The sequence below is a fragment of the Mesorhizobium sp. AR02 genome, from assembly GCF_024746835.1.
Classification (GTDB): Bacteria; Pseudomonadota; Alphaproteobacteria; order Rhizobiales; family Rhizobiaceae; genus Mesorhizobium.
In genome coordinates, this window is the sequence record NZ_CP080531.1 from 5,693,777 (window position 1) to 5,917,449 (window position 223,673).

The 223,673-nt window shown below is 63.4% G+C and carries 213 protein-coding genes, 1 tRNA gene, 2 other RNA genes, 4 pseudogenes and 1 riboswitch (2 of these 221 running past the window's edge); of the genes and pseudogenes, 138 read left to right on the plus strand and 82 right to left on the minus strand.

The window, feature by feature from the left end; translation table 11 throughout:
• The 6 genes from DBIPINDM_RS31745 to DBIPINDM_RS31770 form a co-directional block, all read left to right on the plus strand.
• On the plus strand, positions 1-113 hold the 3' end of the coding sequence (locus tag DBIPINDM_RS31745) for a J domain-containing protein (RefSeq protein WP_258582905.1). 607 nt of this gene lie to the left of the window's left edge; 113 of the gene's 720 nt are visible here — the last part of the coding sequence; the start codon falls outside the window, past its left edge; the stop codon is at positions 111-113.
• Positions 110-865, plus strand: a complete 756-nt coding sequence (locus DBIPINDM_RS31750; RefSeq protein WP_258582906.1) for an N-acetylmuramoyl-L-alanine amidase — start codon at positions 110-112, stop codon at positions 863-865. Before DBIPINDM_RS31745 ends, DBIPINDM_RS31750 begins: the two co-directional genes overlap by 4 nt.
• A 212-nt stretch (positions 866-1,077) precedes the next feature.
• A complete protein-coding gene (locus tag DBIPINDM_RS31755; RefSeq protein ID WP_258582907.1) occupies positions 1,078-1,779 on the plus strand; it encodes a lytic transglycosylase domain-containing protein in 702 nt (233 codons plus the stop codon).
• A gap of 77 nt (positions 1,780-1,856) precedes the next feature.
• An RNA gene (gene rnpB / locus DBIPINDM_RS31760) (RNase P RNA component class A) lies at positions 1,857-2,256 on the plus strand.
• 164 nt (positions 2,257-2,420) lie between these two features.
• Positions 2,421-2,705 carry a type II toxin-antitoxin system ParD family antitoxin gene (locus tag DBIPINDM_RS31765; RefSeq protein WP_258582908.1) on the plus strand — a complete coding sequence of 95 codons (285 nt, stop codon included), beginning with the start codon at positions 2,421-2,423 and terminating at the stop codon, positions 2,703-2,705.
• Positions 2,702-2,995, plus strand: a complete 294-nt coding sequence (locus DBIPINDM_RS31770) for a type II toxin-antitoxin system RelE/ParE family toxin (RefSeq protein ID WP_258582909.1) — start codon at positions 2,702-2,704, stop codon at positions 2,993-2,995. The genes DBIPINDM_RS31765 and DBIPINDM_RS31770 overlap by 4 nt, the downstream gene beginning before the upstream one ends.
• A 9-nt stretch (positions 2,996-3,004) precedes the next feature.
• Here the strand turns inward: DBIPINDM_RS31770 and DBIPINDM_RS31775 are convergent, their stop codons facing one another.
• Positions 3,005-4,120: a cystathionine gamma-lyase gene (locus DBIPINDM_RS31775; protein WP_258582910.1), complete on the minus strand. Its 1,116-nt coding sequence runs from the start codon at positions 4,118-4,120 to the stop codon at positions 3,005-3,007.
• A gap of 406 nt (positions 4,121-4,526) precedes the next feature.
• Between DBIPINDM_RS31775 and mraZ the strand changes: the two genes are divergently transcribed.
• The 23 genes from mraZ (at position 4,527) to DBIPINDM_RS31890 (ending at position 31,875) form a co-directional block, all read left to right on the plus strand.
• Entirely contained in the window at positions 4,527-4,985 is a 459-nt protein-coding gene (gene mraZ / locus DBIPINDM_RS31780) for a division/cell wall cluster transcriptional repressor MraZ (RefSeq protein ID WP_258589394.1), read from the plus strand.
• Positions 4,982-5,998: a 16S rRNA (cytosine(1402)-N(4))-methyltransferase RsmH gene (gene rsmH / locus DBIPINDM_RS31785; protein WP_258582911.1), complete on the plus strand. Its 1,017-nt coding sequence runs from the start codon at positions 4,982-4,984 to the stop codon at positions 5,996-5,998. The genes mraZ and rsmH overlap by 4 nt, the downstream gene beginning before the upstream one ends.
• A gap of 4 nt (positions 5,999-6,002) precedes the next feature.
• Positions 6,003-6,398, plus strand: coding sequence for a cell division protein FtsL (ftsL, locus tag DBIPINDM_RS31790; RefSeq protein WP_258582912.1), 396 nt, complete (start codon positions 6,003-6,005; stop codon positions 6,396-6,398).
• Positions 6,395-8,104 carry a peptidoglycan D,D-transpeptidase FtsI family protein gene (locus DBIPINDM_RS31795; protein ID WP_258582913.1) on the plus strand — a complete coding sequence of 570 codons (1,710 nt, stop codon included), beginning with the start codon at positions 6,395-6,397 and terminating at the stop codon, positions 8,102-8,104. Before ftsL ends, DBIPINDM_RS31795 begins: the two co-directional genes overlap by 4 nt.
• A 54-nt stretch (positions 8,105-8,158) precedes the next feature.
• The gene (locus tag DBIPINDM_RS31800; RefSeq protein WP_258582914.1) at positions 8,159-9,613 is read left to right on the plus strand and encodes a UDP-N-acetylmuramoyl-L-alanyl-D-glutamate--2,6-diaminopimelate ligase; all 1,455 of its coding nucleotides are present in this window, start codon (positions 8,159-8,161) and stop codon (positions 9,611-9,613) included.
• The gene (locus tag DBIPINDM_RS31805; protein WP_258582915.1) at positions 9,610-11,067 is read left to right on the plus strand and encodes a UDP-N-acetylmuramoylalanyl-D-glutamyl-2,6-diaminopimelate--D-alanyl-D-alanine ligase; all 1,458 of its coding nucleotides are present in this window, start codon (positions 9,610-9,612) and stop codon (positions 11,065-11,067) included. Before DBIPINDM_RS31800 ends, DBIPINDM_RS31805 begins: the two co-directional genes overlap by 4 nt.
• Positions 11,068-11,086: 19 nt before the next feature.
• Positions 11,087-12,169 carry a phospho-N-acetylmuramoyl-pentapeptide-transferase gene (gene mraY / locus DBIPINDM_RS31810; protein ID WP_027044757.1) on the plus strand — a complete coding sequence of 361 codons (1,083 nt, stop codon included), beginning with the start codon at positions 11,087-11,089 and terminating at the stop codon, positions 12,167-12,169.
• A 9-nt stretch (positions 12,170-12,178) separates the two neighbouring features.
• A complete protein-coding gene (gene murD, locus DBIPINDM_RS31815) occupies positions 12,179-13,579 on the plus strand; it encodes a UDP-N-acetylmuramoyl-L-alanine--D-glutamate ligase (protein ID WP_258582916.1) in 1,401 nt (466 codons plus the stop codon).
• Positions 13,579-14,730, plus strand: coding sequence for a putative lipid II flippase FtsW (ftsW, locus tag DBIPINDM_RS31820; protein ID WP_015317209.1), 1,152 nt, complete (start codon positions 13,579-13,581; stop codon positions 14,728-14,730). The genes murD and ftsW overlap by 1 nt, the downstream gene beginning before the upstream one ends.
• A 1-nt stretch (position 14,731) precedes the next feature.
• Positions 14,732-15,859: an undecaprenyldiphospho-muramoylpentapeptide beta-N-acetylglucosaminyltransferase gene (gene murG, locus DBIPINDM_RS31825; protein ID WP_258582917.1), complete on the plus strand. Its 1,128-nt coding sequence runs from the start codon at positions 14,732-14,734 to the stop codon at positions 15,857-15,859.
• Complete coding sequence (gene murC / locus DBIPINDM_RS31830) at positions 15,856-17,256, plus strand: UDP-N-acetylmuramate--L-alanine ligase (protein ID WP_258582918.1); 1,401 nt, start codon at positions 15,856-15,858, stop codon at positions 17,254-17,256. The genes murG and murC overlap by 4 nt, the downstream gene beginning before the upstream one ends.
• The gene (murB, locus tag DBIPINDM_RS31835) at positions 17,253-18,218 is read left to right on the plus strand and encodes a UDP-N-acetylmuramate dehydrogenase (protein WP_258582919.1); all 966 of its coding nucleotides are present in this window, start codon (positions 17,253-17,255) and stop codon (positions 18,216-18,218) included. The genes murC and murB overlap by 4 nt, the downstream gene beginning before the upstream one ends.
• Before the next feature lie 290 nt (positions 18,219-18,508).
• Entirely contained in the window at positions 18,509-19,435 is a 927-nt protein-coding gene (locus DBIPINDM_RS31840; protein ID WP_258582920.1) for a D-alanine--D-alanine ligase, read from the plus strand.
• Positions 19,423-20,364 (plus strand): cell division protein FtsQ/DivIB, encoded by a 942-nt coding sequence (locus tag DBIPINDM_RS31845; protein ID WP_258582921.1) that lies wholly within the window; start codon positions 19,423-19,425, stop codon positions 20,362-20,364. Before DBIPINDM_RS31840 ends, DBIPINDM_RS31845 begins: the two co-directional genes overlap by 13 nt.
• Entirely contained in the window at positions 20,361-21,668 is a 1,308-nt protein-coding gene (gene ftsA, locus DBIPINDM_RS31850; protein ID WP_064988167.1) for a cell division protein FtsA, read from the plus strand. Before DBIPINDM_RS31845 ends, ftsA begins: the two co-directional genes overlap by 4 nt.
• 66 nt (positions 21,669-21,734) lie before the next feature.
• Complete coding sequence (gene ftsZ, locus DBIPINDM_RS31855; protein WP_258582922.1) at positions 21,735-23,414, plus strand: cell division protein FtsZ; 1,680 nt, start codon at positions 21,735-21,737, stop codon at positions 23,412-23,414.
• 279 nt (positions 23,415-23,693) lie between these two features.
• Positions 23,694-24,644, plus strand: a complete 951-nt coding sequence (gene lpxC / locus DBIPINDM_RS31860; protein ID WP_258582923.1) for a UDP-3-O-acyl-N-acetylglucosamine deacetylase — start codon at positions 23,694-23,696, stop codon at positions 24,642-24,644.
• 263 nt (positions 24,645-24,907) lie between these two features.
• On the plus strand, positions 24,908-25,780 hold the full coding sequence (locus DBIPINDM_RS31865; protein WP_258589395.1) for an outer membrane protein assembly factor BamD: 873 nt from the start codon (positions 24,908-24,910) through the stop codon (positions 25,778-25,780).
• Positions 25,781-26,005: 225 nt separating this feature from the next.
• Positions 26,006-27,679 (plus strand): DNA repair protein RecN, encoded by a 1,674-nt coding sequence (gene recN / locus DBIPINDM_RS31870; RefSeq protein ID WP_258582924.1) that lies wholly within the window; start codon positions 26,006-26,008, stop codon positions 27,677-27,679.
• A gap of 133 nt (positions 27,680-27,812) precedes the next feature.
• Positions 27,813-30,017 (plus strand): NAD-dependent DNA ligase LigA, encoded by a 2,205-nt coding sequence (ligA, locus tag DBIPINDM_RS31875; RefSeq protein WP_258582925.1) that lies wholly within the window; start codon positions 27,813-27,815, stop codon positions 30,015-30,017.
• A complete protein-coding gene (locus DBIPINDM_RS31880; RefSeq protein WP_258582926.1) occupies positions 30,014-30,703 on the plus strand; it encodes a DUF2461 domain-containing protein in 690 nt (229 codons plus the stop codon). Before ligA ends, DBIPINDM_RS31880 begins: the two co-directional genes overlap by 4 nt.
• Positions 30,704-30,853: 150 nt before the next feature.
• Positions 30,854-31,582, plus strand: coding sequence for an AzlC family ABC transporter permease (locus tag DBIPINDM_RS31885; RefSeq protein WP_258582927.1), 729 nt, complete (start codon positions 30,854-30,856; stop codon positions 31,580-31,582).
• On the plus strand, positions 31,579-31,875 hold the full coding sequence (locus DBIPINDM_RS31890; RefSeq protein WP_258582928.1) for an AzlD family protein: 297 nt from the start codon (positions 31,579-31,581) through the stop codon (positions 31,873-31,875). Before DBIPINDM_RS31885 ends, DBIPINDM_RS31890 begins: the two co-directional genes overlap by 4 nt.
• Before the next feature lie 363 nt (positions 31,876-32,238).
• Here DBIPINDM_RS31890 and DBIPINDM_RS31895 read toward each other — a convergent pair whose 3' ends face one another.
• Together DBIPINDM_RS31895 and DBIPINDM_RS31900 are read right to left on the minus strand one after the other, a co-directional pair.
• Entirely contained in the window at positions 32,239-33,279 is a 1,041-nt protein-coding gene (locus tag DBIPINDM_RS31895; RefSeq protein ID WP_258589396.1) for an IS110 family transposase, read from the minus strand.
• Between the two features lie 175 nt (positions 33,280-33,454).
• Complete coding sequence (locus DBIPINDM_RS31900; protein ID WP_258582929.1) at positions 33,455-35,299, minus strand: aminopeptidase P family protein; 1,845 nt, start codon at positions 35,297-35,299, stop codon at positions 33,455-33,457.
• Positions 35,300-35,826: 527 nt separating this feature from the next.
• On the opposite strand from DBIPINDM_RS31900, the gene DBIPINDM_RS31905 reads away from it, so the two are divergent.
• A complete protein-coding gene (locus tag DBIPINDM_RS31905) occupies positions 35,827-37,164 on the plus strand; it encodes an autotransporter-associated beta strand repeat-containing protein (protein ID WP_258582930.1) in 1,338 nt (445 codons plus the stop codon).
• Positions 37,107-39,080, plus strand: coding sequence for an autotransporter outer membrane beta-barrel domain-containing protein (locus tag DBIPINDM_RS31910; protein WP_258589397.1), 1,974 nt, complete (start codon positions 37,107-37,109; stop codon positions 39,078-39,080). Before DBIPINDM_RS31905 ends, DBIPINDM_RS31910 begins: the two co-directional genes overlap by 58 nt.
• Positions 39,081-39,117: 37 nt before the next feature.
• Here the strand turns inward: DBIPINDM_RS31910 and DBIPINDM_RS31915 are convergent, their stop codons facing one another.
• Positions 39,118-39,990, minus strand: a complete 873-nt coding sequence (locus DBIPINDM_RS31915; protein ID WP_258582931.1) for a 50S ribosomal protein L11 methyltransferase — start codon at positions 39,988-39,990, stop codon at positions 39,118-39,120.
• 10 nt (positions 39,991-40,000) lie between these two features.
• On the minus strand, positions 40,001-40,579 hold the full coding sequence (locus tag DBIPINDM_RS31920) for an SCO family protein (protein ID WP_027044777.1): 579 nt from the start codon (positions 40,577-40,579) through the stop codon (positions 40,001-40,003).
• A gap of 188 nt (positions 40,580-40,767) precedes the next feature.
• Between DBIPINDM_RS31920 and DBIPINDM_RS31925 the strand changes: the two genes are divergently transcribed.
• The 3 genes from DBIPINDM_RS31925 (at position 40,768) to DBIPINDM_RS31935 (ending at position 43,133) form a co-directional block, all read left to right on the plus strand.
• Positions 40,768-41,286, plus strand: a complete 519-nt coding sequence (locus DBIPINDM_RS31925; protein WP_258582932.1) for a CreA family protein — start codon at positions 40,768-40,770, stop codon at positions 41,284-41,286.
• A 461-nt stretch (positions 41,287-41,747) separates the two neighbouring features.
• The gene (locus DBIPINDM_RS31930; RefSeq protein WP_258582933.1) at positions 41,748-42,389 is read left to right on the plus strand and encodes a DapH/DapD/GlmU-related protein; all 642 of its coding nucleotides are present in this window, start codon (positions 41,748-41,750) and stop codon (positions 42,387-42,389) included.
• 318 nt (positions 42,390-42,707) lie between these two features.
• Positions 42,708-43,133: a low affinity iron permease family protein gene (locus DBIPINDM_RS31935; RefSeq protein ID WP_258582934.1), complete on the plus strand. Its 426-nt coding sequence runs from the start codon at positions 42,708-42,710 to the stop codon at positions 43,131-43,133.
• Positions 43,134-43,144: 11 nt separating this feature from the next.
• On the opposite strand, the gene DBIPINDM_RS31940 is transcribed toward DBIPINDM_RS31935, so the two are convergent.
• Positions 43,145-44,011, minus strand: a complete 867-nt coding sequence (locus tag DBIPINDM_RS31940; protein ID WP_258582935.1) for an SDR family NAD(P)-dependent oxidoreductase — start codon at positions 44,009-44,011, stop codon at positions 43,145-43,147.
• Positions 44,012-44,147: 136 nt separating this feature from the next.
• On the opposite strand from DBIPINDM_RS31940, the gene DBIPINDM_RS31945 reads away from it, so the two are divergent.
• Positions 44,148-44,429 (plus strand): hypothetical protein, encoded by a 282-nt coding sequence (locus DBIPINDM_RS31945; protein WP_172227406.1) that lies wholly within the window; start codon positions 44,148-44,150, stop codon positions 44,427-44,429.
• A 2-nt stretch (positions 44,430-44,431) separates the two neighbouring features.
• On the opposite strand, the gene DBIPINDM_RS31950 is transcribed toward DBIPINDM_RS31945, so the two are convergent.
• Entirely contained in the window at positions 44,432-45,007 is a 576-nt protein-coding gene (locus tag DBIPINDM_RS31950) for a TMEM175 family protein (RefSeq protein WP_258582936.1), read from the minus strand.
• A 154-nt stretch (positions 45,008-45,161) separates the two neighbouring features.
• On the opposite strand from DBIPINDM_RS31950, the gene DBIPINDM_RS31955 reads away from it, so the two are divergent.
• Positions 45,162-46,370, plus strand: coding sequence for an MFS transporter (locus tag DBIPINDM_RS31955; protein ID WP_258582937.1), 1,209 nt, complete (start codon positions 45,162-45,164; stop codon positions 46,368-46,370).
• Between the two features lie 43 nt (positions 46,371-46,413).
• On the opposite strand, the gene DBIPINDM_RS31960 is transcribed toward DBIPINDM_RS31955, so the two are convergent.
• On the minus strand, positions 46,414-47,886 hold the full coding sequence (locus DBIPINDM_RS31960) for an MATE family efflux transporter (protein WP_258582938.1): 1,473 nt from the start codon (positions 47,884-47,886) through the stop codon (positions 46,414-46,416).
• Between the two features lie 189 nt (positions 47,887-48,075).
• Here DBIPINDM_RS31960 and DBIPINDM_RS31965 point away from each other — a divergent pair, with 189 nt between their 5' ends.
• Positions 48,076-48,864 (plus strand): L,D-transpeptidase, encoded by a 789-nt coding sequence (locus DBIPINDM_RS31965; RefSeq protein WP_258582939.1) that lies wholly within the window; start codon positions 48,076-48,078, stop codon positions 48,862-48,864.
• Between the two features lie 56 nt (positions 48,865-48,920).
• Here the strand turns inward: DBIPINDM_RS31965 and DBIPINDM_RS31970 are convergent.
• Positions 48,921-50,383 (minus strand): annotated as a pseudogene (locus DBIPINDM_RS31970) (esterase-like activity of phytase family protein).
• 292 nt (positions 50,384-50,675) lie between these two features.
• Here DBIPINDM_RS31970 and DBIPINDM_RS31975 point away from each other — a divergent pair.
• Complete coding sequence (locus DBIPINDM_RS31975; protein WP_258582940.1) at positions 50,676-53,087, plus strand: GcvT family protein; 2,412 nt, start codon at positions 50,676-50,678, stop codon at positions 53,085-53,087.
• Positions 53,088-53,099: 12 nt separating this feature from the next.
• A complete protein-coding gene (locus DBIPINDM_RS31980; protein ID WP_258582941.1) occupies positions 53,100-54,653 on the plus strand; it encodes a trimethylamine methyltransferase family protein in 1,554 nt (517 codons plus the stop codon).
• A gap of 13 nt (positions 54,654-54,666) precedes the next feature.
• Here the strand turns inward: DBIPINDM_RS31980 and DBIPINDM_RS31985 are convergent, their stop codons facing one another.
• From DBIPINDM_RS31985 to DBIPINDM_RS32005, 5 genes are all read right to left on the minus strand, one after another.
• Entirely contained in the window at positions 54,667-55,986 is a 1,320-nt protein-coding gene (locus tag DBIPINDM_RS31985) for an AAA-associated domain-containing protein (protein WP_258582942.1), read from the minus strand.
• A gap of 24 nt (positions 55,987-56,010) precedes the next feature.
• Positions 56,011-57,768, minus strand: a complete 1,758-nt coding sequence (locus DBIPINDM_RS31990) for an ABC transporter permease (protein ID WP_258582943.1) — start codon at positions 57,766-57,768, stop codon at positions 56,011-56,013.
• 147 nt (positions 57,769-57,915) lie between these two features.
• Entirely contained in the window at positions 57,916-58,167 is a 252-nt protein-coding gene (locus DBIPINDM_RS31995) for a hypothetical protein (protein WP_258582944.1), read from the minus strand.
• A gap of 364 nt (positions 58,168-58,531) precedes the next feature.
• Entirely contained in the window at positions 58,532-59,143 is a 612-nt protein-coding gene (locus DBIPINDM_RS32000; RefSeq protein WP_258582945.1) for a response regulator transcription factor, read from the minus strand.
• A gap of 5 nt (positions 59,144-59,148) precedes the next feature.
• On the minus strand, positions 59,149-60,219 hold the full coding sequence (locus DBIPINDM_RS32005; protein WP_258582946.1) for a sensor histidine kinase: 1,071 nt from the start codon (positions 60,217-60,219) through the stop codon (positions 59,149-59,151).
• A gap of 175 nt (positions 60,220-60,394) precedes the next feature.
• Between DBIPINDM_RS32005 and DBIPINDM_RS32010 the strand changes: the two genes are divergently transcribed.
• Positions 60,395-61,150 carry a DUF4239 domain-containing protein gene (locus tag DBIPINDM_RS32010; RefSeq protein WP_258582947.1) on the plus strand — a complete coding sequence of 252 codons (756 nt, stop codon included), beginning with the start codon at positions 60,395-60,397 and terminating at the stop codon, positions 61,148-61,150.
• 55 nt (positions 61,151-61,205) lie between these two features.
• The gene (locus DBIPINDM_RS32015) at positions 61,206-61,520 is read left to right on the plus strand and encodes a hypothetical protein (protein WP_044548017.1); all 315 of its coding nucleotides are present in this window, start codon (positions 61,206-61,208) and stop codon (positions 61,518-61,520) included.
• Positions 61,521-61,538: 18 nt separating this feature from the next.
• Here the strand turns inward: DBIPINDM_RS32015 and DBIPINDM_RS32020 are convergent, their stop codons facing one another.
• Positions 61,539-62,564, minus strand: a complete 1,026-nt coding sequence (locus DBIPINDM_RS32020) for a LacI family DNA-binding transcriptional regulator (RefSeq protein ID WP_258582948.1) — start codon at positions 62,562-62,564, stop codon at positions 61,539-61,541.
• A gap of 297 nt (positions 62,565-62,861) precedes the next feature.
• Here DBIPINDM_RS32020 and DBIPINDM_RS32025 point away from each other — a divergent pair, with 297 nt between their 5' ends.
• The 5 genes from DBIPINDM_RS32025 to DBIPINDM_RS32045 all read left to right on the plus strand — a co-directional run bounded on the left by DBIPINDM_RS32025 (position 62,862) and on the right by DBIPINDM_RS32045 (position 67,831).
• A complete protein-coding gene (locus DBIPINDM_RS32025) occupies positions 62,862-63,893 on the plus strand; it encodes a Gfo/Idh/MocA family protein (RefSeq protein ID WP_258582949.1) in 1,032 nt (343 codons plus the stop codon).
• The gene (locus tag DBIPINDM_RS32030; RefSeq protein WP_258582950.1) at positions 63,893-64,798 is read left to right on the plus strand and encodes a sugar phosphate isomerase/epimerase family protein; all 906 of its coding nucleotides are present in this window, start codon (positions 63,893-63,895) and stop codon (positions 64,796-64,798) included. The genes DBIPINDM_RS32025 and DBIPINDM_RS32030 overlap by 1 nt, the downstream gene beginning before the upstream one ends.
• A 97-nt stretch (positions 64,799-64,895) precedes the next feature.
• Positions 64,896-65,903 (plus strand): substrate-binding domain-containing protein, encoded by a 1,008-nt coding sequence (locus DBIPINDM_RS32035; RefSeq protein WP_258582951.1) that lies wholly within the window; start codon positions 64,896-64,898, stop codon positions 65,901-65,903.
• Positions 65,904-65,990: 87 nt separating this feature from the next.
• Positions 65,991-66,788: an ATP-binding cassette domain-containing protein gene (locus tag DBIPINDM_RS32040; protein WP_258582952.1), complete on the plus strand. Its 798-nt coding sequence runs from the start codon at positions 65,991-65,993 to the stop codon at positions 66,786-66,788.
• Positions 66,785-67,831 (plus strand): ABC transporter permease, encoded by a 1,047-nt coding sequence (locus tag DBIPINDM_RS32045; RefSeq protein ID WP_258582953.1) that lies wholly within the window; start codon positions 66,785-66,787, stop codon positions 67,829-67,831. Before DBIPINDM_RS32040 ends, DBIPINDM_RS32045 begins: the two co-directional genes overlap by 4 nt.
• Positions 67,832-67,852: 21 nt before the next feature.
• Here DBIPINDM_RS32045 and DBIPINDM_RS32050 read toward each other — a convergent pair whose 3' ends face one another.
• The gene (locus tag DBIPINDM_RS32050; protein ID WP_258582954.1) at positions 67,853-70,546 is read right to left on the minus strand and encodes an ATP-dependent helicase; all 2,694 of its coding nucleotides are present in this window, start codon (positions 70,544-70,546) and stop codon (positions 67,853-67,855) included.
• 81 nt (positions 70,547-70,627) lie between these two features.
• Positions 70,628-71,389 (minus strand): DUF2059 domain-containing protein, encoded by a 762-nt coding sequence (locus DBIPINDM_RS32055; protein WP_258582955.1) that lies wholly within the window; start codon positions 71,387-71,389, stop codon positions 70,628-70,630.
• Between the two features lie 269 nt (positions 71,390-71,658).
• Here DBIPINDM_RS32055 and DBIPINDM_RS32060 point away from each other — a divergent pair, with 269 nt between their 5' ends.
• Entirely contained in the window at positions 71,659-73,977 is a 2,319-nt protein-coding gene (locus DBIPINDM_RS32060) for a glucose/quinate/shikimate family membrane-bound PQQ-dependent dehydrogenase (protein WP_318036911.1), read from the plus strand.
• 4 nt (positions 73,978-73,981) lie between these two features.
• On the opposite strand, the gene DBIPINDM_RS32065 is transcribed toward DBIPINDM_RS32060, so the two are convergent.
• Complete coding sequence (locus DBIPINDM_RS32065) at positions 73,982-74,404, minus strand: tautomerase family protein (RefSeq protein ID WP_258582957.1); 423 nt, start codon at positions 74,402-74,404, stop codon at positions 73,982-73,984.
• A 56-nt stretch (positions 74,405-74,460) separates the two neighbouring features.
• On the opposite strand from DBIPINDM_RS32065, the gene DBIPINDM_RS32070 reads away from it, so the two are divergent.
• Positions 74,461-75,069, plus strand: a complete 609-nt coding sequence (locus DBIPINDM_RS32070; RefSeq protein WP_258582958.1) for a TetR/AcrR family transcriptional regulator — start codon at positions 74,461-74,463, stop codon at positions 75,067-75,069.
• Positions 75,070-75,079: 10 nt separating this feature from the next.
• Here DBIPINDM_RS32070 and DBIPINDM_RS32075 read toward each other — a convergent pair whose 3' ends face one another.
• The 4 genes from DBIPINDM_RS32075 to DBIPINDM_RS32090 are packed head-to-tail and all read right to left on the minus strand — an operon-like array spanning position 75,080 to position 77,369.
• Positions 75,080-75,517: a hypothetical protein gene (locus DBIPINDM_RS32075; RefSeq protein ID WP_258582959.1), complete on the minus strand. Its 438-nt coding sequence runs from the start codon at positions 75,515-75,517 to the stop codon at positions 75,080-75,082.
• A gap of 9 nt (positions 75,518-75,526) precedes the next feature.
• Positions 75,527-75,682, minus strand: coding sequence for a hypothetical protein (locus DBIPINDM_RS32080; protein ID WP_258582960.1), 156 nt, complete (start codon positions 75,680-75,682; stop codon positions 75,527-75,529).
• A gap of 28 nt (positions 75,683-75,710) precedes the next feature.
• Positions 75,711-76,856 carry a zinc-dependent alcohol dehydrogenase family protein gene (locus tag DBIPINDM_RS32085; RefSeq protein WP_258582961.1) on the minus strand — a complete coding sequence of 382 codons (1,146 nt, stop codon included), beginning with the start codon at positions 76,854-76,856 and terminating at the stop codon, positions 75,711-75,713.
• 48 nt (positions 76,857-76,904) lie between these two features.
• On the minus strand, positions 76,905-77,369 hold the full coding sequence (locus DBIPINDM_RS32090; RefSeq protein ID WP_258582962.1) for a hypothetical protein: 465 nt from the start codon (positions 77,367-77,369) through the stop codon (positions 76,905-76,907).
• A 21-nt stretch (positions 77,370-77,390) separates the two neighbouring features.
• Here DBIPINDM_RS32090 and DBIPINDM_RS32095 point away from each other — a divergent pair, with 21 nt between their 5' ends.
• Both DBIPINDM_RS32095 and DBIPINDM_RS32100 read left to right on the plus strand, forming a co-directional pair.
• Positions 77,391-78,296 (plus strand): LysR family transcriptional regulator, encoded by a 906-nt coding sequence (locus DBIPINDM_RS32095; RefSeq protein ID WP_258582963.1) that lies wholly within the window; start codon positions 77,391-77,393, stop codon positions 78,294-78,296.
• 91 nt (positions 78,297-78,387) lie between these two features.
• Complete coding sequence (locus DBIPINDM_RS32100; protein ID WP_258582964.1) at positions 78,388-79,275, plus strand: dienelactone hydrolase family protein; 888 nt, start codon at positions 78,388-78,390, stop codon at positions 79,273-79,275.
• 9 nt (positions 79,276-79,284) lie between these two features.
• On the opposite strand, the gene DBIPINDM_RS32105 is transcribed toward DBIPINDM_RS32100, so the two are convergent.
• Positions 79,285-80,202, minus strand: coding sequence for an EamA family transporter (locus DBIPINDM_RS32105; protein ID WP_258582965.1), 918 nt, complete (start codon positions 80,200-80,202; stop codon positions 79,285-79,287).
• An 89-nt stretch (positions 80,203-80,291) separates the two neighbouring features.
• Between DBIPINDM_RS32105 and DBIPINDM_RS32110 the strand changes: the two genes are divergently transcribed.
• A complete protein-coding gene (locus DBIPINDM_RS32110) occupies positions 80,292-80,771 on the plus strand; it encodes an Lrp/AsnC family transcriptional regulator (RefSeq protein WP_258582966.1) in 480 nt (159 codons plus the stop codon).
• Between the two features lie 53 nt (positions 80,772-80,824).
• On the opposite strand, the gene DBIPINDM_RS32115 is transcribed toward DBIPINDM_RS32110, so the two are convergent.
• Both DBIPINDM_RS32115 and DBIPINDM_RS32120 read right to left on the minus strand, forming a co-directional pair.
• A complete protein-coding gene (locus DBIPINDM_RS32115) occupies positions 80,825-81,022 on the minus strand; it encodes a hypothetical protein (protein ID WP_015317249.1) in 198 nt (65 codons plus the stop codon).
• A gap of 222 nt (positions 81,023-81,244) precedes the next feature.
• Positions 81,245-81,724, minus strand: a complete 480-nt coding sequence (locus DBIPINDM_RS32120) for a thioesterase family protein (protein ID WP_258582967.1) — start codon at positions 81,722-81,724, stop codon at positions 81,245-81,247.
• A 166-nt stretch (positions 81,725-81,890) separates the two neighbouring features.
• Here DBIPINDM_RS32120 and DBIPINDM_RS32125 point away from each other — a divergent pair, with 166 nt between their 5' ends.
• Positions 81,891-83,309, plus strand: a complete 1,419-nt coding sequence (locus DBIPINDM_RS32125; RefSeq protein ID WP_258582968.1) for an FAD-binding oxidoreductase — start codon at positions 81,891-81,893, stop codon at positions 83,307-83,309.
• The gene (locus DBIPINDM_RS32130; protein WP_258582969.1) at positions 83,310-83,822 is read left to right on the plus strand and encodes a hypothetical protein; all 513 of its coding nucleotides are present in this window, start codon (positions 83,310-83,312) and stop codon (positions 83,820-83,822) included. It begins immediately after the preceding gene.
• Positions 83,823-83,862: 40 nt separating this feature from the next.
• Here the strand turns inward: DBIPINDM_RS32130 and DBIPINDM_RS32135 are convergent, their stop codons facing one another.
• Positions 83,863-84,378, minus strand: coding sequence for a DinB family protein (locus DBIPINDM_RS32135; protein WP_258582970.1), 516 nt, complete (start codon positions 84,376-84,378; stop codon positions 83,863-83,865).
• Between the two features lie 116 nt (positions 84,379-84,494).
• Here DBIPINDM_RS32135 and DBIPINDM_RS32140 point away from each other — a divergent pair, with 116 nt between their 5' ends.
• Together DBIPINDM_RS32140 and DBIPINDM_RS32145 are read left to right on the plus strand one after the other, a co-directional pair.
• Entirely contained in the window at positions 84,495-85,091 is a 597-nt protein-coding gene (locus DBIPINDM_RS32140) for a TetR/AcrR family transcriptional regulator (protein WP_258582971.1), read from the plus strand.
• Positions 85,092-85,219: 128 nt separating this feature from the next.
• A complete protein-coding gene (locus tag DBIPINDM_RS32145) occupies positions 85,220-85,741 on the plus strand; it encodes a hypothetical protein (RefSeq protein ID WP_258582972.1) in 522 nt (173 codons plus the stop codon).
• A gap of 32 nt (positions 85,742-85,773) precedes the next feature.
• Here DBIPINDM_RS32145 and DBIPINDM_RS43705 read toward each other — a convergent pair whose 3' ends face one another.
• Together DBIPINDM_RS43705 and DBIPINDM_RS43710 are read right to left on the minus strand one after the other, a co-directional pair.
• Positions 85,774-85,932: a hypothetical protein gene (locus DBIPINDM_RS43705; protein ID WP_258582973.1), complete on the minus strand. Its 159-nt coding sequence runs from the start codon at positions 85,930-85,932 to the stop codon at positions 85,774-85,776.
• A gap of 25 nt (positions 85,933-85,957) precedes the next feature.
• Positions 85,958-86,200, minus strand: coding sequence for a hypothetical protein (locus DBIPINDM_RS43710; RefSeq protein WP_258582974.1), 243 nt, complete (start codon positions 86,198-86,200; stop codon positions 85,958-85,960).
• An 86-nt stretch (positions 86,201-86,286) separates the two neighbouring features.
• On the opposite strand from DBIPINDM_RS43710, the gene DBIPINDM_RS32160 reads away from it, so the two are divergent.
• Complete coding sequence (locus DBIPINDM_RS32160) at positions 86,287-90,312, plus strand: AsmA family protein (RefSeq protein WP_258582975.1); 4,026 nt, start codon at positions 86,287-86,289, stop codon at positions 90,310-90,312.
• Positions 90,313-90,400: 88 nt separating this feature from the next.
• Here DBIPINDM_RS32160 and DBIPINDM_RS32165 read toward each other — a convergent pair.
• From DBIPINDM_RS32165 to DBIPINDM_RS32175, 3 genes and pseudogenes are all read right to left on the minus strand, one after another.
• Positions 90,401-91,287 (minus strand): annotated as a pseudogene (locus tag DBIPINDM_RS32165) (sigma-70 family RNA polymerase sigma factor).
• Between the two features lie 33 nt (positions 91,288-91,320).
• Positions 91,321-91,626 carry a hypothetical protein gene (locus DBIPINDM_RS32170; protein WP_258582977.1) on the minus strand — a complete coding sequence of 102 codons (306 nt, stop codon included), beginning with the start codon at positions 91,624-91,626 and terminating at the stop codon, positions 91,321-91,323.
• Between the two features lie 128 nt (positions 91,627-91,754).
• Positions 91,755-92,183, minus strand: a complete 429-nt coding sequence (locus DBIPINDM_RS32175; RefSeq protein WP_416361722.1) for a MarR family winged helix-turn-helix transcriptional regulator — start codon at positions 92,181-92,183, stop codon at positions 91,755-91,757.
• Positions 92,184-92,341: 158 nt separating this feature from the next.
• Here DBIPINDM_RS32175 and DBIPINDM_RS32180 point away from each other — a divergent pair, with 158 nt between their 5' ends.
• Positions 92,342-94,144 carry a chloride channel protein gene (locus DBIPINDM_RS32180; protein WP_258582979.1) on the plus strand — a complete coding sequence of 601 codons (1,803 nt, stop codon included), beginning with the start codon at positions 92,342-92,344 and terminating at the stop codon, positions 94,142-94,144.
• Here DBIPINDM_RS32180 and DBIPINDM_RS32185 read toward each other — a convergent pair.
• The 4 genes from DBIPINDM_RS32185 to DBIPINDM_RS32200 form a co-directional block, all read right to left on the minus strand.
• The gene (locus DBIPINDM_RS32185) at positions 94,141-94,368 is read right to left on the minus strand and encodes a ribbon-helix-helix domain-containing protein (RefSeq protein ID WP_258582980.1); all 228 of its coding nucleotides are present in this window, start codon (positions 94,366-94,368) and stop codon (positions 94,141-94,143) included. The genes DBIPINDM_RS32180 and DBIPINDM_RS32185 overlap by 4 nt on opposite strands.
• Before the next feature lie 10 nt (positions 94,369-94,378).
• Positions 94,379-94,573, minus strand: coding sequence for a DUF4169 family protein (locus tag DBIPINDM_RS32190; protein ID WP_258582981.1), 195 nt, complete (start codon positions 94,571-94,573; stop codon positions 94,379-94,381).
• Positions 94,574-94,590: 17 nt separating this feature from the next.
• Complete coding sequence (locus DBIPINDM_RS32195; protein WP_095202208.1) at positions 94,591-95,127, minus strand: SspB family protein; 537 nt, start codon at positions 95,125-95,127, stop codon at positions 94,591-94,593.
• Positions 95,128-95,273: 146 nt separating this feature from the next.
• Positions 95,274-95,963, minus strand: coding sequence for a TetR/AcrR family transcriptional regulator (locus DBIPINDM_RS32200; RefSeq protein WP_258582982.1), 690 nt, complete (start codon positions 95,961-95,963; stop codon positions 95,274-95,276).
• 183 nt (positions 95,964-96,146) lie between these two features.
• On the opposite strand from DBIPINDM_RS32200, the gene DBIPINDM_RS32205 reads away from it, so the two are divergent.
• The 6 genes from DBIPINDM_RS32205 to DBIPINDM_RS32225 all read left to right on the plus strand — a co-directional run bounded on the left by DBIPINDM_RS32205 (position 96,147) and on the right by DBIPINDM_RS32225 (position 100,389).
• Positions 96,147-97,352, plus strand: coding sequence for a multidrug effflux MFS transporter (locus DBIPINDM_RS32205; RefSeq protein ID WP_258582983.1), 1,206 nt, complete (start codon positions 96,147-96,149; stop codon positions 97,350-97,352).
• 232 nt (positions 97,353-97,584) lie between these two features.
• A complete protein-coding gene (locus DBIPINDM_RS32210; protein ID WP_258582984.1) occupies positions 97,585-97,911 on the plus strand; it encodes a PadR family transcriptional regulator in 327 nt (108 codons plus the stop codon).
• Positions 97,908-98,474: a DUF1700 domain-containing protein gene (locus DBIPINDM_RS32215; protein WP_258582985.1), complete on the plus strand. Its 567-nt coding sequence runs from the start codon at positions 97,908-97,910 to the stop codon at positions 98,472-98,474. Before DBIPINDM_RS32210 ends, DBIPINDM_RS32215 begins: the two co-directional genes overlap by 4 nt.
• Positions 98,475-98,517: 43 nt before the next feature.
• Entirely contained in the window at positions 98,518-99,225 is a 708-nt protein-coding gene (locus DBIPINDM_RS32220) for a DUF2807 domain-containing protein (RefSeq protein ID WP_258582986.1), read from the plus strand.
• A gap of 130 nt (positions 99,226-99,355) precedes the next feature.
• Positions 99,356-99,697: a hypothetical protein gene (locus DBIPINDM_RS43380; protein WP_318036912.1), complete on the plus strand. Its 342-nt coding sequence runs from the start codon at positions 99,356-99,358 to the stop codon at positions 99,695-99,697.
• Complete coding sequence (locus DBIPINDM_RS32225; protein WP_318036913.1) at positions 99,694-100,389, plus strand: hypothetical protein; 696 nt, start codon at positions 99,694-99,696, stop codon at positions 100,387-100,389. The genes DBIPINDM_RS43380 and DBIPINDM_RS32225 overlap by 4 nt, the downstream gene beginning before the upstream one ends.
• Before the next feature lie 39 nt (positions 100,390-100,428).
• Here DBIPINDM_RS32225 and DBIPINDM_RS32230 read toward each other — a convergent pair whose 3' ends face one another.
• Complete coding sequence (locus tag DBIPINDM_RS32230) at positions 100,429-100,980, minus strand: AAA family ATPase (protein WP_258582987.1); 552 nt, start codon at positions 100,978-100,980, stop codon at positions 100,429-100,431.
• Positions 100,981-101,095: 115 nt separating this feature from the next.
• Positions 101,096-101,456: a transfer-messenger RNA gene (ssrA, locus tag DBIPINDM_RS32235) on the minus strand.
• Positions 101,457-101,624: 168 nt separating this feature from the next.
• Here ssrA and DBIPINDM_RS32240 point away from each other — a divergent pair.
• Positions 101,625-101,936 carry a DUF2853 family protein gene (locus tag DBIPINDM_RS32240; protein ID WP_258582988.1) on the plus strand — a complete coding sequence of 104 codons (312 nt, stop codon included), beginning with the start codon at positions 101,625-101,627 and terminating at the stop codon, positions 101,934-101,936.
• 479 nt (positions 101,937-102,415) lie between these two features.
• On the opposite strand, the gene DBIPINDM_RS32245 is transcribed toward DBIPINDM_RS32240, so the two are convergent.
• A complete protein-coding gene (locus DBIPINDM_RS32245) occupies positions 102,416-102,922 on the minus strand; it encodes a hypothetical protein (RefSeq protein WP_258582989.1) in 507 nt (168 codons plus the stop codon).
• 405 nt (positions 102,923-103,327) lie between these two features.
• On the opposite strand from DBIPINDM_RS32245, the gene DBIPINDM_RS32250 reads away from it, so the two are divergent.
• Complete coding sequence (locus DBIPINDM_RS32250) at positions 103,328-103,618, plus strand: hypothetical protein (RefSeq protein ID WP_416361723.1); 291 nt, start codon at positions 103,328-103,330, stop codon at positions 103,616-103,618.
• Positions 103,619-103,641: 23 nt separating this feature from the next.
• Positions 103,642-104,436 carry a thymidylate synthase gene (locus DBIPINDM_RS32255; protein ID WP_258582990.1) on the plus strand — a complete coding sequence of 265 codons (795 nt, stop codon included), beginning with the start codon at positions 103,642-103,644 and terminating at the stop codon, positions 104,434-104,436.
• A gap of 12 nt (positions 104,437-104,448) precedes the next feature.
• On the opposite strand, the gene DBIPINDM_RS32260 is transcribed toward DBIPINDM_RS32255, so the two are convergent.
• Complete coding sequence (locus DBIPINDM_RS32260) at positions 104,449-104,658, minus strand: TOBE domain-containing protein (protein ID WP_027058010.1); 210 nt, start codon at positions 104,656-104,658, stop codon at positions 104,449-104,451.
• Positions 104,659-104,870: 212 nt separating this feature from the next.
• On the opposite strand from DBIPINDM_RS32260, the gene modA reads away from it, so the two are divergent.
• From modA to DBIPINDM_RS32280, 4 genes are all read left to right on the plus strand, one after another.
• Positions 104,871-105,665, plus strand: a complete 795-nt coding sequence (gene modA / locus DBIPINDM_RS32265; RefSeq protein ID WP_258582991.1) for a molybdate ABC transporter substrate-binding protein — start codon at positions 104,871-104,873, stop codon at positions 105,663-105,665.
• Between the two features lie 20 nt (positions 105,666-105,685).
• Positions 105,686-106,390 carry a molybdate ABC transporter permease subunit gene (modB, locus tag DBIPINDM_RS32270; protein ID WP_258582992.1) on the plus strand — a complete coding sequence of 235 codons (705 nt, stop codon included), beginning with the start codon at positions 105,686-105,688 and terminating at the stop codon, positions 106,388-106,390.
• Positions 106,387-107,499, plus strand: coding sequence for a molybdenum ABC transporter ATP-binding protein (gene modC / locus DBIPINDM_RS32275; RefSeq protein WP_258582993.1), 1,113 nt, complete (start codon positions 106,387-106,389; stop codon positions 107,497-107,499). Before modB ends, modC begins: the two co-directional genes overlap by 4 nt.
• Positions 107,500-107,581: 82 nt before the next feature.
• Positions 107,582-107,923: a winged helix-turn-helix domain-containing protein gene (locus tag DBIPINDM_RS32280; RefSeq protein ID WP_095202221.1), complete on the plus strand. Its 342-nt coding sequence runs from the start codon at positions 107,582-107,584 to the stop codon at positions 107,921-107,923.
• Between the two features lie 53 nt (positions 107,924-107,976).
• On the opposite strand, the gene DBIPINDM_RS32285 is transcribed toward DBIPINDM_RS32280, so the two are convergent.
• From DBIPINDM_RS32285 to cobF, 8 genes are all read right to left on the minus strand, one after another.
• Entirely contained in the window at positions 107,977-108,930 is a 954-nt protein-coding gene (locus DBIPINDM_RS32285) for a D-ribose ABC transporter substrate-binding protein (protein ID WP_258582994.1), read from the minus strand.
• Between the two features lie 32 nt (positions 108,931-108,962).
• Positions 108,963-110,117: an ABC transporter permease gene (locus DBIPINDM_RS32290; protein WP_258582995.1), complete on the minus strand. Its 1,155-nt coding sequence runs from the start codon at positions 110,115-110,117 to the stop codon at positions 108,963-108,965.
• Positions 110,080-111,660 (minus strand): sugar ABC transporter ATP-binding protein, encoded by a 1,581-nt coding sequence (locus tag DBIPINDM_RS32295; RefSeq protein ID WP_258582996.1) that lies wholly within the window; start codon positions 111,658-111,660, stop codon positions 110,080-110,082. Before DBIPINDM_RS32295 ends, DBIPINDM_RS32290 begins: the two co-directional genes overlap by 38 nt.
• Complete coding sequence (locus tag DBIPINDM_RS32300) at positions 111,657-112,316, minus strand: DUF2291 family protein (RefSeq protein ID WP_258582997.1); 660 nt, start codon at positions 112,314-112,316, stop codon at positions 111,657-111,659. The genes DBIPINDM_RS32295 and DBIPINDM_RS32300 overlap by 4 nt, the downstream gene beginning before the upstream one ends.
• Before the next feature lie 321 nt (positions 112,317-112,637).
• A complete protein-coding gene (locus DBIPINDM_RS32305; RefSeq protein WP_258582998.1) occupies positions 112,638-114,389 on the minus strand; it encodes a glycerol-3-phosphate dehydrogenase/oxidase in 1,752 nt (583 codons plus the stop codon).
• The gene (locus DBIPINDM_RS32310; protein WP_258582999.1) at positions 114,386-115,162 is read right to left on the minus strand and encodes a DeoR/GlpR family DNA-binding transcription regulator; all 777 of its coding nucleotides are present in this window, start codon (positions 115,160-115,162) and stop codon (positions 114,386-114,388) included. Before DBIPINDM_RS32310 ends, DBIPINDM_RS32305 begins: the two co-directional genes overlap by 4 nt.
• Entirely contained in the window at positions 115,159-116,694 is a 1,536-nt protein-coding gene (locus tag DBIPINDM_RS32315) for an FGGY-family carbohydrate kinase (protein ID WP_258583000.1), read from the minus strand. Before DBIPINDM_RS32315 ends, DBIPINDM_RS32310 begins: the two co-directional genes overlap by 4 nt.
• A gap of 330 nt (positions 116,695-117,024) precedes the next feature.
• Positions 117,025-117,801, minus strand: coding sequence for a precorrin-6A synthase (deacetylating) (gene cobF, locus DBIPINDM_RS32320; RefSeq protein ID WP_258583001.1), 777 nt, complete (start codon positions 117,799-117,801; stop codon positions 117,025-117,027).
• A gap of 164 nt (positions 117,802-117,965) precedes the next feature.
• Here cobF and DBIPINDM_RS32325 point away from each other — a divergent pair, with 164 nt between their 5' ends.
• From DBIPINDM_RS32325 to DBIPINDM_RS32360, 8 genes are all read left to right on the plus strand, one after another.
• Complete coding sequence (locus DBIPINDM_RS32325; protein ID WP_258583002.1) at positions 117,966-118,985, plus strand: DUF4424 domain-containing protein; 1,020 nt, start codon at positions 117,966-117,968, stop codon at positions 118,983-118,985.
• The gene (locus tag DBIPINDM_RS32330; protein WP_258583003.1) at positions 118,985-119,503 is read left to right on the plus strand and encodes a dihydrofolate reductase; all 519 of its coding nucleotides are present in this window, start codon (positions 118,985-118,987) and stop codon (positions 119,501-119,503) included. The genes DBIPINDM_RS32325 and DBIPINDM_RS32330 overlap by 1 nt, the downstream gene beginning before the upstream one ends.
• A 168-nt stretch (positions 119,504-119,671) precedes the next feature.
• Entirely contained in the window at positions 119,672-120,787 is a 1,116-nt protein-coding gene (gene hflK / locus DBIPINDM_RS32335) for an FtsH protease activity modulator HflK (RefSeq protein WP_258583004.1), read from the plus strand.
• Complete coding sequence (gene hflC / locus DBIPINDM_RS32340; protein WP_258583005.1) at positions 120,787-121,758, plus strand: protease modulator HflC; 972 nt, start codon at positions 120,787-120,789, stop codon at positions 121,756-121,758. Before hflK ends, hflC begins: the two co-directional genes overlap by 1 nt.
• A 3-nt stretch (positions 121,759-121,761) precedes the next feature.
• A complete protein-coding gene (locus DBIPINDM_RS32345; protein ID WP_140889426.1) occupies positions 121,762-121,950 on the plus strand; it encodes a DUF2065 domain-containing protein in 189 nt (62 codons plus the stop codon).
• A 150-nt stretch (positions 121,951-122,100) separates the two neighbouring features.
• Complete coding sequence (locus tag DBIPINDM_RS32350; RefSeq protein ID WP_258583006.1) at positions 122,101-123,615, plus strand: DegQ family serine endoprotease; 1,515 nt, start codon at positions 122,101-122,103, stop codon at positions 123,613-123,615.
• Between the two features lie 55 nt (positions 123,616-123,670).
• The gene (locus tag DBIPINDM_RS32355; protein ID WP_258583007.1) at positions 123,671-124,096 is read left to right on the plus strand and encodes a putative toxin-antitoxin system toxin component, PIN family; all 426 of its coding nucleotides are present in this window, start codon (positions 123,671-123,673) and stop codon (positions 124,094-124,096) included.
• Positions 124,093-124,353: a pilus assembly protein HicB gene (locus DBIPINDM_RS32360; protein ID WP_258583008.1), complete on the plus strand. Its 261-nt coding sequence runs from the start codon at positions 124,093-124,095 to the stop codon at positions 124,351-124,353. Before DBIPINDM_RS32355 ends, DBIPINDM_RS32360 begins: the two co-directional genes overlap by 4 nt.
• Here DBIPINDM_RS32360 and DBIPINDM_RS32365 read toward each other — a convergent pair whose 3' ends face one another.
• Positions 124,354-124,917 (minus strand): GNAT family N-acetyltransferase, encoded by a 564-nt coding sequence (locus DBIPINDM_RS32365; RefSeq protein ID WP_258583009.1) that lies wholly within the window; start codon positions 124,915-124,917, stop codon positions 124,354-124,356.
• Positions 124,914-125,801 (minus strand): phosphoserine phosphatase SerB, encoded by an 888-nt coding sequence (gene serB / locus DBIPINDM_RS32370; protein WP_258583010.1) that lies wholly within the window; start codon positions 125,799-125,801, stop codon positions 124,914-124,916. The genes DBIPINDM_RS32365 and serB overlap by 4 nt, the downstream gene beginning before the upstream one ends.
• Between serB and miaA the strand changes: the two genes are divergently transcribed.
• Both miaA and DBIPINDM_RS32380 read left to right on the plus strand, forming a co-directional pair.
• Entirely contained in the window at positions 125,791-126,756 is a 966-nt protein-coding gene (gene miaA, locus DBIPINDM_RS32375) for a tRNA (adenosine(37)-N6)-dimethylallyltransferase MiaA (RefSeq protein ID WP_258589398.1), read from the plus strand. The genes serB and miaA overlap by 11 nt on opposite strands.
• Before the next feature lie 105 nt (positions 126,757-126,861).
• Positions 126,862-127,653 (plus strand): GGDEF domain-containing protein, encoded by a 792-nt coding sequence (locus tag DBIPINDM_RS32380; RefSeq protein WP_258583011.1) that lies wholly within the window; start codon positions 126,862-126,864, stop codon positions 127,651-127,653.
• A 222-nt stretch (positions 127,654-127,875) separates the two neighbouring features.
• Here the strand turns inward: DBIPINDM_RS32380 and DBIPINDM_RS32385 are convergent, their stop codons facing one another.
• A complete protein-coding gene (locus tag DBIPINDM_RS32385) occupies positions 127,876-129,708 on the minus strand; it encodes an ATP-binding protein (protein ID WP_258583012.1) in 1,833 nt (610 codons plus the stop codon).
• Positions 129,709-129,862: 154 nt separating this feature from the next.
• Here DBIPINDM_RS32385 and DBIPINDM_RS32390 point away from each other — a divergent pair, with 154 nt between their 5' ends.
• From DBIPINDM_RS32390 to DBIPINDM_RS32400, 3 genes and pseudogenes are all read left to right on the plus strand, one after another.
• Complete coding sequence (locus DBIPINDM_RS32390; protein WP_258583013.1) at positions 129,863-130,426, plus strand: helix-turn-helix domain-containing protein; 564 nt, start codon at positions 129,863-129,865, stop codon at positions 130,424-130,426.
• A gap of 4 nt (positions 130,427-130,430) precedes the next feature.
• Complete coding sequence (locus tag DBIPINDM_RS32395; RefSeq protein WP_258583014.1) at positions 130,431-130,739, plus strand: hypothetical protein; 309 nt, start codon at positions 130,431-130,433, stop codon at positions 130,737-130,739.
• Between the two features lie 41 nt (positions 130,740-130,780).
• Positions 130,781-131,305: pseudogene (locus tag DBIPINDM_RS32400) on the plus strand (GNAT family N-acetyltransferase); the annotation flags it as partial.
• Between the two features lie 16 nt (positions 131,306-131,321).
• Here the strand turns inward: DBIPINDM_RS32400 and DBIPINDM_RS32405 are convergent.
• Positions 131,322-132,209: a LysR family transcriptional regulator gene (locus DBIPINDM_RS32405; RefSeq protein ID WP_258583015.1), complete on the minus strand. Its 888-nt coding sequence runs from the start codon at positions 132,207-132,209 to the stop codon at positions 131,322-131,324.
• 121 nt (positions 132,210-132,330) lie between these two features.
• Here DBIPINDM_RS32405 and DBIPINDM_RS32410 point away from each other — a divergent pair, with 121 nt between their 5' ends.
• The 3 genes from DBIPINDM_RS32410 to DBIPINDM_RS32420 all read left to right on the plus strand — a co-directional run bounded on the left by DBIPINDM_RS32410 (position 132,331) and on the right by DBIPINDM_RS32420 (position 135,928).
• The gene (locus DBIPINDM_RS32410) at positions 132,331-133,482 is read left to right on the plus strand and encodes a gamma-butyrobetaine dioxygenase (RefSeq protein WP_258583016.1); all 1,152 of its coding nucleotides are present in this window, start codon (positions 132,331-132,333) and stop codon (positions 133,480-133,482) included.
• Complete coding sequence (locus DBIPINDM_RS32415; RefSeq protein ID WP_258583017.1) at positions 133,479-134,063, plus strand: HD domain-containing protein; 585 nt, start codon at positions 133,479-133,481, stop codon at positions 134,061-134,063. The genes DBIPINDM_RS32410 and DBIPINDM_RS32415 overlap by 4 nt, the downstream gene beginning before the upstream one ends.
• 722 nt (positions 134,064-134,785) lie before the next feature.
• Positions 134,786-135,928, plus strand: a complete 1,143-nt coding sequence (locus DBIPINDM_RS32420) for a PcfJ domain-containing protein (protein ID WP_258583018.1) — start codon at positions 134,786-134,788, stop codon at positions 135,926-135,928.
• Between the two features lie 89 nt (positions 135,929-136,017).
• On the opposite strand, the gene DBIPINDM_RS32425 is transcribed toward DBIPINDM_RS32420, so the two are convergent.
• Complete coding sequence (locus DBIPINDM_RS32425) at positions 136,018-137,820, minus strand: NAD(P)/FAD-dependent oxidoreductase (protein ID WP_258583019.1); 1,803 nt, start codon at positions 137,818-137,820, stop codon at positions 136,018-136,020.
• Between the two features lie 481 nt (positions 137,821-138,301).
• On the opposite strand from DBIPINDM_RS32425, the gene DBIPINDM_RS32430 reads away from it, so the two are divergent.
• Both DBIPINDM_RS32430 and ilvN read left to right on the plus strand, forming a co-directional pair.
• On the plus strand, positions 138,302-140,083 hold the full coding sequence (locus DBIPINDM_RS32430) for an acetolactate synthase 3 large subunit (protein WP_258583020.1): 1,782 nt from the start codon (positions 138,302-138,304) through the stop codon (positions 140,081-140,083).
• Positions 140,084-140,160: 77 nt separating this feature from the next.
• Positions 140,161-140,736: an acetolactate synthase small subunit gene (gene ilvN, locus DBIPINDM_RS32435; RefSeq protein ID WP_258583021.1), complete on the plus strand. Its 576-nt coding sequence runs from the start codon at positions 140,161-140,163 to the stop codon at positions 140,734-140,736.
• Positions 140,737-141,073: 337 nt separating this feature from the next.
• Here the strand turns inward: ilvN and DBIPINDM_RS32440 are convergent, their stop codons facing one another.
• Positions 141,074-141,469 carry a metalloregulator ArsR/SmtB family transcription factor gene (locus tag DBIPINDM_RS32440; RefSeq protein WP_258583022.1) on the minus strand — a complete coding sequence of 132 codons (396 nt, stop codon included), beginning with the start codon at positions 141,467-141,469 and terminating at the stop codon, positions 141,074-141,076.
• Between the two features lie 185 nt (positions 141,470-141,654).
• On the opposite strand from DBIPINDM_RS32440, the gene DBIPINDM_RS32445 reads away from it, so the two are divergent.
• The 9 genes from DBIPINDM_RS32445 (at position 141,655) to DBIPINDM_RS32485 (ending at position 152,016) form a co-directional block, all read left to right on the plus strand.
• Positions 141,655-142,614 carry an acyl-CoA desaturase gene (locus tag DBIPINDM_RS32445; protein ID WP_258583023.1) on the plus strand — a complete coding sequence of 320 codons (960 nt, stop codon included), beginning with the start codon at positions 141,655-141,657 and terminating at the stop codon, positions 142,612-142,614.
• A gap of 126 nt (positions 142,615-142,740) precedes the next feature.
• Positions 142,741-143,337, plus strand: coding sequence for a LysE family translocator (locus DBIPINDM_RS32450; RefSeq protein ID WP_258583024.1), 597 nt, complete (start codon positions 142,741-142,743; stop codon positions 143,335-143,337).
• A gap of 213 nt (positions 143,338-143,550) precedes the next feature.
• Positions 143,551-144,846 carry an efflux RND transporter periplasmic adaptor subunit gene (locus DBIPINDM_RS32455; RefSeq protein ID WP_258583025.1) on the plus strand — a complete coding sequence of 432 codons (1,296 nt, stop codon included), beginning with the start codon at positions 143,551-143,553 and terminating at the stop codon, positions 144,844-144,846.
• Positions 144,843-148,007, plus strand: coding sequence for an efflux RND transporter permease subunit (locus DBIPINDM_RS32460; RefSeq protein WP_258583026.1), 3,165 nt, complete (start codon positions 144,843-144,845; stop codon positions 148,005-148,007). The genes DBIPINDM_RS32455 and DBIPINDM_RS32460 overlap by 4 nt, the downstream gene beginning before the upstream one ends.
• Before the next feature lie 79 nt (positions 148,008-148,086).
• Positions 148,087-148,692, plus strand: a complete 606-nt coding sequence (gene nthA / locus DBIPINDM_RS32465) for a nitrile hydratase subunit alpha (protein ID WP_258583027.1) — start codon at positions 148,087-148,089, stop codon at positions 148,690-148,692.
• A gap of 13 nt (positions 148,693-148,705) precedes the next feature.
• Entirely contained in the window at positions 148,706-149,365 is a 660-nt protein-coding gene (nthB, locus tag DBIPINDM_RS32470; RefSeq protein WP_258583028.1) for a nitrile hydratase subunit beta, read from the plus strand.
• Positions 149,334-149,714 carry a nitrile hydratase accessory protein gene (locus DBIPINDM_RS32475; protein ID WP_416361724.1) on the plus strand — a complete coding sequence of 127 codons (381 nt, stop codon included), beginning with the start codon at positions 149,334-149,336 and terminating at the stop codon, positions 149,712-149,714. The genes nthB and DBIPINDM_RS32475 overlap by 32 nt, the downstream gene beginning before the upstream one ends.
• 92 nt (positions 149,715-149,806) lie before the next feature.
• On the plus strand, positions 149,807-150,736 hold the full coding sequence (locus DBIPINDM_RS32480) for a DMT family transporter (RefSeq protein ID WP_258583030.1): 930 nt from the start codon (positions 149,807-149,809) through the stop codon (positions 150,734-150,736).
• A 152-nt stretch (positions 150,737-150,888) separates the two neighbouring features.
• Positions 150,889-152,016, plus strand: a complete 1,128-nt coding sequence (locus DBIPINDM_RS32485) for an ATP-dependent DNA helicase (RefSeq protein WP_258583031.1) — start codon at positions 150,889-150,891, stop codon at positions 152,014-152,016.
• A 22-nt stretch (positions 152,017-152,038) separates the two neighbouring features.
• Here DBIPINDM_RS32485 and DBIPINDM_RS32490 read toward each other — a convergent pair whose 3' ends face one another.
• Positions 152,039-152,443: an STAS/SEC14 domain-containing protein gene (locus DBIPINDM_RS32490; protein ID WP_258583032.1), complete on the minus strand. Its 405-nt coding sequence runs from the start codon at positions 152,441-152,443 to the stop codon at positions 152,039-152,041.
• Positions 152,444-152,597: 154 nt separating this feature from the next.
• On the opposite strand from DBIPINDM_RS32490, the gene DBIPINDM_RS32495 reads away from it, so the two are divergent.
• The 4 genes from DBIPINDM_RS32495 to DBIPINDM_RS32510 all read left to right on the plus strand — a co-directional run bounded on the left by DBIPINDM_RS32495 (position 152,598) and on the right by DBIPINDM_RS32510 (position 158,528).
• A complete protein-coding gene (locus DBIPINDM_RS32495; protein ID WP_258583033.1) occupies positions 152,598-153,338 on the plus strand; it encodes a pyridoxine 5'-phosphate synthase in 741 nt (246 codons plus the stop codon).
• A gap of 98 nt (positions 153,339-153,436) precedes the next feature.
• Positions 153,437-155,350: a potassium transporter Kup gene (locus DBIPINDM_RS32500; RefSeq protein WP_258583034.1), complete on the plus strand. Its 1,914-nt coding sequence runs from the start codon at positions 153,437-153,439 to the stop codon at positions 155,348-155,350.
• A gap of 188 nt (positions 155,351-155,538) precedes the next feature.
• Positions 155,539-157,458: a potassium transporter Kup gene (locus DBIPINDM_RS32505; protein ID WP_258583035.1), complete on the plus strand. Its 1,920-nt coding sequence runs from the start codon at positions 155,539-155,541 to the stop codon at positions 157,456-157,458.
• A 35-nt stretch (positions 157,459-157,493) separates the two neighbouring features.
• Positions 157,494-158,528 (plus strand): SDR family oxidoreductase, encoded by a 1,035-nt coding sequence (locus DBIPINDM_RS32510; protein WP_258583036.1) that lies wholly within the window; start codon positions 157,494-157,496, stop codon positions 158,526-158,528.
• A 34-nt stretch (positions 158,529-158,562) separates the two neighbouring features.
• Here DBIPINDM_RS32510 and DBIPINDM_RS32515 read toward each other — a convergent pair whose 3' ends face one another.
• Positions 158,563-159,456, minus strand: coding sequence for an SDR family oxidoreductase (locus DBIPINDM_RS32515; RefSeq protein ID WP_258583037.1), 894 nt, complete (start codon positions 159,454-159,456; stop codon positions 158,563-158,565).
• A gap of 137 nt (positions 159,457-159,593) precedes the next feature.
• Here DBIPINDM_RS32515 and DBIPINDM_RS32520 point away from each other — a divergent pair, with 137 nt between their 5' ends.
• The 5 genes and pseudogenes from DBIPINDM_RS32520 to DBIPINDM_RS32540 all read left to right on the plus strand — a co-directional run bounded on the left by DBIPINDM_RS32520 (position 159,594) and on the right by DBIPINDM_RS32540 (position 164,869).
• The gene (locus tag DBIPINDM_RS32520; RefSeq protein ID WP_095202259.1) at positions 159,594-160,004 is read left to right on the plus strand and encodes a winged helix-turn-helix transcriptional regulator; all 411 of its coding nucleotides are present in this window, start codon (positions 159,594-159,596) and stop codon (positions 160,002-160,004) included.
• 53 nt (positions 160,005-160,057) lie between these two features.
• A complete protein-coding gene (locus DBIPINDM_RS32525; protein ID WP_258583038.1) occupies positions 160,058-161,344 on the plus strand; it encodes an FAD-dependent oxidoreductase in 1,287 nt (428 codons plus the stop codon).
• Positions 161,345-161,895: 551 nt separating this feature from the next.
• A pseudogene (locus DBIPINDM_RS43715) lies at positions 161,896-162,030 on the plus strand (FAD-dependent monooxygenase); the annotation flags it as partial.
• A gap of 23 nt (positions 162,031-162,053) precedes the next feature.
• On the plus strand, positions 162,054-163,916 hold the full coding sequence (locus tag DBIPINDM_RS32535) for a tetratricopeptide repeat protein (protein WP_258583040.1): 1,863 nt from the start codon (positions 162,054-162,056) through the stop codon (positions 163,914-163,916).
• 32 nt (positions 163,917-163,948) lie between these two features.
• Positions 163,949-164,869, plus strand: coding sequence for a CHAT domain-containing protein (locus tag DBIPINDM_RS32540; protein ID WP_258583041.1), 921 nt, complete (start codon positions 163,949-163,951; stop codon positions 164,867-164,869).
• A 38-nt stretch (positions 164,870-164,907) separates the two neighbouring features.
• Here DBIPINDM_RS32540 and DBIPINDM_RS32545 read toward each other — a convergent pair whose 3' ends face one another.
• Together DBIPINDM_RS32545 and DBIPINDM_RS32550 are read right to left on the minus strand one after the other, a co-directional pair.
• Positions 164,908-165,630, minus strand: coding sequence for a glutathione S-transferase family protein (locus tag DBIPINDM_RS32545; RefSeq protein ID WP_258583042.1), 723 nt, complete (start codon positions 165,628-165,630; stop codon positions 164,908-164,910).
• Between the two features lies 1 nt (position 165,631).
• On the minus strand, positions 165,632-165,859 hold the full coding sequence (locus DBIPINDM_RS32550) for a Rieske (2Fe-2S) protein (RefSeq protein WP_258583043.1): 228 nt from the start codon (positions 165,857-165,859) through the stop codon (positions 165,632-165,634).
• Positions 165,860-166,036: 177 nt separating this feature from the next.
• Here DBIPINDM_RS32550 and DBIPINDM_RS32555 point away from each other — a divergent pair, with 177 nt between their 5' ends.
• The gene (locus DBIPINDM_RS32555) at positions 166,037-166,495 is read left to right on the plus strand and encodes a MarR family winged helix-turn-helix transcriptional regulator (RefSeq protein WP_258583044.1); all 459 of its coding nucleotides are present in this window, start codon (positions 166,037-166,039) and stop codon (positions 166,493-166,495) included.
• A gap of 27 nt (positions 166,496-166,522) precedes the next feature.
• On the opposite strand, the gene DBIPINDM_RS32560 is transcribed toward DBIPINDM_RS32555, so the two are convergent.
• Complete coding sequence (locus tag DBIPINDM_RS32560; RefSeq protein WP_258583045.1) at positions 166,523-166,957, minus strand: DUF1772 domain-containing protein; 435 nt, start codon at positions 166,955-166,957, stop codon at positions 166,523-166,525.
• Positions 166,958-167,110: 153 nt separating this feature from the next.
• On the opposite strand from DBIPINDM_RS32560, the gene DBIPINDM_RS32565 reads away from it, so the two are divergent.
• Positions 167,111-167,764 carry a TetR/AcrR family transcriptional regulator gene (locus tag DBIPINDM_RS32565; protein WP_258583046.1) on the plus strand — a complete coding sequence of 218 codons (654 nt, stop codon included), beginning with the start codon at positions 167,111-167,113 and terminating at the stop codon, positions 167,762-167,764.
• Positions 167,765-167,790: 26 nt separating this feature from the next.
• Positions 167,791-168,810 (plus strand): ketol-acid reductoisomerase, encoded by a 1,020-nt coding sequence (gene ilvC / locus DBIPINDM_RS32570; RefSeq protein ID WP_010910140.1) that lies wholly within the window; start codon positions 167,791-167,793, stop codon positions 168,808-168,810.
• 79 nt (positions 168,811-168,889) lie between these two features.
• On the opposite strand, the gene DBIPINDM_RS32575 is transcribed toward ilvC, so the two are convergent.
• Both DBIPINDM_RS32575 and DBIPINDM_RS32580 read right to left on the minus strand, forming a co-directional pair.
• Complete coding sequence (locus tag DBIPINDM_RS32575; RefSeq protein WP_258583047.1) at positions 168,890-170,173, minus strand: alpha/beta fold hydrolase; 1,284 nt, start codon at positions 170,171-170,173, stop codon at positions 168,890-168,892.
• Between the two features lie 179 nt (positions 170,174-170,352).
• Positions 170,353-170,928, minus strand: coding sequence for a BA14K family protein (locus tag DBIPINDM_RS32580; protein WP_258583048.1), 576 nt, complete (start codon positions 170,926-170,928; stop codon positions 170,353-170,355).
• Between the two features lie 189 nt (positions 170,929-171,117).
• Between DBIPINDM_RS32580 and DBIPINDM_RS32585 the strand changes: the two genes are divergently transcribed.
• Both DBIPINDM_RS32585 and DBIPINDM_RS32590 read left to right on the plus strand, forming a co-directional pair.
• The gene (locus tag DBIPINDM_RS32585; RefSeq protein WP_258583049.1) at positions 171,118-172,230 is read left to right on the plus strand and encodes an endonuclease/exonuclease/phosphatase family protein; all 1,113 of its coding nucleotides are present in this window, start codon (positions 171,118-171,120) and stop codon (positions 172,228-172,230) included.
• A 5-nt stretch (positions 172,231-172,235) separates the two neighbouring features.
• Positions 172,236-172,979 carry a hypothetical protein gene (locus DBIPINDM_RS32590; RefSeq protein WP_258583050.1) on the plus strand — a complete coding sequence of 248 codons (744 nt, stop codon included), beginning with the start codon at positions 172,236-172,238 and terminating at the stop codon, positions 172,977-172,979.
• On the opposite strand, the gene DBIPINDM_RS32595 is transcribed toward DBIPINDM_RS32590, so the two are convergent.
• Entirely contained in the window at positions 172,959-174,065 is a 1,107-nt protein-coding gene (locus DBIPINDM_RS32595) for a 1-aminocyclopropane-1-carboxylate deaminase (RefSeq protein ID WP_258583051.1), read from the minus strand. The two genes, DBIPINDM_RS32590 and DBIPINDM_RS32595, sit on opposite strands and share 21 nt — an antisense overlap.
• 145 nt (positions 174,066-174,210) lie before the next feature.
• On the opposite strand from DBIPINDM_RS32595, the gene DBIPINDM_RS32600 reads away from it, so the two are divergent.
• Complete coding sequence (locus DBIPINDM_RS32600; RefSeq protein ID WP_258583052.1) at positions 174,211-174,687, plus strand: Lrp/AsnC family transcriptional regulator; 477 nt, start codon at positions 174,211-174,213, stop codon at positions 174,685-174,687.
• Between the two features lie 27 nt (positions 174,688-174,714).
• Here the strand turns inward: DBIPINDM_RS32600 and DBIPINDM_RS32605 are convergent, their stop codons facing one another.
• Entirely contained in the window at positions 174,715-174,945 is a 231-nt protein-coding gene (locus DBIPINDM_RS32605) for a hypothetical protein (protein ID WP_258583053.1), read from the minus strand.
• 288 nt (positions 174,946-175,233) lie between these two features.
• Between DBIPINDM_RS32605 and DBIPINDM_RS32610 the strand changes: the two genes are divergently transcribed.
• A complete protein-coding gene (locus DBIPINDM_RS32610) occupies positions 175,234-176,121 on the plus strand; it encodes a DMT family transporter (RefSeq protein ID WP_258589399.1) in 888 nt (295 codons plus the stop codon).
• Positions 176,122-176,133: 12 nt separating this feature from the next.
• Here the strand turns inward: DBIPINDM_RS32610 and DBIPINDM_RS32615 are convergent, their stop codons facing one another.
• The 3 genes from DBIPINDM_RS32615 to DBIPINDM_RS32625 are packed head-to-tail and all read right to left on the minus strand — an operon-like array spanning position 176,134 to position 179,352.
• Positions 176,134-177,351, minus strand: a complete 1,218-nt coding sequence (locus tag DBIPINDM_RS32615) for an ABC transporter permease (RefSeq protein WP_258583054.1) — start codon at positions 177,349-177,351, stop codon at positions 176,134-176,136.
• Complete coding sequence (locus tag DBIPINDM_RS32620; RefSeq protein WP_258583055.1) at positions 177,348-178,055, minus strand: ABC transporter ATP-binding protein; 708 nt, start codon at positions 178,053-178,055, stop codon at positions 177,348-177,350. Before DBIPINDM_RS32620 ends, DBIPINDM_RS32615 begins: the two co-directional genes overlap by 4 nt.
• A 4-nt stretch (positions 178,056-178,059) precedes the next feature.
• On the minus strand, positions 178,060-179,352 hold the full coding sequence (locus DBIPINDM_RS32625; protein WP_258583056.1) for an efflux RND transporter periplasmic adaptor subunit: 1,293 nt from the start codon (positions 179,350-179,352) through the stop codon (positions 178,060-178,062).
• A 101-nt stretch (positions 179,353-179,453) separates the two neighbouring features.
• Between DBIPINDM_RS32625 and DBIPINDM_RS32630 the strand changes: the two genes are divergently transcribed.
• The 3 genes from DBIPINDM_RS32630 (at position 179,454) to DBIPINDM_RS32640 (ending at position 181,709) form a co-directional block, all read left to right on the plus strand.
• Positions 179,454-180,359, plus strand: coding sequence for a PhzF family phenazine biosynthesis protein (locus DBIPINDM_RS32630; protein ID WP_258583057.1), 906 nt, complete (start codon positions 179,454-179,456; stop codon positions 180,357-180,359).
• Positions 180,360-180,465: 106 nt separating this feature from the next.
• Positions 180,466-180,541, plus strand: a tRNA-Lys gene (locus DBIPINDM_RS32635).
• A 169-nt stretch (positions 180,542-180,710) separates the two neighbouring features.
• Complete coding sequence (locus DBIPINDM_RS32640) at positions 180,711-181,709, plus strand: TIR domain-containing protein (RefSeq protein ID WP_258583058.1); 999 nt, start codon at positions 180,711-180,713, stop codon at positions 181,707-181,709.
• Between the two features lie 51 nt (positions 181,710-181,760).
• On the opposite strand, the gene cobT is transcribed toward DBIPINDM_RS32640, so the two are convergent.
• The 7 genes from cobT to cbiE are packed head-to-tail and all read right to left on the minus strand — an operon-like array spanning position 181,761 to position 188,259.
• The gene (gene cobT, locus DBIPINDM_RS32645) at positions 181,761-182,771 is read right to left on the minus strand and encodes a nicotinate-nucleotide--dimethylbenzimidazole phosphoribosyltransferase (RefSeq protein ID WP_258583059.1); all 1,011 of its coding nucleotides are present in this window, start codon (positions 182,769-182,771) and stop codon (positions 181,761-181,763) included.
• Between the two features lie 39 nt (positions 182,772-182,810).
• The gene (gene cobS, locus DBIPINDM_RS32650; protein WP_258589400.1) at positions 182,811-183,590 is read right to left on the minus strand and encodes an adenosylcobinamide-GDP ribazoletransferase; all 780 of its coding nucleotides are present in this window, start codon (positions 183,588-183,590) and stop codon (positions 182,811-182,813) included.
• A gap of 44 nt (positions 183,591-183,634) precedes the next feature.
• Positions 183,635-184,948, minus strand: coding sequence for a cobyrinate a,c-diamide synthase (locus DBIPINDM_RS32655; protein WP_258583060.1), 1,314 nt, complete (start codon positions 184,946-184,948; stop codon positions 183,635-183,637).
• Positions 184,945-185,763 carry a uroporphyrinogen-III C-methyltransferase gene (gene cobA / locus DBIPINDM_RS32660; protein ID WP_258583061.1) on the minus strand — a complete coding sequence of 273 codons (819 nt, stop codon included), beginning with the start codon at positions 185,761-185,763 and terminating at the stop codon, positions 184,945-184,947. The genes DBIPINDM_RS32655 and cobA overlap by 4 nt, the downstream gene beginning before the upstream one ends.
• Positions 185,760-186,524 (minus strand): precorrin-4 C(11)-methyltransferase, encoded by a 765-nt coding sequence (cobM, locus tag DBIPINDM_RS32665; RefSeq protein ID WP_258583062.1) that lies wholly within the window; start codon positions 186,522-186,524, stop codon positions 185,760-185,762. The genes cobA and cobM overlap by 4 nt, the downstream gene beginning before the upstream one ends.
• Positions 186,521-187,021, minus strand: a complete 501-nt coding sequence (locus DBIPINDM_RS32670) for a cobalamin biosynthesis protein (protein ID WP_258583063.1) — start codon at positions 187,019-187,021, stop codon at positions 186,521-186,523. Before DBIPINDM_RS32670 ends, cobM begins: the two co-directional genes overlap by 4 nt.
• Positions 187,018-188,259, minus strand: coding sequence for a precorrin-6y C5,15-methyltransferase (decarboxylating) subunit CbiE (gene cbiE, locus DBIPINDM_RS32675; protein WP_258583064.1), 1,242 nt, complete (start codon positions 188,257-188,259; stop codon positions 187,018-187,020). Before cbiE ends, DBIPINDM_RS32670 begins: the two co-directional genes overlap by 4 nt.
• A 1-nt stretch (position 188,260) precedes the next feature.
• Between cbiE and DBIPINDM_RS32680 the strand changes: the two genes are divergently transcribed.
• Complete coding sequence (locus DBIPINDM_RS32680; protein ID WP_258583065.1) at positions 188,261-189,028, plus strand: cobalt-precorrin-6A reductase; 768 nt, start codon at positions 188,261-188,263, stop codon at positions 189,026-189,028.
• Here DBIPINDM_RS32680 and DBIPINDM_RS32685 read toward each other — a convergent pair.
• The 8 genes from DBIPINDM_RS32685 to DBIPINDM_RS32720 all read right to left on the minus strand — a co-directional run bounded on the left by DBIPINDM_RS32685 (position 188,992) and on the right by DBIPINDM_RS32720 (position 199,258).
• Complete coding sequence (locus tag DBIPINDM_RS32685) at positions 188,992-189,756, minus strand: precorrin-3B C(17)-methyltransferase (RefSeq protein WP_258583066.1); 765 nt, start codon at positions 189,754-189,756, stop codon at positions 188,992-188,994. The two genes, DBIPINDM_RS32680 and DBIPINDM_RS32685, sit on opposite strands and share 37 nt — an antisense overlap.
• Complete coding sequence (locus DBIPINDM_RS32690) at positions 189,753-190,523, minus strand: precorrin-2 C(20)-methyltransferase (protein WP_258583067.1); 771 nt, start codon at positions 190,521-190,523, stop codon at positions 189,753-189,755. Before DBIPINDM_RS32690 ends, DBIPINDM_RS32685 begins: the two co-directional genes overlap by 4 nt.
• Positions 190,520-191,152 carry a precorrin-8X methylmutase gene (locus tag DBIPINDM_RS32695; RefSeq protein ID WP_258583068.1) on the minus strand — a complete coding sequence of 211 codons (633 nt, stop codon included), beginning with the start codon at positions 191,150-191,152 and terminating at the stop codon, positions 190,520-190,522. Before DBIPINDM_RS32695 ends, DBIPINDM_RS32690 begins: the two co-directional genes overlap by 4 nt.
• Before the next feature lie 2 nt (positions 191,153-191,154).
• Positions 191,155-192,681 (minus strand): precorrin-3B synthase, encoded by a 1,527-nt coding sequence (cobG, locus tag DBIPINDM_RS32700; RefSeq protein ID WP_416361725.1) that lies wholly within the window; start codon positions 192,679-192,681, stop codon positions 191,155-191,157.
• The gene (locus tag DBIPINDM_RS32705) at positions 192,678-196,196 is read right to left on the minus strand and encodes a cobaltochelatase subunit CobN (RefSeq protein ID WP_258583069.1); all 3,519 of its coding nucleotides are present in this window, start codon (positions 196,194-196,196) and stop codon (positions 192,678-192,680) included. The genes cobG and DBIPINDM_RS32705 overlap by 4 nt, the downstream gene beginning before the upstream one ends.
• 120 nt (positions 196,197-196,316) lie before the next feature.
• The gene (cobW, locus tag DBIPINDM_RS32710) at positions 196,317-197,354 is read right to left on the minus strand and encodes a cobalamin biosynthesis protein CobW (RefSeq protein WP_258583070.1); all 1,038 of its coding nucleotides are present in this window, start codon (positions 197,352-197,354) and stop codon (positions 196,317-196,319) included.
• A gap of 2 nt (positions 197,355-197,356) precedes the next feature.
• Complete coding sequence (locus tag DBIPINDM_RS32715; RefSeq protein WP_258583071.1) at positions 197,357-197,785, minus strand: DUF1636 family protein; 429 nt, start codon at positions 197,783-197,785, stop codon at positions 197,357-197,359.
• 39 nt (positions 197,786-197,824) lie between these two features.
• A riboswitch (cobalamin riboswitch) is annotated at positions 197,825-198,029 on the minus strand.
• Positions 198,030-198,058: 29 nt separating this feature from the next.
• Positions 198,059-199,258, minus strand: coding sequence for a winged helix-turn-helix domain-containing protein (locus DBIPINDM_RS32720; protein ID WP_258583072.1), 1,200 nt, complete (start codon positions 199,256-199,258; stop codon positions 198,059-198,061).
• 333 nt (positions 199,259-199,591) lie between these two features.
• On the opposite strand from DBIPINDM_RS32720, the gene DBIPINDM_RS32725 reads away from it, so the two are divergent.
• From DBIPINDM_RS32725 to DBIPINDM_RS32810, 18 genes are all read left to right on the plus strand, one after another.
• The gene (locus tag DBIPINDM_RS32725; protein ID WP_010910112.1) at positions 199,592-199,957 is read left to right on the plus strand and encodes an NADH-quinone oxidoreductase subunit A; all 366 of its coding nucleotides are present in this window, start codon (positions 199,592-199,594) and stop codon (positions 199,955-199,957) included.
• Positions 199,948-200,529 carry a NuoB/complex I 20 kDa subunit family protein gene (locus DBIPINDM_RS32730; RefSeq protein WP_013531090.1) on the plus strand — a complete coding sequence of 194 codons (582 nt, stop codon included), beginning with the start codon at positions 199,948-199,950 and terminating at the stop codon, positions 200,527-200,529. The genes DBIPINDM_RS32725 and DBIPINDM_RS32730 overlap by 10 nt, the downstream gene beginning before the upstream one ends.
• Positions 200,530-200,533: 4 nt before the next feature.
• A complete protein-coding gene (locus DBIPINDM_RS32735; protein WP_258583073.1) occupies positions 200,534-201,136 on the plus strand; it encodes an NADH-quinone oxidoreductase subunit C in 603 nt (200 codons plus the stop codon).
• An 85-nt stretch (positions 201,137-201,221) separates the two neighbouring features.
• A complete protein-coding gene (locus tag DBIPINDM_RS32740; RefSeq protein WP_258583074.1) occupies positions 201,222-201,548 on the plus strand; it encodes a four helix bundle protein in 327 nt (108 codons plus the stop codon).
• A gap of 66 nt (positions 201,549-201,614) precedes the next feature.
• On the plus strand, positions 201,615-202,805 hold the full coding sequence (locus tag DBIPINDM_RS32745) for an NADH-quinone oxidoreductase subunit D (protein WP_258583075.1): 1,191 nt from the start codon (positions 201,615-201,617) through the stop codon (positions 202,803-202,805).
• On the plus strand, positions 202,806-204,104 hold the full coding sequence (locus DBIPINDM_RS32750; RefSeq protein WP_258583076.1) for an NADH-quinone oxidoreductase subunit E: 1,299 nt from the start codon (positions 202,806-202,808) through the stop codon (positions 204,102-204,104).
• Positions 204,105-204,115: 11 nt separating this feature from the next.
• The gene (gene nuoF / locus DBIPINDM_RS32755; protein ID WP_140775924.1) at positions 204,116-205,420 is read left to right on the plus strand and encodes an NADH-quinone oxidoreductase subunit NuoF; all 1,305 of its coding nucleotides are present in this window, start codon (positions 204,116-204,118) and stop codon (positions 205,418-205,420) included.
• A gap of 62 nt (positions 205,421-205,482) precedes the next feature.
• Positions 205,483-206,178, plus strand: a complete 696-nt coding sequence (locus DBIPINDM_RS32760; protein ID WP_258583077.1) for an NADH-ubiquinone dehydrogenase — start codon at positions 205,483-205,485, stop codon at positions 206,176-206,178.
• A gap of 73 nt (positions 206,179-206,251) precedes the next feature.
• The gene (gene nuoG, locus DBIPINDM_RS32765) at positions 206,252-208,333 is read left to right on the plus strand and encodes an NADH-quinone oxidoreductase subunit NuoG (RefSeq protein ID WP_258583078.1); all 2,082 of its coding nucleotides are present in this window, start codon (positions 206,252-206,254) and stop codon (positions 208,331-208,333) included.
• Positions 208,334-208,335: 2 nt separating this feature from the next.
• Positions 208,336-209,379: an NADH-quinone oxidoreductase subunit NuoH gene (gene nuoH / locus DBIPINDM_RS32770; protein WP_258583079.1), complete on the plus strand. Its 1,044-nt coding sequence runs from the start codon at positions 208,336-208,338 to the stop codon at positions 209,377-209,379.
• The gene (gene nuoI, locus DBIPINDM_RS32775) at positions 209,379-209,870 is read left to right on the plus strand and encodes an NADH-quinone oxidoreductase subunit NuoI (RefSeq protein WP_258583080.1); all 492 of its coding nucleotides are present in this window, start codon (positions 209,379-209,381) and stop codon (positions 209,868-209,870) included. Before nuoH ends, nuoI begins: the two co-directional genes overlap by 1 nt.
• Positions 209,871-209,997: 127 nt before the next feature.
• Positions 209,998-210,618, plus strand: coding sequence for an NADH-quinone oxidoreductase subunit J (locus DBIPINDM_RS32780; RefSeq protein ID WP_258583081.1), 621 nt, complete (start codon positions 209,998-210,000; stop codon positions 210,616-210,618).
• A 1-nt stretch (position 210,619) separates the two neighbouring features.
• Positions 210,620-210,928 (plus strand): NADH-quinone oxidoreductase subunit NuoK, encoded by a 309-nt coding sequence (gene nuoK, locus DBIPINDM_RS32785; RefSeq protein ID WP_027025980.1) that lies wholly within the window; start codon positions 210,620-210,622, stop codon positions 210,926-210,928.
• A gap of 10 nt (positions 210,929-210,938) precedes the next feature.
• Entirely contained in the window at positions 210,939-212,912 is a 1,974-nt protein-coding gene (gene nuoL / locus DBIPINDM_RS32790; RefSeq protein ID WP_258583082.1) for an NADH-quinone oxidoreductase subunit L, read from the plus strand.
• On the plus strand, positions 212,912-214,417 hold the full coding sequence (locus DBIPINDM_RS32795) for an NADH-quinone oxidoreductase subunit M (RefSeq protein WP_258583083.1): 1,506 nt from the start codon (positions 212,912-212,914) through the stop codon (positions 214,415-214,417). Before nuoL ends, DBIPINDM_RS32795 begins: the two co-directional genes overlap by 1 nt.
• Positions 214,418-214,435: 18 nt before the next feature.
• Entirely contained in the window at positions 214,436-215,872 is a 1,437-nt protein-coding gene (gene nuoN, locus DBIPINDM_RS32800) for an NADH-quinone oxidoreductase subunit NuoN (RefSeq protein ID WP_258583084.1), read from the plus strand.
• A gap of 4 nt (positions 215,873-215,876) precedes the next feature.
• Positions 215,877-216,698: a biotin--[acetyl-CoA-carboxylase] ligase gene (locus DBIPINDM_RS32805; protein WP_258583085.1), complete on the plus strand. Its 822-nt coding sequence runs from the start codon at positions 215,877-215,879 to the stop codon at positions 216,696-216,698.
• 34 nt (positions 216,699-216,732) lie between these two features.
• Entirely contained in the window at positions 216,733-218,403 is a 1,671-nt protein-coding gene (locus tag DBIPINDM_RS32810) for a ribonuclease J (protein WP_258583086.1), read from the plus strand.
• Between the two features lie 16 nt (positions 218,404-218,419).
• Here the strand turns inward: DBIPINDM_RS32810 and DBIPINDM_RS32815 are convergent, their stop codons facing one another.
• A complete protein-coding gene (locus DBIPINDM_RS32815) occupies positions 218,420-219,214 on the minus strand; it encodes an MBL fold metallo-hydrolase (RefSeq protein WP_258583087.1) in 795 nt (264 codons plus the stop codon).
• Between the two features lie 228 nt (positions 219,215-219,442).
• On the opposite strand from DBIPINDM_RS32815, the gene mce reads away from it, so the two are divergent.
• Together mce and DBIPINDM_RS32825 are read left to right on the plus strand one after the other, a co-directional pair.
• A complete protein-coding gene (mce, locus tag DBIPINDM_RS32820; protein ID WP_258583088.1) occupies positions 219,443-219,847 on the plus strand; it encodes a methylmalonyl-CoA epimerase in 405 nt (134 codons plus the stop codon).
• A complete protein-coding gene (locus tag DBIPINDM_RS32825) occupies positions 219,844-220,128 on the plus strand; it encodes a DUF1467 family protein (RefSeq protein ID WP_258583089.1) in 285 nt (94 codons plus the stop codon). The genes mce and DBIPINDM_RS32825 overlap by 4 nt, the downstream gene beginning before the upstream one ends.
• Before the next feature lie 503 nt (positions 220,129-220,631).
• Here the strand turns inward: DBIPINDM_RS32825 and DBIPINDM_RS32830 are convergent.
• The gene (locus DBIPINDM_RS32830) at positions 220,632-223,175 is read right to left on the minus strand and encodes a caspase family protein (protein WP_258583090.1); all 2,544 of its coding nucleotides are present in this window, start codon (positions 223,173-223,175) and stop codon (positions 220,632-220,634) included.
• A gap of 217 nt (positions 223,176-223,392) precedes the next feature.
• Here DBIPINDM_RS32830 and proS point away from each other — a divergent pair, with 217 nt between their 5' ends.
• Positions 223,393-223,673 carry the beginning of a proline--tRNA ligase gene (gene proS / locus DBIPINDM_RS32835; protein WP_258583091.1) on the plus strand. Its footprint extends 1,048 nt past the window's final position, so only the first 281 of its 1,329 coding nucleotides appear in the window; its start codon is at positions 223,393-223,395; the stop codon falls past the right edge of the window.

The window sequence follows — 223,673 nt, forward strand, 5'->3', positions numbered from 1 at the left end:
ACCGGCTGATCGCGCGCGGCCTGCCGCAGGAATTCATCAAGATCGCGACGACCAGGGTCGCGGCGATCAACGCCGCCTATGAGATGATCGAGCGGGGCCTGCGGCACGTATGAGCGGCTTCCTGCCCGACGAGCCGAGCGCCGAGGTCAGGGTATCGCCGAATTTCGGGCCAAGGCGTGACACGCTGAAGCCCGACATGATCGTGCTGCACTATACCGGCATGTTGACGGGGGCAGGCGCGGAGGCATGGCTCTGCGATCCGGCGAGCGAAGTCTCGTCGCACTACCTCGTCCATGAGAATGGCCAAATCGTGCAAATGGTCAGGGAAAGCGACCGCGCATGGCACGCCGGCAAGAGTTCCTGGTTCGGGCGCACCGACATCAATTCCTGCTCGGTCGGCATCGAGATCGTCAATCCGGGACATTCGCTGGGCTACCCGGGGTTCCCCCGTCGCCAGATCGATGCGGTGATCGGCCTGTGCAAGGGGATTGCCGCGCGGCATGCGGTCCCCGCCAGGCGCGTGCTGGCGCATTCCGATGTGGCGCCTGGTCGCAAGATCGATCCGGGCGAGAAGTTCCCGTGGGCATCGCTGTTCGAGGCCGGCGTCGGCCATCTCGTGCCGGCCGCTCCCATCAGGCGCGGAGCCGCGCTGAAGCCGGGTGACAGCGGTGCCGATGTCGAGGCGTTGCAGTCGATGCTGGCGCTCTATGGCTATGGTGTCGAGATATCAGGCATTTTCGACCGGCAGACTGAGATCGTCGTCGAGGCCTTCCAACGGCATTTCCGGCCCCGCCTTGTCGACGGGCTGGCCGACGGCTCGACGATGCGCACGCTGCAGAAATTGCTTGCTTCCATGGGCCGCTGACCCAGGGTCAAGGCGCTGCTCAAGTAATCTTTCTCCTCTGTCAGGTTACAAACTGTCACTCAAAGTGACTTGCCCCGCCTTCATTGGCGCCAATTCGGGCTTCAAAGGGCAATTCGTACAGTTTGTCGGACGTCTAGCCCCCCGGATGTTCCGATATTAATCGAGCAGCGCCGCGCGAAAATCTTCGCGTGGTCCAGACAGAACAGGATCACATGCAGAAATTGACCGTTGTAACGGCAGCTCTTGCTGCCGGCGTAATGACTTTTGCCTTCAACGCGGCCGACGCCGCGCCGTCAAGCCCACGGGCCGATCAGGGGCTCGTCGCAGTGACCGCCAAGGGCAAGGCCATTTCGGCCAAAAGCAGCAGGAGTGTGAAGGCAACGGCGAAGCAGGTTTCCGCGAAGGTGGAAAAGGCCAGCTGGACCAAGGCGAAGAAATCCACCGCCAAGACGAAGCGTGGCCGCAAAACCATCGACATGACGACAACGGCATCGATCGGCCTCAGGAATGTCGCGGCGTCGACGGCAGCGGTGGCCAGCAGCGGCCAGTATTCCGCGATCGTCGCCCGCTATGCGGCAAGCTATGGCGTTCCGGTGTCGCTGGCCCATGCCGTCATCACGATCGAGAGCAATTACCGGCCGAACATGGTCGGCAGCGCCGGCGAGATCGGCCTGATGCAGATCAAGCCGGCGACGGCGCGGATGATGGGGTACAACGGCTCGGCCAAGGGGCTGTTCGATCCCGACACCAACATCAAATACGGCATGAAGTATCTCGCTTTGGCGCAAAACCTTGGCGGTGGCACCACCTGTGGCACGATCCTGAAATACAATGCCGGCCATGCCGCGACGCGGATGAACCCGATCTCGGCTGCCTATTGCAGCAAGGTCAAGGTGCAGATGGCGGCGCTTTGATTGCAAGTTGCGAGAGCCGGCGGACAAGCCGGCTTTTTCATTTGCGTTTTCCCGGCTGAACCCCTTTATACGCCTTGCCAGCTGGCTGGGCGGCCGCACTCGCAAACGCCGAAAGGCCGCGAGTGAGGAAAGTCCGGGCTCCATGGAGACACGGTGCCGGTTAATGGCCGGCGGGGGCGACCCCAGGGAAAGTGCCACAGAAAGCAAACCGCCACGACTTTGTCGGGGTAAGGGTGAAAGGGTGGGGTAAGAGCCCACCGCGCGACTGGCAACAGGAGCGGCACGGTAAACCCCACCGGGAGCAAAACCGAATAGGGGCGGTGCGAGGGGAAACCCTCGAGGGCTGTTTCCGGCTCACCGTCCGGGTAGGTTGCGTGAGGCGCATGGCAACATGCGCCCAAGATGAATGGCCGCCACGTTCTCGTCCCGCAAGGGGCGAGGGCCATACAGAACCCGGCTTACAGGCCAGCTGGCAGTTTCTCCCTGAAGAAATCCTTTGAGATCAACAGGTTGCGCCCTCGGGCGCGCCTGTCGATTCAAGCTTCTTCGGCTATTCGCAAGCAAGTCGGTAATCGGCCAACGCTTGAACCTGGTGCGATTAAATCGTACCATTGCTCTGCGAATGGCATCGGGAGCCTATCATGGGACAGGTCGACAAACGCAGCATCACGCTGTCGCCGGAATTGGCGCAAGCGGTGGACGATGTGGTCGCGGCAGGGGAGTACGCCTCGGCGAGCGAGGTGATCCGCGATGCGCTGCGGCAATGGAAGGATCGCCGCGATCTCTTCGGTCATACCATCGAGGAGTTGCGTAGGCTGGTGCAGGAAGGCATCGACAGTGGGCCGGCGCTGGAGGGACCGCCTATCCTCGAACGAGCGCGCGCCAAATATCTCAAGATGGCTGAGGCAAAAGGCCTTGAGGAGTGAAATACCGGCTGCTTCCCCAAGCGGCGGTCGATCTCGAGGGGATCGGTGACTACATCGCCAGCCATAATCCCAATGCTGCGGTCCGTTTCGTGGACGCCTTGGAACGACGATGGAACTTACTCACCCTCCATCCCTTCTCAGGCGCGCCACGCGACGATATCGCGCCCGGCATCCGTCATCTGGTCGTCGGCGACTATCTCACCCTGTATCGCGTCGCTGGCGACGCGATCGAAATTCTTCGCGTGCTGCACGGGCATCGCAACATCGAAGCGGAGGATGTCGGCTCGTGACCGGTTCGGTCAGCTGTTGATCCTGTCCAGCGAGGTCTCGATCGCCTTCCAGAGTTCTTCCACCGGTTCACAACCAACCGAGAGGCGCACGAAGCCTGGCGGCACCGCATCGCCTCGCTTCGAACGTCGCTCGGCCGAAGTGTGGACGCCGCCGAAGGAGGTCGCGGCCTCTATCAGTTGGCAATTGTTGATGAAATCCTCGGCCTTGTCCTCCGAGGCGAGTTCGAAGGAGATGAGGAAGCCGAAGCGCTCCATCTGGGCGCGGGCAAGGTTGTGCGATGGGTCGCCATTGAGACCGGGAAAACGCAGGCCACGCACCGCGCGATGTTCCTTCAGCCGTTGCGCGATCGTTTCGGCAGATGAGCACATGCGGTCGAAGCGCACCTCCAGTGTTTCGAGGCCGCGATGCACCAGCCAGGCCTCGAACGGCCCGGGAATGCCACCGACCATTGCGCGCCAGTCAGTCACCTCAGTGATAATGTCGGTGTTGCGGCTGGCGACGTGACCGAACAGCACGTCCGAATGGCCGTTGACCGCCTTGGTGTCGGCGGAGACGACGATATCGGCGCCGAAGTCGAGCGGACGCTGGCCGAATGGTGTCATCGTCGTATTGTCGACGACAAGGATCCCGCCCTGTTCGTGGACAGCCTTGGCGATCGCGGAGATATCGCAGATGTCCAGCCGCGGATTGGACGGGGTTTCCACGAAGACCAACGAATAGCCTTCGAAGCCGCCGTCAAGGAAGGTCGGCGTCGGCCTGGTGTCGCAGGTGATGCCGAATGGCTTCAGGAAGCGTTCGGCCATCGCACGCGTGGCATGATAACCGTCCGCAGGCAGGAGCACGCGATCGCCCGATTTCAGGAGCGCGAAAAACACCGCGGAAATTGCACCCATTCCAGAGGGAAAGCTCACGCATTGCGCATCTTCCAAATGGCCGAGCACATGTTCCACGGCGCGCCAGGTCGGATTGTCGTAGCGGCCATATTGATCGATCCCGGTCTCGACGCCCGGCGTGTGAAAGATCGACGCCATGGTCAGCGGCAAGGGGATCGGGTCGCCATTGGCGAAATCGCGGCTGCGCAAATGGGAAAGTTCGGCGGCGCGTGACTTTGCCGTCTCGGACATGAGCTCGATCCTTGTTTTTGGGCGGAAGACGTCGCTCGACGCTATGCGCGCGGGTGATCGGCGGCAAGCCAGGTCTTTTGGGCCAGGGGGCTCTAAACGGTTCGTTAGGCTTAATGGATCATAAAGACGAGACGTGCCGTAACGGCTGCTCGGATTGGTCGCGATGCGCGTGTTTGTGAAGCCCATTCCCGTTGACGCCCATAGTACCCCATGATATCCCATCAAGACATCAAAGCCTTCGTTCCGCGTCAGGGTAGAGCGTACGCCAATCGGGCAGCCGCGGCGGCTGCGCGTTTGCCGGTTTTTGCCCGTGTGGGCGAGGCTGATACGGGGCAGGGAACGCGCTGCGGCGGCGCGTGCGATACAATGAAAAGGGGTGCGGCGGCGCAAGCGGCTGTAACACGTGATGGACCGGTTTCTGTCGAACACGGTGAGCAGGATCGATGCGAAGGGGCGGGTGTCCGTTCCGGCGCATTTCCGCGCTGTCGTGCAGAAGCGCGGCTATTCGGAACTTTATGCGCTACGTTGCCTGGATCTGCCGGCGATGGATGTCGGCGGGCTCGACCTGCTCGACCGCTACGAGCAGCGCATCGCGCAGGAAGATCCGTTCCTGCAGACGGCGGACGATATGTCGTTCTTCTGCCATGGGGACGGAGCGTTCCTGAAACTCGATCAGGATGGCCGCATCACCATGACCGATTTCATCCGCGAGCATACCGGCATCTCGGCGGAGGTGGCCTTTGTCGGGCGCGGCAATTTCTTTCAGATCTGGGAGCCGGGACGGCTTGCTGCCTATGGGGCGCAGGCGCGGGCCAGGCTTTTGCAGCTTCGGCAGGGGACGAAGCCTGGGGAGCGACCGGAATGACGGTGGGCCACGGCGATGACATCCACGCCGTTGGCGGATCGGTCCGCCACATTCCGGTCCTCCTTAGCGAAGTGCTTGAGGCATTGGCGCCGGCGGAGGGCGACATCATCATCGACGGCACGTTCGGCGCCGGCGGCTACACCAGGGCCATCCTGGCGGCCGGGGCTTCCGTTGTGGCTATCGACCGCGATCCCGACGCCATTGCGGCCGGACGCGATCTCGAGACGCAATCGGGTGGCAGGCTAAAACTGGTGCAGGCGCCATTCTCGACGCTCGACGAGCATGTCGAAAGCGCCGACGGAGTCGTGCTCGACATTGGCGTGTCCTCCATGCAGCTCGACCAGGCCGAGCGCGGGTTTTCGTTCCGCAATGACGGGCCGCTCGACATGCGCATGGCACAGGCGGGCCTGAGTGCGGCCGATGTCGTCAACAGCTTCAAGCCTGGTGACCTTGCCCGTATCTTCGGCTTCCTCGGCGAGGAGCGTCACGCCGGGCGCATCGCCCGCATGATCGAGGCGCGCCGCGAAAAGCGGCCGTTCGAGCGCACGCTGGAGCTCGCTGACGCCATCGAGACGCATGTCGGCCGCGCACCGAAGGACAAGATCCATCCGGCCACCCGCGTCTTCCAGGCGCTGCGCATCTACGTCAATGATGAGCTCGGTGAACTGGCCAAGGCGCTGTTTGCGGCCGAACGCGCGCTGAAGCCGGGCGGGCGGCTCGTGGTGGTGACGTTCCATTCGCTGGAAGACCGCATCGTCAAGCGTTTCATCGCCGACCGCGCCGACGTCGCCACCGGCTCACGTCACCTGCCTGAGGCGCATGCGCGCACCGCGACCTTCCGCAAGGCGGGTGGCGGCGTGACGGCGGGCGATGCCGAGGTCGCGGCCAATCCGCGCGCCCGCTCTGCCAGGCTGCGCGCGGCGATCCGCACCGATGCGCCTGCGCGCGGCGGCGATTTTTCGATTTTCGGCCTTCCAAAGCTTCCCGGCATCAACCTGCCGGGGGAGAGGTAAGCACGTGTTCCGTACCAGCGACATTGTCCTGATCGCCGTCATGGTTTCGGCGGCGGCTCTGACCTACAAGACCAAGCGCGAGGCCGAGGACCAGCTGGCGGCGGTGCAGAAGATCCATAACCAGATACGCTATGAGGAGGAGACGATCGACCTGCTCAAGGCCGACTGGAGCCTGCTCACCCAGCCGTCGCGACTGCAGAAGCTCGCCGAACTCTACAAGGCGCAGCTCGCACTCGAGCCGGTCAGTGCGCGCCAGATCGTCGGCTTGAGCGACCTGCCGGCCAAGGCCCTCGACATTCAGGACATACTGAACGGACGCCAGGGCGGCATGGCCGACAATTCCGACAAGGCGCCTTCTGGCGACAAGGATCCCGTCGTGACCGGAGGCATCGCCCAATGATCGGCAAACTGCTGAAGCGCCGCGCCAGGACGGCTGAAGACGGTTCTATCGTCGTGGAAGGTGCCCGCAAGGCGACCGGCGGCAAGGGCAAGGCGCGCATCGTGATGACGATGGCGGTGTTCTTCGGCATCTTCTCGACCATTTCAGGGCGGCTGGTCTATCTCGGCTTCCAGACGCCTGATCTATCGGGCGGCCCGCAGAGCCGGATCACCGCCTCGCGGCCCGATATTGTCGACCGCAATGGCGAAGTGCTGGCGACCGACATCAAGACGGCGTCGCTGTTTGCCGAGCCGCGCCGCATCGTCGATGCCGACGAGGCGATCGAGAAGCTGTCGACCGTGCTGCCCGAGATCGATTACGAGCAGACCTACCACAAGCTCAAGAGCGGCGCCGGCTTCGTCTGGCTGCAGCGGCAGCTGACGCCCAAGCAGCAGGCCGACATCATGCAGCTCGGCATTCCCGGCTTCGGCTTTCGCACCGAGAAGCGCCGTTTCTATCCGAGCGGAGAAACCTCATCCTACATTGTCGGCCTGACCAACATCGACAACCAGGGCATCTCCGGCATGGAGAAATACATCGATGAGCAGGGCCTGAGCGACCTGCAGGCGTCGGGCCTGGCGGTGGCCAAGGATCTCAAGCCGGTGAAGCTTTCGATCGATCTGCGCATCCAGCATGTGGTGCGCGATGAGATCGCCGCCGGCCTGGAGCGCTATCGCGCCCTGGGCGCCGGCGCCGTCGTGCTCAATGTCAAGACCGGCGAAGTGGTGGCCATGGCCTCGGTGCCGGATTTCGATCCGAACAATCCTTACAATGCGCAGGAAAAGGATCGGCTGAACCGGATGTCGGCGGGCCTCTATGAGATGGGCTCGACCTTCAAGAGCTTCACCTCCGCCATGGCGCTCGATTCCGGCAAGGCGACGATGAATAGCCGTTTCGACGCTTCGCATCCAATCCGGGTCGGCCATCAGGCCATTCACGATTTCCACGGCAAGAACCGTGTGCTGTCGCTGCCGGAGGTGTTCCTCTATTCGTCCAACATCGGGTCGGCCAGGGAGGCCGAACTGGTTGGCATCGAGGGGCACCGGGAATTCCTGCATCGCCTTGGCATCCTGGAAAGGATGCAGACCGAACTGCCTGAAGTCGCCCGCCCAACCGAACCCAAGGTCTGGAAACAGGTCAATTCGTTCACCATCGCCTTCGGCCATGGTGTGTCGACGACACCGCTGCAGGCGGCTGTCGGCTGTGCGGCGCTGATGAATGGCGGCTTCCTGATGAACCCGACCTTCCTGGTGCGTACGCAAGAGGAAGCGATGGCTACCGCCAAGAAGGTTGTGAGCGAAAAGACGGTCGAGGGCATGCGCTACCTCTATTCGCTCAACGCCGAGAAGGGCTCAGCCAGAAACGCCAGAGTCCCCGGCTACCGCGTTGGCGGCAAGACCGGAACGGCCGAAAAAGTCATCAACGGCCGCTACTCCAAGGACTTGAATTTCAACACCTTCGTCGCCGCCTTCCCGATGGACGATCCGCAATACCTGGTGTTTACGATTGCCGACGCTCCGCACCCGGAAAAGCCCGGGATGACAGACGTCGCCGCTAACAATGCGGGGGTCATGGCCGGCAATATCATCCGGCGTTCGGCGGCCATGCTTGGCGTGAAGCCAGATTTCAGCCATGAAAATGGTGCAACGCTGGTTTCCTATCAGTGATTCTTGGGGCGCGCCGGCAACTGCGCGCTATTTTGTTGCGGTGAACGGAACTCGATGAAGCTAAGAGATCTAGCCGGTGTCCTGCCAGTCGAAGGAACAGCTTCCGCCGATCTGGAGGTTACCGGGATTTCGTCCGATTCCCGCCAGGTAAAACCGGGCGTCGTCTTTTTTGCGCTCGCCGGCACCAAGGCGGACGGTGCGGCTTACGCTGCCGACGCGGCCAGGCGTGGCGCGCTGGCGATCGTGACGAGCAAGGGCAGTTCCGTCGCCGGACTGCCGGTTCCGGTACTGGCGGTCGACGATCCGCGTCTGGCGCTGGCGCTGAGTGCTTTCCGCTATTTCGGCAAGCAGCCTGGGATCATGGTCGCGGTGACCGGCACCAGCGGCAAGACCTCGGTCGCCGCCTTCACCAGGCAGATCTGGGAGCAGGCGGGCTATGCCGCAGCTTCCATCGGCACCACCGGCGTGGTGGCGCCCGGCCGCAACGACTATGGCTCGCTGACGACGCCCGATCCGGTCGCCTTGCACCAGTTGCTGAAGGAATTGGCTGATGCCGGCGTCACCCACGCTTCAATGGAAGCGTCCAGTCATGGGCTCGACCAGCGCCGGCTTGACGGCGTCAAGCTCGCCGCCGGCGGCTTCACCAATCTTGGCCGCGACCATATGGATTATCATCCGACGGTCGAGGATTATCACCGCGCCAAACTGCGCCTGTTCGACACGCTGCTGCCGAAAGGCGCGCCGGCCGTCGTCTTCGCCGACGATCCGTGGTCGGCGCCAACGATCCAGGCGGCGAAGGCCGCCGGGCTCGAGGTGCTGACGGTTGGCCGTCATGGCGATTTCCTCACGCTGAAGCGGGTCGAGCACGAGCGCCATCGCCAGCGCGCTGAGGTCGAGGCCGAGGGCGTGCTTTACGAAATCGACCTGCCGCTGGCCGGCGATTTCCAGATTTCGAATGCGTTGGTTTCGGCGGGCCTTGCCATTTCCACGGGAACACCCATCGCCAAGGCATTGATGTCCTTGGAGAAACTGAAGGGCGCGCCGGGCCGGCTCGACCTCGTCGGCACCACCGCCAGCGGTGCGCCGGTCTATGTCGACTATGCTCACAAGCCCGATGCGCTGGAGAACGTTCTGGCCTCGGTGAGGCCGTTTACCACCGGCCGCGTGATGGTCGTGTTCGGCTGCGGCGGCGACCGCGATCGGGGAAAAAGACCGATCATGGGCGAGATCGCAACCCGGCTTGCCGATGTCGTCATCGTCACCGACGACAATCCGCGTTCTGAAGTGCCCGAGACCATCCGCGCCGCCATTATGGCCGCCGCACCCGGCGCCATCGAGATCGGCGACCGGCGCACGGCGATCCATGAGGCTGTCGGCATGCTTCATGCCGGCGACACGCTGATCGTGGCCGGCAAGGGCCATGAGGAAGGCCAGACGATCGGCTCCGAGACCCTGCATTTTTCCGATCACGAGGAAGTCCGCGCCGCGTTGCGGGAGCGTGCCGCATGAGTTTGCTGTGGACCTCCGAGGCGTTGGTTGCCGCCATGGATGGGCGCCCGCTCGGTCCCATGCCCGACGGCATATCTGGCATTTCGATCGACAGCCGCAGCCTGCAGCCAGGTGACGCCTTCTTCGCCATCAAGGGCGAGGCGATGGACGGCCATGACTTCGCCACCGCGGCCATCAAGGCCGGTGCCGGGGTGCTGGTGGTGGCGGAAGGCAAGCTGCCGTCGCTTGGCCGGCTGACGGCGCCGATCATCGTCGTCGAGGATGTGCTGGCCGCACTGGAAAAGCTCGGCGTCGCGGCACGTGCCCGTTCGCAGGCCAAGATCATCGCGGTCACCGGTTCGGCCGGCAAGACCACCACCAAGGAAGCGCTGCGCCACGTGCTGTCGGCGGTCGGCAAGGTGCATGCCTCGGCGCAGTCCTTCAACAACCATTGGGGCGTGCCGCTGACGCTGGCGCGCATGTCGGCTGATTGCGACTATGCCGTGTTCGAGATCGGCATGAACCATCCCGACGAGATTCGGCCGCTGGTGAAGATGGTGCGGCCGCATGTCGCCATCGTCACCATGATCGCGGCAGCGCATCTCGGTTTCTTCCGCAATCTGGACGAGATCGCCAAGGCCAAGGCCGAGATTTTCGAAGGGTTGGAGCCCGAAGGCGCTGCCGTCCTCAACCGCGATGATGCGCGCTTCAAGCTTCTCGACAAGATGGCGCATGCCGCCGGTGTCGAGCATGTCTATGGCTTCGGCGAGAATGCCCGCTCGACCTTCAAGCTCACCAAATGCGAATTGCATGCCGACCATTCAGACATTGCCGCCAGGATAGGCGGCCACGACATGATCGCTCGTATCGGTGCGCCCGGCCGGCATATGGTGCAGAACGTGCTGGCGGTGCTGGGCGCGGCGCAACTGGTTGGCGCCGATCTCGACAAGGTGGCACTCGCGCTCGTCGATCTCTCGGCCGAGCGCGGCCGTGGCAAACGCCATGTGCTGCGGCACCCCGGTGGCTCGACTTCGAGCCACCCCGGCGGTCCGATCACGCTGATCGACGAAAGCTACAACGCCAATCCGGCCTCGATGGCCGCCGCCATGGCGCTGCTCAACGCGACGCCGGTGACGGGCGAGGGCCGCCGCATCGCCGTGCTTGGCGATATGCTGGAACTCGGCGAGCATTCGGTGAAGCTGCATGCCGCCCTTGCCGATCTCATCGTCGGCACCGGCACGCAGACCGTCTTTCTCGGCGGCCCCGAAATGCGGGCACTGGCCGAAGCGCTGCCGGACGATATCAAGACGGAATACCGCGCCGGCGTCGAGGAATTGAAGCCGGTGCTGCTTGCCGCGCTGAAGCCGGGCGACGTGGTGATGATCAAATCGTCGAAGGGCATCGGTTTTGCAAAACTGGTCGATGCGCTGCTGGGCAAGTTCCCGGCTCAATCAACAGCCAACAGTCAGTCGTAGGGTCGGGGGACGAAAGCGCATGTTTACACTGCTGGTCGATTTCGCGGACAAGATCTCGGTCTTCAATGTCTTCCGCTACATCACGTTCCGCACCGGCGGGGCGTTGATCACCTCGGCGCTGATCGTCTTCATCTTCGGGCCGACCATCATCAATTCGCTGAGGCTCAGGCAAGGCAAGGGCCAGCCGATCCGCGCCGACGGGCCGCAGACGCATTTCAAGAAGGCCGGCACGCCGACCATGGGCGGGCTGATGATCCTGTCGGGCATCATCGGCTCGTCGCTTTTGTGGGCGAACCTGTCGAGCATCTATGTCTGGGTGGTGCTTCTGGTGACGCTGGGCTTCGGCTCGATCGGCTTTTACGACGACTATCTGAAGGTGACCAAGCAGTCGCATCTCGGCTTCTCCGGCAAGGCGCGGCTGGCGCTTGAATTCGTCATTGCCGGCATCGCCGCCTGGGTGATCATGCATAACGGCCAGGCGCCGTTCTCGTCGTCGCTGACATTCCCCTTCGCCAAGGAATTCATCGTCAATCTCGGCTGGTTCTTCATTCCGTTCTCCTGTTTCGTCATCGTCGGCGCCGGCAATGCGGTGAACCTGACCGACGGCCTCGACGGGCTGGCGATCGTGCCGATCATGATCGCAGCGGCCTCCTTCGGCGTCATCGCCTATCTCTCGGGCAATGCGGTGTTCGCCGAATATCTGCAGATCCATTTCGTCCCCGGTACCGGTGAACTGGCTGTCGTGCTCGGCTCCGTCATCGGCGCCGGCCTCGGTTTCCTCTGGTTCAATGCACCGCCGGCGGCGATCTTCATGGGCGACACCGGTTCGCTGGCCATGGGCGGCCTGATCGGCACGGTCGCGGTCGCCACCAAGCACGAGATCGTGCTGGTCATCGTCGGTGGCCTGTTCGTGGTCGAGATCCTCTCGGTCATCATCCAGGTCGGCTACTTCAAGATGACCGGCAAGCGCGTGTTCCTGATGGCGCCGATCCACCATCATTTCGAAAAGCTCGGCTGGACCGAGAGCCAGGTGGTGATCCGCTTCTGGATCATCGCCGTCATCCTGGCGCTGGTCGGCCTGTCCACCCTGAAGCTCAGATAGGAGACCTCCTTGATCCCCGCCGCATCCTTCGCAGGCAAGCACGTTTTGCTCTTCGGGCTCGGTGGCTCGGGGATCGCGACCGCGCGGGCATTGATCGAGGGTGGGGCCGATGTGTTGGCCTGGGACGACAATCCCGACAGCGTCGCCAAGGCGGCCGCCACCGGTATCGCCACAGCCGATCTGCGCGGCGCCGACTGGGCGAAGTTTTCGGCCTTCGTGCTGTCGCCGGGCGTGCCGCTGACGCATCCCAAGCCGCACTGGACGGTGGAACTGGCGAAGGGCGCCGGTGTCGAGGTGATCGGCGACATCGAACTGTTCTGCCGTGAGCGGATTTTGCAGGCGCCGACGGCGCCTTTCATCGCCATCACCGGCACCAACGGCAAGTCGACGACCACGGCGCTGACGGCGCATATCCTCAAATCGGCACGCCGCGACACCCAGATGGGCGGCAATATCGGCCGCGCGGTGATGACGCTCGATCCGCCGAAGCCTGACCGCCACTATGTCGTCGAATGCTCGTCCTACCAGATCGACCTTGCGCCCTCGATCAACCCGACGGCCGGCATCCTGCTCAACCTGACGCCGGACCATCTCGACCGCCACGGCACCATGCAGCACTACGCCTCGATCAAGGAGCGGCTGGTAGCGGGCAGCGAGACGGCGATCATCGGCATTGACGATTCCTGGTGCGCGCAGATCGCCGAGCGGCTGGAGCGGGCAGGGCGGCAGGTCATCCGCATTTCCAAGCGGCTGCCGCTGACCGACGGCTATTTCGCCGACGGCACCAATCTGATGGAAGCCGTGCACGGCCGCTACAGCAAGGTCGCCTTCCTCGAAGGCATCGGTTCGCTGCGTGGCCAGCACAATGCGCAGAACGCGCTTGCCGCGGTCGCTGCTTGCCTGAGGGTCGGGCTCGACCTCGGCGAAATCCAGTCCGGGCTCGAAAGCTTCCCGGGTCTCGCGCACCGCATGGAGCAGGTTGGCCGCAAGGACCATGTGCTGTTCGTCAACGATTCCAAGGCGACCAATGCCGATGCGGCAGCACCCGCCCTGTCGAGCTTTCCGCGCATCTACTGGATCGCCGGCGGCCTGCCCAAGGAGGGCGGTATCGAGCCGCTGCGCGGCTTCTTCCCGCGCATCGCCAAGGCTTATCTGATCGGCGAGGCGGCGCCTGCCTTTTCGGCGACGCTGGGCGAGGCGGTGCCCTACGAGATATCTGGCACGCTGGCCGCGGCGGTCGAACACGCCGCGCATGATGCGGCCAAGGACGACAGCGGTGAGGTGGTGGTGCTGCTGTCGCCGGCCTGCGCCAGTTTCGACCAGTTCAAGAATTTCGAAGTTCGCGGCGAAGCCTTCAGGCAAGCTGCGAGCGCTATAGATGGCGTCAAACCCATCGGAGGGGCACGATAATGCAGAGCCGTCTCGACAAAAGTCCTGTCGCAACCTGGTGGTGGACGATCGATCGCTGGTTCCTGGCGGCGTTCCTGTCGCTGATGGGCCTCGGCATCGTCTTGTCCTTCGCCGCCAGTCCCGCGGTCGCCGAACGCATCGGCCTTGACAGTTTCCACTTCGCCACCAGGCAGATCATCTTCACCGTGCCTGCGCTCGGCGTGATGCTGGCCGTGTCCTTCCTCGATTCCAGGCAGATCCGGCGCATGTCTCTGATCATGCTGTGCCTGATGCTGGTGCTGATGGTGGCGGTGCTCTATGTCGGCGTCGAGGTGAAGGGTGCGCGGCGCTGGGTCTCGCTCGCCGGCCTGTCGATCCAGCCGTCGGAATTCCTGAAGCCGGCCTTCGTCATCATGTGCGCCTGGCTGTTCGCGGAACACAAGCGCCAGCCCGATATTCCCGGCAACTTGTTCGCCATGCTGCTCCTGGTGCTGGTCGTGTCGCTGCTGGTGGCGCAGCCGGACCTCGGCCAGACCATGCTGACGACCGGCACCTGGGGCATCATGTTCTTCATGGCCGGGCTGCCGTGGCTGTGGATCATCGTGCTGGGTGCGGCCGGCGTCGGCGGCGTCTTCGCCGCCTATACGGTGTTTCCGCACGTTGCGCTCCGCATCGACAAGTTCCTCACCGGTGAGGGCGACACGTTCCAGGTCGACATGGGACGCGACGCGCTGATCAATGGCGGCTGGTTCGGCGTCGGGCCGGGCGAGGGCACGGTCAAGCGGGTCATCCCCGACAGCCATGCCGATTTCGTCTTTTCGGTCGCGGGCGAGGAGTTCGGGCTGATCATGTGCTTCTTTATCATGTCGATCTTCGCCTTCATCGTGCTGCGCGGCCTCAACACGGCGCTCAAGGAACATGACGATTTCACCCGTTATGCGGTCGGCGGCCTCGTCACCGTGTTCGGCCTGCAGGCCGTCATCAACATGTGCGTCAACCTGCAACTGGTGCCGGCCAAGGGCATGACGCTGCCCTTCATCTCCTATGGCGGTTCCTCGCAGATCGCCATCGCGATCTCGATGGGCATGGTGCTGGCGCTGACGCGCAAGCGGCCGGAAAAGCGCAAGCAGATGGGCTTTACGCTGCCGCAGCGCGCCATGCCGGCGGAGTGACATGGCGAGGGGTGTCATCCTTCTCGCGGCGGGCGGAACCGGCGGACATCTGTTCCCGGCCGAAGCGCTGGCGCATGAGCTGAACGGGCGCGGCTGGTCGGTGCATCTGGCCACCGACGACCGCGCCGAGCGGTTTGCCGGTCACTTCCCGGCTGCCGCCATCCATCCGATCCAGTCGGCGACGATGGGTTCGAAAAATCCCATCGCCGTGCTCGGCGCCTTCTGGAAAATCTGGCGCGGCGTGCGGCAGGCCTCCGCCATCATCGGCAGGATCAAGCCGGATGCCGTCGTCGGCTTTGGCGGCTATCCGACCCTGCCGCCGCTCTACGCGGCGACGCGGCGCAAGGTGCCGACGCTGATCCATGAGCAGAACGCGGTGATGGGGCGCGCCAACCGGGCACTGGCCGGCCGTGTGGATGCCATCGCCGGCGGCTTCCTGCCGCAGGATACGAGTGCCACTGGCGCCAAGACGGTGACGACAGGCAATCCGGTCAGGCCGGCGGTGCTGGAGGCGGCCAAGACGCCTTACGCGGCGTCGACCGGCGAGGAGCCTTTCCGCCTGCTGGTGTTTGGCGGCAGCCAGGGCGCCCAGTTCTTTTCCGATGCCATGCCGGGAGCCATCGCGCTGCTTTCGGATGCACAGCGCAAGCGGCTTGCGATTACCCAGCAGGCCCGCGCGGACGACGTAGCGCGGGTGAAGGCGGCCTATGCGGCCCTTGGCGTCGCCTTCGAGGTCTCGCCCTTCTTCACCGACATGGCGGCGCGCATGGCCGCGGCGCATCTGGTGATCTCTCGTTCGGGCGCCTCGACCGTCTCGGAGATCGCCGTCATCGGCCGGCCGGCGTTGCTGGTGCCCTATCCTTATGCGCTTGACCACGACCAGGCGGCGAATGCGGCCGCCCTTGCCGCTGCCGGCGGCGGCGAGGTACACCCGCAATCGACGCTGTCGCCCGAGAGCATCGCAGCCCTCATTGGCGGGCTGATGGACAATCCCGAGCGGCTGGCGGCGATGGCGGCGGGCGCGAAATCGGCCGGCAGGCCGGACGCGGCACGGTTGCTCGCCGATCTCACAGAGGCTATTGCGTCCAGAAAAACCGTTTCGGATTTCAGGAAGGGGACGCAAGCATGAAGATGCCGCAGACCATCGGCCTCGTGCATTTCATCGGCATTGGCGGCATCGGCATGAGCGGCATCGCCGAGGTGCTGCACAATCTCGGCTACAGGGTGCAAGGGTCCGACCAGGCCGACAGTGCCAATGTGCAGCGTCTGCGCGACAAGGGCATCGAATGCTTCGTCGGCCACAAGGCGGAAAACCTTGGCGATGCCGAGGTCGTCGTCGTCTCGACGGCGATCAAGAAATCCAATCCGGAGCTGAAGGCCGCGCGCGAAAAGCTGCTGCCGATCGTGCGCCGCGCCGAGATGCTGGCCGAACTGATGCGCTTCCGCCAGGCGGTGGCGATCGGCGGCACGCATGGCAAGACGACGACGACCTCGATGGTGGCGACCCTGCTCGAAGCCGGCGGGCTCGACCCCACCGTCATCAATGGCGGTATCATCAATGCTTATGGCACCAATGCCCGCATGGGCGATGGCGAATGGATGGTGGTCGAGGCCGACGAGAGCGACGGCACGTTCCTCAAACTGCCGGCGGAGATCGCCGTGGTCACCAACATCGATCCCGAACATCTCGACCACTATGGCAGTTTCGACAAGGTGCGCGAGGCGTTCCGCCAGTTCGTCGAGAACGTGCCCTTCTACGGTTTTGGCGTGATGTGCACCGACCACCCCGAGGTGCAGGCGCTGGTCGGCCGCATCGAGGATCGCCGCGTCATCACCTATGGCGAGAACGCGCAAGCCGACGTGCGCTTCACCAACCACCGCATGGCAGGGGCCACGTCCGAGTTCGACGTGGTGATCCGCGACCGCAAGACCGGCAGCCAGACAACGATACCGGATCTGCGCCTGCCAATGCCCGGCCGTCACAACGTCTCCAACGCCACTGCCGCGATCGCCGTCGCGCATGAGCTTGGCCTGTCCGCCGAGGCGATCAAGAAGGGCCTGTCGTCCTTCGCCGGCGTCAAGCGCCGCTTCACCAACACCGGTTCGTGGAACGGCGTCGATATCTTCGACGACTATGGTCACCATCCGGTCGAGATCTCGGCGGTGCTGAAGGCGGCGCGCAGCGCCACCAAGGGGCGCGTCATCGCCATCGCCCAGCCGCACCGCTTCACCCGGCTGCATGATCTGTTCAACGAGTTTTCGGCCTGCTTCAACGACGCTGATACGGTGATGGTGGCGCCGGTCTACGCTGCCGGCGAAGACCCGATCGACGGCGTCACGTCGGACGAACTGGTGTCGCGCATCCGCGCCGGCGGCCATCGCGACGCGCGCTATATAGAGGGCCCGGCCGCAATCGCGCCGATTATTCGTGATCTTGCCAAGCCCGGCGACTTCGTCGTCTTCCTCGGCGCCGGCAACATCACCCAATGGGCTTATGCTCTGCCCAAGGAGCTTGCCGCCTCATGATGCACGGCCAGGCCCTGATCGACAGACTTGGTGACCGGCTTGCCGGCCTGCGCGGCCGTCTCACGCCGAATGCCGAGATGGACAAGATCACCTGGTTCCGCGCCGGTGGCCTGGCCGAGGTGCTGTTCCAGCCGGCGGACGAAGAAGATCTGGCTGCGTTCCTGCGCGCGGTTCCCGAAGAGATTCCCCTGACCATTGTCGGCGTCGGCTCCAACCTTCTGGTTCGCGACGGCGGTATTCTAGGCTTCGTCGTCAGGCTTTCGGCCAAAGGCTTTGGCGAGGCCGAAATCGTTTCGCCGATCCGGATCAAGGCCGGTGCTGCGACGCCCGACAAGCGCGTGGCGGCCCTGGCGCTGGAAGCAGGTATTGGCGGCTTTCATTTCTACCATGGCATTCCGGGCGCCATTGGCGGCGCGCTCAGGATGAATGCCGGCGCCAATGGCGTCGAGACGCGCGAGCGCGTGGTCGAGGTGCGTGCGCTCGACCGCAAGGGCAATGTCCAGACGTTGAGCAATGTCGAGATGGGCTATGCCTATCGCCATTCGGCGGCCCCTTCCGGGCTGATCTTCACCTCGGCCGTGTTCGAAGGCTTTACTGACGACAAGGCCACGATCAAAGCGGCGATGGACGCGGTGCAGAACCATCGCGAGACCGTGCAGCCGATCCGCGAGAAGACCGGCGGCTCGACCTTCAAGAATCCCGAGGGCACGTCGGCCTGGAAGGAGATCGACAAGGCAGGCTGCCGCGGTTTGATGATCGGTGGCGCGCAGATGTCGCCGATGCATTGCAACTTCATGATCAACACCGGCACGGCGACCGGTTACGACCTCGAATATCTCGGTGAAACGGTGCGCGCGCGCGTGCTGGAGCATTCGGGCATCCGCCTGCACTGGGAGATCAAGCGCATCGGCAATTTCCGGCCCGGACATGCCGTGCAGGAGTTTCTGGGGCAGTTGCTCTAGTTCATGTGATGCATGAACTTCAACGCGTTCCCAAAACGCGCAAAACCGTTGCTGCAAAGACTCAGCGAGGCGGTTTTCGCAGCCATTTTCTCACAAAGTGAATCTCTCGGAATCATAAGCACTTGCCAGTGAATCAACTCTCTGATTCTCTGCTCCAAAGCGTTTCCTGATTTGAGTCGTTCGACGCGTTACCCGCGTTTTTCCGTCTGGGGGGCAACCTGCCGGGAGACTCGGACTCAATGTTGCGGAAATCTTGGTTTTTGGTCCGCCGTGAGAGGGGATGACGGGGAATGAAAAGCAAGCATGTGGCCGTCCTGCTGGGAGGTTTCTCGTCCGAGCGGCCCGTGTCCCTGTCTTCCGGAAAGGCCTGTGCCGATGCGCTTGAGCAGGAAGGCTACCAAGTCACCCGTGTCGATGTCGGGCGCGATGTCGGCTCCGTGCTTGCCGAACTCAAGCCTGACGTTGCCTTCAATGCGCTGCACGGCCCCTTTGGTGAGGACGGCACCATTCAGGGCATCCTCGAATATCTCGGCATTCCCTACACCCATTCCGGCGTGCTCGCCTCGGCGCTCGCCATGAACAAGGAGCAGGCGAAGAAGATCGTCAAATCGGTCGGCGTTCCCGTTGCTGAATCGAAGGTCACCAATCGCTTCGCCATCCAGAACAAGCACCCGATGAAGCCGCCCTATGTGATCAAGCCGGTCAATGAGGGGTCGAGCTTCGGCGTCGTCATCGTGTCCGAAGGGCAGTCGCATCCGCCCCAGGTTGTCGGGTCGTCCGAGTGGAAATACGGCGATACCGTCATGGTCGAGCGCTACATCCATGGGCGCGAGCTGACCTGCGCCGTCATGGGCGATGTGGCGCTCGGCGTCTGCGAGATCATCCCGACGGGCCATTCCTTCTACGATTACGATTCAAAATATGTCGCGGGCGGATCAAAACACGAATGCCCCGCAAAAGTTTCACCGAATATTTACCAAAAAATACAGACACTGGCGCTCAAGGCTCACCAAGCTGTCGGCTGTCGGGGCGTTTCCCGGTCGGACTTCCGTTATGACGATCGTCACTCCGAAAATGGCGAGGTTGTATGGCTCGAGGTCAACACTCAGCCGGGCATGACGCCGACGTCTTTGGTGCCTGAAATCGCAGCCCATGCCGGGCATTCGTTTGGTGAATTGTTGAGTTGGATGGTGGAGGACGCTTCGTGTCTGCGTTGAAATGGGGACAAGGCGAGGGGAAGGGCGCGGCTGGGCCGTCGCTGTTCGGCTTGTCGTTGTCATCAGGCCATTTCGTGCTGCCGCGCATGCTTCGCCGCCCGGTGCGCATCCTGGCGCGCCTGGGCGATGGCGAATTCGAGGCGCCGCGCTTCTCCGCTGCGATGATGTCGGCGGTGCTGCTGGCTTTGAGTGGTGCCTATGGCGCCTATCTCGGCGGCCATGCCGACGGCATCATCCAGAGCATCACCGCCCGAACCGGCTTCGCCGTCGATCAGGTCAAGGTGGTTGGTAATCGCCAGACCTCGGAGATCGACATTCTCGACAGGCTCGAACTCGACGGCTGGACCTCGCTGATCGGCTTCGACGCGGAGGCCGCGCGCGAGCGCATCTCAGGCCTGCCATGGATCGAGGTTGCGGCGGTGCGCAAGGTCTATCCGCATACGCTGGAAGTGCGCGTCGAGGAGCGCGATGCCTTCGCGCTCTGGCAGCAGGGCAATGATCTTTCGGTCATCGAAAAGGATGGCGCCATCATCGCACCGTTCTCGGGTGGCAAGCAGGTTCTGTTGCCGCTGCTGATCGGCGACGGCGCGCCGGCCAAGGCGCCGGACTTCCTGGCCAAGATCGAAAAATATCCTGATCTGGCGAGCCGGATCAAAGGCTATATCCGCGTTGGCGATCGGCGCTGGGACCTGAAGCTGGACAACGGCATCACCGTCAAGCTGCCTGAGGACGATGAGGACCAGGCGCTCGCCGAGCTGGTCAAGATGGATAAGGACAAGGGGCTTTTGTCGCGCGACATCGCTGCTGTCGACATGCGCCTGACAGACCGGCTGGTCGTGGAATTGACGCCCGAAGCGGCGACGCAGCGCGAGGCCGCGCTCAACGAGAAACCGAAGACCCTCAAGCGCAAGTCGGAGACGAAGATATGAGCTGGCTTGGCGGTTCAGGCGATGCCTCGTCGCGCCGGTCCGGCACGCTCACAGTGCTGGATGTCGGCTCGAACAAGGTCTGCTGCATGGTGGCCAAGCTCAAGCCGAACGATGACGGCAAGCTCTTGCGCGGCCGCTCGCACCGGATCCAGGTGATCGGCATCGGCCATCAGAAGTCGCAAGGTGTGAAGTCTGGCGTGGTCGTCGATCTCGACCGCGCCGAACATGCCATCCGCCTGTCCGTCGATGCCGCCGAGCGCATGGCGGGGCTGACGGTCGATTCGCTCATCGTCAACATGACCGCCGGCCGGCTGAAGAGCGAAAGCTTCTCGGCGACCATCAATCTTGGCGGCCATGAGGCCGACGAGGCCGACATCAAGCGCGTGCTCGGCGCCGGCGCCAAGCAGGCGCTCAAGGCCGAGCGCGAGGTGATCCATTCGCTGCCCGTCGGTTTCTCGCTCGACGCCGAACGCGGCGTGCGCGATCCGCGCGGCATGGTCGGCGACGCGCTTGGCGTCGACATGCATGTGCTGACGGGGGACGCGGCCCCGATGCGCAACCTGGAACTCTCCATCAACCGCTCGCATCTCTCGGTCGAGCGCATGGTGGCGACGCCCTATGCCAGTGGGTTGGCGGCTCTGGTCGACGACGAGCTGGAGCTGGGTGCTGCCTGCATCGACATGGGCGGCGGCACGACGACCATCTCGGTGTTTTCGGAAGGCAAGTTCGTCCATGGCGACGCCATCGCCATCGGCGGCAACCATGTCACGCTTGATATGGCCAAGGGGCTTTCGACCTCGCTCGACGCCGCCGAGCGGCTCAAGGTGATGCATGGCTCGGCGCTGCCGGGCAGCGCCGATGACCGCGACCTGGTCTCGATCCAGCCGATCGGCGACGATGGCGATGTGCCGCTGCAGATCCCGCGTTCGGTGATGACGCGCATCGTGCGCGCCCGCATCGACGAAACCCTTGAACTCTTGCGCGACCGGTTGAACAAGTCCGGCTACGGCAATGCGGTCGGCAAGCGTGTCGTGCTGACCGGCGGCGCCAGCCAGCTGGCCGGCCTGCCGGAGGCGGCGCGCCGCATCCTGGGACGCAATGTACGCATCGGCCGCCCGCTCGGCGTGGCCGGCCTGCCCGAAGCGGCGAAGGGACCGGCCTTCTCGGCCGCCGTCGGGCTTCTGATCTATCCGCAGATGGCGAGTTTCGAGAGCCATCCAGCGAAAGGCATTTCCGGTCTCAGGATGACCGGAACGGGTGGAAAACTGCATCGCATGAGTCAGTGGTTGAGAGACAGTTTCTAATCGACGGGGACAGCCCCATAGGCGGCCGCGGCGGCGAAGCGGCGTGAAAGGCAAAGGACGGAGACAATGACCATCAATCTGCAGAAGCCGGACATCACCGAGCTTAAGCCGCGCATCACCGTGTTCGGTGTCGGCGGCGGCGGCGGCAATGCCGTGAACAACATGATCACCGCCGGTCTGCGCGGTGTCGAGTTCGTCGTGGCCAACACCGACGCGCAGGCGCTGACCATGTCGAAGGCCGCCCGGCTGATCCAGCTCGGCGCGCATGTCACCGAGGGGCTCGGTGCGGGATCGCAGCCGGAAGTCGGCCGCGCGGCGGCGGAAGAGTGCATCGATGAGATCCTCGATCATCTCACCAACACCCATATGTGCTTCGTCACCGCCGGCATGGGCGGCGGCACCGGCACCGGTGCTGCTCCGGTCGTTGCCCGCGCTGCGCGCGAAAAGGGCATCCTCACCGTCGGCGTCGTCACCAAGCCGTTCCACTTCGAAGGCCAGCGCCGCATGAAGACGGCCGACATGGGCATCGAGGAACTGCAGAAATGCGTCGACACGCTGATCGTCATCCCCAACCAGAACCTGTTCCGGCTGGCCAATGACAAGACCACCTTCGCCGATGCCTTCGCCATGGCCGACCAGGTGCTCTATTCCGGTGTTGCCTGCATCACCGACCTGATGGTCAAGGAAGGCCTGATCAACCTCGACTTCGCCGACGTGCGTTCGGTGATGCGCGAGATGGGCAAGGCGATGATGGGCACCGGCGAGGCTTCGGGCGAAGGCCGCGCGATGGCCGCCGCCGAGGCAGCGATCGCCAACCCGCTTCTCGACGAGACCTCGATGAAGGGCGCCAAGGGCCTGCTGATCTCGATCACCGGCGGCCGCGACCTGACCCTGTTCGAAGTCGACGAAGCGGCGACCCGCATCCGCGAGGAAGTCGACCAGGACGCCAACATCATCCTGGGCGCCACCTTCGACGAGGAGCTCGAAGGCGTCATCCGCGTCTCGGTGGTCGCCACCGGCATCGACAAGTCGGCGGCTGAAATCGCCGCCGCGCCGATCTCGATCCGTACCGCTCCGCCGAAGCCGGCCGGCCGTCCGGCCGTGGCCGCCGTGGAAAGCCGCCCGGCACCGGTCCAGCAGCCTGTCTATGAGCCGCGCGCCGCCGACCCGGTCGCCGAAGCGATCCAGCTCGCCGAGGCAAATGCCGCGGCCATGGCGCAGGCCCGCCCGGCTCCTGTCGCCCATGCGGACGATTTCCGCCCGCAGAGCAAGATCTTCCAGGCGCCGCCGCAGCAGCCAATGCCGCAGCCGGTCGTCCAGCAGATGCAGCCGGCCCCGCAGCCGCGCGAAATGCTGCGTGAGGTCCAGCAGCCGGTGGCGATGGCGCCGCAGCGCATGCCGCGCGTCGAGGACTTTCCCCCGGTTGTGAAGGCCGAGGTGGATGCCAAGAGCCGTCCGGTCGACCATGAGAACAACAGCGGACCGATGGGCCTCTTGAAGCGCCTGACCAACGGCCTGACCCGCCGCGAGGAGGAGCCCGCACGGCTGCAGCCGGCGCAGCCGCGCGAGCCGAAGCTGCGCCAGGCGGCTCCCGAAGTGCGCCGTCTCGCCAGCCAGGACGCCCAGCTCTACGCGCCGCGCCGTGGCCAGCTGGATGATCAGGGCCGCCTGACGCCGCAGACCCGGGCGACTCAGGACGACGATCAGCTGGAGATTCCGGCGTTCCTGCGCCGCCAGGCCAACTGAGCGGTTAACGGACTGTAACAATTGTTAACAGGCAGGCAAGGAATTGCTTGCCTGTTAACGTTTTAAATGCTGTAAAATCAATCGGTTATGATGCTGTACATATTCCGGTTCACGGTTACAGTGGGTAAGAAACCGTGATTTGGAGTCTCCCTGCCGGGACATTATCTTTGCTGCCTACCATAGTCGGTGTGCCGGGATTTCGGGGAAGTGGCCCTGCCTGCCGATTTAACAAGAGCCGCGCCCTCGGGCTGGAGAAGCGGACCTAGGCATTTCGGGCTTATGGGGATTGTCTTGCACGACTATCAGACGACAGTGAAGACGCGCGCGTCGCTTACGGGCACCGGCGTTCACAGCGGCAAAGAAGTTTCCATCAGTTTCCTGCCCGCGGATGCCGACACCGGTATCGTGTTCCAGCTGGTCAAGGGAGCAGAGCAGGGTCGCGAGTTCCGCGCCCTGGTTGCCGAGGTCGGCGCGACCGATTTGTGCACGATGCTTGGCGATCCCGCGGGCGAGCACATCGCCACGGTCGAGCATATCATGGCGGCGCTGTTCGGGCTGGGCATCGACAATGTCCTCATCGAGATCGACGGTTCCGAGGTTCCCATCTTCGATGGCAGCGCCATGGCGTTCGTGGAAGCCATCGATCAGGCGGGCATCGAGACGCTGTCGGTCAAGCGCCGCTACATCAGGGTCATCAAGCCGGTCCGTATCGAGAACGGCGCCTCGTGGGCGGAGTTCAGGCCCTATGACGGTACCCGTTTCGAGGTCGAGATCGATTTCGAAAGCCCTGCAATCGGCCGCCAGCTGTTTGCTTCCGACCTCAATGCCGATATTTTCCGCCGCGACATTGCGCGGGCGCGCACCTTCGGCTTCATGAAGGATGTCGAGCGGCTGTGGGCCGCCGGCTATGCGCTCGGCTCGTCGCTCGAGAACTCGCTGGTGATCGGGGACGACAACCGCGTCATCAACATGGGCGGCCTGCGCTATCCCAACGAATTCGTACGCCACAAGACGCTGGACGCCATGGGCGATCTGGCGCTGGCCGGAGCCCGCTTCATCGGCTGCTTCCGCTCCTATCGCGGTGGTCACAGGATGAACGCCGCGGCGCTGCGGCGCCTGCTGTCAGACCGCACGGCGTTCGAGATCGTCGAGACGACACGCCGCGAGCGTGGCCGCGCGGCAGAGATGAGCGCCGTCAATGCGCCGCTCTACGCACCCTGGATGATCTGATTCCTTAACGTTTTTCGGCTTCCATGCGGGATCGCAGGTGTTGCATGAATGCACCATCAGCCAGCGAAATTGCATGGATTCTCCGGCACTGTGCAGCCGCCACAAAAATGTGCGATTGGCTAGACATAGCGTTGCCGGGCAAGGCGGTTATGGTTTATGGCTGCTGCCGTCGATTAGTGCATGTCGCTCAAAAGTGGGGACCAGTTTTGAGACAACAGCATGCAAGAGGCATTAAAATAACGCCGAAAGGGCGCAATCCAATCATGTTGTTCACGCGAGTCGGTCAATCGAAAGCGCGCCAGCGGTCTGTTATCCTGGCGCTTTCGCTGGTTGTTCCATCGCTCTTCCTGTCGGCTTGCATGTCGTCGCCGGAGAAAGACATCAACCTGTCGACCTATGTCGACCAGACAGAGCCGGCCGACGTTCTGTACAATCAGGGTCTCGCCAATTTGAATGCCGGACGCCTGGACGAGGCGAGCAAAAAGTTCGACGCCGTCGACCGCCAGCATCCCTATTCGGAATGGGCCCGTAAATCCATGGTGATGGGCGCGTTCGCCGATTATCGAAAGGGTAGCTACGACGATGCGATTTCGTCGGCCAAGCGCTATCTGGCGCTGTATCCGTCCACCGATGACGCGCCCTATGCGCAGTACATCATCGGCCTGAGCTACTATCGCCAGATCAAGGACGTGACGCAGGATCAGAAGGAAGCGCGTCAAACCCTGCAGACGATGCAGGATTTGGTGACACGCTGGCCGACGTCGGAATATGTCGACGACGCCAAGGAGAAGATCCGCTTCGCCAACGATCAGCTCGCCGGCAAGGAAATGCAGATCGGCCGCTATTATCTGGAGCGCCGCGAGTACATCGCCGCCGTCAAGCGTTTCCGCAACGTGGTGGAGAACTACTCCAACACGCGCCATGTCGAGGAAGCTCTGGCCCGCCTCACCGAAGGCTATTACGCGCTGGGGCTGACCTCGGAGGCCCAGACGGCCGCCGCGGTGCTCGGCACCAACTATCCCGACAGCCCATGGTACAAGGATTCCTACAAGCTGCTGCAGAGCAACGGGCTTTCGCCGCGCGAGAATGCCGGATCGTGGATATCCAAGGCCGGGAAGCTGATCACCGGCGCCTGACCTTAGAGCCATCGGATCGAAGCGTGCGCACCGCTTTTTCGGATTGATCCGATGCTCAAACAAAAAGATAGTGCGGCACTGCGATTCCAACTGGTCGCCTGCCGCGTTAAAGCGCGTCGCACTTGAACGGATCCATGCGACGCGCTTTAAGTCTTTAGTTTTGTGCATGTCGTGATCCCAAAACCGGGTCCACTTTTGGGCGACATGCAATAGGTCCGGGTTCTGATGCTTTCCAGACTGTCGATCCGCGATATCGTCCTGATCGAGAAGCTGGATATCGACTTCCAGCCGGGCCTTTCCGTGCTGACCGGCGAAACCGGCGCCGGCAAATCCATCCTGCTCGATGCCCTGTCGCTGGCGCTCGGCGCACGCGGCGACGCCTCGCTGGTGCGCCACGGCGCGGCACAGGGCCAGGTCATTGCCGTGTTCGACGTGCCGCGCAACCATCCGGTGCGCGCGCTGCTTGTCGAAAATGCCATCGAGGATGACGGCGACATCATCCTGCGCCGCGTGCAGACGGCGGACGGCCGCACCCGCGTCTTCGTCAACGACCAGCCATCCAGCGTCACCCTGATGCGCGATGTCGGCCGCGCGCTGGTCGAGATCCACGGCCAGCACGATGAGCGTGCCCTGGTTGATCCCGGCGCCCACCGCGACGTGCTCGACGCCTTTGGCGGCCATCTTGGCGCCGTTCGCTCGACCGGTGAGGCCTGGCGGCACTGGCGCGCCTGCGAGCAGGAGCTTACACGCCACCGCGCCAAGGTGACGGCCGCCGCGCGCGAGGCCGACTATCTGCGCGCCGCGGTCGCGGAACTGACCAAGCTCGATCCTCAGCCCGGCGAGGAAACGGAACTGGCCGAACTGCGCGCCCACATGATGCGCGCCGAAAAGATCGCTTCCGAAATCCATGATGCACAGGATGTGCTGTCCGGTCCGTCTTCGCCCTTGCCGCAACTGGCCAGCCTGCTGAGACGGCTGCAGCGCAAGGCGACGGAGGCGCCTGGCCTGCTCGAGGATGTCGTCAAGTCGCTGGACGAAGCGATGCTATCGCTCGACGCGGCGCAGTCCGGTGTCGAGGCGGCACTTCGCGCCACCGAATATGATCCGCAGCGGCTGGAGAAGGCGGAGGAGCGGCTGTTTTCGCTGCGCGCTGCCTCACGCAAGCACAGCGTTGCCGTCGACGATCTGGCGCAATTGCGCGACACGATGGTTGCCGATCTCGCCGATCTCGACGCCGGCGAGGAACGCCTGCACGGGCTGGAAAAGCAGGCCACTGCTGCGCGCGAGGCCTATGACGTCGGCGCCGCGCAGCTTTCCTCGCTTCGCCACGCGGCGGCCGTCGGCCTGACCAAGGCCGTCATGGCCGAATTGCCGGCGCTGAAGCTCGAACGCGCCGCCTTCATCGTCGAGATGAAGAGCGAGGCCGAGACCCGCATGGAAGAGGGCATCGACCAGATCGAATTCTGGGTGCGCACCAATCCCGGCACACGGCCAGGGCCGATGATGAAGGTTGCATCCGGCGGTGAGCTGTCACGCTTCCTGCTGGCGCTGAAGGTGGCGCTGGCCGACCGCGGCTCGGCGCCGACGCTGGTCTTCGACGAAATCGACACTGGCGTGGGTGGCGCCGTGGCGGACGCCATCGGCCAGAGGCTGGCGCGGCTGTCGAAGCGCGTGCAGGTGCTGTCGGTCACCCACGCGCCGCAGGTGGCTGCGCGCGCGGCGACGCATTTCCTGATCTCCAAATCGGGCAGCACCGACCGCGTGGCGACCGGCATTGCCGAGATGGACAGGACGGCGCGGCAGGAAGAGATCGCCCGCATGCTGGCCGGCGCCACCATCACCGACGAGGCGCGCGCGGCCGCCGAGCGGCTGCTGCGTGAAAATACAAACGCGGCATAGAATATCCAGTGTCGTGAACCGAGTCAGGATATGGCTCCATCCTGCTGTTCAGGAATGATCTTTTCCGAAAACTGGTTCCCACATTTCTGGATCATGCTCTATTGTGACGCGCCACCGTTCGGGGGAGAAAAGCATGGCTGAAAAACCTGTCGATTCGCTCAGCGAAAGCGAGGCTGAGGCCGAACTCCAGCGGCTGGCCGAGGAGATCGCCGGGCACGACCGGCGCTACCATACCGAGGACGCGCCCACGATCACGGACGCGGACTATGATGCGCTGCGGCGGCGCAACCTTGCCATAGAGGAGCGCTTTCCCGGCCTGGTGCGCGAGGATTCGCCGTCGCGCCGGGTCGGTGCGCCGCCGGCGGAGGGTTTTGCCAAGGTCCGCCACGCCGTGCCGATGCTCAGCCTCGCCAAGGCCTATACCGACGAGGATGTCACCGATTTCATCGAGCGCGGCCGGCGCTTCTTCGACCGCGACAAGGATCTCGACATCGCCTTCACCGCCGAGCCGAAGATCGACGGGCTGTCGGCGTCGCTGCGCTATGAGAAGGGCGTGTTCGTGCAAGGTGCGACGCGCGGCGACGGCACTGTGGGCGAGGACATCACCGCTAATCTCAGAACCATCGCTGACATCCCCGCCAAGCTGAAAGGCTCGGGCTGGCCTGATGTCATCGAGATACGTGGCGAGGTCTACATGACCTATGCGGAGTTCGAGGCGCTGAAGCAGCGATCGGCGGCGGCCGGGGGCCAGGATTACGTCAATCCGCGCAACACGGCAGCTGGCTCGCTGCGGCAGAAGGATGCCTCCGTCACCGCCAGCCGCAACCTCAAATTCTTCGCCTATGCCTGGGGCTTCACGACAGCGGATCCGGCACCAACGCAGTACGAATCGGTACAAAAATTCGCCGATTGGGGCTTCAAGATCAGCCCGCTCATGGTGCGGGCGAAGTCGGTCGAGGAACTGGTCGCGCATTACCATCTGATCGAGGAGCAGCGCTCGTCGCTTGGCTATGACATAGACGGCGTCGTCTACAAGGTGGACCAGCTGGAGCTGCAGCGCCGATGGGGGTTCGTCACCGGCGAGCCGCGCTGGGCGGTTGCGCATAAATTCCCGGCCGAACAGGCAATGACGACCGTGCAGAAGATCGACATCCAGGTCGGCCGCACCGGCACGCTGGCGCCGGTCGCGCGGCTTGCGCCCGTCACCGTCGGCGGCGTGGTGGTCGAGAATGTCACGCTGCACAATGAGGATTACATCAAGGGTTTCGACAGCAACGGCCTGCCGATCCGCGACGGCATTGATGTGCGCATCGGCGACACGGTGGTGATCCAGCGGGCAGGCGATGTCATTCCGCAGATCGTCAGCGTCGTCGTCGACAAGCGTCCGGCCGATGCCGTGCCTTATGAATTCCCGCATACCTGTCCGGTTTGCGGTTCACCGGCAACGCGCGAGATCAACGAGAAGACCGGCAAGGAAGATTCCCGCCGGCGCTGCACCGGCGAGTTGATCTGCGCAGCACAAGCCGTGGAAAGATTGCGCCATTTCGTCTCGCGCGGGGCGCTCGATATCGAGGGCCTGGGCGCCGAAAACATCGACACGTTCTTCAATGCCGGGCTGATCAAGACGGCCGCCGATATTTTCACGCTCAGGGATCGCCGTCCCGCCGTCACCAAGGCGCTTGCCAAGCGGCGCGAGGAGCAGGCCAGACAGCGCGAGGCGGCATCCGGCAAGACGCGCAAGAATGTGCGCAGTGTCGAGGACCGCAACTATGAGGGCCTCGACAAGCTGTTTGCTGCCATCGATTCGCGCCGCGAGCCGGAACTCGACCGGTTCATTTTCGCGCTCGGCATCCGCCATATCGGCGAGACGACGGCGGCCGTGCTTGCCAAGACCTTTTCCACCATCGAGGAGCTGATCCGCGTCGGTAAGGAGACAGCGGCGGCGGAGGATCCGCACACCGTCTTCCCATCGGTCAATGGCATCGGCGACACGGTGATCGATGCGCTGCGCGATTTCTTCGGCAATGAGCGCAATGACGACGTGCTCGAGAAGCTGCTCGGAGAGGTCAAGCCGAAGCCTTATATCGTCACCGTCTCGGCCGACAGCGAAGTCGCCGGCAAGACGATCGTCTTCACTGGTTCATTGGAGAAGATGACACGTTCCGAAGCCAAGGCGATGGCCGAGCGTCTCGGCGCCAAGGTCGCCGGCTCGGTTTCGGCCAAGACCGACCTGCTGGTGGCGGGACCAGGTGCCGGCTCCAAGCTCAAGCTTGCCAGTGAACTCGGTGTCGAAGTCATCGACGAGGACACCTGGCTGCAACGGGTCGGCAAGACGTGACGGCGTTCAAAGGGTTCGGCCAAAAGGCCATACCATTCCTGAAGGCACTGGATTTCCACCAGAGCCGGGAGTGGTTTTTGGAGAACCGCGACCTGTTCGAACAGGAATTGCGCGATCCTCTGGGTGATCTCGTCGACACGCTGACGCAGCGCTTTGCAGAGGCGGGGCTCGGTCTGCGCGGTGACCGCAAGAAGTCACTGTTCCGCATCAATCGTGACGTGCGGTTCGCCAAGGACAAACGGCCCTACAACCGGCATGTCTCGGCGATCCTGTCGCCTGATGGCAGCAAGGCCGTGCAGGGCGTGTTCTACCTTCATATCGGGCTTGAGGGATGCTTTGCCGGCGTCGCCTGGTGGGAGCCGGAGGCAGCGCTGCTGCTGGCGATGCGGCGCGCCATCGAGACGTGGCCCGACAGGTTTCGCGCCATGGTGAAGGCGTTGAAGAAGAACGGCCTCGAGCTTGATGCCGAAGACGCCATGAAACGCACGCCGCGGGGCTTCGAGCACGTCACGGACAAAGACCTCGTTGCCGCCATCCGCAGCCGGCATTTTGCCGTTCGGCATGCGATCGATCCGGCTGGCATCCATGGGCCGGAACTGGTCGAAGAACTCGTCGATTTCACCTTGCGCGCCAAGCCGCTGCTCGACTGGGGCAGGGCGATCGAGGGCAAAATCGGGAAGGACTAAGTTCCATCTTGAGTGCGGCAACGATCATTTCCGCTGATCGTTTGGCTCAAGCGAATTCGTGTGACACGGCAAGGTATGCCCCCTACATACCGCCACTCCCTTGTTGTTGTGCATGTCGTTATCCCGGGCGACATGCATCAGGAGTGGTCGATGGCGACGGACGTGATCTCAGAGAGCGGCGGCAAAAGCGACTTCTGGCAAGGCGTGCGGCTCTCCATGCCTGTCGTGGTGGCGTCGGCGCCGTTCGCGGTGCTGTTCGGGGCGCTTGCCGTCGACAATGGTTTCTCGGTCCTCGAAGCCTTCCTGATGAGCGCGCTGGTCTATGGCGGCGCCAGCCAGATGGTCGGCATCCAGCTGTTCGGCCAGCATGTGGCACCGTGGCTGATCGTGCTGTCGATCTTCGCCGTCAATTTCCGCCATGTGCTCTACTCAGCCGGCATCGGCCGGCGCATCGCGCATTGGCCTGTGATCAGCCAAGCACTCGGCTATTTCATCCTCACCGATCCGCAGTTCGCCGTGGCCGAAGCCCGGGCGCAATCTGGCCAGACGGTCGGCTTCGCCTGGTATCTGGGGCTTGGCCTGCCGGTCTATGTGTTCTGGGTGATCGAAAGCGCGCTTGGGGCGGTGTTCGGCAAGCTGATCCCCGATACGCATGCGCTGGGCATCGATTTCCTGCTGCCGATTTATTTTCTTGGCCTGGTGATGGGCTTCCGCAAGCGGCCGCTGTGGCTGCCGGTGGTGGTCGCCAGTGCCTGCGCCTCGATTATCGCCTACAAGACGGTCGGCTCGCCCTGGCATGTCTCGATCGGCGCCATTGCCGGCGTGCTGCTCGCCGTCATCCTGCCACCGCACCATAGCGGCGTGGGAGAGCGGTCATGAGCACGACATTCTGGATCATCATCGCCGGCGCGATCGCTACCTATCTCACGCGTATCGGCGGGCATCTGGTCATCTCCCGCTTCGAAAACATCCATCCGCGCGTCGAGGCCGGCCTCAACGCCGTGCCGGCGGCGGTGCTGACGACGCTGGTGGCGCCGGAACTGCTGAACGCCGGACCGGCGGAATGGGCGGCATTGGCCGTGACTGCCGTGGTTTCGCTGCGCGGCGGGCTGATGGCGATGTTTTTGGCCGGGGCGGCGGTGCTGATCGTGGCGCGGCAGTTCGTCGGGTAGGGCATGTCGATATTCAGGTGATGACGGCCTGCAAACGGCGGCTTCCTGCGCTTCCCCGTTCCACTGCGTCGCAGTGGAACTGAGCTCATATGTGGACGGCCCCCTGCTTGCAAGGATTTGGCTGAGATAGTTTGATCGGGTCGCTTGCGCTCATATGTCCGGCCTTTTGCGCGCGGATTTGTGAGCGCTGGCCTAGATGGGCTTCACGGATAGCGAGTTCCAAACACGTACGCGACATTGGCTGCCGGTGAGCACCTCGGAATGCCTCGCTTGTCCCGGTTCGACCGGTCACACCATCTTCTCCTCTGCTTGCAAGTTCCGGCCCCGACGTCGAACGTGAGCTCGACGCCGAACTCTGATCTCTTACGGCTGCGCTGAGGTCGGATAGATGGCGCTGATGGGGCGATAATGCTCGCCGCTGACCATCAACCTCCAGGCGATCCGTGCGAGCTTGTTGGCCAGCGCCACCGCTGCCAGCTTGGGGGCTTTGCGCGCGATCAGCTTCGCCAGCCATGGCCAAACCCGTTTGCTGCCGCGCCGCATATGTTGGATGAGAGCGGTGGCGCCCACCACCAGCACGCTTCGCAGCATCTCGTCGCCAGCGCGGGTTATCACCCCAAGCCTGTTTCTGCCTGCCGTCGAATGGTTCTTCGGCGTCAGTCCTAGCCAGGCGGCAAAGTCGCGCCCCGACTTGAAGCCATGTGCGTCCGTAACCTTGATGGCCAGCAGCGTCGCTCCGACGGGACCGACCGCTGGTATGGCGGCCAGCCGCTGGCTCACTTCGTTCTGCCTATGAAGTGCAAGCAGCTTTTCATCGAGCGCGGCGACCTCGCCGCTGATATGCGCATAATCGCGCGCCAGGGTCTCGAACATGTCCCTGGCCGTGTCCGGGATCGTCGCGTCAGCGCGAATGTCGGCCAATAGATCGCCGAGCCGGGAAAGCCCCTTGGGCGCGACAAGGCCGAACTCCGCCGCAAAGCCGCGGATCGAATTGGCGAGCTGCGTGCGCCGGCCGATGAACTGCGCTCGCAGTTTCGCCAGCATTTGCGATCCCTGCTGAGCGGCGCTTTTGATGACAACGAACCGCATCTCTGGCCGGCTCATCGCCTCACAGATCGCCCCGGCGTCCGCCGCATCCGACTTGGAGCGCTTCACATAGGGCTTCACGTACTGCGGCGGCAGCAATACCACTTCATGGCCCAGTGCGCGCAATTCCCGCGCCCAGTAGTGCGCCGCGCCACAGGCCTCCATGCCAACCTTCAGCGGCGAGAGCTCGGCAAAGAAGGCAAGCACCTGATTACGACGCAACTTCTTGCGCAACACCGGCTGTTCAGCTTCATTCACGCCATGCAACTGGAAAACGCTCTTTGACGTATCCATGCCAATACGAATAAGTTTATCCACGGACGGTCTCCCTTGATTGAGATTTGCAACGACCTCAATCTGGCACATCGCGATGCCGTCGGGGGCCGTCCACCCCAACACGTACCCAAAAGTACGCTCCGCTCCGGCTCTCGGAATCCACCGTCTTCGGCTCGTCCTGACCTGAATCTCGACACGCCTTGGCGCCTCAGAAAATCTAAATCTTCGCGTCGTGCGGCAGCGGCGCGGTTGCCTTTTCCAGCCAGGCTAGCGTTTCGCCATCGAGCATCGGTCCGATCTCGGCCAGCACCCAGGCATGGTAGGTGTCGAGCCAATGCAGCTCCTCGCGCGTCAGCAGGTCTGACCGCACCAGCCGCTTGTCTATCGGCGCCAACGTCAGCGTCTCGAAGCCGTGCATGGCGATGTTGCCGCCCTCGATTTGTTCGGCCGGCGTCACCAGGATGAGGTTCTCGATGCGGATGCCATAGGCGCCTTCCTTGTAATAGCCGGGCTCGTTGGACAGCATCATGCCCTCGAGCAGCTTTTCGGTGCCGGTGCGGGCAATGCGTTGCGGGCCTTCATGCACGGCGAGATACGAGCCGACACCGTGGCCGGTGCCATGGGCGAAGTCGCAGCCATGCTTCCACAGCGCCATGCGGGCGACCGCGTCGATCTCCGAGCCGCGCGTGCCGGCGGGGAAGCGCAGCGTGGAAATGCCGATCATGCCTTTCAGCACCAGCGTGAAACGTTCGCGCATTTCTTCGGTCGGCTGGCCGATCGGCACGGTGCGGGTGATGTCGGTGGTGCCATCCTGGTATTGTGCGCCGGAATCGAGCAGGAACAGCTCGCCGGCCTGCAGCTTGCGGCTGGTGGCGCGCGACACGCGGTAATGCATGATGGCGCCGTTCGGGCCAGCGCCGGAAATGGTGTCGAAGGAGACGTCGCGCAGCGGCATCTGGGTTTCCTCGCCGGTCTGCCGGCGCGTCTCCTCCAGCCTGGTGACGACCGCGATCTCGTCGAGCGCGCCAGGTTTTTGCCGCTCCAGCCAGCACAAAAGCTTCGCCACCGCCGCCCCGTCGCGGCGATGCGCGGCGCGCGAGCCGTTGATCTCGGCCTGGTTCTTGGTGGCGCGCGGGATGCGGGCAGGATCGGGCGCGGCAATCACGGTGCCGCCATTGTCCTCAACCAGCATGCGCAGCCGGTCGGCGGCCAGCACCGGGTCGAGCGCGATCTTGGCGCCGCCCTTGGCAAGTGCTGCGATCGCCGCTTCGAATTCGCGGGGTTCATGCAAATCGGCGAGCTGCGTGAGATAGGCCGCGACCTGGCGCGAGAATTTGCGCTTGTCCATGAACAGCTGATGCGACCCGTCGGCGGCGAGGATGGCGAAGCCGAGCGCCAGCGGCGTGTGTGGCACGTCGCCGCCACGGATGTTGAAGGCCCAGGCGATGGAGGAGGGGTCGGTCAGCACCGCATGGGTGGCGCCGTCCTTGCCGATCACTGTTGCCAGCCGCGCCAGCTTGTCCTTGGCGAGCTCGCCGGCAAAGCCGATCGGGTGCAGCTCGACCGGGGTCACCGGTGCCGCGGGCTGATCCTTCCAGATGATGTCGATCGGGTTTTTCTCGAGCGGCACCAGAACGGCGCCGGTCTTGTCGGCCGCGGCCTGCAGCGCCTTGACCTCGCTGATCGTGTGCAGCCAGGGATCGAAGCCCAGCCGCGCGCCCTTGCCGATATTGTCCTTGAGCCAGACGGCGGGCGGGTTGTCGACCAGGCTTTCGACCGAAAAAATGTCGAGATCGACCTCACTGCGCACCTGCAGCGTGTAGCGCCCGTCGACAAAGATGAAGGCGCGGTCGCGCAGAACGACGGCGACTCCGGCCGAGCCGCTGAAGCCGGTCAGCCATTTCAGCCGTGCCGAACGATCGGCGACATATTCGCCCTGATGCTCGTCCGCGCGCGGAACGACAAAGCCGTCGAGACCATTCGCGGCCAGCCATTGGCGCAGCAGCGCCACGCGCGGCTTGCCAACTGAAGGGTCGCCGGCGGAATCGAAGGTCTGGAACATGATGGGCCTCCTGATGTCAGCGTGACCGTAGCCTATGGGTCCGGAAATCGGAATCGATTTCCGGTTGGCGCAACCTGCTACAGCGTCGCCTGGCTGACAACCAAATGGGGCTGGTCCAGCGATTTGCGCAAAGGGCGCGCTTCGGCCTTCTCCCGACGGCAACTGGTGCCGGCTTCCCGACGACGACTGTTGCCGGCGCGCAATTGTGATCAGAAAAAGTCAGCAAATACTGTCTTTTGAGAGTGCGCTCATTTGCGCGGCAAGCTATTTGTATCGCGTTTTCTTCGGTTTGACCGGATGGGCGGGGGCCTCCGATCGAAGTCGTCGTCGGAGGGCATTGATGAACATGGCAAATCCTTGGTCACATTTGGCCAGTAGACGTCAGGCCCAGCGTGACGTGCACCCCCGATAAAATGGTCCGGACGGTCGAGCGTGGTATCGCCCGCATGCCGTTCGCAACAGTCTTCAATCAACATCGTAGCAATACCAGCATGTCCTTGGGCGGGCGCGGAATTATGGGGCGAGACATGAACTCTTCAGCGATGTCCGGCGGGATCGCCTTCCTGTCGCGCGCGCGAGGCAGGCTCGGCACGGGCCACGGTGCGCGGCGGCGGAGCCTGCTGGTGAGCACGGCCCTGGCTGGGCTGGCGTTGATGGCGACGCCGGTGGCAGCGCAACAGTGGACGGGCCAGACGAGTTCGGACTACGCAGTCGGGAGTAACTGGAGCGGTGGCACAACGCCGAACTCCAATACCGCGGACATTGTGTTCGGTGCGGGTGCCGGCACGACAAGTGTCGATCTGACGACGCCGAACTCTACCACCCAGTTCTTCGCCCGATCCGTCACCTTCGACGATGCCGGCAGCGCCTACACAGTGTCGCTGTCGAACAAGGCATATCTCAATATCTCCGGCGGGGTGAACAACACGTCCGGCGTGACCCAGAATTTCGCGGTGACCGGCGTTTCGGGAACCGGTGAAGCGTCCTATCTCATCTTCAGTGGCAGCAACGCCGGCAGCAATGTCACCTATACGGTGAATGCGTATGGCATCGTGCAGTTCAATTCGGGCGGCTCGACTTCGGGTGCGGACGCGAAGTTTGTCCTCAACAGCGGCGTCGTCGCACTGTCGGGCTCCGGCACGCTGCAACTGGGCTCCGTCGAGGGCTCAGGTGCGCTTTCCTACTTTGGAAACCCTGGGGGCTCGAGCGGAACCTTCGAAATCGGCAGCCTGAACACCAGCACCACGCTCAACGCGCAGATCCAGGAGCAGACCGGAACGCTGTCGATCAACAAGGTCGGCACGGGCACGCTGACGCTGACGGGCGCCAGCAGCTACACGGGCGGCACCAACCTCTATGGCGGCACGCTCAGCTTCGGCAACAATGATGCGCTGGGAACCGGCCTGCTTTCCGCCTTCAGCGGAACCACCATCGATATCCAGGATGGCGTCACGATCAAGAACGACCTGACCATCGATCTCAGCCAGACGATCAACGTCGGATCGGGGGCAACCGGAACCTATGCCGGTCAGATTTCGGACTACAGCGATCCATCCATGATCGTCAAAACCGGCGCCGGTACGCTCGTGCTGACCAACAACGGCAACAGTTTTGGCTCCGGCGCCCGGATCGAGGAGGAACGATCCAGGTCACGGCCGACCATGCTTTGGGTTTGGGTGCGATCACGCTGGATGGCGGCACGCTGCAGGCGGGCGCGAACCTCTCCCTCGCCAATGGTTCGATCCTGTTCGGCGCTGCCGGCGGCACCATCGACACAAACGGGTTCGACGTCAGCACGACCGCCAGCATGGGAGACGACAGCACGCCGAGCGGGACGTTCACCAAGACAGGAGCCGGCACGCTGACGGTGGACGGTTTTGCCGGCAATAACACCTTTGCCACGGCCACCGATGTCGCCCAGGGCACGCTGAAGGCGGGCCTGAGCGCCAATATTTTCAGCGCAAACAGCGCCTATACGATCGAAAGCGGCGCAACGCTCGATCTCAACAATTTCGACCAGGCGATCGGCTCACTTGCCGGCGCCGGGGCGGTTAATACCGGGACTGGCAAGCTGACGACCGGAGGCAACAACGGCTCGACGGTGTTTTCGGGCGTCATCACCGGCAGCAACGGGCTGATCAAGGACGGGACGGGAATTTTCGAGCTGTCAGGTTCGAACGCGTTGTCGGGTGGGACCGAGGTGAAGGCCGGCACCTTGCTGGTTTCCGGCTCCCTGATCGGTTCGGCCATTACAGTCGACAGCAGCGCCACGCTCGGCGGCGGTGGCTCGGTTGGCCCGCTCGCTGTTTCCGGCACAGTGGCGCCCGGCAAGAATGGCATCGGCACGCTGGCGGTCTATGGCGACGCCAGCTTTGCATCCGGCTCGACCTATGCGGTGGAACTGAACTCCGCCGGCGATGCCGATCTGATCGTCGCCGTAGGCACGGCAAGCATAGCCCCAGGCGCCGGCTTGAGCGTGACCAATATTGGGCTGGACGACCTGGTGGCGGGCGCCCACTACGTCGTGCTTCAAGCCGTCAGCGTTAGCGGAACCTTCACCCTGGTGGGCGATCCGCAGGTCTCCGCCTTCGTCCGTCTGAGCACCCACTCCAACACAACGCAGGCCTATGTCGACGTCACCCAGACGAAGACCTTCGGCTCGGCCGGCGTGACGCCGAACCAGATCGCCACGGGTGGCGGGCTGGACAGCGCGGCCAGCAGTGCCTTGGTCAGCGCGGTACTTGCCTTGCCAAGCGACGCGGCGGCGCAGGCCGCTTTCGATCAGCTTTCCGGTGAAATCCATGCCTCGGCCAAGGGCATGCTCCTCCAGGACAGCCACTTGCTGCAGGATGCGGTGACAGCGCGCCTGCGCGCCGCCTTCGGCGACAGCGGCAAGACCGCCTCGCTGTCGGTCATGGCCTATGGCGAGGATGGCGTTCAGCCCGTTGCCGCCGACACGGACCGCTTCGCCATCTGGTCGCAGGGTTTTGGCTCCTGGGGCAGCACCGACAGTGACGGCAATGCGGCTGCCTTCGACCGGTCGACGGGCGGCCTGCTGATCGGCGCCGACGGCCTGGCCGGCAACTGGCGGTTCGGCGTGGTCGGCGGCTACAGCCGCACCAGCTTCGATGCCGATGGCAGGAACTCGTCGGGCGACAGCGACAATTATCATCTCGGCCTTTATGGCGGCACCAATTGGGGCGCCGTCGCCTTCCGCACCGGTGCTGCCTACAGCTGGCACCGGATCTCGACATCGCGGTCCGTCGCTTTCCAGGGCTTCAGCGACAGCCTGTCGGCCGACTATGACGCCGCGACCGCGCAGGCCTTCGGCGAACTGGCCTACAAGACCGATGCCGGACCATTTGCCTTCGAGCCCTTCGCCAATCTCGCTTATGTCAACCTGCACACAGATGGTTTTGCCGAGAGCGGGGGTGCTGCGGCGCTGACCAGCGGCAGCTCAACGTCAGATGCGACCTTCACCACGCTGGGCGTCAGGGCGTCGACCGATGTCATGCTTGGCGGCGTTGCGGCGACCGCGCGCGGCATGCTCGGCTGGCGCCACACTTTCGGTGATGTGACGCCACTGTCGACCGTTGCCTTTGCCGGCGGTGACGACTTCACCATTGCCGGCGTGCCGATCGCCAGAGATGCGATGCTGGTCGAAGCCGGCTTCGACCTGCAGCTGGCGCGCAACGCCACGCTTGGCCTGTCCTATGCTGGACAGTTCGGGCCGGATGCCTTCGACAATGGGTTCAAGGCCAATCTGGGTATCAGCTTCTGAGCGGTGACCGTTAAGACCGGCAACCGCCTTGCCGGACTCAGTGCTTGAGGTGGATCGTCACCCAGCCTTCGCGGTGCAGCGTGCGCACGTGGCGGAAATTCTGGCCGACATAGGCCGAGATGACGGCGTCGCGCTGGCGCTCGAGGATGCCTGACAGCACGATCGAGCCGCCAAGCGCGATATGCCCGGCCATTTGCGGCGCCAGCCGCATCAGCGGGCGCGCCAATATGTTGGCAACGATGAGATCGAAGGGGGCACGCTTGCCGAAGATCGGATGGTGAAAGCCCGGAGCGGTCACCGTTTCGATGAGCCCCTTGACGTGGTTGAGCCGCGCATTGGCGGCAGCCACCTTCACCGCCACCGGGTCGATGTCGGTGGCGAGCACCGGAATATGCGCCAGCTTGGCGACGGCGATCGCCAGCACGGCGCTGCCGGTGCCGAGGTCGAGCGCGTTGCGCGGGTGCTCGCGCCGCACCACTATCTCCAGCATTTCCAGGCAGCCGGCGGTGGTGCCGTGATGGCCGGTGCCGAAGGCGAGCCCGGCTTCGATCTCGATGGCGAGTTCGCCGCTGTGGCGCTTCCTGCGGTCATGCGCGCCATGGACGAAGAAACGGCCGGCGCGCACCGGCTTCAGCCCTTCCAGCGAGCGCGCCACCCAGTCGATGTCGGGCAGCGCCTCGCGCTCGACCGGCTTCGACAGAGCGAGGCCGGCGAGAATGTCCTTCATCCGCGCCTCGACCGCATCGACGTCGCCATCGGCGTAGAGCGAGACCTCGTGGATGTCCTGGTCCTCGTCGACCTCCAGTACGGCGATCGGCAGGCCTTCATCCTCGAAGGCCAGCTCAAGCGCCGCGAAGACGCGCTCGGCCTCGATCTTTCCGGTGGTGAAATGGAGCCGCGTCTGGGTCATGGAATCAGTATCAACCCTTGGCCGCGAGGCGCTTCAGCTTTTCGACTGCGGTGCTGGCGCTTTCGCCGTAGGCGATCGTCCCGGCAAAGTCGCCCTTGGCGTTGAGCAGCAGCACCGAGGCGGTGTGGTCCATCGTGTAGTCGCCATCGCCGGTGTCGACCTTCTTCCAGTAGATGCCGAACGACTTGGCCATGGCATGGACCTTGTCCGGGTCGCCGGTGATGCCGGTAATGCGGTCGGAGAAGTTGCTGACATAGGCGTTCATCACCGCCGGCGTATCACGCTCCGGGTCGACCGAGACGAAATAGGCATGCAAGGTCTTGCCGTCGTCGCCGAGCGTCTTCAGCCAGCCGGAGAGTTCGAACAGCGTGGTCGGGCAGACTTCGGGGCAGTGGGTGAAGCCGAAGAAGACGACGCTGGGCTGCCCCCGGAAGGCGGCCTCGGTGATCGGTGCGCCTTTCTGGTCGACCAGGGTGAAGGGGGCGCCGAATGGTTCGCCGCCATAGTGGCCGCGATACCAGTCGAAGGTCAGCCAGCCGATGCCGGCCGCCATCAGGACGAGAATGCCGACCAGGATAGAACGCATCATCAGAAAAGTCCGTCTGCATAAATCATCGCGCCGGCTCGATGCCGCGTCGGTGCGACAGTCTTAGCGGTTCGGCCCTGCGCAGGCAAAGTGCCGCGTTGCCGCAACCGCGGCGGTGTTGACGCGTGTGCTTGCAAAGCCGCACAACGCGTCCCACCTGAGACCGGCAACTCGAACCGCAGGAGGCTCCTTTGCTCGAACTGACTGGGCGCGAACGGATTGGACGAAAACTGATCGGCGGCGCCTTGGCCGCGTGCGTTGCGCTTGGCGCCGGCAGCGCCGTCGCCGAGGAAGTCGGCAAGGTCGGCGTCGACTGGGTCGGCAATGACATCATTGTCGAAGCGATCAAGGACCCGAAGGTGGATGGCGTGACCTGCCATGTCTCCTATTTCGACCGCAGCATCATTGACCGCCTGCACAAGGGCAACTGGTTCGAGGATCCCTCCGATTCGTCGATCTCCTGCCGTCAGACCGGCCCGATCACCATCGGCGACATCGACATGAGCGAAGGCGGCGAGGAGGTGTTCAAGCAAGGCATCAGCCTGATCTGGAAGAAGCAGGTGGTGAACCGCATCTACGACAAAACCAACGAGACGTTGATCTATCTCTCGCATTCGCGCCAGGTGCAGAACGGCTCGGCCAAGATGTCGGTCACCACCGTGCCGCTCTACGGCCAGAACGTGGTGTGGAGCAAGGGCAAGCCGAAATAGGCGGACGATTGATCCCCGATGGGGCGCCATTGAATTGCAGACAGAAGCTTGCTCTCTACACAAGATGCTTGAGGAGATTTGGTGATGTCCCCGCCGCCCTGGAGCCGATCTCGGCCAATTTCATGTGATTTCTGCGGCGCGAAATATGACGACGAGAGGAAATTCGTTGCCGGTCTTTCTAGATACACCTGCGAGAAATGCATTGCTCCTGCATTCAAGGGCGCCCTGCACCTATTTAGGAAAACAGACGTAAGCCCAACGACGTTCGGGTGCTCGGTGTGTGATTTCCAGAATGATGGGAAGAGGCGGTTTATGGCTGAAAAAATCTCATTTATATGCGACCAGTGCGTCAGCCTAGCAACTGAGTCGCTGGGCGCTATAAGTTGAGCTTCTGTAGTAGGCGCAGCTACGCGGCGGGACACCGGCTTGCGGGACCAATCGTCCGGGGGTAAAGCCGCCCCATGGACCGTTCCGAAAACCTTGTCCTGAAAGATCCCGAGCCGCGCATCCATCCGACCGCGGAGTTGAAGGCGTGCAAGCTCGGCCGCTACGCTTCGATCGGCGAGCGGGTGGTGCTGCGCGAGGTAAGCGTCGGCGACTTCTCCTATTTCGAGCGCCATTCGGAAGCCATCTACACAACCATCGGCAAATTCTGCTCGGTCGCCGCCAACAGCCGCATCAATGCGCTGGAGCATCCGATCGAAAGGCTGACCCAGCACAAGGTCAGCTATCGGCCGAACGAGTATTTCCGCTGGCTGGGTGTCGATGCCGCGTTCCGCGAGCGGCGGCGGTCGAAAGCCGTGAGCATCGGCCATGACGTCTGGGTCGGCCACGGCGCGGTGATCATGCCTGGCATCACCATCGGCAATGGCGCGGTCATCGGCGCCAATGCGGTGGTGACGCAGGACGTGCCGTCCTACATGATCGTCGCCGGCGTGCCGGCAAAGCCGCTGCGGCCACGCTTTGCTGCTGAAGTCGCGGCGCGGATCGAAGCGCTCGCCTGGTGGGATTGGCCGGTCGATAAACTCGCCAGGGCGGTTCCCGACATCCAGACTATGCCGATCGAGGCTTTCCTCGATCGTTGGGAAAACGACGCCGTTTAGAGCAATTCCAGGAAAAGTGTGCTGTCTTGGACCGGTCGGCGCTTTCGGGAACCCGTGCTCCGCCCTCACCAGACTGAAACCCCTTCCGCCATGCGGGGGTGGCGCAGCGGAAGGGGCTGGAGGTAAACCGCTGTGAAGCGGAAGGAACAGGCTCTCTTGCCTGCACGGTTACTGTGACACTGAACCGATAAGGTGTGTTTTCCGCCGCATGCGCGCTTTGCGTGTATCCAATTGCACCTGACGTATTTGTTGCTGGCGGGAACCCGAGACGGTCGCCGGTTGTTTCTTATTGCGACAGCCATTGAGGGATCGCGACAGATGGAAAAGCTTTTCACCAGGATCGCCAATAGGGTCGCCCACGTAGCCGGCCTGCCGCCGACATTTGCCGTCTGCTGTGTGATCGTCATTGTCTGGGCGGTGAGCGGGCCGTTCTTCGGTTTCTCGGACACCTGGCAATTGGTGATCAACACCGGCACGACCGTCATCACTTTCCTGATGGTGTTCCTGATCCAGAACACCCAGAACCGCGACGGTGCTGCAATCCAGGCCAAGCTCGATGAGCTGATCCGGGTCAGCGAAGGCCACAACCATTTCATCGGCATCGAGCACCTGACGGAATCCGAGGTCGAGGAAATCCGCGACAGGTGTGAGCGGGCGGCGAAGCGGCATGACGAGAAGACCGCCGCCATGGCCGTAAAGAAGGCCGTGACGCAAAAACGGGCTCCGAAAAAGCACGCGGCTTGAGGGCTTGCAGATCAGCCTTTGATGAAAGCGGCGAAAGCATCCTTGTGATCGGGGTGCCAGCGCGACAGAGCAGGGCGGTTTTCGATGATGTCGCCGATCGCCCAGGCCATGCGTTTCTCGTCCAGCGGCCGTGCAACATCATTGTCCGGGCACAGGATGTAGAAGTCGCCCCTGACCAGGGATTCCAGCATGAAATCAACGACCTGCTCGCCGGTCCAGGCGCCAGCCGGCTTTTCTGTCGCACCCTCGGTGAGGCCGGTATAGGTGAAGCCAGGGATCAGCAGATGCGCCGACAGGCGGGCGTCGGGTTCGTTGCGCAGCGCGTGCGCCAGGCCTTCGGTGAATGTCTTCACGCCGGCCTTGGAGACATTGTAGGCCAGGTTGCCGGGCGGCGTGGTGATGCCTTGCTTGGAACCGGTGTTGACGATCAGGCCCGGCTTGGCCGACGCCAGCATGCGCGGCGCGAAGGCCTCGACGCCATGCACGACGCCCCAGAAATTGATGTCGAGCAACCGTTTCCAGGCGTCACGGTTTTCCCAGGGTTTTCCGGGATTGTCGCCGATGCCGGCATTGTTCATCAGCAGCGAGACCTCGCCGAAAGCGCCGAATGCCCGGTCGGCGAGACGATCGACCTCATCCGCCTTCGACACGTCCGATGCAACGGCAAGCACGGCGTCGCCGCCGGCAATGGCCGAGACGGCGCGGGAGGCCTCGTCAAGGCGGGTGCCGCCAATATCGGCGAGCACGATCTTCATGCCCATCAGCGCAAGCCGCTTGGCGGCTGCCAGACCGATGCCGCTGGCGGCGCCGGTGATGACGGCGATGTTGCCCGGGCCAAGCGCGGGCAGGGCGGTCTGGATTTCGGCGTCGGTGATCATGAGCAACGGGTCCTTTTCTCGATGGCGCCGAACTTAGCGCTGGAACAGGCTTGCGCAAGCCTCCGTCAGCACGTGTTCGGGTTGACCAGGCCGATCGAGGCTGCGCATGTTGCCTGGGCAAAATGGAGATCTTCGATTGACAGACTGGGTTGCAATTCTGAAGGAGCAGACCGCCACCGGCGACCAGATGGGGCGCGAAGTGCCGCAGATGCTGGCCAACCCAGATATCAGCGAAGCCCAGGTCAAGACGCTGTTCGCCGCACTGGAAAAACAGGCCGAGTTCGTCGAGAAATTGCGCATGGCGCTGGAGAAGTTCGGCCATGACTTCTCGATCATCAAGGCAGCCGAACGGCTGGAGGAGCGCTACGCCGACCTAGCTGCTTCTGTGGCGGAAAAGCTGAAAGCGATGCGTAAATAGAGTTATTTCTCGAGGACGCGCGAAAACCGCGTATCCGGCACAAGCCACACCAGGGCCACGGCAACATAGAGCGCCACACCTATCCACCGGTTGAGGAAGGTCAGCGCAATGGCCACTATGTAGACAGTGAGCGAAATCCGTCCCTTACGGTCGCTGCCGATTGCCTTCGCGAAGGCAGTGTCTTGTCCATGCAGGCGATGCAGCGCGGCGGCCAGAAGCGTATAGGCGACGGCGCACAGCGCCAGATCGAAGCCGTAGACCGCAACCGGAACCGTGGCGAAATGGTTCTCGCCCATGAAGGCCGTCGTTACCGGTATCAAGGACAACCAGAACAACAGATGCAGGTTCGCCCACAGCACGCGGCCGTCGACGCGCTGCACGGCATGGAACATGTTGTGCAGATTGTTCCAGTAGATGCCGACATTGATGAACGACAGCACGTAACACAGGAAGATTGGCAATTGCGGCACCAGGGCCGAGAAATCCTCGCCCTCCGGCACTTTCAGCTCAAGCACCATGATGGTGATGATGATGGCCACCACGCCATCGGTGAATGCCTCGACCCTGCCTTTGCCCATGGATTCTCCCCCTTACCAATCCTGTCAAAGGTAAGAGAGGATTTCGCCCAGCGCCATGGGCGAAGTTCAAACTTGTCAGGAGTGAATTCAGGCGAGGAACGCATGCCTCGCAAAGCCGTTGGTGATGAGATTCCCCGACAACCAAGATGTCGAAATGACCGCTCACAGCATCGTCCTGACACGTAACAATGAATTTGGCGGCGCAGCGGCAAGGGCGGTCGTCGCTGCCATGATCGCCGTCTTGTTTGCCGGCAGCACGGCACTGACCCCGCTCTACATCATCTACAAGCAGGCGTTCGGTTTCTCACAGATCACGCTGACCCTGATCTATGCCGTGTATGTGATAGGCAATCTCGCGGCGCTTTTGATGTTTGGCGGCGTGTCGGATCTAGTCGGCCGTCGTCCGGCTGCCTTGGCGGCGATGGCTGTGGCCGTGGCCAGCACGTTGCTTTTTCTGTTCGCCGAAAATGTTGCGTGGCTCGACGCCGCGCGGATTCTGATGGGTCTGGCGATCGGTGTCGGTACCGGAACCGGCACGGCATGGCTGACCGAACTGATCGCGACCAGCGACAAGTCGCGTGCCGCCACGATCGCCACCAGCACCAATTTCCTGGGTCTCGGACTTGGCGCGCTGGGAGCGGGCCTGCTGGCCGAATATGCACCATGGCCGCTCAGGCTGACCTTCGTTGTCAATCTGGCTGTGCTTGTCCTGGTCAGCATATTGATCCTGCACACGCGCGAGACCGTTTCACGACCAGGGAAACTGGCTGATATTTCGATGCGGCCCAAGCTTTCCGTGCCTGGCAACGTCCGAGCCCGCTTCGTGGCACCCGCGGTGACCGGCTTCGGTGCCATGGCACTGGTCGGCTTTTACGCAGCACTTGCGCCGAGCATCCTGGCGCAGCAGCTCCAGGTGACCAACCATGCCGCAGCCGGCGCGCTGTTTTTCGAACTGACAATCGTGGCCGCCGTGACCATTCTGGCGACGACGCGGCTCTCGAGCCGTGTCACCATGTTTACGGCGTTGGTCTTGATCATCCCAACTGTCGGATTGGTTGTGGCGGCACAATTCTTCGGCTCGATGGCCATCATGATCCTCGCCACCGCTTGCTGCGGCGTGGCGTCGGCACTCGGCTATCGCGGCGGTTTGCAAGTGGTCAACCAGATTGCGCCTGCCGACAGGCGCGCCGAGGTGGTGTCGGCCTTTTTCATCTGCTGCTTTTGCGGCAACGCGCTGCCGGTCATCGGTATCGGCATTCTGTCGAATTGGACCACGGCGACGACGGCAAGCCTGGCCTTTGCCGGCATGATCACGATCTTTTCCCTGGTGGCGCTCGGGTTTGGCGCCAAGCATGCGCGATAGATAGACGACAGCTCGGCGTCGCCAGCGTCAATGAACTCAGCCTTCAACCATTCGGCGTTTCCGGCGCCATGTTGGCGCGCCCACGCGGCACGCCAAGCCCGGTGTCCGGCGGCTCGCCGGCGGCCGGCCTGTTTTCGATCATGTGCAAGGTGCGCCAGCCGCCGAAGCGGTAATAGGCCGCGGCCAGAACCAGCGAGGTGATCGAGCCGGCCGGGAAACTCCACCACAGCGCTTCCTCGCCGATCACGCCGCGCATGAAATAGGCAAAGCCGGTGCGCACGATGAGCACCGAAATCACCAGGATGATCAGCGGCGGCATCACCGCACCGGTGGCGCGCACGGTGGCGAACAGCACGATGGTGATGCCGAACAGGATGAACGACCAGGATGCCACAGAGTTGATGTGGGCGGCGATATCGATCGCAGCGCTGTCGCTGCTCAGGAACAGGCTGAGGATCGAGCGGTCGAAGAGCCACAGCAGCGCGACCAGGGCGCCGGTCAGGACAAGGTTGAAGCCGACGCCGGAGGCGGCGATGCGGCCGATCCGGTCCCAGCGGCCGGCACCGACATTTTGCGCCGCCATCGAGGAGACCGCCGCACCGATGGCCAGCGCCGGCATCTGGATGTAGGTCCACAGCTGTGCGGCAATGCCGTAAGCGGCGGCGACCTGTGAGCCATAGGCATTGACGATGCCCATCACGGTCAGTGCTGCCGCCGAGATGACGATCATCTGCAGCCCCATCGGCACGCCCTTGAAGACGATTATGCGCAGCAATGCCGGATCGGGCCGCAGCAGAGCGAGGTTGGCACCGGCCAGCCGCAACGGATGCTTGCGCGCATAGAGCACGACAAGGATGGCGATGACGCTCACCGTCTGGCCGATCAGCGTCGAGGTTCCCGATCCGGCGATGCCGAGTTCGGGGAAGGGGCCGATGCCGCGGATCAGCAGCGGGTTGAGCACGATGTCGAGAACCACCGCCAGCGCCATGAAGATGAAGGGTGTGCGCGAGTCGCCGGCACCGCGCAGCACGGTCATGACGAAGGACAGAAGGTTCATCATCGGCACGGCGACGAAGATGATGCGCAGATAGGAGCGCGCCAGCGGCAAGGCGTCTGCCGGCGTGCCAAGCGTGTTGAGGATGGCGTCGACCCAGATCCAGCCGCAGACGGCGAAGATGATGGAGACGAGGAAGAAGAAGGTGGCGCTGGTGCCGACAATGCGGCGGGCCTCGGGCAGATCGCGCGCGCCGACCGACTGCGCCACCAGGATGGTCGCCGCCATGCCGATGCCGAACACCGTGCCCAGGATCAGGAACAGGACGAGGTTGGCGTTGGAAGTGGCGGTCAGTGCCGATTCGCCGAGAAAGCGTCCGACCCAGACGGCATTGATCGACCCGTTGAGCGACTGCAGCACGTTGGAGCCCAGCACCGGCAAGGCAAACAGCAGCAGCGTGCGCGGGATCGGGCCGCTGGTCAGGTCGCCGGTGCGCCGGCGCGTGGGCATTTTTTCGGTCATGGCTGAAGGCTTATCTCGAGTCCGGTCCGTGATGATTGCCGATTCAACGAGACAGGTCGATGCGGCGTCGGAAAATTCCGCCTGGCGTGTGTTGATCTAATCATGTTCTCAAAGCTCCCGGAATGGGCTATTGATCGTGGCCGCGTGGGGCCGCATTCCTACTAGATCTGATGGATAGCCGGGGGGGTCATGTCCGATAGTCCGCTGTTTTCCGAGCGCCTGAGCCGGCGCGCGTTTCTCGGTGCATCCGCCTTGGGCGCGGCCTCCGTGGCTCTTTCGGCGTGCACCACGACGGAGGTGGTGACGCCGCCGGTGGCGGCGGCGCCTCCCGAGCCGGCGCTCGGCGACACCGCAAGCATGTACGCGGCGCGCACCGACGGGGGCTATCAGCTGCCGGCGATCCCGGTGGCCAAGCTCGATCCGAAGTTCGTGCGCCAGGTCGTGGCCGACCCGACCGGAGAGAAACCCGGCACGATCGTCGTCGATGTCTCCGAGCACTTCCTCTATCTGGTACGCGACGGCGGCAAGGCCATCCGCTATGGCGTCAGCCTCGGCAAGGCCGGTTTCGGATGGACCGGCAGCGCCGTTGTCCAGGCGCGGAAGAAGTGGCCGGTGTGGACGCCGCCGCCCGAAATGATCAAGCGCCGGCCGGAACTGGCGAAATTCAAGGACGGCATGCCGCCCGGTCCGCAGAGCCCGCTCGGCGCCCGCGCGCTCTATCTCTTCCGCGATGGCAAGGACACGATGTACCGTATGCACGGCACGCCGGAGTGGGATTCCATCGGCAAGAACGCATCGTCGGGCTGCGTGCGTTTCATGAACCAGGACATCATCGACCTCTACAGCCGGGTCAACGGTCCCGCACCGGTCTTCGTGCGTCCCAATTTGTCGGCTGCCGGCAAGATCATGGCCGTATCGAGCAGGACCGCCGAGCCGATCGATGCGGGCGTGCCGAAGGATGCGGAGTTCTTGAAGTAAGCCTTCACGATCTCTTCAGGCGAGCGCGCCAAGCGCGCCCGCCTGGATGACGGTGATTACTTCTTGGCGAGGCCGGGCAGCGTGACCTGATAGACCAGGAACATGGTGTCGACATTGGCGCCGTCATCGGCCTTGTATGGGGCGCCGACCTGGAAACCGTCCTGGGCGAGGAAGTCGTTGTCATTGGCAACGAACAGGAAATAGTCGTCGGGCAGCTTCGGATCGAGCACGCTGGCCAGCGACATCGCTTCCCATTTCTCCGAGAGGTTGTTGTGGTCGTTCGGCGCGCCATTGTGCAGGCCGAAGCGATTGAGCTGCGCATTGTCGTTGATGTCGATGAACGGCGTCAGCTTGGCCGGCGTCACCGACGGATCGAGCACGCCCTTGGGGGCGACGGGCTTGTCGGCGGCGTCGAAAGGACCGCCCGCGATGTCGGTTGCGGCGGAAAGATCGACGACGTTGATCTGGCGATAGAGCGAGGTGTCGCCCTTCAGGCCCTGGCCGTTGCCGCTGTCGCGCGCCAGCATCAGGAAGGATGTGTCCGACAGCGCCACGATTTCGCTTTGCGCGGCGATCTTGGTCTTGCCCTTGGCATCCTTGAACACCGGCAGCGGCACGACATATTCATGCGCCAGCTTGAGATGAGCGAGATCGGAGGCGTCATAGACCAGCGCCCTGGTGTTCTGCCGGGTCGAACCCGAATCGCCGCCATCCTGCCGGGTCGCCGACTGCAGCACGGCGATGAGGAACTTGCCGTCGGGCGTCATTGCCATGCCTTCCAGGCCCTGGTTGTTCTGGCGGCCGGTATCGGGATCCTTCGGGTCGGGCTCGGCAGCACCGGGGCCAGGATTGTCCGAAGAGAAATTCGGCTTGCCCTTGCGCATCGGTACGAGGGCCGCCGGCGGTTGGGTCGCCGACAGCAGGCGGCCTTGCGCCGAGAACCGGTAGATGTTGGGACCATATTCGTCGGAGATGAACATCGAGCCGTCGGGCAGCCGCACGATCGCCTCATTGTCGAGGGCGAGCTTGCCATTGGTGGCGTCAGGCAGCATCGGCATGTCATCGGCGGCAGGACGTACATCCGACAGCGGATCGAGGCCGGTGGCGTCGGCGCCCTTGTCGTCGGTCAGAAGCATGGTGTCGGCAAGCGTCGCCTTGACTTCAGTCTGCTCCTGGCCAGCAGCGCCTGGCACTACCGGAATGAACTCGATGCCGATGGTGTTGAGGCGCGGCCGGTAATCGGTGGTGCCGGCGACATTGTAGCCACGATCCGGCAGCAGCCAGAGCGACCCTTGTAGCTGCCGGCATCATGCGTCCAGCCAGCTGTGTCGATCGCCATGCCGGAACCCGAGCCGAACGTCTCGCCGAACTTGTCACGCTGAGCGGCCGGGATGCGGCCGACGCCGACCAGGCCCTTGTTGACGAGGACGGTCGCGGTGCTGTCGGCGAACGCCGGCGTCAAAGCGATGAACAAGGCCAGCGCGACGCCGAGCGAGGCGGTTCGGTAAAGGTGTTTCATGGATATCCTCTTGTGACGGATGTGCCGGAGCGGCCGAAGGACGAAAAGCTGAAAGAGGCGGTACATCGATGATGCCGCGCGCCCCCCAAAAGCGGTCTACGGCGCGAACATGATGCTTGCGTGACAGCGCGGCATGCGTGCCCGCCGGCTTGTCCACAGGCCGATAAAAACACGCGCTCGGGCGAAAGAATTGATGGTCCCTCGTACATGCGTTCGGGTGTCCAAACCCTGCACTAGACACTTATGTCCAGTGCGTATATGGTGTGGCTTCTGACAGACCGGGAGGGAAGCCTTGAAGTCGCACTACCGTGCAGTGGTTATTGGGGGTGGGGTGGTCGGCGCCTCGGTGCTCTACCATTTGACGCGGTTCGGCTGGTCTGACGTGGCGCTGATCGAGCGTGCCGAACTGACCGCCGGTTCGACCTGGCATGCGGCGGCCGGATTTCATGCGCTCAATGCCGATCCCAACGTCGCGGCGCTGCAGGATTACACCATCAACCTCTACCGCGAGATCGAGGCCGAATCCGGCCAGAACATCGGCCTGCACATGACCGGCGGCGTCAACATCGCCAGTGATCCCCAGCGCTGGGAGTGGCTGAAATCGGCCTGGGCGGTGTTCCAGTCGGTCGGCATCGAAACCGCCCGGCTGGTGACTCCCGACGAGATCAAGGAAATCTGCCCGATCGTCGACGTCACCGGCGTGCTCGGCGGCCTGCATGATTCCAACGAGGGCCATCTCGACCCCTATGGCACGACGCACGCCTATGCGGGCGCGGCGAAGAAGCGTGGCGCCGAGATCATCCTGCGCAACAGGGTCGTAGAGTTGAGGTCTCGCGCCGACGGCCACTGGGATGTCGTCACCGAGCAGGGCACCATCATTGCCGAGCATGTCGTCAACGCCGGCGGACTATGGGCAAAGCAGCTCGGTCACATGGCCGGCGTCGACCTGCCGGTGACGCCGATGGAGCACCATTATTTCATCACCGAGGACATTCCGGAGATCGCGGCACTGGACCGGGAGATCGGCATCGCGGTCGACCTCGACGGCTTCTCCTACCTGCGCCAGGAGCGCAAGGGCGTGCTGCTCGGTGTCTACGAGCAGAACCCGAAGCACTGGAATATGGACGGCGCGCCGTGGGACTACGGTATCGAGCTGATCCCGGAAGACATCGATCGCATCAGTCCGGAACTCGCCAAGGCGCATGAGCGCTTTCCCTGCCTGGCGACGGCCGGCATCCGCAAATGGGTCAACGGCGCTTTCACCTTTACCCCGGACGGCAACCCGATCGTCGGGCCGGTGCGTGGCCTGAAAAACTACTGGGTCGCCTGCGGCGTCATGGCCGGCTTCAGCCAGGGCGGCGGCGTCGGAAAATCGCTGGCCGAATGGATGATTTACGGCGAGCCGCAAGCCGACATTTTCGGCATGGACATTGCCCGCTACGGCGCCTTTGCGGCCAACCGGGAATATCTCAAGCAGACGACGCGGCAATTCTACTCGCGCCGTTTCGTCATGACCTTTCCCAATGAGCGGCTGCCCGCGGGCAGGCCTTTGAAACGCCCCGGCGCCTATGACGGCATGAGTGCGGCGGGCTGCGAATGGACGGCGTCGTGGGGGCTGGAAATCCCGGCCTATTTCGCGCCGATGGGTTTTCGCGAGAACACCACGCTCAAGCGTTCCAACGCCTTCGATATCGTCGGTGACGAAGCGTTGCAGGTCCGGCGTGCGGCCGGTCTCGTCGATATCTCGGCCTATTCACGCTATGCGGTGTCGGGGCCAGGCGCCCACGCATGGCTCGACCGGCTGCTTGCCTGCAGGCTGCCGAAGGCCGGGCAGGCGCGGCTGGCGCCGATGCTCGGGCCGGACGGACGGCTGAAGGGCGACCTCACCGTGATCAACTGGGGCGGCGGCGACCATTGGCTGATGGGCTCCTACTATCTCCGGGAATTCCACATGCGCTGGTTCGACAGCCAGGCAGGAGAGAGCGTCACGGTCACCGACATATCCGACGCGATGAGCGGCTTCCTGCTGACCGGGCCGAACGCGCGGAAAATCCTGGAGCGCACAACGCATCAGGACGTCTCCGCCGCGGCACTGCCGTTCATGGCCTGCGGCGCGTTTGACATCGGCATGGTGCAGGCCTGTGTGGCACGGCTGTCCATCGCCGGCGAACTGGGCTTCGAGATCAGTTGCCCCGCGACCATGCATGCCACACTTCGCCATACACTGCTCGCCGCAGGTGAAGATCTCGGCCTGGCCGAGATCGGCTACTACGCGCTCAATGCGCTCAGGCTGGAGAAAAGCTTCGGCATCTGGTCGCGTGAATTCACGCAGGGCTACACGCCAGGCCAGACCGGCCTCGACCGTTTCATCGCCTTCGACAAGGGCGATTTCGTCGGCCGCGAGGCAGCGTTGAGGGAACGCCAGGCGGGCACCTCGCAACGGATGGTGACGCTGGAGATCGATGCGCATGACGCCGACGCCAGCGGCTTCGAGCCGGTCTGGCGCGACGGCCGGCGCGTCGGCTTCGTCACTTCAGGCGGATTTGGCTACACGATCGGCAAGAGCGTCGCGCTGGCGTTGGTGGACGACGATTTTGCCGAGGAGGGGACAGCGCTTTCGGTGCACATTGTCGGCGTCGAGCGGCCGGCACGGATCATCGCAGCCTCGCCCTACGATCCCTCGGGCAAGGCGATGCGGCAATGAGGAGGATTTTCGATGGTCGATGACGCGGCACGAGACAGCAGGCGCGAACGCCGGCGCGGACGCACAGGCGAGGCCGGCAGCGAAAGCAGCCGCCGGCCCAACTACCGGTCGCTGAAGAACCCGTTCCTGCCGCAGCCGATCTTTTCCGACGACCAGGTGGCGGCGATCCACGACACGGCGCTGCGCGTACTGGAGGAACTCGGCATCAAGGTTCTGCTGCCGAAGGCACGCGAGCTTTTCGCCAGCGCCGGCGCGCTGGTCGACCCGGATACCGACATGGTGCGCATTGGCCGCGACATGGTGGTGGCGGCGTTGGCCTCGGCGCCGAAGTCGATCCAAGCGCAAGCCGGCGACCGCTCGCGCGACCTGACGCTGGAACTCGGATCGATGACCTTTCTGGCTGGATGCGGCGCGCCGAACGTCACCGATCTCGAACGCGGCCGGCGGCCGGGCACGCTGGCCGATTTCGAGGATCTGCTGCGGCTGGTGCAGCATTTCGACGTGCTGCATATGCTTGGCCCCTGCATCGAGCCACAGGATGTCGACAACCGCTTTCGCCACTATGCCGTCAACCGCGCACAACTGACGCTGTCAGACAAGTTTCCCTTCGTCTTCGCGCGCGGCACGCCGCAGGTCGAGGACGGTTTCGAGATGATCCGGCTGGCGCGCGGCCTGTCGCCAGACGAATTCCTGGCGAACGCGCATTGCTACACCGTGATCAACACCAACTCGCCGCGCCAGCTCGACATTCCGATGGCGCAAGGCATCATCGATTTCGCCAGGGCAGGCCAGGTCTCCGTCATCACGCCGTTCTGCCTGGCGGGCGCGATGGCGCCGATCACGGTAGCCGGCGCGCTGGCGTTGCAGCATGCCGAAGCGCTGGCGGGCCTGACGCTGGCGCAGATCGTGCGCCCCGGCGCGCCGGTCGTCTATGGCTCGTTCTCCTCCAATGTCGACATGAAATCCGGCGCGCCGGCCTTCGGCACGCCGGAGCATGTCAAGGCGACATTGGGCGCGGGCCAGCTGGCGCGCTTCACCGGACTGCCCTGGCGGTCCGGCGGCGGCAGCGCGGCCAACATCTCGGATGCGCAGGCGGCACACGAAACGCAGTTCGCGCTGTGGGGTTCGGTGCTGGCCGGAGCAACCATGTGCATCCACGCCGCCGGCTGGCTGGAAGGCGGCTTGAGCGTCTCCTTCGAGAAGATGATCACCGACATCGAGGCGCTGCAGACGGTCGCGGAACTCTGCGCCGCGACGCCCGGTGATGACGATTCGATCGGCTTCGATGCGATCGCCGAAGTGCAGCCGGGCGGCCATTTCTTCTCGGCCGGCCACACCATGACGCGCTATCGCACCGCCTTCTACGAACCGCTGGTGGCCGACTGGTCGAATTTCGGCAACTGGACGCAAAGCGGATCGAAGACCGCGAGCGAGCGCGCCACCGGCATCTGGCGGCGCGCGGTTGCCGACTTCGAGCCGCCCGCTTCGGCTGCCGCGACCGCCGGTGTCCTCGACGGGTTCATCGCGCAGCGCACCGCGGAGGGCGGAGCGGCACCGGTGTCGTGACCGGCAGCCGCGGTCACGTCGGGTTGTCGAGCGTGAACAGATCGCTCTCCTCGTCATAGGCAAAGTACTCGGCGTAGCGGGCCCAACTGATGACGGCCCGCACCGTCTGGTCGGCATAGTCCTCGGACATGTGGTCCTCCAGCTCGTCGCGGAAGCGGCGGGCCGGCGCCTTATGGCCGGCGCGTTCGTCGAGCACGCGGCGGATATGGCCAGCCAGCGGCACATAGGTCGCAAGCTGCTGCGCGAACAATTGCTTGCGCGCGTCGACCTCGCTTTCGGCGAAGCGTTTTCCCGCAGGCGTCAGCTGGATGTCGCCCTCGGCGAACTCGGCAAAGCGCAGCAGCTGCAGCGTTTCGGCGATCGGGAACAGATCGTCGATTTCGAGCTGCAGGCTGGCGGCCAGCGGCGGCAGGTCGGCATGGCCGTTGTAGGGCGGGGCGGCGACCGCCTCGATCAGGCCGGCAAGCAGGTTGGTCGAGACACGCGGCAGCACCATGGCGATGCCCGAACCCGGGAAGACGCCGTCGCGGGCAGGGGTGCCCGGCTCCTTCCTGGCGGTCATGCGGGCATAGATGTCCTCGACCAGCGCGCGGAAGGCCGGGTCCAGCCGGTTGCGCGGCTGCGGCAGATCGATCCTGAGCTCGGCGACGACGCGGCCCGGATTGGACGAGAAGATCAGCACGCGGTCGCACATCAGCACGGCCTCCTCGATGTTGTGCGTCACCATCAGGATCGACTCGATCGGCATGCGGCCTTCCGACCAGAGGTCGAGCAAGTCGGTGCGCAGCGTCTCGGCCGTCAGCACGTCAAGCGCCGAGAATGGCTCATCCATCAACAGCACTTTTGGATGCACCACCAGGGCGCGGGCGAGCCCGACGCGCTGGCGCATGCCGCCCGAAAGTTCCTTCGGATAGGCGTTCTCGAAACCGTCGAGACCGATCAGGTCGATGGCCGACAAAGCGCGCTTGCGGCGCTCGGCCGGCGAGACGCCCTGTGCCTCGAGCCCGAGTTCGACATTCTGCAGCACGGTCAGCCAGGGAAACAGCGCAAAGCTCTGGAAGACCATGGCGATGCCGTCCGGCGTGCCGGAGACGAGCTTGCCTTCGAAGGCGATGGCGCCTTCGCTAGGCCGGATCAGGCCGGCGATGGAGCGCAGCAAGGTGGACTTGCCGGATCCGGAGCGGCCGAGCAGGCCGACGATCTCGCCGGAGACGAGCGTCAGCCCGACCTGGTCGAGGACGACGAGCTTGCCCGCGCTTCCTTTGTCATAGGTCTGGCAGACGCCGTGGACTTCGACGAGCGGAAGGGACTTGGTGATGACAGCTTGGTTCATGATCGGTCTCCTAAAAGAACAGGGTCAGTCGAGCCGCATGCGGCGTTCGGCAAAAACATAGAGCGGGCGCCAGAGGGTGCGGTTGAAGAGGGTGACGAAGAGCGACATCACGGCGATGCCGAGAATGACACGCGGGAAATCGCCGGCTTCGGTCGCTTTGGCGATGTAGGAGCCGAGGCCGAAGGCCTCGAGCCTGGTGTTGCCCCAGCTTGCCAGTTCGGCGACGATGGAGGCGTTCCACGAGCCGCCGGAAGCGGTCAGCGCGCCGGTGATGTAATAGGGAAAAATCCCCGGCAGCATGACGTTCTTCCACCACGACCAGGACCGTATCTTGAAAACCCCAGCCGCCTCCTTGAGGTCGGACGGGAAGGCGCTGGCGCCGGCGATGACGTTGAACAGGATGTACCATTGCGTGCCCAGCACCATCAGCGGCGACAGCCAGATGCTGGGGTTGGCGCCGGTGGCGACGATGGCGATCACGGCGAACGGAAACAGCACGTTGGCAGGGAAGGCGGCGAGAAACTGCGCCAGTGGCTGAACCCGTTCGGCGACCGCCGGCCGCAACCCGATCCAGACGCCGATCGGCACCCAGATCACGCTGGCGACCGCGATCAGCACGATCACGCGCAGCAAGGTGAGAAGGCCACCACTGAAGGCTTCAACCACATCATTCCAGCCAAGCGTCTGCCTGAGATACAGCACCGTCTCGACGACACCCCACAGCGCGACAAGCAGCACCAGGCCCAGCCAGACGATGTCCAGCGCCCGCGACAGCCGGCGCGACCCGGCGGTCGACGCCGACGGCAGGGTCCGCTTGCCCAGGCGAAGCAGCATGGCGCGCTGCCAGAGCCAGGCGAGCGGCAGCCCGACGGTCTGGAGGAGCCGGGCCCGGCGCAGCATGTCGTAGACCCAGGAGCGGGGCTTTTCCTGGCCGGCGGTCTGTTCCAAGCGGAACTTGTCGGCCCAGGCAACGATGGGCCGGAACAGCAGCTGGTCATAGAGCATGATGAGCACGCCCATCGCTAGCACCGCCCAGGCGACGGCCCTGAAATCCTGCTTGTCGATGGCCAGCGCCAGCCACGAGCCGATGCCGGGCAGTTGCACGGTGGTGTTGCCGACGGTGATGGCCTCGGAGGCGACGACGAAGAACCAGCCGCCGGACATCGACATCATGGTGTTCCAGACCAGGCCGGGGGCCGCGAATGGCGCCTCCAGCCGCCAGAACCTTTGCCAGGCCGACAGGCCGAAGCCACGGCTGACCTCGTCGAGATCACCCGGAACCGTACGCAGCGACTGGTAGAACGAGAACGCCATGTTCCAGGCCTGGCTGGTGAAGATGGCGAAGATCGCGGCGCATTCGGCGCCGAGCTGGCTGCCGGGAAACAGGCCCATGAAAAAGGTCACGGTGAAGGTCAGGAAACCCAGCACCGGCACCGACTGCAGGATGTCGAGCGCGGGAATGATCACCATTTCGGCGCGCCGGCTCTTGGCGGCCAGCGTCGCCACGGTGAAGGTGAAGATCAGCGACACGATGATGGCCGCGAACATGCGCAGCGTGGTGCGCAGCGCATAGTCCGGCAGGTTGGCGAGGTCGAGCGTGACCGGCGAGGTGGTGAGAAGCGTCGTCGGCGCACGCATGCCGGCGGCGCCATGCGCCAGAAGCACCAGCAAGGCCACCAGCATGGCAAAGGCGATGGTGTCGTAGATGTTGGGGGCGATGCGTCCGCGCGCGAGGGCCGCGGCTTCGCCGAGCGAATTGCGGTTGTGGGGCAGGAAGATCATGACAGGCCTCCGGATGATGGGCCGATTGCAGTCTGGCTTGGGAGAGGGTGATTGCGGGCATGCGAAAGGGTGCGACCGGGAGGCGGTCGCGCCGGGCGCCAGGGCCGGGCCGTCAGTGCGGAGGTTTGGGCTGCGTCGAAGAGGGGCTCAGGCGGCGAGCCGTGGCAGGGCCGGTCGACGACTGACGCCCTCTTCGGAGACGGGCTGCCGCTCCTGCGTCCAGCGGCATTCCAGGCGGCCGCTCACCGACCCGCGGCGCCAGACGCAGACCAGCCGGGTCGGCGGCATGGTGAAGCCAGCTTTGCCCGCCAGACCGCGCGTTGTGCCAACGGACGGCCGTGTAGTTGAAGCGGAGCGCGTGACAGGGCGCGCGCGGAAGGGGATGATGTTGGTGTTCATGGCTCACCTCTTGCGGTCCGGCGGGACGGCAAGGCGAGCCGAAGGCGGGTTATGCCCTGCCCAGGCCCGACCGGCGCCACATGCCGGAAACCAAATCTGTTGACGGGGCCAGTGTCCGGACCGTGCCTGGGGCTTGATCCGGACAGCGACTGGGATAGCTGTCCATAACCTGTTCGATCTCGAGTTGATGCTTCGATCAGCCGAAGCCACGCCGCCTTACGCCCGTGGCTCAGGGCGTGTCAACGCGGGCGCCGGAATCTTAAGTATATGGCCTGATACCAAGGCATAAGGAGGCAGGCCACGCGGCAAGGGATTCACCAGCAATACATTGAAAAATAAAGATTTATTTTCCGCTTTGAAGTGGTCAGATTCCGAGCTTTCCGGCCATTTTTATCAGCTCGGCCAGCGACCCGGCCTGCATCTTGCGCATGGCCCGCGCCCGGCGAACCTTGACGGTTATCTCGCTGACGCCGAGGTCGCCGGCGACCTGCTTGTTGAGCCGTCCCTGCACCACCAGCGCCACGACGCTGCGTTCGCCTTCGCTCAGCGTCGCCAGGCGTTCGCGCAAGGTGCCGATCTCAGCCGATTGCGTCCGCCGCTGCCGGTCCTTGTCCAGCGCGGCGGCGATGGCATCGAGCAGGTCCTGTTCGCGGAACGGTTTTGGCAGGAAATCGACGGCGCCGGTCTTCATCGCCTGCACCGACATGGCGATGTCGCCATGGCCGGTCATGATGATGACCGGCAGCGGCGCATCGGAATGAGCGAGCTCCTTGTGGAAATCCATGCCGCTTTTGCCCGGCAGGCGCACATCCAGCACCAGGCAGGAGGGGATATCGGGCCTCGGCGCGCCAAGGAATTCGGCAACCGAACCGAAGCACCTGATATCCAGCCCCACGGAGCGCAGCAGGCTGTCGAGCGCTTCGCGCATGGCGGGGTCGTCGTCGATGACGAAAACGATCTGTCGTGGCTCGTTCATTGGCTTCACCGGTCTGGTCCGCGCGACCCTGTTCTGCCGGCCGGCAGCGAAAAGAAGAAGGCGGCGCCGCGCGGCACCGCCGCTTCCGCCCAGATGCGTCCGCCATGGCTCTCGACGATCGAGCGGCTGATGGCAAGCCCCATGCCCAGGCCCTCGGGCTTGGTGGTGTAGAAGGCATCGAAAAGGTGGTCCAGTTGCACGCCGTCCAGGCCACGGCCGGAATCGCGGACGGCAATCACCACCTCACCCGGTTTGCCGAGGCTGGTCTGCACCGTCACGTCACGCACGCTCTCATCCTTCACCGCTTCTAGGGCATTGAGGATCAGGTTGAGAATGACCTGCTGGATCTGCACCGGGTCGACCTGGATCCGGGGAAGGTCGCTGGCCAGTTCGGCCCGCAAGGCGGCGTGGTTCCGGCCGGCCTCGTTCTGAACCAGTGGCAACGTCTCCGCGACCGTCTGGTTGGCGTCGAGCCAGACCGTCTTGCCGGCGGCTTTCCTGGTGAGGCCGCGCAGGCGCATGATCAGTTCGCTGGCGCGTTCGGCATCCCTGACGATGCGCCCGGCGGCCTTGCCGGCCTCATCCGGATTGCCGCCCGCCAGCCAGCGCTGGGCGGCATTGCCGTTGAGCACGATCGCCGCCAGCGGCTGGTTGAGCTCGTGGGCGATCGAGGCCGTCAATTCGCCCAGCATGGTCACCCGCGTGATGTGGGCGAGCTGCGCCTGCGCCTCGCGCGCGGACGCTTCGGCGGCGGCGGTGCGCAGCGCCAGATAGGTGGTGATGCCGATTGCCACCAGGCTGATGGCACAGTTGGCCACGCCCGCCGGCACGGAACCGGCCCGCGTGAGGAAAAAACTCAGCACGGTGAGCGCCATGCAGGCCGCCGCCACCATGGCCACGCCGCGACGGTCGAGATAGCGGACCGCGATCAGGACAATGGCGACATAGAAGACCGCGACCGCGATCTCCAGATTGGTGATCGTGTCGGCAAGGAAGATCGCCGCCGCCAGCAGCACAAGCAGGGCCGGCAGCAGCGGCCGGCGCCCGAGGAGCGGCAAGGATGATCTTCCAGACATGCCGGCCTCCTATGGATCAAACTGCTACGACGGACAGCAGGACATTACCGTGCCGGCTTTCAGGCCGGCAAGGCGCTGCCATATCGCATCGCAGCCGCGAGTACGCTCGAACTTTCGCTTTCGGCAGGCCGCCTTGCCATTGGCAATCGGCGCATGGCGTGCAGAAATGAGCTTCATGCGCGAAGCCTTGATCGCAGTGATGATTTTCCTGTGCCTGGTGGCCGCGCCGCTGGTCAGCATGGCGATCTGGCCCAGACTGCCGGCCAGACATCGCGACGACGATACCAACAATGTGGTGCGGCTCGCCGCCAATCTGTTCGGACTCATGACCTCGCTGGTGCTCGGCCTGATGATCAATTCGGCCAAGAACACCTTCGAATCGATCGATCACAATGTGCACGCCTATGCGACGGAGCTGATCCTTCTCGACAGGACATTGCGCCAGTATGGCCCTGAAGCCGACGCGGTGCGGCAGCCGCTGGTCGCCTATGTGCAACGGGTGGCCGCCGGCTCGATGAAAACCAGCGAAACGCCTGTCGTGTCCAACCAGCTGTCCGAACATCTTTTGATGGAGATCGGCACAAGGCTGAATGCGCTGACGCCGCCCGATGCGGCGCTTGGCTCGCTGTTGCAGGATGCCCGCCAGCGCCTGCAGAAAGTGCTGGAAATGCGCTGGGTGCTGATCGAACAGTCGGAAGGCGCCATCCCCGGGCCGCTGATCGCCATGCTGGTTGCGTGGCTGGGGCTGATCTTCGCCAGTTTCGGGTTCAGGGCGCCGAGGAATGCGATCACGCTCGCAACCTTCGTGGTTTCCGCCGCGCTGATTGCCGGGGCGCTCTATCTGATCCTGGACATGGATGTGCCGTTCTCCGGCCCGATCCAGATTTCGCCGGTGCCGCTGCAGCGGGCGCTGGCGGAATTGCAGCGATGATGCGGAACCGGCGGCGGCTCCGGGGCATTCATGGGAATGAACCACGGAGGACGACATGGGTTTCGACCAGTATCACGAACCGCCTGAAGAACTGTCGCAGAAGGTGCGGACCTTTGCCCGCATGATCACCTCGCTGATCGAGGAGGCGGAAGCGATCGGCTGGTACGAGCAGCGCATCTCGGTGGAGAAGGACCCGCAGGCGCGCGCCATCATGCAGAACGCGCAAGGCGAGGAGTTCAAGCATTTCGGCATGGATCTGGAATTCCTGCTGCGCCAGAAGAAGGACTGGCGCGCGGAACTGAAGGAAATCCTGTTTACGACTGGCGATATCGTCAAGGCCGGCGAGAGGGGCGAGAAGAAGGTGGATTGATAGCCTTATCGGGCTCCATCAATCGCTGTCGCGCGCGATCAGCTCCAGAGGCCAGACTTCGCGGATGATGCGCGGGCCTTCGGGTCCGGCGAAGGCCGGTAGCGAGGCCAGCAGCATTTCGGCTAGCCGCCGGCCCATCGGCTCCAGCGCCGGGCGGAAGGCGGTCAGCGCCGGGGAAAAATAGCGGCAGAGCGGCGTGTCGACGATGACGGTCACGGCGATATCGTGGCCGGGCCGGATGCCCATCTCGGCCAGCGCCTTGCAGCCGCCGAGCGCCATGGCGTCATTGTTGAAGATGATGGCGGTCGGCCGGTCCTTGGCCAGCATCACGCGCGGCGTCACCTGGTAGCCGCCGGCCTCGTTGATGAAGCCGTCGGCGATCAGCGCCTGATCGACCTCGATGCCGTGCCGCCTCAGGGCTTTGCGGTAGCCGTCGAGGAACAGGTAGCCGAAATTGAGATTGAGGGAAGGGCGGATGGCGGCGATGCGGCGATGGCCGCGCGCCACCAGCCGGTCGACCGCGTCGCTGCCGGCCTTTTCGAAATCGAGGTCGAGCGAGGAGTACGCCTTGCCGCCGGATCGGCTGCGGCCGAGCGTGGCGAAGGGGAAACCAGCCTCGAGCAGGTAGTCGATGCGTTCGTCCTCGCGCCGCGTCCAGGCCAGCACCACCGCATCGGCCCGGCGGGTCTCGACGACACGGCGCAGGCGCTCCTGCTGGTAGTCGCCCGGCGCGCCCATCACCACGGTCAGGTCGAGGCCGCTTTCGGCAAGCCGGCCCTGCAGCCCGATCAGGAACGGGATGAAGAACGGCTCGCCATATTGCTGGTCACCCGGATGTGGCTGCAGCATGAAGGCGATCGAATGGGTTGCGCCTTGCCGAAGGCTGCGGCCGGATTGGTTGGGTGAATAATTCAGCTGCTTGGCCGCGTCGAGCACGCGCTGGCGCGTATCGGCATTGACGTCGGCGCGGCCGTTCAGCGCCCGCGACACGGTGCCGATCGAAATGTTCAGATGCCGCGCTAGGTCGTGGATGCTGGACGCCAAAGGATAGTCTCCCCCTGCCTTGGCCGGAGCAATTCCAGGAAAAGTGCGAAGCGGTTTTCCGTCCGGAATTGCGTCAAAAACAAAGAGTTAGAGCAGTTCGCCGTTTCTTGAACGGCGAACTGCTCTAGCACCGGCTGCCGCCCAGGCCAAGGCTTCGGGATGATTTTCGCTGGCAGCCGATTGACATTCTACGCTATCGGGTGTGTTCTCGTAAACGTTTACGGAAAAACGTTTACGGTGATGCCGTGAATGCCGTGACGATCGGTCTGGAGGGACCGAGCGGAGGAGGAACGCCGGATGATGAATGTCGTCCTCGTCGGCTGTGGTGCGATGAGCAGGCAGTGGCTCGATGCCGCGAGGCAGATCGACGGGCTCGCCATTGTCGGCCTTGTCGACCTAGACGCCGAGCGGGCGAAGGCGAGGGCGCGCGAATATGACCTCACCAGCGCCGTCATCGGCACCAGCCTCGACGCCGTGCTCGACCAGACCAGGCCCGACGCGGTGTTCGACGTCGTGGTTCCCGCCGCCCGCCGCGAGGTCGCGTTTTCGGCCTTTGCCCACAATTGCCATCTCTTGACCGAAAAGCCGCTGGCCGACAGTCCTGAGAATGCCCGTGCCATCATCGAGGCAGCCCGCCGCGCCGGGCGTATCCATGCCGTGGTGCAGAACCGGCGCTATGTCGCCAATGTCAGGCGCATCCGGCGGTTTCTCGACTCCGGCGCCATTGGCGCGGCGACCTCGATCCATGCCGACTTCTTCGTAGCGCCGCATTTCGGAGGCTTTCGCGAAGAGATGGCGCATGTGCTGCTGCTCGACATGGCGATCCACACTTTTGATGCCGCCCGCTACATGGCCGGCGGCGAGCCGGTAAGCGTCTATTGCCAGGAATGGGAACCGGCCAATTCCTGGTACCGGCAGGGTTCTTCTGCCAGCGCCGTCTTCGATCTCGGCGGCGGCAAGGTCTTTACCTATGCCGGCTCCTGGTGCGCCGACGGTTTTCGCACCAGCTGGGAAGGCAGCTGGCGCATCGTCGCCGAGCGCGGCAGCCTCATTTGGGACGGCAATGACGGCCTGAAGGCGGAAGTGGTGGCGCCGGGCCGCGATGGCCTGATCGACAAGACCCAGCCGATCGACGTGCCGCCGCTCGATCCCGCCGACTGCATCGGCGGTCATCTCGGCATCATCAGGGATTTCATGCACGCCATCGAAACCGGCACCGAGCCGGAGACGCGCGGCGCCGACAACATCAAAAGCCTGGCCATGGTTTTTGGCGCCATCGAAAGCGCCGAGACCGGACGCCGTGTGGCGATTGCAAGGGAAGGACTGTGATGCCAAACCCGCTTCTCGGCATAAGGATCGGCACCATGGTGCGGGCCAATCTCGACGACCCGGCAGCCTATATCAGGCAGATCCTGCCGCTCGGTTTCGAGAGCATCCAGCCCTTTTTCTGGCAGACGCTGGGCGGCAAGGACCTTCCACGCCTTGCCGGCCAGATTCGCGAGGCGATCGACGATGCCGATGTCAGCGTGTCTTCGATCGGTGTGTTCGGCAATCCGCTGGAGAGCGGCGAGGTCGATCGGGGTGTGCTCGCGGCCTGGGAAACGGTCATAGACAACGCGCATCTGTTCGGCACTTCGATGGTCAGTGGCTTCACTGGGCGCCTGCGCGGCAAGAAGCTGACCGACAGCCTGCCACGCTTTCGCGAAGTGTGGGGAGCGCTGGCCAAACGCGCCGCCGACAAGGGCGTGCGCATCGCCTTCGAGAATTGCGCCATGGACGGCAACTGGGCCGGCGGCGACTGGAACATCGCCCACAATCCGGACGCCTGGGAGCTGATGTTCAACGAATTGCCGGACGACAATCTCGGGCTGGAATGGGAGCCCTGTCATCAGCTCGTCTATCTCATCGACCCGATGCCGCAGATCCGCAAATGGGCGCCGCGCATCTTCCATGTCCACGGCAAGGACGCCACCGTGCGCTGGGATGTCATCCGCGAGCACGGCGTGTTCGGCCGGCTGCCCTTCGTGCAGATGCGCACGCCGGGCTTCGGCGACAGCGACTGGACGCGGGTGATCAGCGAATTGCGGCTGGCCGGCTATCGCGGCGCCATCGACATCGAGGGCTGGCACGACCCGGTCTACCGCGGCGACCTCGAAATTACGGGGCAGGCGCGGGCGCTGGAGTATCTCAAGCAATGCCGGGGAGGTGCGAGCTACCTGCCAAACCCGACGTGAGAAGCGGCCGGCGGGAGGAGCCGGCCGGTAAGTCGTACTGCCGTAGCAATCGTCAAAAGCCCCTCGGCTGACGAGGGAACAATGGGAGGACAAGTGCATGAGCATCGCGATCAGAACGACATTTCTGCGCACGACCGTCGTGGCCGCCGCCACGGCGCTGTGCGCCGCCATCTCGACCTTGCCGGCAAAGGCGCTCGACGCCCAGTGGTGCAAGGATGTCCATATCCGCTTCTTCGTCGGCGGCGCCGAGGGCGATGCTTTCGGCACCATCGTCTATAATGGCGCCAAGCAGGCGGCGGCCGATCTTGGGCCGAAGGTTGACTACATCTTCTCGGGCTGGGACGTCGAAAAGATGGTGCAGCAATTGCGCGAAGCGGTCGCGGTCAAGCCCGGCGGCATCGCCATGATGGGCCATCCCGGCGACGACGCGATCATGCCGCTGGCCGAGCAGGCGCACAAGGACGGCATCAAGATGATGTACCAGAACGTGCCGGTGCCGAAGGTGGTGGCGGCGTTCGGCGGCGGCTATGTCGGGGCGCAGCAGGAGCAGCAGGGACGCGCGCTCGGCGCCGAGGCGTTCAAGCTGGCCGGGCTGAAATCCGGCGACAAGGCGATCATGATCGGCCCCTTCGACAATGAGAGCCGGGGCGCTCGCGAGCGTGGGACAGTCGCCGCATTGAAAGAGGCCGGCGTCGATGTCGTTCAAATCAATTCTCTGCCCGAGTGGGCAGCCGATCCGAATCTCGCCATCCCGGTGATCACCGCGGCGTTGCTCAACAATCCCAGCGTCAAGGCGGTCGGCTACCCCGGCGGGCAGATGCTCGGCAATGTGCCGACATACATGCAGGCCGCGGGAAGGAAGCCCGGCGATGTCTTCAATTTCGGCTTCGACACCAGCCCGCAGATCGTCGAGGGCTTCAAGGGCGGCTGGGTGCAGCTGACGGCCGACCAGCAGCCATTCCTGCAGGGCTATCTGCCGATCCTCAGCCTCTGCCAGCAAGTGGTGCTGGGTCTCGCGCCGATGAATGTCGACACCGGTGCCGGCTTCGTCACGCCGCAGAATTATGAGATCGTCTCAGAGCTCGCCAAGCAGGCGCTGCGCTGACCTCCCAAGGCTGCCGGCCGGGCCAAGCCCGGCCGGCAGGACCGCCGGCGAAGATGTCCGGCAAGCGACAATGAAAGCGAGGATCCGATGGCCGAACGCATCATCGAACTGCGCGATATCAAGAAATCCTACGGTCAGGTCTATGCGCTGGGCGGCGTCAATCTCAGCGTCGACGGCGGCGAGGTGGTCGGCCTGATCGGCGACAATGGCGCCGGCAAGTCGACGCTGATCAAGATCCTGTCCGGCGTGGTCAGGCCGACCAGCGGCGAGATCCTCGTGCGCGACAAGCCGGTGAGCGGCTGGAGCGCGGCGCGCTCGCGCGACGCCGGCATCGAGACGGTGTTCCAGGACCGCGCGTTGGCGGTGCAGCAGACCATTGTGCGCAACATCTTCATGGGCCGTGAGCTGACCGGCTTCATGGGCTGGCTGAAGGTCAACAAGGAGATCGAGGAGGCGAGCAGGCTGATGCGCGAGATCGGCTTCACCTCGAAAGTGTTCACGCCGCACTCGATTGTCGGCCAGCTCTCGGGCGGCGAGCGCCAGGGCGTGGCGATCGCCCGCGCCATCTACAAGCAGGCCGAGCTGATCATCCTCGACGAGCCAACGACGGCGCTGTCATTGACCGAGACCGCCAAGGTCTTCCATTTCGTGCGCCAGGTGCGGGCGAGCGGCCGCTCGATCCTGTTCATCGGCCACAACATCCATCATGTCTTCGACATCGCCGACCGCTTCGTGGTGCTCGACCGTGGCAAGGTGGCGCTGACCGCCGACCGCAGCGCGGTCAAGTCGGCGGAGGAGCTGATCAATTTCATGGAGGACGTCGCGCATCCCGGCGGATTACCGGGATTGCACGAGGCCAGCGAAGCGGAGCAGCAAGCGCGATGAGCAAGACCATGGAACCCGATCTCGAAACGCCTCTCGGCGCGCATGGCGGATCCGCCCGCAAAGAGTGGAAACACCCATCCGATCACTGGCTGCGCGGCTTCGTCCTCGACAACCGCGCCTCGCTCGGCACGCTCGCCGTGTTCGTCGTCATGATGGCGGTGTTCATGATCGCCAACCCGACCGTGTTCACCACCTGGTATCTCTACAGTTCGGTGCTGACGACGCTCCCCGTTGCGCTGTTCGTGGTGGTGCCGCTGGTCTTCGTCGTCACCTGCGGCGAGATCGACCTGTCGTTTCCGGCAACGATGGGTTTTGCCTCCTGGGTCTTCGCGCTGGTGGTGCAGGCCGGCTACAATCCGTTCCTCGGCATTGCGGCGGCTGTTCTCACCGGCATTCTGCTCGGCTTCCTCGTCGGATCACTGGTTGTCTATGGCGGCCTGTCGTCGCTGATCGCCACGCTCGGCATGAACTTTTTGCTGCGCGGCCTGATCCAGATCATCAACGAGGGCAAGTCGATGGCGCTGACCGGCCTTGCCGACAGCCCGGCCTACAAGATCTTCTCCAGCCAGGTTTACGGCATTCCGGTGCAGATCTTCTGGGCCATTGCCTTCGTCGTGCTGTCGGCGATGCTCTACAACAGGCACCGCTTCGGCGCGCAGGTGAAGGTGGTCGGCGACAATCCCGACAGCGCCCAGCAGATGGGCATCGACGTCAAGCGCGTGCGGGTGAAAGTGTTCGTCTTCGTCGGTATTGGGGCGGCGATCGCCGGCACGTTCTCGGTGATGATCAACTTCACCTGGTGGCCGACCGCCGGCGACGGCTATCTCCTGCCGGTGCTGGCCTCGGTGTTCGTCGGCGGCACCCCGACCTGGGGCGGTATCGGCACCGTTGCAGGTGGCGCCATCGGCGCGGTCACCGTGTCATTCATCCAGACCGGCGTCGTGGCGGCAGGATTGAGCGGCTTCTACGTGCAGTTCTTCAACGGCCTGATCATCATCCTGTCGCTGCTGGGGCATAAGTGGAACCAGGCAAGGTATAGGTGAGCGGCGGGTAATTCCGGCAGCTCAAACCCCGCTAACAAACCCGTCCAGAACGCGTTTCTGGCCGGCCTTGTCGAAGTCGATGGTCAGCTTGTTGCCCTCGATGGCGGAGATGTTGCCGTTGCCGAATTTCTGGTGGAAGACGCGGTCGCCGACGCTGAAGGCGGACGGTGTGTCGGAGACCGATTTGGCGACCAGCTCGCCGTCGATGGTGCGGCCTTTGACCGAGGTGCGGCCAGCACCGTAGCCGGAATCGGTCTCGCCGTAACCGATGCGCTCGACCTGGTGGCCGGAGCGGGTGCCCCAGTTGCGGTCGGTCGCTTCGGTGCGGTTGGCCTGCGCGCGCTGCCAGCCCGGCGTCGAATAGGTGTTGGAGAAGGCGCCGGATTTTTCGCTGTTGGCGCCAACATTGTCGAAGCGCGAGGCGCCATACGGGTTCTGCCGGCCGCCGCCACGGCCCGACGCGAAGGAGCCGCCGCCATAGGAATTGCCGTAGCCGCCATAGGAATTGCCGCTTTCGGCGATCTCGACATGGGATTCCGGCAGTTCCTCGAGGAAGCGCGAAGGGATGGTCGATTGCCACAGCCCATGGATGAGGCGGTTGGAGACGAACCAGAGATGCAGGTTCTTCTTGGCCCGCGTCAGGCCGACATAGGCCAGCCGGCGTTCTTCCTCCAGCCCGGAGCGACCGCCTTCATCGAGCGCGCGCTGGTGCGGGAACAGGCCTTCCTCCCAGCCGGGGAGAAAAACGGTCTCGAATTCGAGGCCTTTGGCCGAATGCAGCGTCATGATCGATACGGCATCTTGCCCGGCATTCTGCTCGGCATCCATGACCAGCGCCACGTGTTCGAGGAAGGAGCGCAGCGACTCATACTCCTCCATCGAGCGGATCAGTTCCTTGAGGTTCTCCAGCCGCCCCGGCGCTTCGGCCGAGCGGTCATTCTTCCACATGTCGGTGTAGCCGCTCTCTTCGAGAATGGTCTCGGCGAGCTCGGTATGCGGCTTGGTTTCCAGTGCCTTCTGCCAGCGTTCGAAATTGGCTGATACTTCGCGCAGCGCGGCGCGTGGTTTCGGCTTCAATTCGTCGCTTTCGGCGAGGTTGCCGGCAGCCTCCAGCATCGGGATGCGCAGCGCGCGCGCCGTGTCGTGGATCTGGCGGATGGTGGCTTCGCCCAGCCCACGCTTCGGCACGTTGACGATGCGCTCGAAGGCGAGGTCGTCGCCGCCGTTGGCGACGACGCGGAAGAAGGCCAGCGCGTCGCGGATTTCCATGCGCTCGTAGAAGCGCGGACCGCCGATGACGCGGTAGTTGAGGCCGAGCGTGATGAAGCGGTCCTCGAAGGCGCGCATCTGGAAGGACGCGCGGACAAGGATCGCCATGTCGTTGAGGTTGTGCTTCTGGCGCTGATAGGCCTCGATGGTCTCGCCGATGGCGCGGGCTTCCTCCTCCGAATCCCAGGCGGCGTGGACATGGACCTTGCCATCCTCGGGGTCGTTGCGGTCGGTGAACAGCGTCTTGCCGAAGCGGCCCTCATTGTGGGCGATGAGGTGGGAGGCGGCGCCAAGGATATGCGCGGTGGAGCGATAATTGCGCTCCAGCCTTATGATGGTGGCGCCGGGAAAATCCTTGTCGAAGCGCAGGATGTTGTCGACCTCGGCACCGCGCCAGCCATAGATGGACTGGTCGTCATCGCCGACGCAGCAGATGTTGACTTTGTTATCGCTCACGGGCTGTTCCGCGCCTGCCGGCGCGGGCCCGACCCCTCTTTTTTGCGCGCCTTCGGCGTCGCGGGAGTGGCCTCGCAACGGCTCGGACGCCCGGTCGGGCTTGCGGCCTTCGGCCGGATGCAAGTCCGTCGGCGTTGCGGTGCGTCCGGTAGTTGGCCGCTGCGCCAAAAGGCGCAGCCACATGTATTGCGCCGTGTTGGTGTCCTGGTATTCGTCGACGAGGATATATTTGAAGCGCCGGTGATAGTCCTTCAGCACATCCGGATTGGCGCGGAAGATGCGGATGGGGTGGCAGAGCAGGTCGCCGAAGTCGCAGGCGTTCAGCGTCTGCAGGCGCTCCTGATAGGCCTTGTAGAGTTCGCGGCCCTTGCCGTTGGCGAAGCTGCGCGCGTCGCCCTCAGCGATATCGGCCGGGCCTTGGCCCTTGTTCTTCCAGCCGTCGATCATCTGGGCGAACTGCTTGGCCGGCCAGCGCTTGTCGTCCAGGCCCTCGGCCTGGATCAGCTGCTTGATCAGCCGCACGACGTCGTCGGTGTCGAGGATGGTGAAGTCGGAACGCAAGCCGGCAAGCTCGGCATGACGGCGCAGCAGCTTCACGCCGATCGAGTGGAAGGTGCCGAGCCAGGGCATGCCTTCGACATTGCCTTCGCCGATCAGGATGCCGATGCGCTGCTTCATCTCGCGCGCGGCCTTGTTGGTGAAGGTCACGGCCAGGATCTGCGACGGGAAGGCCTTGCCGGTGGCGAGGATGTGGGCGATGCGGGTGGTCAAGACGCGGGTCTTGCCGGTGCCGGCGCCGGCCAGCACCAGAACCGGGCCTTCGGTGGTTTCCACCGCCAGCCTTTGTTCGGGGTTGAGCCCTTTCAGATAGTCGGGCGCACTGTTCTGACCGCTGCGGGCAGCCATGGCGCGCGCAGCAATGCCCGACGGGGCCGTGGGCCGCGCATTGGGTTCGTCGAAAAAGGGCATGTCTTCCGAAAAGCCGGACATCTCCCCCGAATGTAGTGATTCGGTGGGGAAAGACCAGAACTGTCTACGTTTTGTTCCCGGTAAAGTGCCTGATATAGCGCTTCAAGCCTTGCGGTAACCGAGGGCGACGAAGAATCGATGTCCGAACGAGCGGGCCTCGTCCGTCATCACCGCGCCCAGCGCGACCTGCATCTGGTCGTAATAGCGGCCGCTGGCGGGTGAGGCCAGGAAAGCCTCATAGAGCTTCAGGTCGGCCATGGACATATCCCGGTAGACATAGGCTGCAGATTCCATGGCATCGCTGTCGATGTCACGGCGAAGCCCTTCGGTTTGCTTGCGCAGCAGGGCCATTACCTGGTCGTCGGGCAGGGGCTTTCCGGCCGCGCCCAGCATTTCGGTGAGCATCGCATAGCCCATGTTCAAGGCAACGGCTTCGCCAGTGTCGACGGCGCTGATATCGTCCATCATCTTCCTGTACAATGCGAGCCTGGCCGGATCCCTGGATGGAAGCTCGCCGAGGATTTTGGAGCCCTCGATCTTCTTGGCCTCTCTCGCTTCCGGTGCGGAAGCCTGGATCTCCAGCGCGGTGACCTGTTTGCCCAGGGGCGAAGCATAGAAAGCAGCGAGGTCGGACAGGTCCTTGGCGGACAGCTTGCCATCCATTCGCGCTTCGATAGCCGTCTCCATCTTGTTCGGGTCAAACGCACCTTCCATGGCGGCGGCAAGGGCATCCTGGACTTTTTGCGTCGGCGTTCCCGGCGCCGATTTCACGGCTGCGGTGAAACCCGGGCCGATGCCCATCAGCATCTCGTGAAAGCCGTTCGCCTTGTTGATGTCACTGATTGTCTGCGCCGACGCGGCCACGGTGCCGGCAATGAGCGAGACGAGGCAGTAGAGCACAAGCGCCATGCGCGTCAGTGGCGGAACGAATGACCGCATTTTGCTTTCTCCACGGCAGAATTGATCCATGGAGACTGCTGGAAAACCCTGACGCAGGCAAGATGAATTGCCACCTTGGCGTGTGGGCCAACTTGACAGGCGGGGCAGGCGGGGGAAAGCTGGGCCGAGGGCAGGAACGGGACGCCGGGTTGCCCATGGCCGCGCGAGCGCGCAACAGTCGAAGGAGTATCATCTTGGCTGTCACCATAACCTCCCTCATCCTCTTCCTTATCGGCCTGGCGCTTGGCGGGGGCGGTCTCTGGTTGGCCTCGCTGGGGGGCAGCTGGTATTACATCGTCGTCGGCCTGGCGTTTCTGATCGCCGCCTGGCTGCTCTACCGGCGCCGCTCCACGGCACTGTGGCTCTATGCGGCGATCGTGATCGGCACGCTGGCCTGGGCGGTCTGGGAAACCGGCTTCGACTGGTGGGAACTCGGCCCGCGCGGCGGCATCATCGTGCTGGTGGCGCTGTGGCTGCTGACGCCGTGGGCAAGGCGGGGCCTTGCCGGTCCCGACGGGCGCGCGCCGCTGATCCTGGCCGTGCTGGCGTCGCTGGCGGTGGCCGGCTATTCGATGACCACGGACCCCAAGGACATAGCCGGCGCGCTCGACACCGACAAGGTGATCCCCAATGCCAATCTCGGCGGCGATGTGCCGGCGGGCGAATGGCACTTCTATGGCCGCACGCAGTTCGGCCAGCGCTATTCGCCGCTCGACCAGATCACGCCGGACAATGTCGCCAATCTGCAGCCGGCTTGGACCTACCGCACCGGCGATGTGAAGGGGCCGGACGACATCGGCGAGACCACCTATCAGGTGACGCCGCTCAAAATCGGCGACACGCTCTACATCTGCACGCCGCACAATTTCGCCATCGCGGTGGATGCGGCGACCGGCAAGGAAAAGTGGCGCTACGATCCCAAGATCAAGCTCGACAAGGACCGCCAGCACCAGACCTGCCGCGGCGTGTCCTACTATGCCGATGCCGGGGGCGCCGCCGGCCAACCCTGCGCGACCCGCGTCTACCTGCCGACCTCGGATGCGCGGCTGATCGCGCTCGACGCGGCCAATGGACAGGTCTGTCCCGCCTTCGCCGAGGCCGGCACGCTCAACCTCTTGACCGGCATGCCATACCCGAAGTCGGGCTATTATTACTCGACCTCGGCGCCGCTCATCGCGGGCGGCAAGATCATCGTCGGCGGCGCGGTCAACGACAATTATTCGACGCAGGAACCCTCCGGCGTCATCCGCGCCTATGATGCGAGCAACGGCAAGCTGATCTGGAACTGGGATTCCGGCAATCCGGACCAGACGACGCCGCTGCCGGCCGGCCAGACCTACACCGCCAACTCGCCCAACATGTGGTCGACGCCGAGCGCCGACGAAAGGCTTGGCCTGCTCTACGTGCCGCTCGGCAACCAGACGCCGGACCAGCTCGGCGCCGGGCGCAGCGCCAATGTCGAGAAATTCTCCTCCTCGATCACCGCGCTCGACCTCAACACCGGGCAGTTCAAATGGGTACGCCAGACCGTGCATCACGATTTGTGGGACATGGACGTGCCGGCGCAGCCGAGCCTGATCGACATCACCAAGGCCGACGGCTCGGTCGTGCCGGCGCTGGTCGGGCCGACCAAGCAGGGCGACCTCTATGTGCTCGACCGGCGCACCGGCGAGCCGGTGATCGCGGTCAAGGACGTGCCGGCGCCCGGCGGTGCCATCGAAGGCGACACGGCCTCGCCGACGCAGCCTTCCTCCGATCTCTCCTTCAACCCGAAGCCGCTAACCGATGCCGATATGTGGGGCATCACCATGTTCGATCAGCTGGCTTGCCGCATTGCCTTCCACAAATTGCGCTATGAAGGCCGCTACACGCCGCCCTCGCTGCAGGGATCGCTGATCTACCCCGGCAATTTCGGCGTCTTTAACTGGGGCGGGGTGGCGGTTGATCCGGTGCGGCAAGTGATGTTCGGCATGCCGACTTATCTCGCCTTCACCTCCAGGCTCATTCCCCGCGCGGACGTGCCGCCGCCGGGTGACAACACCAAAGGGAGCGAGCAGGGACTGAACCGCAATGAGGGCGCCCCTTATGCGGTGGTGATGGGACCGTTCCTGTCGCCGCTCGGCATTCCCTGCCAGGCGCCGCCATGGGGTTATGTCGCCGGTGTGGATCTGAGGACCGGCGCGATCACTTACAAGCACCGCAACGGCACCATCTACGACATGACGCCACTGCCGCTGCCGCTCAAGGTCGGGGTGCCCGGCATTGGCGGGCCGATGATCACCGCCGGTGGCGTCGCCTTCCTGGGCGCCGCGGTCGACGATTATCTGCGCGCCTATGACCTGACGTCAGGCAAGCAGCTCTGGCGGGCCCGGCTGCCGGCCGGCGGGCAATCGACGCCGATGACCTATACGGTGGCCGACGGCCGCCAGTTCGTGGTCATCGTCGCCGGCGGCCACGGCTCGGTCGGCACCAAGCCGGGGGATTATGTGATGGCCTACGCGCTGCCGAAGTAGCGTGTCAGCGCGCCGCGAGCCGGCGCCTGGCTTCGGTGGCGATTTCCTCGTTGGTGTAGGCGTGTCCGCCGATGCCCCAACCGCCGTCGGGCGCTTCGACGATCTGCACCCAGGTGCGCTCCTTGAGCGTGGGGTCGCCGGCCGCAAGGGCAGCGATGTCGGTCATCTCCCTGGTCACGCCAAGTTTCTTGTCGCGATCGAGAACGCCGACCGGCGTCAACACCTGGATGCGCACATAGGTACTGTCGCCGTTGGCGTTTGCCAGTGAATCCGGCTCCATCTCATGGATGAAGGCCGCAGTGTTGTCGGTGAACCATGAAATGGGCGGCACCTTTTCCCACCGCATCAGTGCCTCATTGAGCGCCTTGGTCAGCTCTGGTTTGTTGCCGAATGTTCCTTTGGCAGCGTACACGTCGATCATGGGCATGAAACGGTCCCTTCAAAGCACTATGACGATCGTCATAGACGCCTAAGCAATGCCATATGACGGTCGTCATAGTCAATGGAGCGGTGATGGAATCCGATAGCCGGGCGAAGATGGTGCGCAGCGCGGCATTGCTGATCGCCTCGCACGGAGTGAACGCGACATCATTCTCGGACGTGCTTGCCGACAGTGGGGCGCCGCGCGGTTCGATCTACCACCATTTTCCCGAAGGAAAGCACCAGCTGGCGCAAGATGCGGTGCGCTTGACCGGCGAGTGGGTGCTGGCGCGTCAGCGCGCTTGCGCCGGCACCACCGCGGCGGACGTCCTGTCCTGCTTCGTCGACCTGTGGCGTCAGGTGGTGCTGGCCTCGGCCGGCGCGTCAGGTTGCGCCGTAGCCGGTGTCGCCATCGACAGCGGGCCGGCCGAGGGCGCCCTGATCGAGGTGGTGCGCTCCACATTTCGATCTTGGGTTGACCTGCTCAGGGCGCAGCTGGAGGCCACCGGCGTTCCGTCTGCCCGCGCGGCGTCCATCTCGGTCGCCACGGTTGCGGGAATGGAAGGCGCACTCATCTTGTGTCGCGCGGAAGGCAACAGCGCACCGCTCGATACGGTCGCCGATGAGTTGATGCGTCTGCTGTCGCAAAGCGCGACAGCCACCGATCGTTGAGCGTTGTCGTTTAGTCGAGCCCCAGATGGCTCTTCAGGCCGGGCACCGAGCCGAGCACCTGGTTGGTCAAATCGGGGCCGGCAGCGGCTTCGGCCTGCTGGACCAGCGTGGCGCCGGCCTTCTGGATCTGCGCCAGATCGAGGCCGGATGCCTTGAGCGTGGCGAGGCCGTTGACCAGCGCGCCGGCCTTTTCGCCGAGAACGCCGCCAAGCGCGCCCTGCAGGGAGGACAGGAAGCCACCACCCCCGCCTGCCGGGGCCGCGGCCATGACGTCATACTGGTGCGCAAGGTCGTTGGCGCCGGGAATCTTGGCGAAAAACGACGAGGCGCTGGTGCCGTCGGCCTCATGCTCCAGAACCGAGAAAATGGTGCCGACGACCTTTTCCGTCGTCGCCTGGTCGAGGCCCGCCTTTTGCGAGACGGTATTGACGATATCCTGGACGTTCATGATCTCACCTCAACCTTGGGTTTTCGTGTTTGCCGGATGGCGCTGGCGGCTGCGGACCTTGACCATGGACTTCCGGCTTGCCGCGACAATAGTCGCGCGCATCGCCAGAAGGGCGGCTGCGGCAACCATGAAGGCGGTTGCCAGGATCGGCGAGGGCATCGTCATCGGCGTTTTCCTTTTCAGATCGGGCCTTTCAGGTCAGATCGGGCCTTTCAGGACCGTGGCCGCGCCATGGGGCGGCCGGATAGTCAGTTTCCCCTACTATTGTGGCAGCGCCATCAGGATTTGTCGCCGATGACAAGAATGTGATGAGGCTCCGGCAAGCCTCTCCATCGTGGCGAATGACGATCTTGCCGAAACTATTGCCACGCGCGTAGTGACGAAAAGCCTCTAACGCATCTTCGAACGGGAAGACGCTGTCGATGACCGGCTTCAGCCTGTGCATGGCGATGGCATTGTTCATGGCGAGAAACTGGGCGCGGCTGCCGACGGCAATGCGCCTGACGGTGGTGACGGTGGCGGAGAGGGCGGCGATGCTGATCGACGAGGCGCTCTTGTCCAGCCAGCCGACCTGGCTGATCTGGCCGCTGAACGCCACGGCCTTCAGGGATTGTTCCATGGTTCCGGCGCCGCCGACCTCGACGATCACGTTGACACCGCGGCCGCCGTTCAGCTCGCGCACCTTCGCATGCCAGTCCGGGGTCTTGCGGTAGTCGACCACCGCGTCGGCGCCAAGTTCCAGCAGGCGCTTCGCCTTGCTGTCGCTGGAGGTGGTGGTGATGACGCGGGCGCCGAACAGCTTGGCCAGCTGCAGCGCAAACAGCGAAACGCCACCCGATCCCAGCGTCAGCGCGGTCTGGCCGGGTAACAGCGGCGCACCACCCGAGATCGCGTTCCAGGCCGTGACCGCAGCGCAAGGCAAGGTGGCAGCTTCCTCGAACGACAGATGCGGCGGTATGTGCACGGCGGCATCCTCGGGCAACAGGGCGTATTCGCTCAACATGCCGTCGAGCGAACCGCCGAGTTGCGCGGCGAAATCCCAGCCGAACGGCCCGTCGATCCAGCGCGGGAAGATGGCGGCGGCAATCCTGTCGCCGACCTTGACGCGGGTGACACCGTCGCCGATCGCGACCACTTCGCCGGCGCCGTCGGAAACAGGGATGAGATCGGGCTTGACCGGCAGCGGATAGTAGCCTTGCAGGATCGACAGTTCGCGGGCGTTGAGCGAGACGGCACGGACGGCGACCAGCATCTGGTGCGGGCCGGGCGTGGGGATGGATTCGTCGCGCATGACGATGCCGTCAATGCCGCCGCCGAGATTGGCACGGTAGGTTTTCATGGTGTTTTCCTGTTGTTCGCGCAGCCGCCTGGCTGTTGACGGTGTGATTTACGATACGATGAACTGGTGGTCGGAAAGAATGCGGCCTCGATCGTCCAGGACGAAGAACTCATGGCCGACAGCAAGCACCGTATCGGAGTCCCGTGGCAGCATTTCCCAAGTCAAGAAGACGCCGTTCTGCACGAGCTGAACGCCCGGCCTTGCACGGAACCGGTTGCGTCCCTGAACGACATTTTTCTCATGCGAGGCGGTCACCCGCGCCTCGATCTCGGCATGACCATGATAGGCGGCCGATGTCAGATAGTTCGCCCCTTCCGGCGCCCACAGCTCAGTGATCGTTTGGCGCCGAACGGCGGCGTCGGTTTCATGCCACATGGCGACATAGCGGCTCACCATTTGCTCGATGGTATTCATCGGTCGTCTCCTTTTTCGAATGCTGTCGATGGGGGGCAACCTACCGGAATCAAATTGGCTGGAAAAATTGGTGAAATCGGTATATGCAATAAACATCATCTATATAATCTTGGGAGCAGCATGGCCCGTACCGACGTTTTCACCGGCCTGTCCGAGTTTCTCGCGGTTGCCGCGCATGCAAGCTTCCGGGTCGCGGCGGCCGAACTTGGCGTGACGCCTGCGGCGGTCAGCCAGGCGATCCGTACACTCGAGGCTCGCGCCGGCATGCCGCTGTTCCAGCGCACGACCCGGCGCGTGGCACTGACGGAAGCGGGGAGGGATTTTCTGGCGCGGTTGAAGCCGGCCTCCGTCGAGATCGGCGACGCCTTCGACGCGCTGTCGGTTCTCAGCCAGCGTCCAATGGGAAACCTCAAGCTCTCGGTGCCGCGCATTGCGCTGGATCTGGTGCTCTATCGGCTGCTGCCCGGCTTTCGCCACGCCTTTCCCGACATTACGCTGGACATCGACGTCGACGACGCCTCGGTCGACCTGATGGCGGGTGGCTATGATGCCGGTATCCGCATCGGCGAATTCATCGAGCAAGACATGATCGCCGTCAGGATCACTCCGGACTTTGCCTGGTCGGTGCTTGGCGCACCGTCCTATTTCGCCACGCGTGAACGGCCGCAAACACCCGAAGACCTGATGCTCCACGAATGTATCCGCTACCGCTTTCCGACGGCGCGAACAATCTATCGCTGGCAGTTCGCGCGCGACGGCCGTGAATTCTCGCTCGATGCGCCCGGCGGCATCGTGGTCAACGATCACATCAGCATGATCGAACTGGCCACAAGAGGCGTCGGCCTCTGTTATTCCGCCGACAGAGTTGCCGCCGCCGAGCTGGCATCCGGTGCGCTCGAGCCGGTGCTCCAGCCCTATTTGCCGACCAAACCCGGTCTGTTTCTCTATTTCCCGACCCGCAGCCAGGCGCAACCAAAGCTGCGGGCGTTCATCGACGCGGCAACCGGATTCATGCGCTCGCGATGAAAATCCCGGATCGACGTCTCATTCATTCGTGACTGGACGAGGCGACTCGCGCCCCTATCTTGCGCATATCCCGAGACCGAAGGAGCGCGCCATGACCGACGCCAACACCAAGCCTGCCATCACCCAGGCGATGATCGACGCCTATGACGAATACACGCATCTGACGCTCGATCGCCGCCGCTTCATGGAACAGCTGACCAGGCTTGCCGGATCGGGTGCGGCAGCGGTGGCGATTGCGCCAATGCTGGCGGCGAACTCCGCCCAGGCGGCGATCGTCGCCGACAACGATCCGCGCGTGAAGGGCGAGGATATCATCTATCCCGGCAGTGGCGGCGAGATGAAGGGCTATCTGGTCAAGCCGGCAAACCAGGCGGGCAAGCTCGGCACCGTCATCGTCATCCATGAAAACAGGGGGCTCAACCCGCATATCCGTGACGTCGCCCGGCGCGTGGCGCTGGAGGGGTTCGTGGCGCTCGCGCCGGATTTCCTGTCGCTGCTCGGCGGCACGCCCGCTGACGAGGACAAGGCGCGCGATATGTTCACCAAACTCGACCCGGCGCAGACCATCGCCGACGCCGTGGCGACCGTCGCCTTCCTCAAGGCCGACAAGGACGGCAACGGCAAGGTCGGCGCCATCGGTTTCTGCTGGGGTGGCGGCACGGCCAACATGCTGGCCGTCAACGCGCCCGACCTCGCTGCCAGCGTCGCCTATTATGGCATGCAGCCAAACGCCGCCGATGCGTCGAAGATCAAGGCCGCTCTGCTGCTGCACTATGCGGGGCTCGACGATCGTACCAATGCCGGCATCGATGCCTTCAGGAAAGAGCTCGACGCCGCGCATGTCGAATACACGGTCTATGTCTATGAAGGCGCCAACCATGCCTTCAACAACGACACGTCGGCGGCGCGCTACGACAAGAAGGCGGCCGATCTCGCCTGGGGCAGGACGATCGCTTTCCTGAAGGAGAAACTGGCCTAGGCGGTTTGCCTAATCCGTGCTCGCCGGCTTGTGGAAGGCAACGCCTGCGACCACCAGCGCGATCCCCAAGCAATCGCTGAGGCTTGGAATCTGGCGTAGCACGATGACGCCGATCAGCGTTGCCGTGACCGGCAGCAGCGACAGCATCAGCGCGAAACTAGAGCGCGGCAATCGCGACATGGCAAGCTGGTCGCAGACATACGGAATGACCGAGGAGCAGATGCCGACGCCGATGGCGGCGATGAGCAGCGGCGGTGAGAAAAAGGCGGGTAGCGCGTCGGTGAAGCCGATCGGCAGCACGACGATGAAGGCGACCGCCATGGCGGCACCCAGGCCGGCGATGCCGTCGCCGGCGCCGGCGCGGGCGACGCGGTGGCCGAGCACGATGTAGCCGACAAAGAGCGCGCCATTGAGGAAGGCCCAGAGCAAACCGATGGGATCGCTGGACCATTTGACGTCGATGAGCAGCAAGGTGCCGCTGACGGCCACGGCAAGAGCGGCGAGGTTGCGCGGACTCCTGAGGCCGATCACCGCGACGCCGATGGTGCCGACGAATTCGATTGCCGCCACCAGTGAAATCGGCAAGCGGTCGAGCGCGAGATAGAAGGAACAGTTCATCACCGCCAGGCAGGCGCCCAAAGCGATGAGCAGGAGCCGGGTCGAGCGATCAGCGCGGGCAAAGGTTTGCCACGGACGGGTCAGTGGCGCGAAGATCAGCGCGGCGGTGGCGATGCGCAGCCACGCCATGCCGAGCACGCCGACATGCGGGAACAGCAGCACGGCGAAGGCCGGCCCGAGATAGTGGAAGATGGCGCTGACGCCGAACCAGACATGCGGCGGCAATTTTGTTGCCAGTCCGCCAAGGCCAGGGCCGGCGGGGACAGCAAGCACCGGGCCGGCCGCGGGAACTTGCGTTTGATTATCCATTGGATCAGTATCGCAGGCAGTTTCTGCTAGATATATGGATGATGATCGACCAATCTGATCATCTCCCTCCAGAAAGCAAGGATTCATCCGTGAAACGCCTTCGAACCGAAAATATCGATCTCGACGCGGCCGACATGAAGATCCTGCGCCTGCTGGAAAAGGACGCACGCGCCAGCACGGCGGAGCTGGCGCGCTCGGTCGGCCTGTCGGCGCCAAGCGTCGCCGAGCGCATCAAGCGGCTGCAGGAGAACGGCGTCATCGAGGCCTACTCGGTCAGGATCAATCCGGCCGCACTTGGCCTGAAGCTGTCGGCGTGGCTGCGCATTCGGCCAGTGCCAGGGCAATTGTCCGTGGTGGCCGAGATCATTCGTGAGTTGCCGGAGATTGCGCAATGCGACCGGGTGACCGGCGAGGATTGCTTCATCGCGCTGGCGCATGTCGGGTCGGTGACCGACCTCGAACGGGTGATCGACCGGATTATTCCTTATGCGATGACCAACACTGCCATCATCCAGTCGTCACCGGTGATGGCGCGTTCGCCGCTGGCGGCGATCAAGCGGTTGCCGTGAAACGGCACGATTTGATTGGTTTACCCGATGTTTTCCAGGCAGCCTCGCCGGTGTCAGGCGTGGCCGCGCTTCAAGCGGGCGCGCTTCAAAATGCTGCGCCAGCGGATCATGTCGAACGGAATCGGCTCGTTGTTGTTGGCGATGTGAAAAATCTCGTTGTCGACGTTCTTGAGCGAACGCCAGAAATCATAGTCTGATATGCGCGGATCAGCGGCCAGCCTGTCCACCTCGACCTTGATGTCGGTTTTCATGCACGTCCCTCGAACCGGCTTCGCCCCGCCGCCCGTAAAACAACCCAGTGCGGACGTTTTCGACCGCTGCGCTGAGTCGTTCAACGGCTCAATTGGCTTGTTCCCGTTAAAACCTCGGTAAGGTTAACGCGGGTGTGAGGCCGCTTCAAGCACTGGTGCCGGCCGATTTCAGGGTTTCGCGATTTTGGATTGCCGGTGTGGCTTTGAGGTCCGGTCGTCGCTCTATTTGCGTTTGATGCCGATCGAGCGGCCGGCACGCTCCGGCATCGGCAGCGCAGAATGGGCGGCGCGCATGGCTTCGACCTTGGCCAGCACATCGGCGGGGAAGGGCGCAACCTTCGGCCCGGACATGTCGACATGCAGCGACAGCGTCTCGGAGGTGGCGGCGAGCCAGCCGTCGACATGACGGATTTCCTGGTAAGCCCTGAGCCGCTTCGCATCATGGTCGATGAGTTGGAAGGAGACCTGGACCTTGTGGTCCAGATGCAGTTCCTGGACGTAGCAGACATGGACTTCGGCGGTGTAGATGGTGAGGCGCCGTCCCTTCACATAGTCCAGCCCCATGCCCATCGCCTCGAAGGCCTCGTCCGAGCAGCGATCGAACAGCACGTTGTAATAGGCCATGTTGAGATGGCCGTTGTAATCGATCCAGTCCTTCTCGATGTCCATGGGCTTGGAGACGAAGGGGGCGGGGATGGACATTGAAACTTCCTTGTTCTGGTGCTGGACACGGCGTAGCCGGTGAGGTTCTCTTTGTTCTGGCGCAATTCCGGACGGAAAACCGCTTCACACTTTTCCTGGAATTGCTTTAGGCATCATCCATAATCGCATAACAAGCGTGGGCGCTGGTCCATTCGCGGAGGAATTCATGGCTCTGAGCGACCTCAACCCGGTCGAACGCAACGAGGAAGGCATCGCGGCCGTGCTCGGCATCCTCAAGCAGCAGCTCGGCGAGCGCTTCCAGACCGGCCAGGCCATCCGCTCGCAGCATGCGCACACCACCACCTATATTCCGACGCAGGCGCCCGATGGCGTCGCTTTCCCGGAAACGACGGCCGAGGTGCAGGAGATCGTGCGCGCCTGCGCGGCGCATCGCGTGCCGGTCATCGCCTTTGGTGTCGGTTCCTCACTGGAAGGCCACACCAACGCACCGGGCGGCGGCATATCGGTCGACACCTCGCGCATGAACCGCATCCTTGCGGTCAATCCGCAGGATCTCGACTGCACGGTCGAGCCCGGCGTGACGCGCGAGGATCTGAACCGGCATCTGCGCGACACCGGCCTGTTCTTCCCGATCGATCCCGGCGCCAATGCCTCGCTCGGCGGCATGGCGGCGACGCGGGCCTCCGGCACCAACGCCGTGCGCTACGGCACGATGCGCGAGAACGTGCTGTCGCTGACCGCCGTCATGGCCGACGGCGAGACGGTGACGACAGGCAAGCGGGCGAAGAAGAGCTCGGCCGGTTACGATTTGACCAGGCTGCTGGTCGGCTCGGAAGGCACGCTCGGCATCATCACCTCGCTGACACTGAAGCTGCAAGGCATTCCACAGGCGATCTCCGGCGGCGTCTGTCCGTTCCCGAGCGTCGAAGCGGCCTGCAACGCCGTCATCGCGACGATCCAGATGGGCATTCCGGTGGCGCGCATCGAACTGGTCAACGCGCTGCAGATGCGGGCGATGAAGAATTATTCCAAGCTCGACTATCCCGAGAGCCCGTGCCTGTTCGTCGAGTTCCACGGCAGCGATGCCGGCGTGGCCGAGCAGGCCGAGACTTTTGGCATGATCGCCGAAGAGAATGGCGGCGGGCCGTTCCTGTGGACCAGTGTTGCCGAGGAGCGGACGAAACTGTGGAAGGCGAGGCATGACGCCTATTGGTCGTCGCTGACATTGCGGCCGGGCGCCAAGGGCCTGTCGACCGATGTCTGCGTGCCGATCTCGCGCTTTGCCGAATGCGTCACCGAGACCGAAGCCGACATCGCCGAAATGGGTCTGATCGCGCCGATCGTCGGCCATGCCGGCGATGGCAATTTCCACGTGCTGGTGCTGATGGACGTCAACGATCCCGGGGATATCGCGCTGTCGGAAAAATTCGTCGCGCGGCTCAACATGCGGGCGATCGCCATGGACGGCACCTGCACCGGCGAGCACGGCATCGGCCAGGGCAAGATCGGCTTCCTGCGCAGCGAGCTCGGCCATGGCGTTGACATCATGCGCACCATCAAGCAGGCGCTAGACCCGCAAAACATCATGAACCCGGGCAAGATATTGCCGGGCGACGGCCATTAGATGTCGGCTGCCGAGACGTTGCTGTCGATCGAGGTGCCGCCATCGTCCGCCGGCGCGCCACTGCCTCATGTGTTTGCGGATGAAGGCAGACTGCTCGTCGCCTATATCGCCAATGCTCCCGATCCGTCCTTTGATGGTACGAATCCGCGTTCGGTTTCACCGGTAACGGGCAACCAGTCCGTCGCCATCCTGACGGCAGATTCTTACCTGGCATTTCAGTTCGGCCCGCCGAACGACGAGGCCATCAGTGGCCATCGTCTCTATCCGTTGGGTTTGCGGGCCTACGAAGCATTTGAAGTCCGGAACTCGTCGTGGATCGCTTCCCTGGAAAAGTCCAATCGGGTTCATTCGTCCCATACGCCCGAACTGTTTTCAGACTATCGGCATTTCATCCTGGCGTTCCACGACTCAACGCTGGAGTTCATTGCCGAGAGTTTCTCGACCATCCTTCACAACGGAGCCGTTTTGACCGTGCTGATGGAGGCTGTTGGACAGCGCGCCCGAAATTCATGACATGTGGTGAGCCCGAGGCTGCGATGAACTCGGAAGGTTCTCATGTCCGGCGCCGCGGCTCGGCCTGGTGGAGATAGCCGGTGAACGTGTCGGGAGACGTGGGCTTCGACAATTGGGCGACGATGCGGCCGACTTCGCCACGATGATAGCCGCCATGGGTGATGACGTGCGCAAGCATTTCTTCGCGAGACATCTGGCCAGGGGCGCCATTCGTGAAGGTAAAGCGGATCGTCTCCGCCAGTGCTTCCGGTTCCACTTCTTCGACATAGCGGAGGTACCATCGGTCCGTTTCGGTGATCGCCTCGGACAGCTCAGTCAGCGTCGGCGTGTTGCTGGTGCCCGTATCCCGATAGGCGTGCTTCTTCTTCTCGACGTTCGAGGCAAAGATCCTGTCGACAACATGCGCGTGATTGATGGTTTCAAGGATGGCGCCAAGCTGCTCGTCGGGTAGCTCATCCTCGATCTCGGCCAGCAAAGCGAGCAATTCATCGTCGGCCCAGCATTTGTAGCGGAACAGGACAGAAGCAGTGTCTTGCTGCTCATAGTGGTCTCTCATTGGCTTGCGTGGCGGGACTTGCGTGGCGGGCCTGGCTCGATAAATGTGAGCTGGCAGTCGCATTTTGGTTGGGAAGCCCTGATATGGCTACTCGCGTTCCCTCAGAGCAGGCAAACGTGCGCAAAGCGCCACGGCAGCAGCGTTCGCGTGCGACCGTGGATACGATTGTGGAGGCGGCGGCTCGCGTTCTGGCGCGGCGCGGCTGGGCGGATTTCACCACCAACGAAACCGCGGCGATAGGCGGTGTCAGCGTCGGTTCGATCTATCAGTATTTTCCCAACAAGCTGGCGCTGGCGGAAGAGATCCGCAAACGCCATCTCGACGCGGTGCTGGCGGCGATTTCCGGTTCGGAAGAGCATGGCGCGGCGATGACCCTCGAGCAGCGTGCGGCGAAGCTGATCGATGGCGTCGTTGCCGCCCATAATGTCGATCAGGATTTGCATCGCGTCCTGCTCGACGAGGTGCCGCTGGCCGCCCGCTCTACGCAGGATGAGTTCGAGGCGGAGTATCTGCGCCGCTACCAAGGCGTGATCGCATCGGCCGCAGGCAAGGCTGATGCCGAGCGGGATGAGATTGCCGGACGTGTGCTATCGGGCGCGGTCGAGGGGGTCGTCCACAGCGCGGCGCGACACGGCGAACTCGATTCACCGGCGTTGCGAGCTGAACTTATCGAGCTGGTCTGTGCCTATCTGCGCGGCCGATCCGCGCGCTGATCGGCGTGGCTCGGCCTTCGCAGGGTATCCTTACAAAAAAGGCTCGGCTTGACCGCGCCACCATTCGGGTCGAGACTCGCCTAGCGGCAAACCTGAACAGACAGGCGCGCCAGCTGAGGAGGACTGTCATGGCGATTTCACGCAAGGAAGAAATGCGGGCGCTGAGCGCCGATGAAACGGAGCTGGTGGAGAAATCGCACCATCCGGCGGTGCAGGACCTTTCCGACGCCGACCTTTCCGGTCTGGTCAAGCTGCTGCGCGAGCGGCGCGACAAGGCGCAGGCCGAAGCGCACCGCCGACGCCGTGAAATACGCGGCAAGGGCGCACCGAAGGGCGCTGCGCCCTCAAAGGCCGATGGTGGCTCGCAGGTCAAGCTCGCGGTGCTGGCCATGGCGATGCGGCGGCTGAATGGCGAGGCCGAACGGCGGCGTCAACTGGCGGCTCGCGTTTCGCTGGTCGGTAATGCACGCAAGGCACTGGCCATGAAGCAAAGTGCGCCGGCGGACGGTCCCGCGCTCAATTCGCGGACGGCTCACAAGGGCATGCGGGCCGTGGCCAACGAGCGGGCGCCGAAGCTGGTCCGGCCGGCGGAACTCGGCCGGCAGCGCAAGGCGGGCAAGGTGGCGCAAGCGAAGCGCGACGCACGCTGAAGTCCGGCGGACAGGCGCGATAACCCGCCGTTTTACCGCGCGGCGGGAAGCTGCTGCTGGGCGCCCTCGACAAGGGCCTGCAGCATCGGGCGTGTCGGTGCGAAGAATGTCGTGCCGGTCTGCGGCGTCGAAACATCGAGCAGCCGATCGCAGGCGTCCGGCGGGTCGCCGACATACATGCGCCGCAGCATCTTTTCGGTGACCCAGAGATACCTGCTATAGCCGGCGGCCGCCAAGGTCGCGGAAGCCGACAGTCTTGACCAAATCGTCAAGTTCGCCGAGCACGGAACAAACCTTGGCCGGGGCCGGCTGTTCGCCGGTGACGGTGACGACAAGAAAATCGCCGACTGCGAAAGCGGCGCATCGACGCTCTGCGCGTCGATCGGCACGCGGTCCCAGTTCTTGCCCGACATCCGAAAATCTACGTTTTTCCCGGATTTGTTTCAGATCGCCCGACATGACGCAATACTGGATGAATTGCCTCTTTATCGACACGCGGATGCGGGTAGAGTGCGGCAGAATTTCAATCAACCTGTTCGGAGCTGATGCTCGCACGCCTGTTCGTGATCTTTGGTGGCTTGTTCGTGCTGGTGCTGTGCGCGGCGCTGGTGGTGCCGTATTTTGTCGACTGGACCGGCTACCGCGCCGAATTCGAACGCGAGGCAAGCGCCATCCTCGGTCGCAAGGTGACCGTGCAGGGCGATGCCACGGCAAGGCTGTTGCCGTTCCCCTCGGTGACTTTCTCCAACGTTGCCGTCGCCGGCGGGCCTAACGGCCAGCCGGCCATGACCGTCGAGACGTTTTCGATGGATGCGGAGCTGGCGCCCTTCCTGCGCGGCGAGGTGCTGATCTTCGACATGCGGCTGGTGCACCCGAAGGCGACCATCGATATTGCCAATGACGGTACTGTCGACTGGGCGATGCGGCCATCCTCGCCCTTCGACCTCAACCAGATCTCGATCGAGAAGCTGACCGTGACGGAAGGGCAGATCGAACTGCGCCACGCCGCCGGCGGACGGAGCCACATCTTTTCCGAGATCAACTCGACCATTTCGGCCAAATCCCTGGCCGGCCCCTGGCGCATGGACGGCACGTTGCGGCTGGACGGGTTGCGCACCACTGTCGCGGCGTCGACCGGCAAGGCCGAAGGCAACGGCCAGATGCGGCTGCGGCTGAAGGCCGACCCCGATGCCTATCCGCTGGTCATCGAGACCGACGGCAATGCCGGCATCGTCAACGGTGCGGCCATCTATTCCGGCCAGTTCAAGATTTCAGGTGCCGACAAGAACAGCGCCGAGCTGCGCGGCAGCGATGGCGAGACGGTGAAGGTCAGCGCCGGCAAGCCCGATCCCGGCTTCCGGCTGAACGGCAAATTCTCGCTCGACCACCAGAAGCTTGGCGTCGACGAATTCCGTTTCGAGACCGGGCCGCTGGACAATCCCTACACCGCCGACGGCAAGGCCTCGGTCGATCTCGGGCTGAAGCCGAACTTCGCCATCGAAGCCAATGGCGCGCAGGTGCAGTTGGACGAGGCGGTGGGTGCGCCGGCCGGCGCCGGCCTGACACTGGATCAGCGTATTGCGGGGCTGGAGCAGGCGTTGCTCGATCTGCCGAAGCCGACCATTCCCGGCACTGTCGAGGTCAAGCTGCCGGCGGTGGTGGCCGGCGACACCACGGTGCGCGACGTGCATCTCTCGGCCGAGCCGGTCGACGGTGGCTGGAAGATAAAGTCGCTTGCCGCGACCCTGCCGGGCCGCACCACGCTGGAAGCCGATGGCATGCTGGTGCTCAACGTGCAGAGCCATTTCGGCTTCACCGGCTCGTTGCTGTTGGCCGTGGCGCAACCTTCGGGTTTTGCAGCGTGGCTGTCCAGGGATGTCGACGAGGCGATCCGCCGTCTGCCCGCCGCCGGCTTCAAGGCCAAGGTCGACCTTTCGGAAAACCATCAATCCTTCAGCGACCTTGAGCTGATCCTCGGCAAGGCGAAATTTTCCGGCCGCATCGATTCCAGCCAGCCTGACGATGCAAAGCCCTCGGTGCTGATGCGGCTCGAGGGCGGTGAACTCGATGTCGACGGGCTGGCGGCCTTCGCCTCGATCTTCGTCAGCGACAAGGGCGCCAACCGCTTTGCCAACAGCGACCTCGATTTCCAGATCAAGGCCGGGCCGGTCAGTGCCGGCGGGCTCACGGCCGATACAGTCGACACCGCGCTCAGGTTGCGCGACGGGTTGCTTGAAGTCGACCGGCTCTCGGTTGGCGGGCTGGCCGGCGCCTCGATCAGCGCCACGGGCCGGATCAAGGATTTTCCGGCGAGCCCCACCGGCAAGCTCGATGCGTCAATTGTCGCTGTCGATCTGAAGCCGCTGATCGACGTTGCCGCGCAGCATTATCCAGACAATGCGGTGCTGAAAGGGCTGGCGAGCCGAGCAGCAGCCTATCCCGACCTGTTCCAGGATGCGCGCGTCGACCTCGTCGCAAGTGCAGCCGACAATGGCGACGGCACGACGGGCCTGGCGGTGAGCGGGCAAGGCAAGGCCGGCGGCTCGGCCTTTTCCGCCTCGCTCTCGGGGAAGGGAGCGCCGGACAAGCTTCTCGACGCGCCGGTGACGCTGACCTTCAACGCCAAAAACCCCGATGCCACGGCGCTGCTCGCGCTCTACGGCCTGCCGGCGCTGCCGCTCGGCATGCTGGGCGAGGCAACGACTGATATTTCGGCCAAGGGCACATTTGGCGGTGGCCTGACGACGAGTTTCAGCCTCGCCGGCAATGACTTCAAGGCTGGCTTCGAAGGCACGATCGCCGATACGCCGCAAGGCCCCACCGCCAAGGGCAAGATTAACCTCGATGCCGCCGATATCGAACCGTGGCTGATGACATCCGGCATCGGCCTGCCGGGCATGGGGGCGGGCATGTCGACCTCGCTCTCGGCACAAGGCGACTATGGCAACGGCCTGCTGGTGCTGGACAATGTCAGCGGCGCCATCAACGAGGCGGCCGTGTCCGGCGACGTCAACATCGACGCCAAGGACGGTGTGCCGCATCTGGCCGGCGCGCTGGCACTCGACGAACTCGACCTCGATCCAATGGCGGTGGCGCTGTTTGGCGATTCGGCTTTCCTTGCCGACAAGAATGGGGCCAACAAGAATGGGGCCGACAAAAATGCGGCTGACAAAAATGCGGCCGACAAAAGTGCGAGCGAAAAGGGCGGCGCGTGGCCGGCAGCACCCTTCAGCCAGAAATCCAGCCTGCCGTTCACCGCTGACCTCGACCTGACGACGGCAGCACTGGCCGCCGGCCCGTTCGCCACCGCCTATGATGCGTCCTTTGCGTTGAAGCTCGACCAGGAGGGTATCCGTGTTTCGGATCTCAAGGCAAAATTCCTTGGTGGCGCACTGACCGGCCTGTTCGAGTTGAAGAACAATGACGGCACCGGGCTTTTCACCGGCCAGATGAAACTGGCGGGTGCCGATCTGGCAAACGTGTTGCCGGATGCCGGCATTGGCGGCATCAGCGATTTCTCGACGACGCTGTCGACCAGCGGCAAGTCGGTCGATGCGATGATCGCTGCACTATCGGGTTCCGGCACGGCAGCGCTGAAGGGCTTGCAGGTTGCCGGCGTCAACCCCGGTGCGTTCAGCACTTTGCTGGCCAAGGCGGATGCGATCGGGCGCGACATCGACGCGGCCAAGACCGCGGGCTTCGCGCCCCAGATCGCCGCCGATGGCAATTTTGCCGCCAAGGATGCCGACATCGCCTTCACGATTGCCGGCGGCACGCTCAGGGCGCCGCCTATCAGCCTCGAAAACCCGGCGGCGACCTTGTCCGCCGATATCACGGCCGACCTCAACGCAAGCACGGTTTCCGCCAAGGGGGCGATCACCTACCGGCCCGGCGACGAGGCGCTGGTCGGCTCCGAGCCGGCCGTCAATTTCACCGCCGAAGGGCCGTTCGGTGCCGTGAAGCGTCAGTTCGACAGCGAGCCGCTGGCGCAGTTCCTGACCCAGCGCGCGCTGGAAAAGGAACAGCAGCGCGTCGAGGCGATGCAGGCGGCGTTGCTGGAGAAGCAGAGGCTGCGGCGTGAGGTGCGCTATTACGCAGCGCTGCAGGATGCACGCGACAAGGCCGCCGAGGAACTGCGTCAACAGGAGGAGGCGGCGCGGCTGAAGGCGGAGGCGGACGCCAAGGCGAAAGCGGAGGCTGACGCCCAGGCGAAGGCCGAAGCGGATGCGAAGGCTCAGGCCGAGGCAGACGCTAAAGCCAAGGCGGATGCTGAGGCCAAAGCCAAGGCTGATGCCGACGCGAAGGCCAAGGCTGATGCTGATGCAAAGGCGGCGGCCGAGCAGCAGGCCGCCGACGAGGCAGCCAAGGCGCAGGCCGATGAAGAACAGCGGCAGAAGGCCGAAGAGGCGAAGCGTATCGCTTCGCAGGAAAAAGCGCGACTAGAGGCCGAACGCAAGGCCGCCGAGCCGAAGGTCGAGCGGGCGCCGCTGCCGGAAGCCAGCGACAATCCGCCGGCCAAGCCAAAGGCCAATCCGTTCACGATCGACAATCTGCTGAAGTCGTTGCAGTAGCAGCAGGGGCAGTAGGGCAGTAGGGCAGTAGGGCAGTAGGGCAGTAGGGCAGTAGGGCAAGTCCTCCCGTCACTCGTCCGAAATCGTTTCAAAGCACGAACAGTTTGGCATCGTCGGCGACGTAGCGGGCGTGGCGAAAATCGCGGATGGCGGCAAGTCTGCCGTCCTGCCAGGCCAGCAGGATGAAATAGGTCGGCCGCGCCGTCGGGTCGTTGGGGTCACAGACGAGGATTGCCGGCCTGTTTTCAACGAAGCCAGGCATAAGACGCCAATCCTGCACCCGGGAATAGTTGCCGAAATAGGTGGCCACTTCCTTGCGGCCATTGAGCCGTGTCCTGGCCACCAGCTCCAGCCGTACCTCTTGCGCCAGCATGTCGCGCACCGCGTCGAAATCACGGGCATTGAAGCGATCGATGTAGGCATTGAGCAGCAGACGCTCGGCGGCGCTCAGTCTGGGGAGAGGGCGGTCGTCAGGCTCGTCGGCAATCTGGCGCAGCCGGTCGCGGCCACGATGCAGTGCCGCCTTGACCGCGGGGATGCTGGTGTCGAGTGTGGCGCTGATCTCCTGAAGGGAGTAGCCCAGAACGTCCATCATGATCACGCTGCTTCGCTGTGCGACGGGAAGGCGCATGAAGCTGTGCAGCGCGGCAGAAGCGGCTTGACGATCGATGATGGAATTTGCCGGGTCGATGATCATGTCCGGATCCTCCTCGGCAGAGGTCTTTTCGCGGGAGCGTCGGCGCAGAAAGTCGAGCGCCGCGTTGTGGGCGATGCGAAACAGCCAGCCTTCCGGATTGGCGATCGGGCCGGCACCGGGCAAGGCCTCGACCGCCTTGGCCAGCGCCTCCTGCAGCACGTCCTCGCCATCGATGACCGAGCCGGTCATGCGGGCGCAGTAACGGTGCAGCTTGGGACGCAATTCCCCAAAAAGGCGTCAAAAAGCTCGCGGTGCTCGCCAGGAATGGGGATGTTCATAAGCCTCCTGTTCCGCGACGCCACCAGCCTCGGTTACTCATCCAGCACCCGGTAGCTGCCCACCACTGTCATCTCCTCTCGCTCCGGGCGTTCGCTGCAGCGATCCCTGAAGCCGTTTTGAAAAGCCTCGAATGCGGCTAGCCCGGTGATGATGTCAGAATGCGCATCGGTCTGCGTCTCGACCAGATGGACGAATGTCCCATCGTCGGCGCGCAATGTCATATAGCGAACGCCGTCCGGTGATTTGTCGCGCAATTCCTGGAAAACGGCCTTGATCAACTGCTCGTTCTCATCGGCCCGTTCCGGCTTCATCTTGTAGCGTATCAGATGACGTTTCATCTCTGGTCTTCCTTTTGATTGCCCTTGCGCCCTTCGAGGCGTTCATTCCCTAGACGTTGCGGAAAGGCCAAAGGATTCGAGCGCCGCAAAAAAATGACAGGTGCCATCCAGCGCATGACGCCTGGGCGTCACTCGCGGCCCTGATCGAGCAGGCGGCGCAGCATGGGCTCGATGCGGGAAAGCTCGTCGAGATGCACCGCCGAGAGCTCGGCCAGGCAGTCGTCGGCGCGGTCGGTCAGCCGCAGCAGCACACGGCGATGGTCGTCCTTGTCCTGATCCCTTGCGACCAGCCCGGCCTCGCTCAGGCGGTTGACCAGTTCGACGGCGCTGTGGTGGCGGATGCGCAGGCGCTCCGCCAGGTCGCCGACCGTCACCGGTCCGCCGCCCGGATAGCCCTTGATCGCCAGCAGCGCCTGGTGCTGGCGCGGCGTCAGCCCGGCGTCTTCCGCCTGGATCTGGCTGAATTCGAGGAAGCGGCGGATCAGGTATCGGAACTCGGACAGCCGCTGATAGTCGGCCTGTTTGATGGCGGGGCGTGATTTTTTGAGCTGCGTCATTCCAGACATTTGTTCCATTCCGGCAAAAGGCTCAAACGGTTTTGATGCAAAACCAGCTTGAATTTATATCGTGTTACGATACATAGCGAACCAACAAAGTCGCCGGCGTCTTCGCCGTGCCGCAAATCCGAGATCCGGCCGCCGCCAGAAAGCCAGCCATGAAGCCCCATCATTCCGAAAACAGCCATCTCAGGGATTTCACCACCGACGCGCGCGTGCTGACCATTGCCACTGTAGCCGTGGTGGTCGCTACGGCGGCGCTGTTCGCCGGCATTGTGCTTTTGAAACTGATCCGGCTTGCCACCAACATTGCCTATTTCGGCCAGTTCACGCTCGCCGATCTGAAATTGCAGGATACGCCGCTTGGGCTTGCCGCGGTCATCGTCCCTGTCATCGGTGCGCTGATCATCGGCCTGATGGCACGCTACGGCAGCGAGAAGATCCGCGGCCACGGCATTCCCGAAGCGATCGAGGCGATCCTGCTCGGGCGTTCAAAACTCGGCGCCAAGGTGGCGATCCTGAAGCCGCTGTCTTCGGCGATCTCGATCGGCTCCGGTGGGCCGTTCGGCGCCGAAGGGCCGATCATCATGACCGGTGGCGCCATCGGCTCACTGATCGCGCAGATGCTGCCGGTCAGCGACAACGAACGCAAGACGCTGCTGGTGGCGGGTGCCGCGGCCGGCATGACCACCGTCTTCGGCACGCCGATCGCCGCCATTATGCTGGCGGTGGAACTGCTGCTCTTCGAATGGACGCCGCGCTCCTTCATCCCCGTCGCGGTTGCCGCGATCATCGCCGAGGTCGAGCGCACTGTGCTGCATCTGCCCGGGCCGATCTTCCCGTTTCAGGGCGGCATGGCGGTGTCGTTCGTCGGGCTTGGCGGCTGGGTTCTGGTCGGTATCTGCGCGGGCCTGCTGTCGGGGCTGCTCACCCAGATGGTCTATGCCTGCGAGGACGCCTTCCAGAAACTGCCCATCCACTGGATGTGGTGGCCGATGATCGGCGGCCTGGTGGTCGGCATCGGCGGCTTGATCGAGCCGCGGGCGCTCGGCGTCGGCTATGACAACATCGCCGACATGCTGGATGGCCGCACGCTTGCCACCGCCGCGCTGATGCTGTTGGTGGTCAAGGCCATCATCTGGTCGGTGGCACTCGGTTCCGGGACGTCCGGCGGCGTGTTGGCGCCGCTGCTGATCATGGGTGGCGCGATGGGCGCCGTGCTCGGCGGATTCCTGCCGACGGCGGATCCGGGTTTCTGGGCACTGCTGGCAATGTCGGCGACCATGGGCGGCACGATGCGGGCGCCGCTGACGGCGACGTTCTTCGCCGTGGAACTGACCGGCAACACGCATGTCCTTGTTCCTTTGATCGCAGCTTGCGCCACGGCGCATGCCGTGACCGTGCTTTTGATGAAGCGTTCGATCCTGACCGAAAAGGTTGCAAGGCGAGGGCATCACCTCGTGCGCGAATATCGCGTCGATCCCTTCGCGCTGACGAGGGTGCGCGAGGTGATGACGTCGCAGGTCGAGAGCGTCCCGGCGACCATGACGCTGCATGGCGCGGCGGCCTTCCTGACCGCGCCGGAAACCCGGCACCCGAGCTTTCCGGTTGTCGACGAGAACAGGCAGGTGCTTGGCCTCATCGATCCGCCGGCGATCCTGCGCTGGCGCCGTGCCGGCAAGCACAGGACGACGACGCTCGGCGAACTGCTTGCCGGAAGCAAGGTGACGCTGGCTTTTCCCGACGAATATCTCGAAGGCTTGTCGGACAAGCTGTTGATGGCCAATGTCTCACATCTGCCGGTCGTCACCCGCGAAAGCCTGCAACTGGTCGGCTATGTCGGCTGGAAGGATCTGATGCGCGTACGGTCCAGAAAACAGGCCGAGGAGCGCGAGCGTTCGACCTTGCTTGGCTTCGGCACCAGGCGCGGGAAAAAGACGGACGCGGTCGAGGGCGTCTAGCTCAGGCCGGCTCCGCGCTTCGCCCACTCCAGCACATGCAGCCGCAGTGCCGAGGACAGGTTGGTGTCGCGCGGCCGCGTCTCGTCGACTTCGGCCACGAGGGCGGCGAGCGTGAGCTTTCTCGCCGCTGCGATCGCGACGAGGTCGTTATAGAAGGGCTTTTCGAGGGAATAGCTGGTGCGATGGCCGCGAATGGTCACGGAGCGCTTTTCGACGACGCTCACGGCCGGAGACTCACTGCTCGTCCTTGCCGGGCGGGTCGAGGCGATGGCCGGCGACAAATTTCTCGGCCTTGTCGGCGATCAGCCGGTCGCGCTGCTTGTCCGCCTTGGAACGGCCGTGCAGAGCCCGGTTCTGCTCAGCGACGCGCAGCTTCTCGTCCCGCGCCTTCTGCTTGCGAGCTTGGCGGAGATTGATGACATCGGCCATGGGGCGGACCGCCGAGCCTATTTCTTGCGGAAGGCGTCGAGCGAAACCACTTCGGCGCCCTTGGTGCCGGCCTCGGCTGCGGCGGGCTTCTTCTCCGCTTCGGCAGCGGCCTTCTTCTCGGCCTTCGGCTTCTTCTCGGAGACGATGGTCAGCGGCTCCGGCGCCGGCTGGGCCGGTTCCTCTTCAGGCTGGGCGTCGGTCTTGACGTCGAACTCGAGTTCGAAATTGACCGAGGGGTCATAGAAGCCACGCACGGCCGAGAACGGGATTTCCAGTTTCTCCGGCACGTCGGAGAAGGACAGGCCAACCTCGAAGCCGGTGTCGGTCACCTTCAGGTCCCAGTACTGGAACTGGATGACGATGGTCATCTGCTCGGGATAGCGCTCGCGCAAGCGCGACGACACGCGCACGCCGGGCGCGCCGGTCAGGAAGGTGATGAAGAAATGATGGTTGCCGGGGAGGCCGGTGCGTGCGACTTCGGCCAGGACCTTGCGCATGACGCCGCGCAACGCCTCCTGGGCCAGAATGTCGTAGCGGATGTGGTCGTCGGCCATGTGGTGGTCGGGTTCCGTTGAATCGTCCGCATAGCTGTAATCAAGCTTGAGCGCGGCGTAAACCTGATATAGCCCACCGCCGCGTCGAAGCGAGGACTATTGCCAACGATTTGATCGGCAAGGCTGCTTGCCGGCAAGCGCAAATGTTATGCGTTAGCCAGCGCAGTGTGTTTTTTGGCGCTGCTCGGGGCAGGGCGCTTGCCGAAAGCGCGCAGGAAGGTGCGCACGCCATTCGTCGCCGATTGCACCACCTCGTCCTCGCGCGGCGTGCCGCCGAGCATGAAGGTGGTCTGCAATTCGGCATTGACCAGGCCGAGAAACTGCCGCGCCGCGACGTCCGGGTCGTCGATGGTGAGGTAGCCGCCATAGGCGAGGCGGGCGAAGCGGGCGGCGATCGCCGGCCATGTCCTGCCTGGACCCTGTTCGCGCCACTCGGCGAACAATTCAGGATAGCGCTCGCCTTCGGTCTGGATCAGCTTGCGCAGGAATTTTCCGTCGCGGTTGCAGATGCAGTTCTGATTCAGCCGCACGGCAAAGCCGATTAGGTCCGCTTCGAGATCGCCTGGCTGGTCAGGGAAGGTGGCGATGGTGGCGAAAATGCCGGCATTGCAGCGCTCGGTGAGGTCGCGCACCACGGCCATGAAGAGCTTTTCCTTGTCGCCATGGTGGTTGTAGACGGTCTGGCGTGACACGCCGGCCTCCGCGGCGATCAGATCGATATTGGCGCCGGCAAAGCCTTCGCGGCAGAACACGCCGGCAGCGGCGTCGACGATCGACAGGCGCTTGGCCTCGTGGCCACGTGGCGGGAAAGTGTCAGGAGAAACGTTCGCTCTCATGAAAATCTATATAGAGGTGATTGACGATTTGGACAAGAGTGTCTAAATTTGTGGACATACGATAAAGAGATTTCGCACCGGGGGACGAATTCGCTCCTGGAGTGTCGGACTCTCACGGGATGCAACGTCCTAGGGTTAGACGTCGCCTGGCGGCGGCAACCAGATTCGAAAGAAGCCAATACCATGAGTCCCAAATTCCTCCGCATCGCGGTCGTGCTCGGCCTGTTGTCTGCCATCGGCCCGTTCGCGATCGACATGTACCTTCCCGCTCTGCCGTCGATCGGCGCGGATCTGCACGCCGGCACGGCCGCCGTGCAGATGAGCCTGCTGATCTTCTTCCTGTCGATGGGGTTTGGCCAGATCGTCGTCGGGCCGATCTCCGACATGGTCGGCCGCAAGCTGCCGCTTTATGGTGGCCTTGCGCTGTTCATGGTCGGCGGCATCGGTTCGGCAATGGCGCCGACCATCGAGTGGCTGATCGCTTTCCGTTTCCTGCAGGGCCTTGGCGCCAGCGCCGGCATGGCCGTGCCGCGCGCCATCGTGCGCGATCTGCACACCGGCAATGAGGCCGCCAAGCTGATGTCCTTGCTGATGCTGGTGTTTTCGGTGTCGCCGATCCTGGCGCCGCTGACCGGCAGCCAGATCATCGAGAATTTCGGCTGGCGCGCCGTGTTCTGGACGGTGACCGGTGCGGCGGCTCTTGCCACCATCCTGCTGGCGACCTCGCTCAAGGAGACGCGGCCGGCGGAAGAACGCGTCGGTTCCTCCTTCGGCACGGCACTTGCCGGCTACCGCTTCCTGATGGGCGACCGCAATTTCCTCGGCCTGGTGGCGATCGCCGGCTTCGGCATTGCGAGCTTCTTCGTCTATCTGTCGAGCTCGTCCTTCATCCTGATCGACCATTACGGGCTGTCGCCTTCGGTCTACAGCGTGTTCTTTTCGATCAATGCGGTGGCCTTCATCGGCATGTCGCAGCTGACGGGACTGCTGGCCGAGCGTTTTGGTCTGCGGCGCGTGGTGCGCGTCGCGGTGACCGGCTATGCCTCGACGATGGTGGTGCTGTTGGCGATCATGGCGACGGGCGTCGACCGGCTCGACGTGATGGCAGCGTTGCTGTTCGTCGGTTACGGCTTCCTCGGCCTGGTCATCCCGACCACGTCGGTGCTGGCCATGGAAGAACATGGCGAGATCGCCGGCACGGCTTCGGCATTGATGGGCACGCTGCACTTCGCCATCGGCGCTCTCGCCATGGGTTTTGCCGGCGTGTTCTTCGACGGCACGCCGCTGCCGATGGTTGCCGGCATCACGCTCTGCGCGGTGATTTCCTTCACGCTGGCCAAAGTCACGCTCGGCCGCTCGCGCGAAGCCGTCGAAGCGCCGGCCGAATAGGCGCTGCTTGCAAGCGCATGAAAAGGCCGGGTTTCCCGGCCTTTTTTATTGCCTGGCCCATCACGGCAGGCGCACGTGCGGCCATGCTCCGAGCCGCGCATCTCTGTGCAACGCCTCATGAAATCCGGGGCTTCGAACAGCCTCGTTGATCAAATGGGTATCACGTTTAAGTTGGTATCTTGTATAAACAGGTACCTTCCAATACAGTGTACTGGACTTACTGGGAATGAGCATGACCGATCCAAATGACGTCCAGCTGAAAAAGGGGGCGCTCGAACTGTGTGTGCTTGCCTTGCTCGCCCGGCGGGAAAGCTACGCCTACGAGATCGCCAGCACGCTTGCTGAGCGTGTCGGCATGGGGGAAGGGACGATCTATCCGCTGATGCGGCGCATGCAGAGCGATGGGCTTGTCGAGACATGGCTCGTCGAGTCGACGAGCGGTCCGCCCCGCAAATATTACCGGCTCACCGCGGCCGGCAGGGCCGCCTACGATGCGCGCAGCAGAGAGTGGCGAAGCTTTGTCGATGCCGTCGACCTTTTCCTGGGAGAGATGGAATGAACCGCGATGCTTTCTTGGTTTCCCTGCGCAACAGCCTGGCCGGAATGCCTGCGGGCGAAATCGACGAAATTGTCGCCGACTACGCCGCCCATTTCGACGAGGCGCGGGCCTCGGGACGAAGCGAAGAGGATGTCGCCAAGGCACTCGGCGATCCGGCGCGGCTGGGACGGGAGCTGCGGGCGGAAGCTGGCATCCGCCGCTGGGAGCATGATCGCGGTCCGGCCGGCGTTGCCGCCGCGCTGCTTGCCCTGACCGGGCTCGCCGCCTTCGACATTCTCCTGCTGCTGCCGGTTCTCGTCGTCTTCTGCTTCGTCGCGCTCGGTCTCGGCATTGCGGTCCTGGCGCTGGGCGTCACTAGCATCGGACTGCTGTTGAGCGTCGTGCCATTCTGGCATTTCGCTTCCTGGGCCACGGCGTTCGCACGCCTGCTGGCCGCTGTCGGCCTTGCCGCCACCAGCATCGGATTGGGCTCGCTGCTGCTGCTTGGCCTCAATGTCGGGGTCAAGCTCCTGGGGGACTATGCGCGCCTGCACTATCGTCTGGTCAAACCACGCCAGCCCTGACTCAACCCCGTGGCGCGCCGCCACGCGAAATAACAGGTGCAACATGAACAAGACGCTTGCTTGGACCGCCGTTCTGTCGCTCGCCGTGGCCGTGATTTGTCTGTCGCTGGCGAATTCGATCGCGGGCAACGAGTGGAGAGGTGGCCGTTGGTGGAATTTTGCCTCCAGCTGCCGCAGTTCGAGCGATGGGACCAAGCCCGGATCGGTAACGCTGGCCTGGGAACCGGTCTCCAGCGAATTCCAGATTGCGCTGCCGGCGACGGTCACCTATCGGCCCGGCACGCCGTCCCAGGCCGTCGTGAGCGGCGATCCCGAGGCGGTTTCGCATGTGCGCCTGTCCGGCAATGTGCTGGCCTTCGACGACGGTTTCGATTGTGATGGTCTGCCGGTCAGCGTCCAGCTTACCGGTCCAGCGGTCCCCAGTTGGCGGTTGAGCGGCAGCGGCAAACTCGAGCTTTCCGCTCTCGCCCAGGAGGCGCTTGATCTGCGCATCAGCGGCAGTGGCGATGTGCGCGCCAGCGGCAGCGTGCAGGATCTTTCCTTGCGCATCTCCGGCTCGGGTTCAGGCGATTTTGCCAAACTCACGGCGAAGACCGCCAGTGTCCAGATCAGCGGCAGCGGCAATGCCGACATTGCACCGCAGGACCAGGCCGATATCCGCGTATCTGGCAGCGGCAACGTGCAAGTCCACGGCAACCCGAAGATCAATTCCCATGTCAGCGGCAGCGGCAGGGTCGAGACGGTGCCCTGAGCGGCCGCAAGGCGGCGCGCACGCGCCGGTAACAGCGCTTTTCATCAAACTGCGTACCGCTGGAACCGCGGGGTCGGACTGCGACCCCGCGCATGGATATGTTTGAACAATCAGAGACTGGGAAATGCGTTTGAAAACACTTCTTTTTGCCGCCCTGGCAAGCCTGGTAGCCACGACGGCTCATGCGGCCGGCCTGAAATTCATTCAGATTCCGGCGGATGCGGCAGGTCCGGCAATCGATGCGGCCATGTGGTCGCCCTGCGCCAGCCCGGCCAGCGAGGCGAAGATCAAGGGATTTCTTGTTGCTGTCGTGCCCGATTGCCCAATCGCGGGCGAGAAACTGCCGCTCGTCATCATTTCGCATGGCTATGCGGCTGGTATTTCGGCCACCACGATACGGCCGAGGCGCTGGCGGATGCGGGTTTTGTCGTCATTGCCATCAATCATCCGCACGCAAACCACGCCGATATGAGCCAGGCCAATGGTCTGGGCGTGCTGAGGCAGCGTCCGATCGATATCAAACGCACCATCGATTTCATGCTCGGCAACTCGGCGGATTCGGCCAGGATCGATCCTCAGCGCGTCGGCTTCTACGGATTTTCGCAAGGCGGCTATACCGGCCTTGTCATCGGCGGAGCCAATCCGGATTTCAACAAGCTGCCGCCGCGCTGTTCGGACCCCTCCGCCACCGGTTGCCCGCCGGCCGATCAGCCCAAGCCTGCGCGCAAGCAATTGCCGCCGAAACTGCTGACCCACGATCCCCGCGTCAAGGCGATCGTGGTGGCGGACCCTCTGAGTGTTGTTTTCCAGACCGCCGACAGTGCCAAGAACGTCAAGGTGCCGCTCCAGCTTTGGAGTTCGCAGTTCGGCGGCGACGGAGTATCGCCTGCTGATGTCAAGCGGCTGGCTCGATTGCTGCCGCGGACGCCGGACTTTCACGTCGTGCCCAACGCCGTGCATCTCTCGTTCCTGACGCCATGCCCGCCCGAGGACGCGCGCAAGCCATCGCAAGCTTGCATCGATGCGCCCGGTTTCGACCGCATTGCCTTCCACAAGACGTTCAATGCCGATGTGCTAGCCTTCTTTCGCCGGTATTTGGACGAAGACCAGGGGGCAAAGACGTCCGGATCTGGCCACGAAGCAGCTGAAACGGTGGTGCAATAGGCAATTGCCACCGATGGAAAGGCCGGACTGTCCGGCCTTTCACGCCAATCCTGCCTCAGTCAGTACGAAACGCAGCCGTGTCTCGACCGGCGCCAGGGGCAGCGAAACCAGTTCGTAGCCCAGTTCCGTATAGACGTCGGCCAGCGCATGGCAAGTGCGCTCGGCCTCGTCGAGCGTCTGCTTGCGTTCTTCATCCTGCGCGAAAATGTCAGGCCAGGGCGGGGCGATGAACACGCGCGGATTGTAGCGGAAGCGATCGGCGGCGGCTTTGATGTGCTCCGGCACTTGCAGGCGGCTCAGCCTGACATAGCCAAGCGTGTCCGGCACGCCGCGATCGAAGAAGACCGGTCCTTTCTGTTCGATCGCGTTCTGATACGAGCGCATCTCCCAGGACAGCATCAGTTCGGCGAACAGCGCGCGATCGCTCCAGGGCAGGGCGGATCCGCCAATGGCGCCCTGGTCGCGGATGATGCCGCGTCCGGCTTCGACGGATGTCGCAAAGCCCGTCAGGCGCAAGGCTTCGATTAGCGTGGTCTTGCCGGAACCCGGGCCACCGGTCAGCACGAAGAATCGATCGGAGTCGTTTTGCATTTTTGCCCACGGAGAAAGAGACACGCGATGCGGCTGCTTCGCGGCGCGCGCGCCGTGCGAAGTCCGGACGGCAAAAGCCTGCCGTTGCGCATGATACGGATTGAAGGAGGGGAGAAGTGGAGGTTTCTGTTGCCAGGTACCTCCGAACCCCGCCTAGAAGTGCGAACCCCTAGGGCTTGATTTGAAGCGTTCGCACTGCATTAAGCAGCGAGACGAGCTTCCGCATAGTTGTCGTTGGCAACTATAAGTTTAGCCCGATGACGGTGGTACAATGCCGGGCAAAAGTACGATCTTTACACCTTCGTCGATCCTATTTCGCCCCCAGCAAAAACCGCTCTGTCGTCAACAGCGGCTTTTGGTGGAGGCGCCGGGTACCGCCCCCGGGTCCGAACGGCTTATTTCATCGCCCATTTATCGCCATAGTCGGTCAAGCCGACAAAACGAATATAGGGGGCGTTGCGCCGAAATGAAAGGCCGCAATGGTGCTTTGTCCCTGTGTCAAATTGCGACGCCTAGGGTTGACTTGGGCGCGGTCTCAACTCAAGCTTTGCCAGCGGTGAGGAGTTACCGACCTAGCGCACAAGTTGCGAAGCGCGCCACAGCCCTCATCGATCGGATCCGTGGCGCCGACGAGGGGAATTTTGATGGCCGACTATCTTGCAGACGTGAAGAAATACGACGCGGGCGCCAGCGCCGACGTGGTCGAAAAGATCGTCAAGCATCTGGGCATTGCGCTCAGGAACCGCGATTCCTCGCTGGTCTCCTGCACCGACCCGAAAGAGCTTGAGCGCGTCAAGGAGAGCTGGGTGGCCAAGAAGCTCGGCATCAGCGACGGGGCGAAAGCCGACGCCTCGATCCAAAAGACCTGCAAGGCGATGCATGCGGACAACACCAAGAGCCGCGTGACCTTCTATTATCTGGTGGCCAAGGATCTGGGCAAACTCGGCTCGCTTTGAGACCTCGGATAATTTCTACTCTGGCGGCCGATCAGCCCGGTTTCCGCGCTTTCGGCCTGCCAGAGCGAGTTGTGAAAGCTCTCCGCCTCGTGCGGCCTGATCGGGACTAATTGCCAACCCGGATACACTCGCCCTGCCGCTTGAAGACAGGGTTGCTGAATGTCAGCCCCGTTTTGGCAGCGTTGCAAGCTTCAAATGATTCGAACCCGGATATAACGGCCATGCTGGGCGGCGGAGTTGCGGTATTGGGGGCTTGTGACGTCAGGACTGTGATCAGCAAGGTGTACATGGTTCGATCTTCCTTATTTGAGTTTGAACATGACTGGGAACGCATCAGGAACATTCCCTTGCGCATGCAAAATTGCTATCCTTTGCACTCTAGGTGATTTGGCTGTTCTGTAGCGGACCTCCATCGGAGGGAATACTCCGCCGGGCCATAGGGGAGAGCGTCACCGCTCCCTGCAAAAAATCGAAATCTGTCAAGTTGTTGGGACTGTATACAGAGCATCATCCCACAATGGCGTCTCTATCCCGTCCGCTTTATTGAGCCTCTGGATTTTCGCGATCTGAGAATTGTCAATTGGCGGCTCTGCATTGCCGCCCATGTCGGAGATCAATTTGAAAACCTCCTGGGGGCTGTTGTTAACAAGCTGAATAGCATTGCCTATCTGCAGTGCGGAATTGGCCTTGCCTTCTTTCAGTCGCTGTCCATTGACTGATGTTAGCGGAACCGGGCCGCTCGCCTTCGCGCCGTCGAACCAAACTGGCTTCCCGCCCGGTTGGTTGAGACTGGTGAACGTTTTGATTTCAGCATGCACCGCATCAGCTATAGCTTGTGGCAGATCCATGTAGAAAGGTACCACCAACCCGTCGACACGTGAGTTGCCATGCTCTTTTAGGACGGCAGTGTCTGTCTGTCTGACTCGAACAATCAACTCCGCTTTTACTTCGACGACCACAGCGTCAAAACGTGTAAGTTTGATCATTTTATTATCTCCCGTCAGTTTATATGATAGCTAAATCACCAATGGCGCTCGTCCACAAGCAGCGCCCATTCCCTCCGACTGAATTGCTTGAGGCAAGCGAGATCAAATTCGCGTCAGCCGACGATCTAGTCGAACGGGCGCTTTACCACCTTCGTCGATGAAGAAACTTTACTCCGAAACGAGGATCGCTGCCACCTCAATCAGACGACAATCAGCGCGCTCTGGACGAACGTTCCGAACGGCAGGGCAGGGCGATCAATCATCGGCCAAGCCGAAAGAGGACTGCCGCCGGCTGGTAAATGGATGCGCGCGGATTGAGCGGCAAATCCTCGATTGGTTCGGCGTCGTAACGGATTTCATCCTGACGTTCGATGCCCCAGCCAGTGCGGCGATGGGAGACACGGCTTGGCGGCATTCTCCGTCATGGACGCGATCAAGCAGGCCGATGGCACTGCGGAGAATATCGCGAGCATCATCTTGGAAGCCAAGATAGACACTATCAAGGTGCCGAACTTCATCGCCAGCCATAAGGCGAAGATTCTGTATAGATATACCCTCGCCAACACAGCCAAGGGCATCGACGGCACGCTACTGCTCGACAAGGAGGAGGAAGGAGTACGAGCAAAAGTCCGTGCCTGGGTGGGGAAGACTTCAGACAGGCGTGGCGTCAGCGGCCACATGCGCTATGATTGGTGAACTCTCGAATCGAGCCGGAACCGATGCGCCAGTATCTCGACCTCTTGCAGCATGTGCTGGACCACGGCGCCGATCGCGGCGACCGCACCGGCACCGGCACGCGCTCCGTCTTCGGCTACCAGATGCGTTTCGACCTGGCGCGCGGCTTTCCGGTCACCACCACCAAGAAGCTGCATCTGAAGTCGATCATCCATGAACTCCTGTGGTTCCTGGCCGGCGACACCAACATCAAATATCTCGCCGACCACGGCGTTTCGATCTGGGACGAATGGGCCGACGAGAATGGCGACCTCGGCCCAGTCTATGGCAAGCAGTGGCGCTCCTGGCCGGATGGGCATGGCGGCTCGATCGACCAGATCGCGGGCCTTCTCAAGGAGATACGCCGCAATCCTCAATCGCGGCGGCTGATCGTTTCCGCCTGGAATCCGGCCGAGGTGGAAGCCATGGCGCTGCCGCCCTGCCACTGCCTGTTCCAGTTCTATGTGTCCGAGGGCCGGCTTTCCTGCCAGCTCTACCAACGATCCGCCGACATCTTCCTTGGTGTGCCGTTCAACATCGCGTCCTACGCGCTGCTGACGCTGATGGTGGCGCAGGTGACCGGGCTGAAGCCGGGCGATTTCGTTCACACGCTGGGTGACGCGCATCTCTACTCGAACCATTTCGAACAGGCGCGCGAACAATTGCGGCGCACGCCAAGGGCGCTGCCGACGATGTGGATCAATCCGGAGGTGAAGGACCTGTTCGCCTTCCGCTTCGAGGATTTCCGGCTGGAAAACTACGTCGCCGATGCAAGCATTAAGGCGCCAATCGCGGTCTGAGCCGCGGACGGTTCAGTCGATGCCGACCATCACGTCCGAGGCCTTGACCACGGCATAGGCCTGCTTGCCCTTTTCGAGCTTCAGATCGGCGACGGCTTCGTTGGTGATCGAGGCGGTGACAATGACGCCGCCGCCGATGTCGATCCTGACATGCGAGGTGGTGGCTCCCTTGACGATCTCGGTGATCGTCCCCTTGAGGATGTTGCGGGCGCTGATCTTCATTGGGCTCTCCATTGCTTTTATGCATGTCGTTCTCCCAAAACCGAGGTCACTTTTGGGCGACATGCATCAGGGTTTCCCGTTCGTCTTACCAGAACAATCGACGGGGCACAGACGTTTTCGCCAGCTGCCGGGCCTTCCCTTGTTATATTCATGCGGATATATCGAGCGGCAGGCTTCGGGCCGCACGGATTTCAAACCAGGGAGAGTTTTCGATGACGCGCAACGGTTTCGGGTTGAGGGCGATCGCCATTGGCGGTTTTGCGGCGACGTTGATGGCGGCGGTGCCGGCCGCACATGCGGAAGACAAGGTCGTGGTGTTTGCCGCGGCCAGCCTCAAGGACGCGCTCGATGCGGTGAACAAGGCCTGCGAGGCCGATGTCGGCGAGGCCGCGACCGTCTCCTATGCGGCGAGCTCGGCACTGGCCAAGCAGATCGAGGGCGGAGCGCCGGCCGACGTCTTCATCTCGGCCGACCTCGACTGGATGAAATATCTCTCCGACAAGAAGCTGACCAAGCCGGACACCGAGGTGAAGCTGCTCGGCAACGAGATCGTGCTGGTGGCGCCGAAGGATTCGACGGTTGAAACCAAGATCGAAAAGGGTTTCGACCTCGCCAAGCTGGTCGGTGACGGCAAGCTCGCCATGGGTGATTTCAAGGCGGTGCCGGCCGGCAAGTACGGCAAGGCGGCGCTGGAATCGCTCGGCGTCTGGTCATCGGTCGAGGGCAAGGTGGCGCAGGCCGAAAACGTCCGTGCGGCGCTCAAGCTGGTTTCAACGGGTGAGGCCGCTCTCGGCGTCGTCTATGCCACCGATGCGCATGCCGAAAAGGGCGTCAAGGTGGTCGGCGCCTTCCCGGAGGATTCGCATCCGCCGATCATCTATCCGGTTGCCCAGACCGCCGATTCGAAGGACAAGGATACGACTGCATTCCTGAAATGCCTGCAGTCCGCCAAGGCCGGCGCGCTCTTCAAGGAACAGGGTTTTACCGTGCTCACGCCGAGCAACTGAAAAGGGCCTGACATCACAATATGACCTGGCTGCTGGACCTCACTCCCGACGAATGGAATGCGGTCCGGCTGTCCATCAAGGTGGCGACCGTGGCGATGCTTTTCAGCCTGCCACCCGGTATATTGATCGCGCTGCTGCTTGCCCGGGGACAATTCTGGGGCAAGACGCTGCTCAACGGTCTGGTTCACCTGCCGCTGATCCTGCCGCCTGTGGTGACCGGCTATCTCTTGCTTTTGACTTTCGGCAAGCGGGGTCCGGCCGGTGCCTTCCTGGCCGAGCATTTCGGCATCGTCTTCTCGTTTCGCTGGACGGGTGCGGCACTTGCCTGCGGCGTCATGGGTTTTCCCCTGATGGTGCGGGCGATCCGGCTGTCGATCGAGGCGGTCGACCGCAAGATGGAGGCTGCGGCGGGCACGCTTGGCGCCAATCCTTTGTGGGTGTTCGCCACCATCACGCTGCCGCTGATCCTGCCCGGGCTGATCGCCGGCGCCATACTGGCCTTCGCCAAGGCGATGGGCGAGTTCGGCGCGACGATCACCTTCGTCTCCAACATCCCCAACGAGACGCAGACATTGCCGTCGGCGATCTACACTTTTACGCAGGTGCCCGGCGGCGATGAGGGCGCGCTGCGGCTGACGCTGATTTCCATCGTCATCTCGATGGCGGCACTGGTCGCCTCGGAAGTGCTGGCGCGGCGGGTCGGCAGGCGGATGGACATCGAATGAGCGTCCTCGTCGACATCGGCCATCGGCTCGGCGATTTCGCCATCGACGCCCGCTTCGAAAGCGCCGGGCGGCTCACAGCGCTGTTCGGGCCGTCCGGCTCCGGCAAGACCACGCTCATCAACATGATTGCCGGGCTGATCCGACCTGACAAGGGCCGCATCGCGGTCGATGGTAGGGTGCTGGTCGATACCGATGCCGGCATTTTCGTGCCGAAGCACAAGCGCCGCATCGGCATGGTGTTCCAGGACGCGCGCCTGTTTCCCCATATGAGCGTGGCCAGCAATCTACGTTACGGCCGCTGGTTCACGCCGGCGGCGGAGCGTTACGAGGAAATGGATTTGGTCGTCGAGTTGCTCGGCATTGGCCCGCTGCTCGGGCGACGGCCGGCAAAGCTGTCGGGCGGTGAAAAGCAGCGCGTCGCGATCGGCCGGGCGTTGCTGGCCAGCCCGAAACTGCTGCTCATGGACGAGCCACTGGCCTCGCTCGACGAGGCGCGCAAGGCCGAGATTCTGCCCTATATCGAACGGCTGCGCGACGAGACGAAGATCCCGATCGTCTATGTCAGCCATTCGGTCGCCGAGGTGGCGCGGCTGGCGAGCGACGTGGTGATGCTGGCGCAAGGCAAGGTCGTCGCCAGGGGGCCGACCGAGGCGGTGATGCAAAGGCTTGACCTGTTGCCGGCGGAAGAGCGCGGCGAGGGCGGGGCGGTGCTGGATACGAAAGTGCTGCGTCACGACGAGGAGTTCGGCATGACCGTGCTCGGCTCGTCCGCCGGCGAGATCCGCGTGCCGCACCTTGCAATGAAGCCCGGGGCTCCCGTGCGTATCCGCATCCGCGCTCGCGATGTGATGATCGCCACGGAGAAGCCGACAGGGCTCAGCGCGCTCAACATCCTGCCCGGCACGATCGTCGCGATCAGCCCAGGCGAGGGGCCGGCGGTAGAGATCGGCATCGACTGCAATGGCGCGACCGTGTTGGCCCGCATCACCGAACAGTCGCGGCATGCGCTGAAGTTGCGGCTCGGCGGCAAGGTTTTTGCGGTGGTCAAGACAGTGAGCTTCGACCAGGCGAATACCGGCGCCGGTTTGCCCATTGAGGCGGATGGATGAAGGTCGCTATGTCTTTTTGGAATAGCGGTTTTGCCGAAGAGCTTCTAGTATGGAGATCGGACGCGACCGCGGAGGAGCAAAGATGCCATCGCTGAGCTTGCGGATAAATCTCGATCCGGACGGGCGGATCGGTCCGGGCAAGATCGAACTTCTGGAGCACATCGCCACCTTCGGCTCGATCTCGGCCGCCGCGCGCGGCATGGAGATGTCCTACAAGCACGCCTGGGACCTGGTCGAGGACATGAACCGGGTGTTCGGCAAGCCGCTGGTCGCGGCGCAGACCGGAGGCCGCAAGGGCGGCGGCGCGCAGCTGACGGCCATCGGTCTGGCGGTGGTCAGCCGTTTCCGCGCCATCGAGCGCGCGGCGACGGCCGCGGCAGCGACGCATATGGATGCGCTGCAGGCGGAGATCGATGCGGGCTGAGTGATCGGCGGGAATAGGAGAGGGGCGACCAAAAGGCCACCCCTCGTTCGGTATCATTCCGAGAGCGTGAACGGTGCCGTGTATTTGTCGACATTGTCCTTGGTGATGAGCAGGCAGTCGAACAGCTGCTTCTCGGTGGCGGCGCCGGTCTTGCCGGTCTTGATGAAGGAGTCCGCCTGCTGCACGGCTTTCGCCGAGTAGACGGCCACGGGCTGCAGCACGGTGTATTGCAGGTCGCCGGCCTTGATGGCGGCGACCGCGTCCGGAGAGCCGTCGAAGCCACCGACCTTGATGCTCGACAGCTTTCCAGCCTCTTTCAGCGCCCCGATCGCGCCCAGCGCCATCTCGTCATTGCCGCTGGTCACGCCGATGATGTCGGGATGGGCTTGGAGTAGGCTCTGCATCTTGTCGTGGCCCTGGGTGCGGTCCCAGTTGGCAACCTCCGAGCCGACCTTCTTGAGATCGGGATACTGGCTGATCACGGTCTCGTAGCCGTTTGACCGTGTCGCGGCGTTGTTGTCGGACGGGGCGCCGAGCAGCTCGACATAGTTGCCCTTCTCGCCGATGGCCGTCACCCATTGCTGGCCGCCGAGCGCGGCGCCCTGGGCGTTGTTCGAGACAAGCTGCGCCTTGGCGAGGCCCTCCTGATTGATCTCGGCATTGACGAGGAAGACCGGAATGTTGGCGGCGATCGCCTTCTTCACCGCGCCGATCGAGCCGCTGGCATCGGCCGGGTCAAGGATGATGGCCACGGACTTGTTGGTGATCGCCGTGTCGATCAGCTTGCTCTCGGTGTTGGTGTCGGCCTTGGAGGCGCCAACGGTCGCGGTGTAGCCGAGCTTCTCGGCTTCGGCCTTGGCGACATTGCCTTCGGTGAGCCAGTAGGGGTTGGCGGGATCGATGACGATGACCGAGATGAGGCCACCGGCCGACGCCGCGCTTGCCGCGACGATCGGCGCGGCCAGGGCGAAGGCCGAGAGCATCAGAATTCTGGCACTGCGATACATAGAGTTCCTCCTTTGGTTAGCAATCGCGCCGGTCAACCGGCAGTCTTCTCGAGGGCGGGATCGGCCGTTGTGGCCTTGTCCTTTTGTGGAGAAGTGGGCGAGCCGCCGGCCGGGCTCGGAAGCTTGACGCGGCGGCGATACTGGATGGCGTTGAGCAGCACCGCCAACACGATGACCGCGCCGGTGAACACTGTTTGCCAATATGCGGAGACGCCGATGATCACCAGACCATCGGACAGGAAGCCGATAACAAAGGCGCCGACCAGCGTGCCGCGGATGTTGCCGCGGCCACCGGTAAGGGCTGCACCGCCGATGACGACGGCGGCAATTGCCGTGAGCTCGTATGAGGTGCCGGCGGTCGGGCCCGCCGAGGTCAGTTCGGAGGACAGGATGAGACCGGCCACAGCGGCGCAGATGCCCGAGAGCATATAGACCGAGACCTGCACCTGCTTGACCGGCACGCCGGAGAGTTCGGCGGCGCGTTCGTTGCCGCCGGAAGCATAGAGCCAGCGGCCGAAGGCGGTGCGGTTGAGGATGATGCTGCCGATGATGGCGATGACGGCCATGACCAGCACGCCGATCGGGATGTCGAGCAGGCGGTTGAAGCCCAGCCATTCGAAGCCGGTGTTGCCGAGTTCCGGCTTGCCGCCGAGATCGTTGTAGGTCAGGCCGTTGGTCATCAGCAGCGCTGCGCCGCGCACGACGTAGAGCATGCCGAGCGTGGCGACAAAGGCGGGCACCTTCAGCCAGGCGATGAGAACGCCGTTGACCAGGCCGACCAGCGCGCCGAGCACGCATACCAGCACCGCGACGACCCAGACCGGCGGGTAGAGGATGACGCCGAACGTGGTCAACTGCACGCCCTGCATCAGGAAGCCGGCGATGACGCCGGAGAAGCCCAGCGTCGAGCCGACAGACAGGTCGATGCCGCCATTGAGGATAACCAGCAGCATGCCGACCGCCAGGATGCCGAAGATCGCAACATGCGAGGCCATGGTCAGGAAATTGCCGAGCGAGAAGTAATAGGGAGACAGAAGCGAGAAGACGATGATGATCGCGATCAGCGCGAAGAAGGCGCGGCCCTCCAGCAGAAGCTTGGCCAGGCTGAAGCCGTCGGCCGAAACCCTCGGGGAGCGGCTGCGATCGGGGCTAGCGTCGGTCACGGTGGTGGCTCCTGCATTCTTCATGGTCGGAGACCACGGCCTCGCCGGAAGCTGCCATGATCTCTTCCTTCGTGGCATCGGCGCCGAATTCGGCCGAGATCCTGCCGCGATGCATGACGATGATCCGGTGCGCGATGCTCAGGCATTCGGCGACTTCCGAAGTCGAGAAGATGACGGCGAGCCCACGGGCCGCCCGTTCGCTGAGCAGCCGGAACACCTCCGCCTTGGCGCCGATGTCGATGCCGCGGCTCGGCTCGTCCAGCAGCATGACCTTGGGATTGGTGGTCAGCATCTTGCCGATGACGACCTTTTGCTGGTTGCCGCCGGACAGCGAGCCGATGGGCGCGCTGCCGCCCGCGGTCTTGACGTGCACGTCGCGGATGGAGGCTTCGACCAGCGACCGTTCCTGCGAGCGCGACAACAGCATTCCCCTGACGAAGGCGCCGATGCTGGCGAGCGACAGGTTGGCGCCGACAGACATCGTCTGAACGAGGCCGTCGCGCTGGCGGTCCTCGGGCACCAGCACGAGCCCCCTGGCGATGCGCTCGGCTATGCCGAGGCGGGAGATGTCGTTGCCCCCGAGCAGGATGCGCCCGCCCGATGGCTGCAGGCGCCCGGCGATGCATTCCAGCAGTTCGGTGCGCCCGGCGCCCATCAGTCCGTAGATGCAGACGATCTCGCCGCTGCGCACATCGAGCGACAGCCTGTCGACCACGGACCGTTCCAAACTCGAGGCATCGGCGACGCTGACGTCCTCGACCGACAAGGCGACCTCGCCGAAGGCGTATCCGGTCGGTGGCGAGCCGAGGTCGAAGTTCTCGCCCACCATGTTGCGCACGATCCATTCGAGGTTGATGTGCCTGGCATTGGCCGTCGCGGTGATCGCGCCGTCCCGCAGCACCACGGCGTAGTCGGTGATCTGCAACGCCTCCTCGAGGTGGTGCGAGATGTAGACGATCGAGACGCCGCGGGCGGTCAGGTCGCGGATCACCCTGAACAGCACCTCCACCTCGGTGGCGCTCAGCGCGGAGGTCGGCTCATCCATGATCAGGATGCGCGAATCGACCGAAAGCGCCCGCGCGATCTCGACGATCTGTTGCTGCCCAAGGCGCAGGTCCTGGACCAGCGTCAGCGGATCGATGTCTTCCTCGAGCTCGGCCATCAGCAGCCGGGTCTGGCGGGCCTCCTCGGCGAAATCGATGCCGGTCGCGCCGCGTATTTCCCGGCCCATGAAGATGTTGTCGCGCACGCTGAGATTGGGCGCGAGGCTGAGCTCCTGATGGATGATCGAGATGCCGCGGTCGCGGGCGTCGGAGGCCGAAGAGAAGGTGACGGACTGGCCGTCGAGCTCGATGCTTCCCGATGTTGGCGTGGTCACGCCGGACAGGATCTTCATCAATGTCGACTTGCCGGCGCCGTTCTCGCCGAACAGCGTCGTGACCTTGCCGCGGCGGATGTCGAAATTGACGCCCTTCAGGGCATGCGTGCCGCCATAGGTCTTTACGATGTGGCGGGCCGCGAGCACGGTGTCGCCCGGCGCGGGCTCGAATTCGGGCGCCGCATTCATTGGACGCTCAGCTTCACCGGCGCGACCAGCCAGCCTTTGGGATTGATCAGCTTGAAGACGCCGACGACCGAGATGGTCTTTCCGGCGAGCTGGGTGTTGTCGATGGCCGACAGCACCTGCTTCTTCATCTCGTTGTTCAGGGCCGAGCCCGCGTTCTGATATTCGATCTGGTTGGTGAACTGGCCGAAGGTGATCGCGCCGGTGGCGTCACGCAGATCGGTGCCGTTGATCGCCGGTCCGGTCTGGACGCGAATGACCAGATTGTCCGGCACGTCAGCGACCTTGACGGTGTAGATGCCCGACTTTCCCTCGCCGACGACGCCAGTGAACTTGACCGAGAGTTCGGTGCCGACATTGGCCGGCACGCCATATTGTTTCTCCGCGGCCACCTTGTCCTTGGCGATGGCGGCAGCGAGGGTCGGCGCATCCACGGCGCGCTGCTCCACGGCGGATTGTACGTTTGGAAATTCAGCCTTGCCGAACGCCTCCGGCGAAAACGCGGCCTTGCGGGTGTCTTCGGCCGAGCCGATCGTGACGATCTTGGTGTCGAGGATCATCGCGCCGAGCAGCACCAGGATCGCGAGCGCGACGGCCACCCAGCGGACGCCTGGCGATCCTCGCCGGTTCATCGTGGTGGTTGCTGGCTGCGAACTCATGCTGTGACGACCTGTGCAGTGGCGGCGATGAGAGGTGGCATTTCGTTTTGTCGGCGTGAGGCGCCGCATGAGCCGCTGTGCGGTCGGTCCGCTTGCATCGACCCCTCCCGCAGCGCGCTCCTCCAGCGCAATCGACCATACATCTATGTGAAGTTACCGTCAATAACTGTGATACTTTGCCGATGTTGTAACATTCATGTGACCGCTCGGCTGTTATGAATTGGACAATGCAATTGATTTTGTTGAGTTATTTAAAATCAACAATATCTCACAAACGCTGTGATACGCTTGCTTTCAAGTCCGCCAGGAGGCGTGCCGCGCTCAAGCCAGTTTGGCGTGATCGCTCGTGGTTCGCGGGAGGCGCTCCGGTTGCAACCCCATCAAATTGGTGCCGTTGAGCTGCGTGACAACTTGATCGAGCTCCTCGCTGGTCCTTTGCGGGTTCCAGCCGAGCGCCCGGCCGGCAATCATGGCGACCTGCTGCAAGTCGCTTGTCGTCAGGGAACCGCTGATGGCCAGGGTCGTGCGCCGCATGACGATATCGGCGAGATGCTCGACGAATTCGTTGCGAGCGATGTAGTCGATCTCCGACACGCTGTAGTCGCTCGAGTCCGGCAAGCGGTCCTCATTGCTCGATGCGCTCTGATGGCGGGCTATCCGCGACGCCTCGGTTCCATAGCGCGAGAGCAGCTGGTCGAGGCGGAGCCGGTCGATGCCTGAAGCCGATGCGGCGTTGGCCAGCCAACTGGACCGCGCCACTGTGTCGGTCGGAAAGTCCTTACCGCCGCCGATCGGCATCGAGCGCGTCGTCACCTTGCGGGTGCGGCCTAGACGATCAAGCACGGCGTCGGCGACTTCCTCGGCGAAACCGCGGAACGTCGTCCATTTGCCACCGATCAGCGATATGATCGGGAAGGGGCGCGACGGCTCCGGCTCCGCCACCGGCGCCGAGTGGTCGCGGCTGATCAGGCCGGGAACGGCGGTGTCGGATGCGGGCAGGGGCCTGATGCCGCTATAGGCATAGACGATCTGGTCGCGTTCGAAACGCATGCCCGGCAACAGCGTGCGCACGCTTTCCAACAGATAATCGATCTCCGCCGGCTCGCAGCGAACCGTATCCGGATTGTCGGCGGCAAGATCCGTCGAGCCGACGAGCGCCTTGCCGAGATAGTCGTAGACCAGGCAGATGCGGCCGTCATCGGCTTCGAAATAGAGCATGCGCCCGGCCAGGCTCTGCACCAGCGCGTCGTGCTTCAGCAGGATGTGCGAGCCCTTGGTGCCGCCGATCATCCTCGACGGCGCGCCGAGCGCTGCGTTGACATGGTCGATCCATGGGCCGGCGGCGTTGACGACCAGTCTCGGCCGCAACGAGAACTCGCCGCCGTTCTCGCGCCTGAAGGCCAGCACGCCGTTCGAGGAAGAGACCAGCGCGGTGTAGTTGGCCGCGCTGGAGTTGGGATTGGCCTCCAGCCCGTCGGCGATGAGCTCAAGCACCAGCCGTTCGGGATGTGTGATCTTGGCGTCGTAGTAGGTGCCGGTGGCAACGATCGAGCCGGTCAGCGCTGGCATGTCGCGCAGCGCCTGAGCGCGCCCGACGAGCCGATGGCGCGGCATCACCCGGTGCCGCGAGCCGTAGAAATCATAGATCATCAGGCCGATCTTGATGAGGATCGCGCCACGGTTGCGCGGCGCGCTGGTCGAGCCCAGCAGCGTGCGGAGCGCCGCCCACATGCCCTTGCCCCAGGAGAAGATCGGGATGACCGTCGGCAGCGGTGAGACATAGTGCGGTGCGTTCTTGAGCAGCAGGTTGCGCTCCAGCGTCGATTGCGCCACCAGCCCGAATTCGCCGGTCTCCAGATATTTCAGCCCGCCATGGATCAGCCGGGACGGGGCCGCACTGGTGCCGGAGCCGAAATCCGCCTTGTCGACGATGCAGCAACTGACGCCCTGCGCGCTGAGATCGCGAAACAGGCCGGCGCCATTGATGCCGGCGCCGAGGATGACGACATCGACATCACCGGGGACACCGGTCATTTGCTCGGAGCCGTGATGGCTTTCGGCCGTTGATGTCATGGCCTCGCCGTCTTGACGACGCGCAGCTGTACCCCGGCCTGCTCCAGCTTTTGCGCATGCTTGTCGCTGATGCCGTCGGTGACCAGGACCGCTTCGAAGCTGACCAGGTCGTCGAGCACGTGCAGAGCCACCTTGTCGAACTTGGAATGGTCGACCAGAAGGATGCGCTTGATCGCCGCCGCCATCATCGCCTGCTTGACCCGCACCACGTGCTGATCCTGGATGAAGGCCGTGGTGCCGCTGATCGCCGATGCCGAGCAGATCAAGAGATTGGCGCGCAACCGCGAGATCGCATTCTCGCAGACGATGCCGATATAGGCGTTGTACGTGCGATGGTACTGGCCGCCGAGGCAGATGAAGTCGATGTCGTCGACATTGGTCAGCAAGGCCGCCGTCGACACGCTGTTGGTGATGACGGTCAGCGGCGTGACCTCGAGCAGCAGCGGCGCAACGGCATTGGCCGTGGTCGAATCGTCCAGGATGATCGCCTGGCCGGGCTCGACATAGTCCATCGCAGCGCGGGCCAGCGCGTCCTTCTCCGCCCGCCCAACCGTCACCCGGTAGCGGAAGGCGCTTTCGTAGAGGCCGGATGGCTGCACGGTGACGGCGCCGTGCAGTTTGCGCAGCACGCCTTGATGCGCCAGCTGGTCGATGTGGCGGTGGATGGTCATGCGCGACACGCCGAAATGCTCGACCAGATCGTCGATACGCACCTGGCCGAGCTTTATCACATATTCGGCGATTTCCTCGCGCCGTTCGTCGGCCTTGATCATGCTGTGCCTCCCAATTCCTGCCCTGCAAGGCTTTCGATTTCCGCCCATTTCGGTCTGAGCTGTTCGGCAATGCGGCCATAGACGGAATAGCGCTCGTCAAAGACGGCGCTGCGTGCCGGGTCTGGGCGATATTCGCGGCTCACCGTGCAGGTGGCGCGCGCGCCTTCCTGCGGCGAGGCGAAGAGGCCGACTGCCGCGCCAGCGCAAAGGGCGGCGCCATAGGCGGCCGCCTCGTCGGTCGAGGTGACGATGACCGGCACGTTGAGCACGTCGGCGAACATCTGCGCGAAGGCCGGGTTGCGCGAGCCGCCGCCGGTCAGCCGCACCTCGTGGACGGCAAAGCCGTCGCGCAGGGCTTCGACATGGGTGCGGTGGTTGAAGGCGATGCCTTCCAGAACCGCCTTCAGCATGTCGCCGCGGTCATGCCAGCCGCGCAAGCCGACGAAGCTGGCGCTGGCGGCATTGCCGTAGGGCGAACCGAATAGATAGGGATGGAAGAGCAGGGTCGACGGCTTCTTCAGCGCGGTGTCGATCTCCGTCGCCAGCATCTCGTGGATCGAGCCGCCAGTCTTCTTGGCCTTGTCCTGTTCGGCGCGGCAGAGCGTGTCGAGAAACCAGTCGTAATTCGCCGTCGAAGCCGGCGAGATCGACATGTTGTTCCAGCGGCCGCGGTCGATGGCGTTGCGGCAGAACCAGCGCGGGTCGGTACGCGGCTCTATGGAGACCACTTCGTTGATCGAGTAGGTGCCGGCGACAATGCTGACCACGCCATCCTCGTGGCCGCCGATGCCAAGCGCCGAGGCGGTGACGTCATGCAGGCCGCAAGCAACCGGGGTGCCTTCCGCAAGCCCGGTCAGCGCTGCCGCCTCGGCGGTGGCGTAGCCGACAATGTCGGCCGAATGCGCAGCCGGCGGCAACGCCGCAAAAAGCTCTTCCAGGCCAAAGACGCGCATCGCCTCCGGCGCGTAGGCCTGCGTGCGTACGTCGGTGAACGAGGTGCTCGCCTCGGTCAAGTCAGTGCCGACGGTGCCCGTCAGGCAAAAGCGCAGCCAATCCTTGCAGCCGATGATATGGCCGATCTGGCCGAAACGTTCCGGAGCGTGCTTTTTCAGCCAGCCCAGCATGGCCGATGGTGCCGAAGCGTGCGGGACCTGTCCGGTCAGGGCGAGGGCCTCGGCAAAAACCGAGCCCTTCGCCCATTCATCGACGATCTCGCCGGCGCGGCTGTCGAGCGACAAGATCCCGGGGCCGAGCGGCCGGCGGTTCCTGTCGAGCAGATACAATCCGTCACCATGCGCGGTCGCCGCCACGGCCTTGATGTCGTGAGCCGGCCGGCCGCTCAGAGCGATGGCTTCCCTGATCGCCTCGGCGGTCGCCTGCCACAGGCCCAGCATGTCGCGTTCGACCCAGCGTGGATGTGGCATCGATTGCGGCACGCGGCGCCTGGCCACCGACAGCTGCGAGCCATCGGCATCGAAGATCACCGCCTTCGTCACCGTCAGGCCGTTGTCGATCCCAAGCAGGCTGGACATGATGATCCCGTTCAGCGTGAGCCGGTACGCGTTGCGAATTGGTCCCGGACAAGGGTGGCGCTGAACATCATGGAAATCATCCTCGCCGGGATCCGCCGTTGCCGATTGCGGCCGCCGACGAACAGCGGCGGGATTCGAACCGGCCAACTGATCATACAATTCTGTGAATTTAACGTCAATATGTGTGATATATGCCAGGCGAACGGTTTCCACGAGGCGGAGCTTGATTATCAGACTAGCATAAAAGGCTGTTTTTTCTAGCTCTTGCGAGCCGCAAATCCGTCTCGCCGGTCTTGTTACCCGCTTGCCGTGGCGACTGCAGGGCAGTGGCTAGATATCTTCAGGCTCACCGGGCTTGCACAGCAGATAGGTGTCCATGATCCAGCCCTTTTGCTGGCGGGCTTGCTCACGGACCTTTTCGATCTCTGCGCCGACATCGCCGAGGCGGCCCGAGAGAACAATCTCGTCCGGTGTGCCGAGATAGGCACCCCAATGGATTACGACATCTTGATCGGCAAGTGTGCTGAAGGCGCATTTGCCGTCCAGCATGACGACCGTACTGCCAGCATTGCTGGCCAGACCCTCCTCGGTGAGGCGGCGGCCGGTGGTGACCAGGATGGAATCGCCGATGCGGTTCAGGGCTATTTTATGGCTGGCGGCAAGCGTCTGGATGGCGGTGATGCCGGGGATGACCTCTAGCTCGAAGGCGACATTGCCTCGCAGGCGCACGCGCTCGAGAATACGCAGCGCGCTGTCGTAAAGCGAAGGGTCGCCCCAGATCAGGAAGGCGCCGCAGCCATCTTCCGCAAGCTCGTCGCGGATCAGGGCTTCGTAGATGGCGGCGATGGCTTCGTGCCAGTCGTCGACGGTCGAACGGTAGGACGGCGCCGGCTCGGCGCGCACCGGCACGTCGAATTCGACGCGGCGCGACTTCGGGTTGGTGACGAAGCGGTCGCAGATCTCGCGCCGCAGTTCGGCAAGGTCGTTCTTCTTGGCGCCCTTGTCGGGGATGAACAGCACGTCGGCACGGTTCAGGCCTGATATGGCCTGAACCGTCATGTGGTCGGGGTTGCCGGCGCCTATGCCGATGACGAGAAGCTTGCGCATGGAGCGAACTCCTGCCCGATCGGAACCTGTTAGTCCAGACCGCTGGCGTGTCCAGACCGCTGGCGTGTTCAGACCGTCCGGACGGTCCCGTGAGACGGAAGGGCTTTGAAACGCCACATTGAAACAGCTAGGGTCATCCAGGCATTCCAGCCGAGGGGGCTTCGATGTTGCGATATGTTCTGACTGTGGCGTTGGCGCTTTCGGCCGCGCCGGCACTGGCCAATGACTCGACTGCCGAACTCGGCACCGGTGGCCTCATTCTGTCGCGCAGCGATGCCGTGGCGATGCAAAGCGAGGATCTCTTCATCTCGCCTGAAAAGGTGACGGTCGACTACGTTTTCCACAACAACACCGACAAGGATGTCAGCGCGATCGTCGCCTTTCCGATGCCCGACATTTCGGGCGACCCCGAGGAGATGCCGGCGATCCCGGAAAACCAGAGCGACAATTTCCTCGGCTTCGAGGTGACGATTGACGGCGCGCCGGCAAAGCCTGAGCTCGAGCAGAAGGTGTTCGCCCTCGGCATCGACATCAGCGCCGACCTCAAGGCACAGAATGTGCCGTTCAACCCGTTCGGCGATGCCGCCAAGGCGGCGTTGGCAAAGCTGCCAAAGGCGGTGGCCGACGACTGGGTCAACCGTGGCATCATCATCGAGGATCCGGAAGCAGACGCCGGCCCGAGCACCGCTCCAGCCTATGCACCCTTCTGGCAATTGCGCTCGACCTATTGGTGGCGCTCGACCTTTCCGGCCAACAAGGACGTCCATGTTTCGCACCGCTACAAGCCGAGCGTCGGCGGCACATCCTCGGTCAGCTTCTTCTACGATGGCAAGTTCCAGGGACAATATGCATCGTACAAGACACGCTACTGCATGGATGACACATTCGAGAACGTGGTGCGCAAGGTGGCGAAGGACAATCCGGACGGTTACCCGAAATATTACGAAAGCCGCATCGCCTATATACTGACCACCGGCGGCAACTGGGCAGCGGGTACCATCGGCAAGTTCAAGCTGACCGTCGACAAGGCCAATGCAAAAGCCCTGGTCTCGTTCTGCGGCGACAATGTCAAAAAGGTCGGGCCGACGAGTTTCGAGATGACGGCGAACGATTTCTATCCCGAGCACAACATCGATATCCTGCTGCTCGAACCGTCGGACAGCAATGGCGGGGACGCGAACTGATGCATGTCGCAATCTATGTCGCCATCGCCGAGAACAACGTGATCGGCCGGGATGGCGGACTGCCCTGGCGGCTCTCCACCGACCTCAAGCGCTTCAAGGCCGATACGATGGGCAAGCCCATCATCATGGGCCGCAAGACCTATGAAGGCATTGGCAGGCCGTTGCCGGGCCGGCTGAACATCGTCGTTACCCGCGACAAGACCTGGCGCGCCGAGGGCGTCGAGGTGGCGCATACGCTGGAGGCGGCGATTCAGCTGGCAACGGTGCGCGGACGCTGCATGACCGGCGTCGACGAGGCCTGCATCATCGGCGGCGGCGAGATCTATGCCCAGGCGCTGCCGCTGGCCGATCGGCTGCACGTCACCCATGTGCTGTCCGCCGTCGACGGCGACGCGCATTTCCCGCCGATCGACCCTCAGACATGGCGCGTGGTCAGTTCGCAGGAGGTTCCGGCCGGGGAAAAGGACAGCCACGCAACGCGCTATTCGGTTTACGAGCGGCGCCGCCAGATACTTTGATAGACAAAAGGTGCATTGAAGGACGACAAAGGGTCGCTACCGGCCCAAAACGGATGATGTCGGCGGCGCATCGCGTTGAAAGCGTGCCGTGGCGTCCCTATAGAAGAACAACACTGGATTTGCGCCGTAACTCCGGCGCTTGAGGGAATTCCAAGCGAAAGGACATTCATGCCCTGGAACGACAAGAGTGGCGGAGGCGGCGGCCCGTGGGGCGGCGGCGGCAACAATCAAGGACCCTGGGGGCAGGGGCCGAAGGGGCCAAGCGGTCCGCAGGGGTCGCCTCCCGACCTCGAAGACATCATCCGCCGCGGCCAGGACAGGCTGCGACGCGCGCTGCCCGGTGGCGGCGGTGCCAGTCCGGCCGTGTTCGGGCTGATCGCCGCGGTGCTGGTGGTTCTGTGGGCATTCCAGGCGGTCTATACGGTGCAGCCGGACGAGGTCGCGGTCGAATTGCGCTTCGGCAAGCCGAAGCCCCAACTTTCCCAGCCAGGCCTGCATTTCCACTGGTGGCCGCTTGAAACCGTCGAGACGGCCAAGATTTCCGAGCAGCTCGTCGACATTGGCGGCGGCAACACCAGCGGCAACGGCCTGATGCTGTCGGGCGACCAGAACATCGTCAACGTGCAGTTTTCGGTGGCCTACCAGGTCTCCGATCCCCGCGCCTATCTGTTCGACGTCTCCGACCCGGACGGCATGCTGCGGCAGGTGGCCGAAAGTGCCATGCGCGAAGCCGTCGGCCGCCGGCCGGCACAGGACATCTTCCGCGATGACCGCCAGGGTATAGCGGCGTCGGTGCGCGAAATCATCCAGACAACGCTGGACGGCTACAAGGCCGGCCTCAACATCAACGCCGTCTCGATCGAGGATGCAGCACCGCCACGCGAAGTGGCCGATGCGTTCGACGAAGTGCAGCGTGCCGAGCAGGACGAGGACAAGTTCGTCGAGCAGGCCAACCAGTACTCCAACCAGAAGCTCGGCCAGGCGCGTGGCGAGGCGGCACAGGTCCGCGAAGACGCCGCCGCCTACAAGAACCGTGTGGTGCAGGAAGCCGAAGGTGAGGCCCAGCGCTTCATCTCGGTCTATGACGAATATGTCAAAGCCCCCGATGTCACGCGCAAACGGCTTTATCTGGAAACCATGGAGAAGGTTCTGAAGGACTCGAGCAAGGTCATCGTCGAGCAGGGCAACGGACAAGGCGTCGTGCCCTATCTGCCGCTGCCGGCATTGCAGCCGAAACCGCCGGCTCCGGCCGCACCTGCTGCGAACACGGGAGGTACCCAGTGATGGCCAACCGTCTTCCTGTCTTCGTCGTGATCGCGGCGGTCATCCTGTTCCTGATCTATTCCTCGGTCTTCGTGGTCAATGCCCGCCAGCAGGCGCTGGTGCTGAGGTTCGGCGAGATCGTCGACGTCAAGAGCGAGCCCGGCATCTATTTCAAGGCGCCGTTCTCGTTCTTCGACGCCGATACGGTGCAACTGATCGAGAACAGAGTGCTGCGTTTCGACCTCGACAACATCCGCGTCCAGGTGTCGGGCGGCAAGTTCTATGAAGTCGATGCCTTCATCGCCTATCGCATCTCGGATCCGCGCGTCTTCCGTGCCGCCGTGTCCGGTCAGATCGAACTCGCCGAAGCGCGGCTCAGGACCCGCCTCGATGCGGCCTTGCGCCGTGTCTACGGTCTGCGCGACTTCGAGGCAGCGCTCTCGGAAGAGCGTGCGGTGATGATGCGTGAGGTGCGCGATCAGCTCCGGCCCGACGCCACCTCGCTCGGCTTGCAGATCGAGGATGTCCGCATCCGCCGCACCGACCTCACGGCCGAGGTTTCACAGCAGACCTACGACCGTATGAAGGCGGAACGCCTGGCCGAGGCCGCTCGGCTGCGGGCACGCGGCAACGAAGCGGCACAGCGCATCACGGCACGCGCCGATCGTGAAGTGGTCGAGATCGTCGCTGAAGCGCAGAAGGAGTCCGAGATCCTGCGCGGCGAGGGCGAAGCCCAGCGCAGCGCCACCTTCGCCGGAGCCTATCAGCGCGATCCGGCCTTCTTCGATTTCTACCGGTCGATGAATGCCTACGGCACCGCGCTGGACAACACCGGGACGACCATGGTGCTGTCGCCGAATTCGGAGTTCTTCCGCTTCTTCCGCGATCCGGACGGCAAGGAAGGGCCGGCGAAGCCGACGCCGACGGCTCCCACCGCACCGGCGACGGCACCTGCCGCGCCGACGACACAGCCCAGCACCGGCCAGCAATAGCCGGTGCAGGACTTCTTCGCGGCGATAGGCCTGGTCCTCGTGATCGAGGGCCTGGTCTATGGCGGCTTTCCCAGTTTCGCGAGGAAGCTCGCGGGCGAGGTGCTGTCGATGCCGGAGAATGCATTGCGAATCGCCGGGCTGGTCGCGATTGCCATCGGTGTCGGCATCGTCTGGCTGGTCCGCGGCGGATGAGAGCCACCGGTTTTCGTCTTCGGCATAACGGAGGATTTATCCTCTGCCGGTAGTCGTAGCCGCAAACGTGCCGTATTTTTTGCCAACATGGTGCAACACGGTGTTTTCGCCGTTGCGCTTTCTCTTTCAGAAAGACCGGGAGGCTTCTCGATGACATCCAAACTCCTTTTGCGCGCGGCACGGCGGACGTTCATCGCTGGCACGGCAGCGCTTCTTGTCGGTACTGTCGCCGTCCCGTCCTTCGTGACGCCGACCTTCGCGGCAGACGGACCTGCTTCGGTGGCCGACCTGGCGCAAGGCGTGCTCGGCGCGGTGGTCAACATCTCGACCTCGCAGACGGTGAAGGGCACGGAAGGGCCGGGCGCGGTGCCGATGCCGCAGCTTCCCGAAGGCTCACCCTTCCAGGACTTCTTCGACGACTTCTTCAAGAACCGCGGCGGCGGCAAGGACAATGGCGCGCAGAAGGTGCAGTCGCTGGGATCCGGTTTCGTCATCGACGCCGAGCAAGGCATCGTCGTCACCAACAATCACGTGATTGCGGACGCCGACGACATCGAAGTCAATTTCTCCGATGGCGTCACGCTGAAGGCGACGCTGGTCGGCACCGACACCAAGACCGATGTCGCGGTGCTCAAGGTCGATCCGAAAGGCCACAAGCTCACCGCGGTCAAGTTCGGCGATTCCACCAAGATGCGCGTCGGCGACTGGGTGATGGCGGTCGGCAATCCATTCGGTCTCGGTGGCACGGTCACGGTCGGTATCGTTTCGGCCCGCAACCGCGATATCAATTCCGGTCCCTATGACGATTTCATCCAGACCGATGCCGCGATCAACCGCGGCAATTCGGGCGGACCGCTGTTCAACAGCGCCGGCGAGGTCATCGGCATCAACACCGCGATCATCTCGCCGTCCGGCGGCTCGATCGGCATCGGCTTCTCCATTCCCTCGCAGCTTGCCTCGGGCGTCGTCGACCAGTTGCGCCAGTTCGGCGAGACGCGGCGCGGCTGGCTCGGCGTGCGCATACAGCCGGTGACGGACGACATCGCCGAGAGTCTCGGCATGGCGACAGCCAAGGGCGCGCTGGTCGCCGGCGTCATCAAGGGCGGACCGGTCGACAACGGCACCATCCAGGCCGGTGATGTCATCATCAAATTCGACGGCAAGGATATCCATGAAATGCGCGACCTGCCGCGCGTCGTCGCCGAAAGCCCGGTCGGCAAGGCTGTCGACGTGCTGATCGTGCGCAAGGGTGTCGAGCAGACGGTGAAGGTCACGCTCGGCCGGCTCGAGGATGGTGAGAAGCTCGCCAGTGGCGGGAATGGCAATACCGATCAGCAAAAGGGCGACAAGGCTCCGGCCGTTTCGACCGCCTCGGTGCTCGGCATGACCGTCGGCGAACTCAATGACGAGACGCGCAAGAAGTTCAGCATTGCCGCCGATGTCTCCGGCGTCGTCATTACCGACGTGGCCAAGGACTCGGCCGCGGCCGAGCGCGGCATCCAGCCCGGCGAAGTGATCACCGAGATCGCGCAGGAATCGGTTGCCACGCCCAAGGACGTCATGGACCGGATCGGCGCGCTGAAGGAGCAGGGCCGCAAGAATGCGCTCTTGATGCTGGCGTCGAAGACCGGCGAGTTGCGCTTCGTGACGATCCGGATGGATTGAAGTCCGCTATCGACAGGCGTATTGTAACATCCCATGGGATGTACTATTTTGGCTTGTGAAGCGGATCGTACTGGATACAAACGTTCTTGCGGCAGGTTTGCGAAGCAGGAATGGCGCGTCGTTTGCCATCCTGCAACTGGTTGCGGATCGGCAGATTTGCCCGTTGGTGACCACAGCGCTGTTTCTTGAATATGAGACCGTGCTGGCCAGGCCCGAGCAAATGGCGGTTCACGGATTGTCCGCTACGGATCTCGATCGTTTGCTGGCCGGCTTTGCCACTTTTGCTGAGCCGGTCGAACTGCACTTTCTCTGGCGCCCGCAATTGAGCGATCCGAAGGATGAGATGGTGTTTGAAGCCGCGATCAACGGCCGGGCAGATGCGTTGGTGACTCACAATCGCCGGGATTTTTTGGCTGCGGCAGGCCGTTTTGACGTCCCGGTTGTAAGCCCGGCTGAGTTCCTGGAAGGACTTCGAACATGAGCAAGGCGACTTATCCATTGAAACTTCCACTGTCGGTTAAGGAGGCAGCCGCGCGCCTCGCGAAGGCCGATGGCGTGTCGCTCAATCAGTGGATTGCGTCGGCTGTGGCACAGAAGGTGGGGGCCATGGAAACGGCAGCTGACTTTCTGCGTCGCCGGGCCGGCGATGCGTCACCCGGCGATTTTGTAGAGATGCTCGAGCGGGTCGCCGATAGATCGCCGCAACCCGGCGATGAGCTTCCACCGGACAGGCATTGATCAGCGGCGATTCTTTCGCCAATCCGCTGCCGCCAGCCGGTAGAGCACATGCCGCTTGAGCGCGGGATGGCTGTCAGGAATGCCGGGATGATCGAAATCGGCTGAGGGATCGGCTGTCATGCCGAGGCGTTTCATGACGGCGGTCGAGCGGTGGTTTTCCGCGACGGCAAAGGAAACGATTTCGTCGACGGCCAATGTCTCGAAACCGTAGGCCAGCCAGGCTTCCGAAGCCTCGGTGACGTAGCCCTTGCCCCAGAATTCGGGCGCCAGCCGCCAGCCGATCTCGATCGTGCCCGCCGGCAGGACGTCAATATCCTCTGTTCCCGACAGGCCGACAAAGCCGATGCACTTGCTCGTGGCGGCAATCTCGGCCGCTGCGAAGCCATAGCCGTCCTCATCGATCCATGCGCGGACCTCGTCCATCTTGGCGTCGGCGGCGGCACGGTCGCGGCGGAACGGGAAGAATTCCATGACGCGCTCATCGGAATTGATGCGATGGAAGAGCTCGCGGTCGCGGTCTTCCCAATTGCGCAGGATGAGGCGCTCGGTGCGCATGGGTTTCATTGCACAATCTCTTCCTGGCGATAGCCCTGCAAATAGAGCAGGGCCGTCAGGTCGCCATGGTTGATGCGAACTTTCGCCTGCGCCGCCACGGTCGGCTTGGCGTGAAGCGCGACACCGGTTCCGGCAAGGCGGATCATGTCGAGGTCGTTGGCGCCGTCGCCGACGGCGATGGCATCGGCCGGCGTCAATCCAAGACGCGCCGAAATTTCGAGCAGCGCCTCGGCCTTGGCGGCGCGGCCAAGGATCGGCTCGCCGACCAGGCCGGTGAAGCGTCCGTCCTGTTCGAGCAGGCGATTGGCGCGGTTTTCCTGAAAACCGAGCATGGCCGCGATGCGCGTCGTGAACACTTCGAAACCGCCTGACACGAGTGCCGTCCAGGCGCCGTTGGCGCGCATGGTCTGGACCAGAGCGCGGCCGCCCGAGGCCAATGTCAGCCGATTGGCGACGATGCGGTCGACGACGGCGGCATCGAGCCCCTTCAGCAGCGCGACGCGCTCGCGCAGCGCCGGCTCGAAGGCGATCTCGCCATTCATCGACCGCGCGGTGATGGCCGCGACGCGATCCTTGACGCCGATCTCGTCGGCCAGTTCGTCGATGCATTCCTGGTCGATCATGGTCGAATCCATGTCGGCGATGAGGATTTTCTTGCGCCGCGTTTCGGCCTGCTGGACGATCACATCGACCGATTCCCCAGCCAACGCGGCGCGTAGCGCATCGGTGATATCGGCCGCGTCAGCCTCTTGCGGCAAGGCAAGATCGCAGGCAATGCCTTCGGCCAGCCAGACGACAGTGCTTGCGCCCACCGACCGCGAGGCCATATTCGCAAGCGACGGCGACAGAGCGCGGTCAGCGGGACGGGAAACAAGCGTGGCAATGAGCGGCATCGAGAATTCCGGCGCGGATGCGGGCGAAGGCCGCGTGAAGAACGCGATCCTGATAGCCGGGCCGACCGCCAGCGGCAAGTCGGCATTGGCGCTCGATTTGGCCGAACGCGCGGGCGGCGTCATCGTCAACACCGATTCCATGCAAGGCTATTCGGTTCTCGATGTACTGACCGCCCGGCCGGAGGCGGCCGACCTTGCACGCGTGCCGCATTTTCTCTACGGCCACGTCCATCCCGGTACCGCCTATTCGACGGGTGCGTGGCTGCGCGATGTGATGAAACTCATCGACGACGGAATGCTGTCGCGGCGGCCAGTCTTCGTCGGCGGCACTGGTCTCTACTTCCGTGCGCTGGCCGAGGGTATTTCGGAAATGCCTGATATTCCGCCGCGCATCCGCGACCGCTGGCGCTACGAGCTGAAGGAGCAAGGCGCGGTCAAGCTGCACGCGCTGCTGCTGCGCGAGGATTCGAGAGCCGCCATGCAACTGAAACCAACCGACAGCCAGCGCGTCGTGCGGGCGCTCGAGGTGCTCGACGCCTCCGGCCGGTCGATCCTGGATTGGCAGGCAGAGCGCGGCCGGCCGCTCATCGACAGGCAGACCGCGCGTTTCCTGGTCATCGAGCCGGACCGGTCCGCGCTGGTTGACCGCATCGAAAGGCGCTTCGACCAGATGCTGGACAAGGGCGCGCTGGAGGAAGTCAGGCAACTTACGGCTCTTAGCCTCGATCCGGACCTGCCGGCGATGAAGGCGATCGGCGTTCGCGACCTGCAGGCCGCGATGGCCGGGCAGTTGAGCTTTCCCGAGGCGATCGAGCGCGCCAAGATCGCAACCCGGCAATATGCCAAGCGGCAGGCGACCTGGTTTCGCCATCAGCTGGGGCCGGAATGGCAGAGATTGCGCCCCGGTGACGATCTCGAAACCACGATCCAGACACTTGTTGCTAATGCAACTTAAAAAGTTGACCATGACGGAAGGGTTCGCGCCGAAGTTGTCGGAATTAACGCTCCGTAAGGCGGTTCGTGCCATAAGGTCGATGGGCACTTTTCCATTGGGGAGCAGATGCGTTTCCATAAGGCGGAATCCGCTTTTTTCGTCTTTATCTTCGTGATCCTGGCCGCTGGCCTGGTGACGCTGCACGCCTATGGGCTCTTGCAATCCTTCGCCACGGAACTCCATACGCAGTCGGGCTTGGATAAGGTCATCTACCTCAACAAGCTGTTGTTCGCGACGGGCGTGCTGCTTGCGACCGCGCTGTTTTTCGGCATCTTCTTTATCTACCCGCTGATCCGCAAACAGGCGACGGAAGAAGGCAAGCTGCGCGCCATGACGGTTTCGCTCAGCGCCCGCTCCGAAACGCTCGAGCACGCCGCCCTGACCGATGGCCTGACCGGCATGCAGAACCGGCGCTATTTCGACGATGCGCTGAAGGAATATCTCGAGGAGTTCCGGCGCATCGAAAAGCCGGTCGGGTTGATGATCCTCGATCTCGACCATTTCAAGCAGGTCAACGACACCCATGGCCACGATGTCGGCGACGAGGTGCTCAAGGCCGTCGCCAGTTGCCTCAAGGACATGACACGTTTCCACGATGTGGTGGCGCGGCTGGGCGGTGAGGAGTTTGCGGTGGTCACGCCCAATATGGAGGCGGAGTTGCTGGCCAAATTCGCCGAGCGCATCCGCAAGGCAATCGCCAACATGTCGATCCTTTCGGGCAATGTCCGGCTCAAGATCACCACCAGCGTCGGCCTTGCCGTCTGGGACCGCAAGGAAACGGCCGAGGAGTTCTATCGCCGCGCCGACCGCCAGCTCTATGAAGCCAAAAGGCAGGGCCGCAACCGCGTCTGCGCCTAAAATCCCATCATTGAATTCGTGAGGCCGGCCGTCTGCCGCCGTTTTCTGCGCTTCCGGTGCTCACGAACTTAATGTCTGCTCCGCTCCGGTTCTCGAAAACAGCACCAGCCGACCTGACGAATTCCCTGACGGGATTTATCCAGGCTGGCCAGCGAAGACAGGGACCGAGTCCGCTTGTGCGGAATTCTCAGAAGTGTCGGCAGGTGGACGTAGCGCCCAGACCTAATCGTTCTGGGGGCGCAGGCCGAAGGTGGCGGGCTTCAGGCCGTAGCGCATGTCGAAATCGTCGTCCGATTGCACGCGGCCGGTTGCCGGCTTGCGGTAGTCGGGGTCGCCGGCCTGCCGACCGGAGTCGACCACTTCGGCGAAGGCCATCGCCTGCGGTGTCGGTTTCGGCACGTTGCGCAGCCGCTCGACGATCGCCACCAGGTCGACATCGTCGCCGCTTTTCGACGAAATAGCCTCTTCGCGCTTGGACGTGCCGGGAAGCAGGTGGCTCGGCAATCTTTCGAACTTCAGCCGCATGGTCGTCGCGACACCTTCGCCGAAGGCAATGGCTTCGCGCTGGCCCATCGATGACAGGAAGGCAAGCGTGGAGGCGGAAGAATCGGCGATGGCCGAGCGGATGATCGCCTGGTCCTGCTCGTTGGCGAGCCGCATGGCAAAGAAGGTCGAGCATTGCGACAGGATGGTCGGGTCAAGCTCACCCGGACGCTGGGTGACGACGCCGAGATAGCAGCCATATTTGCGGCCTTCCTTGGCGATGCGCGACAGCGCGTGCCTTGTCGGCGCGAAGCCGAGACGCGGATCGGCCGGCATGTAGCGATGTGCTTCCTCGCACAGCAGCAGGAGTTGCAGCTTGCCCTCGCTCCACAGAGCGAGATCGAAAGCCAGGCGCGCCAGCACCGAACAGACGGAATTGACCACTTCGGAGGGCATGCCGGCCATCTCGAAGCAGGTCACCGGGCGGCCGTGATGCGGCACGCGGAAAATGTTGCCGATCGTCTCGTGGATGGTGTCCTCGATCAGGCGCGAACTGAACATGAAGCGATAGCGCGGATCGGCGGCCGCCGATTCGATGCGCGTCTTCAGCGATTTGAGTGTCGGGCGCTCGTTCTTGCTTTCGAGCATGCCCATGCGCTCGTCGATCTGCTTGAGCAGATCGGCGATGCGGTAAGGCACCGGCGTATCGGCGGTCAGCGCGTCGTTGCCGCGCCTGAGATAGGCGCCTGAATTCGGGTTGCGGTAGAGGTTCTTGGCGAGCGGAATGAGGTCGCGCAGAGCGTCGATCTCTTCCGCGTCGGTTTCACGACCGCGAAACAGCACCTCGGCGAATTCCTCGAGCTTGAACATCCAGAACGGCAGGTCGAGCGTTTTGGAATCGACCTTGACGCAATATTCAGGCAACGAGCTCGCAAATTCATTGTGTGGGTCGAGGATCAGGATGCGCAAATCGGGGCGTGCCTCGATCGACTTGCGCAGCAGCAGCGAAACGGCCGTGGATTTGCCGACGCCGGTGGTGCCGACAATCGCGAAATGGCGCGCCAGCGTGTCGTCAATGGCGATGTTGGCGGCGATCGTCTCGTCCTGCGCCAGCGAGCCGATGGTAATGGAATGGCGGCCGGCGAGATCATAGACCGCCTGCAGGTCGCGGGTGCGGATGCGGTGCGCAACAGCACCGATATGCGGATAGGTGGTAATGCCGCGGTCGAAGATCGGCTTGGCGCCCGGCTCAGCGCCGTCGCGCACTTCACCGATCAGTTCGATGCTGACCTCTATGGGGTTCTGGCCCTCATTGCTCCAGGCGCGGTTCGATTTGCCGATTGCGTAAACGAGACCCACGGTTCGCGTCGTGCCCAGATTGATCGAGATCATCTTGCCGACCGTCCACAGGCCGGTCACAGACCCGTCGATGTCATCGGCATAGGCGGCGATGGTGGCGCGCGCGCCGTCGCATTGCACGACATTGCCCAGGATGCGCCGGTCGTTCTGCTCTGCGTTGCGGCGCTCCTGCGATGTCGGTTCTCCGACGGAAGCTTCGCGTTCGACATACATGGACAGACCAATCCCCATTTCCCTTGAGATCGGACCCTACCGGAATGGGGTTAAGGTCGCATGAGGTCGGATGGTGTAGAGAGGATTAAGCCCTTGGCGAAAATTGTCGCAAGATGGCTCTTCTCCAATACCCGTCTTTCGCTATAATGGACGAATGGATGATATAGCGAACGATATTTCCTCAACCATCGGCAGACGGATCCACGCCGAAAGGACCATGCGGGATTGGTCGCTGGCCGAGCTCGCCGAGCGGTCCGGTGTTTCCAAGGCGATGCTGAGCACGATCGAGCGCGGCATGACCAGCCCGACGGCGACCCTTCTGGTGCGCATCGCGGCGGCCTTCGGCATGACGCTGTCGACCCTCATCGCGCGCGCGGAATTGCAAGGTGGCGGGCTGCTACGCGAGGCCGACCAGCCGGTGTGGCGCGATCCCGATACAGGCTATATCAGGCGGCATTTGTCGCCAGCCAGCGACATGCCGCTCGAACTGATCAAGGTGCATCTGCCGGCGGGCGCCAGGGTCAGCCTGCCGGCGGCCTCCTATGCCTTCATCAAGCAGCAGATCTGGCTGATTTCCGGACGGCTCGAATTCACCGAGGGCGATGTGGTGCATAGATTAGAGCCCGGCGACTGCCTGGCGCTGGGCGCGCCGTCGGACTGCACCTTTCACGCGCCGGAGGCGGGCGCCGACTATCTCGTCGCGCTGGTCAGGGGCTGAGATCATGGCGAGACGGCCAAAACGCTCCCACAATGGGGGGCCGCCTCTTGACGGGTACAAGGGGCCGCCATGGGGCAAGGGCGACCCCTACATCTTCCTGGCCTGGCAGGCTGCGCACGCCAAGGCTTGGAAGGCGCCGAGCCGCGAGGTGATGCTGATGCGCATGGACAAGGCCGAGCGGCTGGGCCTGACCTATGAGGAATACACGCTCGAGATCCTCGAGCGCGGACGGCATCTCAGGGAAGAAGACACCGAGCGCATCAGCGCCATCAAGGCCGCACGCAAGCGACGCCGCGTGCGCCATCTCCACTGACGCCGGCATCGAACCCATTCATCGTTTCCAGAGGACTGCATATGAATTCCATAGAAATCGGAGCGCTGAGCGCCAGTGCGGGAACACTGGCTGTCCTGGCTGACCTGCTGGTCGAAACGGTTGCCGCCGGCGGTTCGGTCAGCTTCATGCATCCGCTGGCACCCGAAGCGGCAAACGCATTCTGGGAGAGGTCGCTGGCAGCAGCGGCCAGAGGGGAACGAGTGGTGTTCGGCGCCTGGGACGACAAGGTCCTTGTTGGCACCGTTACCCTGCTGCTCGACTGCCCGCCCAACCAGCCGCACCGGGCCGAGATCGCCAAGCTGATGACATCAGTCGAATACCGCGGCAGGGGTGTCGGAACGCGCCTGATGCAGGCCGCGGAGTGTCTCGCCGTTGAGACGGGACGCACGCTGCTGGTTCTGGATACGGCGACGCAGGAGGGCGCTTCAGGCCTCTACGAAAAACTCGGTTTCACCCTGGCTGGGGAAATACCGGACTACGCGCTGAAGCCGCATGGTGGGCTGACCGGCACGCTGATCTACTGGAAGCGTATCGGCGCCACGTCGCGATCGCCCGCGCCGGTCAGGCCGAGGCCTCTCCCGAGAGGTGCCCCAGCAGCCACTGGCGGAAATCCTGTTCGGCACTGGTCAGACGCGCGGTCGATGCCCTGGTCAGGAAATGGCCCGATGTGCTGGAGAGCTCGAAATCGGAAAGCGGCAGCAGGCTCCTGCTCTTGAGCGCCGCGTCGACAAGCGGCCGCGACCCCAAAAGCACGCCAGCCCCGGCGCTCGCCGCTTCCATCGCCGCGACGAAACTGTCGAAGCGGTGCGACCGCTGGGGGCGGCCGGCCAGTCCGGCGGCCGCGAACCATTCCGCCCACATCTCGCGCGCGCCGGCGACCAGAAGCAGCGGCAGGGATGTCCAATCGGCGGCACCGGCCAGGGCCGGACTTGCCACCGGCACAAGCCGCTCGGCGGTCAGCCTGTCGGCCTCGCGTCCGGGGAAGGAGCCGTTGCCGAAACGGATGTCGAGCGCGGAGCCTGGCAAATCGTAATCGGTCGGCCGATGGATCGTCACCAGATCGAGCTGGATGCGCGGCAGCGCCTCGGTCAGATCGGGCAGCGCCGGGACCAGGATCAGCAGGGCGAAAGAGATCGGTACCCGGATCGAGACGGTCTGGACGGCACGCGGCTCGAACAGCTCCGTCGTGCTGCTGCCGATGGTGGCGAAAGCCGACTGGATATGCGGCAGGTAGGCAGCACCCTCCGGCGATAGCGCAACGCCACGTGCCAGCCGCGAGAACAGGCGCGTCTTCAACCGGTCCTCGAGCAGCCGGATATGCTGGCTGACGGCAGCCTGGGTCAGGCCGAGCTCGGCCGCTGCCGCCGTGAAATTCGACAGCCGCGCCGCCGCCTCGAAACTGCGCAGCCAGTCGAGGGAAGGCAGAGTGGGAATGGGTTTTCGAGCCATTAGAAATTTATGGTCTTTGGCCAAAAAATGATAATTTGAGTTATGCCTGTCACGCGGCCAACATGCAATCGAAACCCTGCGGATCGGGCCGTGGGGTGCAACGGACAGGAACGGCATCTCCATGCTCACCCACGCGCTGGTTGGCGACGAAGGCAGAACAATCGAACTTGGCTGGCAGGGTGGGAGGCGCACCCGCTTTCACGCCATGTGGCTGCGCGACAATGCGCTTGACGACAAGACGCGCAGCGCCGGCAACGGCCAGCGGCTCATCACCATCCTCGACATTCCGGCCGAGACAAGGATTGGCGCGGCTGCGATCAAGGGCGGCGCGCTGGAAGTCAGCTTCGTGCCGGAAGGAAAAACCGTCAGTTTTCCCGCGCAATGGCTGATCGCCAATGCCTATGATCGAGACGAACTCCGCCAGCCCGGTTGGACGGGCGATATCATCCAGCGCTGGACCAAGGCGACGATGCAGAATTCGGTGCCGCGCGCCAGATACGCGGCGGCCTTTCACAGCCGCAGCGTCCTGCGCGAATGGCTTTCGGCGGTGAGGACCTATGGCTTTGCGGTGATGGACGGCCTGCCGGCTGAATCCGGTTCGCTGTGCAAGGTCTCCGACCTGTTCGGTTACATCAGGGAGACCAATTACGGACGCTGGTTCGAAGTGCGCGCCGAGGTCAACCCGAACAATCTCGCCTACACCAATCTCGGTCTTCAGGCGCATACCGACAATCCCTATCGCGATCCGGTGCCGACGCTGCAGATCCTGTCCTGCATCGAGAATACGGTGGAGGGTGGCGAGTCGAGCGTGGTCGACGGGTTTGCCGTTGCGGCTGCCTTCCAGGCCGAAAACCCCGAAGGCTTCCGGCTGCTGAGTTCCTGTCCGGCGCGTTTCGAATATGCCGGCTCGTCGGGCGTGCGGCTGCAGGCGAAGCGTCCGATGATCGAGCTCGGGCCGGATGGCGAACTGATCTGCATCCGCTTCAACAACCGCTCGCTGGCGCCTGTCGTCGACGTGCCGTTCGCCGATATGGACGCCTACTATACCGCCTATCGCCGGTTCGCCCAGCTGATCGAGGATCCCTCCTTCGAGGTGACGTTCAAGCTGGAAGCAGGACAGGCCTTCATCGTCGACAACACGCGGGTCATGCATGCCCGCAAGGCGTTTTCCGGCACCGGCAAGCGCTGGCTGCAGGGCTGCTACGCCGACAAGGACGGCCTGTTGTCGACGCTTGCCGCGATCGAGCACAGCTTCAAGGAGGCCGCGGAATGAGCGGCCAGGATCTGAACGCGGACAACATCGTCGAGTTCATCGCCGACATTTTTGAGCGCCGGGGTGCGGAATCCTATCTCGGCGAGCCGGTGACGATGTCCGAGCACATGCTGCAGGGGGCATGGCTGGCGGAGCAGGATGGCGCACCCGAGGTGCTGGTGGCCGCAGCGCTGCTGCACGACATCGGCCACTACACCAGCGAGTTCGGCACCTATTCGCCCGACGATGTCGAGGACAAGCATCACGACGAGGCCGGCGGCGAGGTGCTGGCGCCGTTCTTTCCCCCGGTCATCGTCGAGTGTGTGAGGCTGCATGTCGCGGCCAAGCGCTATCTCTGCGCCACCGACCCGACCTATTTCTCCAAGCTGTCGCCGGCTTCGGTCCATACGCTGTCGCTGCAGGGCGGCCCGATGAGCGCCGACGAGGTGGCCGACTTCCGCAAGAACCCTTTCCATGAGGAAGCGGTGCGGGTCCGCATCTGGGACGAGGGCGGCAAGGTCGCCAACATGCAGACGCGGGCGTTTCGCGACTACGTGCCGTTGCTGCAGCGCGTCGTGCGCGATTTCGCCAACCGCGCCTGACGGCGATTCATCACCAAGAGGGGACAGCCTATGTGTTTTTGCTTCGATGGTGAAAACGCCGTGGCTGCATTCCGACCGGAAAGCTGCCGCGAGCGCTTGCCTGACGCAAGCGCTCGCGCTGAACGACGGGTCAACAGTGAGCCAAGCCAGTTCGGCTCAGTTGGTTCGTGCGTGCCGGCCGATGCTGGCCACGTTCGCCATATTGCTGTCGGAATGGTTCAGGAGTATTAGCCACGCCCGAAATGCGGCCCTCTTTCATCCGCCGCACCCCGTATCGACCACACTCTTGAAGGAGGCATAATGAGAACTTGTTCACGCATTTCGCGCCTCCATGGCGGTCGGACCGATTGATCCGCGCCACAGCGGATTCCAATTTCCAGACGATCTGACGACCGCCAAGCGGCGATGCGTCGCGGCGGTCATTGTCCGACTGCATCGATGCCGCTGATATCAATGAGATGGTGGGAGCCGCGACGCTCCCGGCCGACGATGGCGGTTGCCCGAAGCCTTGAGATGCGTCTTTGCAACATTCTGTCATGCCGTTGTAAACATTGAAAGAATGGCTCTTGCTCCAAACTGTCTGTGAGCCTAGAGAGCCGCCCATTCCAACCCGTCATCCCCATAGGAGACCTGTCAAATGTCACGCCAACCCAGATCGACACATTCCGTGCCGGCGCTGGAATTGCGTGCGGCTGACAGGGTTCCAATCGGGAAGAACGGCCATGGCCAGGTCCATGATCCAGCGCAGGCAGGACGCCGAGCGCGAACGCACTGAAGCATATCAAGCATCGCTGCGGCGGGTTTCTCCAGCCTCGCGTTCCGCTCCGGATTTCGAGCGGGCGCTTGACGAGGTACGTCGCGGCTTTGCCGGCATGGCGATCCGCGACGGTGCGTTGTGGCGTCCGAAGCTGAAGACGCGCGACCCCGCGCGGCTGCGGCTGGCGGCTGCCCGCTACCTCTATGCGCGCTATCCGGTTTCGGCCGCGCTCGAGGCAATCTGGCTGGATAGGTCGGGGCTGGATGGCCAGGAGATTGCGCTTCGTCTGGCCTGGTATATCGCGGCTGCGGGCGGCAACTCGCTCTACAAGGCGGGCGCCAATGCGTGGCTGTCACGCAAGGAGGTGCATTGCTTCCTGAACCTCTCGGGCGATCTGACCTTCGACGAGGCGTTCTGGATGGCGATCATCCGGTCGTATACGGAGGATCTCGGGCTGGCGGCTCGAATTGCACGGACGAAAATCACGCGCACGCCACGCGGCGAGCTCGCCTTCTGGCGCGAGGTGGCGCGGTTCTTCTGCGGACAACCAACGTCCAGGGAAGAGATCGACGATCTGTGCGACTATGTTGGTGCGATGCATCAGCGTGATCGCGCCTACAGCCTGAAGGGACGCACGCTCGGCTCGCTGCGCAAGCAAATGTCGGAATGGCACCGCGACGTTGCCGCCATCGAGCGCATCGAGGCCATGCGTCGCCGCGTCGCCGGCCGGGTTTCGCCGGTGAAGGGCGCCTGGGATGGCTCACGGCTCGAGGACTGGGAATGGCAGCCGCCGGCCAAGGAGGCGAAGGCGCATGGTGAGCGCTTCTTCATTCGCCAACTAAGGACGGCCGAGGATCTGGTCGCCGAATCCAGGGCGATGCATCACTGCGTGTCGACATACGCCGGCAAATGCATTGCCGGCTACGCCTCGATCTGGGTGCTGCGGCGCAAGGCGCTCGGCAAGATCGAACGCTTGCTGACGATCGAGCTCGACCCGCGCCATCGGGCGGTGCAGGTGCGCGGTTTCGGCAACCGTCTGGCTATGCCCGACGAGTGCAAGATCCTCGAACGCTGGGCCAAGGCGAAGGGTGTGACGCTGCGTGACTGAAACGAAACCCCGCGCGGCGACACGCCGCGCGGGGTCACACTTTTCTCACTGCCGATGGGGCATGGCAGGAGACCTCCAGAGCTAGCCGGCTATCCCTTGTGGTGCACCTTCTGCAGCCCGTAGACGGGCGTCGGCAGTCCGGCGTGCCTGGCCTTCAACTGCAGCGACAGGAACTGCGAATAGTGGCGTGACTGGTGCAGATTGCCGCCGTGGAACCACAACGCTTCCTGCTGCGTCGGCTTCCACATGTTGCGCAACTCGCCTTCCCAAGGGCCGGGATCCTTGGTGGTGTTCGAGCCGAGGCCCCAGCATTTGCCGACCTTGTCGGCGGTTTCGCGAGAGATCAGATCGGCGGCCCAGCCGTTCATAGAGCCGTAGCCGGTGGCGTAGACAATGAGGTCCGCAGGCAGTTCCGATCCGTCGCTGAGCAGAACCGAATGCTGCTTGATCTCTTCGACGTCGACGCCGCTTTTCAGCTTGATCGAACCATCGATGATCAACTGGGAGGCGCCGACGTCGATATAATAGCCGGAGCCGCGCCTGAGGTACTTCATGAACAGGCCGGACTCGTCGTCGCCCCAGTCGAGCATGAAACCGGCCTTTTCCAGGCCCTTGTAGAACGCCGCGTCGCGTTTCTTCATCTCGGCATAGGCCGGGATCTGAAACTCGTGCAGGATCTTGTAGGGCAGCGAAGCAAAAATCAGATCGGCCTTGGCCGTGGTGACGCCATTCTGCAGCGCCTGCTCCGAATAGAGCGAACCCAGCCCGATTTCCATCAACGTGTCGGATCTGGAGATATGGGTGCTCGATCGCTGCACCATGGTGACGTCGGCGCCGGCTTCCCAAAGTGCGGCTGCGATGTCATGGGCGGAATTGTTGGAACCGATGACAACGGCCTTTTTGCCGGCATAGGCGTCCGGGCCCGGATGCTTCGAGGAGTGGTGCTGGTCACCCTTGAAGTTTTCCATGCCCTTGAATTTCGGCAGATTGGCCTTGCCGGACTGTCCAGTCGCCAGCACCAGCTGCTTCGGCTTCAGCGTGATGTCCTTGCCGTCGCGATGGACGACGACGGTCCACTCCTTCTTCTTGTCGTCATAGGAGGCGCTCCTGGCCTCCGTCGACGACCAGTAGTTCAGCTCCATCACCTTGGTGTACATTTCCAGCCAGTCGCCGATCTTGTCCTTGGGCGAGAAGACCGGCCAGTTCTTCGGGAAATCGATATAGGGCAGGTGGTCGTACCAGACCGGATCGTGCAGGCAGAGTGACTTGTAGCGTTTGCGCCAGCTGTCGCCGGCCCGCTCGTTCTTCTCGACGATGATGGTCGGCACACCGAGCTGCCGCAGCCGAGCGCCGAGCGCAATGCCACCCTGGCCGCCGCCGATGATGAGCGTGTCGGGCTGCGTCTTGAAGCCGAGTTCGGCGGCTTCCTTCTCGCGCTCTTCCTTCCATGTCGGACGGTTCTTGCCCGAACCATGCTTGGCGCCCATCGGTCGCGCGAAGCCCGCCGGTTCCTCGTGGCCTTTCAATTCGACCATGGTGGTCAGCAGCGTCCAGATCTTGCCGTCCTTCAGCCTGACATGGCCAAAGCCGCGCGCCAGTTCGGTCTCGAAACTGATCCAGCCCTCGATCAGCCCGCCGCTCTCGGTCGCGTCCTCGCCCTTGGCGAGCGTCCAGTGCGACGGCTTTGTCTTCGCCAACTGGCTCTCCAGCATGTCGCGGACCTGGTCCTTGCCCTCCATGGTCTTGATGTTCCAGGTGAAGGTGACGAGGTCGCGCCAGTAGCAGTCGTCCTGAAAACAACCGACGGCCTTGTCGATGTCATTGGCGGCCAGGGCGGCGCCGAATTGGTCGAGCAGGTCGGACAGTTTCTTGCTTGGGGCCTTGTCGAGCATAAGTCTTCCTCCGTGAAATCCTGGCCGTCATGGTGGCTCCTCCCGACTTGCAAGCCGGACGGTCGAGTATCGGCAGAGAGGACGGCCTTCGTCACGCCCCACCATAGTTTCGCGTGGCTTCAAGGACTTATCCGGAAAATGCTGCTTGCGAGCCGGTCTGGGTTTGCGTGATGTAGGCAGGATGCAGTGTCCATCGCGAAATCGTGACGGCCATTTGTCGAATTGCGGAGCGCCTTCATCGCCGTCGCGATTTTTGCCGTTGACAGGGCGCCTTGCCCGCCCGTAGTGTCCGCGACCATGAAAAAGGCACTCATTCTCGTAGGAAGGCGCGTGGGCAAGGCGGTGTAACCGCCGGGCGAAAACCTCCCATGCGCAACACACAGGCTCCCTCGGGGGCCTTTTTTATTGCCTGAAACACGACTAAACGACCGATAACACCCAAGTGGCAACGCCCAAGTGGCGACAGTACGGGACCAGACCGATGAGCAACGGACAGAGTGAGCGGCGCGAAATGACGGGCGCCGAAATGGTGGTGCAGGCGCTGAAGGACAATGGCGTCAAGCATGTCTTCGGCTATCCGGGCGGCGCCGTTCTCCCGATCTATGACGAAATCTTCCAGCAGGACGAGGTCGAGCACATTCTCGTGCGCCATGAGCAGGGCGCGGGCCATGCCGCCGAAGGCTATGCACGCTCGACCGGCAAGGCCGGCGTCATGCTGGTGACATCAGGCCCCGGCGCCACCAATGCGGTGACGCCGCTGCAGGACGCGCTGATGGATTCGATCCCGCTGGTCTGCCTGACCGGGCAGGTTCCGACCTCGCTCATCGGCTCCGATGCGTTCCAGGAATGCGACACCGTCGGCATTACGCGGCCCTGCACCAAGCACAACTGGCTGGTGAAGGACGTCAACGAACTCGCCGCCACCATCCACGAAGCCTTCCATGTCGCGACGACCGGCCGTCCGGGTCCGGTGGTGGTCGACATTCCGAAGGATGTGCAGTTCGCCAAGGGATTCTACGTCCCGCCGCAGATCGCACCGCGGACCAGCTACCAGCCCAAGGTCCAGGGCGACCTGGAGAAGATCAAGGCCGCGGTCGAACTGATGGCCGGCGCCAAGAGGCCGATCATCTATTCGGGCGGCGGCGTCATCAATTCCGGCCCGGAAGCGAGCCATCTGCTGCGCGAACTGGTCGATCTCACCGGTTTCCCGATCACCTCGACGCTGATGGGGCTCGGCGCCTATCCGGCATCGGGCAAGAACTGGATGGGCATGCTGGGCATGCACGGCACCTACGAAGCCAACATGGCCATGCATGATTGCGACGTGATGATCTGCATCGGCGCGCGCTTCGACGACCGTATCACCGGCCGGCTCAGCGCGTTCTCGCCGAATTCGCGCAAGATCCACATCGACATCGATCCGTCGTCGATCAACAAGAACGTGCACACCGAGGTGCCGATCATCGGCGACGTCGGACGGGTGCTGGAGGACATGGTGCGGCTGTGGCGGGCAACCGCCAAGGCCGACAAGAAGGCGCTCTATCCCTGGTGGGAGCAGATCGCCAAATGGCGCGCGCGCGATTCACTCGCCTTCAAGATGAACAACGACGTGATCATGCCGCAATACGCCATCCAGCGGCTCTACGAACTGACCAAGGGCATGGACACCTACATCACCACCGAGGTCGGTCAGCACCAGATGTGGGCGGCGCAGCACTATCATTTCGAGAAGCCGAACCGCTGGATGACGTCTGGCGGGCTGGGCACGATGGGCTACGGCCTGCCGGCGGCACTCGGCGTGCAGATCGCGCATCCCGATGCGCTGGTCATCGACATCGCCGGCGATGCTTCGGTGCAGATGACGATGCAAGAGATGAGCGCGGCGGTGCAGCACAATGCACCGATCAAGATCTTCATCCTCAACAACCAGTATATGGGCATGGTGCGCCAGTGGCAGCAGCTGCTGCACGGCAACCGGCTGTCGCATTCCTATACCGAGGCGATGCCGGACTTCGTCAAGTTGGCGGAAGCCTATGGCGGTCATGGCATACGCTGCGAGAAGCCGGACGAGCTGGACGACGCCATCAAGGAGATGATCTCGGTGAAGAAGCCGGTGCTGTTCGATTGCCGCGTGGCGACGCTCGCCAACTGCTTCCCGATGATTCCGTCGGGCAAGGCGCACAACGAGATGCTGTTGCCGGACGAGGCTACGGACGAGGCCGTGGCGAATGCCATCGACGCCAAGGGCAGGGAACTGGTGTAATCGACGAGCGAGGCAGGGCTTGTCGAAAGAAGCCGTGCGCAAACAAATAATTAGATCAAGAATTTGAGATCCATGTCATGAACGCACAGCACCTTCAACCCACCGGCTCCGCCTACTTCATCGCCAAGGAAACGGAACGGCCGGAAAACCACACGCTTTCCGTGCTGGTCGACAACGAACCGGGCGTGCTTGCCCGGGTCATCGGCCTGTTTTCCGGCCGCGGCTACAACATTGAGAGCCTGACCGTCTCCGAGACCGAGCACGAGAAGCATCTGTCGCGCATCACCATCGTGACGCGCGGCACGCCGCATGTGCTGGTGCAGATCAAGCATCAGCTCGAGCGCATCGTGCCGGTCCACCGCGTGGTCGATCTCACCGTGCGTTCGCACGAATTCGGCCAGGAGCGGCCGCTGGAGCGGGAACTGGCGCTGGTCAAGGTTGCCGGCACCGGCGAGGCTCGCGTCGAGGCGCTGCGGCTGGCCGACGCCTTCCGCGCCAGCGTCATCGACGCCAACACCGAGCATTTCATCTTCGAGATCACCGGCAAGGGCACCAAGATCGACCAGTTCATCGCCATCATGAAGCCGCTTGGCCTGATCGAAATCTGCCGCACCGGCGTGGCGGCTTTGAACCGCGGCCCGCAGGCGATGTAGGCATTCATACGAAGTTCAAGTTCTGCATTCAAAGCTGGGCAGGTGGTCCGAAAAGTGGTGGCACATGACTCCGCGAAAAGAACTGGTGTTCCATGTGTTTCTCTATGCCATCATCGCATTCTCGATCTGGATGCTTGCCCATGCTTGGGTGACAATGACAATCCTAGTTGGACGAACCCGTGAATGGGTCGCGTATGCGGATGATCCAGTCACATTCTGGAACTGGGTCTTCTTCAACGTCCTATCCATTCTCCTCTTTGGTTGGCTTCTTTGGGCGCTGAAGTATCGCCGTCGAGACTGATCTCTCGAATTTATCCGGTCAGACGCCCCCCGGATATCAGTTGCTGGATTTTGTCGGCTTGGCGTCGAGTTTGCCGGTGGCCAGCTCCTTGCTTTCCCGTTTGATCGGGCGTGAGACCGGGCAGACGTCCTGAACGAAGCCGTTCAGCGTATTCACCAGATTGTTCTGGACCAGCGAGTAGTGGATGAACTGTCCCTGCCGCTCCCTGGCGATGAGGCCGGCCGTCTCCAGAATGTTCAGATGTTGTGAGATCGACGGCTTCGACATGTCGAAGCGCGCCGCGATCTCGCCCGCCGTCAGCGAGGAATGGGCAAGATAGGCGAGGATTCTGCGCCGGGGTGCGGAGGACAGCGCCTCGAAGACGCGCTGGATCGCGCCGCTGGCGCCGATGCCGGCTTCAGCCTCCGATGGCTGTTCTGCTTCCTCGACCACTGCGCGTACCTCGTAATCGCAGGCGCCATCGAGACGCCTGCCAGCATTTTCCGGTCATCATTTAGACTATTGCCTAAATACCTAATCCGGCATAATAGATGATTAGCTTATAGCCTAAATATGGCGCGAGGCGCCAAAAGGCAAGGCTGTGGTTCGGAAAATGTTCATGCGAGGAGGGGTTCCCGATGAAGACCATATCCACGGGCAGGATGATTTCTCGACAAGACAGCGACGCGCGGGATGGCAGGGTTGTCTGGGTGCCAGCCAAGTCGATGTGGGTCGGCGCGATGACGGTTATTGCCACCGTGTTCGGTCCGCTCACCTTCAACTGGAGCGCCTTTGCCCTGTTCGTCGCGATGACGGCGGTGACGATCTGCGCCGGGCATTCGGTCGGCATGCATCGGCTGCTCATCCATCGCTCGTTCAAGGTTCATATCTGGATCGAACACGCGCTGGTCTATCTCGGCGTGCTGGTCGGCATGGCTGGCCCGTTCGGCATGATCCATGCGCACGATATCCGCGACTGGGCACAGCGCCAGACGGCCTGCCACGATCTGCATGCCCATCGCCGCTCCTTTTTCATCGATGCCTTCTGGCAGATGCATTGCGCCGTCGCCTTGCGCAATCCGCCTGATTTCGTCATCGAGCCGTCGATCAGGAATGACCGGTTCTACAAATTCCTCGAGCGCACGTGGATGTTGCAGCAACTGCCATGGGCCGTCGTATTCCTGCTGGTTGGCGGCTGGAGCTGGGTGGTCTGGGGCACTGCGGTGCGCGTTTCGGTATCCCTCACCGGACACTGGCTGGTCGGGCATTTCGCGCATCGGGGCGGCGACCAGGGATGGTGCGTCGATGGCGTGGCGGTGCAGGGCTACAATCTGCCACGTTTCGGATTGGTGACGTTCGGCGAGAGTTTTCACGGCAATCATCACGCATTCCCCGAATCCGCCAGGCTCGGCCTCGAACGCGGGCAGATCGACCTCGGCTGGGTCCTGATCCGGGTTCTTGCCGGCCTCGGTCTCGCGCACAGCGTTAAACTTCCGGAGAACACTCCGAGACGGAAGGGCTTGCGCCGCCTGCGCGGCGGGCAGTCGACCATGCCCGCTGTGAACGGCCGGTTGCCGGCGCCGTCTAACGGCAGATGACGGCATGCCGATTTCGGCGAGGTGAACTCACGATCAATGCGGCCGACGGCCGCTGGACCAAAGGATTGCGGTTGCGTCCGACACGGCGCTTATCTAAGTCAGTATTGCTGACCTTGTTGGGGCCCGATGTCGCTCGACGCATTCCTTGCACTGCTCGTTTATGCCTTCGTGACCTCGATCACGCCGGGGCCGAACAACCTCATGCTGCTGGCCTCCAGCGTCAATTTCGGCATCGCCAGGACGGTGCCGCACATGCTGGGCATCAGCATCGGCTTTCTCGTCCTGTTGCTCGCTGTCGGCTTCGGGCTTGGCGCGGTGCTGACGGCGTTTCCGGCATTGCACAACGCTCTCAAGATCGCCGGTGCCGCCTATCTGCTCTATCTCGCCTGGAAGGTCGCCATGTCGCGCTCGTTGAGTGGCAAGGGTGCGGTGGAAGCGCGGCCGATGCGCTTCATCGACGCGGCGGCATTCCAGTGGGTCAATCCCAAGGCCTGGGTGATGGCAATCACCGCCATGGCTGTCTATACGAACCCCGATCACCCATTCATCTCGGTGGCGCTGATCTCGATCGCTTTCGCCGTCGTCAACCTGCCGAGCGTTTCGATATGGGCCGGATTCGGCACCGCGCTGCGCGGCTTCCTGTCGGATCCGGTGCGGCTGAAATGGTTCAACATCGCCATGGGCGTGCTGCTGGCGGCGACGCTGTGGCCGATGCTGAAATAGGGTTCCCCGACGGTTCGACGGCCTTCGGCCGACGGCCATGACGGACTGCACAGTCATTGTGCAGTGCACATTAAATCTTCGTAATGCCGTGTTTTGGCCCTTTTCCGACAAACGCCTGTCCTATCTATTCGGCTAAATCGCGGCAATCAGCCGTGAGTTGCGCTAGAATACGACCACCTGGCTATGGCGTGTCGGACGGTGAGGCCTTTGTCGATGCGTGGAAAAGTCATTCTTTCATTGCTTGCCGTCGCCTGTGCTGGCGCGGCCTGGCTCTACCTTTCGCCCGACACGCTGGGCAAGGTTCAGCAGATCATCGGCGTAAAGCAGGTCGCGACCTCGGACAAAGCGGCAACCGACAAGCAGGCAGCAGGGGGGCAGGCAGCAGGAGGGCAGGCAGCCGGGGGCAAGCCGGGAACCGGTGGCAGTGGCGCCCGTTCGGCCTCGATCGTTTCGGCGGCGGCAACGACGGCCGACTTCCCGATCCGGCGTTATGCCATTGGTTTCGTCTCCTCTCCGGCCGTGGTCAACATCAATGGGCGGGTCTCCAGTCAGATCGTGTCGATCGACGTCAAGGACGGCCGGATGGTGAAGGCCGGCGACGTTCTGTTCCGGCTCGATGATCGCGCGCTCAAGGCGCAACTCGCCAAGGACCAGGCCACACTCGCCAAGGACCAGGCGCTGCTTGCCAGTTCGAATTCCGATCTTCAGCGCGCCAAGGACCTTGTCGCCAAGCAGGCCGGTACGCAGCAGACCTACGACCAGGCGGTAGCCGCGCAGAAGGCGGCGGCCGCGACCGTCGATGCCGACAAGGCGACGATCGACGCCGACAATGTCCAGCTTGGCTTTGCCACGATCACCGCGCCAATTTCCGGCAGGCTTGGCGCTGTCAGCGTTGCCGTCGGTGATCTCGTCACCACCAGCAATGGCAACAGCAGCACCTCGACGCCGCTGGTGACCATCACCGAGATGGACCCGTTACAGGTCAACTTCAATCTGCCGGAGAGCAACCTTGCACTGCTGCACAAGGCGCTTGCCAATCCGCAGCAAGGGGCAGTGACCCTGACCAAGGACGGCGACCCGACGCCGATCGGCAAGGGGACGCTCGATTTCGTCGATTCCAGCGTCGACACCGCGTCGGGCACCATCGCCACGCGTGCGAGCATACCGAATGCGGACCTTTCGCTGTGGCCCGGCCAGTATGTGAATGTCATCCTTGACGCCGGCATCATGCCGCAGATGACCTCCGTTCCCACTGTCGCGGTGCAGCCCAGTCAGAACGGCCCGTTTGTCTATGTGGTCAAGCCGGACAATACGGTCGAGATGCGGCCGGTGCAGGTGGCGCTGACCGAAGGCCAAAACAGCGCCATCAGCCAGGGCGTGAAAGCCGGTGAGAAAGTGGTCACGGAAGGCCAGACGAGGCTGAAGAATGGCGCCGCCGTGCACGAGGGCACCGCGGCAGCCGCACCCAAGGTGGCCGAGGCGACCAACACGGGCGAGGCGGCCCAATGATCTCCGAATTCTGCATCCGCAGACCCGTCGCCACCCTTCTGATGTCGTTCGCCCTCGTTCTGGGCGGGCTTTTTGCCTACAAGTTCCTGCCGGTGGCGGCGCTGCCCAGCGCCGAATTCCCGGTGGTCAACGTCTCGGCTTCACTGCCGGGCGCCTCGCCGGAAACCATGGCGACATCGGTGGCGACGCCGCTGATCAAGCAGTTCGCCACCATCGCCGGCATCGATTCCATCTCGACCACGAACTCGCTCGGCCAGACCTCGATCGCCATCCAGTTCGTGCTCAACCGGAACATCGATGCGGCGGCGGCCGACGTGCAGGCGGCAATCGCGCGCACGCAGAAGTCGCTGCCGCCGCAGATGACGTCGCCGCCGAGCTACCGCAAGGTCAATCCTGCCGACGCGCCGATCCTTTTGATGTCGCTGGTCAGCGACACGGTTCCGCTGACAGATCTTGATGCCTTCGCCGAAAACGTCATCTCGCCGTCGCTGTCGACCATCGACGGGGTGGCCCAGGTCTCGATCTTCGGCCAGCAGAAATATGCCGTGCGCATCCAGATTGATCCGACAGCGCTTGCCGCGCGCGGCATCTCGATCGATCAGCTGCAGGCGGCGGTCGCCTCGGCCAACAGCAACACGCCGCTCGGCGTGCTGCAGAACAACAAGCAGCAGCTCACCATCACCGCCAACACCCAGCTCGGCAACGCTGCCGGCTTCTCCAACCTCATCATCGCCACCAAGAACGGTCATCCGGTGCGGCTGGGCGAGGTGACCCGCGTCGTCGACTCGGTGCAGACGACGACGACGGCGAGCTGGTACGATGGTACCCGGGCGATCATCATGGCGGTGCAGCGCCAGCCCGATGCCAACACGGTCGACGTCGTCGACAAGGTGAAGGCGATGCTGCCGTCCTTCCAGGACCAGATGCCGGCCGCCGCCCAGATCAAGCTGCTCAACGACCGTTCGACCTCCATCCGCCAGGCCGTCAACGACGTGCAGTTCACGCTGCTGTTGACCATCGCGCTGGTGGTGATGGTGATCTTCGTGTTCCTGCGCCGGGTGACGGCGACCATCATCCCGGCCGTGGCGGTGCCGATCTCGTTGATCGCCACGCTCGGCGCCATGTTCCTGTTCGGCTTTTCCATCGACAACATATCGCTGATGGGCCTGACGCTTGCGGTCGGCCTCGTCGTTGACGATGCCATCGTCATGCTCGAAAACATCTTCCGCCACATGGAAGAGGATGGGCTGTCGGCGTTCGATGCATCGCTGAAAGGTGCGCGCGAAATCGGCTTCACCATCATCTCGATCTCGATCTCGCTGGTGGCCGTGTTCATCCCCGTGCTTCTGATGGGCGGCGTCATCGGGCGCATCTTCAACGAGTTCGCCGTCGTGGTGACGGTCGCCATCCTGGCGTCGATGTTCGTGTCGCTGACGCTGACGCCGATGCTGTGCTCGCGACTGCTGTCGGTCACCAAGGCCGATCGCGACAAGCACGGTCCTGGCCACAAGCAGGATCTCGTCACACGCGGCTACGACCGGGTTCTGACATTCTGCCTGCGGCACACCTTCCTGGTGTTCCTGGTCTTTGTCGGCACCGCGGCGGCGTCGGTGTGGCTGATCCAGGCCTCGCCGAAGGGCTTCTTCCCGCAGGAGGATATCAGCCAGATCTCGGTGACGACGATTGCGCGCCAGGACATTTCTTTTGACGCCATGGTGAAGCTGCAGGGGCAGGTGGCAAGCGTCTTTTCCCATTCGCCCTATGTTTCGCATGTGGCATGGTCGGCAGGCAGCGGCAACAATGCACTGAACCAGGGCCAGCTCTATGTGCAGTTGAAGGACAAGAGCCAGCGACCCGACATCGAGAAGGTGCAGGCTGACCTGCGCAAGCAATTGGCTGGCGTGGCGGGCATCGAGACCTACATGCAGCCGGTGCAGAACCTGCGGCTCGGTTCGCGCTCGTCGGCCAGCGCTTACCAGCTCGTCGTGCAGGGCCTCGATACCGGCCTGACCGACCAGTGGGCGCAGAAACTGAATGACGCGATGGCGGCCGACCATACGACCTTCACCGACGTCACCAGCGACCTGCAGAACAATGCGCTGCAGGCATCGCTGGTCATTGATCGCGACAAGGCTGCCCAACTCGGCATCGATACCGACACGCTGCGCTCCGCCCTCTATGGCGGCTTCGGCACCGACCAGGTTTCGACGATCTTCGGTTCGGCCGACAGCTACGAGGTCATCACCGAACTCGATCCCAAGATCGAATGGTCGCCCGAGCGGATGCTCGCCATCCAGATGCGGACGGCGAGCGGCAGTCTGGTTCCGCTTGGCGCCTTTGCCCGGGTCGACCGCACGGCCGGTGCCTTGACGGTCAACCAGCTCGGCCAGCTTCCGGCCGTGACCATCTCCTATAATCTGCCGCAAGGCGTGGCGCTGGGCGACAGCGTGACCCGCATCAACGCGCTCAAAGAGCAGATCGGCATGCCGACGGCGATCTCGACCACCTTTGCCGGCACGGCCAAGACCTTCCAGGATTCGCTGGCCAATCAGGGCCTGCTGGTCGGTGGCGCGATCCTGACCATCTATATCGTGCTCGGCATTCTGTATGAGAGTTTCATCCACCCGCTCACAATCCTCACCGGCCTGCCGTCGGCGGTGCTGGGTGCTGTCGTTGCCTTGCGCTTCGCCGGCATGGACCTGTCGGTCATCGCGGTGATCGGCATTCTGATGCTGATCGGCATCGTCAAGAAGAACGGCATCATGATGGTCGACGTCGCGCTTGAATTGCGACGAGAAGGTATGTCCGCCAAGGACTCCATCCACAAGGCCTGCCTGATGCGTTTCAGGCCGATCATGATGACGACGCTGGCGGCACTGATGGGCACATTCCCGATCGCGCTCGGCACCGGCGCCAGCGCCGAATTGCGCCAGCCGCTGGGCGTTGCCGTTGTCGGCGGCCTGCTCGCCTCGCAGGCGCTGACCCTGTTCGTGACGCCGGTGATCTACGTCTACATGGAGAATTTCTCGGGCTGGCTGGTCGGGCTGTGGTCGAAGGGCAAGGCCAAACCGCAGACGATCGAAGAGAGTGGCGACCAGCCTTCGCTGTTCGGCACCAATGACGACATCCCGGCAGAGGCGCAAAAGACAGCAGCTGAATGACAGGCTGACACGGCAAGGATAGAAGCTGGCCCAAGCCGTTGTGCTTGCGGCCGGCGGACTGGAAACGTAATTTGCGGCCATGTCACATGATCATGACCACGACAACGAACTCGATCCGTTTGCCGCCCGCGTGCGGGCGCTGGAAACCATCCTGACCCGCAAGGGGCTGATCGATCCGGCGGCAATCGACGTCATCGTCGATACCTACGAGACCAAGATCGGCCCGCGCAACGGCGCCAGGGTGGTGGCCAAGGCTTGGAGCGATCCTGCCTATGCGGACTGGCTCAAGCACGATGCGACGGCGGCGATCGAATCGCTGAGCTATACCGGCCGCCAGGGCGAGCACATGCAGGCGGTGTTCAACACAGGGGATACCCACAACCTCGTCGTCTGCACGCTGTGCTCCTGCTATCCATGGTCGGTGCTCGGCCTGCCGCCGGTCTGGTACAAGGCGCCGCCCTATCGGTCGCGGGCGGTGATCGATCCGCGCGGCGTGCTCGAGGAATTCGGGCTGGCGCTGCCGGCCGATACAAAAATCCGCGTCTGGGATTCCACGGCGGAACTGCGCTATCTCGTCGTGCCGATGCGGCCGGACGGCACCGAAGGCTGGAGCGAGGAGCGACTGGCCGAGCTTGTAAGCCGCGATGCCATGATCGGCACGGCGCTGGCCCAAGAACCGGAATAAAGGGGGAGCCGGCGTGAACGGGCCGCAGGATCTCGGCGGACAGATGGGGTTCGGGTCGGTCGCGCCCGAACAGGATGAACCCTATTTCCACGCTGCCTGGGAGAGGCGGGCGCTCGGCGTGACGCTCTGCGCCGGTGGCATGGGCGCCTGGAATATCGATGAGAGCCGGCACGCGCGGGAATCACTGCATCCGGCCGACTATTATTCCTCCAGCTATTATCAGATCTGGATCAAGGCGCTGGAGACCCTGCTCAAGCGCCATGGTTTCGTCAGTGAGCGCGATCTCGAGGCCGGCGAGGCGATCGATGCGGCGGCGACCCCGAAACGGGTGCTGAAGGCGGAAAACGTCCCGGCCGTTCTGGCCAAGGGCGGTCCTTGCGACCGGCCGATGACGGAACCGGCGCGGTTCAAGGCCGGTGATTCCGTGCGGACCAAAAACTTCAACCCGACCGGCCATACAAGGCTGCCACGCTACGCGCGCGGCAAGCGGGGCAGGATCGAGGCAGTGCATGACGGCTTCGTCTTTCCCGACAGCAACGCGCATGGGCAAGGCGAGAACCCGCAATGGGTTTATACGGTGGTTTTCGACGGCACGGAGATCTGGGGCGAGGGCGCCGATCCGACGCTGACCGTGTCGATCGATGCCTGGGAGAGCTATCTTGAGCCGGCCTGACGGGACCGCCGCCGATTTGCCCGCGAGCCTCGATGCGCCTGTCTTCGCCGAGCCCTGGCAGGCCGAGGCGTTCGCCATGACGGTGGCGCTGCACGACAACGGTCTGTTCTCGTGGAGCGAGTGGGCGGATGCCCTGTCGGCGGAGGTGAAGAAGCCGGGTGCGGCAGCCGACGGTCATGACTATTACGAGCATTGGCTGGCGGCGCTGGAAGGGCTGCTTGCCTCAAAGGGGCTGGCCGCCAAGCCCGATGTCGATGCGATGGCGCAGGCCTGGGAGCGCGCCGCGCATGCCACGCCGCATGGCAGGCCGATCCTGCTCGAGAACGATCCGGAGTTCCAATCCGCCTGATCAGGCGGATATCTTTCGGACCGTTCAATCCTCCCCCCCACAACGACAATCATCTCCCTCGAAAAAGCCGCCCTCTGCCCAAGAGAGAATAAATGTACCTGTCGGAAATTCTCTCGATCGGCGCGGCCCTGTGCATCGCCACGAGCGGCATGCTGGCCGGTGAACTGGTCGGCCGCATCGACGCCTTGACCCTGACCCGGCTGCAAACGCTCGCGGTGACTGTTGCGACTGCCATCGCGGCCACGGTGCTGGGCGGCTGGGCCGGGCTGCTGCCGTGGCAGATGGGTTATCTTGCCGCCTCCGGCGTGTTCGGGATATTCATTGCCTCATCGGCCTATATTTCGTCGATATTCGCACTCGGCCCGCGCCTGGCGTTGCTGGTGTTCTCGCTGACGTCTCCCTTTGCCCTGATCATGGGCTATGTTTTCCTGGGCGAGACGGTCGGTCCGCTCAAACTGGCTGGCGTGGCGCTGGTCATCGCCGGCATTGTGCTTGCCATCCTGTTCGGGCGCCCCGCCAAGGTTCAACCGGAAGGCATCTTCCCGACACCGCCCATCGAAACGCAGGTGCTGCCGGCAAAACAGATGACCTTGCCTGTTGGTCTCGCCTTTGGATTGGTAGCGGCCCTGGGGCAGGCGGCTGGCGCCCTGGTGGCGCGCCCGGTCATGGCATCGGGCGTCAATCCGTTCACGGCGATGGCGATCCGTACCGGTGTGTCGGCGGTTCTCTTCCTGTTACTGGCGCTGGTTCCCTTGCGCCGCGTTGCCAGGCGCCGCCGGCCGTCGGCGCGAACGCTGGGCATCGGCATTTGCGGCGCGTTGATCGGCACCGGCATGGGCATGTCGCTCATCATGGCCGCGCTGGCCGGCGGAAAGGTCGGCATCGTCTCGACATTGTCGTCCCTGTCGCCAGTGCTGGTGTTGCCGATGGTGTGGCTGCGCAGCGGCTACAGGCCGCCGGCACCGGCCTGGGCCGGGGCAGTGCTCGCCTTCGCCGGCACGGCCTTGATTGCGCTCGGCTGACAAGAGCGATCAACCGGGCGCCTGCCTTTGTTCTCTTTACGTTCTACTATGCGCCTGATAGCCTGAACCGTCGGCGGCGCTCGGTGCGTCACTGGCGGCAGTCGATAGGCGACTGTCTTGTCTTTCGCTTGCGAATCCGGTCTGTCGCACTGATGGAATTCTCTCCCCAACAGGACGAGGCGCTGCAAGCGGTCGCCCGCTGGCTGCAGGCCGGCCAGCCGCAGCTGTTCCGGCTGTTCGGCTATGCCGGCACCGGCAAGACGACGCTGGCGCGCTATTTTGCCGACCATGTCGACGGTCAGGTGCAGTTCGCCGCCTTCACCGGCAAGGCAGCACAAGTGCTGCGCTCCAAGGGGGCGGTCAATGCCCGCACCATCCATTCGCTGATCTACAGGCCCAAGGGCGAGGAATCGGTCGAGGACGAGGTGACCGGCAAGACTTCGATGTCGCCGACCTTTTCGCTCAACCGGCAGAGCCCGATCTCGCGTGCGAAACTGGTCGTTATCGACGAATGCTCGATGGTCGATGAGCAGCTCGGCCGCGACCTGATGAGTTTCGGCACGCCGATCCTGGTGCTGGGCGATCCCGGCCAGTTGCCGCCAATTTCGGGCGGCGGCTTCTTCACCGATCACGAACCAGATTTCCTGCTCACTGAAATCCACCGGCAGGCACGTGACAATCCGATCCTGCGGCTGGCGCTCGATGTGCGCGAAGGCCGCGAATTCATGCGCGGCGACTATGGCACGGCGCAGGTGATCGGCAAGGAAGACGTCACCCAGGAGCTGGTGCTGAAGGCGGATCAGGTGCTGGTCGGCACCAACCGCACGCGCCGCCGCTACAACCAGCGCCTGCGCGAGCTCAAAGGCTTCAACGCCGACTATCCGCAGGCCGGTGACAAGCTCGTCTGTCTGCGCAACGATCCAGCCAAGGGACTGCTCAACGGCTCGCTGTGGAAAGTGATGACCTCGTCGCGCGAGACGGTGAAGCCCGGCATCAATCTTCTGGTATCGCCGGAAGAGGACGATCCGGACCGCGGCGTCGCCAAGATCAAGCTGCTCAAGGCGGCGTTCGAGGATCCGGATGCCGATATCCCGTGGCAGCAGAAGAAGCGCTTCGACGATTTCGACTATGGCTATGCGTTGACCGTGCACAAGGCGCAGGGTTCGCAGTGGAACGAGATCGTGCTGTTCGACGAAAGCTGGGCCTTCAAGGAAACCCGCCAGCGCTGGCTCTATACCGCGATCACGCGGGCCGCTGAACGGCTGACGATCGTCAGATAAGGCATGGCGGCCAAGGGGGCCGTCATGGCGTGCCAAGCGGCTGGACACCGAGCCATTTCCAGGCCTCGGCTTCATCCGTGGCCTTGAAATGCCTGAATTCGATGGGCGACGACGCAGGCAAAGCGTGCCGTGCGTCCGGCGTCCAGTCCGGCGAGCCGATCGCCGCGCAACGGCCTATATGCTCCAGTGCGTGGACGGCACCCTGTTTGAGGGTTTCGTCGGAGATGTCGGCCCAGTCGACGCCATCGTGATCGACCATGCGCACGGCCACGTCGATTCGCTGGTGGAGCGCGTAGGCCGCCTCCAGCAGGCCGAACAGGTTTTCGGCATCGGCCGCCGAGACATGGCCGACCACATCGATGGCGAACAGGTCGTCGCGACCGGTGTCGATGCGACGGATCGCCGGCACGGATTGCAGGAAATTCACGGCTGGTGCCTCCTTTTGCGGAATAGCGTTGGTCTTCTGGAACACCCGAAACCCCTATCTGTTCCCGTCAAAGACGCTATAGATGCCCGGTCTCAAGCGCGCCGCGACTGAACGGTGGTGCGCCTTAACCGCCTGATTTCACGGACGCCAGCCCATGCCCGCAAAGCTTTCCGTCAACCTCAACGCCATCGCCATGCTGCGCAACCGCCGCGACCTGCCCTGGCCCAGCGTGATCGGTGTCGGCCGGCTTGCCCTTGCCGCCGGAGCGCATGGGCTGACTGTCCACCCGCGTCCCGACGAGCGTCACACAAGGCATTCCGACTTGCCGCAGATCAGGGCGCTGATCGACGATGAGTTCCCGCAGGCAGAGTTCAACATCGAGGGTTACCCAAGCGAGGATTTCCTGGCGCTTGTGGAAAAGCATCAGCCCGAACAGGTGACGCTGGTTCCCGATGATCCGGCACAGGCAACCTCCGACCATGGCTGGAACTTCGTCGCCGATGCGGCGTTCCTGACACCGATCGTCAAACGTCTGAAGAAGGGCGGTTTCAGGGTGTCGCTGTTTTCCGATGCCGATCCCGCCGGCATGACGGCCGCGCGCGATACGGGGGCCGACCGGATCGAACTCTATACCGGCCCTTATGGCAGCTACCATTCCGATCCCGCAAAGGCGGCCAAGGAGCTGGAAAGATTGGGGAAAACAGCCGATGCGGCATTTGCCGCCGGCCTCCAGGTCAATGCCGGGCACGATCTGACGGTGGGCAATCTGCCCGCCCTGGCGAAGCGCATCCCGGCATTGGCCGAAGTGTCAATCGGACATGGGTTGACAGCCGACGCGTTGGAGTATGGCATGGCCGGCACGGTGGGTCGGTTTCTCAGAGCCTGCGGCTGGTAGGGGTAGAGCTTCGCCTTGCAGGTATGGCAGCCATAGCGTGCAATTGACTTCGCATCGTAGCATGCGTGAAGCACCGCGCGCTTGTCGGGGAGTGGTCTATGGACCTTGCCAGTCGCGGTAGCGAGGCCGAAACCGTCGAGCCATCGAGCCATTCCGGGGCCGAACAGCACAGCACCAAGGTTCTGATGCTGGGTGCGCTCGGCGTCGTCTATGGCGATATCGGCACCAGTCCGATCTACGCCTTCCGTGAGGCGCTTCACGCTTCGCCCGGTATCGCTACGCGCGCTCACGTGCTTGGCGTGCTGTCGCTGATCGTCTGGGCGCTGACGATCATCGTGACCATAAAATATGTCGCCTTCGTGCTTCGGGCCGACAACAAGGGCGAAGGCGGCACGTTGTCGCTGATGTCGCTGGCGCGCAGCGCCTATCCCAAAGGCGCGCGACTCATCCTGGCGATCGGCCTTTGCGGCGCGGCGTTGTTTTTCGGCGATTCGATCATAACGCCGGCCATCTCCGTGCTGTCGGCGGTCGAAGGCCTGAGGGTGGTGACGCCGACACTGGACGCTTACGTCGTGCCGATCACGCTGCTCATCCTGGCCATCCTGTTCTCAGTGCAACGCTTCGGCACGGGAAAGGTGGCTGCGGTCTTCGGGCCGGTGACCGCGCTGTGGTTCCTGGCCATCGGCGCAGCGGGGCTTTATCACCTGATGGACGATCCATCGATCCTGCTGGCTATCAATCCGTATCACGCGGTCGCTTATCTCGTCAGCACACCCACGGCCGCCTTTGTCACTGTCGGCGCGGTGTTCCTGGCTGTCACTGGTGCCGAGGCGCTTTATGTCGATCTTGGCCATTTTGGACGCAAGCCCATCGTGTTGGCTTGGTTTTCCGTGGTTTTCCCCTGCCTGCTGCTCAACTATTTCGGGCAGGGTGCCTTTGTGCTGGCCAATGACGGGAGGCCGACCAATCCATTCTTCCAGATGCTGCCTGACTGGGCGCTGATGCCGATGGTGGGACTGGCGACGGCCGCGACCGTCATCGCCAGCCAGGCAGTCATCTCTGGTGCTTTTTCGCTGACCCGCCAGGCGGTGCAGCTCAACCTTCTGCCACGCATCGAGGTTCAGCATACGTCCGAGATGCAACACGGCCAGATCTACATGCCCCGCGTCAACCTGCTCATCGCCCTGGGGGTGATGCTGCTGGTCGTCGGTTTCGGCAGCTCGAGTTCGCTGGCTTCCGCCTATGGCATCTCGGTGACCGGCGAAATGCTGATGACGACGATCCTGCTGTTCGTTGTCATGCGCAAGCTGTGGAAATGGACACTCGCGGTCGCCCTGCCGCTGACCTTGCTGTTCGGTATCATCGACAGCGGCTTCTTCCTGGCAAACATCGTGAAGATCTTCGAAGGCGGCTGGGTATCGATCACGGTTGCCTGCCTGATGGGGCTGATCATGTGGACCTGGATATGCGGCACGCGCTATCTGTTCGACAAAACCCGCCGCAACGAGATCCCGCTCGATTTCCTCGCCGCCAATCTCTTGAAGAAGAAGCCGCACCTGGTGTCGGGCACCGCGGTGTTCCTGACCAGCGATCCGCTCAGCGCGCCGACAGCACTCATGCACAGCCTGAAGCATTACAAAGTGCTGCATGAGCAGAACGTCATTCTTTCGGTGGTGACGGCGCCGCAGCCGGTGGTGCCGGACAGCGACCGGGTCAAGATGGAGACGGTCAACGAGCTGTTCATGCGGGTGACGCTGACCTTCGGCTACATGGAACAGCCCAACATTCCGCGCGCGCTGGCGATCTGTCGCAAGCAGGGCTGGAAGTTCGACATCATGACGACGTCGTTCTTCCTGTCGCGGCGCTCGCTCAAGGCCTCGCCCAATTCCGGCATGCCGGTGTGGCAGGACCGGCTGTTCATCGGCCTGGCGCGCACCGCGGCCGATGCGACCGAATATTTCCAGATCCCGACCGGACGTGTCGTGGAAATCGGCACGCAAGTTGCTATCTAAGGCAGACAGGGCAGGTCTTATGGGCGCCCGTTATGCTTCCCGCAGCCGCGAATTCAGCCCGCGACCATTGGATTACAGGCCATTTCCCAAGGAGCCTAGCGTTGCCGGCATGGGAGCCGTCACGCGACGGCACTTGATATTGCATTGCAGCAAGCGTAGAGCACCGCGCGCTTATCGGAGTGTCGTCCATGGCCCTTGCCAATGCTGGTAGTGAGGCAGAACCCGTCGAACAGTCGAGCCATCCGGAGATCGAACAGCATAGCACCAAGGTGCTGATGCTGGGCGCGCTCGGCGTGGTCTATGGCGATATCGGCACCAGCCCGATCTATGCCTTTCGCGAAGCGCTGGTGGCGTCGTCCCACGGCACCGTTGCTGATCGCGGCGATATTCTCGGTGTGCTGTCGCTGATCATCTGGTCGCTGACGATTACGGTTACGATAAAATACATCATGTTCGTGCTGCGCGCCGACAACCGCGGCGAGGGCGGCGTGCTGTCGCTGATGGCGCTGGCACGCGGCAGTTTCCCGAAGCGCTCGGCGGTGATTCTGGGTATCGGTATCGTCGGCGCCTCGCTGTTTTTCGGCGATGCGGTCATCACACCGGCGATTTCGGTGCTTTCGGCGGTCGAGGGCATGAACGTCGTTACGCCTGCTTTCCAGCCTTATGTGGTGCCGCTGACCCTGGTCATCCTCGCCATGGTGTTCGCGGTGCAGCGCTTTGGCACGGGCGGGGTGGGATTGGTGTTCGGCCCGGTGACCGCGGTCTGGTTCCTGGCCATCGGCCTTTCCGGCCTGAAACATATCATCAACGATCCGGAAATCCTGCTGGCGATCAGCCCGCACTATATCGTCGCCTTCCTGATCCATTCGCCGGACGTGGCCTTCGTCACGGTCGGCGCTGTCTTCCTGGCCGTAACCGGTGCGGAAGCGCTCTATGCCGATCTCGGTCATTTCGGCCGCAAGCCGATCGTACTTGCCTGGCTGGCGATCGTTTTTCCCTGCCTGCTGCTCAATTATGCCGGGCAGGGCGCCTTCGTGCTGGCCAAGAATGGCATCGTCGGCCATCCGTTCTTCGAGATGAACGAGGGTTGGGCGCTGATCCCGATGGTCGTGCTGGCGACCGCCGCGACGGTCATCGCCAGCCAGGCGGTGATTTCGGGTGCCTTCTCGCTGACCAGGCAGGCGGTGCAGCTCAACATGCTGCCGCGGCTCGAAATCCTGCATACGTCGGAAAGACAGTCCGGCCAGATCTACATGCCGCGTGTCAACCTGTTGCTGGCGCTGGTGGTGATGATGCTGGTGGTCGGCTTTGGCGAGTCCAGCAAGCTCGCCTCGGCCTACGGCATCTCGGTGACCGGCAACATGCTGGTGACGACGGTGCTGCTCTATGTCGTGATGACCCGCATCTGGAAATGGAAGCTGAGGGTGGCGATCCCACTGACCGCACTGTTTGCCTTCATCGACGTCGGCTTCTTTGCGTCCAACATCGTCAAGGTGTTCGAAGGTGGCTGGGCTTCGCTTGCTGTGGCCTTCACGATCGTGCTGGGCATGTGGACCTGGGTGCGTGGCAGCCGCTATCTGTTCGAAAAGACCCGTCGCAACGAGATCCCGCTCGATTTCCTCGCCGGCAATCTGCTGAAGAAAAAGCCGCAGCTGGTGTCTGGCACTGCTGTCTTTCTAACAAGCGACCCCTTGAGCGCCCCAACCGCGCTGATGCACAGCCTGAAGCACTACAAGGTGCTGCATGAGCAGAACGTCATCCTTTCGGTGGTGACCGCGCCGCAGCCGGTGGTGCCCGACAGCGAACGGGTCAAGATGGAGACGGTCAACGAGCTGTTCATGCGGGTGACGCTGACCTTCGGCTACATGGAACAGCCCAACATTCCGCGTGCGCTGGCAATCTGCCGCAAGCAGGGCTGGAAGTTCGACATCATGACGACGTCGTTCTTCCTGTCGCGGCGCTCGCTCAAGGCCTCGCCGAATTCGGGCATGCCGGTGTGGCAGGACAAGCTGTTCATCGGCCTGGCACGCACGGCGGCGGACGCGACCGAATATTTCCAGATTCCGACCGGACGTGTGGTAGAAATCGGCACTCAGGTGGCGATCTGATCGGCTTGATCGCCTCGGCCTAACAGGAGGCGGCCATGAGCGGCGAATTGGTGCTTGTCACCGGCGGATCTGGCTTCCTCGGCGCCCACTGTATCGTTGCACTGCTGAAGGCGGGCTACCGCGTGCGCACGACGGTGCGCTCCGCCAAACGTGAAGCCGATGTGCTGGCCATGCTGAAGGCAGACGGCGTCGAACCGGGCGACCGGCTATCCTTTGCGATCGCCGACCTCATGAGCGACGCAGGCTGGCCGCAAGCGGTCGCCGGCTGTGACTATGTCCTGCATGTCGCTTCGCCATTTCCGCTCGGCGTGCCGAAGCATGAGGACGACCTGATCATCCCGGCTCGCGAAGGCGCGCTGCGGGTGCTGCGGGCCGCACGAGACGCCAACGTCAAACGCGTCGTGCTGACCTCGTCCTTCGCGGCAGTAGGTTACGGCAAGATGCCGCCTGATGGCCGGCCGTTCACCGAGGAGAGCTGGACCGATCCGACGGGCAAGGTCAGCGCCTATGTGAAGTCGAAGACGCTTGCCGAGCGCGCGGCCTGGGACTTCATCGCCGCCGAGGGTGGCAGGCTGGAATTGGCGGTCGTCAATCCGGTCGGCATTTTCGGGCCGGTGCTCGGGTCCGACCATTCGACCTCCACCGAATTTGTCCAGCGCATGATGAACGGTGCCATGCCGGGGCTGCCGCGCCTGTCCTTCGGCGTCGTCGACGCACGCGACGTTGCCGACCTGCATGTGCGTGCCATGACCAATCCAGCCGCCAGCGGCGAGCGCTTCCTGGCTGTATCAGGTGATTTCATGACCGTGCGGGAGATCGCGCAGACCTTGAAGACGCGGCTCGGCGATGCGGCGGCACGCGTCAAGACGCGTGAGCTTCCCGATTGGCTGGTGCGGATCGTCGGATTGTTCAACCCGGAAGCCGCGCAACTCGCGACGGAGCTGGGCAAGGTCAAGAATGCCACCAACGCCAAGGCGGTGCGCCTGCTCGGCTGGGCGCCGCGCTCGCGCGAGGACGCGCTGGCTGCCACCGGCGAGAGCCTGGTCCGGCTCGGGCTGCTCAAGAAGTAGCGTGGCGGGAGGGAGACCTCCCGCCACGCGGGTCTCAACCAGCCAGTGCGGCTTTGTTGGCCTCGAGGAACTGCTTCAGCGTTTGCGGCTTCCTGCCGGAAAGCGTTTCGACCGCGTCGGTCACCATGGCGATGCGGCCGGACCGCGTGTTGGCGTCGAAGGAAACGATGACGCGAGCGAACTCCTCGGGAAGGCCAGCCGCCTTCACACCTTCGGTCAGGGCTTCGTCGGGTAGCTGAATGACTTCCAGCGGCTTGCCGGTGACTTCGCTCACAAGGGCGGCGATTTCGGCAGTCGTATACGCTTGTGGGCCAGTCAGGGTGTACGTCTTGCTGTCGGTCGAGCCGGAAGCGAGGCCTGCGGCGATCGCCGCGGCCATGTCGTCGCGTGCACCATGGGCGATGCGGCCGTCGCCCGCGGAGGTGTACCATTGTCCCGAGGCAATGGCGTGCGGCAGCGCCATGAACAGGTTCTCCTGGTACCAGCCGTTGCGGAAGATCGTATAGGCAAGGCCGCTGGCCTTGATCGCCTGCTCCGTGCCGTAGTGGTCGCCGGCAAACAGCACTGGCGAAACCGGCTCCGGATTGGGCATCGAGGTGTAGAGCAGATGTGAAACGCCTGCCTTCTTCGCAGCGGCCACCGCCGCCTCGTGCTGCTTCAGACGCCTGCCGGTTTTGAGATCGAGATCGCTGGTCGAAATGATCAGCACCCTGTCGGCGCCCTTGAATGCGGTTTCCAGCGAGGCCGCGTCGTTGAAGTCGGCGGCCCTGACAACGACGCCGCACGCTGCCAGATCGGCCACGCTTTCAGGATTGCGGGTGGTGGCGATGATCTTTGCCGGCGGAACTTTGTGCGTGTCCAGGAGATAGCGGATGACGCCGCGGCCAAGCTGGCCGGCAGCACCGGTGACAAGGAGGGTTTCGGTCATGGGGAGGTCCTGATTTTGCGCCAGCATGGCGGGTGCTCTTAATGGTCTCAAAAAGAGACCAGCACTAAAATAGGAATTGACCCGGTGCCGTAAAGAAGGCAGTTTTTCGGGAGGTAGGCACACGCAGGGAACCAGCCATGGACAGCCGGATCGTCAATCTGAGATCCAAACTCGACGTCTACAAAGCCATGACCGGCGGCGGAAACCTTGCCGATTGCCCGGTCCGCGAGGTCATCCAGGGGCTCAATGGCAAATGGAGCTCGCTGTTGATGGCGGCGCTGGCCGAGCAGCCCTATCGCTTCGGCGAATTGCGGCGGCTGGTTCCCGATATTTCGCAGCGCATGCTGACCCAGACGCTCTACGATCTGCAGCGCGACGGCTATGTGCATCGCGAAGTGTTCCCGACCAAGCCGCCGAGCGTCGAATACAGTCTGACCGATCTCGGGCGCTCGATGTTCGGCGCCCTGCAGCATCTGCTCCAATGGGCCGAACTCAACCACGATGCTGTGCGTGAGGCACGTGCCGGTTTCGACGCAACACAGGCTTGAGCGGCCCGGTAGCGTTCCGCGCGGCGACTTGATTTCATCAGGCGGCTGAAGGATTGTCCCGGCCAGTTCGGCTTGGGGGCATCGGCATTTCCTACGATATCGCAATTGCAGGCGCCGGTCCGGCGGGGCTGGCCATGGCGCTCTATCTCAAGCGTGCCGGGCACAGGGTCACCATCTTCGAGCGCTTCGAGGAGCCGAAGCCCGTCGGCTCCGGGCTGATCCTGCAGCCGACCGGCTTGACGGTTCTGGCCGATCTCGGCCTGCTCGACGACATACTGGCGCTCGGCGCCCGCATCGATCGGCTGCATGGCGCCGATGCCTCGACCGGGCGCACCGTGCTCGACGTTCGCTACGACGCCCAGCGCGGCCGCCGTTTCGGCCTGGCGGTGCATCGCCAGGCCCTGTTCGGCGTGCTTTTTCGCGCCGCCCGGCGCGAGGCCATCACCATCGAGACCGGCGTCGAGATCGAGGCTGTGGAGGCCGGCGAACGGGCGACGCTGATCTGTGGCAATGGACGAAGGGCAGGGCCATTCGATCTGGTCGTCGACGCCAGCGGTGCGCGCTCGAAACTGCGGCAGTGCGTGGGCAATGCGGGAGCGCCACTGCCACTCACCTATGGCGCGTTCTGGGCATCGCTCGACTGGCGCGGCGAGGGCTTTGACGAATACGCGCTCTTGCAGCGCTACGACAAGGCCAGCGTGATGATCGGCGTGCTGCCGATCGGCCGGCCGGAACCCGGAGCCAAAAAGATGGCGGCCTTCTTCTGGAGCCTGAAGCCGGCCGATGCCGACGCGGTGCGCGAGCGTGGCCTAGATGCCTGGAAAGAGCGGGTGGTGCGGCTGTGGCCGCAGAGCGAGGCGTTCACCCGCCAGATCGACAGTTTCGAGCAGCTGTCGCTGGCCCGCTACGGCCACCATACGATGAAGCTTCCGGTTGGCCGGAGATTGGCCGTCATCGGCGATGCCGCGCATTCGACCAGCCCGCAGCTCGGGCAAGGGGCCAACATGGCGCTGCTCGACGCGGCGGCGCTCAGCCATGCGTTGGCGCGCATGCAGAGCATCGAGGCAGCGCTCGAAACCTATGCCAAGGCGCGGCGCTGGCATGTGCGCGTCTTCCAGGCACTGTCGCTAGCGTTCACGCCGTTCTACCAGTCGGATTCGGTGGCGCTGCCCTTTATCCGCGACAGGCTGGTGGCGACCATCGCGAAAATCCCGCCGGCACCGCAGCTTCTCGCCTCGATGGTCGCCGGCACGGTGATCGATCCCTTCAGGCGGGCAGGGCTGAGGGAGACGAACTGGCCGAGGATGGATTTCCGAGACGGACGGATCGCGGGCCCATAATTGGCTCAGCCGCTGTGCAAGACTATTGCTGAGGCACAACTGTTGGAACTGAACTCCAAAATATTGGGTGTGCAGGCAGGAGTTGACCACCGTTTTTTTGCACGAGTGTCAGCATCGAGTTGACGATCTCGTGCGCCGGCGTGCTTAGAAAGTTGCACTGTATCTGAGCTTCGCCGACCTTGCGCCGTCGCAACAACGGGTAGCCAAGCCGGATGGATCTGGGCAGGAGAGCAGGCTCCCGCACCTGCAAGGACACTCCCCAATAGCCGGCCCGGGCCATTATTGGTTTGGCGCTCAAGACATCAGTCCATTTTCACCGACAGGCCAGAGCGATTGTCGAACAAGCCATCCCTATCGACAATCAAGGCTGGTTTGCCGAGACGCGCGTCTAAGAAGGCAAATGCCGCTGCCGCAGACAGAAATGGTGCCCAATAGAGCCCGAATAGTTGGAACAGCGCTATCGCCACCTTGTCAAAGAGAGTCCGATTGATTTCCGGATGACGGACCAAGAAAGCCTCATGGTTTTTCAAATGCTACATGTTCTCCAACAAGAAATCCCGCCGGCGCCGCAGTTCCTCGCCTCGATGGTCGCCGGCACGGTGATCGATCCGTTCAGGCGGGCAGGGCTTAGGGAGGCGCAGTGGGATTTCGGACAAGATCCGGGTCATGATACGACTGCATCATAGAGTTTTCGCCTAGGCCGATCCGTATGCATGTCATGTTCAGGGTGCGAAAATCGCAGCATCTGATACGCATCGTTGCGTCTGTCCTGGTGATGCTGGCGGCGGCGTTGCCTCTACCTCAGGCACAAGCCCAGACGTCTGACCAGCCCAGTCAGCAGGCGGCTGCCAATGAACAGGCGCTGAAAGCCCGTATCGACGCGGCCTATAAGCTGATGATGGACGCAGGGCACTTCGATGAAGGCTATGCGCAATTGCGCGCAGTGCTGCTCGATGCCGCCAGAAGCGACCTCTACGAATTCACCGTGGAGAGTTACTCGAACGCCGGCGCGACTTTTCTCAACAACCAGATTCTCGACGACGCCGAGGAGATTTTTGCCGAAGGTCTGAAAACCCGGGCGATGCAGCAGGATGTCGAGAAGCGGGCCGACTTTTATCTCAACTACGCAATGCTGAAACAGGCCGAGAAGGACTATAAGGGCTTCGTTTCCATGTGCGCGACAGCTACCAATCTATACGCCCATTACCATGGCAAAGAATCCCAGGAACTCCTGTATGCCAACGATGTGTTGGCGACCGGGGTCGCCGCATTCGGTCAGATCGCTTCAGCCATCAATATCGAACAGCGCAATCTGAAGCTGGCCGAGCAGGTAGCCGGTACCGATGATCGTTTCATCTGGAAGCTGCAGAACAATCTGGCCGACATGCTGCGCCAGATGGGGGCTCCGACACGTGCCTTGCAATACGATCTGGCCGTGCTGGAGAAGCGGATCGGCTACTACGGCCCCAATCACTTCAACGTTTTGGTCAGCGCCAACAACACGGCGCAGGACTATCTGAACCTTGGCAAATACGACGAGGCCTTGCGCCACTTCCAGCAGGACCGGGACATTGCCGTCGTTCTCAAGCAGGAAGGCAATCTGGTCGAACAGGCCGACGCATGGCTGCTCTACACCAGGGTGCTCTCTGGTGCGCAGCCGCTCGACCAGCCGACGCTGGCACGGCTGCAACAACTGACCACCGACCCGAACTATCCCGAAATACTGGCAATCAACATCGCCAACCTGCTCGCCGCGCATTTCATCGCAGTGGGTGACACGGACAACAGTATGAGCCAACTTGAGCGAGCCCACGGCATCGCCGAAGCGACATACGGGGTGGTGCATCCGCTGACCTTTGCCGCGCGGCAGGCTATGGCCAATCTCAAGGCGAAGACGAATCCGGAGGCGGCGGCTGCCGATTTCGCGGCTCTCGACGAGGACATGCTGCGTTGGAATTGGTTTCAGGTGAGCACAGCCGGCAACCCAATCGTGGCCGAGGCCAGCCGCGCCCTGGCCGACGACATGCTGTACGACTATGCGCGCCTCGCAAAAAACAACGCATCGGTGGTGCCGGCGTTTGCAGAAGCCGTGCGCCGCTGGCCGACGCTTGAAAACGAGAAACGCGATCTGTTGCGCAGGCTGTCCCGTTTGATCGATCCGAACGATTTGGAGACACGGCATTTGATCGAGACCGGGATCCAGCTGTCCCTGGCCTATCAGGAGGCGGCTTCCAGCGGTGACAGTTCCGATGATCCGGGAGCGGTGCAGCCCGAACAGGTTGAGGCGGCGTACCAGAAGGCCATCGCCAAAGTCATGGCCAAGTACAGTTTCAGCCAGAGCCTGGTGGACAAACCCCTTCCGTCGGCCGACACCCTGCTGAAGCCAAACGAGGCGCTGATCGACTACTTCATCACCGCAAGTGGCGGGCGGATCGCGAGAGTGACGATCCGCTGGCAGATGAGCGCCTCTATGCGATCGTCACACGCAAGGACCAGCAGCCGCGCCTCTACGATCTCGGTGATCCGCGCCGGCTCATCCCGGCCGCCCGCGAAACACGCACGGCAAACCTGAGGTGGACGCGTTCCGCGCAGGAACGCGGTGCCGTGACATTGATCGATCTGAACGCCACATTCATCGGGCTTTATGCCGGCCTGATCGCACCGTTGGAAGCGTCGCTTGGTGGCGCCGATACGCTTTTCGTGGTGCCGGACGAAAAGCTGTTTTCCGTGCCGTTCCCCCTGCTGCAGGACGGCAAGGGCGCGTCGCTCGACGACCGCTTCGTCGTGCGCATGCTGACGAGGCCGGAATCGCTGTTGAATGCTGGCGTCGATCAGAGTTTTCCCAAGACCGGTAAAGCCCTGCTGGCCGGCGGCCTGGACTATGCGCGAGGGTCCGAAAAGGGGGCGGAGCCATTACCGGGCACCCGCAAGGAGGTCGACGCGATCGCCTCGATACTGCGCGGCGATGACTATTCGGTCGAAATGCTTACCGGAACGGCGGCGAGCGAGCGGACGCTGCGCCAGGATATGGAGCAGGCGACGGTTGCGCATCTGGCCACTCATGGCGCCTACCGTGATGAGAAAGAGGGTGGTGTGGGCGCCATGAATGCGCTTTGGCAGAGCCAGGTCGTGCTGTCGCAGTCGGGAGACCGGCAGTCGATGAAACGTGACGATGATGACGGCCGGCTCTATGGCATGGAGTTGATGAGCTGGGATCTGTCGGGCCTCGACCTGCTTGTCTTGTCCGCCTGTGAGACAGCCCGTGGCCAGGAGACATTCGTCGGCGGCTTGCGCGGGCTGCCGACGGCAATCGACATTGCCGGCGCCAAACGCTCGCTGCTGACGCTATGGCCAGTGGACGACGCCGGAACCGCTGCGTTCATGGTCGGGTTCTGCCGCCATCTCGCCGCCGGACAGACTTATCCGGAAGCGCTGCGCCAGACCCGCCGCGATGCCCGCGACGGCAAGATATCAGGCGCCCAAGACCCGCGGGTCTGGGCCGCCTTTGTCATGTTCGAGAACTGAGGCTGCCCGAAGCGCATACTCGCTCATGATCCGTGCGTTCAAGCCGATCGTGCCAACGCAAATGGTCTGGCCGGATCGCTTCGGCGGATGAGGCTCGACAGAAACGATCCCTTTGCCTGCAGGAAAGCATGCAGGCGCTGCGGATAGTCTGCCGCTACCGCGTGCCTGATCGACGGACGATCACTCAACGCTTGCCGCCAGGCCTGGACGCGCAGCTTGGTGTCCAGGATGCCGAAATCGCCGATCTGGTCGAATGCGTCGAGATATCGGAAAACAGGCCCGTAGACCGCATCGACGAGCGAGAAGCTCTCGCCGGCGAACCATGGGCCGGTGCCATCAGCCAGTTCGGCCTCAAGGCGATCAAACATGGCCGCCAGCGCGCCGGACTCGGCAAGAAATCCAGCCTCGTTCGGCGCTGAATAGAACCGGCCGATGGCGTTGAGGGTGGCCGAGCCGAATTCGATCCAGGCACGATGCCGGGCGCGGGTACAGGGATCAATCGGGTGAAGGGGATTGGCCTGTGTCTCTTCGAGGAATTCGAGGATGACAGCGGATTCGAAGATCACTGTTTCCTCACCATCTCGCTGCACGCGTAACAGCGGTACCTTGCCGAGCGGCGAAATGGCCTTGAACCAGTCCGGCTTGTCGGCGAGGTCGATGTCGACGCGTTCGAACGGCACGCCCTTTTCGGTCAGTGAGATCGCGGCGCGCTGGACATAGGGGCAGAGAGGGTGGCTGACGAGGATGAGCTTGTCGGTCATCTCATTCTCCCCAGACATAGTTCAATGCGCCGTCATCGACGCGCGTCGACAGGAACATCAGGCGGGAGTTCTTGGGCGCGGGACCGTCGAGGCGATCGCCTGATGCCATGTCGAAGGCGGCACCGTGCCATTGACAGACCAGCCTGCCGTCCCTGCAGTCGAGCGGTCCGCCGAAATGCAGGCAGACATTGGCGGGCGGCGCGGATGCGCTCGCCGCTGCGCCAGACATGGACCTCACGGCCGAAGAAAGGGGCGATCAGGCTGCCCGTTTGCGGGATGTCGGCAACCTTGCAGATTTCGTGTTTCATGGATTTGCCTTTCGATATCGATGCAATTGCATCTATGTAGATGCATACGCATTGATCGTCAAGCTTGATGCATCTGCATCTATCGCCTAGGGTAGGCCATGACCGAGAGAGCCACGCCTTCGCCGGAAGCCATCAAGACCTGGGCTCGCCTGATGCGGGTTTCGCGCCAGCTGGTGGAGAGTGCCGAAGACGCGCTAAAGCAGGGCGGCCTGCCGCCGCTTGCCTGGTACGACGTGCTGCACGAGCTTGCCGAGGCGGGCGAGGGCGGCTTGCGGCCGTTTCAATTGATCGAGCGCACTCTGTTTGCGCAGTACAACATTTCGCGGCTGCTGGCCCGGCTCGAGGCTGAAGGGCTGGTGGAGAAGCTGCCGGTGGCAGACGACGGTCGCGGCCAGACCATCCGCATCACGGCCATAGGGCGTGAGACGCGCCGCCGGATGTGGGCCGTCTACGGACGGTCGATCGCCGAACTGGTCGGCGCCAGGCTCTCGCCGGACGAGCTGAACACGGTGTCGGCGCTGCTTGGCCGGCTGCGCCATCCGCCAGCCGGAGATTGAACTTGGCCTGGCAAGATCGGAGCGATGTCAGGCCAGATGGCTGCCCCAGAAAAAGGCCACCGTCGCCAGCACGCCGAAGGCCACGCGAACCAGGTGCAGATTGCCCCATTTGACGATCAGCAGCCTAGCTTGCGGATTGTCAGCGCCGGCATCCATTGCTTCCAGCACCCTGTTGGTCGGCATCATCACGATTATCGTCCACGGCCAGGGCAAGATGATCAGCACCGCCCCGACAAGAAAAGCAAGACCGCCGCTCAACCACCAGGCAATCAGGCCAAGAACGCAGGCGACGATGGCAATCGATGCCTGCATGGCGGCGCCACGCTTGTAGGAAGGTTGCCATTCCCGCAGCAGCGCCCTGTCATCAAGGCCAAGCCGTGCCGGCTGCTCGGCGACGCTGACATAGATCGCGGCGCCGGCGAACACGGCGGCTATGGTCAAGGCAAGCAATCCGATGAGCATCTTTCTTCCCCCTGCAAGGTGGCTGACATCGAAGCCGTCCAGAGAGAAATAGGGCTTGCAAGGTTCGGCGCAATACGCCATAGAGGTGCCGAACCGTAACGTACGGTACGGCTTGCCGAAAATAACTGGCTTGCCTGTCCGTGAGGGAAGAGCGTGTTGCACATCGTGCCCGATATCGACACCAGCGAGACGCTGACGGAGCGGCAGAAGGCCGTTCTGGACGCGGCGTTGCGGCTGTTGGTCGAGGAGGGCGATCAGCTGACCATGACCGCCGTGGCCAGGCGGGCCAGCTGTTCCAAGGAAACGCTCTACAAATGGTTTGGCGACCGCGACGGGCTGTTGACGGCAACCGTGCAGTGGCAGGCCTCCAAGGTTCGGGTGGCGCCCGTCGACGGCAAGGGCCTCGACCTTGCCTCGCTGACGGCAAGCCTCGAGCGTTTTGCTTCCGACTGGCTGAAGGTCATCTCCAGCGACACCTCGATCGCGCTCAACCGGGTGGCGGTCGGCCATGCCAGCTCGGGCAAGGATAATCTTGGCGCCGTCGTGCTGGAGAATGGCCGCTTCGCGCTGGCCAAGCGCTTGAAGCCGGTGCTCGAGGCCGGGCGCCAGGCCGGGCTCCTGGAATTTACGGATGCCGAGACGGCGTTCCGTAGCTTTTTCGGGCTGGTCGCCCGCGACGTGCAGATACGTCTGCTGTTGGGCGACCGGCTGGAATTGACTGAGGCGACGATCGGCGGCGATGCCGTCCGGGCGACGCAACAGTTTCTCGCTCTTTTCGGAGCAAAAACCGGGCCGCAAGGCCTCTGATCTCAAGAAACGGGAAGGAAGTAAAAATGCGCGTCTATTACGATCGTGATGCCGATCTCAACCTGATCAAGGGCAAGAAGGTCGCCATCATCGGCTATGGCAGCCAGGGCCGGGCGCATGCGCTCAACCTCAAGGATTCCGGCGCCAAGGAGATCGCCATCGGCCTCAAGGCCGGCTCGGCGACCGCCAAGAAGGTCGAGGCCGACGGGCTCAAAGTGATGAGCGTCGCGGACGCTGCCAAATGGGCCGACCTGATGATGATGGCGACGCCCGATGAGCTGCAGGCCGACATCTACAAGAACGAGATCGCGCCGAACATCCGCGACGGTGCTGCGATCGCCTTCGCGCACGGCCTCAACGTGCATTTCGGCCTGATCGAGCCGAAGTCGACCGTCGACGTCGTCATGATCGCGCCGAAGGGCCCTGGCCACACCGTGCGCGGCGAATATCAGAAGGGCGGCGGCGTGCCGTGCCTGGTCGCCGTCAACCAGGACGCTTCGGGCAACGCGCTTGATCTCGCGCTGTCCTACGCCTGCGGCGTCGGCGGCGGCCGTTCGGGCATCATCGAGACTAATTTCCGCGAGGAATGCGAAACCGATCTGTTCGGCGAGCAGGTCGTGCTGTGCGGCGGCCTGGTGGAACTGATCCGCGCCGGCTTCGAGACGCTGGTGGAAGCCGGCTACGCTCCGGAAATGGCCTATTTCGAGTGTCTGCATGAGGTCAAGCTGATCGTCGACCTGATCTATGAAGGCGGCATCGCCAACATGAACTACTCGATCTCGAACACCGCCGAATGGGGCGAATATGTCTCGGGCCCGCGCATCATCACCGCCGAGACCAAGGCCGAGATGAAGCGCGTGCTGAAGGACATCCAGACGGGAAAATTCACCTCGGAATGGATGCAGGAATACCGCGCCGGCCTGTCGCGCTTCAAGGGCATCCGCCGCATGAACGACAGCCACCAGATCGAAGAGGTTGGTGCTAAACTCCGCGCGATGATGCCGTGGATTTCCAAGAACAAGCTGGTCGACAAGGCCAAGAACTGAGCGAAGTTCGCGGACCTTTCCCTACATGCAAAAGGGCGGCGAGTGCCGCCCTTTTCATTTCTGGTCGCCGCGCCGTGCTTCAGGCGCTCGATCCGCCCGGCTCGCCATCGTCATCCAGCAAATCCATCAGTTTCTGCATTTCCACGGTCAGTTGCTGGTGCATTTCGAACAGCTGCTGGTGCCACTGCCGCGCCTGCTCGACGGTCGGCATCTCCTTCACCTTGACGATCTGGTTGACGACGAACTGCCGCCCGTTCCACTGCTTTTCGACTGTCACGAATGGGTTGCTGTATTTCTTTTCGACGGCTTGTTTGCCTGTCGACGTAATCAGGGTGATGTTGTTGCCGACGCTGACCAGCCTGGAATCATAGTCGAGCGCCTTGGCCACGCCGTCATCGATCTGCTTCAGCAACACGTCGGCGACCTGGACGATTTCAGCCCATTTCTCGGGCGTCGGATCGGCTTCATATTCGTCCATCAGGGGAAACAAACGACCGCCCTTGAGGTCGAGCGTCTTGTTGACCTCCGCAACAACATCGCCCAGTTGTTTTTTCAGATCCTTGCGGCCTGCCAGCCAATCCTCGGTCACGCATTGGTCCTTGTAAGGCCTCGTGCCGCTGGCACAGCCGCCGAATATCCAGACCGGATGCAGGGCAAGCACCGCCGCCACGCTGGCGGCCGCGACAAAGGGGATCCACTTCAGCGGCAGCCGCAGCAGATTGAACCATGCAGGGGTTCCGCCACCTTGCGTGTCCACATCCGAGAACGTCACCTTCTCGCCGCGAACCAGGGGGATCCAGTTGGCCTTGACGAATTCGTTGGTGAAGTACTCGCTGTGCGTGATGTCGTGGAAGCGGTCGCGGACATTGAACGTTCCGAAACCGTAGGTGCCGGTGGCGCCGTAACCCCAGGTGCCGGACTGCGCCAGCACCGGCCAGATGTCGCGCGTTCCGCATTCATTGATGATGGCGTTGCGCTTCTCCGGGCCGCGTATCTGGTCTTCGACAGCGCGCCAATCTCCCGGAACCACCGAGCCACACAGGATGATCCTATCGAAGCGGAAGTAGGGGTTCTGCAGGATCACCCGGGTCAGCGCATAGGTGCCATAGCTGTGCGCAAAGACGATCAGCGGCCCGTCGCCATAGTGCTTGCTGACCCCCTCGATCTGCTGGCGCAGCTTCTCGATCGGGCCTGCCCGGCAGATGCCAAACGGACACCAGAACCGCAGCAGGTCGAAATAGCCGTATTTGATCGGAATGACGGTGGCGGACGTTTCGCTCTCGATGACCGAGGCGATCCGGTTCTGCCACCATGCGGCGGTCCTGATGCCATGAATGAGGATCACGACGGGCGGTTCTGGCATTTCAGCTTACCCCCTCAAGCCGCAAAGTCTTGCGGGGGGCATAATAGTAGGGGCGGCAACAAAAGTTAAGTGATCCAGCCGTTGCGCTAACTCCTGTATCGTTGAGGACTTTTCAGTGGCAACACCAAAAGAAACGGCGCCGCATCGCGGCGCCGTTTATCATGTTCTTTCCGGTCGGCTCAGCTATAGGGCGACCAGCATTGCTGGCGTGGACCGTTATAGGGCTGGAACGTGTTGTCCCAGGCGCGATACGACCTGTACCTGTTATAGCACCACTGCACATGGGCGTTGGAAAGCCGCCCGGCGCGATAGTAGCGGCGCGGCGGCGGCGCATAGTAATCGTAATTGTTGTAGTTGTTGTACATGCTGCCAAGGCCGAGCCCCAGGCCAAGGCCAAGGATCGCGGCACCCGCACCGTCATCGTAGTAGCCGCCGTGATAGTGGCGGCGGCCATGGCGCCAGCGCCAGTCGTCTCCGCCGTTCCAGTTGCCACGGTCCCAATTGCCGCGGTTCCAGTTGCGACGCCCGTCATGGCGGCGCCATCTCCAGTCGTTGTTCCAGTTGTTGTTGAACTCCCGGTTGTTGCCGCCCGCCCAGCCCTCGCGAACCGGCGTGACCGTAGGTGCTGCGGTGCTAGTGGGAATCGACAGGTCCGGCTGCAGGATCGGTCCGGCGGCGGACGGTGCCGTGATGCCGGAGACAATGCCGAGCGCTATCAGCCCGGATTTGATGGTGGAAGAAAAGAGCGAATTCATTGCACTCTCCAAGAGATACAGGCCCCACGCCTACCCTGAGAATAGGGCCACTGTGGATCTTTGCGTCTGAACGGCGGATGAACGGAAAGGTTCCATCAACCATGACGCGAATGCCTCCAGGCCCAAGCGATCTTGGCTTGTGGCCCTGCGATCTTGTTTTCTCCAGCGCTTGCGGGCAAAGGTCAGGGCATGTCGCTGCGCCTTGCAACCTTCAATGTCGAGAACCTGATGAACAGGTTCGATTTTTCCGGCTATCGCAACCAGCTCAACGAGGATCGGACGCTGGCGCTGTTCGATATCCAGAGCGAGGCCGAGTACAAGATGCTGGAGCAGGCCCGCGCCATCGCCCAGTCCGACGACACGCGCCAGCTGACGGCGCTGGCGATCGCCGCTACCCGTGCCGACATCATCTGCATGCAGGAGGTCGACAACATCGAGGCGTTGAAGGCCTTCGAATATGGCTATCTGTTCAAGATGGTGGGGCAGGGCTACCGCCAGAAATACACCACGTCAGGCAATGATTCGCGCGGCATCGATGTCGCGGTGATGATGCGCAACGAGACCGCGCAGGGACAGCCGATCGAATTCGTGCGCATGACCAGCCACGCCTATGTCACCTACGAGCAGTTCGGGCTGCACACGCCGGAACTGGCGGCCCTCGGCAACCAGGCCAATGAACGCGTCTTCCGGCGCGATTGCCTGGAGGTCGACATCACCGTCGGCGGCGTGCCGCTGACGCTCTATCTCGTGCACTTCAAGTCCATGGGCTCGCCGCGCAACGGGCTCGACGGACGCGAGGCGACGATGCCGGTGCGCATTGCCGAGGCGCTGGCCGTTCGCCGCATCATCGAGGAGCGCTTCGGTGGGGATCATGCCGCCGACAAGCGCTGGGCGATCTGCGGTGACATGAACGATTACCGCCAGCGCGTTAAGATCGCCGGCGATGATGTGGACGCCTACCGTTTCGAGGTGGTCGATGAGAGCCAGTCCTGCATCGACGTGCTGACGGCTGGCGGCTTCTGCGAGAATGTCGTCGAGCGGCGGCCGGAAATGAACCGCTGGACCTTCTATCACACACGCGGGCCCGAAGAGCGGCATCTCTGCCAACTCGACTATATTCTGCTCTCCAAGGGACTGGCGGCGAAGAATGCTACTGCCATTCCCGACATCATCCGCAAAGGCCAGCCCTGGCGCACGATCTTTCCGGCGGGCCAGGAGGTCGAGCGTTTTCCGCGCGCCGGCTGGGACCGGCCGAAGGCGTCGGACCATTGCCCGGTGGTGATCACACTCAACATGGTTTGATAGGCATGAGTTTCGACCTGCCGCGCAATGTCATCCTGCCGGTCGATGCCATCGACGTCCGGCTCGACCCCGGCCCGCATCCGTTCGCCCGTGACAACGAGCAGGCGATCGCCGAGAACTGGCAGCGTGAGCTCGCGGCCAATCCGGCGCTGTTCGACGGCACTGTGGTGCTGCTTTCGCAACTTGCCTGGCGCGATAATCGCCTGACCGGCCGCTGCCATGCGGTCAACTACTCCACCTTCATGCTCTGGCGGAAGCGGCGCGAGAATTCCGGCGCCGAGCATGCCTATGCCCACGCGATGCTGGTGGCCGGCGACAATGCGCTGGTGGCGATCCGCATGGGACCGCGAACGGTCAATGCCGGCCGCGTCTATTTCGCCGCCGGTTCGTTCGAGCCGGTCGATTTCCGCGACGGGCTGGTCGATGTCGATTTCAACATGATCCGCGAGGTGCGCGAGGAGACCGGGCTCGACCTGTCCGATGCCGAACGCGGCCAGCGCTACCACGCCCTGTCAACGGCGAGCGGCACGGTGATCTTCCGTCGCTATCACGAGCCGGCGCCGGCCGATGAGATCGCACGGCGAATCTCAGCCTTCGTCGCCAGCGAAACCGATCCGGAGATCGAGGGGCCGGTGATCATCCGCCATGCCGCCGACCTGCCGGAGGGGCTGTCGCCGCATATGAAGCCGCTGGTCGAATGGCACTTTGCCGGTGGGGATCCCGACCTGTCAGGGAAAGAGCGGCGGTAGCGCGTCGCGCGGCTTGCTCCGATGTTCGTCCACTAAGGTCGCTCCCGGCCGGTTCGGAAAGCCGGCGCCATCGTCCTTGTAGTAATAGCTGTAGCCGTTGATCGCCGGCGCGCCGCCGAGATGGGCGTAGAGAACCCTGGATCCTTCCGGAAAGAAGTCTTTCCCGACCAGATCGATCAGCCCCTGCATCGACTTCCCCTCGTAGACCGGATCGGTGATCATGGCCTCCGTGCGGGCAGCCAGCCGGATTGCGTCGTTCGTGGCGTCGGAGGGAACGCCGTAGGCCGGATAGGCGTAGTCGGGGTTGATGATGATCTCGTCGTCGCGGACGGCGCGGCCAAGCCCGACGAGGGCGGCTGTGTCGTCGACAATGCGGCGGACCTGCGCGCGGGTCTGGTCCAGCGTCCCGGATGCGTCGATGCCGATCACCCGGTGGGCGCGATCTTGCGCGGCAAAGCCAACGATCATGCCGGCCTGCGTCGATCCGGTCACCACGCACACGATAATGTAGTCGAAGCTAAAGCCGAGATCGGCCTCTTGCCTGGCCACCTCCTCGGCGAAGCCGACATAGCCCAGCCCGCCAAACTTGTGCACCGAGGCGCCGGCCGGGATCGGATAGGGCTTGCCGCCGGCGTCCTTCACCGACTGGATCGCATCTTCCCAGCTCTTGCGGATGCCGATGTCGAAGCCGTCGTCGACCAGCCGGCTGTCCGCGCCCATCAGGCGCGTCATCAGGATGTTCCCGACCCGGTCGTAGACCGCATCATAATGAGGCACCCACTTCTCCTGGATCACCACGCACTTCATGCCGATCTTGGCTGCGGTCGCGGCCACCATGCGCGTGTGGTTCGACTGGACGCCGCCGATCGAGACCAGCGTGTCGGCGCCGGAGGCAATCGCATCCGGCACGATGTATTCGAGCTTGCGCAGCTTGTTGCCGCCCATGGCGAGCCCGGAATTGCAATCGTCGCGCTTGGCGTAGACCTGCACTTTCCCGCCCAGTGCCGCGCTCAGCCGCGGCAGGTGCTCGATCGGCGTCGGGCCGAAGGTGAGGGGGTAACGTTCGAACTTTGCGAGAAGTGACACCGGTTTGTCTCCGCCATGGTCGTTTTGGATGGGCGAAGAATAGGCGGACTCATGCGGAAGGTGCTCTCGAACTTTGACCAGAAACTTTCGCATACTCCAGAAATGTGCGATTAGATGGAGTACTTGATCCAAGAAGAGCTGAAAAATGGAAGAATCTTCCACGCAGGCCCTTGATCGTATCGACGTCAGGATCCTGCGCGTCCTGCAAGCCGAGGGACGGCTGACAAATGCGGAACTGGCGGTCCGGGTGAATGTCAGCGCGGCCACCTGCCATCGGCGCACGCAGCGCCTGTTCGATGAAGGCTACATCACCGGGGTTCGGGCCGAGATTGCGCCGGTTGCGGTCGGACTTGGCGCGCTGGTGATGGTCGGCGTGGTGCTCGACCGCTCGACGCCGGAAAGCTTTGCCGCTTTCGAGGCGGCCGTGCACGAGCTCAAGGAGGTGCTGGATTGCAATCTCGTGGCGGGCGACTTCGACTATCTGTTGAAGATAAGGGTTCGCGACATGGCGGATTTCAACAAGCTCCACGGGCAGAAGCTGATCGCGCTGCCGGGGGTTCGGCAAACCCGGACATTCTTCGTCATGAAGGAGGTCAAGGAGAATGCGCGGCTGCCGTTTTGACGGGCTTGAGCCGAAAGTCGCGTGAGGTCAGCCTTGCCGCTTTTTCCTGTCGTTGCGGACGGCAACGAAGAACAGGATCACGCTGAGGCCGAGAAAGCCGCCCATGGCCATTCCCATGGTCTGGCCGACGACCGCCTGGAAGTCGCCGGTGACGCGGCCGGGATTGGCGATGCCGTAGCGGGCGAGATACCACCAGATGCCGGCAAGAGCGGCCTCTACGACCACGACGACGATCGACACCCGTGCCTTGTAGCTCATCGGCTCTTCCTTGCTTCGATCGCATGGCGCAGTGGCGCGACGATTATCCAATGCCGTACTACGCGCTAGCACCGCCCGCCTGACGGCGACAGGGCTTCCGGTGCGGCAGGCTCAAGAATTTCAAAGTCCGGTTGGTCGATCGGCATTTCGCAAGTGGCTCTTTCTGCACGAGCAGCCCCCTATTAATTCGGGTGCAAGGCAGCGGATGAAGCCTCGCGAAAGTGAAATGGAATGACAGTTGAAGCGAGACCGGCGCTGACACGAGCGGCAATCATGCTCTCAGCCGGTATGGCCATATCCGGCACGGCCGGTCTCTTCTCCATCGAGTCAGGCCAACCTACGCTCAACGTCATCTTTTTTCGCTGTGTCTTCGGCGCGATAGCGCTTGTCGGATGGAGCGCCCTGCGAGAAGGATGGAAGAGCCTCTTCATCACGGACAGGGCATTGTGGCCGCTCGTATTCGTCAGCGGCATTTGCCTCGTGCTGAACTGGGTGGCCCTGTTCCAGGCCTTCAAACTGACCTCGATCGGGTTTGCGACGATCATCTATCATCTGCAACCGTTCTGGATCGTGCTGGCAGGCGCATTTTTGCTGAGGGAAGGGCTGTCGCGGCACAAACTGGGATGGATCTGCGTCGCCTTTCTCGGCCTCGTCCTGACGATCATACCGAAACTCGGCGTCATGCGGGCGGATCATGACTGGCTTCTCGGTGTCGGCCTGGCGCTCGTCGCGTCGCTATTTTATGCCGCCACCACCTTGACCACGCGAGCCGTCAAATCGGTGAAGCCGAGCGTTCTCAGCGCCATTCACTGCCTGATCGGCGTCATCGTTTTCGCGCCGTTCGTCGATCTGGCCGCACTTCAGGGTGGCGGCAATACGACGTGGGGCTGGGCGATGTGGGGCTGGCTTGTCGGCCTTGGCGTCATCCATACCGGCGTCGTGTATATCTTGCTCTATTCGTCCTATTCCAGGCTGCCGATCACGATCATCGCTGCCGGGTCGTTCCTCAATCCGGTTGCCGCCTTGCTCACGGACTTTTTCGTATTCGGCCGCTCGATAAGCGCCATGCAGGGCGCCGGGCTGATCCTGATCCTGCTGGCGGGGCTTGCCGTGAACCTTGGCTGGCCGTTCGGTTTTGGCTCGGCACGCAGAGTTGCGCCGTCGCAAGAACCCTGATCTCGCCGGGAGCTATTCGTGCCGCAGCGCGTCGATCGGGTCGAGCCTGGCGCCGCGCAACGCCGGGAAGAAGCCGAACACCATTCCGATCAGCGCCGAGAAGCCGACGGCGAGCAGGATGACGGCCGGGCTGGGCGCGAACGGTATGGTCAACGTCACCGCGGCGAGGCCGGCCAGCGCCAGGCCGATCAGGATGCCGATAATGCCGCCGAGCAGCGACAGCACCGTCGCCTCGACCAGGAACTGGATGAGGATGTGCTTTTCATGCGCGCCGATGGCGAGCCGGATGCCGATCTCGCGGGTGCGCTCGGTGACCGAGACCAGCATGATGTTCATGATGCCGATGCCGCCGACCAGCAGGCTGACGCCAGCGACCGCGCCCAGCATGCCGGTCATGGTGGTGGTGGCGCTGGCCATGGCGTCGGCGATCTGGGTCATGTCGCGGATGGCGAAATCGCTCTCGCGGTCGGGCGTGATGCGCCGCGCATCGCGCAAGATGTCCTCGACGCGCGGCTGCAACTCGCTGGTCGGCGTGCTGTCGTCCGCGGCGATGTAGATGTTGTCGATGTCGCGGTTGCCGGCGATGCGGCGCTGATAGGCATGCAGCGGCATCAAGACGACATTGTCCTGGTCCTGGCCGAAGCCGGTATAGCCCTTGGGCTCGAGCAGGCCGATGATCTTGCACGAGGTGCGGTTGACCCGGATGATCTCGCCCTCGGGATCGCCGGCGCCGAAGAATTGCTGCCGCACCGTCTCGCCGATCAGGCAGACGCCGGTGCCCGAACGGGTTTCGGAATCGCTGAACGGACGGCCCGAAACCAGCTTCCAGTCGCGCGCATCGAGATAGGCGCTGTCGGTGCCGGTGACGCCCGAGGTCAGGCTCTCGGTGCCGAAGATCACGCGCACCTGCTTCTGCGCGGCCGGCGAGATGGCACGCGCGCCGGTGAGATGCGCGACGAGCGCCGCGAGGTCCTTTTCGGTCAGCGGACGCACCACCTGGTCGAGCCCGCCCGGGCCGCCGGGACCGGCCGGACGACCAGAGCGGACGACCAGCAGGTTGCTGCCGAGCTTGGAGATATCGGCCTTGACCTTTTCGGTGGTGCCGGAGCCGATGGTCAGCATGGCAATGACGGCGGCGACGCCGATGACGATGCCGAGCAGCGTCAGGAACGAGCGCAGCACGTTGCGGCGGATGGAGCGCAGCGAGAGGCGGACGGTTTCCCAGATCATGCCAGCTCTACCTTCATGGTGTCGGAGGCGACGTGGCCGTCGAGGAAGCGAATGGTGCGCTCGGCATAGTCGGCGACGTCTGCCTCATGCGTGACCATGGCCACAGTCAGTCCAAGCTCCTTGTTAAGCTGGGTCAGCAACTCCATGATCTCATGCGTACGGGCAGTGTCGAGATTGCCGGTCGGCTCGTCGGCGACGAGCAGCGTCGGCCGGGTGACGATGGCGCGTGCGATCGCCACGCGCTGCTGCTGGCCGCCGGAGAGTTCGGCCGGCGTGTGATGCTCGCGGCCGACAAGGCCGACCTGCGCCAGCGCCTGCATGGCAAGGTCGCGGCGCTCGCGGCTAGCCACGCCGCGATAGATCAGCGGCAGTTCAACATTTTCGGCCGCGGTGGTGCGCGCCAGCAGATTGTAGCCCTGGAAGACGAAGCCGACATAGAGGTTGCGCAGCATGGCGCGGCGGTTGCGGTCGAGCCGGCCGGCGTCGACGCCCATGAAGGAATAGGTTCCAGCCGTCGGCGTGTCGAGGCAGCCGATGATGTTCATCGCCGTCGATTTGCCGGAACCGGACGGACCCATGATGGCGACGAATTCGCCGCGCCGGATGGCAAGGTCGACGCCGGCCAGTGCGTGCACGCGGGCCTCGCCCTGGCCGTAGCTTTTCCAGACCTTGTCGAAGGTGATGAGGGGCGCGCCGGCGGCCACGGAATCAGCTCCGCGGCTGCGAGGCGGTGATGACCTGCGCGCCTTCCTCCAGGCCGGAGGTGATCTCGGTCAGTTCGCCATCGGTCGAGCCGATCTTGACGTTGACCGGATGCGGCCGGCCGTTCTCCAGCACATAGAGCGTGCGCGAGCCGTCGGTGGGGGCCGTTGCGGCCTGGCGCTGGCGATTGCCGCCGGGACGACCCATACGGCCCGTGAACAGGTCGCTCAGGCTCCAGCCACGGGCCGCCTGCTGCGCCGGGCGATAGCGGAAGGCGCTAGCTGGCACTGTGAGCACGCCCTTGGCTTCCCTCGTGACGACCGAAACAGTGGCGGTCATGCCTGGGCGCAGCAGCAGCTCGTTGTTGTCGACCTCGAGCCGCGCATTGTAGGTAACGACGCCGTCTGTCGTGACCGAGGCGTAGGAGATGTCGCGGATTTCGGCATCGAACGGCCGATCCGGAAAGGCATCGACGGTGAAACGTGCATGCTGGCCGGGCTTGACGGCGCCGATGTCGGCCTCGTCGACCGCCGCCACCAGTTCCATGTTCCGCAGATCCGCGGCGATGATGAACAGAACCGGCGCCTGCAGCGAGGAGGCGACCGTCTGGCCGGGGTCGACCGAACGCGTCAGCACGATGCCGTCGATCGGCGCGTAGATGGTGCTGTTGGCAAGGTCGGTCTGCTGTGATTTGAGATCGGCATTGGCGATGGCGAGATTGGCGTTAGCGCTATCGAGCGCTGCCTTGGCGCGGTCGCGCGTCGCGGTCGCCGCCTCGAGCGACTGGTCGGTCGCCATGCCGCGCTTGGTCAGGGCCGCCGCGCGCACCAGCGCGCTTTCGTTCTCGGCGAGCGTCACCGTGGCATCCTCGACATTGGCAGCGGCTCCCTTGGCGGAAGCCTCGGCGCGTTCGATCTGGACCTGCAGCTTGGCGGTGTCGAGGGCGGCCAGCACGTCTCCCTTCTTCACCTGCTGGTTCTCGTTGACCGAGACCGAGCGTATGATGCCGGAGAGCTGGCTGGAAATGTCGACCTGGGTGAGGGGCTGCAGCGTGCCCGTCGCCGACACCTGGACGGTGAGGTCGGCCTTGGCGGCCGGCACGGTGGTGTAATCGACCTTGGCGGGCGTGCCCGCAAACCATTGATAGAGGCCAAGACCGGCGGCAAGCACGATCAGGGTCAGCAGCGCATAGAGCCAGCCACGCCGGCGCGACTTGCTTCGCCCCTTTTTATCGAGCCCAAGCGCCGTCTCGATGGCGGAATCCGATTCCGTCTTTGGCAGATTGACAATCTGGTCCACGCTGGACCCCTATGATGCGCAATGTCCCTATCTGTTCACAGATCAGGCTTGATGGTTCGAATATCAAATTAAATTTCGCCCATGTTGGGATTGAGGCAGGAATGCAAACCCGGAATTACCTACTTTACGATGTGTTTACGACCGAGCGACTGGCCGGCAACCCGCTGGCGGTGGTGTTGGATTGCAAAGGTCTGGACACGGCCGCGATGCAGGCCATTGCGCGCGAATTCAACCTGTCCGAATCGGTCTTTGTGCTGCCGCCGGACAATCCCAAGCATAAAAACCGCATCCGCATCTTCACGCCCGACTATGAAATGCCCTTCGCCGGCCACCCGACAGTGGGTTCGGCAATCGCGCTGGCCGAACTGGCGGAAGAGGGCGCCGGCATTTTCGTGCTGGAAGAAAACATCGGTCCGGTGCGCTGCGCGGTCAGCAAACACGACGGCGCCACCTTCGCCGAGTTCGACCTGGCGAAATTGCCGGAACCGTTGAAGCTGGAGGCCGATCCGCAGGCGATTGGTGCTGCCCTTGGCCTGGCGCCACATGAGATCGGTTTCGAGAATCACCGTGTCGCCTTCTGGTCGGCGGGCGTGCCCTATGTGACCATTCCGGTCGCCAATCTCGAAGCGGCGGGCCGCATCCGGCTGGACAACCAGGCGTGGTCGGAACTGGCGCCGCGCAAGAGCGAATGGGCCTTCGCCAGCCCCTATGTCTATTGCCGCGAGACGGTGAACCACGAAAGCGCCTTCCATGTCCGCATGATCGTGCCCGGCACGCCTTCCTATGAAGACCCGGCAACTGGTTCTGCAGCGGCCGCCTTCGCTGGCGCCATCTTGCTTTTCGACGGCCCGACGGATGGCATTTCACAGCTGTGGATCGAGCAGGGGCTGGAGATGGGCCGGCCGTCGCGCATCCGCCTGGAACTGACCGTGCAAGGCGGAAAACTGGCCTCGGCGCGCATTGGCGGCCATGCGGTCAAGGTGGCGGAAGGCAAGCTATTCGTCTGATCGCGGGAAGGCTTTGTCGATTTGTCGGGAAATGATTCCGGCAGGGCTAGACATGACCGATGGTGGCGGCTATATGCCCGCCAACGCCGGTTTTTGCCGGCCGAGTGGGTGCGTAGCTCAGTTGGTAGAGCAGCTGACTCTTAATCAGCGGGTCCACAGTTCAATCCTGTGCGCACCCACCAAATTCCTAGAAGACTTGGTGGAAAGACCCTGAAAGCGAGACGCGTCGACGCGTCCCCGGCATTTGTCGATTGCTGTGCGCTACCGTGTGGGCGCCCCGCATCCTCTTGACAATCGGGTTTGCAAGCCATCACAGAACTGCATGATTTTCGGCTGAATTAAAAGGCAATCATGGCCGACCCAAAAAGCGTTTTCGTTTCCTATTCTTGGGACAGCGAAGATCACAAGGTGTGGGTGAGAACCCTAGCTGAACGACTAGTTTCGAATGGCGTTCACGCCTACCTCGATGACTGGGATGTTCAGTACGGCGAAAGCCTTACGCAATTTATGGAAGAAAAGCTTCCTACCGCAGATTTTGTATTCATCGTCTGCACCCCGCAGTACGCAACCAAGTCAACGGCGAGGAAAGGGGGTGTCGGATATGAAGCACAAATCATTTCATCTCACATCGCGGCGTCTATCGAGCGGTCGAAATTTGTACCGATCCTTCGGACCGGCAAACTAGCTCCAGATGATCCAGATTGTGCCATGCCCCCGCATTTTCGTGGGATCAGGGCAATCGATATGCGCGCTGATGATCAGTTCGACACGATGTTCGAGAACCTATTGAGACACGTGTACGGGAAGCCGGCTCTGACCCGGCCGAGCCTTGGTAAGCCACCCTCATATGTACTAGGACATATCGAAAGCTTGCCGATGATCGACCTTGTCCGACTCGCCAATTTCGAAATCGAACATTGGGAATTGCAGAGCGGCGTAGTCCGCAATGAACTGCATCCCGAGACCTTTGAGATACCGAGCGAGGCAACGCGCAGATCGCTCGCTGTGGACGATGTCGTCAAGTTGATGTTTGAATACCGTTATCCGGAGGGCTTTGACGAAGACATCGTCCCTGGCGGTGAGCGGATGTGGGTAAAAATTGTCGGCTTGAATGGCCCATATTTTATCGGGCGATTGAACAACTCGCCCGTCTGCACCGCTGATTGGCATGATCTAGACTATGATAGCCAAGTGGTTTTCCTTCCAGAGCACGTCATCGACTTTGACAAGGGCGGTAAAGATTCCGCCGTCGCCATAGCGGCGCATGAGAAAGCGGACCGCAAGAAATCGACCAAAAAGCATACCGAGGTCGAGCGTCGAACTGGAAATAGGACTCGAGTGAAGAAGTAACTGCGAGCGTCCCCTGCCGTGTGAACATGCCCGGAACCGCTAACTGCGGACCTACTTCTCCGAGACCCCTGCCTCGGCAAAGCTCGCCATCCTTGCATGGCACTCCAGTGCCGAGCGGACGATGTTGACGGCGAGGCAGGCGCCGGAGCCTTCGCCGAGCCGCATGCCGAGATCGAGCAGCGGCGGCAGGTCGAGCGCTTCGAGCAGGCCGCGATGACCCGATTCGGCCGAGACATGGGCCGCGATGGTGTGGGCGAGGCCGGTCGGGTGCAGCCTGGCCAGTGGGGCGGCGGCGGCAGTGCAGACGAAGCCGTCGAGCAGCACGGGTATGCCGAGATGGCGGGCGGCAAGCGTGGCGCCGAAGATGGCGGCGAGTTCGCGGCCGCCGAGTGAAGCGGCAACGCCGAGCGGATCGGTGAGGGCGGCGGCGTGGCGCTTGAGGCCGGCTTCGATGGCGACCACCTTGCGCTTGAGACCGGCATCGTCGACGCCGGTGCCGCGCCCGGTCCATTTTTCCGCGCCACCGCCAAACAGCGCCGCCGAAATGGCGGCCGCCGGCGTGGTGTTGCCGATGCCCATCTCGCCGAAGCAGATCAGGTCGAGGTCTTTCGTCACCGCGTCATAGCCTGCGGAGACGGCGGCGAGAAACGCCGTCTCGTCCATTGCCGGCACTTGCGTGAAGTCACCGGTAGGATGGTCGAGGTCGAGCGGGATGACATCGAGTTCGGCGCCGGCGATGCGGGCGAGCTGGTTGATGGCGGCGCCGCCGCCGGCGAAATTCGCCACCATCTGCACGGTGACCTCGGAGGGGAAAGCCGACACGCCCTGCGCGGTGACGCCGTGGTTGCCGGCGAAGACGAACACCTTCACCCGGTCGAGTTTCGGCATATCGCGGCCCTGCCAGCGCGCCAGCCATGCAGCGATGGTCTCCAGTCGGCCGAGGCTGCCTTGCGGCTTGGTCAGCGTGTCCTGGCGGCGGGCAACGGCCTTTGCGGCCGTATCGCTGCCGGTGGGCAGGTCAAGGCAGGCGGCGCGCAGTTCATCGAGGGATTTGAAGGGCATGGGGGAAAGTCTCCGAAAGGGAATCAGGCCAAAGGGGATTCAGGAAAGGGCTACGGACGCGACGAGCAGCACCGCGATTTCGCTTACCTGCTGCAAGGCGCCGATCGTGTCGCCGGTCTGGCCACCGATCTGGTTGAGGCAAAGAGCATGAAAGGCGGCAAAGAGCAGGCCGAGCAGGATCAGTGCGGCGATCGCGCCGCCGGCACCAAGCAGGAGAAGCGGGATCGCGCCAAGCACGGCGCCGGCGATTGCCGTTTCCAGCGAGACGGTGCCGGCGCCGGCCGAGAGGCCGTCGTCGCGCGCCGGGGGCAAGAGATGCATGAAGGCGCCCAGCACGCCACGCGAGGCGGCGTGGGCGGCAACAAGGGCAAAGAGAGCCTGCGTGGGGTCCACCAATTGCGACAGCGCGCTCCAGCGGATCAGCAGCGACAGGGCCAACGCCATGGCGCCATAGGCGCCGATGCGGCTGTCGCGCATGATCTCCAGTTTGCGGCCGCGCGATTTGCCGCCGCCAAAGCCGTCGGCGACATCGGACAGTCCATCCTCATGCAGGCAGCCGGTGGTGATCACCGTTGCGACAAGGGCAAGGGCTGCTGCCGGGCCCATGGCAAGGCCAAACCGTTCCGCCGTGGCAAAGACGATCGCGCCGATCAGGCCGACGACAAGGCCGGCGATGGGGGCGGCCCAGATCGCGGCGGCAAGGCTTCGGCCGCGAAAATCGAGGTCGGGCAAGGGCAGGCGGGTGAAGAAGACCAGGCAGAGCGCGATGTCGCTAGGGATCTGCCGTGGCGAAAGGGTCATGCTCCGCAGCTTGAGCATGATCTTTTCCGAAAACCGGTCGCCATTTTTCGGCATTTTGCTCTCTAGCCCCTCGCAATGGCGTGGAAAAAGGTGCCGCTGACATGGCCGCGCCGATAGCCGGAAGCGCCGATCGGATTGCCCTGGCCGTCGGCGAGGTCGGCCAAAGGCTCGTCATTGCCGGTAGCCGTCATCTGCGCATAGTGGAATTCGTGGCCACGGATCAGCGCGCCTTGCGCGCCCAACGGGCAATCGGCGCGCAGCCGCGCCTCGCGGTAGCCTAGATTCATCTTGCGCTTGGCGAAGCTGGTGGAATGGCCAAGCAGGCCGAGCATTCCATGCGTTTCACCCGATGCGTCCTCCAGCGCCTCGCCCAGCACCATGAAGCCGCCGCACTCGCCGTGAATGGGCTTCGTCGCGGCGAAGCGCGCCATTCCGGTTTTGAACGTCTCCGCCGCTGCGAGCCGGCCGGCGTGAAGCTCGGGATAGCCGCCCGGCAGCCAGCAGACATCGCAGTCCTGGTCGGGTGCTTCGTCGGCGAGCGGCGAGAACGGAACGATTTCCACGCCGGCCTTGCGCCAGTAGGCGGCGACGTGCGGGTAGAGGAAAGTGAAGGCGGCATCCTCGGCCAGCGCGATGCGTTGGCCGGGCGGCTGCAGCGCGCCGGCGAAGTCGCCAACAGCCGGAGTAAGGGGCGTTGCCAGCCTCATCACGGCATTGAGGTCGAGCGATTTCTCCGCCATGTCAGCCAGCCGGTCGAGATGCGCCATCAGATCATCATACTCGCCGGCCTGGACGAGGCCGAGATGGCGTTCGGGCAAATTGAGCGTTGGATCGCGCAGGATGGCGCCGACGACGGGCAGGCCGATCGCCTCGATAGCGTCGCCGGAGAGCCGCCGGTGGCGCTCGCTGCCCAGCCGGTTGAGCACGACACCGGCCATGCGGACATCCGGATCGTAGGTGGCAAAACCCTTGGCAACGGCCGCCGCCGTGGTCGATTGTCCGGAAACGTCGAGCACCAGCAGCACTGGGAGGCCATAGAGCCGGGCGAGGTCGGCGGCCGAGCCGGTGCGGCCCGGCGCGGCCGGAATGCCGTCGAACAGGCCCATGGCGCTTTCGAGGATGACGAAGTCCGTGTCATCGGCCGCCTGTGCGGCCAGCGCATTGAGCAGCGACGGCGGCATGGCCCAGCTGTCAAGGTTGACGCCGGACAGACCGGTGGCGGCGGTGTGGAAACCGGGATCGATATAGTCCGGGCCGGATTTGGCGCCGCGCACCTTCAGTCCGCGCCGGGTGAGCGCGCGCAAGATGCCGATGGTGACGCTGGTCTTGCCCGAGCCGGAGCGCGGCGCGCCGATGATGATCGCGCGGGCCGTCATGCTTGCCCCGTCAATGCCGCGCGCATGGCGACGATGCCGCCGACGACGATCAGTGCCGGCGAGGCAAGCCCGGCGGCCGCGGCTTCCTCGGCGATGGTGGCCAGCGTGGCGACCACGATCCGTTCCTGCGGTGTGGTGGCGGCGACGATCACCGCCGCCGGTGTCGATGGCGCTAGTCCGCCATCGAGCAATGAGGCTGCGATCAGCGGCAAATTGGCCATGCCCATATAGACCACGACAGGCTGGCCGGTGCGGGCAATCGCTGCCCAATCGATATCGTCATCGGTGCCGGCGGCATGGCCGGTCGCCAGGATCACCGCCTTGTTGATGCCGCGCATGGTCGCCGGGATGCCGGTGGCGGCCAGTGCGCTGAGGCCCGATGTCAGGCCAGGCAGGACACGAAACGGAATGCTTTCCCGCGCCAATGCCAAAGCTTCTTCGCCGCCACGGCCGAAAATATAGGGATCGCCGCCTTTCAGCCTGACGACGCGACGGCCTTCACGCGCCAGCCGCACCAGCAAGGCGGTGATGTCGTCCTGCTTCATCGACGGTTTTCCGCCGCGCTTGCCAGCAAAGAACAGCTCGGCGTTTGCGGCCACCGCGACGACATCAGGCGAGACCAGCGCGTCGTAAACCAGCGCATCCGCCTCTGCGAGCGCCGCCAGCACTTCCAGCGTCAGGCAGCCGGGGTCGCCGGGGCCGGCGCCGGCCAGCCAGACATGGCCCGGCTCCAGCGGTCGCGGCTTGAAGTTCAGCCGCGCGAGCGCCTGTTCGAGCGTGGCGTTTTCGCCGTTGTTTTTGGTGTTGCCGCTCACAATCCGTCCCGTCCGCGAAAACGCCGCTGGTAGTGGGCGTCATACAATGAACTCTCGCCGAACCCTTCCGCCGCCAGCGAGCGGCCGACGAAGATGATCGCCGTGCGCTCCATCGGATCGGCGGCAAGCTGTGCCTCGATGGTTTCCAGCGTTCCGGTCAGCACGCGCTCGTCCGGCCAGGAGGCGCGGAAGACGATCGCCACCGGGCAATCGCCGCCATAGTGCGGCGTCAGCTCTACGACGACGCGGTCGATGGCGTGGATGGCAAGATGGATGGCCAGCGTGGCGCCGGTGCGGCCGAAGCCGGCCAGCGTTTCGCCGGGCGGCATCTTTGACGCCCGGCCGGAGATGCGGGTCAGCACCAGGCTTTGCGCGACTTCGGGAATGGTCAGCTCGCGGCGCAGTGCGGCAGCGGCAGCGGCGAAAGAGGGGACGCCCGGCGTCAGCGTATAAGGGATGCCGTGCTTTTCCAGCCGGCGGATCTGCTCGGCAACGGCGCTCCACACCGAGAGATCGCCGGAATGCAGGCGGGCGACGTCGTGGCCGGCCTTATAAGCATCGAGATACGCCGCCTCGATCTCGTCGAGCGACATCGGCGCGGTGTCGATCAGTTTTGTCCCCGGCGCGCAATGCTGCAGCAATTCGGGCGCGACGATCGAGCCGGCGTGAAGGCAGACCGGACAGGTCGCCAGCAGCCTGGCGCCGCGCAGCGTGATAAGGTCGGCGGCGCCCGGACCGGCGCCGATGAAATGAACGGTCATGGCGCGTCTCCGCTGATGGCGATGGCGCAGGTGACCGGGCCGAGCACGGTGCGAGGGCCGAGCAGTTTTGCACCGGCACCGGCGACGGCAAGGGCTGACGCTTCGGAAACCGATGGCGTTCCGGCGAGTTCTTGCGAGAGGTTGCGCGAGGCGGCCCCCTCATCCGGCCCTTCGGGCCACCTTCTCCCCGTTGGGGAGAAGAGACTGGCGCTCGCGCTGGTAGTCTCCTCTCCCCTCGGGGAGAGGTCAGCCGAGCGAAGCGGAGGCTGGGTGAGGGGGAGCGACGATTCGGAGTTGGCGATATCCACCACTATCACTGGGAGATTGAGCTCACGACCGGCAGCGAAAATGGCCTCTTCGCTGCGCTTGAATTCGGTCGTCGCCAGCGCCGAAAGCGCCGTCATCGCCAGCCCATGCGCTTCCAGCGCGGTTTCTACAGCGGCAAGCACGTCTTCAACGCTCACACCTTTTCGGCTGCCGATGCCCGCGACCATCATGGCTTCACCCAGCTCCACTGCGTGACCGGCATGGCCGGCCGCCATGCCTGCATCGAGCCGACCGGAGACGCGCGAGAGATGTTTATCCGGGTAAGATCGCCACCGAACTTCGTGTGCTGTGCGAGAAGCAGGGCTTCCATCTCCAGCGTCACCGCATTGGCGACCAGGCGGCCACCAGGGCGCAGCACCTTGATGGCCGCCTTCAACACGCGGGTGTCGCTGCCGCCGCCGCCGATGAAAATCGCGTCCGGTGTGTCCAACCCGGCAAGTGCCTTGGGGGCGCTGCCTTCCACCACGACAAGGCCGGGTACGCCGCAGGCGGCGGCGTTGCGATGGATGCGCGCGGCGCGGGTCGGGTCGGCCTCGATGGCAATGGCGCGCATCAAGGGGTGGGCGAGCATCCATTCGATGCCGATGGAGCCGGAGCCGGCGCCGATGTCCCACAGCAATTCGCCGCGCCTCGGCGCCAGCGCCGAAAGGGTGATGGCGCGGATTTCGCGCTTGGTGATCTGGCCGTCATGGTCGAACAGATGGTCGGCAAGCCCAACCGTGAGCGGCAGCACGCGCGCTTGCGGGCTAGAATCAATTTCGATGGCCAGCACGTTGAGCGGATTGATGTTTTTGAGATCGAAGGCATCTGCGCGGGCGATGCGCTGGCTCTCTCTTGGACCGCCCAAAGCCTCCAGGACCGTCAGCCGCGACGCACCGAAATCGAGCTCTGTGAGCAGGCTGGCAATTGCAGCGGGCGCTTCGGCATCCGACGTCAGCGCCAGGATGCGTGCGTTGGGCTGCAACAGCGGCCGGATCAGGTCGAGCGGCCGGCCATGCAGTGAGACGGTCTCGATATCCTGAAGCGCCCAGCCAAGCCGTGCGGCGGCCAGAGAAATGGCCGACGGCGCGGGAATGACATGCATCTCCTGCGGCTTGACCTTGCGGGCAAGGGTGGCACCGACGCCGTGGAAAAACGGATCACCGGAGGCGAGCACGCAGACGTTTCTGCCTGCAAGCGCCAGCACATCGGCCATCTCGGCATCGAAAGGAACCGGCCAGGGACGTGCCTCACCCTTGGCGAAGGACGCGGCAAGCGCCAGATGCCGCTTGCCGCCGAAGATGATCTCCGCCTGGGCAATCCGCTGCTTGGCCTCGTCGCCGAGACCCGCTAAACCGTCCTCGCCAATGCCGATAACGGTAAGCCATCTTGAGTTGAGTTTGGCGCCGCGCGAATCCTTAGCAGGCATGATGACCCACCGCATTCTGATCCTCGGCGGCACCACGGAAGCCCGGCAACTGGCCGGAAGGTTCGCTGTCCGCGCGGATCTCTCCGTCACGCTGTCGCTGGCCGGTCGCACTGAAAACCCGATCGCCCAGAACGTGCCGACAAGGGTCGGCGGCTTTGGTGGTGCTGGCGGGCTGGCGGCCTATCTCAATGACATGCGGATCGACCTGCTGATCGATGCCACGCATCCCTATGCGGCGCGAATCTCCGCCAATGCCGCTCAAGCGGCACGCATGGCCGGCGCGCCGATCTTCGCTCTGCGCCGTCCCGGCTGGGAGCCTGTCGAAGGTGACCGCTGGACGCTGGTCGACGCGGTCGCCGATGCCGTGCATGCGCTTGGACCGGCACAGCGCCGCGTTTTCCTGGCGCTTGGCCGGCAAGAGGTCGCCGCGTTCGAGGCGGCGCCCCAACACCATTATCTCATCCGCAGTGTCGATCCGGTCGAGCCGAAGCTGGCCGTGCGGGATGCGACCTATCTGCTGGCGCGTGGACCGTTTCGGGAGGACGACGAACGGGTGCTGCTCGGAAACCATAGCATCGATGTCGTCGTGTCCAAGAACAGCGGCGGCGCTGCCACCTATGGCAAGATTGCCGCCGCAAGGGCGCTTGGCATCGAGGTGGTCATGGTGCGCAGGCCGGCCTTGCCGGACGTGCCTTCGGCTGAAACCGTCGAAGCGCTGGCCGCGATGGTCGATCATTTTGTCGAGCCCGCTGCCGAGCGCGGCGTGTAGACCAGCGCCGGTCTGTCGCCGCGCTTGATGATCCGGGTTTCCGGCGAGCCGATGATGATGCAGGTCGCCATGTCGGCCTTCTGCGCGTCGACGTCTGCCAGCAGGAACACGTCGATGCGTTCGTCCGGCCGGCCGGCGGCGCGACCGAAGATGACCGGCGTGGTGCCGGGCAGGATTGCGGTCAGGCATTCGAAAGCGCGGCCAAGCTGCCAGGGGCGAGCCTTGCTGATCGGGTTGTAGAGCGCGATGACGAAACCGGCGCCGGCTGCCGCCAGCAGGCGCAGTTCGATCAGGTCCCATGGCTTCAGATTGTCGGACAGCGAGATGGCGCAGAAATCATGGCCGAGCGGCGCGCCGATGCGGGCGGCAACCGCCAGCATGGCAGTGATGCCCGGCACGACGGCGACATCGACGGCGCGCCATTCGGCCGGACCGGCCTCGATTGCCTCGCAGACGGCCGCGGCCATGGCGAACACGCCGGGATCGCCACCGGAAACCACGGCGACATCATGGCCCTCGGCGGCCTTGCTCAAGGCATCCTTGGAGCGGGCGAGCTCTTCGCGATTGTCGGAAGCGACGCGGGTCTGATCCGGGCGCAGTTCCAGCCGGTCGAGGTAGGGCTTGTAGCCATAGAAGAATTTTGCGCCTGCCACGGCGCGGCGGGCCTCCGGAGTGACCTGATCGGCATTGCCGGGCCCGAGGCCGATGACGGTGAGGCGGCCGCTCATGCCTGCGCTCCCAACGCACCGGGGCGGCCGGACCAGCCGGCGACCAGCACGATGGCGAAGTAGGGCGCCTTGTCGTCCTGTTGGTCCGCGAGCTTCATCGCGACGCTGCCGGCCATGGTGCCGCGCTCGACATAGACGGCGCGCGTCAGCTTGCCGGTGGCTTCCAGCGCCCGCCGGATCTTGGGCAGGTTGCGGCCGACCTTCATGATGACGGCGGCATCGGTGTCGGCCAGGCGACGCGTCAGCTCGAACTCGCTCATCGTGCCGGGCAACACGGTCAGTACGTCATCGCCCTGGACGATCGGCACACCGGTCTGCGACCAGCAGCCGGACATGGCGGTGACACCGGGAATGACTTCGGTCGGGAAACGATGGGCGAGGCGCACATGCAGATGCATGTAGGAGCCGTAAAACAGCGGGTCGCCTTCGGACAAGACGGCAACCATCTTGCCGGCTTCGAGGTGTTCGGCGACCTTTTCGGCCGACTCCTCGTAGAAACCCGTGATCTGCGAGCGGTAGTCGTCGTGATCCTTGTCGATCTCGGTGGTGACGGGATAGAGCAGCGGCAGTTCCAGCATGTCCGGCCGGAAGCGCGTTTCAACGATGGCACGCGCATTGCTGTTGTTGCCGCGCTTGGCGAAATAGGCGACGACATCGGCCTCGGCCAAGACCCGCGCGGCCTTCAGCGTCAACAGTTCGGGGTCGCCGGGACCGGTGCCGACGCCGACGAGACGGCCCCTTGGACCGACTTTGGGAAGCGCGTTCACAGGCCGGGCCTCGCCAGCGAATTGAGCGCGGCGGCGGTCATGGCGCTGCCGCCAAGCCTGCCGCGCACGATGGCATAGGGAACGCCATAGGAATTCTCGGCCAGCGCATCCTTGGATTCGGCAGCACCGACGAAGCCGACCGGCATGCCGATGATGGCTGCCGGCTTTGGCGCACCATCGCGCAGTTTTTCCAGCAGATAAAATAGGGCGGTCGGCGCGTTGCCGATGGCAACGACGGAGCCTGCCATGCGTTCGCCCCACAGGTCGATCGCCGCGGCCGAACGGGTGTTACCGATCTGCTTGGCGATGTCGTGCGTGCGCGGGTCGCGCAAGGTGCAGATCACCTCGTTGCCGGCCGGCAGCCTGGCGCGGGTGACACCGTGGGAGACCATCTCCGCGTCGCAGAAGATCGGCGCGCCAGCAGCAAGGGCCTCGCGCGCGGCAGCGACGAAGTCGGGTGAGAAAACGAAATGGCTCGCTGCTTCGACCTGGCCGCAGGCATGGATCATGCGGATGGCGACATCGGCCTCGGCTTCGGAAAAGCGCGAGAGATCAGCCTCGGCGCGGATGATGGCGAAGGAGCGCTCGTAGATCGCCGTGCCGTCGTGGATGTAGTCGTAGGCGGCCATGCTCATTTCCGTTTTTTAGTTGGGGCCTGTCGGTAAGCCTCGGCGATTGCTGCCGGCCCGAGCCTTGTCAGGCAAGCGGCGGCGGTCTCGCCTTGATATCGTGCGCTGCGGATCATTGCCGCGACGCGACTGAAGCCGCGCGCGGCGTCATAGCCCGGCCTGTAGCCGGCAGGAAGAGCCTTTGCCGTCGTGTTCACGACAAGTCCGGCTCCATTTTCGCCGCCGACGATTGTCAGCGCCGCCGGGCCGGGGTGCGCGCAGCCCTTGGCGCAGCCGGAAATGTGCAACGTGAAGTCGAGGATGTCGGCATTTTCGGCGGCGATCGTCTCGGCGATGTCGCGCGTGGCGATGCGGCCGGAGGCGCAGGCAGGGGTACCGGGGCAGGCGGCGATGCGCGTGCGCGGATCGGTGGGAGAGGTGACGAAGCCGAGGGCGGTGGCGGCGTCTTGGAGCGGGTGGTTGGCTGCGGATGGTTGGCCGAGGAAAAGCAGGGCGCGGCCGGGGGCTAGGCGGATTTCGGTGGTGCCGAGGGTGAGGGCGCTTTTTGCGAGGCTGATGATTTTATCGGCTGGCATGCTGCCGAAGGGGAGGCCGATGCCGAGGGCGTGGTCGGCGTTGAGGTTGAAAAGGCCAATTGGCCGGCGATTGCGCTCTACGGCGCCCCCCTCTGTCCTGCCGGACATCTCCCCCACGAGGGGGGAGATTGGCAGTCCAGCCGGCTGCGCTGTTCTTGCGACGGCGGAAGTGTGCTCAGCCCTTTCGGCGTTGGAGATTAGCGAAAGCGGCGATGAGAGCTCAATCTCCCCCCTCGTGGGGGAGATGTCCGGCAGGACAGAGGGGGGCGCCTCGCGCAAACCTGTCAAACATAGCCAACCGGCGAGAGACGCCAATTGCCTCTCGGACAAATCACGCGCATGGGCGTCGCGGCCCTTCTCGGCAACCATTCGGAGAGCAGCGACAGTGATATCGCGCGCTGCATCTTCATCGACCGTCGCAAGTCGCTTCGCGTTTTTGCTGTCACCCGCGACAGACACCTGCCACTGGATTCCGACATCCCTGCGCACCGCATTCAGCCGCACATCGGCCGTCACCGCATGCATCGTCAGTTGCCCACCGCCGTCGACAACCACCGAAACCTTCGGCCCAAGCCGCTGCGTCAGCCCAGCTTCTTCGACCGCCACCCTGATCCGCTCAGCCAAAGGCCGCGGATCGGCAATCTCCTCCGGGTCGATGCCCGCCAGCGGACCGGTCTCGACCGGCACGCCGGTGCGCACCGCAACGCCAAGTGCATCCACCTCCGCCGCCAGCAGCACAGCACTTTCCGATGTCAGCCCGCGTATCTGCAAACTGCCGCGCGCGGTGACTTCCATGATGCCGTTGCCATGCCGCAAGGCGGATTCGGCCAGTCCGATCAAAAGCTTGGGCGACAATCCTCCCGAGATGGGGTTGAGCCGCACCAGCAGGCCATCACCCGTCTGCATCGGCGCCGACAAAGCCGGGCAGGCGCCACGGCGCGAGAAGGCGTTCATGCCGCCACCCCGAGCGCCTCGGCCTCGGCAATCAGCGCGACGAGATCGTCGTCGATGGAATTGCGCAAGGGATGCCAGAGGCCACGCCGGCGCGCCGAGAGAAAACGCTCGGCAATGACCTTCGCGGCAGCGGGGTTTTCGCGCAGGATGAAGGCGCGAACCTCGGGATCGCCGACATAGGCGTCATGCACGGCCTCGATCAAGGCACCCGATATGGCATGGGTGGTTTCGGCGAAACCGACCAGCCGGTCGACCGTTTCGGCGAATTCGGAAGCGCCGCGCGGGCCGTGGCGCATCTGGCCTGATATGAAGCGGGCATTGACGGCGCGGGCGCGCACCACGCGCGACACGGCCTCGCCAACCGAGCGGGGCTTCGGCTTTTGCGGATCTGTCGTGTCGAGCACGATAACGTCGGCATTCCTGCCAAGTGCTGCAAGGGCGGCCGAAAAGCCACCGATGAAGGCGACGTCGGCGGAGCCTTCGAGGATGTCGCGGCCGGGGTCATCGCCGGTGTGGACGAGAAGATCGGCCTCGGCGATGCGGGTTTCGAACGCACCTGGCGCCGAGATGCCTTCGCCGCCGGCACCGCCATAGGCATGCGATGTCGCGTCGAGATAGGCGCGGCCGATCTCTTCGCGTGCCGCCCAGTCGCCACGGGACAAAAGATCCTCAACGCCGGCACCGTAAGTGCCGGGCGAGGTGCCGAAGATGCGCGGGCTGATCTTGCCGTCCGCTCTTGTCTTGGCCGCAAGGGGGTTCTCCGATTCCTCTCCGTCGCGCGCGGCAACGGCGTTGGCGGCAGCATCGATCAGTGCGATCTGGGTCGGGAACATGTCGCGGAACAGGCCCGATATGCGCCAGGTGACGTCGACGCGCGGACGGCCAAGCGCCGCCGGCGGCAGCACTTCGATGCCGGTGATGCGGCCGGTGGCGGCATCCCATTGCGGGCGGCAACCCATCAGGGCCAGGCCTTGCGCGATCTCCTCGCCGCCGGTGCGCAGCGAGGCCGAGCCCCAGAGGTCGATGACCAGCGAACGTGGCCAGTCGCCATGCGATTGCATGTAGCCGCGCACGACTTCTTCCGCCGCCGCCTTGCCCAGATCATAGGCGGTGGGCGTCGGCATGGTGCGTGGATCTGATGTGAACAAATTGCGGCCGGTGGGCAGCACATCGGAGCGGCCACGCGCGGGCGCGCCGGCCGGACCGGCCTTGACGTGGCGGCCATCGAGTGCGGCAAGCAGCGCCGACTTTTCAGCCTCGGCACTTTGGCGGCGCATCGCGTCGGGCTCATCGTCGTGCACGCGGCCATAGATATGCAGGCCATCCTTGATGGCGAAATCCTTGAGGTCGCAGAGCCAGGCATCGATGCGACGCAGCGCTTCGTCGGGCGCGTCGGTCCTGGCGACGCCGGCTTCGGAGGCGAGGCCGGTCTTTTGCGCGGTGTCGACGATCAGCTTGGCCAGTCGGTCGCGGCGGCGGCGGTCGAGCCCGTCGGCCTGGGCATATTCATCGACAAGGCGTTCGAGTTTGTGCTGGTTTTCGTCCAGTCCGGCGCCGGTGAGCGGCGGCGGCAAATGGCCGAGCGTGACGGCGGCGATGCGCCGCTTGGCCTGTGCCGCCTCGCCGGGATTGGAGACGATGAAGGGGTAGATCACGGGCAGTGCGCCGGTAACGATCTCGGGAAAGCAGGTTTGCGACAGCGCGACCGTCTTGCCGGGCAGCCATTCCAGCGTGCCATGGGCGCCGACATGGATCAGGGCGTGGACGCCAAGGGATTTGCGCAGCCATAGGCCGAAGGCGAGCAGGGCGTGGCGCGGCGGCAGCGTTGGATCGTGGTAATCGGCGCGGCGATCGGCGGAGCGGCCGCGGTCGGGGGCGAGTGCGACGGTGATGTTGCCGAAGGTGGCGGCGCGGAAGGGGAAGTTGGCGAGGGTAGGCGCTTGAACACCCCCCTCTGTCCTGCCGGACATCTCCCCCGCAGGGGGGGAGATTACGCTGTCGTCCCTGCCTTCGCCAATCTCCAACGTTGCAAGAATGCCCCTAGCGCCGAAACTGCCAATCTCCCCCCTTGCGGGGGAGATGTCCGGCAGGACAGAGGGGGGTGCCTGGCGCAAACCTATTTTGTCTGCCTCGCCCCAAGCAGCTTCTACTGCAGCCATTGCTGCTGTCGGCAACTCTGCCGAAAAGCCAAGATAGTCCTTAAGCCCCAGCCCATCATCACTCCGCTCCAGTAAATCCAGCAGCTCACGCGGCGATTTCGGAATCCCCTCAACCCCATAACCCTGCTCCTTCAGATCATGCAGCATCGCCAACACGCTGGACGGCACATCGAGGCCAACGGCATAGCCGGTGCGGCCCGGTGCGCTCGGGTAATCCGGGATCAGAATAGCCAGCTTGCGCTCGGCGCGGGGCGTCTCCTGCAGTTTGATGAAGGCGGCCACACGGTCGGCCACCTGCGCCACACGATCCGGTTCCGGTCGATTGGCAAAGGCGCGGTGGCCAAGTGCGGGATCGACATCGCTTTCGCCCTTGAAGGAGATGGCGCCGGCCAGGATGCGGCCGTCGAGTTCAGGCAGCACGACATGCATGGCGAGGTCGGCGGGCGCCAGGCCGCGCTGGTTGTTGTCCCAGACGTCGCGGCGGGTGGTGGCGACGATGACCTGGAAGACGGGGACGCCGGCACGGTCGAACAGGGTTTCGACGCCCGGTTCGGCACCGGAGGCGAAGGCGGTGGCAGTGATGATGGCGGCGGGTTTGAGTGTGGCGAGGGCTGTTTCCACGAAGGCCAGGGATGCCGGGTCCTTGAGGCTGGAGACGAAGATGGGGACTGGGAGCATGCCGCGCTGGCGCAGCGCTTCAAAAAGGGCGTCGATGGGCGCGACATCGGCCGCGAGAAGCATCGAGCGATAGAACAGAATGGGCACGACCTTTCCCTTCCCCTTGAGGGGGAGAGGGACGACGCCGCGTCCGGGCTCGTAGTAGCCAGACTTCGGAACTGCGATAGGGCCGGCGACAACCGTATCCTGTCCAGCCAAACTGGCCAGCCTCTGCACCAGCGCATTCATATTCGCCGGGCCGCCCTCGCGGAAATAGCCGAGCAGGCTATCCAACTCCTCGCGCGGCAGCGTCGAGGCTTCGATCAGCCGAAGATCCTCGTCGTGGCTCTCGCCCGGAAGCAGCGCGAGTTTAATTCCGCGTTCGCGGGAGGTCGAGGCAAGCTGGTCGCAGCCATAGCGCCACCAGTCGTAGCCGCCGAGGATGCGCACCAGGATGATTTTGGCGTGACGGGCGACGCTGTCGATCCAGAGGTCGACGGACATGGGGTGGCGCAGGTCGCGCAGCGCCGCCAGCCGCATCGAGGGCAGGCGGCCGGCATCCGCCTTCCAAGCTGCTGCCAGGCCGGCGAGGTCGCTGTCGGTGAAGGACAGGGCCACGATATCCGCCGGCGTCTGCCGCAGATCGACCGGCTCGGCGAGATCGTCGAGCGAGGCGGAGGTCGTGGTGAGGATATGCATCGCGGTCTAGCGCGGTTCACCGTTTCACGGAACGGCGAACCGCTCTATCTCCTTGTTTTTACGCAATTCCTGTGGGAAAACCGTGAAACACTTTTCCTGGAATTGCTAGGGCGGTTTGCGTCAGCCGGCGAGTATACGCTCGATTGCCGGGCGGTTCAGCCCCTTGAGGCCAATGACGACCAGGCGCGAGCGGCGGTCGTCCTCAGCCGTCCAGGCGCGGTCGTAGTAATGGTTGACGCGCGGGCCGACGGCCTGCAGCAGGAGCCGCATCGGCTTGCCGCCGACCTCGACGAAGCCTTTCACGCGCAGCACGTTTTCCTGTTCGGCGGCGGTGGCGACGCGCTTTGCCAGTTCGTCCGGATTGGCGACCGAGGCAATGTCGACAATGAAGGTGTCGAAGTCATCATGCTCGTGGTCGAAGGCACCGTCATGATGGGACTTGCGGTTCTCGATGTCGTCCTCGACGGCGAGACCGAGCCCGAGCAGCACGGAAGGATCGACCTTGCCATGCGACGTCGGCACGATCTTCACGGCGCGGGCGGAGTGTTCGCCAATGATGGCGTTGGCGCGCGCCGAACCGGCGGCGTCCATCAGGTCGCTCTTCGACAGGATGATCAGGTCGGCGCAGGCGATCTGGTCCTCGAACACTTCCTCGACAGGGTCGTCATGGTCGAGGCTCTCATCCCCAGCGCGCTGCGCCTGCAGGGCATCCATGTCGTTGGCGACGCGGCCCTCGGCGAGCGCCGGGCCGTCGACCACGGCGATCACGCCATCGACGGTCACGCGGCTCTTCACCGTCGGCCACTGGAAAGCCTGGACCAGCGGCTTGGGCAGAGCGAGGCCCGAGGTCTCGATCAGGATATGGTCGACCTTCGGCGTCAGCGACAGGATTTTGTCGAGCGCCGGCACGAAATCGTCGGCCACGGTGCAGCAGATGCAGCCATTGGCCAGTTCGACGATGTTTTCCTCCGGGCAGGTGTCGATGCCGCAACCTTTGAGGATCTCGCCGTCGATGCCGATGTCGCCGAACTCGTTGACGATGATCGCAATGCGCTTGCCGCCAGCGTTTTCCAGGAGGTGGCGGACCAGCGTCGTCTTGCCGGCGCCGAGAAAGCCGGTGACGACGGTGCAGGGAACACGGGAGACGGAAGCGGTCATGGTTAGTCCTTCAGCATGTCGAGAGGTGGAATGCGGGCAACGAGGCCGCGCTTGAGCGAACCAGGCCGGCCCCGCCAGGGAATGAGGCCATCGGTCGAGGTGGCGAAGAGTTTGGCGCCGGTAACGAGGTCGGCGCCGCTGGCCGCGGTCAGGTCGCCGAACACATAGCTCCAGCAGCCATCACGCAGGATCGCAGCGCTGAGGCGGCGCTTGCAATTACCGAGGCATTCTACCGCGCGGACGCGGATATGGTCGTCAGACGCTGCACGGCGCGTGTCATCAGCCAGCAGTTCGCCGGCGCGGGGATGGGCGTCGGAGCCGGTTTCGTCACGACAGGAGGCGCAGACGATGATCGTGACGCCGGCCAAGGCTTCGCTGTCGGCGGACGAGATATCCGCTGTGCCAGCCGAAAAACTGCTGTTCTGGTCCAAAAAGCCGGGCTCCTTGCCCGGAAACCCGCCGGGCGATCGGATTCTTTTGTCGCAGACGGCAGGTCTCCTGGCTCGCGGGTCATCGCCTTGGGTGCCGCCTTCCCGGGAATCCCCAGTGGCTTTCGGCCTTGGCTCTTCGCTTACAGTTGCGGGGACAGCCGCGGATTTGAGATTTTCATCCCGCACCGCATTCCCTCTTAGCCCCTGCCGTTGCGGGCAAGGGACCGTCTGGAGCGGATTTAGGCTTTTGCGGGCAGTGGAGTCAACGCGGGCTTACGACACGGCGATGTCGGCCAGCGCCGGACCCAGATCACCGACCGGCGTTACTTCGATGCGTTCAAGACCAAGCCAGCCCTGCATCTGCTTAAGTTCCTCGAAGAGTTGCGCCGCTGTTTCAGGCGGTGCGCCGGGCTCGGGGTAGGCCGCGTGCACGCGCAGGACGCTCGCTGGTCGGTCGGCCTTGAGATCGACGCGTGCGACGATCCTGTCGCCGAGCAGGAAGGGCAGGACGTAATAGCCGTACTGCCGCTTCTCGGCCGGGGTGTAGATTTCGATGCGGTAGTGGAAGTCGAACAGCCGCTCCGAGCGCGAGCGTTCGAAGACGACCGGATCGAACGGTGCCAGCAAGGCGCGCGCCTCGATTTTTCGGGGCAAGCGCGCGTCCTTATGGAGGTAAGCCGGCTTGTCCCAGCCCTCGACCCGCACCGGCACCAACTCGCCGGCCTCGACCAGTTCCTCCAACCGCCCCTTCATGTCGGCCGGCGACAGCCGAAAGTAGTCGCGCAGGTCGCCCGATGTCGCGATGCCATGGGCGCGGGCGGAGATGCGCAGCAATTCGCGGTGCGCGTCCCCGGCTGATGGCACCGGCAGATCGAGGATCGCCTGCGGCAGCACGCGTCCCGGCAGGTCGTAGAAGCGCTCGAAGCCGCGGCGATGTGCCGTGGTGATGCGCCCGGCCCAGAACAGCCATTCGAAGGCGTGCTTGGCATGGCTCCAGCCCCACCAGCCGCCCGAACCCTTCTGGCCTTCCAGCGCGGAAGCAGCGATCGGGCCGCGCGCGACGACCTCGCGGTAGATCTCTTCTATATAGGCGGCATGCTCGCGGCCCCATTTGGCCAGCCCCAGATACATCTCGTCGCCTTGCTCGGCGCGCTGCATGCGCCAACGCATCAGCGGATAGGTCTCGACCGGCAGGAACGAGGCCTCGTGCGCCCAGTATTCGAAGACCGTGCGCTTGCGCGTCACGGCGGCGTTGTCGAGCAGAGCGAGCGGGTAGGGCCCCAGGCGCGAATAAGGCGGCATATAGTGAGCGCGCACCACCGCGCTGACGGAATCGATCTGCAGCAGGCCGGTGCGGGAGAGCACGCGGGCGAAGTGGCGGCGGTCGGGTGTGCCATTTGGACGGGGATCGAGAAATCCTTGAGCAGCGAGTGCTATGCGCCGAGCCATGGCAAGGGAGATCTTTTCCTTCATTCGGTGTCACTCTGAGGGTGATGGGATCGGCGGTTTGATGGGTGATTCCAGGCCATGCTAGCAGGGTTTTGGCGGCAACCCTGTCAGGAGAGAAAAGTGGAGTAAAAAGCGAAGGAAATCAAACAGGAGCGGATCGGACCAGTTTCTTCGGATATGCCGTCCAGCACTGCGTTTTGAACAAGGTTTGACTTGCTTCGCTGGAAGTGCTGCGCTAACCCTCGCCGCGTTGCAGCATAGGCCCCTTAAAACGGTTCAGCGGTTAATCTGTCACGCTTCCGCATTAAGGTCCGGTGCTGTAATCAAAGTGGATTGGCGCCAACGGAAAACCGCTGCATGAACGCACTCCTCAGTTCGTACCTGCCCATCGTCCTGTTCATTGGCGTGGCGCTGGTCGTCGGCCTGGCGCTGCTGGCCGCACCGTTCCTGGTGGCCTATCGCAATCCCGATCCTGAAAAGCTTTCCGCCTACGAGTGCGGTTTCAACTCGTTCGACGACGCCCGCATGAAATTCGACATCCGCTTCTACCTGGTGTCGATCCTGTTCATCATCTTCGACCTGGAAGTGGCCTTCCTGTTTCCGTGGGCCGTATCCTTCTCGAAGATCGGCATGCTCGGCTTCTGGTCGATGATGGTGTTTTTGGCAGTGCTGACCATCGGCTTTGCCTATGAATGGAAAAAAGGAGCGCTGGAATGGGATTGAACGACAGTTCAGGCACCCTCGTCGCGCCGAAGCCGAAGGGCATCATCGATCCCAACACCGGCAGGCCGGTGGGGGAGGACGATCCCTTCTTCCTCGAAATCAACAATGAGCTTGCCGACAAGGGTTTTCTGGTCACCTCGACCGAGGCGCTGATCACCTGGGCGCGCAGCGGCTCGCTGATGTTCATGACCTTCGGTCTTGCGTGCTGCGCGGTCGAGATGATCCACACCTCGATGCCGCGCTATGACTCGGAGCGCTTCGGCGTCGCGCCGCGCGCGTCTCCGCGCCAGTCCGACATCATGATCGTCGCCGGCACGCTGACCAACAAGATGGCGCCGGCGCTGCGCAAGGTCTACGACCAGATGCCGGAGCCGCGCTACGTCATCTCGATGGGCTCGTGCGCCAATGGCGGCGGCTATTACCACTATTCCTATTCGGTGGTGCGCGGCTGCGACCGCATCGTGCCGGTCGACATCTACGTGCCCGGCTGCCCGCCGAGCGCCGAAGCCCTGCTCTACGGCATTCTTCTCCTGCAGAAGAAAATCCGCCGCACCGGCACGATCGAACGGTAAATCCATGGCCGCATCCCTTAGCGAACTGTCGACCTATCTCGGCGAGAAGCTGATCGGCCGTGTCACTGACGCGGCGATCGCCTATGGCGAGCTCACCGTTCATGTCGAACCACGCGACCTCATCGAAGTGGTGACCTTCCTGCGCGACGATGCGCGCTGCCAGTTCATCTCGATCATCGATGTCTGCGGCGCCGATTATCCGTCGCGCGCCAAGCGCTTCGACGTCGTTTATCACCTGCTTTCGCCGAAACAGAATGTGCGCATCCGCGTCAAGGTGCAGGCCGACGAAGAGACGATGGTGCCGTCGATCACCGGCGTTTTCCCGGGTGCCGACTGGTTCGAGCGCGAGACCTACGATCTCTATGGCGTGCTGTTCTCGGGCCATCCGGACCTGCGCCGCCTGCTGACCGATTACGGCTTCGAAGGCCATCCGCTGCGCAAGGATTTCCCGCTGACCGGCTTCGTTGAAGTGCGCTACGACGACGAAGCCAAGCGCGTCATCTACGAGCCGGTGGAATTGAAGCAGGAATTCAGGAACTTCGACTTTTTGAGCCCGTGGGAGGGAACTGATTACGTTCTTCCCGGGGACGAAAAAGCGAAACAGTGAGTAGGGAAGTAGTGAGCAGTCAGTAGGGAAAGAGTTGGAGCAACGGATCGAATCTTATCGCGACTTGAAGGTGTGGCAGTCGGCGATGACGCTCGCTGAAGATTGTTATCGTTTCACCAAAGAGTTTCCGAGGGATGAGATTTACGGCATGACCTCTCAGATGCGCCGATCGGCGGTTTCGATCGCGGCGAACATCGCAGAAGGATACGGTCGGGAAAACAGAGGGTCGTTCATTCAGTTTTTGCGCATGGCGCAAGGATCGTTGAAGGAACTGGAAACGCACGTACTGCTGGCATGCCGGGTTGGGCTGTTACGAAAAGACAATGAGATTGAACTGCTGCTGCGATGGGAAGAGATTGGAAAAATGATGAGATCTCTTATCCGAACGGTGCAGGCAAAGCAGGCGGAATGAAGCAGGCATTGAGATTGATGATCACTACTCACTACTCACTACTGACTCTTCGCCAGAGGCGCCACAATGGCTGAAACCTCCGTCCGCAATTTCAACATCAATTTCGGGCCGCAACACCCTGCGGCGCATGGCGTTTTGCGTCTCGTGCTGGAGCTGGACGGTGAAGTCGTCGATCGCGTCGATCCGCATATCGGACTTTTGCATCGCGGCACCGAAAAGCTGATCGAGGCAAAAACCTATCTGCAGGCGGTGCCTTATCTCGACCGGCTCGACTATTGCGCGCCGATGAACCAGGAGCATGCCTTTGCGCTCGCCGCCGAGCGCCTGCTCGGTATCGAGGTACCAAGACGCGGCCAGTTGATCCGCGTGCTTTATTGCGAGATCGGCCGCATCATGTCGCACATCCTCAATGTGACGACGCAGGCGATGGACGTCGGTGCGCTGACGCCGCCGCTGTGGGGCTTCGTCGAACGCGAAAAGCTGATGGTGTTCTATGAGCGGGCTTCCGGCTCGCGCATGCACGCCGCCTATTTCCGCCCCGGCGGCGTCCACCAGGACCTGCCGCGCCAACTGGTTGAAGACATCGGCAAGTGGATCGACCCGTTCCTGAAGTCGATCGATGACCTCGATCGTCTGCTGACCGGCAACCGTATCTTCAAGCAGCGCAATGTCGATATCGGCATTGTTTCGCTGGCCGATGCCTGGGCCTGGGGTTTTTCGGGTGTCATGGTGCGCGGCTCGGGCGCGGCCTGGGACCTGCGCAAGTCGCAGCCCTATGAATGCTATTCGGAAATGGACTTCGACATTCCGATCGGCAAGAACGGCGATTGCTACGACCGTTATCTCGTGCGCATGGAAGAAATGCGCCAGTCGGCGCGGATCATGCGCCAGTGCGTCGATTTGCTGCTCGGCAAAGAAAGCACCGGTCCGGTGTCGAACCTCGACGGCAAGGTCGTGCCGCCGAAGCGCCAGGCAATGAAGCGCTCGATGGAAGCGCTGATCCATCACTTCAAGCTCTACACCGAGGGCTATCGCGTGCCGGCCGGCGAGGTCTACGCCGCCGTGGAGGCGCCGAAGGGCGAGTTCGGCGTCTATCTCGTCTCCGACGGCTCCAACAAGCCCTACCGCTGCAAGCTGCGCGCGCCCGGTTTCGCACATCTACAAGCCATGGATTTCCTTTGCCGTGGCCACATGCTGGCCGACGTCACCGCCGTTCTCGGCTCCCTCGACATCGTGTTTGGTGAGGTCGATCGCTAAATGTCAGTCCGCCGTCTCGCAGAAGCAAGCGTCCAGCCAGCATCCTTCGCCTTCAACCGGGCGAACGCGGCAGCGGCGAAGCAATGGATCAAGAAATACCCGAAGGGCCGCGAGCAGTCGGCGATCATTCCGTTGTTGATGATCGCGCAGGAGCAGGAAGGCTGGGTCACCAAGGCGGCGATCGAGACGATTTCCGACATGCTTGGCATGCCCCGAATTCGCGGGCTCGAGGTCGCGACGTTCTACACGCAGTATCAGCTCAATCCCGTTGGTACCCGCGCGCACATCCAGGTTTGTGGCACCACGCCCTGTATGCTGCGCGGCTCGGAAGCGCTGATGGATGTCTGCCGTTCAAAGATTCATCACGACCAGTTCCACACCAACGACAAGGGCACCTTGTCGTGGGAAGAGGTCGAATGCCTTGGCGCCTGCGTCAACGCACCGATGGTGATGGTTTTCAAGGATACGTTCGAGGATCTGACGCCGGAACGGCTGGCTGAGATCATCGATCTCTATGACGCGGGCAAGGGTGCCTCGGTGGCGCCGGGACCGCAGAACGGCCGTACCGGCTCGGAGCCGGCCTCCGGCCTGACGACGCTGAAGAGCGAAAAGGCGATCCTCAAGTCGACCCGTGACAGGGAGGCCAGGGAAGCAGCCAAGGCCGCTAAGGAAGCGGCGGCAACCGCTTCGGCCGCGCCCGCGCCGGTTGCTCCCGCAGCGCAGGCCCCGGCTGCCGCTCCTGTCGCGCCGTCCAATGCCGGCAAGCCGAAGACCGACGCGCCTGAAACCAGCCCGGCCTTGAAGACGCCTTCGGCAACCAAGGTGGCGCCGGCGGCGGAGAAGGCGGCGAGCGTTTCGGCACCACCGCATTCGGCCGCCAACGCCAACACGGCAGCGCCGGAAGTCGAGAAGGTCTCCAAGCAGCGCAATGGGCCGACGGCCAAGGCCGAACCGGCCGCCGCATTCAAGGCGCCGGAAACCAAGACGCCAGCCGCAAAGCCGGCGAAACCGTCGCTGGAGGACAAGAACCGTCCGGCCGGTATCGACAGGCCGGCCACGGTCGACGATCTCAAGCTGATCTCCGGCGTCGGCCCGAAGATCGAGGGCATCCTGCACACGCTGGGCATTTTCACCTTCGCGCAGGTCGCTTCCTGGAAGAAGGCCGAACGCGAGTGGGTGGACGGCTATCTCAGCTTCCACGGCCGCATCGACCGCGACGACTGGGTTAAGCAGGCCAAGGCGCTCGCCAAGGGCGGCGTCGCCGAATACATCCGCGTTTTCGGCAAGAAGCCGGTCTGAGGGACGAAAAAATGCTTCAGGACAAAGACCGCATCTTCACCAACATCTACGGCCTGTTCGACAAGTCGCTGGCCGGCGCGATGGCGCGCGGCGCCTGGGACAACACGCCCGGCATCGTCGCCAAGGGGCGCGAGTGGATCGTCAACGAGATGAAGGCGTCGGGCCTGCGCGGCCGTGGCGGCGCCGGCTTCCCGACCGGTCTCAAATGGTCGTTCATGCCCAAGCAGAGCGACGGCCGGCCGAGCTACCTCGTCATCAACGCCGACGAATCCGAGCCCGGCACCTGCAAGGACCGCGACATCCTGCGCAACGATCCGCACACGTTGGTCGAGGGCGCGCTGCTCGCCGGCTTCGCCATGGGCGCGATTGCGGCCTACATCTATGTGCGTGGCGAGTTCATCCGCGAGCGCGAGGCGCTGCAGCGGGCCATCGAGGAGGCCTATGAGGCCAAGCTGATCGGCAAGAACAACACGTCCGGCTACGATTTCGACGTCTACATGCATCACGGCGCCGGCGCTTATATCTGCGGCGAAGAGACGGCGCTGCTGGAAAGCCTCGAAGGCAAGAAGGGCCAGCCCAGGCTGAAGCCGCCATTCCCGGCCAATGTCGGCCTCTATGGCTGCCCGACCACCGTCAACAATGTCGAGTCGATCGCGGTGGCGCCGACCATCCTGCGTCGCGGTGCCGCCTGGTTCTCGTCCTTCGGCCGGCCCAACAATGTCGGCACCAAGCTGTTCTGTATCTCCGGCCACGTCAACAACCCGTGCACCGTCGAAGAGGCGATGTCGATCCCGTTCCGCGAGTTGATCGAAACGCATTGCGGCGGCATTCGCGGCGGCTGGGACAATCTGCTCGCGGTCATTCCGGGCGGCGCCTCGGTGCCGCTGGTGCCGGCCGAGCAGATCATCGACACGCCGATGGATTTCGACGCGCTGCGCGACCTCAAATCCGGCCTCGGCACGGCGGCCGTCATCGTCATGGACAAGTCGACCGATGTCGTGAAGGCGATTGCCCGGTTGTCCTACTTCTACAAGCACGAGAGCTGCGGCCAGTGCACGCCGTGCCGCGAAGGCACCGGCTGGATGTGGCGGGTGATGGAGCGGCTGGTGCGTGGCGAGGCGCAGAAGCGCGAGATCGACATGCTGCTCGACGTCACCAAGCAGGTCGAGGGCCACACGATCTGCGCGCTGGGTGATGCGGCGGCATGGCCGATCCAGGGCCTGATGCGGCATTTCCGCGGCGAGGTGGAGCGGCGCATCGACGAGTTTTCGCGCAACGCGCACCGGGCCGAGCCGGTGATGGTGGCGGCGGAATAGAAGAATTTGCGACTGCGAGAATAACGGGGCGGGGCGAACGAAGAAACGACCAGGAGAACTCTATGGCGCCGTATTCGACACCCTACTCAATGATGCCCAATTTGGACCAGCTCGAGAAGATGAACCAGGATCTGACCAGGATGACGCCGAAGGAGATGGCCAGCGCCGTCAACCTTTTCGTGCACCCTGTCGCGGGTGCGGCGGCGATGTCGGCACTCGGCATCGGGCTCGCCAATCATGCGTTCGGCGTCTGGCTGGGCGCGCTTTCAGGCGCCGCCGAGGCATCACAGCGTCTCATGCAACCGCTGATCGAGGATTTCGAGGCGCGCGTCGAGGAATTCGAGGATGCGAACTCGTCGTCCACCAAGGCGCGGGCGGCGGCGAAGACCCTGATTGCCGAGGCGCAATCCTTCGCCCAGGAGGTCACCGACATCGCCGCCAAGGAAGCCGCCACCACGGCGCCGGCGGTGAATGTCGCTCCGGCAAGCGGTGAGGCCGCCGACGTGCTGCTGCCCGAGGATTTCAGGCAGCCCAAGGCCATGGACAAGCCGGCGAAACCGTCCGACCTCAAGGCGATATCGGGTATCGGCCCGAAGCTGGAGAAGGTGCTGAACGGGCTCGGTATCTGGACATATGCCCAGATCGCCGCCTGGTCGCCGCAGGAGATCGCCTGGGTCGACGACTATCTGTCGTTCAAAGGCCGCATCGGCCGCGACGACTGGACTGCCCAGGCCGCAGTGCTGGCCGCGAAGAAGTGAACGAAATGCCGGGCGCTGCGTCTGTCGCGCCCGGGAAATGAGATTGCGGTAAATCCGCAGAGGTTTGAGGCGAATGGCAAAGCTCAAGGTCGACGGGAAAGAGATCACTGTACCCGACCACTACACGCTGCTGCAGGCGGCGGAAGACGCGGGCGCGGAAGTGCCGCGCTTCTGCTTCCATGAGCGGCTGTCGATCGCCGGCAATTGCCGTATGTGCCTGATCGAGGTGAAGGGTGGGCCGCCCAAGCCGCAGGCTTCCTGCGCCATGGGTGTGCGCGATTTGCGCCCCGGCCCGAATGGCGAGCCGCCGGAAATCTTCACCAACACGCCGATGGTCAAGAAGGCCCGGGAAGGCGTGATGGAATTCCTGCTGATCAACCATCCGCTGGATTGCCCGATCTGCGACCAGGGCGGCGAATGCGACCTGCAGGACCAGGCGATGGCCTTCGGCGTCGATTCCTCGCGCTATCACGAGAACAAGCGCGCGGTCGAAGACAAGTATATCGGCCCGCTGGTCAAGACAGTGATGAACCGCTGCATCCACTGCACGCGCTGCGTCCGCTTCACCACCGAAGTCGCCGGCATTTCCGAACTCGGCCTGATCGGCCGTGGTGAGGATGCCGAGATCACCACCTATCTCGAACAGGCGATGACGTCGGAACTGCAGGGCAATGTCATCGATCTCTGCCCGGTCGGCGCGCTGACCTCCAAGCCCTTCGCCTTCCAGGCGCGGCCGTGGGAGCTGACCAAGACCGAATCCATCGACGTGATGGACGCGGTCGGCTCGGCGATCCGCATCGATAGCCGTGGCCGCGAAGTGATGCGCATCCTGCCGCGCGTCAACGAGCAGGTGAACGAGGAGTGGATTTCCGACAAGACCCGCTTCATCTGGGATGGCCTGCGCACGCAGCGCCTCGACCGCCCCTATGTGCGCAAGGACGGCAAGCTGGTTCCGGCGAGCTGGGCCGAGGCTTTTTCGGCGATCAAGGACGCGGTGTCGAAGGCAGCGCCCGAGAAGATCGGCGCTATCGCAGGCGATCTCGCGGCAGTCGAGGAAATCTACGCGTTGAAGCTTCTGATGGCTTCGCTCGGCTCGAAGAACACCGATTGCCGCCAGGATGGCGCAGCGCTTGATCCGGCGCTCGGCCGCGCCAGCTACATCTTCAACCCGACCATCGAAGGCATCGAACAGGCCGACGCGGTGCTGATCATCGGCGCCAACCCGCGTTTCGAAGCCTCGGTGCTCAACGCCCGCATCCGCAAGCGCTGGCGGGTCGGCAACGTGCCGGTCGGCGTCATCGGCGATATCGGCGATACGCGCTACGAGTATGAATTGCTGGGCGCCGGACCGGATTCGCTGAAGGATCTGGCCGACGGCAATGGCAAGTTCTTCCAGACGCTGAAGAAGGCGACGCATCCGCTGATTATTATCGGCCAGGGCGCGCTGTCTCGCGCCGATGGTGCGGCCGTGCTCGGCCAGGCGGCGAAGCTCGCTGCTTCTGTCAACGCAGCGCGGGCGGACTGGAACGGCTTTGCCGTGCTGCACAATGCGGCTGGACGTGTCGGTGGCCTCGATCTCGGTTTCGTGCCGGGCGAGGGCGGCAAGGATGTCGCCGGCATGCTGGGCGAGACGGACGTGCTGTTCCTGCTCGGCGCCGACGAGATCGACATGGGCAAGACCGGCGGCGCCTTCGTCGTCTATATCGGCACGCATGGCGATCAGGGCGCGCACCGCGCCAATGTCATCCTGCCGGCGGCCGCCTACACCGAAAAGTCGGCCACCTATGTCAACACCGAAGGGCGTGTGCAGCAGACCAACCGCGCCGGCTTCGCGCCCGGCGAGGCGCGTGAGGATTGGGCGATCCTGCGGGCGCTCTCGGACGTGCTCGGCAAGAAGCTGCCCTTCGATTCGCTGCCGCAGCTGCGTGCCAAACTCTATGGCGACTATCCGCATCTCGCCCGCATCGACCAGGTTCTGGCCGGCGGCGCCGATGACGTCGCCAAGACGGCGAAGCTCGGCGGCCGCCTGAACAAGGGAACGTTCACCTCGCCGGTGAAGGATTTCTACCTCACCAACCCGATCGCGCGGGCGTCGGCCGTGATGGCTGAATGCTCGGCGCTGGCCAAGAGCGGCTTCAAGCAGGCGGCGGAATAAGCATGGACACTTTCTTCTTCTTCTATGTGGTGCCGGCGCTCTGGATTCTGGGCGAGTCGATGCTCCTCATCGCCGTGCTGCTGATCTTCGTCGCCTACATCCTCTACGCCGATCGCAAGATCTGGGCGGCGGTGCAGTTGCGCCGCGGTCCGAATGTCGTCGGTCCGTTCGGCACACTGCAGGCCTTCGCCGATCTGTTGAAGTTCGTCTTCAAGGAACCGGTCATCCCGTCCGGCGCCAACAAGGGCGTGTTCCTTTTGGCGCCGCTAGTGTCGGCGGTGCTGGCGATCTCGGCCTGGGCGGTCATTCCGGTCAACCAGGGCTGGGCGATCGCCAACGTCAATGTCGGCGTCCTCTATGTCTTCGCCATCTCCTCGCTCGAGGTCTATGGCGTGATCATGGGCGGCTGGGCCTCCAACTCGAAATACCCCTTCCTCGGCGCGCTGCGTTCGGCGGCTCAGATGGTGTCCTATGAAGTCTCGATCGGCTTCGTCATCGTCACCGTGCTGCTCACCGCCGGCTCGCTCAACCTCACAGATATCGTGCTGTCGCAGCATGATGGAATTGGTACTCGGCTTGGCCTGCCGAACACGTTCCTCGACTGGAACTGGCTGGCGCTGTTCCCGATGTTCATCATCTTCTTCATCTCGGCACTGGCCGAGACGAACCGGCCGCCCTTCGATCTGGTCGAAGCCGAATCGGAGCTGGTCGCCGGCCACATGGTCGAATATTCGTCGACGCCGTTCCTGCTCTTCTTCCTCGGCGAATATGTCGCCATCGTGCTGATGTGCGCGCTGGCCACCATCCTGTTCCTTGGCGGCTGGCTGCCGCCCTTCGACTTCGCGCCTTTCACCTGGGTGCCCGGTGTCATCTGGTTCGTGCTGAAGGTCTGCTTCGTGTTCTTCGGCATTTCGATGGTGAAGGCCTTCGTGCCGCGCTACCGCTACGACCAGCTGATGCGGCTTGGCTGGAAAGTGTTCCTGCCGATCTCGCTGTTCATGGTGGTCGCCACCGCAGCCTTCCTCAAGATCACGGGGTTTGCGTGATGTTCGCTCTGTCCCAGGCCGCAAAATCCCTGCTGCTGCAGGATTTCGTCAGCGCCTTCTTCCTGTCGATGCGTCAGTTCTTCGCGCCGAAGGAGACGATCAACTATCCGCACGAGAAGGGGCCGGTCAGCCCGCGCTTCCGGGGCGAGCATGCGCTGCGCCGCTATCCCAATGGCGAGGAACGCTGCATCGCCTGCAAATTGTGCGAGGCGATCTGCCCGGCGCAGGCCATCACCATCGAGGCCGGCCCGCGCCGCAATGACGGCACGCGCCGCACGGTGCGTTACGACATCGACATGGTGAAGTGCATCTATTGCGGCTTCTGCCAGGAAGCCTGCCCGGTTGACGCCATCGTCGAGGGGCCGAATTTCGAGTTCGCGACGGAAACGCGTGAGGAACTCTACTACGACAAGGACAGGTTGTTGGCGAATGGCGACCGGTGGGAGCGCGAACTGGCGCGCAACATCTCGCTGGACTCGCCCTACCGCTGATATTTGACGCATGGACGGGGCGAGGGGCCTCGTCTAAGGACAACGCGGCTTGGGACCCGGAGGCGGGACCAGGCTACAGAAGCGGATAGGGCGATAGCCCGTCCGGACAGGAACCCGGGGGAACCCCATGTTGAGTGGACTAGAGGCGGCCTTTTTCTACCTCTTCGCCTTTATCGCGGTGGCGTCGGCGTTCATGGTCATTTCGTCGCGCAACCCCGTGCATTCGGTGCTGTTCCTGATCCTGACCTTCTTCAACGCCGCCGGCCTGTTCATGCTGACCGGCGCCGAGTTCCTGGCGATAATCCTGCTCGTCGTCTATGTCGGTGCGGTCATGGTGCTGTTCCTGTTCGTCGTCATGATGCTCGACGTCGACTTCGCCGAGATGAAGGAGGGTGCCCTGCAATATGCGCCGATCGGCGCGCTGGTCGGGCTGATCCTGGCGGCGGAGCTGATCGTGGTGCTGGGCGGCTACACCTTCGCGCCGCGGCTCGCCTCGACGGTCTCGAAACCCATCCCGGATCTCGCCACGCGCTCGAACACAGCGGCACTCGGCGACATCCTCTATACCGACTACCTCTACTACTTCCAGATTTCGGGCCTCATCCTGCTGGTTGCCATGATCGGCGCCATCGTGCTGACGCTACGCCATAAGGAAGGGATCAAGCGGCAGTCGATCGCAGCCCAAGTCGGCCGCACGCCGGCGACAGGCATGGAAATCCGCAAGGTCAAGTCGGGCGAAGGAGTCTGAGATGGTCGTCGGCATCGCACATTATCTGACCGTATCGGCGATCCTGTTCACGCTCGGCGTGTTCGGCATCTTCCTGAACCGCAAGAACGTCATCGTCATCCTGATGTCGATCGAGCTGATCCTGCTTGCGGTCAACATCAATTTCGTCGCCTTTTCGGCGGCGCTCGGCGATCTGGTCGGCCAGGTGTTCGCGCTGTTCGTGCTGACGGTCGCGGCGGCCGAGGCGGCCATCGGACTTGCCATTCTCGTCGTCTTCTTCCGCAACCGCGGCTCGATCGCGGTCGAAGACGTGAACATGATGAAGGGTTGACGGAACCACCATGTATCAGGCCATCGTCTTCCTTCCACTGCTCGGCTTCCTGATCGTCGGCCTGTTCGGCACGTCGCTCGGCGCCAAGGCATCCGAATACATCACCTCCGGCTTCCTGGTGATTTCGGCGGTGCTGTCGTGGGTTGCCTTCTTCAGCGTCGGTTTCGGCCATGGCGAGGTGTTCGTCGTGCCGGTGCTGCGCTGGATCCAGTCGGGCGGGCTTGAAGCTTCGTGGGCGCTGCGCATCGACACGCTGACGGTGGTGATGCTGGTGGTGGTCAACACTGTGTCGGCGCTGGTTCACATCTATTCGATCGGCTACATGCACCACGATCCGAACCGGCCGCGCTTCTTTGCCTATCTGTCGCTGTTCACCTTCGCCATGCTGATGCTGGTGACGGCCGACAACCTCGTGCAGATGTTCTTCGGCTGGGAAGGGGTGGGCCTCGCCTCCTACCTGCTGATCGGCTTCTGGTACAAGAAGCCGTCCGCCAATGCCGCCGCAATCAAGGCCTTCGTCGTCAACCGCGTTGGCGATTTCGGCTTCGCGCTCGGCATCTTTGGTTTGTTCGTGCTGTTCGGCTCGGTCAATCTCGGCACCATCTTCGCCAACGCAGCAACGTTCATCCCGGCTGAAGGCGCGCCGCAAGGTGCGGCGGTGCTGACCTTCCTCGGCCATGCGCTGGACAAGCAGACGGCGATGACCGTCGTGTGTCTGCTGCTGTTCATGGGTGCCATGGGCAAGTCGGCGCAGGTGCCGCTGCACACCTGGCTGCCGGACGCCATGGAGGGCCCGACGCCGGTCTCGGCGCTCATCCATGCCGCCACCATGGTGACGGCCGGCGTGTTCATGCTGGCGCGGCTGTCGCCGCTGTTCGAGCTGTCGCATTCGGCGCTGACAGTCGTCACCTTCATCGGCGCCTTCACCGCCTTCTTCGCGGCGACCGTCGGTCTCGTCCAGAACGACATCAAACGCGTCATCGCCTATTCGACCTGCTCGCAGCTCGGCTACATGTTCGTGGCGCTCGGCGTCGGCGCCTATGGCGCGGCGATCTTCCATCTGTTCACGCACGCCTTCTTCAAGGCGCTGCTGTTCCTTGGTTCGGGCTCGGTCATCCATGCCGTCTCCGACGAGCAGGACATGCGCAAGATGGGTGGCCTGCGGAAGCTGATCCCGACCACCTACTGGATGATGGTGATCGGCACGCTGGCGCTGACAGGCGTCGGCATTCCGGTGACGGTCATCGGCACCGCCGGCTTCTTCTCCAAGGACGCGATCATCGAAAGCGCCTTTGCCGGACATAACTCGGTCGCTGGCTTTGCCTTCATCCTGCTGGTCATCGCCGCCTGCTTCACCTCCTTCTATTCCTGGCGGCTGATCTTCATGACCTTCCACGGCAAGCCGCGGGCGAGCCATGAGGTGATGCATCATGTGCATGAATCGCCGCCGGTGATGCTGGTGCCGCTGTTCATCCTGGCCGCCGGGGCGCTGTTTGCGGGCATCATCTTCCACAATTCCTTTATCGGCGAAGGCTATGCCGAGTTCTGGAAGGCGTCGCTGTTCACGCTGCCAAACAATCTCATCCTGCACGAAATCGAAGAACTGCCGCTGTGGGTCGAGCTGTCGCCCTTCATCGCCATGCTGATCGGCTTCGCGCTGGCCTGGAAATTCTACATCCGCTCGCCGGAAATGCCGGTGAACCTGGCGAAGCAGAATCGCGGGCTCTACGCCTTCCTGCTCAACAAGTGGTATTTCGACGAGCTTTACGACTTCCTGTTCGTGCGGCCCGCCAAGCGCTTCGGCCATTTCCTGTGGAAGACCGGTGACGGCACCATCATCGACGGGCTCGGACCGGATGGCATTTCGGCGCGCGTCGTCGACGTCACCAACCGCGTCGTCAAGCTGCAGACCGGCTACCTCTACCATTACGCCTTCGCCATGCTGATCGGCGTTGCCGCACTCGTCACCTGGATGATGCTCTGATGACCGCCTGGCCAATCCTCTCGCTGGTCACCTTCCTGCCGCTGGTTGGTGTGCTGCTGATCCTGTTCATCAGGGATGACAGTGAAAACGCACGCCGCAACATCCGCGCCATCGCGCTGTTGACGACGACGTTCACCTTCATCATCTCGCTGTTCATCTGGACCGGCTTCGACAATTCGCAGGCCGGCTTCCAGTTCGTCGAGAAATTCGCCTGGCTCGACTCCGGCATCTCCTACCATATGGGCGTCGACGGCATTTCCATGCTGTTCGTCATCCTGACGACCTTCCTGATGCCGCTCTGCATCCTGGCGTCGTGGGAAGCGATCGAGAAGCGCGTCAAGGCCTACATGATCGCCTTCCTGCTGCTCGAGACGCTGATGATCGGCGTGTTCTGTGCGCTCGACATCGTGCTGTTCTACGTCTTCTTCGAAGCCGGCCTGATCCCGATGTTCATCATCATCGGCGTCTGGGGCGGCAAGCGGCGTGTCTACGCCTCGTTCAAGTTCTTCCTCTATACGCTGGCTGGCTCGGTGCTGATGCTGCTCGCCATCATGGCGATGTTCTACCAGTCCGGCACCACCGACATCCCGACGCTGCTGACCCACCAATTCCCGGCCAACATGCAGACATGGCTATGGCTCGCCTTCTTCGCATCCTTCGCGGTGAAGATGCCGATGTGGCCGGTGCATACCTGGTTGCCGGACGCGCACGTCGAGGCGCCAACGGCCGGTTCGGTGATCCTGGCCGCCATCCTCCTGAAAATGGGCGGGTACGGCTTCCTGCGCTTCTCCTTGCCGATGTTCCCGTTGGCATCCGAAATGTTCGCGCCGCTGGTCTTCACGCTGTCGGTCGTCGCCATCATCTACACCTCGCTGGTGGCGCTGATGCAGGAGGACATGAAGAAGCTGATCGCCTATTCGTCGGTCGCCCATATGGGCTTCGTCACGATGGGCATCTTCGCCATGAACCAGGAAGGCGTGCAGGGCGCGATCTTCCAGATGCTCAGCCATGGCCTCGTCTCGGGCGCGCTGTTCCTGTGCGTGGGCGTCATCTATGACCGCATGCACACGCGTGAGATCGCCGCCTATGGCGGGCTGGTCAACAACATGCCGAAATACGCCACCGTGTTCATGGTCTTCACCATGGCCAATGTCGGCCTGCCGGGCACATCAGGCTTCGTCGGCGAATTCCTGACCATGCTCGGCGTGTTCCGGGTCAATACCTGGGTGGCGTTCTTTGCTGCCACCGGCGTCATCCTGTCGGCGGCCTACGCGCTCTGGCTCTATCGCCGGGTGATCTTCGGTGCGCTGACCAAGGACAGCCTGAAGGGCCTGCTCGACCTGTCGCCACGCGAGAAGTTCATCATCTACCCGCTGGTCGTGCTGGTCATCTTCTTCGGCGTCTATCCCGCACCTGTCTTCGACGCGACGGCCCAGTCGGTCAAGTCGCTCGTCACCAATGTCACTGCATCCATCGGCGCCGCGCAGACCGCGGCGGCGAACTGACCAGGGGTTTTGCGAACCATGACGCCGGACCTTCTCTCCAGCCTGTCGCTCTCGACGCCAGAGCTGATCCTTGCCGTCGGCGCGCTCGCGCTGCTGATGGTCGGAGCCTATTCGCGCGCCAAGACCGCCAACTTCGTGACCGGCCTGGCGGTGGCCGTGCTGGTGATCGCCGGCGCCTGGCTGATCTTTCACACCGGGCAGGGCAGTGCCTATGGCAACGCCTTCATCCAGGATTCCTTCTCCCGCTTCATGAAGGTGCTGGCGCTGGTCGGCTCGGCGGTGACGCTGGTCATGTCGATGCGCTTTGCCAAGGCGGAGCGTTTCGACAAGTTCGAATATCCGGTGCTGATCCTGCTCTGCACGCTCGGCATGATGCTGATGATCTCGGCCAACAGCATGATCGGGCTCTATCTCGGCCTCGAACTGCAATCGCTGGCGATTTATGTGCTGTGCGCGATCAACCGCGACAATCTGCGTTCGACCGAAGCCGGCCTGAAGTATTTCGTCCTCGGCGCGCTGTCGTCGGGCATGCTGCTTTACGGCATCAGCCTGGTCTACGGCTACACCGGCAACACCGGTTTCCAGGAGATCGCTTCGGCGCTGGGCAGCGGCGAGCGCCAGCTCGGCCTCGTCTTCGGCCTGGTTTTCGTGCTGGCCGGCCTTGCCTTCAAGATCTCGGCGGTACCGTTCCATATGTGGACGCCCGACGTCTATGAAGGCGCGCCGACGCCGGTGACGGCGTTCCTGGCGGCAGCACCCAAGATGGCGGCGATGGCGCTGATCGTGCGCGTCACCATGGGCGCGTTCAAACCGATCGCCGCCGACTGGCAGCAGATCATCGTCTTCATCTCGATCGCCTCGATGGCGCTCGGCGCCTTCGCCGCGATCGGCCAGACCAATATCAAGCGCCTGATGGCCTATTCCTCGATCGGCCATATGGGCTACGCGCTGGTCGGCCTTGCCGCCAACAGCCAGGCCGGCGTGCGTGGTGTCGCCATCTACATGCTGATCTATCTGGTGATGACGCTCGGCACCTTCGCCTTCATCCTCGCCATGCGGCGCAAGGAAGGCAATGTCGAGCAGATCAGCGACCTGGCCGGGCTTGCCTCGACCAATCCGATCATGGCGACGATCCTGACCATCCTGATGTTCTCGCTGGCCGGCATTCCGCCGCTCGCCGGCTTCTGGGGGAAGTGGTACGTCTTCCTCGCCGCCATCAACGCCAACCTCTACGCGCTGGCGATCATCGGTGTGCTGGCCTCGGTGGTGGGCGCCTATTACTATCTGCGCATCATCAAGATCATGTGGTTCGATGAACCGGTCGGCGGCTTCGTGCCGATGGCGAGCGAGTTGCGTGTCGTGCTCGGCGTCTGCGGCGCCTTCGTGCTGTTCTATGTGCTGATCGGCGGACCGATCGGCACCTATGCCGAAGCCGCCGCCAAGACATTTTTCTGACGGGATGGCATTTCGGCTGGCCCCAACCTCGGCGTCGGAAGGGTTCCGGCTCGAGGCCTATGACAGCGTCGGTTCCACCAATACGGTGGCGCTGGACCACGCAAGGGCAGGCGACCCCGGTAAGCTGTGGGTCGTTTCCAAGAAGCAGGAAAGCGGACGTGGCCGGCGCGGCCGTGCCTGGGTGTCGCCCGAAGGCAATCTGGCGGCGACCTTGCTTGTCATCACCGGCGGTGAACTTCGCCTTGCCGCGACGCTGGGTTTCGTCGCCGGCCTGTCGCTCGCCGATGCACTGGATGCCGTGGTGCCGAAGGGCCGGATCGCCATCGGGCTCGATGGCGCGAGCCATAGACAAAACCGCTTCGAGCTGAAATGGCCGAACGACGTGCTTGCTTCCGGTGCGAAGCTCGCCGGCATCCTGCTGGAGTCGGCGATACTGGATGGCGGCCGCTTCGCGGTCGCCGTCGGCATCGGCGTCAATGTGGTGGCGCATCCCACGGATTTGCCGTATCCCGCGACATCGCTGCAAGCTCTGGGCGCGACATGCGATGCGGAAACGCTGTTCCTGGCGTTGTCGGATGCCTGGAGCGAGAATGCCCGCCTGTGGGATGAAGGGCGCGGTCTTGCCGCCGTCAGGCGGCGCTGGCTGGCGCGCGCGGCGGGACTTGGTGGCGAGGTTGCTGTCAGAATTGACGGTAATGTGGTGCGTGGGGTGTTCGAGACCATTGACGAGGACTGCCGTTTCGTGATCCGCGACGATGAGGGGTCGGTTGTGACGGTTGCCGCCGGCGACGTGCATTTCGGCGCGGTGGCATCTGCTCGGGTATAATGGGCTTGGCCTGAGGGCCAGGAAGGGAAAAATCATGGCGAAAGCGGAAAACGCCGAACTCGTCTTCGTGCCGCTTGGCGGCGTCGGCGAGATCGGCATGAACTTCGCCCTCTACGGCTACGGCCCGCCGAGCGCGCGCGAATGGATCGTCATCGATGTCGGTGTCACCTTTCCCGACGCGGCGCATCCGGGCGTCGACCTGATCCTGCCCGACACGCGCTTCATCGAGGAAAACCTCGCCAATCTGCGCGGCATCATCATCACCCATGCGCATGAGGACCATTACGGTGCGCTGCTCGACACCTGGCCGAAGCTGAAGGCGCCGGTGTGGATGACACCGTTCAGCGCCGGGCTGCTGGACGCCAAGCGGCAAGGCGAGCAAGGGGCGCCGAAGATCCCGGTGACGATCTACCGGGCTGGCGAAAAATTCACCGTCGGCCCGTTCGAGATCGAAGCCATTCCGGTGGCGCATTCCATTCCCGAGCCGATGTCTCTGGCCATCACGACGCCGGCTGGCACGGTCATCCACACCGGTGACTGGAAGATCGATCCGGAACCGACGATCGGGCCCAAGACCGACGAGGCGCGTTTCCGTGCCTATGGCGACAAGGGCGTGCTGGCGCTGATCTGCGATTCGACCAATGCGCTGCGCGAAGGCGAGTCGCCTTCGGAAGTCGCCGTCGGCGAGGGCCTCAAGGGCGTCATCCAGGCCGCCAAGGGCCGCGTTGCCGTCACCACTTTCTCTTCCAATGTCGGGCGCATCGTTTCCATCGCCAGGGCGGCACGCGATGCCGGCCGCCAGTGCCTGGTGCTTGGCCGCTCGCTGAAGCGCGTCATCGATGTAGCCGACGAGCTTGGCTATATGGACGGGTTGCCTGAGTTCATTGCCGAGGAAGATTTCGGCTTCATCCCGCGCGAAAACCTCGTCATCATCTGCACCGGCAGCCAGGGCGAGCCGCTGGCGGCGCTGGCGAAACTGTCGCGTGACGAGATGAAATCGGTGTCGCTGACGGCGGGCGACACGGTGGTGTTTTCTTCGCGCACCATTCCCGGCAATGAGAAGGCGATCCTCGAGATCAAGAACCGCCTCATCGATCTCGGCATCAAGATCATCGAGGATGGTGATGCGCTGGTGCATGTCTCCGGCCACCCCCGGCGCAGCGAGTTGCGCAAGATGTATGAATGGGTGCGCCCGCAGATCGGCGTTCCCGTGCATGGCGAGGCGGCGCATCTGGTGGCTCAGGGATCGCTGATGTCGACCTCCGGCATCGGTCAGGTGGCACAGGTGCGCGACGGCGACATGCTGAGGCTTGCTCCCGGCCCCGCCACCATCATCGACCAGGTGCCGTTCGGCCGCATCTACAAGGACGGCAATTTGATCGGCACGGACCAGGCAATGGGCATTCGCGACCGGCGCAAATTGTCCTTTGCCGGCCATGTCGCGGTCAATGTCGTGCTCGACGACAAATACGAGCTGGCTGGCGATCCCGATCTCGTCGCCATCGGCGTCGCCGAAGCCGATGCCGGCGGCGAGACGCTCGAGGACCTGATGATCGATGCTGCCGTCGGCGCGGTCGATTCGATTCCCCGCCAGCGGCGAAAGGACCTCGACCTGGTTCAGGAGGCGGTGCGTCGCGCGGTACGCGGCGCCGCCAACGAGGCCTGGGGCAAGAAGCCACTGGTAACGGTTTTCGTCACCAGGTGAGGGTGGCAGCGGTTCGCTACAAGTTCAGCTGATAGCTGACCGGAAGCCAGCGAAAAGAACCGTTCGCCGATTCGATGTAACCCAGGCCTGGAAACGGCATGTGGTGGCCGGCGACCAGCAGGCGCTGTTCGGCTGCCATCCTCAGCAGGCGCTTGCGGGTCTCGACGGCCTGCTCCTTGTCGTCATCGAAGTCGGCATGCCATTCCGGATGCTGGATGGACACGACATAGTGCAGGAAGGCGTCCGACCAGATCAGCAGTCGTTGCCCGTCGCTTTCGATGAGAAATGCCAGGAGGCCTGGGGAATGACCTGACGCGCCGAGGGCGGTAATGTCCGGCACCACTTCATCTCCGGGCGCTATGAATGTTGCCCGGTCGGCCAGCCCGGTGCAAATCTGTCTGAACAGATCACGATTGGCCAATCTGGCCTCGCGAACCGCTGCTCCCTCGGTCCAGAAGGCGAATTCCGCCGCGCCGAATACGTAGCGTGCCCGGCTGAAAACCGGTTCACCATTCCTGACAAGCCCGCCGATGTGATCCGGGTGTCCGTGCGTGATGACCACCACGTCGATATCATCAGGCCCGAGCCCAATGTCTTGCAAACAGTCCAGGAGTGAACTGCCCTCATCTCCGCATCCGGTGTCGAACAGGATCTTTTCGGAACCGGTGTCGATCAGCGTCGGGATGAAACAATGTTCGTACCGATCCCGGTCGATGAAGTTCGAGACCGCGAGTTCGAGCACCGCGCCTGGCGGCTGTCCGGCTGCGAAGGCCGATGCAAGGTTGTCGCGGACATCGACGGCGTCGAGCAAGGCGGCAATCTTGAATGACCCGAGATCGAAGGTGAAAACGCGGGCGCGGGCAGGGCGGATGTAAGACATTGCCGGTTGTACTTTGCGGTTGCCGGTCGGAACAGTCTCGATCGTGATTTGGGAGAATGTTCACCAAAGTGCGACAGTGCGCGCCTCGTGAATGGCTGTTGGTCTCAGCCGATTTGACGTATGACGCCAGCCATTGGACAGAGGAGAGACAACTCGCACATGCTCGGACGGCTGAACCATGTCGCGCTTGCGGTGCCAGACCTGACTGCTGCCGTTGTCGCCTACCGCAACACGCTGGGCGCCGAAGTGACGGAGCCGCAGGCTTTGCCGGAGCACGGCGTCACGGTGGTGTTCGTCAATGTCGGCAACACCAAGATCGAACTTCTGGAGCCCTTGGGCGAGGGCTCGCCGATCGCCGCGTTCCTGGCGAAGAACCCGTCCGGCGGTATGCATCATCTCTGCTACGAGGTTGATGACATCCTGGCCGCGCGCGATCAGCTCAAGGCCGCCGGCGCCCGCGTGCTGGGCGACGGCAATCCCAAGATCGGCGCGCATGGCAAGCCGGTGCTTTTCCTGCATCCGAAGGATTTCTTCGGCACGCTGATCGAACTGGAGCAATCATGAGCTGGGTTTCGTTCACCGCCCTGTTTTTCGCGACCTGGTGGGTGGTGCTGTTTGCCGTGCTGCCGTTCAGCGTCAGGACGCAGGATGACGATCATGACGTGACGCTGGGCACGGTTCCGAGCGCGCCACGCGGGCCGCATATGCTGCGCGCGGTGATCCGCACCACCATCGCCACGGCGATCTTGATGGGCATTTTCTACGGCTTGACGCACGGGCTGGGATACAGCCTCAGCGACATCCCCCACATCGTGCCGGATTTCGGCCAGACCCCGGCAAAATAGATCTCCCGGCAAGGGTACTCCGACGAGATCGGAGCGCTGCGGGGGCGGATCGAGAGGCCGCATGTTTCGCGGCCATACGCTTGTTGACGCTAGGTCATGTAACCTGGCAACCCGCCGCGCTAACCAGATGATTGCACAAAAAAAATGCAAGGCACGAGGCCTTGCAATTAAACGCGTCCGATCTGTTTCCGGTTTCCGGCGGCAGCGAGTAACCGCGCCTAGATCGCATCCTCCCAAGACTTTGACCGCGTAGGAGAGCAGATTTTTCTCCGCCCTCTCGGTTATCGCGGCACACTAGCCTAAGCCGAATGAAAATGTCACGAAGAATTTTGCCTCGAAACAGGCATTCTCGTGCTGCACTGCACAATAGTATGGCATGCTTTGCTTTCGAAACGACCAGCAAGGCGCGGTGGAGCCTTTGCGGCATGTCCTGAGTTGACGCGCGCAAAGAATTGCCGGCCAAATCCGAAGACATTCGGCTCTCCCGCACAGTCGGCGAGAACCTATTTTGTGACGCCGGCCTCAGCCATCGCTTTCTCGACCATGCCGATCCAGCCTTCGTTGGCACCCGGCAAGCGTCCTTCAGATTTCAGTCCGGCCAGCATGGCCAGCGCGGCCTTGAAATTTGTCGACGGGTCAACGCCAGCCACGGCAAGCTTGTAGCGGCTGTAGGCGGCATCGACCGTGCGCTGTGCGTTGCCCGGATCGGCTTGCAACTGCGCCTTGGCGATGACGAAGCCAGCCTGGTATTCCGCAGCCGCGCCGGTCTTGTCGCCCTTGCTCATCAGCACGTCGCCGATCCGGTTGTGGCCAACCGCAAGGTCGCGCTGCCATTCGGCATTGTCGGGGTCGAGTTCGGCCAGATATTCGGCAATGGCCTGCGCGGAACGGCGGTCGGCGAGCGATCCGTCAAGGTCGCCCGCCTCGGCGCGGGCGTCGGCTATCTTGCCCAGCGCAAGCTCGAGGTCACGCCGCCATAGCGTGTTGCCGGGATCCCGCGCCACCAGCTTCTGCGCGATATCGACGCTGCGCTGGTAGGGTTCGAAAGCCTTTTCGTTGTGCCCGGTCAGCCGCTGCAGGTCGCCGATAGCGGTGAGGCTGACGGTGATGTCGCGCTGCAGTTCGGCGTCATCAGGCATCTTCTTCGCCAGTGCCTCGGTGATCTGCAAGGAGACTTCATATTCGGCGATCGAGCTTTCCAGGTCGTTGGTCAGCCTGAGCGCCAGCCCGACCTTGGAATGGCTGACCGAAACGTCGCGCCGAAAGCCGTCATTATCAGGCGCTTTCTCGACCAGGAATTCGGCCACCTTGAGTGCCGAACGGTAGTTCGCCAGCGCGCCGGGTCCGTCGCCCGAAACCCGCATGGCGTCGCCGATGCGGTTGAAGCAGACGGCGTAGTCGCGCAGATAGTCAAGCGTAGGCTCTTTTTCGAGGATCGCCTTCATCGTGGCGAGAGCCTGCTGGTAAAGCGCGATCGCGCCCGCAGTATCGCCCATCGCCTTCTTGACGTCGGCCACCTTGTTCTGCGCCACGGCAAGGTCGCGCTGGTGGTCGACCTTGTCAGGCTCGGCCGCCGCGCGTTTCTCAGCGGACTGGACCATCGAATCATAGGCTTTGCCGGCTTCCTGCAGATGACCGACGGTCGTTTCCAGCGTGCCGATCAGTTCCCAGGACAGTGTCTGCTGGTAGCGCGCGTCGTCCGGTATCTGGAAACCCTCGACATCCGCGTAGAGGGCCACAGCCTTGCGATAGTCTTCAATGGCGAGGTCGTAGCGCAATTGCGCCTGCGAGGCGCCGCCGGCGAGATAATGCGTCGTAACCTCCGACAGCGTACGCTCGATGAAGCGGTTTTTCAGATCGTCGCGCGACTTGCCGTCGATATCCGCTGCCTTGCCAAGCAGCGCACGTGCCTCGTCGAACGAGCCGAGTGCCAATTGCGCCTCGGCCTGTTGGCGCAGCGTCGTCACCTGCGGATCGGAGGAGGCGAAGTTGCGCAAATCGGCCCGCACCTTGATGAAGGCATCGGCCGCTTCCTGGAGTTTCTGTTGGCGCTGCCTTGGCGCCATCGCCTTGCCGTCGGAGGTGATCAGTGCGGCGTATAGCGGCGCCAGCGGCATGTCGGCGTGGGCCGCCACCGCCTCGACCTCGACGCGCAGGTCCGGCGTGACATCGGCCATGGCGAGCAGCAGACGATCGCGCTCGGGCAGGGCGTCCTTGCTGGCCTGCGCGGCGAAGAACAGCCGCGGCAAGCCGCTCTCGACATAGGGAAGCTGCTTGCCACGCGACAGATCGTAGACCTGTTGCTGCACCAGCGTCAGCACGGAGCGTATTTCCAGCCCGTCGGTGGGCAGGAACTTGGCCAACGCGGCAGAGAATTCGGAGTTGCCGGATGCGCCGTCAGACGCCGTCTGTCCGGGCGCCGCGGCGAAGGCGAACAACACGTTTTCCGCCCGACCCATGCGTCCGAGCCCGGGCTTGGCCTCGGCTCTCACCTCTGGCGCAATGGAGATCACGCCGCGTCCTTCGCCAGACTTGCTGTCTCCAGATTGGCTGTCTCCAGATTGGCTGTCTGCGGATTCGCCGCCCCCGGATTGGCCGAAAGGATCGTTGCGGCAAGCATCGAGCACCACGAGGCCGATCTTGCCGACCGCGGTCACTGTCTCGCGCACCTCCTCAAGCGGAAGGGTTGTGGCCTTCAACCCGTCCAGCGAAGATGGATCGGCATCGACCGGAAGAAGACGGTTGTCGCCGGCGATCTCGACGCCATGGCCAGAGAAATAGATCAGCGCAACATCCGCGCCGGCCGCATCGTCGCGAAAATCCTCCAGCGCGCGGCGCATACGCTTCAAGTCGCGGTTCGCTTCGGTGGTGACGTCGAAGCCGAGTTTTTGCAACGCGGATTCGATCGTGCGGCTGTCGTTCACCGCATTCTTCAGGGGACGCACGTTGCGGTACTCGTCGGCCGCAATAATGAGCGCAACCCGCCGCTCGGCGTGTGCCGCCGAAACGAAAAAGATCGCCAGGATGATTGCCAGGAAAAAACGCAATGTCCCAATCCGCCCCAAACGGACAGCGTCCCACGGCTTTTCGGCTCAAGCAAGCCGGCGCAACATGATCCAGGAACTGAGGGAATCCGGGCACGAGGGCGTCAATGTGCCGCCATGGCCGGGTTCCCATTGTGCCATGAAATGGCTATGAAGCCGGGGCAAGCAAGCCTGCGTCGCGCCGATTCTGGCGTGGCCGTTCTCATTCACGGACCAGTCCATGCGTTTGTCGCGCTATTTCCTGCCTATCCTCAAAGAAAATCCGCGCGAGGCCGAGATCGTCTCGCACCGGCTGATGCTGCGTGCCGGCATGATCCGCCAGCAGGGGCAGGGCAGTTTCTCCTGGCTGCCACTCGGCAAGCGGGTGCTCGAAAAGGTCTGCCAGATCATCCGCGAGGAGCAGAACCGCGCCGGTGCGCTGGAAATCCTGATGCCGACCATCCAGTCGGCCGATCTGTGGCGCGAAAGCGGCCGCTATGACGACTACGGCAAAGAGATGCT

What these genes read in the sequence shown, in the direction of transcription:
- DBIPINDM_RS31750 (WP_258582906.1), top strand. Translation starts at nt 110, where the DNA reads ATGAGCGGCTTCCTGCCCGACGAGCCGAGCGCCGAGGTCAGGGTATCG.
- DBIPINDM_RS31755 (WP_258582907.1), top strand. Translation starts at nt 1,078, where the DNA reads ATGCAGAAATTGACCGTTGTAACGGCAGCTCTTGCTGCCGGCGTAATG.
- DBIPINDM_RS31765 (WP_258582908.1), top strand. Translation starts at nt 2,421, where the DNA reads ATGGGACAGGTCGACAAACGCAGCATCACGCTGTCGCCGGAATTGGCG.
- DBIPINDM_RS31775 (WP_258582910.1), bottom strand. Translation starts at nt 4,120, where the DNA reads ATGTCCGAGACGGCAAAGTCACGCGCCGCCGAACTTTCCCATTTGCGC.
- mraZ (WP_258589394.1), top strand. Translation starts at nt 4,527, where the DNA reads ATGGACCGGTTTCTGTCGAACACGGTGAGCAGGATCGATGCGAAGGGG.
- rsmH (WP_258582911.1), top strand. Translation starts at nt 4,982, where the DNA reads ATGACGGTGGGCCACGGCGATGACATCCACGCCGTTGGCGGATCGGTC.
- DBIPINDM_RS31795 (WP_258582913.1), top strand. Translation starts at nt 6,395, where the DNA reads ATGATCGGCAAACTGCTGAAGCGCCGCGCCAGGACGGCTGAAGACGGT.
- DBIPINDM_RS31800 (WP_258582914.1), top strand. Translation starts at nt 8,159, where the DNA reads ATGAAGCTAAGAGATCTAGCCGGTGTCCTGCCAGTCGAAGGAACAGCT.
- DBIPINDM_RS31805 (WP_258582915.1), top strand. Translation starts at nt 9,610, where the DNA reads ATGAGTTTGCTGTGGACCTCCGAGGCGTTGGTTGCCGCCATGGATGGG.
- mraY (WP_027044757.1), top strand. Translation starts at nt 11,087, where the DNA reads ATGTTTACACTGCTGGTCGATTTCGCGGACAAGATCTCGGTCTTCAAT.
- ftsW (WP_015317209.1), top strand. Translation starts at nt 13,579, where the DNA reads ATGCAGAGCCGTCTCGACAAAAGTCCTGTCGCAACCTGGTGGTGGACG.
- murG (WP_258582917.1), top strand. Translation starts at nt 14,732, where the DNA reads ATGGCGAGGGGTGTCATCCTTCTCGCGGCGGGCGGAACCGGCGGACAT.
- murC (WP_258582918.1), top strand. Translation starts at nt 15,856, where the DNA reads ATGAAGATGCCGCAGACCATCGGCCTCGTGCATTTCATCGGCATTGGC.
- murB (WP_258582919.1), top strand. Translation starts at nt 17,253, where the DNA reads ATGATGCACGGCCAGGCCCTGATCGACAGACTTGGTGACCGGCTTGCC.
- DBIPINDM_RS31840 (WP_258582920.1), top strand. Translation starts at nt 18,509, where the DNA reads ATGAAAAGCAAGCATGTGGCCGTCCTGCTGGGAGGTTTCTCGTCCGAG.
- ftsA (WP_064988167.1), top strand. Translation starts at nt 20,361, where the DNA reads ATGAGCTGGCTTGGCGGTTCAGGCGATGCCTCGTCGCGCCGGTCCGGC.
- ftsZ (WP_258582922.1), top strand. Translation starts at nt 21,735, where the DNA reads ATGACCATCAATCTGCAGAAGCCGGACATCACCGAGCTTAAGCCGCGC.
- lpxC (WP_258582923.1), top strand. Translation starts at nt 23,694, where the DNA reads ATGGGGATTGTCTTGCACGACTATCAGACGACAGTGAAGACGCGCGCG.
- DBIPINDM_RS31865 (WP_258589395.1), top strand. Translation starts at nt 24,908, where the DNA reads ATGTTGTTCACGCGAGTCGGTCAATCGAAAGCGCGCCAGCGGTCTGTT.
- recN (WP_258582924.1), top strand. Translation starts at nt 26,006, where the DNA reads ATGCTTTCCAGACTGTCGATCCGCGATATCGTCCTGATCGAGAAGCTG.
- ligA (WP_258582925.1), top strand. Translation starts at nt 27,813, where the DNA reads ATGGCTGAAAAACCTGTCGATTCGCTCAGCGAAAGCGAGGCTGAGGCC.
- DBIPINDM_RS31885 (WP_258582927.1), top strand. Translation starts at nt 30,854, where the DNA reads ATGGCGACGGACGTGATCTCAGAGAGCGGCGGCAAAAGCGACTTCTGG.
- DBIPINDM_RS31890 (WP_258582928.1), top strand. Translation starts at nt 31,579, where the DNA reads ATGAGCACGACATTCTGGATCATCATCGCCGGCGCGATCGCTACCTAT.
- DBIPINDM_RS31900 (WP_258582929.1), bottom strand. Translation starts at nt 35,299, where the DNA reads ATGTTCCAGACCTTCGATTCCGCCGGCGACCCTTCAGTTGGCAAGCCG.
- DBIPINDM_RS31905 (WP_258582930.1), top strand. Translation starts at nt 35,827, where the DNA reads ATGAACTCTTCAGCGATGTCCGGCGGGATCGCCTTCCTGTCGCGCGCG.
- DBIPINDM_RS31910 (WP_258589397.1), top strand. Translation starts at nt 37,107, where the DNA reads ATGGGAGACGACAGCACGCCGAGCGGGACGTTCACCAAGACAGGAGCC.
- DBIPINDM_RS31915 (WP_258582931.1), bottom strand. Translation starts at nt 39,990, where the DNA reads ATGACCCAGACGCGGCTCCATTTCACCACCGGAAAGATCGAGGCCGAG.
- DBIPINDM_RS31920 (WP_027044777.1), bottom strand. Translation starts at nt 40,579, where the DNA reads ATGATGCGTTCTATCCTGGTCGGCATTCTCGTCCTGATGGCGGCCGGC.
- DBIPINDM_RS31930 (WP_258582933.1), top strand. Translation starts at nt 41,748, where the DNA reads ATGGACCGTTCCGAAAACCTTGTCCTGAAAGATCCCGAGCCGCGCATC.
- DBIPINDM_RS31935 (WP_258582934.1), top strand. Translation starts at nt 42,708, where the DNA reads ATGGAAAAGCTTTTCACCAGGATCGCCAATAGGGTCGCCCACGTAGCC.
- DBIPINDM_RS31940 (WP_258582935.1), bottom strand. Translation starts at nt 44,011, where the DNA reads ATGATCACCGACGCCGAAATCCAGACCGCCCTGCCCGCGCTTGGCCCG.
- DBIPINDM_RS31950 (WP_258582936.1), bottom strand. Translation starts at nt 45,007, where the DNA reads ATGGGCAAAGGCAGGGTCGAGGCATTCACCGATGGCGTGGTGGCCATC.
- DBIPINDM_RS31955 (WP_258582937.1), top strand. Translation starts at nt 45,162, where the DNA reads ATGACCGCTCACAGCATCGTCCTGACACGTAACAATGAATTTGGCGGC.
- DBIPINDM_RS31960 (WP_258582938.1), bottom strand. Translation starts at nt 47,886, where the DNA reads ATGACCGAAAAAATGCCCACGCGCCGGCGCACCGGCGACCTGACCAGC.
- DBIPINDM_RS31965 (WP_258582939.1), top strand. Translation starts at nt 48,076, where the DNA reads ATGTCCGATAGTCCGCTGTTTTCCGAGCGCCTGAGCCGGCGCGCGTTT.
- DBIPINDM_RS31980 (WP_258582941.1), top strand. Translation starts at nt 53,100, where the DNA reads ATGGTCGATGACGCGGCACGAGACAGCAGGCGCGAACGCCGGCGCGGA.
- DBIPINDM_RS31985 (WP_258582942.1), bottom strand. Translation starts at nt 55,986, where the DNA reads ATGAACCAAGCTGTCATCACCAAGTCCCTTCCGCTCGTCGAAGTCCAC.
- DBIPINDM_RS31990 (WP_258582943.1), bottom strand. Translation starts at nt 57,768, where the DNA reads ATGATCTTCCTGCCCCACAACCGCAATTCGCTCGGCGAAGCCGCGGCC.
- DBIPINDM_RS31995 (WP_258582944.1), bottom strand. Translation starts at nt 58,167, where the DNA reads ATGAACACCAACATCATCCCCTTCCGCGCGCGCCCTGTCACGCGCTCC.
- DBIPINDM_RS32000 (WP_258582945.1), bottom strand. Translation starts at nt 59,143, where the DNA reads ATGAACGAGCCACGACAGATCGTTTTCGTCATCGACGACGACCCCGCC.
- DBIPINDM_RS32005 (WP_258582946.1), bottom strand. Translation starts at nt 60,219, where the DNA reads ATGTCTGGAAGATCATCCTTGCCGCTCCTCGGGCGCCGGCCGCTGCTG.
- DBIPINDM_RS32010 (WP_258582947.1), top strand. Translation starts at nt 60,395, where the DNA reads ATGCGCGAAGCCTTGATCGCAGTGATGATTTTCCTGTGCCTGGTGGCC.
- DBIPINDM_RS32015 (WP_044548017.1), top strand. Translation starts at nt 61,206, where the DNA reads ATGGGTTTCGACCAGTATCACGAACCGCCTGAAGAACTGTCGCAGAAG.
- DBIPINDM_RS32025 (WP_258582949.1), top strand. Translation starts at nt 62,862, where the DNA reads ATGATGAATGTCGTCCTCGTCGGCTGTGGTGCGATGAGCAGGCAGTGG.
- DBIPINDM_RS32030 (WP_258582950.1), top strand. Translation starts at nt 63,893, where the DNA reads ATGCCAAACCCGCTTCTCGGCATAAGGATCGGCACCATGGTGCGGGCC.
- DBIPINDM_RS32035 (WP_258582951.1), top strand. Translation starts at nt 64,896, where the DNA reads ATGAGCATCGCGATCAGAACGACATTTCTGCGCACGACCGTCGTGGCC.
- DBIPINDM_RS32040 (WP_258582952.1), top strand. Translation starts at nt 65,991, where the DNA reads ATGGCCGAACGCATCATCGAACTGCGCGATATCAAGAAATCCTACGGT.
- DBIPINDM_RS32045 (WP_258582953.1), top strand. Translation starts at nt 66,785, where the DNA reads ATGAGCAAGACCATGGAACCCGATCTCGAAACGCCTCTCGGCGCGCAT.
- DBIPINDM_RS32050 (WP_258582954.1), bottom strand. Translation starts at nt 70,546, where the DNA reads ATGTCCGGCTTTTCGGAAGACATGCCCTTTTTCGACGAACCCAATGCG.
- DBIPINDM_RS32065 (WP_258582957.1), bottom strand. Translation starts at nt 74,404, where the DNA reads ATGCCCATGATCGACGTGTACGCTGCCAAAGGAACATTCGGCAACAAA.
- DBIPINDM_RS32070 (WP_258582958.1), top strand. Translation starts at nt 74,461, where the DNA reads ATGACGGTCGTCATAGTCAATGGAGCGGTGATGGAATCCGATAGCCGG.
- DBIPINDM_RS32075 (WP_258582959.1), bottom strand. Translation starts at nt 75,517, where the DNA reads ATGAACGTCCAGGATATCGTCAATACCGTCTCGCAAAAGGCGGGCCTC.
- DBIPINDM_RS32080 (WP_258582960.1), bottom strand. Translation starts at nt 75,682, where the DNA reads ATGACGATGCCCTCGCCGATCCTGGCAACCGCCTTCATGGTTGCCGCA.
- DBIPINDM_RS32085 (WP_258582961.1), bottom strand. Translation starts at nt 76,856, where the DNA reads ATGAAAACCTACCGTGCCAATCTCGGCGGCGGCATTGACGGCATCGTC.
- DBIPINDM_RS32090 (WP_258582962.1), bottom strand. Translation starts at nt 77,369, where the DNA reads ATGATGTTTATTGCATATACCGATTTCACCAATTTTTCCAGCCAATTT.
- DBIPINDM_RS32095 (WP_258582963.1), top strand. Translation starts at nt 77,391, where the DNA reads ATGGCCCGTACCGACGTTTTCACCGGCCTGTCCGAGTTTCTCGCGGTT.
- DBIPINDM_RS32100 (WP_258582964.1), top strand. Translation starts at nt 78,388, where the DNA reads ATGACCGACGCCAACACCAAGCCTGCCATCACCCAGGCGATGATCGAC.
- DBIPINDM_RS32105 (WP_258582965.1), bottom strand. Translation starts at nt 80,202, where the DNA reads ATGGATAATCAAACGCAAGTTCCCGCGGCCGGCCCGGTGCTTGCTGTC.
- DBIPINDM_RS32115 (WP_015317249.1), bottom strand. Translation starts at nt 81,022, where the DNA reads ATGAAAACCGACATCAAGGTCGAGGTGGACAGGCTGGCCGCTGATCCG.
- DBIPINDM_RS32120 (WP_258582967.1), bottom strand. Translation starts at nt 81,724, where the DNA reads ATGTCCATCCCCGCCCCCTTCGTCTCCAAGCCCATGGACATCGAGAAG.
- DBIPINDM_RS32125 (WP_258582968.1), top strand. Translation starts at nt 81,891, where the DNA reads ATGGCTCTGAGCGACCTCAACCCGGTCGAACGCAACGAGGAAGGCATC.
- DBIPINDM_RS32130 (WP_258582969.1), top strand. Translation starts at nt 83,310, where the DNA reads ATGTCGGCTGCCGAGACGTTGCTGTCGATCGAGGTGCCGCCATCGTCC.
- DBIPINDM_RS32135 (WP_258582970.1), bottom strand. Translation starts at nt 84,378, where the DNA reads ATGAGAGACCACTATGAGCAGCAAGACACTGCTTCTGTCCTGTTCCGC.
- DBIPINDM_RS32145 (WP_258582972.1), top strand. Translation starts at nt 85,220, where the DNA reads ATGGCGATTTCACGCAAGGAAGAAATGCGGGCGCTGAGCGCCGATGAA.
- DBIPINDM_RS43705 (WP_258582973.1), bottom strand. Translation starts at nt 85,932, where the DNA reads ATGCTGCGGCGCATGTATGTCGGCGACCCGCCGGACGCCTGCGATCGG.
- DBIPINDM_RS43710 (WP_258582974.1), bottom strand. Translation starts at nt 86,200, where the DNA reads ATGTCGGGCGATCTGAAACAAATCCGGGAAAAACGTAGATTTTCGGAT.
- DBIPINDM_RS32160 (WP_258582975.1), top strand. Translation starts at nt 86,287, where the DNA reads ATGCTCGCACGCCTGTTCGTGATCTTTGGTGGCTTGTTCGTGCTGGTG.
- DBIPINDM_RS32170 (WP_258582977.1), bottom strand. Translation starts at nt 91,626, where the DNA reads ATGAAACGTCATCTGATACGCTACAAGATGAAGCCGGAACGGGCCGAT.
- DBIPINDM_RS32175 (WP_416361722.1), bottom strand. Translation starts at nt 92,183, where the DNA reads ATGACGCAGCTCAAAAAATCACGCCCCGCCATCAAACAGGCCGACTAT.
- DBIPINDM_RS32180 (WP_258582979.1), top strand. Translation starts at nt 92,342, where the DNA reads ATGAAGCCCCATCATTCCGAAAACAGCCATCTCAGGGATTTCACCACC.
- DBIPINDM_RS32190 (WP_258582981.1), bottom strand. Translation starts at nt 94,573, where the DNA reads ATGGCCGATGTCATCAATCTCCGCCAAGCTCGCAAGCAGAAGGCGCGG.
- DBIPINDM_RS32195 (WP_095202208.1), bottom strand. Translation starts at nt 95,127, where the DNA reads ATGGCCGACGACCACATCCGCTACGACATTCTGGCCCAGGAGGCGTTG.
- DBIPINDM_RS32200 (WP_258582982.1), bottom strand. Translation starts at nt 95,963, where the DNA reads ATGAGAGCGAACGTTTCTCCTGACACTTTCCCGCCACGTGGCCACGAG.
- DBIPINDM_RS32205 (WP_258582983.1), top strand. Translation starts at nt 96,147, where the DNA reads ATGAGTCCCAAATTCCTCCGCATCGCGGTCGTGCTCGGCCTGTTGTCT.
- DBIPINDM_RS32210 (WP_258582984.1), top strand. Translation starts at nt 97,585, where the DNA reads ATGACCGATCCAAATGACGTCCAGCTGAAAAAGGGGGCGCTCGAACTG.
- DBIPINDM_RS32215 (WP_258582985.1), top strand. Translation starts at nt 97,908, where the DNA reads ATGAACCGCGATGCTTTCTTGGTTTCCCTGCGCAACAGCCTGGCCGGA.
- DBIPINDM_RS32220 (WP_258582986.1), top strand. Translation starts at nt 98,518, where the DNA reads ATGAACAAGACGCTTGCTTGGACCGCCGTTCTGTCGCTCGCCGTGGCC.
- DBIPINDM_RS32225 (WP_318036913.1), top strand. Translation starts at nt 99,694, where the DNA reads ATGAGCCAGGCCAATGGTCTGGGCGTGCTGAGGCAGCGTCCGATCGAT.
- DBIPINDM_RS32230 (WP_258582987.1), bottom strand. Translation starts at nt 100,980, where the DNA reads ATGCAAAACGACTCCGATCGATTCTTCGTGCTGACCGGTGGCCCGGGT.
- DBIPINDM_RS32240 (WP_258582988.1), top strand. Translation starts at nt 101,625, where the DNA reads ATGGCCGACTATCTTGCAGACGTGAAGAAATACGACGCGGGCGCCAGC.
- DBIPINDM_RS32245 (WP_258582989.1), bottom strand. Translation starts at nt 102,922, where the DNA reads ATGATCAAACTTACACGTTTTGACGCTGTGGTCGTCGAAGTAAAAGCG.
- DBIPINDM_RS32255 (WP_258582990.1), top strand. Translation starts at nt 103,642, where the DNA reads ATGCGCCAGTATCTCGACCTCTTGCAGCATGTGCTGGACCACGGCGCC.
- DBIPINDM_RS32260 (WP_027058010.1), bottom strand. Translation starts at nt 104,658, where the DNA reads ATGAAGATCAGCGCCCGCAACATCCTCAAGGGGACGATCACCGAGATC.
- modA (WP_258582991.1), top strand. Translation starts at nt 104,871, where the DNA reads ATGACGCGCAACGGTTTCGGGTTGAGGGCGATCGCCATTGGCGGTTTT.
- modB (WP_258582992.1), top strand. Translation starts at nt 105,686, where the DNA reads ATGACCTGGCTGCTGGACCTCACTCCCGACGAATGGAATGCGGTCCGG.
- modC (WP_258582993.1), top strand. Translation starts at nt 106,387, where the DNA reads ATGAGCGTCCTCGTCGACATCGGCCATCGGCTCGGCGATTTCGCCATC.
- DBIPINDM_RS32280 (WP_095202221.1), top strand. Translation starts at nt 107,582, where the DNA reads ATGCCATCGCTGAGCTTGCGGATAAATCTCGATCCGGACGGGCGGATC.
- DBIPINDM_RS32285 (WP_258582994.1), bottom strand. Translation starts at nt 108,930, where the DNA reads ATGTATCGCAGTGCCAGAATTCTGATGCTCTCGGCCTTCGCCCTGGCC.
- DBIPINDM_RS32290 (WP_258582995.1), bottom strand. Translation starts at nt 110,117, where the DNA reads ATGAAGAATGCAGGAGCCACCACCGTGACCGACGCTAGCCCCGATCGC.
- DBIPINDM_RS32295 (WP_258582996.1), bottom strand. Translation starts at nt 111,660, where the DNA reads ATGAATGCGGCGCCCGAATTCGAGCCCGCGCCGGGCGACACCGTGCTC.
- DBIPINDM_RS32300 (WP_258582997.1), bottom strand. Translation starts at nt 112,316, where the DNA reads ATGAGTTCGCAGCCAGCAACCACCACGATGAACCGGCGAGGATCGCCA.
- DBIPINDM_RS32305 (WP_258582998.1), bottom strand. Translation starts at nt 114,389, where the DNA reads ATGACATCAACGGCCGAAAGCCATCACGGCTCCGAGCAAATGACCGGT.
- DBIPINDM_RS32310 (WP_258582999.1), bottom strand. Translation starts at nt 115,162, where the DNA reads ATGATCAAGGCCGACGAACGGCGCGAGGAAATCGCCGAATATGTGATA.
- DBIPINDM_RS32315 (WP_258583000.1), bottom strand. Translation starts at nt 116,694, where the DNA reads ATGTCCAGCCTGCTTGGGATCGACAACGGCCTGACGGTGACGAAGGCG.
- cobF (WP_258583001.1), bottom strand. Translation starts at nt 117,801, where the DNA reads ATGCGCAAGCTTCTCGTCATCGGCATAGGCGCCGGCAACCCCGACCAC.
- DBIPINDM_RS32325 (WP_258583002.1), top strand. Translation starts at nt 117,966, where the DNA reads ATGTTGCGATATGTTCTGACTGTGGCGTTGGCGCTTTCGGCCGCGCCG.
- DBIPINDM_RS32330 (WP_258583003.1), top strand. Translation starts at nt 118,985, where the DNA reads ATGCATGTCGCAATCTATGTCGCCATCGCCGAGAACAACGTGATCGGC.
- hflK (WP_258583004.1), top strand. Translation starts at nt 119,672, where the DNA reads ATGCCCTGGAACGACAAGAGTGGCGGAGGCGGCGGCCCGTGGGGCGGC.
- hflC (WP_258583005.1), top strand. Translation starts at nt 120,787, where the DNA reads ATGGCCAACCGTCTTCCTGTCTTCGTCGTGATCGCGGCGGTCATCCTG.
- DBIPINDM_RS32350 (WP_258583006.1), top strand. Translation starts at nt 122,101, where the DNA reads ATGACATCCAAACTCCTTTTGCGCGCGGCACGGCGGACGTTCATCGCT.
- DBIPINDM_RS32360 (WP_258583008.1), top strand. Translation starts at nt 124,093, where the DNA reads ATGAGCAAGGCGACTTATCCATTGAAACTTCCACTGTCGGTTAAGGAG.
- DBIPINDM_RS32365 (WP_258583009.1), bottom strand. Translation starts at nt 124,917, where the DNA reads ATGAAACCCATGCGCACCGAGCGCCTCATCCTGCGCAATTGGGAAGAC.
- miaA (WP_258589398.1), top strand. Translation starts at nt 125,791, where the DNA reads ATGAGCGGCATCGAGAATTCCGGCGCGGATGCGGGCGAAGGCCGCGTG.
- serB (WP_258583010.1), bottom strand. Translation starts at nt 125,801, where the DNA reads ATGCCGCTCATTGCCACGCTTGTTTCCCGTCCCGCTGACCGCGCTCTG.
- DBIPINDM_RS32380 (WP_258583011.1), top strand. Translation starts at nt 126,862, where the DNA reads ATGCGTTTCCATAAGGCGGAATCCGCTTTTTTCGTCTTTATCTTCGTG.
- DBIPINDM_RS32385 (WP_258583012.1), bottom strand. Translation starts at nt 129,708, where the DNA reads ATGTATGTCGAACGCGAAGCTTCCGTCGGAGAACCGACATCGCAGGAG.
- DBIPINDM_RS32390 (WP_258583013.1), top strand. Translation starts at nt 129,863, where the DNA reads ATGGATGATATAGCGAACGATATTTCCTCAACCATCGGCAGACGGATC.
- DBIPINDM_RS32395 (WP_258583014.1), top strand. Translation starts at nt 130,431, where the DNA reads ATGGCGAGACGGCCAAAACGCTCCCACAATGGGGGGCCGCCTCTTGAC.
- DBIPINDM_RS32405 (WP_258583015.1), bottom strand. Translation starts at nt 132,209, where the DNA reads ATGGCTCGAAAACCCATTCCCACTCTGCCTTCCCTCGACTGGCTGCGC.
- DBIPINDM_RS32410 (WP_258583016.1), top strand. Translation starts at nt 132,331, where the DNA reads ATGCTCACCCACGCGCTGGTTGGCGACGAAGGCAGAACAATCGAACTT.
- DBIPINDM_RS32415 (WP_258583017.1), top strand. Translation starts at nt 133,479, where the DNA reads ATGAGCGGCCAGGATCTGAACGCGGACAACATCGTCGAGTTCATCGCC.
- DBIPINDM_RS32420 (WP_258583018.1), top strand. Translation starts at nt 134,786, where the DNA reads ATGGCCAGGTCCATGATCCAGCGCAGGCAGGACGCCGAGCGCGAACGC.
- DBIPINDM_RS32425 (WP_258583019.1), bottom strand. Translation starts at nt 137,820, where the DNA reads ATGCTCGACAAGGCCCCAAGCAAGAAACTGTCCGACCTGCTCGACCAA.
- DBIPINDM_RS32430 (WP_258583020.1), top strand. Translation starts at nt 138,302, where the DNA reads ATGAGCAACGGACAGAGTGAGCGGCGCGAAATGACGGGCGCCGAAATG.
- ilvN (WP_258583021.1), top strand. Translation starts at nt 140,161, where the DNA reads ATGAACGCACAGCACCTTCAACCCACCGGCTCCGCCTACTTCATCGCC.
- DBIPINDM_RS32445 (WP_258583023.1), top strand. Translation starts at nt 141,655, where the DNA reads ATGAAGACCATATCCACGGGCAGGATGATTTCTCGACAAGACAGCGAC.
- DBIPINDM_RS32450 (WP_258583024.1), top strand. Translation starts at nt 142,741, where the DNA reads ATGTCGCTCGACGCATTCCTTGCACTGCTCGTTTATGCCTTCGTGACC.
- DBIPINDM_RS32455 (WP_258583025.1), top strand. Translation starts at nt 143,551, where the DNA reads ATGCGTGGAAAAGTCATTCTTTCATTGCTTGCCGTCGCCTGTGCTGGC.
- DBIPINDM_RS32460 (WP_258583026.1), top strand. Translation starts at nt 144,843, where the DNA reads ATGATCTCCGAATTCTGCATCCGCAGACCCGTCGCCACCCTTCTGATG.
- nthA (WP_258583027.1), top strand. Translation starts at nt 148,087, where the DNA reads ATGTCACATGATCATGACCACGACAACGAACTCGATCCGTTTGCCGCC.
- DBIPINDM_RS32475 (WP_416361724.1), top strand. Translation starts at nt 149,334, where the DNA reads ATGCCTGGGAGAGCTATCTTGAGCCGGCCTGACGGGACCGCCGCCGAT.
- DBIPINDM_RS32480 (WP_258583030.1), top strand. Translation starts at nt 149,807, where the DNA reads ATGTACCTGTCGGAAATTCTCTCGATCGGCGCGGCCCTGTGCATCGCC.
- DBIPINDM_RS32485 (WP_258583031.1), top strand. Translation starts at nt 150,889, where the DNA reads ATGGAATTCTCTCCCCAACAGGACGAGGCGCTGCAAGCGGTCGCCCGC.
- DBIPINDM_RS32495 (WP_258583033.1), top strand. Translation starts at nt 152,598, where the DNA reads ATGCCCGCAAAGCTTTCCGTCAACCTCAACGCCATCGCCATGCTGCGC.
- DBIPINDM_RS32500 (WP_258583034.1), top strand. Translation starts at nt 153,437, where the DNA reads ATGGACCTTGCCAGTCGCGGTAGCGAGGCCGAAACCGTCGAGCCATCG.
- DBIPINDM_RS32505 (WP_258583035.1), top strand. Translation starts at nt 155,539, where the DNA reads ATGGCCCTTGCCAATGCTGGTAGTGAGGCAGAACCCGTCGAACAGTCG.
- DBIPINDM_RS32510 (WP_258583036.1), top strand. Translation starts at nt 157,494, where the DNA reads ATGAGCGGCGAATTGGTGCTTGTCACCGGCGGATCTGGCTTCCTCGGC.
- DBIPINDM_RS32515 (WP_258583037.1), bottom strand. Translation starts at nt 159,456, where the DNA reads ATGACCGAAACCCTCCTTGTCACCGGTGCTGCCGGCCAGCTTGGCCGC.
- DBIPINDM_RS32520 (WP_095202259.1), top strand. Translation starts at nt 159,594, where the DNA reads ATGGACAGCCGGATCGTCAATCTGAGATCCAAACTCGACGTCTACAAA.
- DBIPINDM_RS32535 (WP_258583040.1), top strand. Translation starts at nt 162,054, where the DNA reads ATGCATGTCATGTTCAGGGTGCGAAAATCGCAGCATCTGATACGCATC.
- DBIPINDM_RS32545 (WP_258583042.1), bottom strand. Translation starts at nt 165,630, where the DNA reads ATGACCGACAAGCTCATCCTCGTCAGCCACCCTCTCTGCCCCTATGTC.
- DBIPINDM_RS32550 (WP_258583043.1), bottom strand. Translation starts at nt 165,859, where the DNA reads ATGTCTGGCGCAGCGGCGAGCGCATCCGCGCCGCCCGCCAATGTCTGC.
- DBIPINDM_RS32555 (WP_258583044.1), top strand. Translation starts at nt 166,037, where the DNA reads ATGACCGAGAGAGCCACGCCTTCGCCGGAAGCCATCAAGACCTGGGCT.
- DBIPINDM_RS32560 (WP_258583045.1), bottom strand. Translation starts at nt 166,957, where the DNA reads ATGCTCATCGGATTGCTTGCCTTGACCATAGCCGCCGTGTTCGCCGGC.
- ilvC (WP_010910140.1), top strand. Translation starts at nt 167,791, where the DNA reads ATGCGCGTCTATTACGATCGTGATGCCGATCTCAACCTGATCAAGGGC.
- DBIPINDM_RS32575 (WP_258583047.1), bottom strand. Translation starts at nt 170,173, where the DNA reads ATGCCAGAACCGCCCGTCGTGATCCTCATTCATGGCATCAGGACCGCC.
- DBIPINDM_RS32580 (WP_258583048.1), bottom strand. Translation starts at nt 170,928, where the DNA reads ATGAATTCGCTCTTTTCTTCCACCATCAAATCCGGGCTGATAGCGCTC.
- DBIPINDM_RS32585 (WP_258583049.1), top strand. Translation starts at nt 171,118, where the DNA reads ATGTCGCTGCGCCTTGCAACCTTCAATGTCGAGAACCTGATGAACAGG.
- DBIPINDM_RS32590 (WP_258583050.1), top strand. Translation starts at nt 172,236, where the DNA reads ATGAGTTTCGACCTGCCGCGCAATGTCATCCTGCCGGTCGATGCCATC.
- DBIPINDM_RS32600 (WP_258583052.1), top strand. Translation starts at nt 174,211, where the DNA reads ATGGAAGAATCTTCCACGCAGGCCCTTGATCGTATCGACGTCAGGATC.
- DBIPINDM_RS32605 (WP_258583053.1), bottom strand. Translation starts at nt 174,945, where the DNA reads ATGAGCTACAAGGCACGGGTGTCGATCGTCGTCGTGGTCGTAGAGGCC.
- DBIPINDM_RS32610 (WP_258589399.1), top strand. Translation starts at nt 175,234, where the DNA reads ATGGCCATATCCGGCACGGCCGGTCTCTTCTCCATCGAGTCAGGCCAA.
- DBIPINDM_RS32615 (WP_258583054.1), bottom strand. Translation starts at nt 177,351, where the DNA reads ATGATCTGGGAAACCGTCCGCCTCTCGCTGCGCTCCATCCGCCGCAAC.
- DBIPINDM_RS32630 (WP_258583057.1), top strand. Translation starts at nt 179,454, where the DNA reads ATGCAAACCCGGAATTACCTACTTTACGATGTGTTTACGACCGAGCGA.
- DBIPINDM_RS32640 (WP_258583058.1), top strand. Translation starts at nt 180,711, where the DNA reads ATGGCCGACCCAAAAAGCGTTTTCGTTTCCTATTCTTGGGACAGCGAA.
- cobT (WP_258583059.1), bottom strand. Translation starts at nt 182,771, where the DNA reads ATGCCCTTCAAATCCCTCGATGAACTGCGCGCCGCCTGCCTTGACCTG.
- cobS (WP_258589400.1), bottom strand. Translation starts at nt 183,590, where the DNA reads ATGCTCAAGCTGCGGAGCATGACCCTTTCGCCACGGCAGATCCCTAGC.
- DBIPINDM_RS32655 (WP_258583060.1), bottom strand. Translation starts at nt 184,948, where the DNA reads ATGACGGCCCGCGCGATCATCATCGGCGCGCCGCGCTCCGGCTCGGGC.
- cobM (WP_258583062.1), bottom strand. Translation starts at nt 186,524, where the DNA reads ATGACCGTTCATTTCATCGGCGCCGGTCCGGGCGCCGCCGACCTTATC.
- DBIPINDM_RS32670 (WP_258583063.1), bottom strand. Translation starts at nt 187,021, where the DNA reads ATGATGGTCGCGGGCATCGGCAGCCGAAAAGGTGTGAGCGTTGAAGAC.
- cbiE (WP_258583064.1), bottom strand. Translation starts at nt 188,259, where the DNA reads ATGCCTGCTAAGGATTCGCGCGGCGCCAAACTCAACTCAAGATGGCTT.
- DBIPINDM_RS32680 (WP_258583065.1), top strand. Translation starts at nt 188,261, where the DNA reads ATGACCCACCGCATTCTGATCCTCGGCGGCACCACGGAAGCCCGGCAA.
- DBIPINDM_RS32685 (WP_258583066.1), bottom strand. Translation starts at nt 189,756, where the DNA reads ATGAGCGGCCGCCTCACCGTCATCGGCCTCGGGCCCGGCAATGCCGAT.
- DBIPINDM_RS32695 (WP_258583068.1), bottom strand. Translation starts at nt 191,152, where the DNA reads ATGGCCGCCTACGACTACATCCACGACGGCACGGCGATCTACGAGCGC.
- cobG (WP_416361725.1), bottom strand. Translation starts at nt 192,681, where the DNA reads ATGAACGCCTTCTCGCGCCGTGGCGCCTGCCCGGCTTTGTCGGCGCCG.
- DBIPINDM_RS32705 (WP_258583069.1), bottom strand. Translation starts at nt 196,196, where the DNA reads ATGCATATCCTCACCACGACCTCCGCCTCGCTCGACGATCTCGCCGAG.
- cobW (WP_258583070.1), bottom strand. Translation starts at nt 197,354, where the DNA reads ATGACCGCTTCCGTCTCCCGTGTTCCCTGCACCGTCGTCACCGGCTTT.
- DBIPINDM_RS32720 (WP_258583072.1), bottom strand. Translation starts at nt 199,258, where the DNA reads ATGAAGGAAAAGATCTCCCTTGCCATGGCTCGGCGCATAGCACTCGCT.
- DBIPINDM_RS32725 (WP_010910112.1), top strand. Translation starts at nt 199,592, where the DNA reads ATGAACGCACTCCTCAGTTCGTACCTGCCCATCGTCCTGTTCATTGGC.
- DBIPINDM_RS32730 (WP_013531090.1), top strand. Translation starts at nt 199,948, where the DNA reads ATGGGATTGAACGACAGTTCAGGCACCCTCGTCGCGCCGAAGCCGAAG.
- DBIPINDM_RS32735 (WP_258583073.1), top strand. Translation starts at nt 200,534, where the DNA reads ATGGCCGCATCCCTTAGCGAACTGTCGACCTATCTCGGCGAGAAGCTG.
- DBIPINDM_RS32740 (WP_258583074.1), top strand. Translation starts at nt 201,222, where the DNA reads ATGACGCTCGCTGAAGATTGTTATCGTTTCACCAAAGAGTTTCCGAGG.
- DBIPINDM_RS32745 (WP_258583075.1), top strand. Translation starts at nt 201,615, where the DNA reads ATGGCTGAAACCTCCGTCCGCAATTTCAACATCAATTTCGGGCCGCAA.
- DBIPINDM_RS32750 (WP_258583076.1), top strand. Translation starts at nt 202,806, where the DNA reads ATGTCAGTCCGCCGTCTCGCAGAAGCAAGCGTCCAGCCAGCATCCTTC.
- nuoF (WP_140775924.1), top strand. Translation starts at nt 204,116, where the DNA reads ATGCTTCAGGACAAAGACCGCATCTTCACCAACATCTACGGCCTGTTC.
- DBIPINDM_RS32760 (WP_258583077.1), top strand. Translation starts at nt 205,483, where the DNA reads ATGGCGCCGTATTCGACACCCTACTCAATGATGCCCAATTTGGACCAG.
- nuoG (WP_258583078.1), top strand. Translation starts at nt 206,252, where the DNA reads ATGGCAAAGCTCAAGGTCGACGGGAAAGAGATCACTGTACCCGACCAC.
- nuoH (WP_258583079.1), top strand. Translation starts at nt 208,336, where the DNA reads ATGGACACTTTCTTCTTCTTCTATGTGGTGCCGGCGCTCTGGATTCTG.
- nuoI (WP_258583080.1), top strand. Translation starts at nt 209,379, where the DNA reads ATGTTCGCTCTGTCCCAGGCCGCAAAATCCCTGCTGCTGCAGGATTTC.
- DBIPINDM_RS32780 (WP_258583081.1), top strand. Translation starts at nt 209,998, where the DNA reads ATGTTGAGTGGACTAGAGGCGGCCTTTTTCTACCTCTTCGCCTTTATC.
- nuoK (WP_027025980.1), top strand. Translation starts at nt 210,620, where the DNA reads ATGGTCGTCGGCATCGCACATTATCTGACCGTATCGGCGATCCTGTTC.
- nuoL (WP_258583082.1), top strand. Translation starts at nt 210,939, where the DNA reads ATGTATCAGGCCATCGTCTTCCTTCCACTGCTCGGCTTCCTGATCGTC.
- DBIPINDM_RS32795 (WP_258583083.1), top strand. Translation starts at nt 212,912, where the DNA reads ATGACCGCCTGGCCAATCCTCTCGCTGGTCACCTTCCTGCCGCTGGTT.
- nuoN (WP_258583084.1), top strand. Translation starts at nt 214,436, where the DNA reads ATGACGCCGGACCTTCTCTCCAGCCTGTCGCTCTCGACGCCAGAGCTG.
- DBIPINDM_RS32805 (WP_258583085.1), top strand. Translation starts at nt 215,877, where the DNA reads ATGGCATTTCGGCTGGCCCCAACCTCGGCGTCGGAAGGGTTCCGGCTC.
- DBIPINDM_RS32810 (WP_258583086.1), top strand. Translation starts at nt 216,733, where the DNA reads ATGGCGAAAGCGGAAAACGCCGAACTCGTCTTCGTGCCGCTTGGCGGC.
- mce (WP_258583088.1), top strand. Translation starts at nt 219,443, where the DNA reads ATGCTCGGACGGCTGAACCATGTCGCGCTTGCGGTGCCAGACCTGACT.
- DBIPINDM_RS32825 (WP_258583089.1), top strand. Translation starts at nt 219,844, where the DNA reads ATGAGCTGGGTTTCGTTCACCGCCCTGTTTTTCGCGACCTGGTGGGTG.